Source organism: Cryobacterium zongtaii (genome assembly GCF_002909375.1).
In the GTDB taxonomy this organism is placed as follows: domain Bacteria; phylum Actinomycetota; class Actinomycetes; order Actinomycetales; family Microbacteriaceae; genus Cryobacterium; species Cryobacterium zongtaii.
Window position 1 is genome coordinate 170068 of record NZ_PPXD01000007.1, and the last position, 230686, is coordinate 400753.

General features: G+C 67.6%; 202 protein-coding genes, 11 tRNA genes and 1 pseudogene (2 of these 214 running past the window's edge). 54 read left to right on the forward strand and 160 right to left on the reverse strand.

From position 1 onward, the window contains the following. The 4 genes in view from C3B61_RS05550 to pgl are tightly spaced (at most 44 nt apart) and all read left to right on the forward strand, a layout consistent with a single transcriptional unit that may run on beyond the window. On the forward strand, nucleotides 1-181 hold the 3' portion of the coding sequence (locus tag C3B61_RS05550; protein ID WP_103459815.1) for a glucose-6-phosphate isomerase. It extends 1427 nt beyond the left edge of the window; the window shows 181 of its 1608 coding nt (coding positions 1428-1608); its start codon lies beyond the left edge, outside the window; it ends in the stop codon at nucleotides 179-181. Nucleotides 182-225: 44 nt separating this feature from the next. Then, nucleotides 226-1767, forward strand: coding sequence for a glucose-6-phosphate dehydrogenase (gene zwf / locus C3B61_RS05555; protein WP_088456243.1), 1542 nt, complete (start codon nucleotides 226-228; stop codon nucleotides 1765-1767). Then, nucleotides 1764-2723 carry a glucose-6-phosphate dehydrogenase assembly protein OpcA gene (locus C3B61_RS05560; RefSeq protein WP_088456244.1) on the forward strand — a complete coding sequence of 320 codons (960 nt, stop codon included), beginning with the start codon at nucleotides 1764-1766 and terminating at the stop codon, nucleotides 2721-2723. Before zwf ends, C3B61_RS05560 begins: the two co-directional genes overlap by 4 nt. Next, on the forward strand, nucleotides 2720-3490 hold the full coding sequence (gene pgl, locus C3B61_RS05565) for a 6-phosphogluconolactonase (protein WP_103459816.1): 771 nt from the start codon (nucleotides 2720-2722) through the stop codon (nucleotides 3488-3490). The genes C3B61_RS05560 and pgl overlap by 4 nt, the downstream gene beginning before the upstream one ends. A 63-nt stretch (nucleotides 3491-3553) precedes the next feature. Here the strand turns inward: pgl and C3B61_RS05570 are convergent, their stop codons facing one another. From C3B61_RS05570 to polA, 16 genes are all read right to left on the reverse strand, one after another. Continuing rightward, entirely contained in the window at nucleotides 3554-3922 is a 369-nt protein-coding gene (locus C3B61_RS05570; RefSeq protein WP_066595496.1) for an RNA polymerase-binding protein RbpA, read from the reverse strand. 122 nt (nucleotides 3923-4044) lie between these two features. After that, on the reverse strand, nucleotides 4045-4296 hold the full coding sequence (gene secG / locus C3B61_RS05575) for a preprotein translocase subunit SecG (RefSeq protein WP_066595498.1): 252 nt from the start codon (nucleotides 4294-4296) through the stop codon (nucleotides 4045-4047). Between the two features lie 115 nt (nucleotides 4297-4411). Further along, complete coding sequence (gene tpiA, locus C3B61_RS05580; RefSeq protein WP_088456246.1) at nucleotides 4412-5203, reverse strand: triose-phosphate isomerase; 792 nt, start codon at nucleotides 5201-5203, stop codon at nucleotides 4412-4414. Then, a complete protein-coding gene (locus C3B61_RS05585; RefSeq protein WP_088456247.1) occupies nucleotides 5194-6408 on the reverse strand; it encodes a phosphoglycerate kinase in 1215 nt (404 codons plus the stop codon). Before C3B61_RS05585 ends, tpiA begins: the two co-directional genes overlap by 10 nt. 14 nt (nucleotides 6409-6422) lie before the next feature. Continuing rightward, a complete protein-coding gene (gene gap / locus C3B61_RS05590; RefSeq protein ID WP_088456248.1) occupies nucleotides 6423-7427 on the reverse strand; it encodes a type I glyceraldehyde-3-phosphate dehydrogenase in 1005 nt (334 codons plus the stop codon). A 78-nt stretch (nucleotides 7428-7505) separates the two neighbouring features. Next, entirely contained in the window at nucleotides 7506-8132 is a 627-nt protein-coding gene (locus tag C3B61_RS05595; protein WP_103431864.1) for a superoxide dismutase, read from the reverse strand. A gap of 139 nt (nucleotides 8133-8271) precedes the next feature. Beyond that, complete coding sequence (gene whiA / locus C3B61_RS05600; RefSeq protein ID WP_103459817.1) at nucleotides 8272-9252, reverse strand: DNA-binding protein WhiA; 981 nt, start codon at nucleotides 9250-9252, stop codon at nucleotides 8272-8274. A gap of 58 nt (nucleotides 9253-9310) precedes the next feature. Beyond that, nucleotides 9311-10186 carry an RNase adapter RapZ gene (rapZ, locus tag C3B61_RS05605; protein ID WP_088456251.1) on the reverse strand — a complete coding sequence of 292 codons (876 nt, stop codon included), beginning with the start codon at nucleotides 10184-10186 and terminating at the stop codon, nucleotides 9311-9313. Between the two features lie 60 nt (nucleotides 10187-10246). Further along, nucleotides 10247-12205, reverse strand: coding sequence for an excinuclease ABC subunit UvrC (uvrC, locus tag C3B61_RS05610; protein ID WP_103459818.1), 1959 nt, complete (start codon nucleotides 12203-12205; stop codon nucleotides 10247-10249). 12 nt (nucleotides 12206-12217) lie between these two features. After that, a complete protein-coding gene (uvrA, locus tag C3B61_RS05615) occupies nucleotides 12218-15088 on the reverse strand; it encodes an excinuclease ABC subunit UvrA (RefSeq protein WP_103459819.1) in 2871 nt (956 codons plus the stop codon). Nucleotides 15089-15185: 97 nt separating this feature from the next. Further along, a complete protein-coding gene (gene uvrB / locus C3B61_RS05620; RefSeq protein WP_088456254.1) occupies nucleotides 15186-17249 on the reverse strand; it encodes an excinuclease ABC subunit UvrB in 2064 nt (687 codons plus the stop codon). Between the two features lie 9 nt (nucleotides 17250-17258). Beyond that, complete coding sequence (coaE, locus tag C3B61_RS05625; RefSeq protein ID WP_103459820.1) at nucleotides 17259-17903, reverse strand: dephospho-CoA kinase; 645 nt, start codon at nucleotides 17901-17903, stop codon at nucleotides 17259-17261. 121 nt (nucleotides 17904-18024) lie between these two features. Next, nucleotides 18025-19482, reverse strand: coding sequence for a 30S ribosomal protein S1 (gene rpsA, locus C3B61_RS05630; RefSeq protein ID WP_088456256.1), 1458 nt, complete (start codon nucleotides 19480-19482; stop codon nucleotides 18025-18027). Nucleotides 19483-19650: 168 nt separating this feature from the next. Beyond that, nucleotides 19651-20250, reverse strand: coding sequence for a DUF4166 domain-containing protein (locus C3B61_RS05635; protein ID WP_103459821.1), 600 nt, complete (start codon nucleotides 20248-20250; stop codon nucleotides 19651-19653). A gap of 10 nt (nucleotides 20251-20260) precedes the next feature. Continuing rightward, nucleotides 20261-21937, reverse strand: coding sequence for a DUF885 domain-containing protein (locus C3B61_RS05640; RefSeq protein ID WP_103459822.1), 1677 nt, complete (start codon nucleotides 21935-21937; stop codon nucleotides 20261-20263). A 26-nt stretch (nucleotides 21938-21963) separates the two neighbouring features. Next, on the reverse strand, nucleotides 21964-24678 hold the full coding sequence (gene polA, locus C3B61_RS05645; RefSeq protein WP_103459823.1) for a DNA polymerase I: 2715 nt from the start codon (nucleotides 24676-24678) through the stop codon (nucleotides 21964-21966). 54 nt (nucleotides 24679-24732) lie between these two features. On the opposite strand from polA, the gene C3B61_RS05650 reads away from it, so the two are divergent. Beyond that, entirely contained in the window at nucleotides 24733-25173 is a 441-nt protein-coding gene (locus C3B61_RS05650; protein WP_103459824.1) for a PaaI family thioesterase, read from the forward strand. Nucleotides 25174-25263: 90 nt separating this feature from the next. Here C3B61_RS05650 and C3B61_RS05655 read toward each other — a convergent pair whose 3' ends face one another. Beyond that, entirely contained in the window at nucleotides 25264-25869 is a 606-nt protein-coding gene (locus tag C3B61_RS05655; RefSeq protein WP_066595563.1) for an ANTAR domain-containing response regulator, read from the reverse strand. Between the two features lie 38 nt (nucleotides 25870-25907). Between C3B61_RS05655 and C3B61_RS05660 the strand changes: the two genes are divergently transcribed. Continuing rightward, nucleotides 25908-25993, forward strand: a tRNA-Leu gene (locus C3B61_RS05660). Between the two features lie 271 nt (nucleotides 25994-26264). Here C3B61_RS05660 and pyk read toward each other — a convergent pair. From pyk to pyrR, 29 genes are all read right to left on the reverse strand, one after another. Further along, complete coding sequence (gene pyk / locus C3B61_RS05665; protein ID WP_088456261.1) at nucleotides 26265-27710, reverse strand: pyruvate kinase; 1446 nt, start codon at nucleotides 27708-27710, stop codon at nucleotides 26265-26267. 89 nt (nucleotides 27711-27799) lie between these two features. After that, complete coding sequence (locus C3B61_RS05670) at nucleotides 27800-29257, reverse strand: glutamate synthase subunit beta (RefSeq protein WP_088456262.1); 1458 nt, start codon at nucleotides 29255-29257, stop codon at nucleotides 27800-27802. Next, nucleotides 29250-33827 (reverse strand): glutamate synthase large subunit, encoded by a 4578-nt coding sequence (gltB, locus tag C3B61_RS05675; protein ID WP_103459825.1) that lies wholly within the window; start codon nucleotides 33825-33827, stop codon nucleotides 29250-29252. Before gltB ends, C3B61_RS05670 begins: the two co-directional genes overlap by 8 nt. Before the next feature lie 117 nt (nucleotides 33828-33944). Then, complete coding sequence (gene lgt, locus C3B61_RS05680; RefSeq protein ID WP_370289942.1) at nucleotides 33945-34919, reverse strand: prolipoprotein diacylglyceryl transferase; 975 nt, start codon at nucleotides 34917-34919, stop codon at nucleotides 33945-33947. A gap of 146 nt (nucleotides 34920-35065) precedes the next feature. After that, entirely contained in the window at nucleotides 35066-35887 is an 822-nt protein-coding gene (gene trpA / locus C3B61_RS05685; protein WP_103459826.1) for a tryptophan synthase subunit alpha, read from the reverse strand. Next, nucleotides 35884-37110: a tryptophan synthase subunit beta gene (gene trpB, locus C3B61_RS05690; protein WP_088456265.1), complete on the reverse strand. Its 1227-nt coding sequence runs from the start codon at nucleotides 37108-37110 to the stop codon at nucleotides 35884-35886. Before trpB ends, trpA begins: the two co-directional genes overlap by 4 nt. Next, entirely contained in the window at nucleotides 37111-37893 is a 783-nt protein-coding gene (gene trpC, locus C3B61_RS05695) for an indole-3-glycerol phosphate synthase TrpC (RefSeq protein ID WP_088456266.1), read from the reverse strand. Between the two features lie 4 nt (nucleotides 37894-37897). Beyond that, complete coding sequence (locus C3B61_RS05700) at nucleotides 37898-38119, reverse strand: DUF6704 family protein (protein ID WP_103459827.1); 222 nt, start codon at nucleotides 38117-38119, stop codon at nucleotides 37898-37900. Between the two features lie 58 nt (nucleotides 38120-38177). Beyond that, nucleotides 38178-38789: a Trp biosynthesis-associated membrane protein gene (locus tag C3B61_RS05705; RefSeq protein ID WP_103459828.1), complete on the reverse strand. Its 612-nt coding sequence runs from the start codon at nucleotides 38787-38789 to the stop codon at nucleotides 38178-38180. After that, complete coding sequence (locus C3B61_RS05710; RefSeq protein ID WP_103459829.1) at nucleotides 38790-40313, reverse strand: anthranilate synthase component I; 1524 nt, start codon at nucleotides 40311-40313, stop codon at nucleotides 38790-38792. Beyond that, nucleotides 40310-40672, reverse strand: coding sequence for a phosphoribosyl-AMP cyclohydrolase (gene hisI / locus C3B61_RS05715; protein WP_088456270.1), 363 nt, complete (start codon nucleotides 40670-40672; stop codon nucleotides 40310-40312). Before hisI ends, C3B61_RS05710 begins: the two co-directional genes overlap by 4 nt. Beyond that, the gene (hisF, locus tag C3B61_RS05720) at nucleotides 40669-41433 is read right to left on the reverse strand and encodes an imidazole glycerol phosphate synthase subunit HisF (RefSeq protein ID WP_088456271.1); all 765 of its coding nucleotides are present in this window, start codon (nucleotides 41431-41433) and stop codon (nucleotides 40669-40671) included. Before hisF ends, hisI begins: the two co-directional genes overlap by 4 nt. A gap of 2 nt (nucleotides 41434-41435) precedes the next feature. Continuing rightward, on the reverse strand, nucleotides 41436-42275 hold the full coding sequence (hisG, locus tag C3B61_RS05725) for an ATP phosphoribosyltransferase (RefSeq protein WP_088456272.1): 840 nt from the start codon (nucleotides 42273-42275) through the stop codon (nucleotides 41436-41438). Nucleotides 42276-42334: 59 nt separating this feature from the next. Beyond that, the gene (locus C3B61_RS05730) at nucleotides 42335-42598 is read right to left on the reverse strand and encodes a phosphoribosyl-ATP diphosphatase (protein WP_088456273.1); all 264 of its coding nucleotides are present in this window, start codon (nucleotides 42596-42598) and stop codon (nucleotides 42335-42337) included. 25 nt (nucleotides 42599-42623) lie between these two features. After that, nucleotides 42624-43289 (reverse strand): ribulose-phosphate 3-epimerase, encoded by a 666-nt coding sequence (gene rpe, locus C3B61_RS05735; protein WP_103459830.1) that lies wholly within the window; start codon nucleotides 43287-43289, stop codon nucleotides 42624-42626. Between the two features lie 74 nt (nucleotides 43290-43363). Then, entirely contained in the window at nucleotides 43364-44794 is a 1431-nt protein-coding gene (locus C3B61_RS05740; protein WP_103459831.1) for an RsmB/NOP family class I SAM-dependent RNA methyltransferase, read from the reverse strand. After that, complete coding sequence (gene fmt, locus C3B61_RS05745) at nucleotides 44791-45708, reverse strand: methionyl-tRNA formyltransferase (protein WP_103459832.1); 918 nt, start codon at nucleotides 45706-45708, stop codon at nucleotides 44791-44793. Before fmt ends, C3B61_RS05740 begins: the two co-directional genes overlap by 4 nt. Further along, complete coding sequence (locus C3B61_RS05750; protein ID WP_103459833.1) at nucleotides 45709-47799, reverse strand: primosomal protein N' family DNA-binding protein; 2091 nt, start codon at nucleotides 47797-47799, stop codon at nucleotides 45709-45711. Nucleotides 47800-47815: 16 nt separating this feature from the next. Continuing rightward, nucleotides 47816-49009 (reverse strand): methionine adenosyltransferase, encoded by a 1194-nt coding sequence (gene metK, locus C3B61_RS05755; RefSeq protein ID WP_088456278.1) that lies wholly within the window; start codon nucleotides 49007-49009, stop codon nucleotides 47816-47818. 109 nt (nucleotides 49010-49118) lie between these two features. Then, on the reverse strand, nucleotides 49119-50384 hold the full coding sequence (gene coaBC / locus C3B61_RS05760) for a bifunctional phosphopantothenoylcysteine decarboxylase/phosphopantothenate--cysteine ligase CoaBC (RefSeq protein WP_103459834.1): 1266 nt from the start codon (nucleotides 50382-50384) through the stop codon (nucleotides 49119-49121). A gap of 30 nt (nucleotides 50385-50414) precedes the next feature. Continuing rightward, the gene (rpoZ, locus tag C3B61_RS05765; RefSeq protein WP_066595628.1) at nucleotides 50415-50672 is read right to left on the reverse strand and encodes a DNA-directed RNA polymerase subunit omega; all 258 of its coding nucleotides are present in this window, start codon (nucleotides 50670-50672) and stop codon (nucleotides 50415-50417) included. Between the two features lie 136 nt (nucleotides 50673-50808). Further along, a complete protein-coding gene (gene gmk / locus C3B61_RS05770) occupies nucleotides 50809-51729 on the reverse strand; it encodes a guanylate kinase (protein ID WP_103431888.1) in 921 nt (306 codons plus the stop codon). Next, complete coding sequence (gene pyrF, locus C3B61_RS05775) at nucleotides 51722-52630, reverse strand: orotidine-5'-phosphate decarboxylase (protein ID WP_425266411.1); 909 nt, start codon at nucleotides 52628-52630, stop codon at nucleotides 51722-51724. The genes gmk and pyrF overlap by 8 nt, the downstream gene beginning before the upstream one ends. Beyond that, entirely contained in the window at nucleotides 52627-55914 is a 3288-nt protein-coding gene (carB, locus tag C3B61_RS05780) for a carbamoyl-phosphate synthase large subunit (protein WP_088456281.1), read from the reverse strand. Before carB ends, pyrF begins: the two co-directional genes overlap by 4 nt. Then, nucleotides 55914-57080 carry a glutamine-hydrolyzing carbamoyl-phosphate synthase small subunit gene (carA, locus tag C3B61_RS05785; protein ID WP_088456282.1) on the reverse strand — a complete coding sequence of 389 codons (1167 nt, stop codon included), beginning with the start codon at nucleotides 57078-57080 and terminating at the stop codon, nucleotides 55914-55916. The genes carB and carA overlap by 1 nt, the downstream gene beginning before the upstream one ends. Before the next feature lie 3 nt (nucleotides 57081-57083). Then, entirely contained in the window at nucleotides 57084-57677 is a 594-nt protein-coding gene (locus C3B61_RS05790) for a PH-like domain-containing protein (protein ID WP_103459835.1), read from the reverse strand. Continuing rightward, nucleotides 57670-59016 carry a dihydroorotase gene (locus C3B61_RS05795; RefSeq protein WP_103459836.1) on the reverse strand — a complete coding sequence of 449 codons (1347 nt, stop codon included), beginning with the start codon at nucleotides 59014-59016 and terminating at the stop codon, nucleotides 57670-57672. Before C3B61_RS05795 ends, C3B61_RS05790 begins: the two co-directional genes overlap by 8 nt. Nucleotide 59017: 1 nt before the next feature. Next, nucleotides 59018-59968 carry an aspartate carbamoyltransferase catalytic subunit gene (locus C3B61_RS05800; RefSeq protein WP_103459837.1) on the reverse strand — a complete coding sequence of 317 codons (951 nt, stop codon included), beginning with the start codon at nucleotides 59966-59968 and terminating at the stop codon, nucleotides 59018-59020. Further along, nucleotides 59965-60510 (reverse strand): bifunctional pyr operon transcriptional regulator/uracil phosphoribosyltransferase PyrR, encoded by a 546-nt coding sequence (gene pyrR / locus C3B61_RS05805; protein ID WP_088456286.1) that lies wholly within the window; start codon nucleotides 60508-60510, stop codon nucleotides 59965-59967. Before pyrR ends, C3B61_RS05800 begins: the two co-directional genes overlap by 4 nt. A gap of 120 nt (nucleotides 60511-60630) precedes the next feature. Between pyrR and C3B61_RS05810 the strand changes: the two genes are divergently transcribed. Together C3B61_RS05810 and C3B61_RS05815 are read left to right on the forward strand one after the other, a co-directional pair. After that, on the forward strand, nucleotides 60631-62256 hold the full coding sequence (locus tag C3B61_RS05810) for an HNH endonuclease signature motif containing protein (RefSeq protein ID WP_103459838.1): 1626 nt from the start codon (nucleotides 60631-60633) through the stop codon (nucleotides 62254-62256). A 142-nt stretch (nucleotides 62257-62398) separates the two neighbouring features. Beyond that, the gene (locus C3B61_RS05815) at nucleotides 62399-63490 is read left to right on the forward strand and encodes a hypothetical protein (protein WP_103459839.1); all 1092 of its coding nucleotides are present in this window, start codon (nucleotides 62399-62401) and stop codon (nucleotides 63488-63490) included. Between the two features lie 8 nt (nucleotides 63491-63498). On the opposite strand, the gene C3B61_RS05820 is transcribed toward C3B61_RS05815, so the two are convergent. The 8 genes from C3B61_RS05820 to deoD form a co-directional block, all read right to left on the reverse strand. After that, nucleotides 63499-64497, reverse strand: coding sequence for a DUF4190 domain-containing protein (locus C3B61_RS05820; RefSeq protein WP_103459840.1), 999 nt, complete (start codon nucleotides 64495-64497; stop codon nucleotides 63499-63501). Nucleotides 64498-64579: 82 nt separating this feature from the next. Beyond that, nucleotides 64580-64999 carry a transcription antitermination factor NusB gene (gene nusB, locus C3B61_RS05825; RefSeq protein WP_088456290.1) on the reverse strand — a complete coding sequence of 140 codons (420 nt, stop codon included), beginning with the start codon at nucleotides 64997-64999 and terminating at the stop codon, nucleotides 64580-64582. Beyond that, nucleotides 64999-65559 (reverse strand): elongation factor P, encoded by a 561-nt coding sequence (efp, locus tag C3B61_RS05830; RefSeq protein ID WP_088456291.1) that lies wholly within the window; start codon nucleotides 65557-65559, stop codon nucleotides 64999-65001. The genes nusB and efp overlap by 1 nt, the downstream gene beginning before the upstream one ends. Before the next feature lie 114 nt (nucleotides 65560-65673). Then, the gene (gene aroQ / locus C3B61_RS05835; RefSeq protein ID WP_088456292.1) at nucleotides 65674-66111 is read right to left on the reverse strand and encodes a type II 3-dehydroquinate dehydratase; all 438 of its coding nucleotides are present in this window, start codon (nucleotides 66109-66111) and stop codon (nucleotides 65674-65676) included. Between the two features lie 31 nt (nucleotides 66112-66142). Then, nucleotides 66143-66631, reverse strand: a complete 489-nt coding sequence (locus C3B61_RS05840) for a GNAT family N-acetyltransferase (RefSeq protein WP_103459841.1) — start codon at nucleotides 66629-66631, stop codon at nucleotides 66143-66145. Continuing rightward, complete coding sequence (gene murJ, locus C3B61_RS05845; RefSeq protein ID WP_165791124.1) at nucleotides 66628-68196, reverse strand: murein biosynthesis integral membrane protein MurJ; 1569 nt, start codon at nucleotides 68194-68196, stop codon at nucleotides 66628-66630. Before murJ ends, C3B61_RS05840 begins: the two co-directional genes overlap by 4 nt. A 308-nt stretch (nucleotides 68197-68504) precedes the next feature. Further along, complete coding sequence (locus tag C3B61_RS05850; RefSeq protein ID WP_103459843.1) at nucleotides 68505-69920, reverse strand: MFS transporter; 1416 nt, start codon at nucleotides 69918-69920, stop codon at nucleotides 68505-68507. Continuing rightward, complete coding sequence (gene deoD / locus C3B61_RS05855; RefSeq protein ID WP_103459844.1) at nucleotides 69920-70639, reverse strand: purine-nucleoside phosphorylase; 720 nt, start codon at nucleotides 70637-70639, stop codon at nucleotides 69920-69922. Before deoD ends, C3B61_RS05850 begins: the two co-directional genes overlap by 1 nt. A 157-nt stretch (nucleotides 70640-70796) precedes the next feature. Here deoD and C3B61_RS05860 point away from each other — a divergent pair, with 157 nt between their 5' ends. Further along, nucleotides 70797-71588, forward strand: a complete 792-nt coding sequence (locus tag C3B61_RS05860) for a GntR family transcriptional regulator (protein WP_194088219.1) — start codon at nucleotides 70797-70799, stop codon at nucleotides 71586-71588. A gap of 78 nt (nucleotides 71589-71666) precedes the next feature. Further along, nucleotides 71667-72266 (forward strand): hypothetical protein, encoded by a 600-nt coding sequence (locus C3B61_RS05865; protein WP_133160236.1) that lies wholly within the window; start codon nucleotides 71667-71669, stop codon nucleotides 72264-72266. A gap of 33 nt (nucleotides 72267-72299) precedes the next feature. On the opposite strand, the gene C3B61_RS05870 is transcribed toward C3B61_RS05865, so the two are convergent. Next, on the reverse strand, nucleotides 72300-72746 hold the full coding sequence (locus tag C3B61_RS05870) for a DUF779 domain-containing protein (RefSeq protein ID WP_088456299.1): 447 nt from the start codon (nucleotides 72744-72746) through the stop codon (nucleotides 72300-72302). A gap of 104 nt (nucleotides 72747-72850) precedes the next feature. After that, entirely contained in the window at nucleotides 72851-74374 is a 1524-nt protein-coding gene (exaC, locus tag C3B61_RS05875) for an acetaldehyde dehydrogenase ExaC (RefSeq protein WP_088456300.1), read from the reverse strand. A gap of 195 nt (nucleotides 74375-74569) precedes the next feature. Here exaC and C3B61_RS05880 point away from each other — a divergent pair, with 195 nt between their 5' ends. Beyond that, a complete protein-coding gene (locus tag C3B61_RS05880; RefSeq protein WP_103459847.1) occupies nucleotides 74570-75244 on the forward strand; it encodes a DUF6518 family protein in 675 nt (224 codons plus the stop codon). A 15-nt stretch (nucleotides 75245-75259) separates the two neighbouring features. Here the strand turns inward: C3B61_RS05880 and C3B61_RS05885 are convergent, their stop codons facing one another. From C3B61_RS05885 to C3B61_RS05940, 12 genes are all read right to left on the reverse strand, one after another. Further along, the gene (locus C3B61_RS05885; RefSeq protein WP_244285845.1) at nucleotides 75260-76570 is read right to left on the reverse strand and encodes a sigma-54-dependent transcriptional regulator family protein; all 1311 of its coding nucleotides are present in this window, start codon (nucleotides 76568-76570) and stop codon (nucleotides 75260-75262) included. A 129-nt stretch (nucleotides 76571-76699) separates the two neighbouring features. Continuing rightward, nucleotides 76700-77788: a 3-dehydroquinate synthase gene (aroB, locus tag C3B61_RS05890; RefSeq protein ID WP_088458003.1), complete on the reverse strand. Its 1089-nt coding sequence runs from the start codon at nucleotides 77786-77788 to the stop codon at nucleotides 76700-76702. Between the two features lie 5 nt (nucleotides 77789-77793). Next, the gene (locus C3B61_RS05895) at nucleotides 77794-78420 is read right to left on the reverse strand and encodes a shikimate kinase (protein ID WP_244285846.1); all 627 of its coding nucleotides are present in this window, start codon (nucleotides 78418-78420) and stop codon (nucleotides 77794-77796) included. A gap of 1 nt (nucleotide 78421) precedes the next feature. Beyond that, a complete protein-coding gene (gene aroC, locus C3B61_RS05900; protein ID WP_103459848.1) occupies nucleotides 78422-79630 on the reverse strand; it encodes a chorismate synthase in 1209 nt (402 codons plus the stop codon). Nucleotides 79631-79635: 5 nt separating this feature from the next. Continuing rightward, the gene (locus C3B61_RS05905; RefSeq protein WP_244285847.1) at nucleotides 79636-80598 is read right to left on the reverse strand and encodes a shikimate dehydrogenase family protein; all 963 of its coding nucleotides are present in this window, start codon (nucleotides 80596-80598) and stop codon (nucleotides 79636-79638) included. Beyond that, nucleotides 80576-82093 (reverse strand): endolytic transglycosylase MltG, encoded by a 1518-nt coding sequence (mltG, locus tag C3B61_RS05910; protein WP_244285848.1) that lies wholly within the window; start codon nucleotides 82091-82093, stop codon nucleotides 80576-80578. Before mltG ends, C3B61_RS05905 begins: the two co-directional genes overlap by 23 nt. Before the next feature lie 2 nt (nucleotides 82094-82095). Further along, nucleotides 82096-82563, reverse strand: coding sequence for a Holliday junction resolvase RuvX (gene ruvX, locus C3B61_RS05915; RefSeq protein ID WP_174776232.1), 468 nt, complete (start codon nucleotides 82561-82563; stop codon nucleotides 82096-82098). Nucleotides 82564-82566: 3 nt separating this feature from the next. Further along, complete coding sequence (gene alaS, locus C3B61_RS05920; RefSeq protein ID WP_103459850.1) at nucleotides 82567-85221, reverse strand: alanine--tRNA ligase; 2655 nt, start codon at nucleotides 85219-85221, stop codon at nucleotides 82567-82569. Nucleotides 85222-85285: 64 nt separating this feature from the next. Beyond that, on the reverse strand, nucleotides 85286-85507 hold the full coding sequence (locus C3B61_RS05925) for a hypothetical protein (protein ID WP_088456305.1): 222 nt from the start codon (nucleotides 85505-85507) through the stop codon (nucleotides 85286-85288). 102 nt (nucleotides 85508-85609) lie between these two features. After that, the gene (locus tag C3B61_RS05930; protein ID WP_088456306.1) at nucleotides 85610-85975 is read right to left on the reverse strand and encodes a DUF948 domain-containing protein; all 366 of its coding nucleotides are present in this window, start codon (nucleotides 85973-85975) and stop codon (nucleotides 85610-85612) included. Nucleotides 85976-86084: 109 nt separating this feature from the next. Continuing rightward, a complete protein-coding gene (gene rpsD, locus C3B61_RS05935; protein WP_088456307.1) occupies nucleotides 86085-86714 on the reverse strand; it encodes a 30S ribosomal protein S4 in 630 nt (209 codons plus the stop codon). A 233-nt stretch (nucleotides 86715-86947) separates the two neighbouring features. Beyond that, on the reverse strand, nucleotides 86948-88285 hold the full coding sequence (locus C3B61_RS05940; RefSeq protein ID WP_103459851.1) for a replication-associated recombination protein A: 1338 nt from the start codon (nucleotides 88283-88285) through the stop codon (nucleotides 86948-86950). A gap of 132 nt (nucleotides 88286-88417) precedes the next feature. Between C3B61_RS05940 and C3B61_RS05945 the strand changes: the two genes are divergently transcribed. The 3 genes from C3B61_RS05945 to C3B61_RS05955 all read left to right on the forward strand — a co-directional run bounded on the left by C3B61_RS05945 (nucleotide 88418) and on the right by C3B61_RS05955 (nucleotide 91310). After that, nucleotides 88418-89224 (forward strand): peptidylprolyl isomerase, encoded by an 807-nt coding sequence (locus C3B61_RS05945; protein WP_103459852.1) that lies wholly within the window; start codon nucleotides 88418-88420, stop codon nucleotides 89222-89224. 174 nt (nucleotides 89225-89398) lie between these two features. Next, nucleotides 89399-90631 (forward strand): DUF349 domain-containing protein, encoded by a 1233-nt coding sequence (locus C3B61_RS05950; protein ID WP_088456310.1) that lies wholly within the window; start codon nucleotides 89399-89401, stop codon nucleotides 90629-90631. Nucleotides 90632-90740: 109 nt separating this feature from the next. Continuing rightward, on the forward strand, nucleotides 90741-91310 hold the full coding sequence (locus tag C3B61_RS05955) for a hypothetical protein (protein WP_133160237.1): 570 nt from the start codon (nucleotides 90741-90743) through the stop codon (nucleotides 91308-91310). Here C3B61_RS05955 and C3B61_RS05960 read toward each other — a convergent pair. From C3B61_RS05960 to C3B61_RS06050, 19 genes are all read right to left on the reverse strand, one after another. Then, on the reverse strand, nucleotides 91297-93549 hold the full coding sequence (locus tag C3B61_RS05960; protein ID WP_103459854.1) for a RelA/SpoT family protein: 2253 nt from the start codon (nucleotides 93547-93549) through the stop codon (nucleotides 91297-91299). The two genes, C3B61_RS05955 and C3B61_RS05960, sit on opposite strands and share 14 nt — an antisense overlap. Nucleotides 93550-93645: 96 nt before the next feature. Continuing rightward, the gene (gene secF, locus C3B61_RS05965) at nucleotides 93646-94680 is read right to left on the reverse strand and encodes a protein translocase subunit SecF (RefSeq protein ID WP_103459855.1); all 1035 of its coding nucleotides are present in this window, start codon (nucleotides 94678-94680) and stop codon (nucleotides 93646-93648) included. Then, on the reverse strand, nucleotides 94680-96440 hold the full coding sequence (secD, locus tag C3B61_RS05970) for a protein translocase subunit SecD (RefSeq protein WP_103459856.1): 1761 nt from the start codon (nucleotides 96438-96440) through the stop codon (nucleotides 94680-94682). Before secD ends, secF begins: the two co-directional genes overlap by 1 nt. Nucleotides 96441-96505: 65 nt before the next feature. Further along, a complete protein-coding gene (yajC, locus tag C3B61_RS05975; RefSeq protein ID WP_241980134.1) occupies nucleotides 96506-96907 on the reverse strand; it encodes a preprotein translocase subunit YajC in 402 nt (133 codons plus the stop codon). Nucleotides 96908-97030: 123 nt separating this feature from the next. After that, nucleotides 97031-98065, reverse strand: a complete 1035-nt coding sequence (gene ruvB / locus C3B61_RS05980) for a Holliday junction branch migration DNA helicase RuvB (protein ID WP_103431917.1) — start codon at nucleotides 98063-98065, stop codon at nucleotides 97031-97033. Beyond that, on the reverse strand, nucleotides 98062-98715 hold the full coding sequence (gene ruvA, locus C3B61_RS05985; protein ID WP_103459858.1) for a Holliday junction branch migration protein RuvA: 654 nt from the start codon (nucleotides 98713-98715) through the stop codon (nucleotides 98062-98064). Before ruvA ends, ruvB begins: the two co-directional genes overlap by 4 nt. Then, complete coding sequence (gene ruvC / locus C3B61_RS05990) at nucleotides 98712-99365, reverse strand: crossover junction endodeoxyribonuclease RuvC (protein WP_088456318.1); 654 nt, start codon at nucleotides 99363-99365, stop codon at nucleotides 98712-98714. The genes ruvA and ruvC overlap by 4 nt, the downstream gene beginning before the upstream one ends. A 7-nt stretch (nucleotides 99366-99372) precedes the next feature. Beyond that, the gene (locus C3B61_RS05995) at nucleotides 99373-100134 is read right to left on the reverse strand and encodes a YebC/PmpR family DNA-binding transcriptional regulator (protein ID WP_088456319.1); all 762 of its coding nucleotides are present in this window, start codon (nucleotides 100132-100134) and stop codon (nucleotides 99373-99375) included. 139 nt (nucleotides 100135-100273) lie between these two features. Beyond that, nucleotides 100274-100810 (reverse strand): DUF1697 domain-containing protein, encoded by a 537-nt coding sequence (locus tag C3B61_RS06000; RefSeq protein WP_103459859.1) that lies wholly within the window; start codon nucleotides 100808-100810, stop codon nucleotides 100274-100276. Between the two features lie 52 nt (nucleotides 100811-100862). Continuing rightward, nucleotides 100863-101456 (reverse strand): pyridoxal 5'-phosphate synthase glutaminase subunit PdxT, encoded by a 594-nt coding sequence (gene pdxT, locus C3B61_RS06005; RefSeq protein ID WP_103459860.1) that lies wholly within the window; start codon nucleotides 101454-101456, stop codon nucleotides 100863-100865. A gap of 10 nt (nucleotides 101457-101466) precedes the next feature. Further along, nucleotides 101467-102387 carry a pyridoxal 5'-phosphate synthase lyase subunit PdxS gene (gene pdxS, locus C3B61_RS06010; protein ID WP_088456322.1) on the reverse strand — a complete coding sequence of 307 codons (921 nt, stop codon included), beginning with the start codon at nucleotides 102385-102387 and terminating at the stop codon, nucleotides 101467-101469. A 121-nt stretch (nucleotides 102388-102508) separates the two neighbouring features. Next, a complete protein-coding gene (locus tag C3B61_RS06015) occupies nucleotides 102509-103144 on the reverse strand; it encodes an HIT family protein (protein WP_103459861.1) in 636 nt (211 codons plus the stop codon). Nucleotides 103145-103146: 2 nt separating this feature from the next. After that, on the reverse strand, nucleotides 103147-105180 hold the full coding sequence (thrS, locus tag C3B61_RS06020; RefSeq protein WP_103459862.1) for a threonine--tRNA ligase: 2034 nt from the start codon (nucleotides 105178-105180) through the stop codon (nucleotides 103147-103149). A 147-nt stretch (nucleotides 105181-105327) separates the two neighbouring features. Next, nucleotides 105328-105402, reverse strand: a tRNA-Val gene (locus tag C3B61_RS06025). 25 nt (nucleotides 105403-105427) lie between these two features. Beyond that, a tRNA-Cys gene (locus C3B61_RS06030) sits at nucleotides 105428-105501 on the reverse strand. A gap of 57 nt (nucleotides 105502-105558) precedes the next feature. Next, nucleotides 105559-105630 (reverse strand) — tRNA-Gly (locus C3B61_RS06035). Nucleotides 105631-105827: 197 nt separating this feature from the next. After that, a tRNA-Val gene (locus C3B61_RS06040) sits at nucleotides 105828-105899 on the reverse strand. Between the two features lie 36 nt (nucleotides 105900-105935). Then, nucleotides 105936-106009 (reverse strand) — tRNA-Cys (locus C3B61_RS06045). Nucleotides 106010-106086: 77 nt separating this feature from the next. Next, nucleotides 106087-106158, reverse strand: a tRNA-Gly gene (locus C3B61_RS06050). A 159-nt stretch (nucleotides 106159-106317) separates the two neighbouring features. On the opposite strand from C3B61_RS06050, the gene C3B61_RS06055 reads away from it, so the two are divergent. After that, a tRNA-Val gene (locus C3B61_RS06055) sits at nucleotides 106318-106390 on the forward strand. A 110-nt stretch (nucleotides 106391-106500) separates the two neighbouring features. On the opposite strand, the gene glpX is transcribed toward C3B61_RS06055, so the two are convergent. Continuing rightward, a complete protein-coding gene (glpX, locus tag C3B61_RS06060; protein WP_103459863.1) occupies nucleotides 106501-107430 on the reverse strand; it encodes a class II fructose-bisphosphatase in 930 nt (309 codons plus the stop codon). Between the two features lie 54 nt (nucleotides 107431-107484). Between glpX and C3B61_RS06065 the strand changes: the two genes are divergently transcribed. The 3 genes from C3B61_RS06065 to C3B61_RS06075 all read left to right on the forward strand — a co-directional run bounded on the left by C3B61_RS06065 (nucleotide 107485) and on the right by C3B61_RS06075 (nucleotide 110203). Further along, nucleotides 107485-107775, forward strand: a complete 291-nt coding sequence (locus C3B61_RS06065) for an antibiotic biosynthesis monooxygenase family protein (protein ID WP_103459864.1) — start codon at nucleotides 107485-107487, stop codon at nucleotides 107773-107775. A gap of 309 nt (nucleotides 107776-108084) precedes the next feature. After that, nucleotides 108085-108951, forward strand: coding sequence for an HNH endonuclease (locus tag C3B61_RS06070; RefSeq protein ID WP_103459865.1), 867 nt, complete (start codon nucleotides 108085-108087; stop codon nucleotides 108949-108951). A gap of 97 nt (nucleotides 108952-109048) precedes the next feature. After that, nucleotides 109049-110203, forward strand: coding sequence for an NAD(P)/FAD-dependent oxidoreductase (locus tag C3B61_RS06075; RefSeq protein ID WP_103459866.1), 1155 nt, complete (start codon nucleotides 109049-109051; stop codon nucleotides 110201-110203). A 51-nt stretch (nucleotides 110204-110254) separates the two neighbouring features. On the opposite strand, the gene C3B61_RS06080 is transcribed toward C3B61_RS06075, so the two are convergent. From C3B61_RS06080 to zapE, 8 genes are all read right to left on the reverse strand, one after another. After that, nucleotides 110255-110983, reverse strand: coding sequence for a YqjF family protein (locus C3B61_RS06080; protein ID WP_103459867.1), 729 nt, complete (start codon nucleotides 110981-110983; stop codon nucleotides 110255-110257). A gap of 7 nt (nucleotides 110984-110990) precedes the next feature. Further along, entirely contained in the window at nucleotides 110991-112460 is a 1470-nt protein-coding gene (locus C3B61_RS06085; protein ID WP_103459868.1) for a flotillin family protein, read from the reverse strand. A 122-nt stretch (nucleotides 112461-112582) separates the two neighbouring features. Next, complete coding sequence (locus C3B61_RS06090; RefSeq protein WP_103459869.1) at nucleotides 112583-112918, reverse strand: SHOCT domain-containing protein; 336 nt, start codon at nucleotides 112916-112918, stop codon at nucleotides 112583-112585. 88 nt (nucleotides 112919-113006) lie between these two features. Beyond that, nucleotides 113007-113429 carry a DUF6325 family protein gene (locus C3B61_RS06095; RefSeq protein ID WP_088456332.1) on the reverse strand — a complete coding sequence of 141 codons (423 nt, stop codon included), beginning with the start codon at nucleotides 113427-113429 and terminating at the stop codon, nucleotides 113007-113009. Between the two features lie 117 nt (nucleotides 113430-113546). After that, complete coding sequence (locus C3B61_RS06100; RefSeq protein ID WP_133159793.1) at nucleotides 113547-116087, reverse strand: LuxR C-terminal-related transcriptional regulator; 2541 nt, start codon at nucleotides 116085-116087, stop codon at nucleotides 113547-113549. 438 nt (nucleotides 116088-116525) lie between these two features. Then, complete coding sequence (locus C3B61_RS06105) at nucleotides 116526-117032, reverse strand: type II toxin-antitoxin system PemK/MazF family toxin (protein ID WP_241980136.1); 507 nt, start codon at nucleotides 117030-117032, stop codon at nucleotides 116526-116528. A 75-nt stretch (nucleotides 117033-117107) separates the two neighbouring features. Continuing rightward, a complete protein-coding gene (locus tag C3B61_RS06110; protein WP_103459871.1) occupies nucleotides 117108-118328 on the reverse strand; it encodes an ammonium transporter in 1221 nt (406 codons plus the stop codon). Between the two features lie 176 nt (nucleotides 118329-118504). Further along, nucleotides 118505-119551 carry a cell division protein ZapE gene (gene zapE, locus C3B61_RS06115; RefSeq protein WP_103459872.1) on the reverse strand — a complete coding sequence of 349 codons (1047 nt, stop codon included), beginning with the start codon at nucleotides 119549-119551 and terminating at the stop codon, nucleotides 118505-118507. Between the two features lie 164 nt (nucleotides 119552-119715). Between zapE and C3B61_RS06120 the strand changes: the two genes are divergently transcribed. Together C3B61_RS06120 and C3B61_RS06125 are read left to right on the forward strand one after the other, a co-directional pair. Continuing rightward, nucleotides 119716-120618, forward strand: coding sequence for a sulfurtransferase (locus C3B61_RS06120; RefSeq protein WP_103459873.1), 903 nt, complete (start codon nucleotides 119716-119718; stop codon nucleotides 120616-120618). Continuing rightward, nucleotides 120615-121061, forward strand: coding sequence for a SufE family protein (locus C3B61_RS06125; RefSeq protein ID WP_103459874.1), 447 nt, complete (start codon nucleotides 120615-120617; stop codon nucleotides 121059-121061). Before C3B61_RS06120 ends, C3B61_RS06125 begins: the two co-directional genes overlap by 4 nt. A gap of 29 nt (nucleotides 121062-121090) precedes the next feature. On the opposite strand, the gene C3B61_RS06130 is transcribed toward C3B61_RS06125, so the two are convergent. Beyond that, the gene (locus C3B61_RS06130; protein ID WP_088456337.1) at nucleotides 121091-122326 is read right to left on the reverse strand and encodes an alpha/beta hydrolase family protein; all 1236 of its coding nucleotides are present in this window, start codon (nucleotides 122324-122326) and stop codon (nucleotides 121091-121093) included. 65 nt (nucleotides 122327-122391) lie between these two features. Between C3B61_RS06130 and C3B61_RS06135 the strand changes: the two are divergent. The 4 genes and pseudogenes from C3B61_RS06135 to C3B61_RS06150 all read left to right on the forward strand — a co-directional run. Continuing rightward, nucleotides 122392-122946, forward strand: a pseudogene (locus C3B61_RS06135) (DUF3000 domain-containing protein); the annotation flags it as partial. Between the two features lie 607 nt (nucleotides 122947-123553). After that, nucleotides 123554-124765 (forward strand): HRDC domain-containing protein, encoded by a 1212-nt coding sequence (locus tag C3B61_RS06140; protein WP_425266412.1) that lies wholly within the window; start codon nucleotides 123554-123556, stop codon nucleotides 124763-124765. A 77-nt stretch (nucleotides 124766-124842) separates the two neighbouring features. Further along, on the forward strand, nucleotides 124843-126048 hold the full coding sequence (locus tag C3B61_RS06145; RefSeq protein ID WP_103459876.1) for a thiolase family protein: 1206 nt from the start codon (nucleotides 124843-124845) through the stop codon (nucleotides 126046-126048). Further along, nucleotides 126045-128237: a 3-hydroxyacyl-CoA dehydrogenase NAD-binding domain-containing protein gene (locus C3B61_RS06150; RefSeq protein ID WP_103459877.1), complete on the forward strand. Its 2193-nt coding sequence runs from the start codon at nucleotides 126045-126047 to the stop codon at nucleotides 128235-128237. The genes C3B61_RS06145 and C3B61_RS06150 overlap by 4 nt, the downstream gene beginning before the upstream one ends. A gap of 87 nt (nucleotides 128238-128324) precedes the next feature. Here the strand turns inward: C3B61_RS06150 and C3B61_RS06155 are convergent, their stop codons facing one another. The 7 genes from C3B61_RS06155 to dut form a co-directional block, all read right to left on the reverse strand. Then, nucleotides 128325-129305, reverse strand: coding sequence for an aldo/keto reductase (locus C3B61_RS06155; RefSeq protein ID WP_103459878.1), 981 nt, complete (start codon nucleotides 129303-129305; stop codon nucleotides 128325-128327). Next, the gene (locus C3B61_RS06160; protein ID WP_103459879.1) at nucleotides 129302-129682 is read right to left on the reverse strand and encodes a MerR family transcriptional regulator; all 381 of its coding nucleotides are present in this window, start codon (nucleotides 129680-129682) and stop codon (nucleotides 129302-129304) included. The genes C3B61_RS06155 and C3B61_RS06160 overlap by 4 nt, the downstream gene beginning before the upstream one ends. Before the next feature lie 156 nt (nucleotides 129683-129838). Next, on the reverse strand, nucleotides 129839-131800 hold the full coding sequence (gene dxs, locus C3B61_RS06165) for a 1-deoxy-D-xylulose-5-phosphate synthase (protein ID WP_103459880.1): 1962 nt from the start codon (nucleotides 131798-131800) through the stop codon (nucleotides 129839-129841). 115 nt (nucleotides 131801-131915) lie between these two features. After that, nucleotides 131916-134735: an aconitate hydratase AcnA gene (acnA, locus tag C3B61_RS06170; RefSeq protein WP_103431942.1), complete on the reverse strand. Its 2820-nt coding sequence runs from the start codon at nucleotides 134733-134735 to the stop codon at nucleotides 131916-131918. 121 nt (nucleotides 134736-134856) lie between these two features. Then, nucleotides 134857-135663 carry a DUF3159 domain-containing protein gene (locus C3B61_RS06175; RefSeq protein WP_103459881.1) on the reverse strand — a complete coding sequence of 269 codons (807 nt, stop codon included), beginning with the start codon at nucleotides 135661-135663 and terminating at the stop codon, nucleotides 134857-134859. Between the two features lie 31 nt (nucleotides 135664-135694). Beyond that, nucleotides 135695-136288, reverse strand: a complete 594-nt coding sequence (locus C3B61_RS06180; protein WP_103460028.1) for a DUF3710 domain-containing protein — start codon at nucleotides 136286-136288, stop codon at nucleotides 135695-135697. 95 nt (nucleotides 136289-136383) lie between these two features. Next, on the reverse strand, nucleotides 136384-136896 hold the full coding sequence (gene dut, locus C3B61_RS06185; protein ID WP_088456345.1) for a dUTP diphosphatase: 513 nt from the start codon (nucleotides 136894-136896) through the stop codon (nucleotides 136384-136386). Nucleotides 136897-136934: 38 nt separating this feature from the next. On the opposite strand from dut, the gene C3B61_RS06190 reads away from it, so the two are divergent. Continuing rightward, nucleotides 136935-137390 carry a DUF3093 domain-containing protein gene (locus C3B61_RS06190; RefSeq protein WP_088456346.1) on the forward strand — a complete coding sequence of 152 codons (456 nt, stop codon included), beginning with the start codon at nucleotides 136935-136937 and terminating at the stop codon, nucleotides 137388-137390. Nucleotides 137391-137396: 6 nt separating this feature from the next. Here the strand turns inward: C3B61_RS06190 and C3B61_RS06195 are convergent, their stop codons facing one another. Then, nucleotides 137397-137690 carry a DUF4193 domain-containing protein gene (locus C3B61_RS06195; protein ID WP_066599570.1) on the reverse strand — a complete coding sequence of 98 codons (294 nt, stop codon included), beginning with the start codon at nucleotides 137688-137690 and terminating at the stop codon, nucleotides 137397-137399. A gap of 196 nt (nucleotides 137691-137886) precedes the next feature. Between C3B61_RS06195 and sepH the strand changes: the two genes are divergently transcribed. The 4 genes from sepH to C3B61_RS06215 are packed head-to-tail and all read left to right on the forward strand — an operon-like array spanning nucleotide 137887 to nucleotide 141962. Next, nucleotides 137887-139002: a septation protein SepH gene (gene sepH, locus C3B61_RS06200; protein WP_103459882.1), complete on the forward strand. Its 1116-nt coding sequence runs from the start codon at nucleotides 137887-137889 to the stop codon at nucleotides 139000-139002. A gap of 29 nt (nucleotides 139003-139031) precedes the next feature. Continuing rightward, the gene (locus tag C3B61_RS06205) at nucleotides 139032-140165 is read left to right on the forward strand and encodes a winged helix DNA-binding domain-containing protein (protein ID WP_103459883.1); all 1134 of its coding nucleotides are present in this window, start codon (nucleotides 139032-139034) and stop codon (nucleotides 140163-140165) included. Nucleotides 140166-140216: 51 nt separating this feature from the next. After that, nucleotides 140217-141260 (forward strand): FUSC family protein, encoded by a 1044-nt coding sequence (locus C3B61_RS06210; protein WP_341476139.1) that lies wholly within the window; start codon nucleotides 140217-140219, stop codon nucleotides 141258-141260. A 9-nt stretch (nucleotides 141261-141269) separates the two neighbouring features. Beyond that, nucleotides 141270-141962: a TMEM175 family protein gene (locus C3B61_RS06215; RefSeq protein ID WP_103459884.1), complete on the forward strand. Its 693-nt coding sequence runs from the start codon at nucleotides 141270-141272 to the stop codon at nucleotides 141960-141962. A gap of 88 nt (nucleotides 141963-142050) precedes the next feature. On the opposite strand, the gene C3B61_RS06220 is transcribed toward C3B61_RS06215, so the two are convergent. After that, on the reverse strand, nucleotides 142051-142611 hold the full coding sequence (locus C3B61_RS06220) for a YceI family protein (RefSeq protein WP_088456350.1): 561 nt from the start codon (nucleotides 142609-142611) through the stop codon (nucleotides 142051-142053). A gap of 174 nt (nucleotides 142612-142785) precedes the next feature. On the opposite strand from C3B61_RS06220, the gene C3B61_RS06225 reads away from it, so the two are divergent. After that, the gene (locus C3B61_RS06225) at nucleotides 142786-143649 is read left to right on the forward strand and encodes an oxygenase MpaB family protein (protein ID WP_103459885.1); all 864 of its coding nucleotides are present in this window, start codon (nucleotides 142786-142788) and stop codon (nucleotides 143647-143649) included. Between the two features lie 19 nt (nucleotides 143650-143668). Here C3B61_RS06225 and C3B61_RS06230 read toward each other — a convergent pair whose 3' ends face one another. The 11 genes from C3B61_RS06230 to C3B61_RS06280 form a co-directional block, all read right to left on the reverse strand. After that, nucleotides 143669-144241 carry a hypothetical protein gene (locus C3B61_RS06230; RefSeq protein ID WP_103459886.1) on the reverse strand — a complete coding sequence of 191 codons (573 nt, stop codon included), beginning with the start codon at nucleotides 144239-144241 and terminating at the stop codon, nucleotides 143669-143671. Nucleotides 144242-144326: 85 nt separating this feature from the next. After that, nucleotides 144327-144851 carry a hypothetical protein gene (locus C3B61_RS06235; RefSeq protein ID WP_103459887.1) on the reverse strand — a complete coding sequence of 175 codons (525 nt, stop codon included), beginning with the start codon at nucleotides 144849-144851 and terminating at the stop codon, nucleotides 144327-144329. Between the two features lie 55 nt (nucleotides 144852-144906). Next, on the reverse strand, nucleotides 144907-146673 hold the full coding sequence (treZ, locus tag C3B61_RS06240) for a malto-oligosyltrehalose trehalohydrolase (RefSeq protein WP_244285849.1): 1767 nt from the start codon (nucleotides 146671-146673) through the stop codon (nucleotides 144907-144909). Continuing rightward, entirely contained in the window at nucleotides 146670-148991 is a 2322-nt protein-coding gene (gene treY / locus C3B61_RS06245) for a malto-oligosyltrehalose synthase (RefSeq protein ID WP_103459888.1), read from the reverse strand. The genes treZ and treY overlap by 4 nt, the downstream gene beginning before the upstream one ends. A 5-nt stretch (nucleotides 148992-148996) precedes the next feature. Continuing rightward, on the reverse strand, nucleotides 148997-151234 hold the full coding sequence (glgX, locus tag C3B61_RS06250) for a glycogen debranching protein GlgX (RefSeq protein ID WP_103460031.1): 2238 nt from the start codon (nucleotides 151232-151234) through the stop codon (nucleotides 148997-148999). A 106-nt stretch (nucleotides 151235-151340) separates the two neighbouring features. Then, complete coding sequence (locus tag C3B61_RS06255) at nucleotides 151341-152375, reverse strand: LLM class flavin-dependent oxidoreductase (RefSeq protein ID WP_103459889.1); 1035 nt, start codon at nucleotides 152373-152375, stop codon at nucleotides 151341-151343. Between the two features lie 82 nt (nucleotides 152376-152457). Then, a complete protein-coding gene (locus C3B61_RS06260; RefSeq protein WP_103459890.1) occupies nucleotides 152458-153921 on the reverse strand; it encodes an FAD-binding oxidoreductase in 1464 nt (487 codons plus the stop codon). Between the two features lie 114 nt (nucleotides 153922-154035). Then, nucleotides 154036-155700: an ABC-F family ATP-binding cassette domain-containing protein gene (locus tag C3B61_RS06265; protein ID WP_103459891.1), complete on the reverse strand. Its 1665-nt coding sequence runs from the start codon at nucleotides 155698-155700 to the stop codon at nucleotides 154036-154038. A gap of 55 nt (nucleotides 155701-155755) precedes the next feature. Then, entirely contained in the window at nucleotides 155756-156184 is a 429-nt protein-coding gene (locus C3B61_RS06270) for a YchJ family protein (protein ID WP_103459892.1), read from the reverse strand. A gap of 20 nt (nucleotides 156185-156204) precedes the next feature. Further along, complete coding sequence (locus C3B61_RS06275) at nucleotides 156205-156720, reverse strand: SOUL family heme-binding protein (RefSeq protein ID WP_103459893.1); 516 nt, start codon at nucleotides 156718-156720, stop codon at nucleotides 156205-156207. 97 nt (nucleotides 156721-156817) lie between these two features. Then, complete coding sequence (locus C3B61_RS06280; protein ID WP_103459894.1) at nucleotides 156818-157168, reverse strand: zinc ribbon domain-containing protein YjdM; 351 nt, start codon at nucleotides 157166-157168, stop codon at nucleotides 156818-156820. A gap of 257 nt (nucleotides 157169-157425) precedes the next feature. Here C3B61_RS06280 and C3B61_RS06285 point away from each other — a divergent pair, with 257 nt between their 5' ends. Together C3B61_RS06285 and C3B61_RS06290 are read left to right on the forward strand one after the other, a co-directional pair. Continuing rightward, nucleotides 157426-158052: a hypothetical protein gene (locus C3B61_RS06285; protein WP_133160238.1), complete on the forward strand. Its 627-nt coding sequence runs from the start codon at nucleotides 157426-157428 to the stop codon at nucleotides 158050-158052. Continuing rightward, nucleotides 158049-158843, forward strand: coding sequence for a PspA/IM30 family protein (locus C3B61_RS06290; protein ID WP_103459896.1), 795 nt, complete (start codon nucleotides 158049-158051; stop codon nucleotides 158841-158843). Before C3B61_RS06285 ends, C3B61_RS06290 begins: the two co-directional genes overlap by 4 nt. 144 nt (nucleotides 158844-158987) lie before the next feature. Here C3B61_RS06290 and C3B61_RS06295 read toward each other — a convergent pair. The 10 genes from C3B61_RS06295 to rplU all read right to left on the reverse strand — a co-directional run bounded on the left by C3B61_RS06295 (nucleotide 158988) and on the right by rplU (nucleotide 166023). Next, a tRNA-Ala gene (locus tag C3B61_RS06295) sits at nucleotides 158988-159063 on the reverse strand. 73 nt (nucleotides 159064-159136) lie between these two features. Continuing rightward, nucleotides 159137-159622 (reverse strand): ribosome silencing factor, encoded by a 486-nt coding sequence (gene rsfS / locus C3B61_RS06300; protein ID WP_103459897.1) that lies wholly within the window; start codon nucleotides 159620-159622, stop codon nucleotides 159137-159139. Nucleotides 159623-159694: 72 nt separating this feature from the next. Continuing rightward, nucleotides 159695-160741 carry a hypothetical protein gene (locus tag C3B61_RS19860; protein WP_208858775.1) on the reverse strand — a complete coding sequence of 349 codons (1047 nt, stop codon included), beginning with the start codon at nucleotides 160739-160741 and terminating at the stop codon, nucleotides 159695-159697. Beyond that, nucleotides 160738-161340: a nicotinate-nucleotide adenylyltransferase gene (nadD, locus tag C3B61_RS06310; RefSeq protein ID WP_279628285.1), complete on the reverse strand. Its 603-nt coding sequence runs from the start codon at nucleotides 161338-161340 to the stop codon at nucleotides 160738-160740. Before nadD ends, C3B61_RS19860 begins: the two co-directional genes overlap by 4 nt. Before the next feature lie 2 nt (nucleotides 161341-161342). After that, a complete protein-coding gene (locus C3B61_RS06315; RefSeq protein ID WP_103431964.1) occupies nucleotides 161343-161549 on the reverse strand; it encodes a hypothetical protein in 207 nt (68 codons plus the stop codon). A 106-nt stretch (nucleotides 161550-161655) separates the two neighbouring features. Then, nucleotides 161656-162945, reverse strand: coding sequence for a glutamate-5-semialdehyde dehydrogenase (locus C3B61_RS06320; protein WP_103459898.1), 1290 nt, complete (start codon nucleotides 162943-162945; stop codon nucleotides 161656-161658). A gap of 4 nt (nucleotides 162946-162949) precedes the next feature. Continuing rightward, nucleotides 162950-163750, reverse strand: a complete 801-nt coding sequence (gene proB, locus C3B61_RS06325) for a glutamate 5-kinase (RefSeq protein ID WP_103460032.1) — start codon at nucleotides 163748-163750, stop codon at nucleotides 162950-162952. A gap of 20 nt (nucleotides 163751-163770) precedes the next feature. Further along, nucleotides 163771-165354, reverse strand: a complete 1584-nt coding sequence (obgE, locus tag C3B61_RS06330; RefSeq protein WP_088456367.1) for a GTPase ObgE — start codon at nucleotides 165352-165354, stop codon at nucleotides 163771-163773. Nucleotides 165355-165438: 84 nt separating this feature from the next. Next, nucleotides 165439-165696, reverse strand: a complete 258-nt coding sequence (gene rpmA, locus C3B61_RS06335; RefSeq protein WP_066595878.1) for a 50S ribosomal protein L27 — start codon at nucleotides 165694-165696, stop codon at nucleotides 165439-165441. 18 nt (nucleotides 165697-165714) lie between these two features. Next, nucleotides 165715-166023 carry a 50S ribosomal protein L21 gene (gene rplU / locus C3B61_RS06340; RefSeq protein WP_066595881.1) on the reverse strand — a complete coding sequence of 103 codons (309 nt, stop codon included), beginning with the start codon at nucleotides 166021-166023 and terminating at the stop codon, nucleotides 165715-165717. Nucleotides 166024-166283: 260 nt separating this feature from the next. On the opposite strand from rplU, the gene C3B61_RS06345 reads away from it, so the two are divergent. Continuing rightward, the gene (locus C3B61_RS06345; RefSeq protein WP_088456368.1) at nucleotides 166284-166547 is read left to right on the forward strand and encodes a DUF4031 domain-containing protein; all 264 of its coding nucleotides are present in this window, start codon (nucleotides 166284-166286) and stop codon (nucleotides 166545-166547) included. A 7-nt stretch (nucleotides 166548-166554) separates the two neighbouring features. Here C3B61_RS06345 and C3B61_RS06350 read toward each other — a convergent pair whose 3' ends face one another. The 4 genes from C3B61_RS06350 to C3B61_RS06365 all read right to left on the reverse strand — a co-directional run bounded on the left by C3B61_RS06350 (nucleotide 166555) and on the right by C3B61_RS06365 (nucleotide 172664). Beyond that, nucleotides 166555-168015: a hypothetical protein gene (locus C3B61_RS06350; protein WP_103459899.1), complete on the reverse strand. Its 1461-nt coding sequence runs from the start codon at nucleotides 168013-168015 to the stop codon at nucleotides 166555-166557. Further along, complete coding sequence (locus C3B61_RS06355; protein WP_103459900.1) at nucleotides 168005-168787, reverse strand: TIGR03943 family putative permease subunit; 783 nt, start codon at nucleotides 168785-168787, stop codon at nucleotides 168005-168007. The genes C3B61_RS06350 and C3B61_RS06355 overlap by 11 nt, the downstream gene beginning before the upstream one ends. A 4-nt stretch (nucleotides 168788-168791) precedes the next feature. Next, entirely contained in the window at nucleotides 168792-169853 is a 1062-nt protein-coding gene (locus C3B61_RS06360) for a permease (RefSeq protein WP_103459901.1), read from the reverse strand. 144 nt (nucleotides 169854-169997) lie between these two features. Next, nucleotides 169998-172664: an Rne/Rng family ribonuclease gene (locus C3B61_RS06365; protein WP_103459902.1), complete on the reverse strand. Its 2667-nt coding sequence runs from the start codon at nucleotides 172662-172664 to the stop codon at nucleotides 169998-170000. 278 nt (nucleotides 172665-172942) lie between these two features. Between C3B61_RS06365 and C3B61_RS06370 the strand changes: the two genes are divergently transcribed. Next, nucleotides 172943-173542, forward strand: a complete 600-nt coding sequence (locus tag C3B61_RS06370; RefSeq protein WP_088456373.1) for a vitamin K epoxide reductase family protein — start codon at nucleotides 172943-172945, stop codon at nucleotides 173540-173542. Nucleotides 173543-173622: 80 nt separating this feature from the next. Here the strand turns inward: C3B61_RS06370 and ndk are convergent, their stop codons facing one another. From ndk to C3B61_RS06395, 5 genes are all read right to left on the reverse strand, one after another. Continuing rightward, nucleotides 173623-174042, reverse strand: a complete 420-nt coding sequence (ndk, locus tag C3B61_RS06375) for a nucleoside-diphosphate kinase (RefSeq protein WP_088456374.1) — start codon at nucleotides 174040-174042, stop codon at nucleotides 173623-173625. Beyond that, on the reverse strand, nucleotides 174039-174395 hold the full coding sequence (locus tag C3B61_RS06380) for a DUF4233 domain-containing protein (protein WP_103459903.1): 357 nt from the start codon (nucleotides 174393-174395) through the stop codon (nucleotides 174039-174041). The genes ndk and C3B61_RS06380 overlap by 4 nt, the downstream gene beginning before the upstream one ends. Further along, nucleotides 174392-175762, reverse strand: coding sequence for a bifunctional folylpolyglutamate synthase/dihydrofolate synthase (locus C3B61_RS06385; protein WP_103459904.1), 1371 nt, complete (start codon nucleotides 175760-175762; stop codon nucleotides 174392-174394). The genes C3B61_RS06380 and C3B61_RS06385 overlap by 4 nt, the downstream gene beginning before the upstream one ends. Continuing rightward, nucleotides 175755-179183, reverse strand: coding sequence for an isoleucine--tRNA ligase (ileS, locus tag C3B61_RS06390; protein ID WP_103459905.1), 3429 nt, complete (start codon nucleotides 179181-179183; stop codon nucleotides 175755-175757). The genes C3B61_RS06385 and ileS overlap by 8 nt, the downstream gene beginning before the upstream one ends. Before the next feature lie 260 nt (nucleotides 179184-179443). Continuing rightward, complete coding sequence (locus C3B61_RS06395; RefSeq protein ID WP_244285850.1) at nucleotides 179444-180067, reverse strand: TetR/AcrR family transcriptional regulator; 624 nt, start codon at nucleotides 180065-180067, stop codon at nucleotides 179444-179446. A 125-nt stretch (nucleotides 180068-180192) separates the two neighbouring features. Here C3B61_RS06395 and C3B61_RS06400 point away from each other — a divergent pair, with 125 nt between their 5' ends. From C3B61_RS06400 to C3B61_RS06420, 5 genes are all read left to right on the forward strand, one after another. Further along, nucleotides 180193-181875 (forward strand): ABC transporter substrate-binding protein, encoded by a 1683-nt coding sequence (locus C3B61_RS06400; RefSeq protein ID WP_208858776.1) that lies wholly within the window; start codon nucleotides 180193-180195, stop codon nucleotides 181873-181875. Continuing rightward, on the forward strand, nucleotides 181860-182849 hold the full coding sequence (locus tag C3B61_RS06405) for an ABC transporter permease (RefSeq protein WP_244285851.1): 990 nt from the start codon (nucleotides 181860-181862) through the stop codon (nucleotides 182847-182849). The genes C3B61_RS06400 and C3B61_RS06405 overlap by 16 nt, the downstream gene beginning before the upstream one ends. Before the next feature lie 80 nt (nucleotides 182850-182929). Further along, nucleotides 182930-183730: an ABC transporter permease gene (locus C3B61_RS06410; RefSeq protein WP_103460035.1), complete on the forward strand. Its 801-nt coding sequence runs from the start codon at nucleotides 182930-182932 to the stop codon at nucleotides 183728-183730. Beyond that, on the forward strand, nucleotides 183727-185478 hold the full coding sequence (locus tag C3B61_RS06415; RefSeq protein ID WP_103459907.1) for a dipeptide ABC transporter ATP-binding protein: 1752 nt from the start codon (nucleotides 183727-183729) through the stop codon (nucleotides 185476-185478). Before C3B61_RS06410 ends, C3B61_RS06415 begins: the two co-directional genes overlap by 4 nt. A 54-nt stretch (nucleotides 185479-185532) precedes the next feature. Continuing rightward, a complete protein-coding gene (locus C3B61_RS06420; protein ID WP_103459908.1) occupies nucleotides 185533-186795 on the forward strand; it encodes a hypothetical protein in 1263 nt (420 codons plus the stop codon). A gap of 15 nt (nucleotides 186796-186810) precedes the next feature. Here the strand turns inward: C3B61_RS06420 and C3B61_RS06425 are convergent, their stop codons facing one another. The 3 genes from C3B61_RS06425 to C3B61_RS06435 form a co-directional block, all read right to left on the reverse strand. Next, nucleotides 186811-187296, reverse strand: a complete 486-nt coding sequence (locus C3B61_RS06425) for a hypothetical protein (protein ID WP_133160239.1) — start codon at nucleotides 187294-187296, stop codon at nucleotides 186811-186813. Nucleotides 187297-187385: 89 nt separating this feature from the next. Next, a complete protein-coding gene (locus C3B61_RS06430; protein ID WP_103459910.1) occupies nucleotides 187386-187979 on the reverse strand; it encodes a hypothetical protein in 594 nt (197 codons plus the stop codon). Continuing rightward, nucleotides 187976-188668, reverse strand: a complete 693-nt coding sequence (locus C3B61_RS06435; RefSeq protein WP_133160240.1) for a hypothetical protein — start codon at nucleotides 188666-188668, stop codon at nucleotides 187976-187978. The genes C3B61_RS06430 and C3B61_RS06435 overlap by 4 nt, the downstream gene beginning before the upstream one ends. 157 nt (nucleotides 188669-188825) lie before the next feature. Between C3B61_RS06435 and C3B61_RS06440 the strand changes: the two genes are divergently transcribed. Continuing rightward, complete coding sequence (locus tag C3B61_RS06440; RefSeq protein ID WP_103459912.1) at nucleotides 188826-190376, forward strand: HNH endonuclease signature motif containing protein; 1551 nt, start codon at nucleotides 188826-188828, stop codon at nucleotides 190374-190376. A 35-nt stretch (nucleotides 190377-190411) separates the two neighbouring features. Here C3B61_RS06440 and C3B61_RS06445 read toward each other — a convergent pair whose 3' ends face one another. Further along, entirely contained in the window at nucleotides 190412-193330 is a 2919-nt protein-coding gene (locus tag C3B61_RS06445) for a S26 family signal peptidase (RefSeq protein WP_103459913.1), read from the reverse strand. A 45-nt stretch (nucleotides 193331-193375) separates the two neighbouring features. Beyond that, a complete protein-coding gene (locus C3B61_RS06450; protein ID WP_088456382.1) occupies nucleotides 193376-193999 on the reverse strand; it encodes a hypothetical protein in 624 nt (207 codons plus the stop codon). 416 nt (nucleotides 194000-194415) lie between these two features. Between C3B61_RS06450 and valS the strand changes: the two genes are divergently transcribed. Genes valS through C3B61_RS06465 form a run of 3 tightly spaced genes read left to right on the forward strand, consistent with a single transcriptional unit; the run spans nucleotide 194416 to nucleotide 197724 of the window. Further along, nucleotides 194416-196998, forward strand: a complete 2583-nt coding sequence (gene valS, locus C3B61_RS06455; RefSeq protein WP_103459914.1) for a valine--tRNA ligase — start codon at nucleotides 194416-194418, stop codon at nucleotides 196996-196998. Nucleotides 196999-197008: 10 nt separating this feature from the next. Beyond that, the gene (locus C3B61_RS06460) at nucleotides 197009-197455 is read left to right on the forward strand and encodes a GNAT family N-acetyltransferase (protein WP_103459915.1); all 447 of its coding nucleotides are present in this window, start codon (nucleotides 197009-197011) and stop codon (nucleotides 197453-197455) included. Nucleotides 197456-197457: 2 nt separating this feature from the next. Next, the gene (locus C3B61_RS06465) at nucleotides 197458-197724 is read left to right on the forward strand and encodes a hypothetical protein (protein WP_088456385.1); all 267 of its coding nucleotides are present in this window, start codon (nucleotides 197458-197460) and stop codon (nucleotides 197722-197724) included. Between the two features lie 36 nt (nucleotides 197725-197760). On the opposite strand, the gene C3B61_RS06470 is transcribed toward C3B61_RS06465, so the two are convergent. The 3 genes from C3B61_RS06470 to C3B61_RS06480 all read right to left on the reverse strand — a co-directional run bounded on the left by C3B61_RS06470 (nucleotide 197761) and on the right by C3B61_RS06480 (nucleotide 201354). Continuing rightward, nucleotides 197761-198972 carry a thiolase family protein gene (locus C3B61_RS06470; protein WP_103459916.1) on the reverse strand — a complete coding sequence of 404 codons (1212 nt, stop codon included), beginning with the start codon at nucleotides 198970-198972 and terminating at the stop codon, nucleotides 197761-197763. Then, complete coding sequence (locus C3B61_RS06475; RefSeq protein ID WP_103459917.1) at nucleotides 198953-200392, reverse strand: class I adenylate-forming enzyme family protein; 1440 nt, start codon at nucleotides 200390-200392, stop codon at nucleotides 198953-198955. Before C3B61_RS06475 ends, C3B61_RS06470 begins: the two co-directional genes overlap by 20 nt. A 95-nt stretch (nucleotides 200393-200487) precedes the next feature. Beyond that, complete coding sequence (locus tag C3B61_RS06480; RefSeq protein WP_103459918.1) at nucleotides 200488-201354, reverse strand: class I SAM-dependent methyltransferase; 867 nt, start codon at nucleotides 201352-201354, stop codon at nucleotides 200488-200490. 67 nt (nucleotides 201355-201421) lie between these two features. Between C3B61_RS06480 and C3B61_RS06485 the strand changes: the two genes are divergently transcribed. Then, nucleotides 201422-203467 (forward strand): M3 family metallopeptidase, encoded by a 2046-nt coding sequence (locus C3B61_RS06485; RefSeq protein WP_103459919.1) that lies wholly within the window; start codon nucleotides 201422-201424, stop codon nucleotides 203465-203467. 81 nt (nucleotides 203468-203548) lie between these two features. Here C3B61_RS06485 and clpX read toward each other — a convergent pair whose 3' ends face one another. The 5 genes from clpX to C3B61_RS06510 form a co-directional block, all read right to left on the reverse strand. Next, nucleotides 203549-204829 (reverse strand): ATP-dependent Clp protease ATP-binding subunit ClpX, encoded by a 1281-nt coding sequence (clpX, locus tag C3B61_RS06490; protein WP_088456390.1) that lies wholly within the window; start codon nucleotides 204827-204829, stop codon nucleotides 203549-203551. A 158-nt stretch (nucleotides 204830-204987) separates the two neighbouring features. Then, nucleotides 204988-205638 carry an ATP-dependent Clp protease proteolytic subunit gene (locus C3B61_RS06495; RefSeq protein ID WP_088456391.1) on the reverse strand — a complete coding sequence of 217 codons (651 nt, stop codon included), beginning with the start codon at nucleotides 205636-205638 and terminating at the stop codon, nucleotides 204988-204990. Nucleotides 205639-205686: 48 nt separating this feature from the next. After that, entirely contained in the window at nucleotides 205687-206286 is a 600-nt protein-coding gene (locus tag C3B61_RS06500) for an ATP-dependent Clp protease proteolytic subunit (protein ID WP_088456392.1), read from the reverse strand. A gap of 165 nt (nucleotides 206287-206451) precedes the next feature. Further along, nucleotides 206452-207843, reverse strand: a complete 1392-nt coding sequence (tig, locus tag C3B61_RS06505) for a trigger factor (protein WP_103459920.1) — start codon at nucleotides 207841-207843, stop codon at nucleotides 206452-206454. A 54-nt stretch (nucleotides 207844-207897) separates the two neighbouring features. Beyond that, nucleotides 207898-207974, reverse strand: a tRNA-Pro gene (locus tag C3B61_RS06510). Between the two features lie 206 nt (nucleotides 207975-208180). Here C3B61_RS06510 and C3B61_RS06515 point away from each other — a divergent pair. Next, nucleotides 208181-208254 (forward strand) — tRNA-Gly (locus tag C3B61_RS06515). Nucleotides 208255-208282: 28 nt separating this feature from the next. On the opposite strand, the gene C3B61_RS06520 is transcribed toward C3B61_RS06515, so the two are convergent. Beyond that, nucleotides 208283-209236 (reverse strand): oxidoreductase, encoded by a 954-nt coding sequence (locus tag C3B61_RS06520; protein ID WP_103459921.1) that lies wholly within the window; start codon nucleotides 209234-209236, stop codon nucleotides 208283-208285. A gap of 3 nt (nucleotides 209237-209239) precedes the next feature. Further along, on the reverse strand, nucleotides 209240-210226 hold the full coding sequence (locus C3B61_RS06525; RefSeq protein ID WP_103431987.1) for an L-lactate dehydrogenase: 987 nt from the start codon (nucleotides 210224-210226) through the stop codon (nucleotides 209240-209242). Between the two features lie 98 nt (nucleotides 210227-210324). On the opposite strand from C3B61_RS06525, the gene C3B61_RS06530 reads away from it, so the two are divergent. After that, nucleotides 210325-211014, forward strand: coding sequence for a hypothetical protein (locus C3B61_RS06530; protein ID WP_103459922.1), 690 nt, complete (start codon nucleotides 210325-210327; stop codon nucleotides 211012-211014). 89 nt (nucleotides 211015-211103) lie between these two features. On the opposite strand, the gene C3B61_RS06535 is transcribed toward C3B61_RS06530, so the two are convergent. The 7 genes from C3B61_RS06535 to C3B61_RS06565 all read right to left on the reverse strand — a co-directional run bounded on the left by C3B61_RS06535 (nucleotide 211104) and on the right by C3B61_RS06565 (nucleotide 217791). Next, on the reverse strand, nucleotides 211104-211802 hold the full coding sequence (locus C3B61_RS06535; protein WP_103459923.1) for a response regulator transcription factor: 699 nt from the start codon (nucleotides 211800-211802) through the stop codon (nucleotides 211104-211106). Next, the gene (locus C3B61_RS06540) at nucleotides 211802-213328 is read right to left on the reverse strand and encodes a sensor histidine kinase (protein ID WP_103459924.1); all 1527 of its coding nucleotides are present in this window, start codon (nucleotides 213326-213328) and stop codon (nucleotides 211802-211804) included. Before C3B61_RS06540 ends, C3B61_RS06535 begins: the two co-directional genes overlap by 1 nt. A 78-nt stretch (nucleotides 213329-213406) precedes the next feature. Next, nucleotides 213407-214888, reverse strand: a complete 1482-nt coding sequence (locus C3B61_RS06545; protein WP_103459925.1) for an amidohydrolase — start codon at nucleotides 214886-214888, stop codon at nucleotides 213407-213409. Beyond that, a complete protein-coding gene (locus tag C3B61_RS06550; protein ID WP_103459926.1) occupies nucleotides 214885-215541 on the reverse strand; it encodes an FMN-binding negative transcriptional regulator in 657 nt (218 codons plus the stop codon). The genes C3B61_RS06545 and C3B61_RS06550 overlap by 4 nt, the downstream gene beginning before the upstream one ends. Nucleotides 215542-215606: 65 nt before the next feature. Beyond that, nucleotides 215607-216593, reverse strand: a complete 987-nt coding sequence (locus C3B61_RS06555) for an Fpg/Nei family DNA glycosylase (RefSeq protein ID WP_103459927.1) — start codon at nucleotides 216591-216593, stop codon at nucleotides 215607-215609. A gap of 41 nt (nucleotides 216594-216634) precedes the next feature. Further along, the gene (locus C3B61_RS06560; RefSeq protein ID WP_103459928.1) at nucleotides 216635-217123 is read right to left on the reverse strand and encodes a ribose-5-phosphate isomerase; all 489 of its coding nucleotides are present in this window, start codon (nucleotides 217121-217123) and stop codon (nucleotides 216635-216637) included. A gap of 41 nt (nucleotides 217124-217164) precedes the next feature. Beyond that, nucleotides 217165-217791 carry a mycothiol-dependent nitroreductase Rv2466c family protein gene (locus C3B61_RS06565; RefSeq protein ID WP_103431995.1) on the reverse strand — a complete coding sequence of 209 codons (627 nt, stop codon included), beginning with the start codon at nucleotides 217789-217791 and terminating at the stop codon, nucleotides 217165-217167. A gap of 283 nt (nucleotides 217792-218074) precedes the next feature. Between C3B61_RS06565 and C3B61_RS06570 the strand changes: the two genes are divergently transcribed. The 3 genes from C3B61_RS06570 (at nucleotide 218075) to C3B61_RS06580 (ending at nucleotide 222287) form a co-directional block, all read left to right on the forward strand. Beyond that, the gene (locus tag C3B61_RS06570; protein WP_088456404.1) at nucleotides 218075-219649 is read left to right on the forward strand and encodes an MFS transporter; all 1575 of its coding nucleotides are present in this window, start codon (nucleotides 218075-218077) and stop codon (nucleotides 219647-219649) included. A gap of 163 nt (nucleotides 219650-219812) precedes the next feature. Beyond that, entirely contained in the window at nucleotides 219813-221357 is a 1545-nt protein-coding gene (locus C3B61_RS06575) for an SDR family oxidoreductase (RefSeq protein ID WP_088456405.1), read from the forward strand. Between the two features lie 174 nt (nucleotides 221358-221531). Further along, on the forward strand, nucleotides 221532-222287 hold the full coding sequence (locus tag C3B61_RS06580; protein ID WP_244285852.1) for a 3'-5' exonuclease: 756 nt from the start codon (nucleotides 221532-221534) through the stop codon (nucleotides 222285-222287). A gap of 7 nt (nucleotides 222288-222294) precedes the next feature. On the opposite strand, the gene C3B61_RS06585 is transcribed toward C3B61_RS06580, so the two are convergent. Then, nucleotides 222295-223332 (reverse strand): DUF2332 domain-containing protein, encoded by a 1038-nt coding sequence (locus C3B61_RS06585; RefSeq protein WP_103459929.1) that lies wholly within the window; start codon nucleotides 223330-223332, stop codon nucleotides 222295-222297. Nucleotides 223333-223434: 102 nt separating this feature from the next. Between C3B61_RS06585 and pepN the strand changes: the two genes are divergently transcribed. The 4 genes from pepN to C3B61_RS06605 all read left to right on the forward strand — a co-directional run bounded on the left by pepN (nucleotide 223435) and on the right by C3B61_RS06605 (nucleotide 229410). Continuing rightward, on the forward strand, nucleotides 223435-225978 hold the full coding sequence (gene pepN, locus C3B61_RS06590; RefSeq protein WP_103460037.1) for an aminopeptidase N: 2544 nt from the start codon (nucleotides 223435-223437) through the stop codon (nucleotides 225976-225978). A gap of 116 nt (nucleotides 225979-226094) precedes the next feature. After that, on the forward strand, nucleotides 226095-227240 hold the full coding sequence (locus C3B61_RS06595) for a mechanosensitive ion channel family protein (protein WP_103459930.1): 1146 nt from the start codon (nucleotides 226095-226097) through the stop codon (nucleotides 227238-227240). After that, nucleotides 227230-227670 (forward strand): globin, encoded by a 441-nt coding sequence (locus C3B61_RS06600; RefSeq protein ID WP_088456408.1) that lies wholly within the window; start codon nucleotides 227230-227232, stop codon nucleotides 227668-227670. The genes C3B61_RS06595 and C3B61_RS06600 overlap by 11 nt, the downstream gene beginning before the upstream one ends. Before the next feature lie 54 nt (nucleotides 227671-227724). Further along, nucleotides 227725-229410: an FAD-binding dehydrogenase gene (locus tag C3B61_RS06605; protein ID WP_103459931.1), complete on the forward strand. Its 1686-nt coding sequence runs from the start codon at nucleotides 227725-227727 to the stop codon at nucleotides 229408-229410. Nucleotides 229411-229434: 24 nt separating this feature from the next. On the opposite strand, the gene C3B61_RS06610 is transcribed toward C3B61_RS06605, so the two are convergent. After that, nucleotides 229435-230112: a DUF8185 domain-containing protein gene (locus C3B61_RS06610; RefSeq protein WP_088456410.1), complete on the reverse strand. Its 678-nt coding sequence runs from the start codon at nucleotides 230110-230112 to the stop codon at nucleotides 229435-229437. Nucleotides 230113-230176: 64 nt separating this feature from the next. On the opposite strand from C3B61_RS06610, the gene C3B61_RS06615 reads away from it, so the two are divergent. Beyond that, nucleotides 230177-230686, forward strand: the 5' portion of a protein-coding gene (locus C3B61_RS06615) for an acyl-CoA thioesterase (protein ID WP_174776328.1). It continues 366 nt past the right edge of the window; only the first 510 of its 876 coding nucleotides appear in the window; it begins with the start codon at nucleotides 230177-230179; its stop codon lies off the right edge, out of view.

A 230686-nucleotide genomic window follows, 5' to 3' on the forward strand; every position in this document is an offset into this window, starting at 1 on the left:
CCTCAGCACGCCCGCTGAGGACCTCGACATCCCTGACCGTCCGTTCACGTTCGGTGAGCTCATCCAGGCTCAGGCCGGTGGCGACGCCAGCGTCCTCGCCGACAAGGGCCGCCCCGTGCTCACCCTGACGTTGACCGACCCGGCCGCGAACATCAGCACGCTGTTCAACGCGCTCCGCTAAGTCACGTCTTCGCGCCGTACCGCATAAATCCTCGAAGGAGCTGCATGTCCCCGGTGGAAATCACCCCGGAGTTCAATCCGTTGCGTTCGCCCTCCGACTATCGCCTGAACCGGATCGCGGGGCCCTCCAGCCTCGTCATCTTCGGCGTTACCGGAGACCTGTCGCGGAAGAAACTCATGCCCGCCGTCTATGACCTGGCCAACCGGGGGCTTTTGCCGCCGGGGTTCGCCCTCGTCGGGTTCGCCCGCCGGGATTGGGACAACCAGGACTTCATGCAGGTGGTGCACGACTCTGTCAAGGAGTACGCACGCACCGAGTTCCACGAGGATGTCTGGGCCCAGTTGGCCGAGGGCATCCGCTTCGTGCCTGGCACCTTCGACGACGACGCCGCGTTCGAGCTCCTCAAGGAAACCATTGAGGAGCTCGACCGCGAGCGGGGAACCATGGGCAACCATGCGTTCTACCTGTCGATCCCCCCGAAGGCGTTCCCCCAGGTGACCGAGCAGCTGCGCAGGTCCGGCCTGGCGGAGCAGAAGAACGGTCAATGGCGACGTGTCGTCATCGAGAAGCCGTTCGGTAGCGACCTCAAAACGGCTCGCGAGCTCAACGACGTCGTCGAGTCGGTCTTCCCGGCCGATTCGGTGTTCCGCATCGACCACTACCTGGGCAAGGAGACGGTGCAGAACATTCTGGCGCTGCGCTTCGCGAACCAGTTGTACGAACCGATCTGGAACGCCAACTACGTCGACCACGTGCAGATCACCATGGCCGAAGACATCGGCGTCGGCGGACGTGCCGGCTACTACGACGGAATCGGCGCCGCCCGCGACGTCATCCAGAACCACCTGCTGCAGCTGTTGGCGCTCACCGCGATGGAGGAGCCCATCTCCTTCGACGCCGCCGACCTGCGCACCGAGAAAGAAAAAGTCCTCGCCTCCGTGCGCCTGCCGGAAGACCTGGCAACGGGGACCGCCCGTGGCCAGTACGCCGGCGGCTGGCAGGGTGGCGAGAAGATCCTCGGGTTCCTCGAGGAAGACGGCATGAACCCCGAGTCGCTGACCGAAACCTACGCCGCTCTGCGCCTCGAGATCGACACCCGGCGTTGGTCGGGTGTGCCGTTTTATCTCCGCGCCGGCAAGCGCCTCGGCCGCCGGGTCACCGAGATCGCCGTTGTCTTCAAGCGGGCACCGCAGTACCTCTTCGAGAAGAGCCAGACGGCCGCACTGGGCGAGAACGCCCTGGTCATCAGGGTCCAGCCCGATGAGGGCGTCACGATCCGGTTCGGCTCTAAGGTTCCCGGTGTCGGCATGCAAGTGCGCGACGTGACTATGGACTTCGGCTACGGTCACGCGTTCACCGAAGCCAGCCCCGAGGCTTACGAACGTCTGATCCTGGACGTGTTGCTGGGCGACCCGCCGCTCTTCCCCCGCCACGAGGAAGTCGAGTTGTCCTGGAAGATTCTCGACCCGATCGAAGAATTCTGGACCACCCAGGGCCAGCCGGAACAATACCGACCCGGAACCTGGGGGCCCGCATCAGCCGACGAACTGCTGTCACGAGACGGCCGGAACTGGAGACGCCCATGATCGTCGATCTGCCGGACACCACCACGGCCAAGATCTCCAAGGCCCTGGTGCGCATCAGGGAAGAGGGCGGCGCTGTCGCCCTCGGCCGGGTGCTCACCCTCATCATCGCGGCCGAGCTCGGCCACGAGGAAGATGCCATCGAGGCCGCGAACGATGCGTCTCGTGAGCACCCGATGCGGGTCATCGTGCTCTCCACCCAGGCAGAGGGCACCGCAGCGCACGAACCCAGGGTGGACGCTGAGATCCGGGTCGGCGGAGACGCCGGCGCGAGCGAGGTCATCGTGCTGCGCGCCTACGGTGACGCCGCCAGCGACCCGGAGAGCCTCGTCACCGGACTCCTGCTGCCCGACGCCCCCGTCGTGGCCTGGTGGCCCGGCGAGGCCCCTGCGGTGCCCGCCGAGTCGCCGTTGGGACGCATCGCCTACCGGCGAATCACCGACGCGTCCGCTCAGCCCGACCCGCAGGCCGCTCTCACGCGCATCTGTTCCACCTACCGGCCGGGTGACACCGACTTCGCCTGGACGCGGTTGACCCTGTGGCGTGCTCAGCTCGCCGCGGTGTTGGACCAGCCGCCGTACGAGTCCATCACCGCCGTGTCCGTCAGCGGTGCGCTGGACTCCCCCTCCACCACCCTGCTCGCGGCCTGGTTGCAGCTGCAGCTGCAGGTGCCGGTCGACTACGAACTCACGTCGGGCCAGCACGCGAACGGCATCCACGGCGTGCACCTCACCCGGGCGTCCGGGGTGATCTCGCTCGAGCGCGAGGTCCCCGGCATCGCCACCCTCACGCAGTCCGGCCAGCCCGTGCAGGACCTGACCCTCAAGCGCCGCAGCCTGCGCGACTGCCTGAGCGACGAGCTGCGCCGCCTCGACCCCGACGAACTGTACGGCGAGGTCATCACCCGCGGCCTGCCCCAACTGGCGGGTCCCACCACATCGACCGGAGACCACTCATGACACACGACAGGCGCGTGCTCGTACACGCCGACAAGTCGGCCCTGATCGACTCGGTCGCCGCCCGATTCATCACCAAGATGGCCGACATCCCGCACGAGCAGGGACACGCCCACGTGGTCCTGACCGGCGGAACCGTCGGAACCGGTGTGCTCGAAGCCATCAACGCCTCCCCCGACCGCGACAGCGTGGACTGGGCCAAGATCGACTTCTGGTGGGGCGACGAGCGCTGGGTTCCGCGCACGCACGCCGACCGCAACGAGGTACAGGCGCGTGCGGCATTGCTGGACCATATCGACATCCCCGCAGCGAACGTGCACTCGTTCCCGGCGTCGGATGAGGGCCTGGACCTGGATGCCGCCGCCGATCGTTACGCGGCCGAGCTCAAGACCAAGGCGGCACCGGATTCTTTGGTGCCCCAGTTCGACGTCACCTTCCTCGGGGTCGGGCCTGACGGCCACATCGCGTCGCTTTTCCCGCACATGCAGGGTATCCGGGAGAACGACCTCACGGTCATCGCGGTGCTGAACTCCCCCAAGCCCCCTTCGGAGCGGCTCAGCCTCACCCGATGGGTGATCAACTCGTCCGAGCGCATCTGGCTCGTTGTGTCCGGCACCGACAAGGCGTCGGCGCTCGGCCTGGCGCTGGCCGGCGCGAGTCGTGACGAGGTGCCCGTCGCCGGCATCCGCGGTCGCCACTACACCGATTTCTTCGTCGACGGCGAGGCCGCCGCGGAGGTTCCGGAGAACCTGATCGCTCAGCCGCACTGAGCCCGTCAGACACTGAAAAAGCGCATCGGTTCCTCGGAACCGATGCGCTTTTTCTTGTGTCAGCTAGTTGGTGGCGCTGAGCTTCCCGCGACGCACCCGAAGCTGCTGGAGAGCCTCCTCCAGGAGGGATTCCGCTTCCTCTTCGGTGCGGCGTTCCTTCACGTAGGCCAGGTGCGTCTTGTACGGTTCCAGCTTGACCACCGACGGCGGGTTCTCTTTGTCGCGACCGGCGGGGAGTCCCGACGACGGGCAATCGATGGTGTCGGGGATCTCTTCGTCAGGCAGGTTCGCGGCGAAGTACCGAACGGTCTCGTTGCCGAGTGCGTCCCAGTAGGAGACGCGGATGCGATCAGCGTGAAAACCACGGTCCTGCTCGCCCATGGGGCCGGCTCCGACTCGCGAGCCGCGAATTGCGCTTCCACCAGATGCCATTGTGTTCCTCCGCTTTAAAAACTGTTCGGCGTGTTCGGGTTGTACTGCTGCGTTCCGGTCCCGCCGTGGGTGACCGGATACGGTTGGCGTCGCGGGTGGGGTCCCGCGACGCTACGACGTCGTTAGGCGCCGGTATCGAATTTGGTGATCAAGCCCAGCACGACGATGCAGGAAATCCACAGTACGGCCAGGATGATGGTGATGCGGTTGAGGTTACGTTCCGCAACGCCGGAGGCCCCGAGGTTCGAGGTGACCCCACCGCCGAACATGTCGGATAGACCCCCACCGCGCCCCTTGTGGAGCAAAATGAGCATGGTGAGCAGGAGGCTCGTGATGCCGAGCAAAACCTGCAATACAACCTGGAGAATCTCCACGCGAAACCTTTCACAAAACGATGGGCGCTAGAGCTCCACCAAGACCACTGGCAATTATAGCCTGACGGCAAACAAAACCCGCCGCACCCCCCGGAGGGGGTACGACGGGCCCACTTTACAGTCCGACGTGCTTCTGGAAGCGAACGATGCTGGAGAACTCGGTGATGTCCAGGCTCGCGCCTCCCACCAGTGCTCCGTCAACGTTCGGTTCCTTCATGAAGCCGGCGATGTTGACGCCCTTGACCGAACCCCCGTAGAGGATCCGGGTCTTGTCGGCGACGTCCTGGCCGAGCACCTCGGCCAGAGTCAGCCGCAGCGCGGCAGCAACCTGTTCTGCCTGGTCAGGCGTTGCCGCCTGGCCGGAGCCGATGGCCCAAACCGGTTCGTACGCCACGACGATGTCCGCGGCGTTGTCTACTCCGGCAAGCGCAGCCTTGAGCTGTGCGACCGGAACGGCGCTGGGACCGTGCAGTTCCAGGTCTGCGGCGGTTTCGCCGACGCAGATGATGGGAACCAGGTTGTGCTTCAACGCGGCGGTCACCTTGGCGGCGACGACCTCGTCGGTCTCGTTGTGCAGGGTGCGTCGCTCAGAGTGGCCGATCAGCACGTACTGGCATTCAAGCGCGGCCAGGAAGGCGGCCGAGATCTCGCCGGTGTACGCGCCGGACTCCTGAGTGGAGACGTCCTGTCCGCCGTAGGCCAGGGGCAGCTTGTCCGCTGCGACCAGCGTCTGCACGCTGCGCAGGTCGGTGAACGGCGGGAACACGGCGACCTCGGTGGAGGTGAAGTCGTGTCCGGCGTCCTTGAGGCTCCACGCCAGCTTCTGCACGAAGGCGATGGCCTGGAGGTGGTCCAGGTTCATCTTCCAGTTTCCTGCAATCAGGGGAACACGCGTGTTTACTGCCATCCGAGGACCTCCAGTCCTGGCAGTCGCTTACCCTCGAGGAACTCGAGGCTGGCGCCACCGCCGGTAGAAATATGACCGAACTGGTCATCGTTGAAACCGAGGATGCGCACGGCAGCGGCGGAGTCTCCTCCGCCGACAACGCTGAGCCCATTGACCTCGGTGAGTGCGGCGGCAACCGTGCGGGTGCCGTCCGCGAAGGGTGCCAGTTCGAAAACGCCCATCGGGCCGTTCCAGAACACGGTCTTCGACACCCGGATGATTGCAGCGAATGCGGCCGCGGTGTCGGGTCCGATGTCCAGGCCCAGTCCGGCAGCGCCGAACGGGGTGTCCTCGATCTGATCGGCCGGCGTGGTGACGTACTCGGCGTCTGCCCCGAACTTGGAGGCGACGACGACGTCGGTCGGCAGGACGATCTTCACACCGAGACGGTCGGCCTCGGCGAGGTAACCGCGAACGGTCTCGATCTGGTCGACCTCGAGCAGGCTGGCGCCGACCTTGTGGCCTTGGGCCGCGAGGAAGGTGAACAGCATGCCGCCGCCGATCAGGAGCGAGTTCACCCGCGGCAGCAGGTGGCCGATGACCCCGAGCTTGTCCGACACCTTCGAGCCGCCGAGGATCACCGTGTACGGCGCCTCGGGCTTCTCGGTGAGGCGGTCGAGTACGTCGAGCTCTGCTGCGATGAGCAGGCCGGCCGCGCTCGGCAGGATCTGGGCCAGGTCGAAGACGCTGGCCTGCTTGCGGTGGACGACGCCGAAGCCGTCGGAGACCAGGGCATCGCCGAGCGCCGAGAGCTCGGTGGCGAAGGCCACCCGCTCGGTTTCGACCTTGCTGGTTTCGCCCGCGTTGAAGCGCAGGTTCTCCAGTACGACGATGTCACCGTCTGTCAGAGCCGCGACCGCGGCCTGGGCAGATTCTCCGACGGTGTCGGTGGCGAACGCCACCGGGGAACCGATCAGTTCGGCCAGACGCGCCGCAACGGGCGCCAGGCTGTACTTGGGGTTGACCTGGCCGTCAGGGCGCCCGAGGTGAGAAACGATCACCAGACGGGCACCCTGCTCGACCAGAGCCTTGAGGGTGGGCAGGGACGCCCGCACGCGGCCATCGTCGGTGATCTGACCGTCCTTCAACGGAACGTTCAGATCACACCGAACGATGACGCGCTTGCCGTGGAGCGATCCCAGCGATTCGATAGTGCGAAGCGTCACTGCGTGTCCCTTAGTTAGATGCGCTCGGCGACGAACTCGGTGAGGTCAACCATGCGGTTGGAGTAGCCCCACTCGTTGTCGTACCAGGAGGACAGCTTGACCTGGTCGCCCAGGACGCGCAGCAGGCCGGCGTCGAAGATCGAGGAGTGCGGGTCGGTCACGATGTCGCTGGAGACGATCTCGTCCTCGGTGTACATCAGGATGCCCTTGAGGGGGCCCTCTGCTGCTGCCTTGTACGCGGCCTTGATGGCTTCGACGGTGACCGGCTTCTCGGCGATGACGGTCAGGTCGGTGATGGAACCGGTGGGCACGGGTACGCGCAGGGCGAAGCCGTCAAGCTTGCCGGCGAGCTCCGGGAGGACGATGCCCAGGGCCTTGGCGGCGCCGGTCGAGGTCGGGATGATGTTGACGGCGGCGGCGCGGGCGCGACGCAGGTCGCTGTGCGGGCCATCCTGCAGGTTCTGGTCTGCGGTGTACGCGTGGATGGTGGTCATCAGGCCACTCTTGATGCCGAAGTTGTCGTTGAAGACCTTGGCCAGCGGTGCGAGGCAGTTCGTGGTGCAGGACGCGTTGGAGATGATGTCGAACTTCGCGGAGTCGTAGGTCTCCTCGTTGACGCCCATGACGATCGTCGCAACGTCGCCGGTGGCGGGAGCGGAGACGATGACCTTCTTGGCACCGGCGGTGATGTGCTTGCGCGCATCGTCGGCCTTGGTGAAGCGACCGGTCGACTCGATCACGATGTCGACGCCCAGGGCGCCCCAGGGGAGGTTGGCCGGGTCGCGCTCGGCGAGAACCTTGATCGGCTTGCCGTTGACGAGGATGGAGTCGCCCTCGACGGAGACGGTGGCGTCCAGACGGCCCGTGATGGAGTCGTATTTGAGGAGGTGCGCCAGGGTCTTGGTGTCGGTGAGGTCGTTGACGGCGACAATTTCGATGTCGCTGCCCTGGGCCAGTGCGGCGCGCAGGTAGTTGCGGCCAATGCGGCCAAATCCGTTAATGCCAATCTTTACAGACAAAATAGCTCCTGTTATTGATGACGCGTGTGGCGCCGGGTGGTGGGAAGGAAAAGAACTGAAGGTGTGAGTGGGGAGACTCTAGGAGAGCAGCAGGAGTCCGCTGGTCTTCTCGCGAGCGGCGACGAATCGCGCCTGGACGTTCTCCCAGTCGACGATGTTCCAGAACGCCTTGACGTAGTCGGCGCGCACGTTCTGGTAGTCGAGGTAGTAGGCGTGCTCCCAGACATCGAGCATGAGGATCGGTACCGTGCCGGCCGCGAAGTTGGCCTGCTGGTCGAAGAACTGCTGGATGATCAGGCGCTGACCGATGGAGTCCCAGGCCAGCACTGACCAGCCGGAACCCTGCACGCCCATCGCGGTGGCCGCGAAGTGCGCCTGGAACTTATCGAAGGAACCGAAGAAGTCGTCGATTGCGCTGGCCAGTTCACCGACCGGCTTGTCGCCACCGTTCGGGGACATGTTGGTCCAGAAGATCGAGTGGTTGACGTGGCCGCCGAGGTTGAACGCGAGGTCCTTCTCGAGCTTGTTGACGTACACGAGACTGCCTGAGTCGCGAGCCTCCGCCAGCTGGGCGAGGGCGGTGTTGGCGCCGGTCACGTAGGCCTGGTGGTGCTTGCTGTGGTGGAGTTCCATGATGGTGCCGCTGATACTCGGCGCGAGCGCAGAGTAGTCGTAAGCCAGTTCAGGCAGGGTGTATTCGGCCATAGCTCGTATCTCCTCATTGTGTGGCAGCGACGCGATTTCTCTCGTCATCTGCACTGTAAGTGACCTTTTTAGTCTACTCAGGTGAATAGGGGACGTTAGTCCCCTCTTACCGGTGTGCAGGCCGTCAGCGGAGGGGTGATCAGACGTCGTCGAGATCGGCCGGCAGGTTGGCGTCGGTGCCGGGGATGCCCAGGTCGACGGCCTTCTTGTCTGCCATCGCCAGGAGGCGCCGGATCCGGCCGGCCACCGCGTCCTTGGTCATGGGCGGGTCGGCGTGGTGGCCGAGTTCGTCGAGGCTGGAGTCTCGGAAGGACAGGCGCAGCTCCCCCGCATATCGCAGGTGTTCCGGGATGTCGTCGCCGAGGATTTCCATCGCCCTGTCGACCCGGGCGCACGCCGCGACCGCGGCCTGGGCGGAGCGGCGCAGGTTGGCGTCGTCGAAGTTCACCAGGCGGTTGGCCGTGGCACGCACCTCGCGGCGTTGGCGCAGCGCTTCCCAGTTGAGCACGGTTTCCGCGGCGCCCATCTGCACGAGCATCGCGCCGATGGCGTCACCGTCACGGATGACGACGCGGTGGACGCCGCGTACCTCGCGGGCCTTCGCGACGATGCCGAGGCGCCCGGCGGCACCCACGATGGCCATGGCGGCCTCGTTGCCCGGGCAGACGACTTCGAGGGCGGCGGAGCGACCGGGGTCGGTCAGCGAGCCGGCCGCGAGGAACGCACCACGCCAGACCGCGGCGATCTCTTCCTTCGAACCCGTCGTCAGACGGTTGGGCAGTCCACGGATGGGGCGGCGGCGGGCGTCGAGCAGTCCCGTCTGCCTGGCCAGTGTTTCGCCGCCGTCGAGCACCCGCACGAGGTAGTGGTTGGTGCGGCGGAGCCCGGACGCCGTGATCACAGACACGTCGCTGCGCACGCCGTACAGTTCGGCGAGGTCCTTCCGCACCCGGCGGGCCAACAGCGGGGTATCGAGTTCCGACTCGATGGCGATTCGACCGGAGATCATGTGCAGACCGCCGGAGAAACGCAGGATCGTCGCCAGTTCGGCCGCGCGAACCGTGGTCTTCGAAACGTCGACGCGGGATAGTTCATCTTTGACGTCGATGGTGAGTGCCAATCGTCATTTCCATTCTGTTGTTCGGGCCGGCCGTCACGTTGGACGGCAGACCGTGTCGTTATTCTCGTCCGAGGTCGCGGTGCTTGAGGCTTACCGCGACGCCGGGAAATTCTTGGAGCAGGCCGGCGAGTTCCCTCGCCATGGCCACCGAGCGGTGCTTGCCTCCGGTGCAGCCGATGGCGATGGTGGCGTGACGCTTGTTCTCGCGCTGGTAGCCGGCGAGCACCGGTCGGACGGCGGCCGCGTAGCTGGTGATGAACTCACGCGCACCGTCCTGGCCGAGCACGTATTCGCTGACCTCGGGGTCGAGGCCGGTGTGCGAGCGAAGTTCGGGGATCCAAAACGGATTCGGCAGGAACCGGGCGTCGGCGACCATGTCGACATCGGTGGGTAACCCGTACTTGAACCCGAAACTCATCACGGTGAGGTGCAGCCCGGCCGCGTTCTCCGCAGCGAAACGCTCGGTGATCGTGGTGGCGAGCTGGTGGATGTTGAGATCCGACGTGTCGATGACGATGTCGCAGGATTCCCGCACGACGGCCAGCCGGGTGCGCTCGGCGGAGATGCCGTCCAGGATCGTCCCCTCACCCTGTAGCGGGTGGGGGCGCCGAACCGCTTCGAATCGGCGGACGAGCACATCGTCACGCGCTTCGAGGAAGATCACCCGGACCTGGGTGCCGCTGCGGAGCGCCTGGACGAGTTCCTGGAAGTCGCCGAAGAAGTCCCGGCCACGGATGTCGACGACGGCCGCGATCTTGGGCAGGCTGGTGCCCGCCCGTCCGACGAGCTCGACCAGCGGGCGCAGCATCTGCGGCGGCAGGTTGTCGACCACGTACCAGCCGAGGTCCTCCAGCGCGTTGGCGACGGTCGATCGACCGGCGCCGGACATGCCGGTAACGATCAGCATTTCCTGCTTTTCGGTGTCCGTGCTCATGCTGGATTACGCCTTCGGTCGAAGTTAGTGAATGTCCAGCCTACCGACCGGGGGGCGTCTCTAGGCGCGCAGGTGCCGGTGAATGCCCTCGGCGAGGGCAGGTCCGATCCCCCGGATCTCGGCGATCGAGTCGACCGACGCCTCTCTGAGGCGGGCGACCGACCCGAAGTGCACCAACAGCACTTTGATGCGGGCGGGGCCCAAGCCGGGAATTTCGCCGAGGATGGTGTTGATGTCCCGCTTTCGTCTGGCGCGCTGATGAGTGATGGCGAAGCGGTGCGCTTCGTCGCGGATGCGTTGGATGAGGAACAAGGCGTCGCTGTTGCGCGGCAGGATCACCGGGTACTCGGAATCCGGCAGCCAGATTTCCTCCAGCCGTTTCGCGATGCCGCACAGGGTGATGCCCTGGACTCCGGACTCCCGCAGGGCGCGTGCCGCTGCCGCGACCTGCGGTTGCCCGCCGTCGACGATGAGCAGGTTCGGTTGGTAGCGGAATTTCGCTCGTTTCGCTGTTGGGTCCGCCTCGTCCGCGGCGGGCTCGTCCGCGCCGGAGGCCTCCGCGACGATCATGCCGTCAAGCGGGTTGGCCGGCACCGCGATGACGCCGCCCTTCGGCAGAGCCTCCGGGGTGGCGTCGTCGGGAACCAGGTAGGCCAGCCGCCGGGTGAGGACCCGATACAGGGAATCGGTGTCGTCGGTGGACTCCGGGACACCGAACCGGCGGTACTCGTCCTTCCGCGGCAGCCCGTCCTCGAAGACCACCATGGAGGCCACGATGTTGGTCCCGCCGAGATGCGACACGTCGTAGCACTCCATCCGGAGCGGGGCGGATTCCATGCCCAGTGCCTCCTGGAGGTCCTCGAGGGCCTTCGATCTGGCGACGAAGTCGGAGCTGCGCCGGGTCTTGTAGAGCATCAGCGCCTGCTTGGCGTTCTGGGTGGCCGTGACCAGCAGGGCGGCCTTCTCGCCGCGCTGGGCCGCGACGAGCCGCACCTTGCGGTGCGCGATCTCGCCGAGCCAGCCTTCGAGGGCGTCGGCGTCGTCCGGCAGCTCCGGCAGCACGATTTCCCGGGGCGGCACGGCGTCGCCGGTGTACGCGGTCTGCATGATCGAGTCGATCAGTTCACTGATGCTCAGGTCAAGTTCCTTGTCGACGACCCAGCCGCGCACACCGCGGATGCGCCCGCCGCGCACGATGAACAGCTGAACGGCCGCGGCGAGCTCGTCCTGTTCGATCGCGAACAGGTCGATGTCGACGTTGTCGCGCAGCACGACGGCGCTCTTCTCCAGCACGGCGTTGAGCGCCTTCACCTGGTCGCGCCGCCTGGCGGCGGTTTCGTAGTCCTGCGCCAGAGCGGCGTCCTTCATCTGGGCCGTGAGGCTGTTGATGAGCTTGCGATCCTGGCTGCCCATGAAACTGACGAATTCGTTGACGATCTTGCGGTGTTCCTCGATGCCCACCTTGCCGGAGCAGGGCCCGAAGCAGCGACCGATCTGGCCGGCGAAGCAGGGCTTGCCCGACTGCATGGCACGCTTGTAGTTGGCGTTGTTGCAGGTGCGGATCGGGAAGGCCTTGAGCATCAGGTCGATGGTCTCGTGCACGGCCCACACCTTGGGGTACGGCCCGAAGTAGCGGGCGCCCTTGATGCCGGACGTGCGGGTCACGAGCGCCCGCGGTGCCTCGTCCGCCAGGGTCACCGCGAGGTACGGGTACGACTTGTCGTCCTTGAACTGCACGTTGAACGGCGGGTCGAATTCGTTGATCCAGGTCCACTCGAGCTGCAGCGCCTCGATCTCTGTGCCCACGGTCGTCCATTCGACGCTGGTCGCCGTCGTCACCATCCGCCTGGTGCGTTCATGCAGGCTGCTCAGCGGCGCGAAGTAGTTACTCAGCCGGGCACGCAGGTTCTTGGCCTTGCCCACGTACAGCACCCGCCGGGAGGCGTCGCGAAACCTGTAGACACCGGGTTGGGTGGGGATCTCCCCGGGCTTGGGGCGATAGCTCAGAGCGTCAGACATGTTCTCCTGCGCCTACCGTGTGGCGAGGACCTCCTTCAGGAATGTTCCGGTGTGGCTCTTCTTCACTGTCGCGACGTGCTCGGGCGTTCCGGTGGCGAGCACCTTGCCCCCGCCGTAACCGCCCTCCGGACCCAGGTCGATGACCCAGTCGGCCGACTTGATCACGTCGAGGTTGTGCTCGATGACGATGACGGTGTTGCCCTTGTCGACGAGGCTGTTCAGCACCAGCAGGAGCTTCCGCACGTCCTCGAAGTGCAGGCCGGTGGTCGGCTCGTCGAGAACGTACACGCTGCGCCCGTTGGAACGGCGCTGCAGTTCCGTGGCCAGCTTGACCCGCTGCGCCTCACCGCCGGAGAGGGTCGTGGCGCTCTGCCCCAGGCGCACATACCCGAGCCCCACCTCGACGAGGGTTTTGAGGAACCGGTGGATCGCCGAGATCGGTTCGAAGAACTCGGCGGCCTCGCTGATCGGCATGTCGAGGACCTCGGCGATGTTCTTGCCCTTGTAGTGCACGGTGAGGGTGTCGCGGTTGTACCGCGCTCCCCCGCAGACCTCACAGGCCACGTACACGTCGGGCAGGAAGTTCATCTCGATCTTGATGGTGCCGTCGCCGGAGCATGCCTCACAGCGGCCGCCCTTGACGTTGAAGCTGAACCTGCCGGGCAGGTAGCCGCGGGCCTTGGCCTCCATGGTCTCGGCGAACAGGTTGCGGATTTTGTCGAACACGCCGGTGTAGGTGGCCGGGTTCGAGCGCGGGGTGCGTCCGATGGGGGCCTGGTCCACGTGGATCACCTTGTCGAGCTGGTCGAGGCCGGTGACCTTCGTGTGCCGGCCGGGCAGCTTCCGGGCGCCGTTGAGCCGGTTGGCGAGGACCCTGTACAGCACGTCGTTGACGAGGGATGATTTGCCGGACCCGCTGACGCCGGTGACGGCGGTGAAGACGCCCAGCGGGAACTTGACCGTGACTTTCCGCAGGTTGTTCGCCTCGGCACCCACCACGGTGATCTCACGGTCGGGGTCTAGAGGCCGACGTTTCGCCGGGGTGGCGATCGACTTCCGGCCGGAGAGGTAGTCCGCGGTGAGGGACTTCGTGTTGGTGAGCAGGTCAGCGTACGACCCCGAGTGCACGACGTGTCCGCCGTTGACGCCGGCGCCCGGTCCGATGTCGACCACCCAGTCAGCGGTCTTGATGGTGTCCTCGTCGTGTTCCACGACGATGAGGGTGTTGCCCAGGTCGCGGAGCGCGACCAGCGTCTCGATGAGGCGCCGGTTGTCGCGCTGGTGCAGCCCGATGCTGGGCTCGTCGAGGACGTAGAGCACCCCGGTCAGTCCCGAACCGATCTGGGTGGCCAGCCGGATGCGTTGGGCCTCGCCGCCGGACAGGGTCGCGGCCGCGCGGGCCAGGCTGAGGTAGTTCAGGCCCACCCGAAGCAGGAAGTCCAGTCGCACCTTGATCTCGCGCAGCACCTGGGCGGCAATGGTCTTCTCGCGTTCGGTGAGTTCGAGCTTGTCCATGAAGTCCCGGGCATCGGCGAGGCTGAGCCGGCAGATATCGGCGATGCTCATATCGTGCACGAGAACGGCGAGTACCTCAGGCTTGAGCCGGGTGCCGTCGCAAACCGGGCAGTCCACCTCGCGCAGGTATTCCCCCCAGCGCTGGCGCTGGGTGTCGGTTTCGGCCTGCAGGAACTGGCGCTCGATGTAGGGCACAACACCTTCGAAACCGGAGGTGTAGCTCATCTCCCGGCCGTAACGGTTCTTCCATTTGACCTTGACCTCGAAGTTGTCGCCGCGCATGACAGCGGTGCGCACCTCGGCCGGGAGCTTCTTCCACGGTGTGTCGAGCGAGAACTTGAGGTCGCGGGCAAGCCCGTCCAGGAGCTTCTCGTAGTACTGGAAGAGTCCCTTGCCCTGGGTGGTCCAGGGCAGTACGACACCCTCAGCGATGCTCAGGTCCGGGTCGCCGAGAAGTAGGTCCTCGTCGACGGACATACGGGTTCCCAGGCCGGAGCATTCGGGGCAGGCACCGAACGGTGCGTTGAACGAGAAGGTGCGCGGTTCGATCTCGGTGAGCTGCACGGGGTGGTTGTTCGGGCAGGAGAGCTTTTCTGAATAGCTCTGCCAGGCCTCGTCGCCGGTGAGGTCGACGAAGTTGACCTGCACGAGGCCGTCGGTGAGCTTGAGCGCCGTCTCAAGGGAGTCGGTGAGCCGGCTGAGCAGGTCGGGGCCGGCCACGAGGCGGTCGACGACCACGGAGATGTCGTGCTTGAGCTGCTTCTTCAGCGTGGGTGGTTCGTTCAACTGGATCTGGACGCCGTCGACCATTGCGCGGGAGTACCCGCCGGCGGCGAGCTCCTTGAACAGGTCGACGAACTCGCCCTTTTTCTGCGACACGATCGGGCTCAGGATCTGGTACCGCACGCCGGTTTCCATTTCCATGAGCTGGTCGGCGATCTGCTGCACGGTCTGCGACTGGATGATCTCCCCGCAAACGGCACAATGCGGGACCCCGATACGTGCCCAGAGCAGGCGCATGTAGTCGTAGATCTCGGTGATGGTGCCCACGGTGGACCGCGGGTTGCGGTTGGTGGATTTCTGGTCGATGGACACGGCGGGGCTGAGCCCCTCGATGAAGTCGACGTCGGGCCTGTCGACCTGCCCGAGGAACTGGCGCGCATAGGCCGACAGGGATTCGACATACCGCCGTTGGCCCTCCGCGAAAATCGTATCGAAGGCGAGCGATGATTTGCCCGACCCGGAGAGACCTGTGAACACCACGAGCGAATCGCGGGGGATGTCGAGGTTGACGTTGTGCAAGTTGTGCACGCGTGCACCACGGACGCTGAGTTGAGAGCCCTGCTCTACCTTGGAAATTGACACCATTCGAGTCTATGCAGTACCACCGACACCGCAGTGCCACCGTCACCGCAGTGCCACCGACAGCGCAGTGCCTCCCGACAGCGCAGTGCCGCCCGACCCGCTAGCTCAGGTGGCCGGCCTTCTCCATCTGACGCAGCTCCCGCTTGAGCTCGGACACTTCGTCGCGCAGCCTGCCGGCCAATTCGAACTTGAGTTCGCCGGCGGCCTCGAGCATCTGGGCGTTGAGGTCGGCGATGATCGACTCGAGGTCGTTGGCGCCGTTGGCCGCGAGGCCCTTGCGCACCGACGGTGTGGGGCTGCGGCGGCGGGCGTCACGGCCGGCCAGCAGCTCGGCGGTGTCAGCCTCCTCGCGGGAGAGCGCGTCGGTGATGTCGGCGATGCGCTTGCGAAGCGGGGTGGGATCGATGCCGTGCAGGGTGTTGTACTCCACCTGCTTCTCCCGGCGCCGGTCGGTCTCGTCGATGGCCCTGGCCATCGAGTCGGTCATCCTGTCGGCATACATATGCACCTCGCCGGAGACGTTGCGCGCGGCGCGACCGATGGTCTGGATCAGCGAGGTGGACGAGCGCAGGAACCCTTCCTTGTCGGCGTCGAGGATGGCCACCAGGGACACCTCGGGCAGGTCGAGGCCCTCCCGGAGCAGGTTGATGCCCACCAGCACGTCGTACAGGCCCTGGCGCAGCTCGGTGAGCAGCTCCACCCGGCGCAGGGTGTCGACGTCTGAGTGCAGGTACCGCACCCGAACGCCGGCCTCGGTGAGGAAGTCGGTGAGTTCCTCGGCCATCTTCTTGGTCAGGGTGGTCACCAGCACCCGCTCGTTGAGTTCAACGCGCAGACGGATCTGCTCGAGCAGGTCATCGATCTGACCGGCGGACGGCTTGACGATGATCTGCGGGTCGATCAGACCGGTCGGGCGGATGATCTGCTCGACGATGCCGTCGGCGATGCCCATCTCATACTTGCCGGGGGTGGCGGAGAGGTACACGGTCTGGCCGACCCGGCCCTTGAACTCGTTCCACTTGAGCGGGCGGTTGTCCAGCGCGCTGGGCAACCGGAACCCGTGCTCGACCAGGGTGCGCTTGCGTGACGAGTCGCCCTCGAACATGGCGCCGATCTGCGGCACCGTCACATGGGACTCGTCGATGACCACAAGGAAGTCGTCGGGGAAGTAATCGAGCAGGCAGTGCCCGGGCTCCCCCGCGCTTCTCCCGTCGATGTGCCGGGAGTAGTTCTCGATGCCGGAGCAGAATCCGATCTGTTCCATCATCTCCAGGTCGAAGGTGGTCCGCATCCGCAGGCGTTGTGCTTCCAGCAGCTTGCCCTCGCGTTCCAACTGGCCCAGCCGTTCCTCCAGTTCTTCCTTGATCGTCACCATCGCCCGCTGCATGACGTCGGTGCTGGCCACGTAGTGGGAACCGGGGAACACCGACACGGCATCGAGCTTTCGCACGACATCGCCGGTGAGCGGATGCAGGCTGTAGAGCGCCTCGATTTCGTCACCGAACATCTCGATGCGGATGGCGAGTTCTTCGTACATCGGGATGATCTCGATGGTGTCGCCGCGCACCCTGAAGTGGCCGCGGGAGAAGTCGACGTCGTTGCGCTGGTACTGCATGGCCACGAACTTGCGGATCAGCCAGTCCCGGTCAACCTTCTGGCCGACCTGCAGCGCCACCATGGCTTCCAGGTAACCCTCGGGGGTGCCCAGGCCGTAGATGCAGGACACCGTAGAGACGACGATGACGTCGCGTCGGCTGAGCAGCGAGTTGGTGGTGGAGTGCCGGAGCCGTTCGACTTCCTCGTTGATCGAGGAGTCCTTCTCGATGAAGGTGTCGGTCTGCGGCACGTACGCCTCTGGCTGGTAGTAGTCGTAGTACGACACGAAGTACTCGACGGCGTTGTTGGGCATCAGTTCGCGGAACTCGTTCACAAGCTGCGCGGCCAGGGTCTTGTTGTGGGCGAGGACCAGGGTGGGGCGTTGTACCTGCTCGATCAGCCAGGCTGTCGTCGCGGACTTGCCGGTTCCGGTGGCGCCGAGCAGCACGATGTCGGTTTCACCGGCGTTGATCCGGCCGGTGAGTTCGGCGATGGCGCCGGGCTGGTCGCCGCTGGGCGTGTACTCGCTCACGACCTCGAAGGGATGAACGGCGCGGGTGGGTTCCATGCTTCCAGTCTAAGGAGCGCCACCGACACTGGAGTCGGAGTGGGCGGGCCGGTGGTTTGCGCGAAGCTTCGAATCCCACAGCCGGTCGACCTGGGCCAGGGTCTCGTCGAGGGAGCCCATCGAGTCGATCACGACGTCGGCGACGGCGAGGCGGTCGGCGTCGCCGGCCTGGACGCTGATCCGGCGGCGGGCGTCGTCTTCCGGCATGCCGCGCAGCTCGACCATGCGGCGCACCCGAGTCTCGGCTTCGGCGTGGACGACCACGATCAGGTCGAAGGGGTGACCGACGGACGCCTCAACCAACAGGGGAACGTCGTAGACGACGACGGCCTCAGGGTCGGCGCGCTCGGCGGCGGCGATGGCCGCGCTGGAGAGCGCACGCACGGCGGGGTGGACCACGTTGTTGAGGACGCTGAGGGCGGTGGGGTTGCCGAACACTATCGAGCCCAGGCGGGCGCGGTTGAGGCTGCCGTCCTCGGCGATGACTTCGGGGCCGAAGATGTCGGCGATATGGGCCAGCGCATCGGTGCCCGGCGCCACGGCCGCCCGGGCGAGCTGATCGGCGTCGATCACCGCGGCTCCGTGCTCGGCGAATCGCTTCGCCACGGTGCTCTTGCCCGATGCGATCCCGCCGGTCAACCCAATCAAGTACACCGCCCCATGCTAACGGAGGGGCGCTGCTTAACCGGAACAGGCCGGACCCCGAAGGGCCCGGCCTGTGCTGGTCCCGGCATGCGCCGGGCAGGTGATACTAGTTGCTAGTTGTTGCCAGCTTCTAGTTGTTGCTGGACAGCTTCTCGCGCAGTGCGGCAAGCGCCTCGTCGTCGGCGAGGGTGCCGGCTCCGGCAGCCTCACTGGTGAACGAGTTACCGGCTGCAGACGCGACATCGCCGGGGGCGATGATCTCGTCGTTCGCGGATGCGACCTGCTTCTTGTGTGCTTCCCAGCGAGCCTGGGCTGCAGCATAGTCCTGCTCCCACTTCTCGCGCTGGGAGTCGAAGCCTTCGCGCCACTCGTTGGTCTCCGGGTCGAAGCCCTCGGGGTACTTGTAGTTGCCCTGGTCGTCGTACTCGGTGAGCATTCCGTAGAGTGCCGGGTCGAACTCGGTGCCCTCGGGGTCGACACCATCGTTGGCCTGCTTGAGGCTCAGCGAGATGCGGCGACGCTCCAGGTCGATGTCGATGACCTTGACGAACACCTCGTCGCCGACAGAGACAACCTGCTCGGCGAGTTCGACGTGCTTGCCGGACAGCTCGGAAATGTGGACCAGGCCCTCGATGCCCTCTGCAACGCGAACGAACGCGCCGAAGGGGACGAGCTTGGTGACCTTACCCGGTGCAACCTGGCCGATGGCGTGGGTGCGGGCGAAGACCTGCCACGGGTCTTCCTGCGTGGCCTTGAGCGACAGGGAAACGCGCTCGCGGTCCAGGTCGACCTCGAGGATCTCGACGGTGACTTCCTGACCGACCTCGACGACCTCGCTGGCGTGCTCAATGTGCTTCCAGCTGAGCTCGGAGACGTGTACCAGACCGTCAACGCCACCCAGGTCGACGAACGCACCGAAGTTGACGATCGACGAGACGACGCCCTTGCGGACCTGTCCCTTCTGGAGGTTGTTGAGGAACGTGGTGCGGCTCTCGGACTGCGTCTGCTCGAGCAGGGCGCGGCGCGACAGGACGACGTTGTTGCGGTTCTTGTCGAGTTCGAGGATCTTGGCCTCGATCTCCTGGCCCAGGTACGGGGTCAGGTCGCGAACACGGCGAAGCTCGATGAGCGATGCCGGCAGGAAGCCGCGCAGGCCGATGTCGACGATGAGCCCGCCCTTGACGACCTCAATGACCGAACCGGTGACGACTCCGTCGGATTCCTTGATCTTCTCGACGTCGCCCCATGCACGCTCGTACTGAGCGCGCTTCTTCGACAGGATGAGACGGCCTTCTTTGTCTTCCTTCTGAAGAACGAGTGCCTCGACCAGGTCGCCGACCTTGACGACCTCAGAGGGGTCGACGTCGTGCTTGATGGAGAGCTCGCGGGAGGGGATGACACCCTCGGTCTTGTAGCCGACGTCGAGGAGGACCTCGTCGCGGTCGATCTTCACAACGGTGCCCTCGATGAGGTCGCCGTCGTTGAAGAATTTCAGAGTCTTTTCGACCGCGGCAAGGAAGTCTTCAGCAGATCCGATGTCGTTGATGGCGACCTGCTTGGGTGCCCGTTCGGTCGTTGCGATTGTCATGTAGTAGTTGCTCCAGGATGGACATATTCGGGCCAGAAGGGAAGGTCGTGCGATACGTGTTCAAGATCCGCGACTGGCAGCGGCTAATTCGTCACAAGCGTGACAGTAAAGCTTAGCTGTTTCGGGAGCGCCCCGGCAACCCGTTCTCGGCGGCGGCGGCAACGCATCTCACGCGTCTTCGATCGAGTACCGAAAGGACCCCGAGTATTCGTACACCCGCCCGACGAACGGCAGGCTCACGGTGACCTGCACGTGCTGCCGCTGGTCACCGTCGTCGAAGCGTTCCGTCAGGTGAACCAGGGGCGCGCACAGCCGTGGGACCGGAACCCGGCGACCGGCGAGGTGCACGTAGACACCTGCGGAATCCAGGTGCAGGGCACCGTCGACAATGCGGGCGTCAAGGCGGGCTTCCAGGCGTCCGCTCCGGCCGAGGCGGTCGGCGAGGCCGCCGGCATCCGCACCGATGACATCGATCATGTCGCGGGACCCGGCCGGAAATTCAAAGCGGCGCACAGCATGCACCCGATCGGGTCCCGGCCGGTTCACGACCAGGAAGGGCACGTCGTGTTCCCAAACCGGGAACAGCACAGCGTCGCGGGCCAGCAGCGCCAGAACCGGCCACAGCCAGCGCCGCGGGGTGCCGACCCTGTCGAAGGTCCCCCGGCCGAGGCCGTGCCGACCGGCCGGGATAGCCGTGAAGTAGGCGCGCAGCTGTGGGTGCAGTCCCGTCAGGTCACCGCCGAGGGCGGCCTCGTACGGCGACGGCATCGGCACCGGGTCAGTTCTGCAAAGCCGACCGGAGGGTGTCGAGGCCGACCCCGCCGAGGTCGAGGGCGCGGCGGTGGAACTCCTTGATGTCGAAGCCGCTTCCCTCGCGGGCCTTGGCGTCATCGCGCAGTTGCTCCCAGATGCGTTGGCCCACCTTGTACGACGGTGCCTGGCCGGGCCAGCCGAGGTACCGGTTCACCTCGAACTTCACGAAGCCGTCGTTCATGTTCACGTTTCTGGCCAGGAAGTCGAAGGCGTAGTCGGCGGTCCAGGTCTGCGACCCGTCCGGCACCTTCTTGCCCAGGTGCACTCCGATGTCGAGCACGACCCTGGCAGCGCGCATCCGCTGCCCGTCGAGCATGCCGAGCCTGTCGGCGGGATCGTCCAAGTAGCCCAACTGCTCCATCAGCCGCTCGGCGTAGAGCGCCCAGCCCTCCGCGTGGCCAGACGTGCCGGCCAGCTGGCGGCGCCAGGTGTTCAGGGACGCCCGGTTGTAAACCGCCTGGCCGATCTGCAGGTGATGGCCGGGGATTCCCTCGTGATAGACCGTGGTGAGTTCGCGCCAGGTGTCGAATTCGGTGACGCCGACGGGCACCGACCACCACATCCGGCCGGGGCGGGAGAAATCATCGGTGGGTCCGGTGTAGTAGATGCCGCCCTCCTGGGTGGGGGCGATCAGGCACTCCAGACGGCGGATCTCCTCGGGAATGTCGAACTGGGTGGCGCCGAGTTCGGCGACGGCCCGGTCGCTGGTCTCCTGCATCCAGCGTTGCAGGGCGTCGGTGCCGTGCAACTTCCGGGCCGGGTCGGTGTCGAGGAACGCGATCGCCTCGAGAACGGTGGCGCCGGGCTTGATCTGCCTGGCCACGCTCTCCTGTTCTTCTGTCATGCGGGCGAGTTCCTGGATGCCCCACTCGTACGTTTCGTCGAGGTCGATGGTGGCGCCGAGGAAGTGCCGCGACCTCAACGCGTAGAGGTCCCGGCCGACGGCATCCTGCTCGGTGGCACGGGGCTCGAGCTCGTCGGCGAGGAACGTCGCCAGCCGCTCGTAGGCGGTGGCCGCCGCGTGGGCTCCGGCACCGAGGTCGGTGGCCAGGGAGGCCGGCAGCGAACCGTGCTCGAGGCCGGCGTCGGCGACGAAGTGGTTGAAGAACCCGTCGTTGGCGGCGTTGCGTCTGGCCTGGTCGAGCACCTCGCGCACCTGCCGCCGGGCCGGCGTGGTGCCCTGCTCGATGCCGAGGCGCAGGGTTTCGATGTAGCCCGTGATGGCCGCCGGCACGGCGCCCAGGCGCGCGGAGATGTTGCGCCAATCCTCGACCGTGGCGGTGGGCATGAGGTCGAAGACCTCGCGGATGCCCTGCGCGGGTGACGCGATGACGTTGAGGTCGCGCAGCTGCAGGCCGGCGGCGGAGCTCTCCAGGTCCAGCGCGAGGCTGCTGCGCAGATCGGTGCGGGTGACCCTGTCCACGTCGTCGACCGGGACGCTGTCGTCCAGCAGCCGGATGGTGGCGGCCGCGGCCTGCACGTAGGCGGCGTGGCCGTCCGGCGAATAGTCCGCAAAGCCCGAACCGTCCGCCGACCGGCCGATATAGGTGCCCACAGTGGGATCGAGCGACACCAGGGTGTCGACCCACCCCTCGGCGATCTGGTCGACGGGGGTGGGTGTCCGGCCTTCGTTCAGAGTCATCCCCCGAGCCTAGGACATGGCCCAGGTCAGTGCGCTGCGGCGTCCCAGTTAGCCCCGCGGCCCACCTGCACGTCCAGCGGCACCAGCAGGTCGGCCGCGGACTCCATCCGCTGGGTGACGACGTGCTGCAGAGCGTCCCACTCCCCCGGGGCGACCTCGAAGATCAGTTCGTCGTGAACCTGAAGCATCATGCGGCTCTGCAGGTCCTGTTCGCGCAGGTCGAGCGCGATGTTGTTCATCGCGATCTTCATCAGGTCGGCGGCAGAACCCTGGATGGGTGCGTTCAGAGCGGCCCGTTCGGCGTTGTCCCGCAGCACCCGGTTGGGGCTGTTCAACTCGGGGAACGGCCGGCGGCGGCCGAAGATCGTCGTGGTGTAGCCGTCGACCTTGGCCTGCTCGACCACCCGGCGCAGGTAGTCGCGTACGGCGCCGAACCTGGCGAAGTAGTCGGCGATGAGCTGCTTGGCCTCGCGCGATTCGATGCGCAGCTGCTTGGACAGGCCGAAGGCGCTAAGCCCGTAGGCAAGCCCGTACGACATGGCCTTGACCTTGTTGCGCATCTCCCCGGTCACGTCCTCAGGGGCGACACCGAAGACCCTGGCGCCGACGAACCTGTGCAGGTCTTCGCCGGCGTTGAACGCCTCGATGAGGCCGGCGTCCTCGGAGAGGTGCGCCATGATGCGCATCTCGATCTGCGAGTAGTCGGCGGTGAGGAGGCTTTCGGAGCCGGACCCGGCATGGAACGCGGCCCGGATGCGGCGGCCTTCCTCGGTGCGGACGGGGATGTTCTGCAGGTTCGGGTCGGTGGAGGAGATCCGGCCGGTGGCGGTGCCGATCTGCACGTAGGTGGTGTGGATGCGGCCGGTGTCGTCGATGGCCCGGTCCAGGGTTTCCACGATCTGGCGCAGCTTCGTGGCGTCCCGGTGCTTCAGGAGCAGGTCGAGGAACGGGTGCGGGTTGCTGGCCTGCAGATCGGCGAGGGCGCCGGCATCCGTGGTGAAGCCGGTCTTGTTGGCCCGGGTGCGCGGCATGCCCAGCTGATCGAAGAGCACCTCCTGCAGCTGCTTGGGAGAACCGAGATTGACCTCGCGGCCGATTTGGGCGTAGGCGCCGGCCGCGAGTTCCGCTGCGGTGTCGCCCAGCTGTACGGACAGGGCCGCGAGTTCGGTGTGATTGACCGCGACGCCGGCCAGTTCCATGGCTGCCAGTGTCATCAGGGTGGGCATCTCGATGTCGGTAAGAACGGTCCGCGAACCCGAGTCGAGCAACGCGGTCACGGCGGCGGCGAGGCGCACCGTGTACCAGGAGTCCACGGCGACGCCGCCGGCGACGCTCTCATCCGGCACCAGCTGGTTGGGGTCGACGACGGGCACGGTCTCGTCGAGGTAGCGCTTGACGAGGTCGGCGAGAGTCTTGTCAGGGCCGCCCGGGCGCAACAGCCAACCGGCCACCAGGGTGTCGATGGCCAATCCGTCCAGCACCAGGCCGGCGCGGGTGAGGGCCTTCACCTGCGGCTTGGCGTCGTGCATGACCTTGGGGCTCGGGCCCGCGAGCCATTCCTCGAGCGGCCGGTAATCGGCCCGACCGGGCTGCCAGGCCACCGTCGCGGTCTCGGTGGCCGTGGCCAGGCCGAAGCCGATCGGCAGGCCGTTGAGGAGCTCAACGGTGACGGAAAGGGCGGTTCCGGTCGTGGTCACCCGGTCCAGCCAGGCGGCGAGTTCCTCGTCGAGCAGTTCGCGCTGCACCGGTGCCTTCGCCGCCGCGGGGACCTCGGCGACCGGAGCCGCGCCAGCGGCGTCACCGGTGGCGGTCCCGTTGCCGTTGCCATTGCCGTTGGCGTTGGCGTTGGCGTTGGCCTCGAGCTTGATCACCCTGTCCAGCAGGGTGCGGAACTCCAGGCGCCCGAAGACCTCGCGCACGGCGTCCTCGTCGATCGGTCCGCGCACCAGGTCGCGCAGCTCGACGGGCAGGTCGAGGTCGGTGACCAGCCGGTTGAGGCGGCGGTTGCGGATCGCATTGTCCTTCTGCTCGCGCAGGTTGGCGCCGACAACGCCGGTGATCTCGTCGGCGTGCTCGAGGATCGCGTCAAGGCTGCCGAACCTCTCCAGCCACTTCACGGCCGTCTTCTCGCCGACCTTGCTGATGCCGATCAGGTTGTCGCTGGTCTCGCCGACCAACGCGGCGATGTCCGGGTACTGTTCGGGGGCGATGCCGTACTTCTCGCGCACCTTGGCCGGGTCATACCTGGTCAGCGCCGAAACGCCCTGGCTGGCCGGGTAGAGCAGGGTGACGGTGTCGTTGACCAATTGGATCGTGTCCCGGTCGCCGGACACCACGAAGACGTCGTAGCCCTCGGCGGTGCCGCGGACCGACAGCGTCGCGAGGATATCGTCCGCCTCGTAGTCGTCCTTGGTCAGGGTGGTGATGTTCAGTGCCTTGAGGGCCTCTTGGAGCAGGGGCACCTGGCCCTTGAACTCCGACGGAGTGATCGCCCTGGTGCCCTTGTATTCAGGGTAGTCGCGGGTGCGAAAGGAATACCGGGAGATATCGAACGCCACGGCGATGTGGCTCGGGTTCTCGGTGCGGAGCAGGCTCAGCAGCATCGACAGGAACCCGTGGATGGCGTTGGTGTGCTGCCCGTCCTGGGTTTGGAAGCTGTCGATGGGCAGGGCGTGGAACGCCCGGTACGCCAGCGAGTGGCCATCGATGATCATCAGGGTAGGCTTTTTTGATTCCGACACAGTCCCAGCCTACAAGCCGCCTCCGGTGGGGCTGAGCCGAGCCACGAGGTGACCATGACCGAGCAGAACCCGCCCGAGAGCACCACCGACTTCCTCGCCTGGACGAAGGCACGCGGCGCCGGCGACCTGGCCGACAAGATGGGCATCGAGTTCACCGAGTTCTCACTCGAGAGGGCCGTGGCGCGGATGCCCGTCGAGGGCAACACGCAGCCGGCCATGCTGCTGCACGGAGGCGCGTACGTGGTGATGGGCGAGTCGCTAGGGTCGATGTCGGCCAACCTGCACGCCGGCCCCGGCAAGCTCGCCGTGGGCATCGAGATCAACGCCAGCCACACCGGCTCGGCCACCTCCGGGTATGTCACCGCCGTGTGCACCCCGATCCACCTGGGGCGCACGCTCACCACCCACGAGATCGTGGTGACCGACGATGCGGGCCGACGCTGTTCGACGATCCGCATCACCAACCTGATCCTGGACCAGCCGGTAGCACGCTGATCCGCTCTGCGAGCACGAAAAAGCGGGCCCCTCACCGGAGGGACCCGCTTTTTTCGTGACGGTGGTGCCGGCTACTTCTTAGCTGGCAGCCTATTTTTTGGCGGAGAGCTGTTCGATGATCGCCTGTGCGACATCGTGCATGGTCAGACGGCGGTCCATGGACGCCTTCTGGATCCAGCGGAACGCCTCCGGCTCGGTCAGGCCCATCTTCTCGTTGAGGAGGCCCTTGGCCCGGTCGACGAGCTTGCGCGTCTCGAAACGTTCGACCAGGTCGGCGACCTCGGCCTCGAGGGTGATGATCTGGCTGTACCGCGAGAGGGCGATCTCGATCGCGGGCAGCAGGTCATTCGGCGTGAACGGCTTCACGACGTACGCCAGGGCGCCGGCCTCGCTCGCGCGCTCGACCAGTTCCTTCTGGCTGAACGCGGTGAGCAGTACGACCGGGGCGATGTGGGCCTTGGTGATGCGTTCCGCGGCGGAGATCCCGTCGAGGTGCGGCATCTTGACGTCCATGATCACCAGGTCGGGGCGGAGCTCGGTGGCCAGGGCCACAGCGGTCTCACCGTCGCCGGCTTCACCCACCACTTCGAATCCGTTGTCTCGGAGGATCTCGACGATGTCGAGCCTGATGAGGGATTCATCCTCCGCTACAACGACGCGGCGGGGGGGTACTGGAGTTGTCTCTTGGTCGGTCACAGCCAAAAGCCTACGGTATTCTGGTGCAGGTGTTGTGAGCCGGTGTGGCGGAATGGCAGACGCGGAGCACTCAAAATGCTTTGTTCGCAAGGACGTGTGGGTTCGAGTCCCACCACCGGTACCACTTCACCGCATGCCCGTTGCCCGGTTCCACCGGCGGCGGGCATGCGGTGTTTCTGCCCCTGATCGGCGTCCTTCTCCCCCGCAGCGGGCCCCAGCGCCCGCACACGCCCGTCTCAGCGATCGGTCACCGCATCCGGCCGTCGGTCCGCCCGCAGAGCGCACAGGCGTCCATCGGTCTTGCACGGCCGCTCAGAGGCTGTTCGCCGCTGGCACGACAACAGCCCCGCGGATTTCTCCGCGGGGCTGTTGTGTACTGCGTGGTGTACTGCCGTTTACTGCTGGGCGTACGCCGGAGCGACACCGTTGTGGGCGTCACCGATGCGGTGAACCCGGATGTCGTTCGTCGAACCCGCGATTCCGGGAGGGGATCCGGAGATCACCACGACCTTGTCGCCGATCTCAGCCAGGCCCTGGCCGAGCAGGATGTCGTCGACCTGACCGAACATCGAGTCGGTGTGGGTCACCCGGTCGACCAGGTACGTCTGCACGCCCCAGGTCAACGCGAGGCGACGACGGATGCTCGCCTCGGGGGTGAAGGCCAGCATCGGGATCGAGGAGCGCAGGCGCGACATACGACGCGCGGAGTCTCCCGACTCGGTGAAGATGCAGAGGTACTTGGCCTCGACGAATTCAGCGACCTCGATGGCGGCCAGCGTGATGGCGCCGCCCTGGGTGCGCGGCTTGTTGGTGAGCGGTGCGATCCGCTCCAGGCCGTGCTCCTCGGTGGAGGCCACGATGCGCGCCATCGTCTGAACAGTGACCACCGGGTATTCGCCGACGCTGGTCTCGCCGCTGAGCATGACCGCGTCAGCACCGTCGAGCACGGCGTTGGCGACGTCGGACGTCTCCGCGCGCGTGGGAACGGGGCTGTGGATCATCGATTCGAGCATCTGCGTTGCGACGATGACCGGCTTCGCCATGCGGCGGGCCAGTTCGACGGCGTGCTTCTGCACGATCGGGACGGCCTCGAGCGGAAGCTCGACACCCAGGTCGCCACGGGCCACCATGATCGCGTCGAACGCGTCGACGATGCCCTCGAGGGCCTCGACGGCCTGCGGCTTCTCGATCTTGGCGATGACGGGAACCTTGCGGCCCTCTTCGGCCATGATCTCGTGCACCCGGTCGATGTCGGCCGCGTTGCGCACGAAGGACAGCGCGATGAGGTCGGTGCCGAGGCGCAGGCCCCAACGCAGGTCGGCCTCGTCCTTGACGGACAGGGCGGGCACGTTGACGGCAACACCGGGCAGGTTGATGCCCTTGTTGTTCGACACCGGGCCGGCGACGATGACCTTCGTGGTCACGACGGTGCCGTCGGTCTCGACGACCTCGACCTTGACCTTGCCGTCGTCGATCAGGAGGAAGTCCCCCTGCTTGACGTCGTTCGGCAGGCCCTTGTAGGTCGTGCCGGACAGTTCCTTGGTGCCGAGGATGTCCTCGGTGGTGATCTTGAAGATGTCGCCGACGGCGAGGTCGTACGGTCCGCCCTCGAACTTGCCCAGACGGATCTTCGGGCCCTGCAGGTCGACCATCACGGCGACGGCACGGCCGGAGTCGTTGGCTGCCTTCCGGATGTTGGCGTAAACGCCTTCGTGCACGGTGTAGTCACCGTGGCTCAGGTTCATACGGCAGACGTCAACGCCGGCGTCGATAATGGCGCGGATCTGTTCGTAGCTGGATGCTGCCGGCCCGAGGGTGGCGACGATTTTCGCGCGTCTCATACTGGTGGATCTCCGGTTTCCGCGCCGGTGTGGCGCATTGGTGCGTTCGGTTGGTTGGAGAGAATGGGCAGCGGAATCAGTTCGTACGCTCAGATGGCAAACGAATGATCCGTCGGCTTCACCGGGGCGGGCAGTTGAGTCTCGCCTTCGAGATACCGATCGACGGCTGCCGCAGCAGCGCGTCCTTCGGCGATCGCCCATACGATGAGCGACTGACCTCGGCCTGCATCTCCGGCAACGAATACACCCTCGTGGCTGGTCTGGTAATCACTATCACGGACGACATTACTCCGGTCGTCGAGCGGCAGATGCAGATCATGGGTCAGTTCGGCGCTGTCCGGACCGGTGAAGCCCAGTGCCAGCAACACCAGATCAGCGGGAATCTCCCGTTCGGTTCCGGCTTTGGGCACCCGTCGGCCATCGAGATATTCGGTTTCGGCGACCCGGATGGCACGCACCTCACCGGCGTCGTTGGCCAGGAACTCGATGGTGGACGCGAGGTATTCCCGCGTGCCGCCCTCTTCGTGGGCACTGGATACCTCGAACAGGGTCGGCGACATCGGCCAGGGCTGGTGTTCCGGGCGGCTGTCACCGGGCTGCTTGCCGATGGCCAGGTTGGTCACCGAGGCGGCCAGCTGACGGTTCGCGGTGCCGATGCAGTCCGCACCGGTGTCACCGCCGCCGAGCACGACGACATGCTTGCCTTCGGCGAGGATCTGGTTGTCGACGGTGTCGCCGGCGCCAACCTTGTTTTGCTGCACGAGGTATTCCATCGCGAAATGCACCCCGGGCAAGTCGCGCCCCGGAATCGGCAGGTCGCGGGGCACCATGGCGCCGGTCGCGATGACGACAGCGTCGTACCTGGCCCGCAGATCGGTCCAGGTGATGTCCACCCCGATGTTGACGCCGGCGCGGAAGCGGGTGCCCTCTGCGGTCATCTGGGACAGACGCAGGTCGAGGTGCTTCTTCTCCATTTTGAAGTCCGGGATGCCGTAGCGCAGCAGGCCGCCGATGCGGTCGTCGCGTTCGAACACGGCCACGGTGTGCCCGGCCCTGGTCAGCTGCTGGGCGGCGGCGAGTCCGGCCGGTCCGGAGCCGACGACGGCGATGGTCTTGCCGGTGAGTCGGCCGGGCGGCTGGGGAGTGACCCAGCCCTCGGCGAAGGCCTGGTCGATGATCGAGACCTCGACCTGCTTGATGGTCACCGCCGGCTGGTTGATGCCGAGGACGCAGGCGGACTCGCACGGTGCCGGGCAGAGCCGGCCGGTGAACTCGGGGAAGTTGTTCGTCGCGTGCAGACGCTCGATGGCCTGCCGGCCTTCGTCACGCCAGGTGAGGTCGTTCCACTCCGGGATCAGGTTGCCCAGCGGGCAGCCCTGGTGGCAGAACGGAACGCCGCAGTCCATGCAGCGGCCGGCCTGGCGCTTGAGCACGGCGGAGTCGCCGGCCTCGTAGACCTCTTTCCAGTCCATCAGACGGATGGAGACCGGACGACGGGCGGGAAGTTCCCGGTCCGTGGTCTTCAGGAATCCCTTCGGGTCAGCCATTGGTTACCTCCAAGATGCGGTTCCAGACCACGTCGCCGTCGGGGTCGAGCCCCTCGGCCACGGCGCTCTGCCTCGTCGCCAGGACGGCTGCGTAGTCACGCGGCAGCACCTTGACGAAGTTCTTCATTGTCGTGTCGCGGTCGGCGAGGAGCCGCGCGGCCAGAACAGAATCGGTCTGTTCCAGGTGCTGTTCCAGCAGGTCACCGACGATTTCGATGTCGGCGCTGCCGAGCGGCAGCAGGGTGAGTTCACCGGAGTCCAGCGAGTCACGGTTGACGAGCTCCGAGCGCAGCCGGTAGATGTATGCGGTTCCGCCGGACATGCCCGCGCCGAGGTTACGGCCGGTCTCGCCGAGAATCACGGCGAGTCCACCGGTCATGTACTCGAGGGCGTGGTCGCCCACCCCCTCGACGACGGCGGTCGCACCGGAGTTGCGCACCAGGAATCGTTCACCGACGATGCCGCGGATGAACATGCTGCCCAGGGTGGCGCCGTAGCCGATCACGTTTCCGGCGATCACGTTCTCCTCGGCCGCGAAGACGCTGCCGCGGTCGGGGCGCACGATGATCTGCCCGCCGGAGAGGCCCTTGCCGACGTAGTCGTTGGAATCCCCCTCGAGGCGCAGGGTGATGCCGCTGGGCAGGAACGCACCGAGGGACTGCCCTGCCGACCCGGTCAGGGTGACGTCGATGGAGCCGGCCGGCAGGCCGTTCTCGCCGTGCCGCAGGGTCACCTGGTGGCCCAGCATGGTGCCGACGGCGCGTTCGGTGTTCCGGATCGGCAGCGCGATCGTGACCTGGCCGCCGTGCTCGAGCACATTGGCGCTCTGCCTGATCAGCTCGACGTCGAAGTGCTCGTCGAGTTCGTGCTCCTGCTCCCGGCTGGAACGTCTTGGTTCGCCGGCGGAGAAGTCGGGGCCGACCAGGATCGGCGCCAGGTTGAGCCCGGATGCCTTCCAGTGGTTGAGGGCGCCGTTCACGTTCAACAGTTCCTTGCGGCCGGTGGCCTCGTCGAGGCTCCGGAAGCCGAGCTCGGCGAGGTACTCGCGCACCTCCTGCGCGATGAACTCGAAGAAGTTCACCACGTAGTCGGCCTTGCCGCTGAACCGCTTGCGGAGCTCGGGGTTCTGGGTTGCGACGCCGACCGGGCAGGTGTCCAGGTGGCAGACCCGCATCATGATGCAGCCCTCGACGATAAGCGGGGCGGTGGCGAAACCGAACTCCTCAGCTCCGAGCAGGGCGCCGATGACGACGTCACGGCCGGTCTTGAGCTGGCCGTCGACCTGGAGCACGACCCTGTCGCGCATCCCGTTCAGCATCAGGGTCTGCTGGGTCTCGGCCAGGCCGAGTTCCCAGGGGGTGCCGGCGTGCTTGAGCGAGTTGAGCGGGCTCGCGCCGGTGCCGCCGTCGTGTCCTGATACCAGGATCACGTCGGAAAGCGCCTTGGCGACGCCGGCCGCGACGGCACCGATACCGGACTGGCTGACCAGTTTGGTGTGGATGCGCGCCGTCGGGTTGGCCCGCTTGAGGTCGAAGATCAGCTGCTTGAGGTCTTCGATCGAGTAGATGTCGTGGTGCGGGGGTGGCGAGATCAGGCCGACGCCCGCGGTGGCGTGCCGGGTGCGGGCGACCCACGGGTAGACCTTGGTGGGCGGCAGCTGGCCGCCCTCCCCCGGCTTGGCACCCTGGGCGAGCTTGATCTGGATGTCGTCGGCGTGGGTGAGGTACATGCTCGTGACGCCGAACCGGCCGGACGCGACCTGCTTGACCGCGCTCCGCCGTGTCGGGTCGAGCAGACGGTCGAGGTCCTCGCCGCCCTCACCGGTGTTGGACTTGCCGCCGAGCCGGTTCATCGCGATGGCGAGGGTCTCGTGAGCCTCCTGCGAGATCGAGCCGTAGCTCATCGCGCCGGTGGAGAACTTCTTCACGATCGATGCGACCGACTCGACCTCGTCGATCGGGATGGGCTTTCGCTGCCCGATGTTGAAGGCGAACATGCCACGCAGCGTCATCAGGCTCTCCGACTGGTCGTCGACGAGCTTGGTGTACTCCTTGAAGATGTCGTAGCGGCGGGTGCGGGTGGAGTGCTGCAACCTGAAGATGGTTTCCGGGTTGAACAGGTGCGGGGAACCGTCGCGACGCCACTGGTATTCGCCGCCGGTGGCGAGACGCTCGTGCACGGTGACGGCGGCGTCCGGCGGGTAGGCGCCGGTGTGGCGTTCGAGGTTCTCGGCCGCGATCACGTCGATCCCGACGCCGCCGAGCTTGCTCGTGGTGCCGGTGAAGTACTGGTCGATGAAGACCTGGCTCAGGCCGACGGCCTCGAAGGTCTGCGCGCCGGCGTAGGACGACACCGTGGAGATGCCCATCTTGGACATGATCTTGAGCACGCCCTTGCCGAGCGCCTTGATCACGTTCTTCACAGCCTTCTCGGGCGTGACAGTGGTGATGAAGCCGCTGCGCACCAGGTCCTCGCAGGTCTCCATGGCCAGGTACGGGTTGACGGCGCTGGCGCCATACCCGATGAGGAGCGCCACGTGGTGCACCTCGCGCACGTCGCCGGCTTCCACGACGATGCCGACCTTGAGCCGGTTCTCGGTGCGGATGAGGTGGTGGTGCACGGCCGCGATCATCAGCAGCGACGGGATGGGCGCGAGGTCCTTGGTGCTGTCCCGGTCGGACAGCACGATGAAGAGCGCGCCGTCCTCGATGGCCGCGTCGACCTCGTGGCACATTTCCTCGATCCGGTTGGAGAGTGCGCTGGGACCCTCGTCGAATCTGTAGAGGCCACGGATGGTAGTGGTGGTGCGGCTGCCGGGGGACGTGTCGATGTGCTGGATCTTGGCCAGCTCGTCGTTGTCGATGACCGGGAAGTCGAGCACCACCTGGCGGGCGTGCTCCGGGCCGGCCGCGAGCAGGTTGAGCTCGGGGCCGAGGCCCAGCTTGAGGCTGGTGACGACCTCTTCCCGGATCGAGTCCAGCGGCGGGTTCGTCACCTGCGCGAACTGCTGGGTGAAGTAGTCGAAGAGCAGCCGGGGGCGCTCGCTGAGCACCGCGATGGGCGTGTCGCTGCCCATCGCGCCGAGCGGCTCCGCGCCGTTGCGGGCCATCGGGGCCAGCAGGATGCGTACCTCTTCTTCGGTGTAGCCGAAAGTGCGCTGGCGACGGACCACGGATGCCGGCGGGTGCACGATGTGCTCCCGTTCCGGCAGGTCCTTGAGGTTGATCCGGCCGGCGTCGAGCCAGGAGCCCCAGGGCTCGCTGGCGGCGAGGTCGCCCTTGATCTCCTCATCTTCGATGATGCGGCCGGCCTCGGTGTCGACGAGGAACATCTTGCCGGGCTGCAGGCGGCCCTTGCGGACCACCCGGGCGGGGTCGACGTCGATGACGCCGATCTCGCTGGCGAGCACGACGAGTCCGTCGTCGGTGATCACGTAGCGGCCGGGCCGCAGACCGTTGCGGTCCAGGGTTGCGCCGACGAGGGTGCCGTCGGTGAAGACGATGGCGGCGGGGCCGTCCCACGGTTCCATCAACATGGAGTGGTACTCGTAGAACGCTCGGCGGTCACGGTCCAGGTCGGGCTGGTTCTCCCAGGCCTCCGGCACCATCATCATGACGGCGTGCGGCAGCGACCGGCCGGACAGGCTCAGCAGTTCGACGACCTCATCGAAGGACGCCGAGTCGCTGGCGCCGGGGGTGACGATCGGGAACAACGGGTTCAGGTCGCCGAGCAGCTCCGATTCGAGCTGCGACTGGCGGGCGCGCATCCAGTTGCGGTTGCCCTGCACCGTGTTGATCTCGCCGTTGTGCGCGATCATCCGGAACGGCTGCGCGAGCGGCCAGGACGGGAAGGTGTTGGTGGAGTACCGCGAGTGCACCAGCGCCAGCTTCGAGGCGAAGCGCTCGTCGGACAGGTCGGGGTAGAACGGCTCCAGCTGGAGGGTCGTGACCATGCCCTTGTACACGATGGTGCGGCAGGACAACGACGCGAAGTAGGTCTCCACCTCGCGTTCGGAGCGTTTCCGCAACCGCACGGCCTGGCGGTCCAGGTTGATCCCGGCCAGGGGCAGGCCGTCCTCGGTGGTGCGGCTGCTGGAGACGTACAGCTGCTGAATGGCGGGCATCGCGGCCCGCGCCAGGTTGCCGACCTCATCGGGGCGAACCGGGACCTCGCGCCAGCCGAGAACGTGGAGGTTCTCCTCCTTGGCGATGGCCTCGATGGCGCTCTTGACCGCGCTGCGAGCGGTGGGCTCGGTAGGCAGGAAGACGTTGCCGACGGCGTACCGTCCGGCGTCGGGCAGGTCGAACGTGGACACCGCACGGAAGAACTCATCCGGGATCTGGGTGACGATTCCGGCGCCGTCGCCTGTTCCGGCGTCGGAACCGACCGCACCGCGATGTTCGAGGTTGCGCAGTGCGTCGAGCGCTCGCGTGATGATGTCGTGTCCGGCCGTTCCCCGCAGGGTGGCGACCATGGCGAGACCGCAGGCATCACGTTCGTCGTGCGGGTTGTAGAGCCCCTGGGCTGAGGGAACACTACTGAACCTGGAGAAGAGGGGTTGCTGCGTCATTAGACCGTCCTCACAAAATGACTGGCAGGTGGGGACGACGTTGGCCCGCGGGAAGAAGAGAAGCCACTCCGCCCGAAATGGAGGGCGAAAACCGTGGACCGGGTGGGATGACCGCGGTTAGGGGCGGGAGTCGGTTGTGCTTGTGGCGTCGACGTCGCGTGATTCAACGGGTTCATCAGCCTCATTGCCGTGATCCTCGAAAACGGAATCGGTTTCACCAGATTCTACCTCAGGGTCGACCGGCTTCCACTCGCGCCCGGGCAGGTACGGGCTCAGTTCGATTCCGGTGTGCCGTCTGCTCTGCACGAGGATGATGATCAGCCCGACCAGGATGGCGAACAGGGCGGCCCACACGTTGGTGCGGAGGCCGAAGAAGATCTCGCTCGGGTCGACGCGGATCGATTCGAACACGCTGCGTCCCGCGCCGTACCAGATCAGGTAGACGCCGAACGCGGTGCCCCAGCGCAGCCGGAACTTGCGTTCGAGGATGAGGATGACGGCGACACCGACCAGATTCCAGACGATCTCGTACAGGAAGGTGGGGTGGAAGAGGGTGCCGGCGGGCAGGCCGACGGGGTACGCGGGGTTGTCGGTCGAAATCTCCAGGCCCCACGGGAGCGTGGTGGGCAGGCCGAACAGCTCGTGATTGAACCAGTTGCCGAGTCGCCCCATGGCCTGGGCGAGGAGCATACCCGGGGCCAGGGCGTCGGCGAACGACCAGAACCGGATGCCGGCGCGTCGGGTGCCGATGTACGCGCCGACGGCGCCGCCGAGCAGTGCGCCGAAGATGGCGATGCCGCCCTTCCACACCGCGAAGACGTCCCAGAGGTTCGCTCCGTCGTAGAAGTAGTCGTTGGGGTGGGTGAGCACGTGGAAAATCCGGGCTCCGACGATGCCCAGCGGCACGGCCCAGAGGATGATGTCCAGCACCACGCCGGGCTCGCCGCCGCGCTTCGTCAGCCGCCGCGAGGTCATCGCGGTGGCCAGGAAGATACCGATCAGGATGCAGATCGCATACGCGTGGATGCGGAACGGCCCCAGGTCGAAGAAGCTCCACTCAGGGCTCGGAATGCTCAAGGGCAACGACACCACAACAACCTTTCATCGTGACACTCTGGTCACTGGGAGCCGGTCGATCGACCGCCTCGGACAATTTACCCTAAACGGGATGGCATAAACGCAGGGACCTGACGGCGAGATCGGCCGACGGGGTCAGACAACAGGGTTGGACGGCAACGCTAGACGGCGGCGCGGATGTCGCGGGCGCCGGCGGCCAGTTCCGCCGCGAGGGTTGCGACGGCGTCGACTCCCCCGACGGACAGTGACTTCACCAGCGCGGAGCCGACGATGGCGCCGTCGGCGTACTCCAGCACCTCGCGCACCTGGGCGGGGGTGGAGATTCCCAGGCCGACGCAGGCGTTGACGGAGCCGGCTTCCCGCAGGCGGGTGACGAGTACCCGGGCAGCCGAGTCCACATCGGACCGGGCTCCGGTGATGCCCATGGTGGAGACCGCGTAGACGAATCCGCGACTTCGGGTGACGGCCTGCACCAGTCGCTCGTCCGAGGACGAGGGGGCGGCCAGGAAGACCCTGTCGAGGCCGGCGCGCTCACTGGCATCCAGCCAGGTCTGAGCGTCGTCGGGAATCAGGTCCGGCGTGATCAGCCCGGCTCCCCCGGCGGCGGCCAGGTCGTCGGCGAACCTGTCGACGCCGTACTGCAGCACGGGGTTCCAGTAGGTCATCATCAGCACCGGGGTGTCGACCTGGCCTGTGATCGCGGCGACGGCCTCGAACCCGTGCCGCAGGCGGAAACCGTTGGCCAGGGCCTGCTGGGTGGCCGCCTGGATGACCGGGCCGTCCATGACGGGGTCGGAGTACGGCAGACCGAGTTCGAGGATATCGACCCCGCTCGTGGCAATCGCGACGGCGGCGTCGATGCTCTCGGTCAGGGTGGGGAAGCCGACCGGCAGGTACCCGATCAGGGCGCCGCCCCCGGCGGCCCGGCGCGCGGCGATCGTGGTCTCGACGGTGCTTGTGTAACCGGTACTTGCGTTCGTCACAGTTGCTGCGCTCCAGCGTCGAGAAGGTCGAAGTAGCGGCCGGCGGTTTCCATGTCCTTGTCGCCGCGACCCGAAAGGTTGACCAGGATGATCGAATCCGGGCCGAGCTGTTTGCCCAGCTCCAGGGTCCCTGCCAGGGCGTGCGCCGATTCGATGGCGGGAATGATGCCCTCGGTGCGGCTGAGTAGGCGCAGTGAGTCCATGGCCTCGGCGTCGGTGACGGGCAGGTAGCTGGCCCGGCCGATGCTGGCCAACCAGGCGTGCTCGGGACCGACGCCCGGGTAGTCGAGGCCGGCGGAAATCGAGTGGGACTCGACGGTCTGACCGTCTTCGTCCTGCAGCATCATGCTGCGCGCGCCGTGCAACACGCCGGGGCGGCCTTTGGTGAGGGTCGCGGCGTGCCGCAGGCCCTCGATGCCTTCGCCGCCGGCCTCGTAGCCGTACAGTGCCACCTCGGGGTCGTCGAGGAACGCGTGGAAGATGCCCATGGCGTTGGAACCGCCCCCGACGCAGGCGGTGACGGCGTCGGGCAGCCGCCCGGTGAGGTCGAGCACCTGCTGCCTGGCCTCTTCACCGATGATCTTCTGGAAGTCCCGCACCATGGCGGGGAACGGGTGCGGGCCGGCAACGGTGCCGAAGACGTAGTTGGTGGTCTCCACGTTGGTGACCCAGTCACGCATCGCGTCGTTGATGGCGTCCTTCAGGGTGCGGGAGCCTGTCTTCACCGAGACGACCTCGGCGCCGAGCAGACGCATTCGGGCGACGTTGAGCGCCTGGCGCTCCGTGTCGACCTCACCCATGTAGACCACGCAGTCCAGCCCGAAGAGGGCGGCGGCGGTCGCCGTGGCGACGCCGTGCTGACCGGCGCCGGTTTCGGCGATCACCCGCTTCTTGCCGATGCGCTTGGTGAGCAGCACCTGGCCGAGAACGTTGTTGATCTTGTGGGAGCCGGTGTGGTTGAGGTCCTCGCGCTTGAGGATGATGCGGGCACCGCCGCCGTGTGCGGCGAATCGGGGCACCTCGGTGATCAGCGACGGCCGTCCGGTGTAGCTGCGGTGCAGCTCGGACAATTCGGCGGCGAAGGCCGGGTCGGCCTTGGCGAGGGCGTACTCGGCCGAGAGCTCATCGAGGGCGGCCACCAGGGACTCCGGCACGAACCTGCCGCCGAAATCGCCGAAGTAGGGGCCGGACTGCGCGCGGAGGGAAGGATTTGCGCTGGACATCTATACCGCCAGGAATTCGTTGAGGGTGAGAATGGGATCGCTGGTGACGAGGGCTTCACCGACCAGCACGACGTCGGCGCCCGCGGCGCGGTAGTGCGCCACGTCGGCGGCGGTCTTGACCGCGGACTCCGCCACGCGGACGACGCCGGCGGGGATGCGGTCGGCCAGGCTCGCGAAGAGGTTCTGGTCGAGTTCGAAGGTGCTGAGGTTTCTGGCGTTCACGCCGACGAGGTTGGCGCCGACGTCCAACGCCCGCTCGACCTCGTCCGCGCTGTGCGTCTCGACCAGCGGGGTCATGCCCAGTTCGAGCACCAGGCTGTGCAGGGCGCCCAGGGTGGTCTGGTCCAGGGCTGCGACGATGAGCAGCACGAGGTCAGCTCCCGCCGCGCGCGCTTCGAGAACCTGGTACGCGGTGCCGATGAAGTCCTTGCGCAGCACGGGAATCGACACGGACGCCTTGACCTGTTCCAGGTCGGCCAACGAGCCGAGGAACCGGCGACCCTCGGTGAGCACGCTGATGGCGCTGGCGCCACCGAACTCATAGGATACGGCCAGTGCGGCCGGGTCGGTGATCTCGGCCAGGGGGCCGCGGGACGGGCTGGCGCGTTTGACCTCGGCGATGATCTTCACCCGGTCGGACGGTGCGAGAGCGTGTAACGCGTCGAGGGCCGGAGCCTGGGCGAGCGCCTCGGCCTCTACGGTCGCCAGGGGGCGGTCCAGCCTGCGGGTCTCGGCGTCGGCGAGCGAACCGGTGAGAAGTTCTGCGAGGAGGTCGGAGGGCACTGTGTCAGTGGCTTCCGTCGACCGACGCCGCGCCGTAGCCCGCCTTGGCCATGATCCAGCCGGCGACGAGGCCGAGGAGTAGGAGGACGGCCGATGCCCAGACGAGCCAGACGACCTCGAAAAAGAACGCGACGGTGCCGATGCCGAAAGCGATCAGCATGATGGTGACTGCGGTCCAGGCCGCCGTCGAATGGCCGTGGCCGGGGTCTGCCGACTCGAAGCTCATGGTTCTCCTAAAGGTCAGTGGGCGTGCGGGACAATTCTAGCTTGCCGGGTTAGTCAGGTCAGACGGTGGGGTCGTCGCCCCTGGTGAGGCCGTCCCAGTCGTCGACGGCGTCACGGGGGCGCCCCTGGCCGGTCGTGGCATCCGTCTCCGGTTCCAGGCGGGTGCTCTCGTAGCGCGTGGTCGGGCCGGGCCAACGCCGGGCGGTGACGCACACGACGAGGCCGACGATGAGCATCAGGATGCCGGCGGCGAGGGCCAGGAACGGCCAGAAGGTCAGCTCGGCGCTGCTCACCGCCGAGCGGGTGGAGTCGACGCCGGCGAGGCCCGTGGCGGTGGTGACAGCTGCGGCGCTCGCGCCGATAGGGTCGGCCAGGGCCAGCGCGGCGGAGAGGATGACGCTGACTCCGAGGAGCGCTTCGAGCAGGCCCAGGATGGTGCGGATGACCACGCCGGCGATGGTGAGCGCCCCGGCCAGGGCGAGCCCGGCCAGGGCAAGGGCGGTCAGGCCCGGCGCCGCGATGCTGCCGGTGACGTCGAGGACCTGCTGGGTGGTGCCGTCCGCGGCGAGCCGCACGGTCACCCAGACCTGGGTCCAGGCCAGCAGGGCGAGCCCGCTCGCGGCAATAACGGCCAGGATCAGGGTCGGCTTGATGCGGCGCGGCGGCGTCATTCAGTACACCCGGGTCATCGCGTTGGCCACGGCGACGGCGCGGAGCGGGGCCGCGGCCTTGTTCTGGGACTCCTGGAACTCCGACGCCGGATCGGAGTCGGCGACGAGCCCACCGCCGGCCTGCACATACGCGACACCGTTCATGATCGTCGCGGTGCGGATGGCGATGGCCAGGTCGGCGTCGCCGGCGAAACCGAAGTAGCCCACCACCCCGCCGTACACGCCGCGCTGGGCCGGTTCGAGGGAGTCGATGATCTCCAGCGCCCGTGGCTTTGGCGCACCGGAGAGGGTGCCGGCCGGGAACGTGGCCCTGAAGACGTCGATCGCGGTCATCTCCGGCAGTAGGTCCCCCTCGACCGAGGAGACCAGGTGCATGATGTGGCTGAACCGTTCGATGCGCATGAACTCCGTCACCTCCACCGATCCGGCGCGGCAGACCTTGAGCAGGTCGTTGCGCGCCAGATCGACGAGCATGAGGTGCTCGGCGCGCTCCTTGGGGTCGCCGGCGAGCTCGGTTTCGAAGTCGGCGTCGGCCTCCGGTGTCGCGCCGCGGGGCTTGGACCCGGCGATGGGATGGGTGAAGACCCGGGTGTTCGCGACCTTCACCAGCGCCTCGGGTGAGGACCCGACGATCGAATACGGCTCGCCGCTGGTGGACTCGAGGCTGAGCAGGTACATGTACGGGCTGGGGTTGAGGCTGCGGAGCACCCTGTAGACGTCGATCGGGTCCGCGGTGCATTCCTGATCGAAGCGCTGCGAGATGACGACCTGGAACACGTCGCCGTCGACGATGTGTTGTTTGGACGTGCCGACAGCGGCGAGGAAATCCGCTCGCTCGGTGCGGTGCTGCGGGGCCGCCGGGGTGGATAGGTCGACCTCGGACACGAAGACCTCGGCCGGCTGGGTGAGCCGGGTCTGCAGGGCGTCCAGGCGCGCCTGGGCGGCCGGCCACAGGGCATCCGTGGGGTCGGTGCCGTCGTTGAGCACGTTGGCGATGAGCTGCACGGTGCCGTACTTGTGGTCAATCACGACGAGGTCGGCCACGAAGCTGAACGCCTGGCCGGGCACGTCGTAGTCCGCCGGCGGACGGTTGGGCAGTCGCTCGATCTGGCGGATGGCCTCCCAACCGATGAAGCCGACCAGGCCGCCGGTCAGCGGCGGGTGCTCGGGCAGCCGCGGCGTCTGCCAGCGCTCGTAGAGGTAGGCGAGCGCGTTGAGCGGCGCCAGGTCGGTGGCGCCACCGAAGGCCCGCTCGGCGGAGACACCGTAGTCGAGCCAGGCGGTGTCGTCGCCGGACTGGGTGAGCACACCGAAGGAGGACACCCCGACGAACGAGAACCGCGACCAGATGCCGCCCTGTTCGGCGGATTCGAGCAGGAAACTGCCCGCGGTGCCGTTGGCGAGTTTGCGGTAGATGCCCACCGGCGTCTCGCCGTCGGCGAAGAGCTCCCGGATCACCGGGATCACCCGGTGCTCGCCGAGCAGGCCGGCGAAGGTCTCCAGCGTGGTCGAGCCGGCGCTCATCGCTGAGCCTCGGGGAGGATCCCGGTCACGTCGATGCCACGACCGTCGAAGCAGGTGTGCGTGCCGGTGTGGCAGGCCGCGCCGATCTGCTCGACCTGCACGACGAGGGTGTCGGCGTCGCAGTCCAGGGCCGCTGAACGCACGAACTGGGCGTGGCCGGAGGTGTCGCCCTTGCGCCAGTACTCCTGCCGGCTGCGGGACCAGAAGGTGACGCGTCCCTCGGTGAGGGTGCGTCGGAGGGCCTCACGGTCCATCCAGCCCAGCATCAGCACCTCGGCGCTGTCCCACTGCTGGATCACGGCGGGCAGCAGCCCGGTGGCGTCGAAGCGGGCGGAGTCCAGAGCGGCGTCGACGTTCATCGGCGCACCACCATTCCGGCGTCGGCAAGCTCACGCTTGACGTCGCCAATCGTCAGGTCTCCGCTGTGGAAGACGGAGGCGGCCAGCACGGCGTCGGCTCCCGCCGTGATCGCCGGCGGGAAGTGCTCGAGAAGGCCCGCTCCCCCGGACGCGATCACCGGGACGGTGCTGAGCTCGCGCATGATCGTGATCAGTTCGAGGTCGAAGCCGGCCTTGGTGCCGTCGGCGTCGATGCTGTTCACCAGCAGTTCGCCGGCTCCCAGTTCGATCGCCTGGCGGGCCCAGGCGAGGGCGTCCAGGTCGGTTTCGGTGCGGCCGCCGTGCGTGGTGACCACAAAACCGGAGGGCATGCGCTGGCTGCGTTTGACGTCGAGGGAGAGCACCAGCACCTGGGCGCCGTACCTGTCGGCGATCTCGGAGATCAGCGCCGGCCGCAGGATGGCGGCGCTGTTCACGCCCACCTTGTCTGCGCCGCTGGCCTGCAGCCTGGACACGTCGTCGACGCTTCGGATGCCGCCGCCGACGGTGAGCGGGATGAAGACCTGCTCGGCTGTGGCCCGCACCACGTCATAGGTCGTCGAGCGGTCGTCGACGGTGGCTGTCACGTCGAGGAAGGTGAGTTCGTCCGCGCCCTGCTCGTAGTACCGCTTGGCGAGTTCGACGGGGTCACCGGCATCGCGCAGGTTCTGGAAGTTGACACCCTTGACGACGCGGCCGTTGGCCACGTCGAGGCACGGGATCACTCGAACGGCGAGGCCCATGGTTACAACCGGGCGTTGTGGATCGAGGTGACGAGGATGGCGCGGGCGCCGAGCTCGTAGAGCCGGTCCATCACGCTGTTGGTGTCCAGCCGCGGGATCATCACCCGTACGGCCACCCAGTTCGGGTCGCGCAGTGACGAGATCGTGGGCGACTCGATTCCGGACGCGGCCTGGCAGGCGGCGTCGAGGTTGTCCACGTGCACGTCGTAGTCCACAAGCACGTACTGGCGGGCCACGAGCACGCCCTGCAGGCGACGCAGCAGGGTGTTGATGCCCGCGTGCTCGTTCTCGGAGGTGATGAGCACCGCGGTCGACTCGAGGATGACCGGGCCGAAGATCTGCAGGCCGGCTTTCCGCAGGGTGGAGCCGGTGGAGACGACGTCGGCGACGGCATCCGCCACGCCGAGCTGAACGGCGGATTCGACGGCGCCGTCGAGGGTGACCAGGTCGACGGTGACGCCGTGACCGGCCAGGAAGGTGCCGACCAGGCCGGGGTAACTCGTCGCTACCCTGAGGCCCTCGAGGTCGGTGAGCTCGCTGAAGCGGCCGGCGGGCCCGGCGAAGCGGAAGGTGGAATCACCGAAGTCGAGGCTGGCGATTTCGCCGGCGGTCGAACGGGAGTCCAGCAGCAGGTCACGGCCGGTGATGCCGACGTCCAGCGCGCCGCTGCCGACGTAGGTGGCGATGTCGCGGGGACGCAGGTAGAAGAACTCCACGTCGTTGTGCGGGTCGGCCACGACCAGGTCGCGCGGGTCGCGGCGGCCGTTGTAGCCGGCCTCCGACAGCATCTGGGCGGCGGTCTCGGCGAGCGAGCCCTTGTTGGGCACAGCGATTCTCAACATGTCAATCTTTCCAAAGGTGGGTCTTGCCAAAGGCGGGTGGGTTTCGCGAGGTGACGACATCACAGATGTCGGTAGACGTCCTCGGGGGAAAGCCCCTTCGCCACCATCAGGACCTGCAGGTGGTAGATCAGCTGCGATATCTCTTCAGCGGTTTCGGTGTCGCTCTGGTACTCGGCGGCCATCCAGACTTCTGCGGCCTCTTCGACGATCTTCTTGCCGATGGCATGCACCCCGGCGTCAAGTTCACGGACGGTACCGGACCCAATCGGGCGGTCAAGAGCCTTCTGGCTCAGCTCAGCGAACAGGTCGTCGAATGTTTTCACCTCTACAGGTTACCGGTCCGGCACGCTAGTGCGCGTGCGCGTGCAGCTCGGCGGCCGAGCGGAGCCGGGCGATCTGCCCGGCCGGGTCGCCGTTGAAGACGCTGGAACCGGCCACGAAGGTGTTGGCGCCGGCCGCGGCGGCCTGTGCGATGGTGTCCTCGGTGATGCCACCGTCGACCTGCAGCCAGACGTCGAGGCCCCGCTGCCGCACGGCGTCGGCCAGGAGGCTGAGCTTGGGCATTGTCGACGCCATGAAGCTCTGCCCGCCGAAGCCCGGCTCGACCGTCATGACCAGCACCTGGTCGAACTCGTCGAGCAGGTCGAGGTAGGGCTCGACCGGGGTGCCGGGCTTGAGGGCGATGCCGGCCCTGGCGCCGATAGCGCGCAGGCGCCGGGCCAGGGCGACGGCATCCGTGGCCGCTTCGGCGTGGAAGGTCACCGAGTAGGCGCCGGCCTCGGCGTATGCGGGCGCCCAGCGGTCGGGGTCGTCGATCATCAGGTGGATGTCCAACGGGATCGGGGACACCTGCAGGAGGCGTTCCACGACGGGCAGGCCGAGGGTGAGGTTCGGCACGAAGTGGTTGTCCATGACGTCGACGTGGGCGAGGTCGGCGGTGCTGATGCGGCCGAATTCCCTTTCCAGGTTGGCGAAGTCTGCGGCGAGAATGCTCGGGTTGATCCGGGTAACCATGGTTTCACCCTACCGAATCGCCGCCGGCGGGCCGCTCAGTGCGGCGGCTCGGTGCGGCGGCTCAGTGCGGCCCGTCAGTCCGGCTGCCGCTGCAGCAGGGTGATGAACATCGCGTCGGTGCCGTGCCGGTGCGGCCAGAGCTGCACGCTGCCGGGGTCGCCGGCCAGGTCCAGCGGCTGCACGGCCAGGCCCTGCAACACCGCGGCCGTGTCCATCGGCGCGATCTTGTCGCCCCAGGCCTTGCGGGCGGTCGCCACGATCCCCCGGGTCTCGGCGATGTGCGGCGAGCAGGTGACGTAGGCCAGGATGCCGCCGGGCTTGAGGGCGCCGAGCGCCGCGTGGATCAGGGCGGACTGCAGGTCGGAGAGCTCCGCGACGTCCTTGGGCTGCTTCCGCCAGCGCGCCTCGGGGCGCCGGCGCAGGGCGCCGAGCCCGGTGCAGGGGGCGTCGAGCAGGATCCGGTCGAAGACCTGCGGCTGGTCCTCGCCGACCCAGGTGCCGTCCATCTCCCACACGGGCACGTCGGCGGGAACAGCGGCCAGCGCCGCCCGCACCAACTGTGCCCTTGCCGGGACGACCTCGTTGGCGACGAGGCTGGCGCCGCCGTTCAGGGCCTCCGCGGCGAGCAGGGCGGCCTTGCCGCCGGGTCCGGCGCACAGGTCGAGCCAGCGCTCGCCCTCCACGACCGGGCGGGCGCGGCTGAGGGCGAGGGCGGCGAGCTGGGAGCCCTCGTCCTGCACCCGCAGGCGACCGTTGCTGTCCTTCATCAGGTGGTGCGGGTCTCCCCCGGCGAGCACGAAGCCCGTGGGCGAGAAGGCGTTGGGGTCACCCAGCTCGGCGGTGTACCCGGCGAGGCCGGGTAGCGCCACCATGTTGACCCGCGGTGCGGCGTTGTCGGCGGCGAGGAGCTCTTCGAGTTCTGCTTCGCGACCCTCTTGGCGCAGGGACTGCCGGAACGCCCGCACCACCCAGACCGGGTGCGAATACAGGGCCGCGAGGGTGTCGTCCGGCGACGTGGTGTCGGCGAGGATGCGTTCGCGCCACTCGTCGGCGCTGACCCGGGCGATCGCGCGCAGCACACCGTTGGTGAAGCCCGTCGCGGAGCGTGAGCCCACCTGGCGGGCGAGTTCGACGGATTCGTTGACGGCGGCGTGGGTGGCGACGCGGGTGGCCAGCAGTTGGTGCGCGCCGAGCCTGAGCACGTCGAGGATGGCCGGGTCGATGGCCGTGACGGGCCGGCCGGCGGCCTCGGCGATGACCCTGTCGTAGAAGCCCTGCATGCGCAGGGTGCCGTAGGTGAGCTCGGTGGCCAGCGCGGCGTCCGCCGTGTTGAGCGCCGCCCGCTGGATGCGGGTGGGCAGCAACAGGTTCGCGTACGCGTCGGATTCGCGGACGGCCGCGATCACCTCGTAGGCGACCCGGCGGGCGGGCTGCACGACGTAACTTGGACGTGCAGCGCTCGTGCGGGCAGCGTTGGGGCGGGAGTCGCCCCGGCGGTCGCTCATGAGGCGATCACCTCGGATGCTGCCACTCCGCGCCACCAGTCAAGTGCTTTCATTGGGGTTTTTCCTGCCGGTTGTACGGTGATGAGTTCGAGCGGCTCCGTGCCGGTGCCGATCAGAACGCGTTTGTCGTGGAGGGTGATGTGGCCGGGGCTGAGGCCGGGTTGGCCGTGTGATGGGGCCACGTCGTGGAGTTTGAGTCTGGCGCCGTCGATCTCGGTGAATGCGCCGGGTTCGGGGGTGACGCCGCGGATGATGGCGTGGACCCTCTCACCGGGCAGCGTCCAGTCCACCCGCGCGTCGGCGAGGTTGAGCTTGGGGGCGAGGGTGACCTCGCCGCTCTGTTCGACGGCCCGGATGCTGCCGGCTGCGAGGTCGTCGACGACGCGTCGGAGCAGTTCGGCACCGCTGTGGCTGAGGCTCTCCAGCAGGGTGCCCGCGGTGGCGTGCCGGCCGATGGGCACCCTGAGCTCGGCGAAGACGGCTCCGGCGTCGAGGTCGGCGACGAGCTGGAACACGGCGGCACCGGTCTCGGCGTCTCCGGCCATGATCGCGCGTTGCACGGGCGCCGCACCGCGCCAGCGGGGCAACAGGGAGAAGTGCAGGTTGATCCAGCCCAGGCGGGGCGCGGAGAGCAGGGGCTCTCGCACCAGGCCGCCGTAGGCCACGATGACGCCGAGGTCGGCGTTCAGGGCGGTGATGGCCGCGGTCGCGTCGGCGTCGAGCCGGTTGGCCTTGATGACGGGCAGGCCGAGGGTGTCAGCGGCAGCGGCCACCGGTGACGGTGTGAGCACGCGTTTGCGACCGAGGGCGGCATCCGGGCGGGTCACCACGGCGGCGATCTCATGGTCAGAGGAGGCCAGGAGGGTCAGGCTGGGCACGGCAACCTGTGGGGTCCCGGCGAAGACGAGTTTCATTTACAGCAGCTCCGGGTCGTCGAATCGTACTTTGAGTGTAGGTGCAGGGCGGAACGCGGCGCCCTTGGGCTTGCGTCGGCTGGCCGCGTTGCGCACGATGGCGGCTTTGAGGGTGCGGGCGACCTCGTCGCCGAGCGGGTAGCCGAACCGCACGATGGCGCGCACCAGCGCGGGCCCGCCGGTCTTCTGGGCGGGGCCGGCGGGGTCGTGGCTGACCGGGCCGAGCACGTCGAGACCGGGCAGCTCGGCCAGCGACTCGATGGCCGTCTCGACCTCCGCGGTGGTTCCGGTGACGGAGGCCACCCGCACCGCAGGCGGGAAGCGTAGCTGGCGGCGGTCGACGAGTTCGGCGGCGGCGTAAGGACCTGGCTGCCAGGTGTTCAGGGCGTGGGCGAGGGCCCCGCCCACTCCTGCGAGCATCACTGAGGCGCCGGGAGCGGCCAGCGCGGCGGCGTTGGCCCACCAGCGCAGGCAGTCCTCCCCCACCCGCAGCGACTCGCGGGCGAGCATCCGTTCGCCGTCGAGCAGCAGGATGGCGCTGTAGCCGTTGCGGGGTATCGGCTCGGCGCCGCGGGTGGCGATCACCAGGGCGGGCTCGGGCCCGATGGTCTGCACGGTGTGCTCGCCGTCGGCGACGATAACCCGGGAGCCAGGGAAGGCCCGGCCGAGCTCCTCGGCGGTGCGGCCGGTGCCGACGGTGACCACGCGCAGGGTGGTGGCCTCGCAGTGCGAGCAGTGCCAGCCGGCGGCGAGGTGGCCGCACCAGCGGCAGGCGGGTGTGGCGTTGGCATTGGCGAGGGCCAGCGGTCCCTGGCACTGAGTGCATCGGGCGGCTTTTCCGCAGGAGCGGCAGGCCAGCATCGGTGCGTAGCCGGGACTGGCGACCTGCACCAGCACGGGTCCGTTCCGCACGGCCTCCTTCGCGGTGAGCCACGCCGCTGACGGGATGCGGGCGGCCCTGGCCTGTGCGTCGGGTTCGGACTGGAAGGTGGTGGGGATCACCCGGGGGTGGCTGTCGCGGGTGGGGTGCACGGCGCGCAACCAACCGATCTCGACCAGTCGTTCGGTCTCCACGCTGCGCGAGTGGCCGATGAAGACCAGCGCGCAGTCGGCGGCCTCCCGGCGGATCAGGGCGGCGTCGCGGGCGTGCACGTAGGGACTGAGCTGTTCGCCGTAGAGCGGGTCGCCGTCGTCCCACAGCACGATCAGGCCGAGGTCGTGCGCGGGGGCATACACCGCGGACCGGTTGCCGAGGATGATCCGCGGCCGGCCCTCGAGGAGGGTGAGGAAACCGCGGTAGCGGTCCGGATTGCTCTGCCTGGCGTCGACGCGGACGACGTCGTCCGCGGGCGCCAGCGTCGTCAGGGCGGCCTGAAGCTGGTCCTGGTCGCGGTAGTCCGGCACCACCAGGATGCTGCTCTTGCCCTGGCGCAGCGCCGATACGGCGAGTTCTGCCATGGTGATCGCCCAGGTACCCACGGTGCTGCCGCCGTCGTCCGGGCCGGGCAGACGCACCAGGCTGGGCACCGCGGCGACGCAGATGCGCAGCCGGTCGGCCACGATGGTGCCGAGTGTTTCCGGCGGGTATTCGGCGAAACCGGGTTCGGCCAGCGGGTCGGCCGGATTCGTGGCCGGCGCATCGGGTGTGGCGTCCCGTGCGGCGAGCCAGGCCTTTTCCACCCGCACGGCGCGGGGCGGCACGGCCAGGCGCACGATGTCGCTCGCGTTGCCGGCCGCCCGGTCGGCCAGGCGCCGGGCGAGCTGCCAGACGGGCTCGGTGAGCACGGGTACGGCGGACACTATCGAGTCGACCGGGCTGAGCTTGCCGCTGTAGCCGGTGTCGGCGCCGTCGATGCCGTCCAGGGTCGCCCCCTCGGTCGGAGCGACCGTCGCCGCGGCCTGCTTAGGGTCGATCAGCTCGATCAGGTACCCGTCGGCCACTCGGTTCGCCGAGCGCAACGGAACCCGCACCCGCACCCCGGGCTGGGCGAGGTGCGCCAGCTCGTCGGGAATGGCGTAATCAAAGAGATGGTCCAGCTGCGGCAGGGGCGAGTCGATCAGCACCCTCGCGATGAGGCCGGTGCGGGTCATCTGCGGCCTCCAGGCTTCAGAGTCCGGCTGCGCTTCTCAGGTCATCAACCCTGTCGAGTCGTTCCCAGGTGAAGTCGGGCAGTTCGCGGCCGAAGTGGCCGTAGGTCGCGGTCTGGGCGTAGATCGGCCGCAGCAGGTCCAGGTCGTGGATGATCGCGGCGGGTCGCAGGTCGAAGACCTCGCGGATGGCGGCGGTGATGTCCTTGTCCGGCAGGGCGCCGGTGCCGAAGGTTTCCACGTAGAGGCCCACCGGGGAGGCGGTGCCGATGGCGTACGCCACCTGGATCTCGAGTCGCTCGGCCAGTCCGGCGGCGACGGCGTTCTTGGCGACCCAGCGCATGGCGTATGCGGCGGAGCGGTCGACCTTGGACGGGTCCTTGCCGCTGAACGCACCGCCACCGTGCCGGCTGGATCCGCCGTAGGTGTCGATGATGATCTTGCGTCCCGTGAGTCCGGCGTCGCCCTGGGGGCCGCCGATCTCGAACCGGCCGGTGGGGTTCACCAGGGTGCGCAGATTGCTCGCGTCGAGGTCGACGCGCTCGAGCACGGGCTTGATGACGAGTTCGGCGATCTCGGCGCGCAGCTGCTCCGTGCGCACTGACGGGGAGTGCTGGGTGGAGAGCACGACGGTTTCGACGGTGCGGGGAACGATACCGTCGTATCCGATGGTGACCTGGGTCTTGCCGTCGGGCCGGAGGTAACTCAGTTCTCCGGACTTGCGGACCTCGGCGAGGCGTTCGGCCATGCGGTGCGCGATCCAGATCGGGATCGGCATCAGCTCGGGGGTCTCGCGGGTGGCGTAACCGAACATGATGCCCTGGTCGCCGGCGCCCTGGCGGTCGTAGTCGTCCAGGCTGTCCTGCTCCCGGCTTTCGTAGGCGTCGTCGACACCCTGGGCGATGTCGGGAGACTGCCCGCCGATGGAGATCTCGACACCGCAGGAGCGGCCGTCGAACCAGACGTCGGAGGAGTCGTAGCCGATGTCGGTGATGCACTTGCGCACGATCGACGGGATCTCGACGTAGCCCGCCGTGGTGACCTCACCGGCCACGTGAACGAGGCCGGTGGTGACGAGAGTCTCCACCGCGACCCGGCTGTGCGGGTCTTCGGTGAGGAGGGCGTCGAGGATGCTGTCGGAGATCTGGTCGCAGATCTTGTCCGGGTGGCCTTCGGTGACCGACTCCGAGGTGAAGAGGCGAAGATCGCTCATCGGGGCTCGTCTCAATTCTTGGATAAATGTGCTGCGGTTGATTGGTGTGCGGGTGCGAGCATGCCTGAACGCTCAGGGCCCGGGTGACGTCGGCCCAGGCGACACCGACTCAAGAGACGGGTGCGTCCGCTCGGATGGCGTCGATGCTGCTGCCCAGGATGCTGTCGAGAATACGGTGGGCCACCGACAATTTCGTTCCGTCGGCCTCCATCACTATATCCCCGGCGCCGTCCAGGACCTCGATTTGATTACGTTCGGTGGCGAACCCCTGCGTCCAACCGACCCTGTTGAGTACCAGGAGGTCGCAGCCCTTGCGGAGGATCTTGGTGCGGCCGAGTTCGCGGCGCGCCGTGTCGTCGGCTTCGGTTTCGGCGGCGAACCCCACGATGACCTGACCGGGGCGCCGGTCCTGCACGAGGCCAACGAGCACGTCGGGGTTCCGCACCAGGTCGAGGGTGACCCGGTCTCCCGCCACATCCTTCTTGATCTTGCCGTCCTGCACCTCCGCGGGCCGGTAGTCCGCGACGGCGGCGGCCATGATGACGATGTCGGCGGCTGCGGCGGCGTCCCGCATCGCCTGCTGCAGTTCCAGGGTGGTGCTGACGCTGTGCACGGAAGCGCCGGACGGTGCAGCGACCTCTAGGTGCGCGGCGACCAGGGTCACGACGGCTCCCCTGGCCAGGGCCGCTTCGGCCAACGCGACGCCCTGGCGCCCGCTGGACCGGTTGCCGAGGAAGCGCACGGGATCGAGGGGTTCTCGGGTGCCGCCGGCGCTGATCAGCACGTGCCGGCCGGCCAGGTCCGGTACCTGAACACTCGCGGGGGTGTCCGCGCGGTGGGCGGCGAGGGCGGCGAGGGCGGCGTCCACGATGGCGTCGGGTTCTTCCATCCGGCCCTGCCCGGAATCGGAGCCGGTCAACCGGCCGATGCCCGGTCCGACGATGGTGACGCCCCGACGGCGGAGCGTGGCGATGTTGGCCACCGTGGCGGGGTTGTTCCACATCTCGGTGTGCATCGCGGGGGCGATCACGAGCGGTGCGGTGCTGGCGAGGATGGTGTTGCCCAGCAGGTCGTCGGCCAGGCCGAGGGCAATCTTGGCGATGCTGTTGGCGGTGGCAGGGGCGATCACGATGAGGTCGGCGGACTGGCCGATGGCCACGTGACGCACCTCGGCAACGCCCTCGTAGAGGTCGGTGTGCACGGGGTTGCGGGAGATCGCCTCGAGCGTCGGCTTGCCGACGAACCGCAGTGCAGCCTCCGTGGCGACGACGTGGACGTCGTCCCCGAGCAGCACAAAAGCGCGCACGACGTTGACGGCCTTATAGGCAGCGATGCCGCCGGTTACCCCGACGACTATCGTGCGACCAGTCGACATCCTGCGCGCTTACGTGAGAGCTGCGTCGAGTTATTCGACGATGGGCTTCGAGGTGAGCTTGTCCTCGTTGATTTCGCGCAGCGCCACGGAGAGCGGCTTGTCGTCGACGGTGGAGTCGACGAGCGGTCCGACGTTGTCGAACAGGCTGCCTTCGTGAAGGTCTGCGTAGTAGTCGTTGATCTGGCGGGCGCGCTTGGAGGCGAAGATCACCAGGGCGTACTTGGAATCGACCTTGGTGAGCAGGTCGTCGATGGGCGGGTCAATGATGCCAGTGGGCTTGTTGGGCACGCTGTCACACTCCTTCATGCTGTTCAAGCAAAATGTACGGGCTGCGCGGTCATTCCGTTGGTTTCCGTGGCCGGAAACCGGACATTGACCACGTTGATGCGCCTGGTCGACGCGAGGAATTCAAGTACAGCGGGCGCTACGACGGCGCCGATGCCTTGCGAATCTGCATCAAGTCTACGACTTCTTCGGCCGCTTCGGCCACGTCGCTGTTTACGACGCGGTAATCGAACTCGCCCTGGGCGGCCAATTCAAGCTTCGCGGTCTCCAGCCGGCGGGCCTGTTCGGCCGAATCCTCGGTGCCGCGCCCGATCAGGCGGCGCACCAGTTCGTCCCAGGTGGGTGGCAGCAGAAAGACCAGACGGGCCTCCGGCATCGCCCGGCGCACCGAGCGGGCACCCTGGATGTCGATCTCGAGCAGAACGCTGTTGCCGTCGGCGATGGCCGCCTCGACGGGGCCGCGCGGGGTGCCGTAGCGGTAGGCATTGTGCACGGTGGCATATTCCAGGAGTTCGCCGGCCTCGATCATCCGGTCGAACTCGGCGTCGTCGACGAAGAAGTAGCTGACGCCCTCGACCTCGCCGGCACGCGGGGCCCTGGTGGTCGCGGATACCGACAGGTGTACCTCGGGGTGGTGCTCACGAATGTGCGCGGCGACGGTTCCTTTGCCGACCGCGGTCGGTCCCGCGAGGACCACGAGCCTGGAGTCCGGCGCACCCCTGCGGGCGGTGGGCCGGGCGGCGAGGAAGTCGCGCAGCCGGTCGCGCTGGTGCTTGCCGAGGCCGCCCAGGCGCTTGGACGGCGAGATCTCCAGCCGGGTCATGATGCGCTGCATCTTGGTCACCCCGATGGCGGGGATGCTCACGAGAAGCTCGGTCACCCTCAGCCGGCCCTCCACGCCGTTCGGTTCCTTGACGGCGGCGGCGAGCACATCGAGGGAGGTACGTTCACCGGCCGCGACCTGTGCTTTCACGGCTGCGCGGGCTCGTCGGGCTGCGACGGCGGCGCGGGAGGCCGCGACGCGGTCGACGTCGGGTGGGGTAGGGCGATTATCAGCCACGGGTCGCTCCAGCTTCGGTTGATCGGCGGGTTATCTCATCGGCCACACGGGCGGGACCGGCGGATAAAACGCTGCGCGATTCACTCACGATAACGCCTTGAGCGTATCCGCCAAACAAACCGGCCAGATCGGTGGGATTCGCACCCTGGTGGCCGAAGCCCGGGGCGAGCACCGGGGTGACGACCGGGGCGGCCGGGGCGTGGGTGTCGATGCCGAAGTCGGCCAGTGAAACCGTGGCCCCGAGGACCACGCCGATCGACCCGAACGAGCCCGCCGGCACGCGGTCGGCGTTGATGGCGGCAACCTGGTCGAGCACCGACGCCGCCACGGAACGGCCCGCGTGGGCTCCGTCCGTGAGCACGGCCTGCTGCAGGTGGGCGGCCTCCGGATTGGAGGTCGCGGCGAGCAGGAACAGTCCCTTGTGATTGTCCGAGGCGAGGTCCACGGTGCTGTTCAGCGAGCCGACCCCCATGTACGGGTTCACGGTGATGGCGTCGACCTCGAGCGGCGAGCCCTGGCTCAGCCAGGCCTGGCCGTAGGCTTCGACACTGGTGCCCAGGTCGCCGCGTTTGACGTCGGCGATGACCAGAAGGCCCACCGCCCGCGCGTCGGCGAGCACTCGTTCCAGTGCCAGGTAGCCGGCGGAGCCGAACCGCTCGTAGAACGCCACCTGGGGCTTGACGATGCCCACCCGTCCCGCGGCGGCGGCCACGACAGCCCGGCCGAAGCTTTCGGCCCCTGCGGCGGTGTCCGGCAGGCCCCAGTCGGTCAGCAACCAGGAGTGCGGGTCGATGCCGACGCAGAGCCGGCCGAATCGGGCGAAGGCACCGTGCAGACGTGCACCGAAGGCTTCGGCGCTGCCTACGGGTTCGGCTGGGATCTCTGCGCCGGCTGGAGTCACAGTGCCGCCGCCCGTTTCGCCGCGTACTCCTGCAGGCTGGTGACCTCGAAGCCGGTACGGATCGAGTCGATCGACGCGACGGCGGCGCTCAGCTCCGCGATGGTGGTGAACAGGGGCAGGTCGCCGGCGACGGCGGCGGCGCGGATCTCGTAGCCGTCGGCGCGTGCGGTGCGACCGTTCGGTGTGTTGATCACGATCTGCACCTCCTCGCGCCGGATCAGGTCGACGACGGTGTCCACGGACTCATCGGCCTTTTCGCTGAACTTTGCCACCACTGTGGCCCCGATTCCGTTCCGCTGCAAAACTTCGGCGGTTCCCTCGGTGGCCATGATCGTGTAGCCCAGCTGCGAGAGGCGCAGCATCGGCAGGATCACAGCGCGCTTGTCCCGGTCGGAGACCGACACGAAGACCGTTCCGGTGAGCGGAATTCCGCCGTAGGCGGCGAGCTGGCTCTTGGCGAACGCCCGCGGGAAGTCGCGGTCGATACCCATGACCTCTCCGGTGGAACGCATCTCCGGGCCGAGCACCGAGTCGACGATGAGGCCTTCCTTGGTGCGGAACCTGTTGAATGGCAGCACCGCTTCCTTCACGGCGACCGGCGAGTCCATCGGCACTCGGGAACCGTCGATCAGCGGCAGTTGGCCGTTGGCCTTGAGCTCGGCGATGGTGGTGCCGACCATGATCAGCGAGGCGGCCTTGGCCAGCGTGATACCGAGCGCCTTGGCGACGAACGGGACGGTGCGGGACGCGCGCGGGTTGGCTTCGAGCACGTAGAGCACCCCGGCGCCGATGGCGAACTGCACGTTCAGCAGTCCGCGCACGCCGATGCCCTGGGCGATGGCCAGGGTCGCGTCGCGGACCCTGTCGATCTCGGCGCGGCCGAGGGTGACCGGCGGCAGGGTGCAGCTGGAGTCACCGGAGTGCACGCCGGCCTCTTCGATGTGTTCCATCACGCCGCCGATGTAGAGCTCGTGGCCGTCGTAGATGGCGTCGACGTCGATCTCGATGGCGTCGTCGAGGAAGCGGTCCACCAGCAACGGGTGCGACGGGCCGATGATGCCCTGGCCCTGCATGCGTGTGAAGTAGTCGGCCAGGGAGGCACTGTCGTAGATGATCTCCATGCCGCGGCCGCCGAGCACGTAGCTGGGGCGCACGAGCACCGGGTAGCCGATCTCCTCGGCCACGACGACGGCGCCGCTGTAGTCGGTGGCCACCCCGTTGCGGGGCGCGAGCAGGCCGGCGTCGGCGAGGATGCCGCTGAACAGGCCACGTTCCTCGGCCAGGTCGATCGCCGTCGGGGAGGTGCCCAGGATCGGGATGCCTGCGGCTTCCAGTCCCTTGGCCAGGCCCAGCGCGGTCTGGCCGCCGAGCTGCACGACCACGCCGACGAGTTCGCCGCTCTGGCTTTCGGCGTGGATGATCTCCAGCACGTCTTCCAGGGTGAGCGGCTCGAAGTAGAGCCTGTCGCTGGTGTCGTAGTCGGTGGAGACCGTCTCCGGGTTGCAGTTGATCATGATGGTTTCGTAACCGGCCTCGGAGAGCGCGAACGAGGCGTGCACGCAGGAGTAGTCGAACTCGACGCCCTGGCCGATCCGGTTCGGGCCGGACCCGAGGATGACGACCTTCCTGCGGTCGGACGGGACGACCTCGGTCTCCTGGTCGTAGCTCGAGTAGTGGTACGGGGTGAGGGCGGGGAACTCGCCGGCGCAGGTGTCGACGGTCTTGAACACCGGGCGTACGCCGAGGATGTGCCGGACCTTGCGCACATCCGCTTCGCCGAAGCCGCGGAGCTCGCCGATCTGGGCGTCGGAGAAGCCGTGGTCCTTGGCGGTGCGCAAGATCTCGGTGTCGAGGGTGTCCGAGGCGGCGACGGCATCGGCGATCTCGTTAATGAGCACGATCTGGTCGAGGAACCACGGGTCGATCTTGGTGGCTGCGAAGAGCTGCTCGATGGTGGCGCCCTTGCGCAGCGCCTGCTGCACGGTGACGATGCGGCCGTCGGTGGGAACCTCGGCGATTTCGAGGAGCTCCTCGACCGTGCGGGTCTCCGCACCCCAGTGGAAGGAGGAGCCGCGCTTTTCGAGCGAGCGGAGCGCCTTCTGCAGGGCTGAGGCGTAGTTGCGGCCGATGGCCATGGCCTCACCGACCGACTTCATGGTGGTGGTCAGGCGCTGGTCGGCCTTGGGGAACTTCTCGAACGCGAACCTGGGCACCTTGACGACGACGTAGTCCAGGGTGGGTTCGAAGCTGGCCGGGGTCACCTTGGTGATGTCGTTGGGGATCTCGTCGAGGCGGTAGCCGAGGGCCAGCTTCGCGGCGATCTTGGCGATCGGGAATCCGGTGGCCTTGCTGGCCAGTGCCGAGGAGCGGGACACCCGCGGGTTCATCTCGATCACGATGATGCGGCCGTTGGCCGGGTCGATGGCGAACTGGATGTTGCAGCCGCCGGTGTCGACGCCGACGGCGCGGATGATGTCGATGCCGATGTCGCGCAGCTTCTGGTACTCGCGGTCGGTGAGGGTGAGCGCCGGCGCGACGGTGATGGAGTCGCCGGTGTGCACGCCGACGGGGTCGACGTTTTCGATCGAGCAGACGACCACCGTGTTGTCGGCGGTGTCGCGCATCATCTCGAGCTCGTATTCCTTCCAGCCGAGGATGGACTCCTCCAGGAGCACCTCGGTGGTCGGGCTCTGGTGCAGGCCGTCGCCGACGATGCGGCGGAGCTCGGCTTCGGTGTACGCGAAGCCGGAGCCCAGGCCGCCCATGGTGAAGGACGGGCGCACCACGAGTGGGTAGCCGAGGTCCTCTGCGAAGCCGACGGCCTCTTCCACGGTGTGCGCGATGTAGGACTTGGCTACGTCAGCGCCGGCGTCGAGCACCAGCTGCTTGAAGATCTGGCGGTCTTCACCCTTGTTGATCGCTTCGAAGCTGGCGCCGATGAGCTCGACGTTGTACTTGGTGAGGATCCCGCGCTCGTGCAGGGCGATGGCCGCGTTGAGGGCCGTCTGGCCGCCCAGGGTCGGCAGGATCGCATCCGGACGCTCCTTGGCGATGATGGTCTCGAGGATCTCCGGGGTGATCGGCTCGATGTACGTCGCGTCGGCGAAGTCGGGGTCGGTCATGATGGTGGCCGGATTGGAGTTGACCAGGATGACCCGGACGCCCTCCTCGCGGAGGACCCGGCAGGCCTGGGTACCCGAGTAGTCGAACTCGCAGGCCTGACCGATGACGATCGGGCCGCTTCCGATGACGAGGACGCTGTTGATATCGTCGCGCTTGGGCATTACTTGGCGTCTCCTGCTCCGGCGGCCGCGTGCGCGACCACCACATCCCTGAACCTGTCGAAAAGATAGTTGGCGTCGTGCGGGCCGGCCGCGGACTCCGGGTGGTACTGCACCGAGAAGGCCGGGATGTCCAGGCACCTGATGCCCTCGACGACCTGGTCGTTGAGGCTGTAGTGGCTGACCTCCACGCGGCCGAATCCGGTCGAGGATTCGCTGATGCCCTCGATGGGCATGTCCACGGCGAAGCCGTGGTTCTGCGAGGTGATCTCGACCCGGCCGGTGGCCTTGTCGAGCACCGGCTGGTTGATGCCGCGGTGGCCGAACGGCAGCTTGTAGGTGCCGAAGCCGAGGGCACGGCCCAGCAGCTGGTTGCCGAAGCAGATGCCGAAGTACGGCACGCCGGCGCGCATCACTTCCTGCAGCAGCGTCACGTGGGCGTCGCTGGCGGCGGGGTCACCGGGGCCGTTCGAGAAGAACAGGGCGGTCGGGTTCAGCGAGAGCACGTGCTCCGCGGTGATCGACTGCGGGAGCACCAGGACCTCGAAGCCGCGCTCGGCGAGGTAGTTGAGAGTAGAGGTCTTGACGCCGAGGTCGAGCACGGCGACAGAGCCGATGCGTTCGCCCTGCGCCGGAATCGAGTACGGCTCGACGGTGGAGACAGCGTCGGACAGGTTTCGGCCTCGCATGCTGGCCCCGCCGCGGACGAGTTCGAGCTGTTCGCCCTCGGAGAGCTCATAGCCGTCGCCGGAAAAGATGCCGCTGCGCATGGAACCCAGCGAGCGGATGTGCCGGGTGACGGCGCGGGTGTCGATGCCGCTGATGCCCACGACCCCGTTCGACTCGAGGTCGGCGTCGAGGGTGCGCTGGGAGCGGAAGTTCGACGGTATTCTGGCGGGCTCGCGCACCACAAAACCGGAGACCCAGATGCGGGAGGATTCCATGTCGTCGTCGTTGGCGCCGGTGTTACCGATGTGCGGCGCGGTCATCAGCACGATCTGGCCGGCGTAGGAGGGGTCGGTGAGAGTCTCCTGGTAGCCGGTCATGCCGGTGGCGAAGACGATCTCGCCGAGGGTCTGGCCGAGGCTGCCGTAGGCGCGTCCCACGTATCGGCTGCCGTCTTCGAGGACGAGTACGGCCGGGGCCGGTGTGGTTGTTGGGTAGCTCACGGGCTACACCTCACTTTCTTCGGTGCCGAATTCTGTATTGCCAGGTTCTGTCGTGCCGGGTTCTGTCGTGCCGGGTTCTGCAGTGATAGATCTGATCGCTTCGGTGATGGCCCGCCGGTCGACGGGGTCGCTGAAACGGAAGTAGCTGTCGACACCGGTGGGGGTGTCGGGGTCCGTGGTGTCGACGCCAACAGAGTTCAGCCGCCAGCCGAGCAGCAGCAGGCCGCCGGGCTCGACCACCCGGTCGATGGCGACGGTGGCGTCGGCGACGAGCTGCACGGCATCCGCCGGGATGAACAGTGCGGGCGAGCCGGCGAGTTCGAGCAGCACGCCCTGCTCGGTGACCGTCACGCCGCCGCGGGCACGGAAGCCGAGTCCGGGGATGTTCAGGCGTTCCAACGGTGTGTCGCGGGGGGTGGTGGCGACGTACAGGGCTGCGGCGGAGGCCAGTTCACGGCCGCGATCGGCGGGCTGCAGGTAGCCGGCGGGCAGCGCGGCATCCCGCTTGGTGCGCCGGCGCCAGGAGCGCAGCATCAGGGCGAGGACGGCGAGGAGGACCAGCGCCGTGATGATCGTCGCGATCGTGCGGCTACTCATGGGCGCCCCGTACCAACGGACCCCGGGCGGCTTCGATCTGGGCCGTACTCTGCAGCACGCCGTCGAGCACGGTGGCATAACCGCGGTGAAAGGTGGCCAGCACCTGGCCGGGCAGCGTCATCTGAAGGTAGGGAGAGTTGACGCCCTTGCCGATCAGATTCTCACGGCCGAACACCCGGCGGGCGCTCGGGTCGTAGAGGGTGAGTTCGGCGGGGGCGCCGACAGTGAGCTGTTGGCCCTGGCCATGGATGCGCCCGATCCGGGCCGGGGTCGTCGACATCACCCTGACGAGGTCGCTCCAGCCGAGGAACCCGGTCTCCACCACGGCGGCGTGGGCCACCGACAGGGCGGATTCGAGGCCGACCATGCCGTTTGCGGCGGCGTCCCATTCACAGTCCTTGGACTCGACGGGGTGCGGGGCGTGGTCGGTGGCGATGATGTCGATGGTGCCGTCGGCCAGACCCTGGCGCAGGGCTTCGACGTCTTCGCGGCGGCGGAGCGGCGGGTTCACCTTGTAGCGGGCGTCGTAGCCGGCCACGAGTTCCTCGGTGAGCAGCAGGTGGTGCGGGGTGACCTCCGCGGTCACATTGATGCCGCGGGCCTTGGCCCAACGCACCACGTCGACGGCACCGGCGGTGGAAAGGTGGCAGACGTGCAGGCGCGAACCCACGTGTTCGGCCAGCAGTACGTCGCGGGCGATGATCGATTCCTCGGCGACGGCGGGCCAGCCGGTGAGGCCGAGCTCGCTGGAGAGGGCGCCCTCGTTCATTTGTGCGCCAACCGTGAGGCGCGGTTCCTGGGAGTGCTGGGCGACGACACCGTCGAAGGCCTTGACGTACTCGAGGGCCCGGCGCATCAGGAGCGGGTCGGAGACGCAGAAGCCGTCGTCGGAGAAGACCCGCACATTGGCGCGGCTTGCGGCCATGGCGCCGAATTCGGCGAGGCGTTCACCGGCCAGGCCGACGGTGACGGCACCGATCGGCTGCACGGTCACGTAGCCGGCGCTCTCCCCCAGCGCGAGCACCTGCTCGACGACGCCGGCGGTGTCCTGCACGGGTGAGGTGTTCGCCATGGCGAATACCGTGGTGAACCCGCCGATGGCTGCCGCCTGGCTGCCTGTGAGCACGGTTTCGCTCTGCTCGTAGCCGGGTTCGCGGAGGTGCGTGTGCAGGTCGACCAGGCCGGGCAGTGCGAGGAGCCCGTCGGCGTCGATGACGGTCGCGCCGGCATCCGACAGCTGGGTGCCGGTCGCGGTGATGACACCGTCGGCCAGCAGCAGGTCGGTGGTGGTTCCGTCGCTCAGCTGTGCTCCACGCACAAGGTAGCGTTCGCTCGACATTTCAGTGATCCTCTCGGTCGCCCGATAACAACAGGTACAGCGCGGCCATGCGCACTGATACCCCGTTTGCGACCTGTTCGCGCACGGTGGACCGGTCGGAGTCGGCCGCGGCGGAGGAGATCTCCAGGCCGCGATTCATCGGTCCGGGGTGCATGACAATGCTATGCGACGACAGCCGGGCGAATCGCTCGTCGTCCAGCCCCCAGCGGCGGGAGTACTCCCGGCTGTTCGGGAAGAACGCGGCGTTCATCCGCTCGGCCTGGATGCGCAGCATCATCACCACATCGGGGCCGGCGTCGATGGCCGCGTCGAGGTCGTAGCCGATACCGGCCGGCCAGGCCGACGTATCGGCGGGCACCAGGGTGGGCGGGGCGATGAAGGTGACGTGTGCGCCGAGGGTGTTCAGCAGCCACAGGTTGGAGCGGGCGACCCTGGAGTGCAGGATGTCGCCGACGATGGTGACGGTGACGCCGTCGAGCCCGCGGCCGCGGGAGGCCCCATCGTGCAGGCGGCGGCGGATGGTGAATGCGTCGAGCAAGGCCTGGGTGGGATGTTCGTGGGTACCGTCGCCGGCGTTGATGATGCCGGCGTCGATCCAGCCGCTGCCGGCCAGCACCTGCGGGGCTCCTGACGCGGGGTGCCGGATGACGACGCCGTCAGCGCCCATGGCGGCGAGGGTCTGGGCGGTGTCCTTGAGGCTTTCGCCCTTGGAGACGCTGGAGCCCTTGGCACTGAAGTTGATCACGTCGGCGCTGAGTCGCTTGGCGGCGGCCTCGAAGGAGATGCGGGTGCGGGTGGAGTCCTCGAAGAAGAGGTTCACCACGGTCTTGCCGCGCAGGGTCGGGAGTTTCTTGACCTCCCGGTTGGCCACATCGGCCATGTCTTCGGCGATGTCGAGCAGGCTGATGGCCTCGTCGCGGCTGAGCGCCTTGGTGGAGAGCAGGTGCCTCATGACTCCATTCCTCCCTCAATGCTGACGAACTCATCGCCGTCGACCTCGGTGACGTGCACGTTGATGCGTTCGTGCGTGGCGCTGGGCAGGTTCTTGCCCACGAAGTCGGCGCGGATCGGCAGCTCGCGGTGGCCGCGGTCCACCAGGACGGCCAGCCGCACGACGCTGGGGCGGCCGTGGTCGCCGAGGGCGTCCAGGGCGGCGCGGATGGTGCGGCCCGAGTAGAGCACGTCGTCGACCAGGACCACGGTGGCACCGTCGATGCTGCCCGGCACCTGGGTGGGCGCGGGGGTACGGGTGCGGGTGTGCGCGAGGTCGTCACGGTACATGGTCACGTCGAGAGAGCCGACGCGCACGGCGGCGGATGCCGGTTCGATGCGCTGGATGATCTCGGCTATCCGCTGGGCGAGGGCCACTCCCCTGGTGGGGATGCCCAGAATGACCAGGTTCTCGCTTCCACGATTGGACTCCAGGATCTCGTGCGAGATCCGAGTCAACGCTCGGGTGATGTCAGCCTGGGTGAGCACGGTGCGCTCCGTCAAACCGACCTCCTTTCCCGTCTCACAGGACGGCTCTTAAAGTAGGTCATTAGTACCTTTAGACCCTAGCATCCCCGCCCCGGAACCTTCGGCAGTGTCGGTGGTAGGTGAGACGATCTCATCATGAGCAACCCCGACCAGGCAGTACCGCCCGCTCCGGATGATGACGACCGCTCTCCGGAGTCCGCTCCACCTGGCTCCACCCCCTCCCCTGTCAACCCGACCGCTTTCGAGCCGCACGTCCCCAACCCATCCCTGGACGAGTTGGTCTGCTCGGAGCTGGCCCGCCGCACCGAGCTGATCGCGGCCGAGGCCCGCGCCATCGCCATCGCGCAGGCCCGGCAGGCCGAGTTCCTCGTCGCCCTGCAGGGCTGGAGCGAGGACCCGCACGTCTCCTCGCGCCTGCGCGGCAACCCGGAGAGCATCCGGCTGGCCGACGTGAACGCGGCCACCCTGACCGAGGACCAAGCCCGCGCGGCCGCCCATAGCCGGTGGGAGGACCGGGACGTGGCCCGCCGCACGATTGTCAGCGAGACCGCCTGCCTGTTGCGCCTGTCCGAGCGCACCGTGGAGCGCCTGATGGACCAGTCCCTCTGGCTCATGGCCACCCCGGCGACCTTCGAGGCCCTCTCGACCGGAGAGATCAGCTATCGACACGCGACCGCGCTCGTCGACCAGATGCGCACCCTGCCGATGGAGGACCAGGCGGCGTTCGAAGAGAAGGTGCTGCCGGAGGCCAAGCGCCTGCCGGTGGGCCGATTCATCGATAAGGCCCGCCGGCTACGGGAACGGCTGCACCCGGAGTCGATCGTGACCCGCAGCACGAACGCCCTCGCCGAACGGCACAGCCGCTGGGAGGCCGCCCCGGATGGGATGGGCTGGTTGCACTGGTACGGCACCGCCCACGACACCAAGGCCGCCTACGACCGGATCAACGGCATCGCCGTGAAGCTGAAGAAGACCGGCAACCCGGCGCCGGCCGACACCGCGTCCGACACCGCCGGCAGCGGAAGCGGCACCGCATTCGGCCTCAGCCCAGACGCCGCGGAAGAGCTCCCGACCCGCACCCTCGACCAGCTCCGCGCCGACATCACCGCCGCCCTGTTGCTGGACGGCATCACGCCCGACGGGATGGGCGCCGGCATCCGCGGCACGGTCATGGTCACCGTGCCCGTGCTGACCCTGCTGGGCTTGGACGAGGAACCCGGCACTCTCGAGGGGTACGGGCCCATCTCTCCCGAGGTCGCGCGGGAGATCGCCGGGCACGCGCCGAGCTTCACCCGGCTGCTGACCCACCCGGAGACCGGGGTGATGCTCTCGCTGGGCAAGACCCAGCACAAGAACACCAAGGCCATGAAGAAATACCTGCGGGTGCGCGACGAAACCTGCCGGTTCCCGGGCTGTTCCCGACCCGCGGTGACCAGCGACGTCGACCACACCGCCCCCTGGGCCGGCGGCGGCAGCACCGACTGCGACAACCTCGCCCACCTCTGCGAACCCCACCACCGACTCAAACACCTCAGCCAGTGGCGGGTCACGCAGGAACCCGGCGGGATCCTGCACTGGACTTCCCCCGGGAAACGCAGCTATCGCACCGACCCGGCCAACCCGATGGGACCACCCCGACCCCGACCACCGGTCGTGGGGCCGAAAACCCGGAAGCGGCCCGCCGACGAGAGTTACCTGATGCCCCGGCAGCGGCCGAGTCGGAAGCCGACCCCACCGGTGCCCGAGAACCCACCGTTCTAAGGCCCACAAGCCCGCGCTCGTTGAAGCGGATGTCTCGATGCGTCGCAGACCTCGCGCAACCACCTCGGGGTGACTACCCTGCCTTGCGACACAACTCCGCGATCTGCGATGCAGCGCGCCCGTGGCGCCAGGAGGTGATTTGATGAGCCCCGCTGACAACGACCGTCCTCAGGATCGGCACGGTGACCCACCCGACGACCAGCGTCCGGTTCCGGCTGACGACCCGGCGAACGATGTACCCGTCGACCCGATGGTGGACGCAGCCGGTGACGTCCCAACCGCCGAACCTGAACCTGCCGGCACCCACCGTCAGAACCGGCGCGAAGCCACCGGGCATGCATCGACGGCCAGGTCCGAGTCGCGGGAACCCTCGAACGTCGACTCGGAGGTCGGCGCTCCGGCCGGACCCATCAGCTTCGTGCGGCGACGCGAGATCGAGGCCGTGCACGATGAGATCGAGCTCACCACGGCCGACGCGGCCCGCACCCTCGTCGGCGTGAAGAAATATCGTGAGGCCCTGTTCGCGAACTATTTCCGTGCGCGTGCGCCCTTCGTCGTGACCTGGCCGGATAACCTCTACATCCCTGCCGACGCCGACTATCGCACCTATTGGAGTTCACCGGCCCCCGACGATCATCGCTTTCGGTATCGGTGGGCGAACGGCCGCGACGGGCAGCCGGATGGCAGCGACGCGTCGGAGAAGACCGGACGACTGTTCAGCTGGGTGAACGCCTCCGCGATGGACTCCGGTGATATCGGGTTCGCCGGAACCGGGGTGACGCTCGTGCCCCGGGCCAGCCTCTCGTCGGTGACGGTCACGGCCTCGGTAGACCTGGTAGCCGAGAGCCGGTGGTGGTTCCTGCCGGCCGGACCGATCGGTTTCGCGGCCTTCTCGTACCGGGGCACCGCGTATGTCGCCGGTTGGGAGATCGACCCGATCACCGGGGCCTGGGAGCTGCTGAGCCCGTTCGGCTCTCGGACCCTCTTTGCTTTCGACGAGAGCGGCAAGGGTGGTTCGGCGATCAGTTCACAACGGCATGCCTTCACCGACCTCTCGGTGACCCTCCAGCTGCGCGGGTCCAGGACCTACGCGATCGGCGTGGCCCTGGAGGCGCAGATCTCGTTGGAGTGCCGCGACAAGTCGGGGACCCCCTATCGGCCCCAGCCCGGCGACGACGTGAAGCTCTGGGCGTCGATCGCCGGTATGGTTCCGAGCATCACCCTGGCCACCTGAACGGCAGGCTAGCTGGTCACGCCCAGGATGGCGTCGGCGAGAGCCTGCGGGTCGCCGATCGGGCCGTCGTACTGAACTCCGTCGATCAGGACGGTGGGCGTGCCCTGGATCGACGCGATCTCAGCGCCGGGGATCGGGCCGGTCAGCGCGGCATCCGTGTTCTGCTGCGACCAGGCGTGATACTGCTCGCCCGTGACGCACTCGGCGATGGACGAGCCGCCGTCGGACAACGCCACGAGTTCATCGTCGCTGAGGCCGGTGGTGCCCTCGGTCGGCTGATTCGCGAACAGCGCGGCCAGGTAGTCGAGGGTGGACTCGGGGTTGATCGAGGCTTCGCAGGTCAGCGCGGCGGACGCCCGCGTGGAGTACTCGCTGCCCTGCGAGGCTTCGTCGAGGAAGGTCAGCGAGTGCAGTCGCAGGGTGATGCTGCCGTCCTCGACCAGGGCAGCCAGGGTGTCTCCGTTGGCGATGTCGAACTGGCCGCAGTACGGGCACATCGGATCGATGTACAGGTCGACGACAGTGCTTCCGGTGCCGACGAGGAGGTAACCCTCGTCGAAGTAGGCGGCACCGATCTGACCGGTCGGCCCCGAAGTCGACTCGGATGTCACCGACGAGGTGGCGCCGGCGACAGCGGTGACGAACGCACCCATCGCCGCCGTGAAGAACACGAGCACCACGAGCAGGACCGCCGTGAGGCCGATGCTCGCGTAACCGAGTACGAGCCCGGCGATGGCGAGACCCTTGCCGGCCTCGCCGGTGCGCTTGATCTGGCTGAGCGCGATGTGCCCGGTGATCACGGCTGCGATGTTGCAGCAGAATCCGGTCACCAACGCCACGATCGCGAGGGTGTTCGTGCGCGGCGCAACGGGTCCGGCGTACGGGGTGGTGGGCGCGATGGAGGGCGGAGCCTTGTACGGCGCAGGCGCCGCCGGCTGGTCTCCCGGGTTACCGGCGGGGTACTCGCCAGTGTTTGCGTCGGTGGTCCCGTCGGTGCGTTCCGTCATGTTCTCCCCCTCATGAATCCGGTCCCGAGCGAGGCGCCCGGGACCGGTACTACGTGCTGCTCAAGCCGACGATGCGGTCGGCTTAGGCGGATGGCGCCGTCTGGGCGATGCGCCCGAGGAGTCCATTGACGAACCCGGCCGAGTCATCGGTCGAGAGCACCTTGGCGGCCTCGACGGCCTCGTCGATCGCGACGGCGTGCGGCACGGCGTCGTTGTACAGGATCTCCCAAATGCCGATGCGCAGGATGGCCCGGTCGATCGTGGGCATCCGCGAGAGCGTCCAGCCCTGCGAGTACGTCTCGATCAATTCGTCGATCTCCTCGCGGTGGTCGACGACGCCGTCCACGATGTCCCGGGCGTAGAGCCAGGACACCATGCGGGCCGGTTCGTTGGCGGCGCGCTCGGCCTCCATGGCCAGCGACTGCGGGATCGTGGTCTGACGGATGTCGGCGGCGTACAGGATATCGATGGCGCGCTTGCGCGCCTTGGTGCGGGCGCTCACTAGTTGACGCGGCCGAGGTAGTCACCGTTGCGGGTGTCAACCTTGACCTTGGTGCCCTGCTCGAGGAACAGCGGCACCTGGATCTGGTAGCCGGTCTCGACGGTCGCGGGCTTGGTGCCGCCGGTGGAGCGGTCGCCCTGCAGGCCCGGCTCGGTGTAGGTGATTTCAAGCACGACGGATGCCGGCAGTTCGACGTAGAGCGGGTTGCCGTCGTGCAGAGCGACGGTCACGGCCTGGTTCTCGAGCATGAAGTTGGCGGCATCGCCGACGACGGCGGCGGATACCGTGAGCTGGTCGTAGTCCGAGACGTCCATGAAGACGTACGATTCGCCATCCGCGTAAAGGTACTGGAAGTCGCGACGGTCGACGTTCTCGGTCTCGATCTTGGCGCCGGCGTTGAAGGTGCGGTCGACGGTCTTGCCCGTGACGACGTTCTTCAGCTTGGTGCGCACGAACGCGCCACCCTTGCCGGGCTTGACGTGCTGAAATTCGATGACGGCCCACAGCTGCTTGTCGATGTTGAGGACGACGCCATTTCTAATGTCGGCGGTAGATGCCATGAAGAGGTGTTCCGTTCGATTCAATTGGGAAGGTGCGCGACCAAAGGTCTCAGACGAGTGTAGCCGACACGCCGCGGCGGATCGATTCCGTGCGCCCAGGCGCTCGGGAGGAGGTCAGCCCAGGCGCACGATGTGGTCGAGGGCCAGGCGGTAGGAGTCGAAGCCGAATCCAGCGATGACTCCGGTCGCCACGGCGCTGACCACACTGGTGTGGCGGAAGGTCTCGCGGGCGTGCGGGTTGGAGATGTGGACCTCGACGAGCGGGATGCCGGCCTTGGTGACGAGGGCCGCGGCGTCGCGCAGCGCGTAGCTGTAGTGCGTGAACGCGGCAGGGTTGAGCACCACCGGTGTTGTCGTGTCCACGGCTTCGTAGAGCCAGTGGATGAGCTCGGCCTCGTCGTCGGTCTGACGCACATCGACGGTGACGTCCTCCGGTGCGGAATCGGTGAGCAGCGTCCACAGGTCGTCGAGGTCGGCCGAGCCGTAGACGTCAGGCTCCCGGCTGCCGAGGCGTCCGAGATTCGGGCCGTTCAAAACGAGGACTGTGCGCATGGACCCAGCCTAGGCCCGGCCGGGTCGAGAGCTAGGACAGCTGTTTGGCCATCCGGTAGTTGGTCATCCGCACACCTCGGCTGACTGGATGCTGCTTCGCCTCGACGACGAATCCGTGCTGCTCGAAAAAGGGACGGGCGGTGATGCTCGCGTTAGTCCACAACGTGGCCGCGGTCAGCGATTTCGCTCTGCGTTCGATCGCACCCAGCAGGGTACTCGCAACGCCTCGTCGGCCGAACCGAGGTGACACGAACATCATGTCGATGTATCCGTCAGCGTTGACGTCGGAGAACCCGGCCACGTCTCCTTCGACTACCGCAACCACCGTTCCTCGCCCGGCCCTGGCAAGGTTCCATTCTTCGACATCGCGCTCCTCGGGCGCGGACCATGCGGCAATCTGTTCGGGCGAGTAGTGCTGGGACGCCGTTGTTGTCACGGCGTCCAGAAAGACGGCGAGAGTGCTCGGCGCGTCTTGAGGGGCGTAAGCGCGAACCGTCACGGATTCACCGGGGATAGTCATCGACCCATCCGCCCGGTCGGGCGACGCAGTTCGCTCACGGTTCGATCGCCAAAAACGTAACCGACCACGATGAACACCCCCAGAGATGCTGTTCCGGCGGCGCCCAGGAGGAGGACTTTGCCACCGAAATCAGACGGAATCCCGATGAATGCCACCGCCGTCCACCCGACCATGAAACTCGCGAGCCCCGCGCCGAGCAGCCGGACGTAGCCGAGAGACGCGCGGTGTCCCCGAACGGGTACGTGGCCGAGACGCCGAAAGGTTCGTTGTAGCGCCCGATATGCAGTGAACCAGCCGGCAAAGTTGGCGAGAGTGACGCCCGCCGCGATACCGATCACGGTGAGAGTCGGCGGCAGCATCAGCGCGGATGCGGCGGCCCCCGCCGCGGAGAGCACCGCGATGACGAGCTGAGTGAGGAACGGGCCGCGGGCGTCCTGGAGAGCGAAGGAGGTTCGGTTGAGCACGTAGGCCTGGCTGAAGCCGACGAGCCCGATCGAGAGGACCTGCAGCACCTGTCCGATGCTCGGGTTGCCGAACAGCACCGTGGTGATGAGCGGTCCCAGCGCGGCGAACGCGGCGCTCGCGGCGATCGCGACATAGGCGACAGGCTTCGTGGCCAGGCTCGAGAGTGACTCGGTCGCAGTGAAGTCGTGGCGGGCGGCATACCCGCTCATCCGGGTGTACAGAGCGGTGGTCAGGGACACCGTGACGATTCCATGCGGCAGCAGCATCAGGAGGTATGCGAGTGACAGCGAGTTCAGGCTCGGCCCATCGATGCCCAGTCGATGCAGCGTCTCGCCGGCGTTGTTGGCGACGTTGGCGGTGACCAGGTAGGTGACCTGGCCGGCAACCACGCCCAGGAGCGTCCAGCCGGCCACGGCCGACATCTCCCCCAGACCGCTGACGCCCCAGCGCAGGCGCAGCCGAAACCCCATGGTGCGAAGGGGGACCGCGAGAAGAAGGCTCTGGACGGCGATGGCGAGGGTGGCGGAACCGCTGAGGACCGCGATCATCGATGGACTCCACGTGCCGACGTCCCCCAATCCGGACGGCAGAACGAGGAGGAACACCAGGATCCCCCCGATCCCCACTAGGTTCGAGATCGCGGGCGCCCAGGCCGGGGCACCGAATACTCCCCGCGCGTTGAGGACCTGCGACAGAACGGCGAAGGCGATAAGGAAGAAGATCTGAGGCAGGCACCAGTACGCCATCGACGTTGCCAGTCCTCGCCATTCCGGCGACCAGGTCGTCGCGTAGAGCCAGACGATGCCCGGGGCGCACAGGGTAAGGACGACCGTGGCCACGGCTCCACCGACCAGAACAATGGTCAGGAGCCGGTCGGTATTGTCCTGCCCGACCGAGCCGGCGTTCAGGTTCCGGACGATCTGCGGAACGAGCACGGCGCCGAGCACTCCCCCGGCGATCAGGGCGAACAGATAGGTGGGAGCCGAGTTGGCGATCTCGAAGGTCTGCCCGCCGACGCCGGCGCTGGTTCCGCCGATGGCAGCCACCAGGAAAATTGCCTTCACAAAACCCAGCGCTCGCGACACCAGCGTGGCGGTCATCATCGATCCGACCGAGCCCCGCACGCTCACACGCACGCACCGCGCAGTGCGAACTGACACCCAGCCGATCCAGAATCCCCCATTTGCCAAGACTCCCACAGGTCAGGCAACATTTCCCCGCTGTCTGGGGCACCTGACTAGGTTGGGCTCATGCACGGCGCAGACGTGGACCCGATGGCTGTTCCCCCGCCACCGGGCCCACGTCTATTCGGTTGGCGCGGACCTCGGCGATCGCATCCTGACTGCCGTGCTGGCACGCGAGCACCTTCCGTATTCGGAAATCTCCTTCGAGACCCGCACCGGACGTCCTAGTCCGCCACAGCCTTCCGCGCCGCGGCCACCTCGGAGCCCTGGCGCTCGATGAAGACGATGAAGACGCGGTACAGCACGAGGCCGAGGGCAGCGACTCCCGTGAGGATCAACAACACCGATCCGTAGGAGGAGGCCTGGGCGCCGTCGGTGATGCCGCCCAACAGGTTGGGCTGCAGCTTCATCAGCGTTGCGGTGTAGGCGATGCCGACCGGAACGGCAATGTTGATGGTGAGGTTGTAGAAGCCAATGGCGATACCGGAGTTTGCGACCGGCACCCGCTCAATGGCAGTCGACACGAGCGGGCCGTACATCAGCGCAAAGGCCATCGGGAACAGGCTCATCGAGATCACGAAGATCCAGACTCCCTTATCCACCAGCAGGGCCGGGATCAGCAGTGACACGACGATCGCGACCAGCGCGATGGTGATGGCTTGCTTTGAGGAGAGGTACTTGGCGATCTTGCCGGTAAGAGTGCCCACAATCACGGCGGCGACGTAGCCGGGGATCAGCAGCAGGGCGACTTCGCCGAGGTTGTAGCCGTAGACGTCGGAGATCAGGAACGAGAACAGGAAGGTGTAGCCCAGCTGTACGGAGTAGGTGATGAACACCACGATGATCATGAGTGAGTACTGAGCGTTGGCGAAGAACGCGCTGGTGATCACGGCGTTGTCGTGGGTACGGATGTGCCAGATGAAGAGAGCCAGCCCGGCAACAACCGGCAACAGATACCACAGGTTGAAGTTCTGCATGAACATGATCAGGCCGGTGGCGAAGACCGCGATCAGGAACAGGCCGAATACGTCCACATGGCCGCCGCCCGTCGCTTCCTTGGGCACCGTGCGCAACACGACAGGGATGGCAAGCAGTGAAAGCAGTGCGACCAGGAAGAAGGCAGCCCAGCCGATGTAGGTGGCGATGAAGCCACTTCCAACGGTGCCGATCAGCAGCGACAACTGGAAGGCCGCGGTGCTGAAGCCCAGATACTTCTTCTGCTCGTCGCCCCTGAAGTGCTTGGTCACGTAGATCACGTAGAGCGTCTCGGCGGCCGCCAGGCCGGCGCTCTGAATCAGCCGACCGACCAGGATCATCGAGAAGTTGCCCTGGAAGACGAAGCCGACGAGCGACCCGACGGTCATCAAGATGATCGCGAAGATGATGAGTTTGCGGATGCTGATCGAGTCGGCCAGCGCGGCGTAGACCACGGCGCCGATACCGATCAGGATGCCGGCCAGAGTGGCCTGCAGGCTGACGGTGGTGACCGGAAGGTTGAGACTATCCGCCAACGCCGGCGACATGAATTTGAAGCCGTTGTCCAGCACCAGCGAGAACACGAAGAGGATCAGCAGGATGGGGATGGCCCGGCTCGGCTTGACGGCCTGGGTGAGAACGGAGGGGCGGGTTGCGGTGCTCATCAGGCGAGTTCCAGCGCGATCTCGATCATGGAGGTGAAGGCGGTCTGCCGTTCCTCCGGGGTGGTCTTGGCGTGAGTGAGGATGTGGTCGCTGACGGTGAAGATGCCCAACGCATCGACGCCCGCGGCCGCGGCGTTGGCGAACAGACCCGCCGACTCCATCTCAACGGCCAGAATGCCCATCTTCATCCACTTGCCCATGGCGTCGGAGTCCGCGCCGTAGAACACGTCGGATGAAAGAACGTTGCCAACGTGGGTGCGTTGGCCGCGCTCGTCGGCGGCCCGCTTGGCCTGCTCCAGCAGCCTGTACGACGACAGTGGTGCCCACTGACCGGGCAGGTTGAACTGGTGCAGGTAGTTGGAGTCGGTCGAGGCGCCCTGCGCGATGACGACGTCGTAGAGCTCCATGCCTTCCTGCATGGCGCCGCAGCTACCCACCCGGATCAGGTTCTTGACGCCGAAGTGGTGGATCAGCTCGTAGCTGTAGAGCGAGATTGAGGGAATGCCCATTCCCGTGCCCATGACGGACACGGGGCGCCCGCGGTAGGTGCCGGTGAAACCCAGCATGTTGCGAACCTCGTTGAAACAACGGATGTCGTCCAAGTAGGTCTCGGCGATGAACTTGGCTCGCAGCGGGTCGCCGGGAAGCAGGATCGTCTCGGCAATGTCCACCCCCTTCGGATCGATGTGGGGCGTGCTGGTCGTGGTGGGTGTACTCATGGGGACTCCATTGTCTGAACTGCGGCATTGTCTGAACTCAGGCATTGCCTGAACTGCGGCGCGTGGACTACAACGCTCGGATTGCACTTGCAGTATGAGGTTATACCTCTGCGGGCACATGTCGAACGTGATAGCGTCGGGCACACAAGGAGGTCTCGTGACGACCAGTCTGGAATCCCACACGTTCCTGCAGCAGCAGCTCCAGCTCGCCGTCGGCCAGCCCATTCGAGTTGCGGTCTACACGCGGCTGGCTGAAGGCATCCGCTCTGGCGTGTTCAGGCTCGGCGAGATGCTGCCACGGGAAATCGAACTCTCGGCAACGCTCGGGGTGAGCCGCACTCCGGTGCGCGAGGCGCTGATGCTCCTCGAGGAAGACGGGTTGCTGGTCACCCGGCGCGGTGTCGGGCGGTTCGTCACCGAGTCCATCCCGCACGGCGGACTCGAGCAGCTACGGCCGTTCGAGATCGCCCTCGCCGACCCGAACATGACGATTACCGTGCAGCCGGTGCGCTTCGAGCTCGAAGGGGCTACCGACTTCGTGTCCCACCGGCTCGCGCTCGACCCGGCTGCGAACGCCTGGATCCGCGAGAGCGTCTTGCTGCACGATGGGCGTCCCGTTGCAACGGTTCAGGAACATCTCCCCGCTGGGCGCTACCTCAGTGATGTGAGCGCGCGGATCGCCTCCGAACTCGTGGAGCTCGCCGCTCAACCACGAACCCTTCTCGCCTCCATGCAGGCCAACGGTCACGTCTTCACCAACGGTGTGTGCCAGATCGTCGCCACCGACGCCGGCCCCACGCGGGCGAAGCTGCTGAACATCGATCCGTCAGCGGCGGTCCTCATCCTCACCCAGACTGCCGACCACAGCGGAGTGCCGCTGTACGCCGCCAAGTGTGTCATCGCGCCTGGCCACGGGTCGCTGTCGGTCATGCAGCACAACCCGAACTGACCCGTCAACCACGTCCAGGATTCGAGGGCACGCATGCGATCAAGCGAACCGATACCGGGCGAGCCGTGGCCGCACGACATGGTCATCACCGTCGACGATCAACCTGGTTCGCTTCTGGAACTGCTCTGGGTCAGAGAGGCACACCAGCTGCAGCCTGGCGGGGATGATCTCCCGCCGCTGCTGTCGGAAACGCCCCTGGTGGTTCGCGATTCCGCGGTCGATGCCGAAACTCGCGCGGCCTGGGCGGAGGCCTGGCCACGCGTCTGGGACGCCGCCGCAGCGCATGCGGGTGAGAAAAGGGACCCGGGGGTGTTCGAGGAGATTCAGCGCACCGTCGTCGGATCGACCGAGCGGGCCGACCTTCTCCACCGCATCGTCGGCCCGAACTGGCGCGACCTTTTTGGCGATACGGCATTCAACAGCGCGTCGTACCGAACGTGGTCGGACGCGGCCGCACACACCCAGCTAATGGCATTGCCGGCCAAACTTGAGGACAGCCCCGAGCGGCGCAGCCTCCCCGGGCTCATCCGCGCCTGGCAGGCGGGCCTGACGAAGATCGTCAGCATCCCCTGCCGGGGCGAGTTCACGCGAACAGTCGGCCGGACCGGCCTTCTCCTGACCAACACGACCAGAGAGGACAGTGACGGTTACCAGCGGGCACTGCGCACCTTCGTCTGACCCCCGGCACTCCGACATCGCCAAATTTGTTCCCTACCCGGTGAACGAATCCATCAACTCCGAGCGGATGATGAAGCGCACGCCGCGTGGAGCCTCGGCCGAGAAGCCACCGCCGCGACCCTTGACGGTGTCGATGAGCAGGGCGGTGTGACTCCAGTACTCGAACTGTTCGGCGGAGATCCAGAAGTCGATCACCTGTTCGGGCTCTCCCGCCGGCGCGATGTCGAGCCGGCCGAGCAGCACGTCTTGGTCGGAGGTGATGAACTCCCCCGCCGGAAAGCACATCGGCGAACTGCCGTCGCAGCAGCCGCCGGACTGGTGGAACATCAGCGGCCCGTGCTCCTCCCAGAGGCTTCGCAACAGGTCGACGGTGGCCTGCGCCAGCGCCACCCTGGACCGGGTCTCCCCCGGGATGGTGATGGACGCTTCGACCGCGGGCGCGACGGGCGCATCCGGGACTGGCGTGATGAGGTCGGTCATGGGTTCCTCCAACTGCGGGTGGAGCGCTACGGGCGTTTGTGGGAGGCGGTGCCGGCCGGGGCAGTTTTCGGGTAACCGCCCCGGCCGGCACCTCCTGTTCGCGGTTAGAAGAAGCCCAACGCGTCTTCGGAGTACGACACCAGCAGGTTTTTGGTCTGCTGGTAGTGGCCGAGCGCCAGCTTGTTGTTCTCCCGGCCGATACCCGAGCTCTTGTAGCCGCCGAAAGCGGCTCCAGCCGGGTAGTTGTGGTAGTTGTTCACCCACACGCGACCGGCGTGCAGGTCCCGCCCCGCGCGGTAGGCCGTGGTGCCGTTCCGCGACCACACCCCGGCCCCGAGGCCGTACAGGGTGTCGTTGGCGATCGAGATGGCGTCGTCGTAGTCGTCGAAGCTGGTCACCGCCACGACGGGTCCGAAGATCTCCTCCTGGAAGATGCGCATCTTGTTCTGGCCCTCGAAGATGGTCGGCTGCACGTAGTAGCCGCCGCTGAGGTCCCCGCCGAGGTCGGCCTGCTCGCCGCCGAGCAGGAGCTTGGCGCCCTCCTTCTTCCCGATATCGATGTACGAGAGGATCTTCTCGAGCTGGTCATTGCTGGCCTGGGCGCCCACCTGGGTGTCGGTGTCGAGCGGGTTGCCCTGCTTGGCCAGCTTGGTGCGCTCGATGGCGCCGCCGAGGAAGCTGTCGTAGATGGGCTTGTGCAACAGCGCGCGGCTGGGGCAGGTGCACACCTCGCCCTGGTTGAAGGCGAACAGCACAAAACCTTCCTGTGCCTTGTCGTAGTAGCTGTCGTCCTTCTGCGCCACATCGTCAAAGAAGATGTTGGCGCTCTTGCCGCCCAGCTCAACGGTGGACGGGATGATGTTGGCGCTGGCGTACTGCAGGATCAGCCGTCCCGTCGTGGTCTCGCCGGTGAACGCGATCTTGCGGATACGGTTCGAGGATGCGAGCGGCTTGCCCGCTTCGATGCCGAAGCCGTTGACGATGTTGAGCACCCCCGGAGGCAGGATGTCGCCGATCAGTTCGATCAGCACCAGGATCGATGCGGGGGTCTGCTCCGCGGGCTTGAGCACGACCGCGTTCCCGGCAGCGAGAGCCGGTGCCAGCTTCCACACCGCCATCAGGATCGGGAAGTTCCACGGGATGATCTGGCCGACCACGCCCAGCGGTTCGTGGAACTGGTACGACATGGTGTCGTTGTCGAGCTCGGCGTGGTCGCCGTCCTGGGCGCGGATAGCGGAGGCGAAGTACCTGAAGTGGTCGGCAGCCAGTGGCAGGTCGGCGTTCAGCGGCTCCCGGATGGGCTTGCCGTTGTCCCAGGTCTCGGCAACCGCGAGCAGTTCGCGGTTCGCGTCGATGACATCCGCGATCTTGTTGAGCACGGCGGCGCGGTGCGTGGCCGTGGTCTTGCCCCAGGCCGGTGCGGCCTTGTGGGCGGCGTCGAGGGCCAGGTCGATGTCTTCGTGGGTACTGCGGGCGACCTCGGTGAACGGTTTGCCGTTGACCGGGGAGATGTCTTCGAAGTATTGGCCCTTCACTGGCGGCACCCATTCGCCTCCGATCCAGTTCTCGTAGCGGGGCTTGAAGGTGACTTTCGCATCCGGTGTGCCTGGGGCGGCGTAAACGGTCATTTCACTCCTTGTTCGACGGCTCTGTCGATGGAGTCCGCGTTCTCGCGGTCCATGGGGTGAGCCTAGGAACACGGAGGTTGCGAAACATTGCGGTGGCCTCCCGGTCCGGTGGCCCGACCGAGGTCATCCTCCGGTATTCCCCGGTCAGTCTCTGGGTGGATGCCTGGCCGGACCGGCTTGCCTAGCGTGGACCACATGGAAACCCTGGAAAGTTCTCGCGTCGTCGAGCCGCCGCCCGCGCGCAGCGGCTGGTGGCACGCCGACACCCGGTCGTCGGCGGTGCGGGCGACGGTCGTGGCGGTCGGCGGAGCGGTGCTGATCGGCGGGCTGACCAGTGTCGCCCAGCAGTACCTGCCGCCCTGGGTCAATTCGCTGGGCAACTCCGCCGGCGGCTGGACGATGTTCGCCTTCCTGATCGTCTGGCTCGGCCGTGCCCGGCCGTTGCTTGCGGGAGTCCTCGGCATCGTGGTCTTCCAGCTTCTCGTCGAGTCCTACAGCGTCGTATCCGAGTGGCGAGGGTTCGATGACGGCGATCCGTTCACCTCGATCTGGACCCTGGTGGGCGTCGTCACCGGACCGCTGCTGGGCGTTGCCGCCGGCCTCGCACGCTACGCCCCTCCACTGTGGGGTGCGCTGGCGGTCACGCCGCTGAGCGCTGTTCTGCTGGGTGAGGGCATCTGGGCGCTCAACACCATCACAGACACCACCAGCCCGGTCTATTGGACGCTCGAGATCGTGCTGTCAGCAATCTTTCTGCTCGCGGCCGTCCTGCACCGCCGGCTCGCGCCCCGCTCCATCTCGTTGGTGGTCAGCGTGTGGCTGGTGGGGACTCTCGCCTTCGTGTATGTGCTCGTCTTCGTCCTGAATTGAACCCGGGCTCGTCGACTACGCGCTGAGCTCGGCCTCGATGCGGGCGAGGCTCGCCACCACTGCGGCTCGCTGTGGTGACCGGGCGGGCAGCAGCTGAAGGCAGGCCCGCCATACCTCGGAGTCCCAGGCGGCCTCCTCGGTGCCGGCGTAGTCGAGCAACACCTCCACCGAGGCATCGCTGAGCAGCGTCTGGCGCAGGCGCTGGCTCACCTCTGCGCGGATCTCTGCGACGCCGGGCGCTGCGGAGCCAGGCAGCACGGTGCCGCGATAGGCGGCGAGGGCCATTCGGTGGGCACCGCGGCCGAGGAGGCGCAGGACCCGGCCCGCATCCGTGTCGACGTCGGTCTCCAGACGGTAGGGGCGGGAGCCGATCCGCAGCTGCGGATGGCTGACCGCCAGCGCCCGGCGCAGCCGCACCATCTCGGCGCGGAGGTTCTCGACGGCGTGCGGTTGCTCGTCGCTGAGGAGGCTTGCGAGCCTGTCGGCGGACAGGCCCTGCCGGTGCCAGGCGAGCAGGAGCAGGATCTCGGCGTGCCGGGGACTGAGGCCGACGCTGTGCCGATCAGTGCTGTGCCGATCAGTGCTGGGAGCCCCGTGCAGGGCGCCGTGTTCGGTACCCAGAACGGTCAGCAGAATGCCGGGGGCGGTAAAGCCCGAAGGCCGCGCCGGTGATGGCCGTGGGGCGCTGAGGCTCTGGATGCGCAACTCCGCCTCGAGCGCCGCGACGGCGGCCTCCACAAGCGGCAGGGTCTGCGGGGCAACGGCGGCGTCTCCCCCAGTGATATCGATGACGCCGAGCACCGCACCGGTGACCGGGTCGTGGATGGGCACGGCGGTGCAGCTGAACGGGTGGGCGAGCTGACTGAAGTGTTCGGCGCGCTGGATCTGGATGCCGTGGTTCAGAGCCAGGGCGGTGCCGGGTGCGCTGGTGCCGACCCGGGCCTCAGACCAGTCGGCGCCGACGACGAAGTGCATGTCCTCGGCACGGGTGCGCACCGAGCTGTCACCGTCGATCCAGAGCAGCCGGCCGGTCTCATCGGCCACCGCCACGATCAGCCCGAATTCGGCGGCGTGCCGCACCAACAGGGTGTTGATCACCGGCAGCACCCCGGCCAGCGGATTGCGGGCCCTCAGCCGGTTGAGCTCGTCGGCGGCGAGAGTTGGTGCCGCCTGCGCCGTCAGCGGGTCCAGGCGGAGTGACAGAGACCGTTGCCAGGATTCCCGCACGAGTCGGCGCACGCCGGCCTGCACGGCACCGGAGCGCAGATCGGTGCGGTCCCCGATGGCGGCCTCATGCAGTCTTTCCTGCCGGGAAAACGTCCCCACAGGTGAATCGGTAGGAGTTATCGTCCACGGACTGCTCACAACACCTCCGATCAACGCTGGTCGTAGGCGACCTGCGCAGAGCGGCCGGTCGGGTGCTTCATTCTAGGCACAGACCGCGAAAAAGGGGTGTTAGGAGCCGATCTCCTGGTACGCCGCGAAGAGCAGCGACGCATCCGGGCCCTCGAGCACCGTGGGCTTGCCGATGTCGTCGAGCACGATGAAGCGCAACATTCCGCTGCGGGTCTTCTTGTCCCGCTGCATGGTGGCCAGCAGGGTGGACCAGCGGCCTACCGGGTAGGTCGTCGGCAGGGTGAGCGACTCCAGGATCCGGCGGTGCCGGTCGACGGCCTCGTCGGAGAGCCGCCCGCTGAGCCTGGCAAGTTCGGCGGCGAACATCATGCCGACGGCGACAGCTGCGCCGTGGCGCCAGCCGTAGCGTTCGGCGTGCTCGACGGCGTGGCCGAGAGTGTGCCCGTAGTTGAGGATTTCGCGGAGGCCCGCCTCCTTGAAATCCGCGCCGACGACGCGGGCCTTCATGGCGATGGAGAGCTCGAGCACACGGCGGAACTCTGGCGTGATCGGGTCGGTGACCCGGGTGACATCCGCTTCGACGATGTCGAGGATCTCCGGGATCTGGATGAACCCGGCCTTCACGATCTCGGCGAAGCCGGCCAGGATCTCGTTGCGGGGCAGGTCGGCGAGGATGTCGAGGTCGCAGACCACAGCGGCCGGCGCGTAGAAGGTGCCGACTAGGTTCTTGCCCTCCGCGGTGTTGATGCCATTCTTACCGCCGACGGCGGCGTCGACCATACCGAGCACGCTGGTGGGAATCTGCACCAGCTTGACGCCGCGCAGCCAGGTGGCGGCCACGAAGCCGGCCAGGTCGGTCACGGCGCCGCCGCCGAAGCCGATCACGGCGTCGGTGCGGGTGAAGTCGGCCTGACCCATCACCTGCCAGCAGAACGCGGCGACCTCAACCCGTTTGGCGGGCTCGGCGTCGGGGACCTCGGCGATGAGGACCTCGTACCGGTCCAGCAGGCTCTCCCGCAGCGCCACGGCGCGGGCGCCTAGGTGCGAGGTGTGCACAATGAGTACCTTCTTCACGGTGTCGCCGAGCTGCTCGGCAACATCGGCCACGATGCCCCGCCCGATGAGGACCGGGTAGCTGTCGACACCGCTGACGGTGATGGTGGTGGTGCCGGTCTCTTCGGGCTGCATGTCGGTCACGATTGTTCTCTTACCCATTTCACGATGTCGGCGGCGATGGCGTCGACCGGCCTGGTCGACGTGTCGAAGTGGATGCTGGCCAGCGCGTCGTACAGCGGGCGGCGCTCGTCGTAGATGCGCTGCCAGGCGTCCGGCCCGTCGGCCAAAAGCGGACGTTTGGCGTTCCTGGTGCGGTTGCGCACAGCCTCAGCGGTAGTGCTCAGGGAGATCACCGTGGCGCGCCGCAGGTCCGCCCGGGTGGCCGGGTCGAGCACCGCTCCCCCACCGAGCGACACGACGGCCCGCTTCTGACGTAGCGCGTCGGCGACGGCCGCGCGTTCGAGGTCCCGGAAGTGGCTCTCGCCGTGAGTGGCGAAGATCTCGGTGATCGGGCCGTGTTCGGTGACGATGAGTTTGTCGGTGTCCAGGAACGGCACCCGCAGGGTGCGCGCGACCCGTCGACCGATCTTGGACTTGCCCGACGCCATCGGCCCGATGAACACCAACGGGTACAGCGGCACATCCGCGTCGCGGTGCGGCTCCGCGCCCTCCGGCGACGCCGTGTCGCGCCGGTCGGGCGCCGGTCCGGGTGCGGCCGGCCATCCGTCGGCGGGACGAGAGGCGTCCGGGCTCAGGAACAGCACGCTAGAGCGTGGCGTCGCTGGACGCCCCGGTGCGCAGGTTGGCCGGAATGTTGGCGAGGTAGGAGTCCAGGTTGCGCTTGGTTTCGCCCAACGAGTCACCGCCGAACTTCTCCAGCACCGAGTTGGCCAGGACCAGGGCCACCATGGCTTCGGCGACGACGCCGGCGGCCGGCACCGCACAGACATCGGAGCGCTGGTGGTGAGCGGGTGCGGCTTCGCTCGTGGTGATGTCAACGGTGCGGAGCGCGCGCGGGATCGTGGCGATGGGCTTCATACCGGCCCGTACGCGCAGCACGGTTCCGGTGCTCATGCCGCCCTCGGTGCCGCCGGCCTTGTCGCTGGCGCGCAGGATCTGGTCATCGACCTGAACCAGTTCGTCGTGTGCGTCCGAACCGCGGCGGGTGGTGGTGAGGAAGCCGTCACCGACCTCGACGCCCTTGATCGCCTGGATGCCCATCAGCGCGGCGGCGAGCTGGGAGTCCAGCCGGCGGTCCCAATGCACGAACGACCCCAGACCGGGTGGCAGGTTGTAGGCAAGGACCTCGACGATGCCGCCGAGAGTGTCGCCGTCCTTGTGCGCAGCATCCACCTCGGCGACCATGAGCGCGCTGGTGGCGGTGTCGAAGCAGCGCAGCGGGTCGGCGTCGAGGGTATCGACATCACCGGGACGGGGCAGCGAGGATCCCTCGGGCACACGAACCGGGCCGATGGACAGGGTGTGGCTGACCAACTCGATACCGAGGCCGGCGAGGAAGGCACGGGCGACGGCGCCGAGGGCCACGCGGGCGGCCGTCTCCCGGGCGCTGGCGCGCTCGAGCACCGGACGGGCCTCGTCGAAGTCGTATTTCTGCATCCCAACCAGGTCGGCGTGGCCGGGCCGGGGGCGCACCAGAGGGGCGCCTCGGCCGCGGGCGAGCAGGGCGGGGTCAACGGGTTCCGGGCTCATCACGTCGGCCCACTTGGGCCATTCGGTGTTCCCGATCCGCAGCGCCACCGGGCCGCCGAGGGTGAGACCGTGGCGGACGCCACCGGAGATGTTCAGTTCGTCCTGTTCGAACTTCATGCGGGCACCCCGGCCATAGCCGAGTTTGCGGCGCGCAAGGTCGAGACGGATCGCATCTAGTGTGACCGGGATCCCAGCGGGCAAACCCTCGACAATGGCGAGGAGTTCGGGGCCGTGAGACTCTCCGGCGGTGAGCCAACGAAGCATGCTCCCTATCCTTCCACAGCGCGGCCGGGCGCCGTCCCGTCGGCGGCGTCCAGTGCGGCACGCATGGCCTCCAGCACGGCCTCTTCGTCGGGGAGGGGCAGGAAAGGGTCGTTGGCCAGGAAGATCCGGATCTGCACGACGGCCTGGTGCAGCAGCATGGTGCGGCCGGACAGGGCCCGGCCGCCGGCAGCCGCCCAGGACCGGGCCAGGGCTGTGGGCCAGGGCGCGTAGCCCACGTCGAAGAGCAGGGTGTTGGCCCGCAACGCCGCCGGGAACTCGTACTGCAGTGCGGCATCGCCGGGCATGGTGCTGATCACCAGGTCACTGACGCGGTCGGCGGCGGCCATGGCCGGAAGGCCCGCTACCGCGACGACGAGCCCGAGCTTGCGGCCGAGGTCCAGGAGCGGGTCGGCTCGGCCCGGCGTGCGGGCGATGATCTGCACGGTTTCGGCGCCGAGTTCGGCGGCGGTGACGACGGCGGATGCTGCGGTCGCGCCGGCACCGAGCAGGGTGACGTGGTTGGCCCGGTCCATGCCGGCCTCGGCCAGGGCACGCACCAGCCCGGCTACGTCGGTGTTGTAGCCGAAGAACGGCCGTGGCGCGGTTTCCGTCGTGCTGTCGTCGCCCTCCCCCACCGGTGCGTCGCCGAACCGCACAGTGTTCACGGCTCCGGTCAGGGTCGCGACACGGTCCAGGGTGTCCAGGCGCGGCTGGATCTCGTGCTTGAGCGGCATGGTCAAGGACAGCCCCAGCCACTCCGGGGTGAGGCCGTCCACGAAGCCGTCGAGCTCACCCTCGCCGATCTGCACCGCCGTGTATTCCCAGTTCAGGCCGAGCACCCGATAGGCGGCAGCGTGCAGGGCCGGCGACAGTGAGTGCGCGATGGGCGAACCGAGCACCGCCAACCGGCGCCGCGGCGGCGTGCTGACTGAGGCTTGCGTCGGATCAACCATATTCGGGGTGCTCATCCATCCAGTCCAGCCACTTGGCGACGCCGGCGTCGTGTTCGTCCACGGTCGTTGAGAAGATGGTCTCTCCGGTATCCAGGTTCCACGTCACGAAGAATAGCCAGGTTCCGTCTGCGGGGTGCAGGGCCGCATCAATGGCCAGGTCGCCGGGATTGCTGATCGGTCCGACCGGCAGACCGGGATGCACGTAGGTGTTGTAGGCGTTGTCTACGTCCGCCCGCTCGGCGTCGGTCGTCGTGACCAGGTGCGTTTTTCCGGTGCCGTAGGCGACGGTGGCATCGGACTGCAGCAGCCCGGTGTCCCACTGCGCAGGGTCGAGCCGGTTGTAGAACACCCGGGCGACCTTGTAGTAGTCGTCCTTCAGACCGGCCTCACGCTGGATCAGCGACGCCATCACGATGGTCTTCCACCGATCGGCCGGGGCGACTCCGGCAGTGTCGAGGGCCTCGAACTGGCGGTCGACGAGGGTCTTGAGTGCGTCGTGGGCGCTCGTCGCCGGCTGGAACGTGTACGTGGCCGGAAAGAGGAAGCCCTCGAGGCTGGTGGCCTCGGCAGGGAGCCCGAACCCGGACAGGTCGGCGGCCGCTGCCTGCAGGTCCTCGAGGGGGATGTCGGTACCCTCTGACATCGAGGTGAGCACGTCGACGGCAGCGGTTCCCTCGGGGATCACCACGGTGAGATCCTGGCGGCTGTCCGGGTCCTGCAGGGCCTCGAGTGCGGCCTGGGCGCTCATCTGCGAGGCCAGCTGGTATGCGCCGGGCTGGAAGACCGGGTCGGTCGACTGGGCGAGCAACAGGTCGTAGAAGGCGTCATAGCTCTTCACCACATCCTGGTCCACCAGGGTGTTGGCGATATCGGAACCGGTGTCGCCGTCGTGGATCATGACGAGCACCTCACCACTGCCGGAGCCCTCATAGTCCTCGGGAGCCTGCGTGGCGGCGACGAGCTGGCTGATGGGCCCCTGCAGGGCCAGGGCAGCGGCGCCCATCAGAGCGACGAGGACGAGGATGACGACCAGGCAGCCCCAGCCACCCTTGCGCGACTTCTTCTCCACCAGGGTCGGGTGGTCGGCAAGCCGGGCGCGTCGATTCGCGCGGGAGCCGGGGCGTCCGGCCTGCGCCGGGACATCCGGGGCACCCGTCAGCTGACCGTCGGATGCGGGGGCCGGGTCGGGCGCAGTGCCGAACCCGAGCCCCGCGAAGGGATTGTGGTCGCTGGTGCTCACCGCGGCGGGCTCCTCTGGGGCAGGCTGCTCGTCCGGGTCGGGCTGTACGGGTGCGGTCCAATACGACAGAGGTGCCGGCGGCGCTGCCGGTTCAGAAGCTGCCGGTTCAGAAGCAGCCGGTTCAGAAGCAGCCGGGCCCGCATCCTTCTGCGCCGCCTGGGCCTCGCGGGCCGCCTGGGCTTCCCGCAGGGCCCGGCGGGAGGGCAGCGGCGTGTCGCCAGTGCCGCCCGAAGGGTTCGGGTCGGGGTTTTCCGGCGGACTTTTCGCCACGGTTACGGCCTTCCGGTCAGGTCAACGGACGTGCCGGCTGGTTTGCCCGAGGCACGTTCGGTATCGAGCGCATGCTGCAGAATAATAGTCGCGGCCACCTGATCGACCACTGGACGCTGCGTGCGGGTGCTGCGGCCTACGGTTCGCAGGGCGGCCTGAGCCGACACCGTCGACAGTCGCTCGTCGACGAGCCGAACCGGCACCGACACCGTCGCGGCGAGGGTTTCGGCGAAGGAGACGGCATCGTCGGTCGACGCGGTGTGCCGCCCGGACAGCGCCAGGGGCAACCCGACGATCACTTCGACGGCATCCAGCTCGGTGACGATCCCGGCGATCCTGCCGAGGTCGGCAGCGTTCTTGTCCCGTGGCACGGTCTCCACCGGGGTGGCGAGCATGCCGTGGAAGTCGCTGCGGGCAACGCCGATCCGCACAGTGCCGACATCGATTCCCACCCGCACGCCCGATCGCATGGGTTAGCGGGCCACCAGCGTGCGCAGCGTGCTGAGTGCCTCGGGGATCAGCTCCACCTTCGTGCCGCCGCCCTGGGCCAGGTCGTCCTTGCCGCCGCCGCCGCCGCCGAGAATACCGGCGAGCTGCTTGGCCAGCGCACCGGCCTTCTGGCCGGCGTCACGAGCCGCGGCGTTGGTCGCCACGATCACGACGGGCTTGTCGCCCACGGTCGCCGCGAGGGCGACGACGGCAGGGTCATTGCCCAGCCGTTCGCGGGTGCCGGTGACGAGCATCCGCACGTCGTCGGCGGAGTTCAGGGTGCCGAGGTCTTCGGCCACCACGGTGAGGTCGCCGATCCTGGTGGCCTGGGCCACGAGGGCGGGCACTCGGTCGCTGAGTGCACGGGCTTCGAACGAGGCGATCTTCTTCTCGGCCGCCTTCAGGCTCTGCATGAGATCCATGATCTTGGCGGGAAGCTGCTCACGCGGCGTCTTGAGGTTGCTGGTGAGCTGGGACACGATGGCCCGCTCGGCGGCGAGGTCGCGGAACGCCTCGAGCCCGACGAGCGACTCGACACGGCGGTTGGTTGAGCCGACCGACGCCTCGCTGACGAGGTTGATCATGCCGATCTCAGCGCTGGAGGCCACGTGGGTGCCCGCGCAGAGTTCGCGCGACCACGGGCCGCCGATGTCGACCACCCGCACGGTCTCGCCGTACTTCTCGCCGAACAGCGCCATCGCACCGAGCGCCTTGGCCTCGGCCAGCGGCAGTTCGCGGGTGCTCACCTCGAGGTTGTCGCGGATGGCGTTGTTGGAGATCTCCTCGATCTCGCTGCGTGTGGCCGGCGACAGGGCCTGGTTCCAGGAGAAGTCCAGGCGGAAGAAGCCGGCCTTGTTGTAGGAGCCCGACTGGTGTGCGTTCGGGCCGAGCACCTGGCGGAGCGCCGCGTGCAGGACGTGGGTGCCGGAGTGCGCCTGGCGGGCGCCGCGGCGCCAGTCGGGATCGACGACGCTGGTCGCGGGGTCGCCCACACCGACCTCGCCGCTGGTGACCTGCACCTTGTGGCTGATCAGGCCCTTGACGGGCTTCTGCACGTCGAGAACCTCGAGTTCGTAGCCGGGGCCCACGATGAGGCCGGCGTCGGCCTCCTGGCCGCCGGATTCGGCGTAGAGGGCGGTCTCGGCGAGGATGACCTCGGCGATGTCGCCGGCGACCGCACGGTTCACTGATGCGCCGTCGACGATCAGGCCCAGAATGCTGGATTCGGTCTGCAGCATGTCGTAGCCGGTGAACACGGTCTCGCCGTGTGCGCGGAAGGCGCTGTAGACCGACAGGTCGGCCAGGTGGGTCTTCTTGGCCTTGGCGTCGGCCTTGGCCATGGCGCGCTGCTTCGCCATCAGGGTGTCGAAAGCCTCACGGTTGACGCTGAGGCCGGCCTCTTCGGCCATTTCCAGGGTGATCTCGATCGGGAAGCCGTAGGTGTCGTGCAGCAGGAACGCGGTGTCGCCGGGCAGTTCCGCCTTCTGGGCGCTCTTGGTCTTGGCCACGGCGAGGTCGAGCACGCTCGACCCGCTGGCGAGGGTGCGCAGGAAGGTCTCTTCCTCGGCGTATGCGGCCTGGCTGATCCGGTCGTAGTCGGTGGCGACCTCGGGATACGCGGCGCTCATGGCGTCGCGGGAGGCCGGGAACAGCTCGGTGAACGAGGCGGCGTCCACCCCGAGCAGGCGCATGGCACGGACGCTGCGGCGCATCAGGCGGCGCAGGATGTAGCCGCGGCCCTCATTGGACGGCATGACACCGTCGCTCATCAACATCAGGGAGGACCGCACGTGGTCGGCGACGATGCGCATCCGCACGTCGTCCTCGTGGTCGGCGCCGTAGCGGCGGCCGGAGAGGGCCGCGGCACGGTCGAGAACCGGGCGCACCTGGTCGATCTCGTACATGTTCTGCACGCCCTGCTTGAGGAACGCGACGCGCTCCAGGCCCATGCCGGTGTCGATGTTCTTCTTGGGCAAGTCGCCGAGGATCTGGAAGTCGTTCTTGCCGGTGCCCTCACCGCGGAGGTACTGCATGAAGACCAGGTTCCAGATCTCCACGTAGCGGTCGTCGTCGGTGGCAGGACCGCCGTCGATGCCGAAGGCGGGGCCGCGGTCGAAGAAGATCTCACTGCACGGGCCGGCGGGGCCGGGCTGGCCGGTGGACCAGTAGTTGGTGTCCATACCGAGGCGCTGGATCCGGTGCTCAGGCAGGCCGAGCGCGCGCCAGTAGCCGAAGGCCTCGTCGTCGTTCTCGTAGACCGTGACCCAGAGGTCCTTCTCGGCGAAGCCGTAGCCGCCGTCGGCCTCGCTCGAGGTGAGCAGCTCCCAGGCGTAGCTGATCGCCTGCTCCTTGAAGTAGTCGCCGAAAGAGAAGTTGCCGCTCATCTGGAAGAAGGTGCCGTGCCGCGGCGTCTTACCGACCTCTTCGATGTCGTTGGTGCGGATGCACTTCTGCACGCTGGTGGCCCTGGGGAACGGGGCGGGTACCAGACCGGTGAGGTAGGGCACGAACGGCACCATGCCGGCCACGGTGAAGAGGAGGGAGGGGTCATCGCTCACGAGCGACGCCGACGGGACAACGGTGTGTCCACGGTCGGCGAAGAAGTCGAGCCAGCGCCCGCGAATGTCGGCAGTCTGCATGGGGTCCGTACTGTTACTGGATCGGTAATCCGACCGGGGGAATTGCGGTGGGAAGGGAAGTGGTTTAGGGCTTTGACAGCTCTTCGATGGTCTCTTCTGCCTCGCCGAGTGCGGCGTGCAGTTCGGCTTCGCGTTTGCGGTAGCCCTCGGAGATGGCCTCGCCGAATTCGCGGGTCTTGGCGTCAAGATCGGTGAAGAACCGCTTGCCCTGCTGGGTCTTGTTCACCTCGTGGGCGGCAACAAATCCGATTCCGACGCCGACGACTAACCAGATGAAATTCTTCATGGCATGTGCTCCCTGAGTTTGAGGAATGGGTGGCTGTGGGCCGGGGCACCCGCTGGTCCAGCGGGCCGAGGTCCTGACAGGCTGCTTTCCAGCGTAGTGGACTTACTTCGTGCCTCGACGGGGCTTGGAGGCCCTGAAGGCCGCCCGGACACCGGCGGAGAATCCGGCGAGCTTGATCAGGGGGCCGCCGACGGTGGCCGCGAACAGCGCGACCATTGCGGACACGTTTCCGGTGACCTCGGCGACATTCGTGGTGATTGTGTCGATCGTGGCCAGCTGGTGGTTGGTCTGGGCGACGGTGCTCGTCGTCTCCTCGAGCAGCGGGGTCACGTTATGGCTGAGGTCGCGGATGGCGAGAGTGGTCTCGTCGAACACCCGGCCGAGCTTGATCAACGGGATGGCGAGGAACGCCACCAGAACAGCGAAAACGCCAGCGGCAATCAGGCCGGCGATATCTCCACCAGTCATTCGGCACCATCCATTTCGATTAGGCACAGCACGCAAAAGGGCGGATCACCTAGGTGATCCGCCCTCAAGCGTAGTTCAGTTCCGGCGAATCGAGACGCGCCGGGAGTGACTAGCGTGCTGCGTAGTACTCAACGACGAGCTGGACTTCACAGGTCACGGGGATCTCGATGCGCTTCGGGGCGCGAACGAGGCGGGCCTGCAGCTTGTCGAGTTCAACCTCGAGGTACGGCGGGAGCTTGGGCAGCAGGTCGACGTGACCGCCGGCCGCGGCAACCTGGAAAGGCTCGGTGCCCTCGCTCTTGGCCTTGACGTGGATGAGCTGACCCGGCTTCACGCGGAAGGAGGGACGGTCGACCAGCTGGCCGTCGACGAGGATGTGGCGGTGCACAACCATCTGACGGGCCTGGGCGGTGGTGCGGGCGATGGCCGAACGCACGAGGAGGGCGTCGAGACGGGTCTCGAGGATCTCGACGAGGTTTTCACCGGTCAGGCCCTGGCGGCGACGCGCTTCTTCGAAGGCGATCTTGAGCTGGGCTTCGCGGATGCCGTACTGGGCACGTAAGCGCTGCTTTTCGCGCAGACGCACGGCGTAGTCCGAATCGGTCTTGCGCTTGGTGCGGCCGTGCTCGCCCGGAGCGTAGGGACGCTTCTCGAGGTACTTGGCGGCCTTCGGGGTCAGGGCGATGCCCAGGGCCCGCGAGAGGCGGGTCTTGCTACGGGTACGTGACTTGGTAGACACAGTGTCCTTTCGGATGGATCTGAAAAATGGATACCAGGGCGCCGGGCCGGCCGCGAACGGCAGCACAAGGCGTCATGGGAGATCAGAGGGGTGGGTGCCACGGGCCGCCCGGCTACAGGGCGAATCCACTCCAACTTAGGTTGTGTACGCAGCCGCATGACAAAACCAGTTGTAGGCGAGGTCAAGGCTAGCACACGGGTGCCCCCGTGGCCGGGCTTTCGACACGCCCCGGTCTACTGGCCGCGGATGATCTTGCGGAGCTTGGCCAGGCGCGCGGAGACGTCACGTTCATTGCCGTGTTCGGTGGGTGTGTAGTACTGCTTCCGGCGCAGTTCGGTGGGCAGATAGTCCTGCGTGAGAACGCCGAGCGCATCATCGTGCGGGTATTTGTAACCCTTGCCGTGGCCGAGGCGTTTGGCCCCCGGGTAGTGGGCGTCACGCAGGTGCTTGGGCACCCGGCCGGTGTTGCCGTTGCGCACGTCGGCGATGGCGGCGTCGAGGGCCATATAGGCGGAATTTGACTTGGGCGCGCAGGCCAGGTGCACCACGGCCTGGGCCAGGGGGATGCGGCCTTCCGGCATGCCGATGTATTGCACGGCGTCGGCGGCGGCTATCGCGATGACCAGAGACTGCGGGTCGGCCATGCCGATGTCTTCGGAGGCGAGCACGATGATCCGGCGGCAGATGAATCGGGGATCCTCCCCGGCCTCGATCATCCGGGCAAGGTAGTGCAGGGACGCGTCGACATCCGACCCGCGCACCGACTTGATGAAGGCGCTGATCACGTCGTAATGTTCGTCACCGTTGCGGTCGTAGCGCAGCAGCGCCCGGTCGACCGCGAGCGAGACGATCTCGGTCGTGATGACGGGCTTCTCACCGTCAGCGGTCTCCGTGGTCGCGGCCGACACCGAAGCGGCCTCGAGCGCCGTGAGCGCCCGGCGGGCGTCGCCGGACGCGAGCCGGATGATTGCCCCGCGGGCCTCAGGGTCGAGCACGAACCTGTCGGCCAGGCCCCGCGGGTCGGTGACGGCGCGGTCCACGACGGTACCGAGGTCGTCGTCGCTGAGGGTCTCCAGAGTGAGCAGCAGAGACCTGGACAGCAGCGGCGAGATCACCGAGAAGGACGGGTTCTCGGTTGTGGCGGCCACGAGGATGATGATGCCGTTCTCCACCCCCGGCAACAGGGCGTCCTGCTGCGCCTTGCTGAACCGGTGGATCTCGTCGAGGAACAGCACGGTGGACAGGCCGTAGAGGTCCCGGCTGGTGCGGGCCTCGTCCATCACCTGGCGCACGTCCCGCACGCCGGCGGAGACGGCGGAGAGCTCAACGAAGCGGCGTCCGGAACTGTGCGCGATGGTCTGGGCGAGGGTGGTCTTGCCGGTTCCCGGAGGGCCCCACAGGATGACGGAGACCGAACCCTGCTCCCCCGTCTTGTCGTTGGCCAGGCTGACCAGCGGCGACCCCGGGGTAAGCAGGTGACGCTGCCCGGCAACCTCGGCCAGGCTCTTGGGGCGCATGCGCACCGCAAGCGGCGTCGCGCCGGTACGGAGGCCTGGTTGGACGGAAGACATGCGTCCAGCGTAGTTTGTGCCGCCGACGCCAATTTTCGCCGCCGCCCCCGCATGCGTAGAGTTCACAGTGACCCGGGCCGTGTTGCCCGACAAGCCCGATTTCCCGCCTCAGGCGGCACCTGGAGGATTCCCGTGGCACCTAACACCAAGCAGGAACGCGAGGCCCGCGGCCGCGCTCGCGCCTACCAGGCACGCAAGGCCGTGAACGAGCACCAGGTCAAGCGGCGCGTGCGCGACAACATCGTGGCCGGCAGCGTACTCGTGGTCGCGCTCATCGTGCTGGTCGGCGCCCAGATGTTCTACTTCGGCGGCGGCCCCGGCACTCCTGAACCCAGTGCTTCGGCTTCCGCGACGCCCACGGCCGAGCCCTCAGATTCGGTGACTCCGACCCCCGGCGCGAACGCGGGCGACGTTCCCTCGAGCGATCTGGCCGAGGGTCGGACCTGGACCGGCACGCTCACCCTCAACGACATCGCACTCGGCGTCTCCCTCGACGGCGCCGCGGCGCCGCAAGCGGTCTCCTCGACCATCAGCCTCGCCGGATCCGGTTTCTACGATGACGTCACCTGCCACCGCCTGACCACGGGCGAAGGCTTTTCGGTATTGCAGTGCGGTGACCCCACCGGCGACGGAACCGGTGGACCCAATTACTACTACGGCCCGGTCGAGAATGCTCCGGCCGACAACGTCTATCCGGCCGGCACCATCGCCATGGCGAGGTCCAGCGATCCGTACAGCATGGGCAGCCAGTTCTTCATCGTCTACGGCGATACGGAGATTCCTGCTGGAGCGGACGGTTCCGGTTACTCGGTCATCGGCACCGTCACCTCCGGACTGGACCAGCTCGTCAGCCAGATCGCCGACGCCGGGGTCGAGGACGGCTCGGCGGACGGCGCTCCCGTGGTTCCGACCACCATCACCTCCTTCACCGTTCAGTAACCACGGTAGAAATCAGCTCGGAGAGACCAGTTCGGTCGTTTCCGCCGAACGACGGGCACGCTTGCAATAAGCTTGTGCGCGTATTGGCTTGTGCCAGTACTGGCTCGTTCAGGGATTCGCCCGCTGCAGTACTTCACTGCTCGGGGAATCAACCAGATCATTAAGGTGAGGCTCTTGACTACGACAGATCAGCAACCATGGGGTCGCGTAGACGAAACCGGCACGGTTTACGTGCGCGAAGCAGACGGCGAACGTGCCGTCGGCCAGTATCCCGACGCGACACCTGAAGAGGCACTCGCCTACTTCGAACGCAAGTACGTGGAGCTGAACGGACAGGTCACCCTGCTCGAACAGCGCGCGAAGGGAGGGGCGCCGGCCGCGGATATCGCCAAGTCGGTCGCGAACCTGTCGAAGTCGGTTGCAACGGCAAACGCCGTCGGCAACCTCGCCGCCCTCGCCGAGCGCCTCGGCGCTTTGGGTGGCACGGTCACCGAGCTCACCGAGCAGCAGGGTGTCGAGGCCAAGGCCGCCAGCGCTGCAGCCCTCGCGGAGCGGGCTGCCATCGTTGAAGAGGCCGAACGCCTCGCCGCCGAAGACCCGGCCAAGACGCAGTGGAAGCAGACCAGCGCTGCACTCGACGCGCTGTTCGCCAAGTGGCAAGCCCACCAGCACGACGCACCGCGCATCCCCAAGGGCGAGGCGAACGAGCTCTGGAAGCGGTTCCGTGCGGCTCGCACCACTATCGAGCAGAACCGCAAGGCGTTCTTCGCCGAACTCGACAGCGCTCACAAGGATGTACGGAACCGCAAGCAGCAGCTCATCGAGAAGGCCGAGGCGCTGGCACCCCAGGGTGCCGACGGCATCCCCGCCTACCGAAACCTGCTCGAGGACTGGAAGGCCGCCGGCCGCTCCGGCAAGAAGCAGGACGACGCCATGTGGGCCAAGTTCAAGGCCGCCGGCGACGTGCTCTACTCGGTGAAGAGCGAGATCGACGCGCAGGACAACGAAGAGTTCTCCGCCAACCTGGTCGTCAAGCTCGACCTGCTCACCGAGGCCGAGACGCTGCTCACCGAGACCGACCGGGTCAAGGCCCGCGAGCTGCTCAGCTCGGTGCAGCGCCGCTGGGACGCCGCAGGCAAGGTCCCCCGCGACCAGGTCAAGCCCGTCGAGGAGCGCATGCGCAAGGTGGAAGCGGCCGTGCGGAAGCTCGACGACGACCACTGGAAGCGCAACAACCCCGAGACCAAGGCCCGCGCCGAAGGCCTCGCCGGTCAGCTGCACGACGCGATCGCCAAGCTCGAGGCCGAGCTGGCCGCCGCGCAGGAGACCAAGGACGCCCGCAAGATCAAGGACGCGACCGAGGCGCTCGAGACCCGTAAGGCCTGGCTGAAGGCCATCGGCCAGTAACGACTCGCTGCACGGGAGTAACTACCCACACCCGAAACGGGATCGGGAATCTGTCCACAGATTCCCGATCCCGTTTCGGCGTCTGCCGGCGACTCCGCAGGCTGGAAGCATGACTCCCTTGCTTCCTGCCGCGCTCACCACGGCCGACCTTCCGCTCGCCGAACTGAACTGTGCCCGCCTCGACGGTGAGCTGTTCCCGCTCGCCGGGGCGTGGTGTCCGGTCGACGCCCACGACGGCCCGGAGACCCGGGGCGAGGCGCTCACCTCGGTCGCGCCGAGCCGGGCCGCCGCCGAGCGGATGAGCGCCGCCTGGATCTATGGCCTGGCCGCCGAACCTGACCCCCATCAGTTCTGCATCGACATGACCGCGCGTGCCCGCAAGCCCGTCGAGACGAGGACCCAGCTCCGCGAGGTGCGCCTCGGCCGCGACGACACGAGGGTGCTGGGTCGACAACTCGTCACCACTCCCCTGCGGACGGCCATCGACCTTGCCCGCTGGGGCCGCTCACCCGAGTGCCGCGCAGACACGGCGCTGCTGGCGGCGCTGCTGGCCTATGACGGACCAGTCGATCCGCACGCCGACGAACAGGCGCTCGCCGGTCGACGGGGAGTCTCGTTCAGCCGCAGGGCGGCCGCCCAGCTACGGGAAGCGCGCCGGCTGAACCTCAGCCGTCGCTGACCCTGTAGACGTCGTACACGGCGTCGATGCGGCGCACCGCGTTCAGCACCCTGTCGAGGTGGGTAGTGTCGCCCATCTCGAACACGAACCGGCTGATCGCCAGCCGGTCACTGGAGGTGTGCACCGTCGCCGAGAGGATGTTGACGTGGTGTTCCGACAACACTCTGGTGACATCCGAGAGCAAGCCGGAGCGGTCGAGGGCCTCGATCTGGATTTGCACGAGGAACAGGCTCTTCGAGGTCGGCGCCCAGTCGACGTCGATCATCCGCTCGGGTTCCTTGAGCAGTTCCTGCACGTTGTGGCAGTCGAATTGGTGCACAGACACACCGGAACCGCGGGTGATGAAACCCACGATCTTGTCGCCGGGAACCGGGGTGCAGCAGCGTGCCAGCTTGACGAGGATGTCGGGGGCGCCGCGCACCAGGATCCCGGAGTCGTTGTTGCGCAGCGTCTGGGTACGGCCATTGGGGGTGAACGGCAGGTCCGTCGCGTCGCTCTCCTCCACGCTCTGCAGCGTGGCGACGACCTTCTCCAGCACGGACTGCGTCGACACGTGCCCTTCACCGACGGCGGCGTAGAGCGCCGAGACGTCTTCGTACCGCATCACGGCGGCGACCTCGGCGAAGGAGTCCTGGTTCATCAGCTTCTGCAGCGGCAGGTTCTGCTTGCGCATGGCCCTGGCGATGGCGTCGCGGCCCTGTTCGATGGCCTCGTCGCGGCGTTCCTTGGTAAACCACTGGCGAATCTTGTTGCGCGCCCTGGGGCTCTTGACGAAGTTCAGCCAGTCCTGGCTCGGACCCGAGTCCGGGTTCTTGGAGGTGAAGACCTCCACGACGTCGCCGGTGCTGAGCGAGCTCTCCAGAGGTACGAGCCGTCCGTTGACCTTGGCGCCCATGGTGCGGTGGCCCACCTCGGTGTGCACGGCGTAAGCGAAGTCCACTGGCGTCGCGTCGGCGGGCAGGCCGATCACGCGGCCCTTGGGCGTGAAGACGTAGACCTCCTTGGCGCCGATCTCGTAGCGCAGGGAGTCGAGGAACTCGTTGGGGTCGGCCGTTTCGGCCTGCCAATCGGAAATATGTGCCAGCCAGGCCATATCGGTGTCGCTCTGCGGGCCGGGGCCGGAGCTCTTGCCGTTGACCTGTTCCTTGTACTTCCAGTGCGAGGCGACGCCGTACTCGGCACGCTCGTGCATCTCCTGGGTACGGATCTGGATCTCGACCGGGCGGCCACTCGGGCCGAGCACGGTGGTGTGCAGCGACTGGTACAGGTTGAATTTGGGGGTGGCGATGTAGTCCTTGAAGCGACCGGGCAGCGGAGTCCACCGCGCGTGGATGGCGCCGAGGACCGCGTAACAGTCCCGCACCGAGTTCACAAGGACCCGGATGCCGACGAGGTCGTAGATCTCGTCGAACTCGCGGCCGCGCACGACCATTTTCTGGTAGATCGAGTAGTACTGCTTGGGCCGTCCGGCCACCTTGCCGCGGATGCGCGCGGCCTTGAGATCGTCGTTGATCGCGTCGATGACGTACTGCACGAATTCTTCGCGCTGCGGGGTGCGCTGCTTGACGAGGCTCTCGATCTCGGCGTACAGCTTCGGGTAGAGCACCCCGAAAGAGAGATCCTCGAGTTCCCACTTGATGGTCTGGATTCCCAGGCGGTGGGCCAGCGGGGCGTAGATCTCGAGGGTCTCGGTGGCCTTGCGGGTCGCGGACTCAGCCGGCACGAAGCCCCAGGTGCGGGCGTTGTGCAGACGGTCGGCCAGTTTGATGATCAGCACCCGGATGTCCTTGGACATCGCGACGATCATCTTGCGGACAGTCTCGGCCTGAGTGCTGTCGCCGTACTTCACCTTGTCGAGCTTGGTGACGCCGTCCACGAGCATGGTGATCTCGTCGCCGAAGTCGGCGCGCAACTCATCGAGGGTGTAGTCGGTGTCCTCGACTGTGTCGTGCAACAGGGCAGCTGCCACGGTCTTGGGACCGATCCCGAGGTCGGCCAGGATCTGGGCGACCGCGACGGGATGGGTGATGTACGGCTCGCCGCTGCGACGTTTCTGGCCCTCGTGGGCCCGCTCAGCGGCCGCGTACGCCCGTTCGATGATCGACAGATCCACCTTGGGATGGTGCGTGCGCACCGTCTTCAGCAGCGTGTCGACGGCACCGACAGGCTGCGCCCTGGAGAAGATACGCGGCACCAGACGACGCAGTGACGCGGCGGATGGCGTGGTGGTTTCTGTCATCTCGTTACCTCACTCCCTGGGGCCAATTATCCCTGTACTAACGGATAAACGGTAAACCGAGGGACGCTGTCGGGTATTCCCGGCGGGCGAACCGGCTCACGCGGGAACGTCCGCGCGGGCCGCATCCGTGCCGGCGACCGACGAGGTACCGGTGGCCTTGGCCCGCAGGGCCAGGGCCTTCTTGTCGCGCTTGCGGATCTCCGGCTCGTTCTCGCGCAGCTGGGCGTAGAGCGGGGCGGCGATGAAGATCGTGGAGTATGTACCCACGATCATTCCGATTAGCAAGGCCAGGGAGATGTCCTGCAGGGTTCCCGCACCCAGCACGAACGCACCGATGACGAGGATCGAGGCGACCGGGAGGACTGCGACGATCGAGGTGTTGATCGAGCGCACCAGGGTCTGGTTGACCGCGAGGTTGACCGAGTCGGCGAACGTGCGCCGGGATTCTGGCCCGTCTTCGGTCGTGTTCTCGCGGATCTTGTCGAACACCACCACGGTGTCGTACAGCGAGTAGCCCAGGATCGTGAGGAAGCCGATCACGGCCGCCGGAGTGATCTCGAAGCCGGTGATGCCGTAGAAACCCGCGGTGATGACGAGGTCGTGCAACAGGGCGACCATGGCGGCGGCGGCCATTTTCCAGGTGCGGAAGTACAGGGCCATCACCGCGCCGGCGAGCACCAGGAAGGTGAGCAGTGCGCGGATGGCGGAGCCGGTGATGTCCTGGCCCCAGGACGGGCCGATGAACGAGGACGTGACCTTCGCCGCGTCGACGCTGTATGCGGTGGCGAGAGCGGCGCGTACTTCCCGGCTCTCGGTGTCGCTGAGCTGGTCGGTCTGCACGCGGATGCTGTCGCTGCCGACGACGGACACCTTGGGCACGGCTTCGGGCACCACCTCGGTGACCGCGGTGGATGCCGCATCCTGGTCCTCGGTGGAGATCTCGGAGAGGACGAACTCGGAGCCGCCGGTGAACTCGATGCCGAACGTGAACCCACCGCGGAGGACCGGACCGAGGATCGCGATCAGGATCATGACCGCGGCGACCGAGTACCAGACCTTACGACGTCCGACGATGTTGTAGGAGAGCTTGCCGGTGTGCAGATCGTTGCCGAACTGGTTGAAGCTGGCCATTAGGAATCCTTCCCATCGGTCGACTTACTGGAGCCGGAACCGACGAGCTCAGCCGCCTTGCGTTCGGCGATGGTCTGGCGCTTTGCGGCCTCCTTGCTGGAGGACGGCGACTTGCGTGACGCCACCTCCACGGAGGGCTGGAACCGGGCGCGTCCGCGGTAGACGGCGCCGAGTGCCCGCGGGTCGAGTCCACTGAGCTTGTGCCCATCTCCGAAGAACTTGGTGCGGGCGAGCAGCTGCAGCATCGGATGGGTGAACATCGCCACGACCAGGAGGTCGACCAGGGTGGTCAGTCCCAGGGTCAGGGCGAAACCGCGCACGTTACCGACGGCCAGGATGAACAGAACCGCCGCGGCGAGGAAGTTGACGGTGTCGGAGGCGATGATGGTGCGGATCGCGCGGCGCCAGCCGGATTCCACCGCGGACACCAGTCCCCTGCCGTCGCGGAGCTCGTCGCGCACCCGCTCGAAGTAGACGATGAACGAGTCAGCGGTGATACCGATGGCCACGATGAGACCGGCCACACCGGCCAGGGAGAGGCGGTACCCCTCACGCCAGGACAACAGAGTGATCAGCAGGTAGGTGATCACGCCAGCCACGATGAGCGACGCGACAGTGACCAGCCCGAGGAGGCGGTACTGGATGAGGGAGTAGAGCACGACCAGGATCAGGCCGATCAGTCCCGCGATGAGGCCGCTCTGCAGCTGGGTCGAACCGAGGGTTGCCGAGATGGTGTCCTGGCTCTGCACGGTGAAGCTGATCGGCAGGGCGCCGAACTTGAGCTGGTCGGCGAGGGCCTTGGAGGTGTCCTGGTCGAACGAGCCGGTGATCTGGGGCTTGCCGTCGGTGATCACGGCCAGCGTGCGCGGAGCGGAGATGACGCTGCCGTCCAGCACGATGGCGAACTGGTTCTGCGCGCCCTGGAGGCCGCTCAGGCGCGTCGTCACGTCGGCGAACGACTCGGTGCCGGTGCGGTCGAAGACGATGTTGACGGCCCATTCGCCGGTGGTTGCACCGCTCTGCGTGGTGACCTGCCCGTTGGTGGCGTCGGAGATGTTCTCGCCGCTCACCTCGACCGGGCCGAGGATGTACTTGATCGAACCATCGCTCTCGCAGGTGATCAGCGGCTGATCGGCCGGTGCCACAATGCTGGTGTCGATGTCGCTGCACTGGAAGGAATCGAACTGCGCCTGCAGGTCGGGGGTGATGTTGTTCAGGTCGCTCGCGTCGGTGGGCGCGACGGCCGGAGTCTCGGCGGCCGGAGTCTCGGCGGCCGGGGACTCTGCGGCCGGATCTGCCGCGGCATCCGTCGCCGGGTCGGTGGCCTCGTCGGTTGAACCGTCTGCGCCGACACTGTCTTCAGTGGGCGCTGAAGCCACCAGGACCGGTCGGAACTCGAGCTTTGCCGAGGACTGGATGCGGTTCAGGGTGGCGTCGTCAGGCGTTCCGGGAATGGAGACGACGATGTTCTGTCCACCCTGGGTGTTGATCTCCGACTCGGAGACTCCGGCGGAGTCGATCCGCTGCCGGATGATCGACACCGCCTGGTTGAGCTGTTCAGACGAAACCGTCTGGCCGGACTCGAGCTTGGGGGCCAGGATGATCTGGGTGCCACCCTCGAGGTCGAGCGCCAGCTTCGGCGTCCACGAACCGCCGCCGGTGAGAACGCCGGCTCCGTTCAGAGCGATGAGACCGACGATGATCACGCCAAGCCAGGTCAGGGAGCGCCAGGCCTTCTTGGTCGGAGACGACTTAGCCACCTATTGAACTCAGCTTTCTATTGCTCGTGCTGCGCGACCGAAGCCGCGCAGCCGGAGTGGGTGTGTTACGCGTCGCCCTTTTTGGGTTCGGTGTCGGTGTCGGGCGCGACCTCGTCGGTCGTCGGCTTGAATTCGGCACGCTGGCCGTACTCGGGCTCGCCGACAACGGCCGGCGTGCCGGCGTCGGTGTCAACGGTCTGGTCGAGGACGACGTCATCGCCGGCGACTGTGGGCTCGACGACGCGGGCGATCGTCTGGCGGTGGATCTGCACAATGGTGCCGGGTGCGATCTCGAGGGCGACCTTGTTCTCTTCCTCATCGATCGACACAATGGTGCCGTAGAGGCCGAAGTTGGTCATCACGTCTGCTCCGGCGACCATCTTCGACTGCAGGGCCAAGGTGTCCTTCTGGCGCTTGCGGCCATTGCGAAACATGAAGAACACAAGCAACGCCAAGACGGCGAGCATGACTAGAGTCAACGGATCCATAGAACTGTGAAACCTTCCCGTGCGAGCGTGGTGTCGCGACGAAGTTTTTTGTGGGAGTGGCTGGGGGAAGCCGGCAGAAGGTGCGTGCCTGACCAGCTTGAATTATAGAACATCCAAGGTGAGCGCAGCCTGAGGATTGCTCAAGCCGAAATGCCGCCACGCTGCGGCAGTAGCAACCCGCCCGCGCGGGGTACGCGTGAGGAAGCCTATCCGCACCAGGAAGGGCTCGACGACCGATTCGATGGTTTCGGGCTCCTCCCCCACCGAGACGGCCAGTGTATTCAGCCCAACCGGTCCACCCCCAAAACGGGTGAGGACGATGTTCATGACCTCGCGGTCGAGCCGGTCCAGTCCGATTTCGTCGACGTCGTAGAGCTCCAGCGCCGCATGCACGGCCGCCAGGTCGGCGTCTCCGCCGTGCACGAGCGCGTAGTCGCGCACCCGGCGCAACAGCCGGTTGGCGATTCGCGGAGTCCCCCGGCACCGGCCGGCGATCTCGGCGATGGCCTCCCGGTCGATGACCAGTCCGAGGAGGCGTGCGGCGCGCACCAGCACCAGTTCGAGTTCGGCGTCGGCGTAGAACTCCAGGTGGGCCGTGAAGCCGAACCTGTCGCGCAGCGGGTTCGGGAGCATGCCGGAACGTGTGGTGGCCCCGACCAGGGTGAACGGCGCCAGGTCCAACGGTACCGACGTGGCTCCGGCCCCCTTGCCGACCATGATGTCGATGCGGAAGTCCTCCATCGCCAGGTAGAGCATCTCTTCGGCGGAGCGGGCCATCCGATGGATCTCGTCGATGAAGAGCACCTCGCCGGGCACGAGGGAGGAGAGCACGGCAGCCAGGTCGCCGGCGTGCTGAATCGCGGGGCCGCTAGACATGCGCAGTGGCCGATTGCCCTCGTAGGCGATGATCATGGCCAGGGTCGTCTTGCCGAGGCCTGGCGGGCCGGCCAGCAGGATGTGGTCAGGGGTGCGCTGCTGCATCGATGCCGCGGTCAGCAGCAGCTGCAACTGACCGCGCACCTTCTGCTGGCCGACGAACTCGGTGAGGCTCTTGGGGCGCAGGGCGCCCTCGAAGGCCAGCTCCGCGTCGCCCTCGAGTGCCGGGTTGGTCAGGTCGACGCCGGGATCCTGGGTCATGAGTTGCGACCAGCGGCATTGGCGGCACCGGAATGCTGGGCAGGACCGAGCCGGGCCAAGGCCAGGCGGAGCACGACCCCGACCCCGGCTTCCTCGGCGTCGAACTCGGCTGTGCTGCCGGCGAGGATCTCCTCAACGGCCTGGACGGCGACCCGCTCCGACCAGCCGAGGCCGATCAGCGCGGCTTGCACGCTGGCGCCGACGGTGGCCGTGGCGACGCCGGCGCGTCCGGGGGCAACCGCGGCGCTGGTGACGGCGACCTTGCCGACCAGTGACAGCACTATGAGCTTGGCGGTCTTCGGTCCGATCCCGCTGACCTTGCGGAACACGGCATCATCCTCGGCGTTGACGGCGAGGGCGATTTGGTTGGGGGTGAGCACGGCGAGCACGCCGAGCGCGGACTTGGGACCGACGCCGGTGACGCCGACGAGAAGCTCGAACACTGCGAGTTCTTCGGCGCTAGGGAAGCCGTAGAGGGTGAGGGAGTCTTCACGAACGATCAGGGTGGTGGCCAGGCGGGTTTCGGTGCCGACCCTCGCGGCCAGGGCTGTGGACGGGGTGACCTGCAGGGCGAGTCCGACTCCGCCGACCTCGATCACGACGGTTGAGCCCAGGGCTGAAAGGACTGGGCCACGCACTGAAGAGATCACCTAGCCAGCCTACGGTGCGCCGCAGACACTGCCGCCGCCGACCCCGGCGCGTTGCCGCGCTCGGCGTCGCGCCAGGCCTTCTGCGCCGGAGTGAGCGAGCCGGGACTCAGCGCGGGCGTGGACCGGTTGCCCGCCGCGACCGTACCGCTGGTGGGGAGTACACCGCCGGCGGCGCCGGTTCGCCACGCGTGGCAGATGGCCAGCGCGAGGGCGTCGGCGGCATCCGCCGGTTTCGGGATTTCGGCCAGTCCCAGCACCCGGGCGACCATTGTGCCGACCTGCTTTTTGTCCGCGGAGCCGTACCCGGTGATGGCGGCCTTGACCTCGCTCGGGGTGTGCAGGGTCACCGTCAGTCCGCGCTTGGCGGCGAGCATGAGGGCCACCCCACTGATCTGGGCGGTGCCCATGACCGTGCTCACGTTCTGCTGCGCGAAGACCCGTTCAATGGCCACGAAGTGCGGTTGGTGCCGGTCGAGGAGCTCTTCGAGGCCCTCACTGATCAGGAGCAGGCGGCGTTCGAGGGGCAGGTCGGGAGAGCTGCGCAGCACCTGCACGTCGACAAGGGTCGCCGAACGGTTCGCTGCGACGTCGACGATCCCGACGCCGCAGCGGGTCAGGCCCGGGTCGATGCCCAGCACCCTGACCGTCATCGGTGGGCTATTCGCTGTCTGCTTCGAGCTCGGCCTGGACCTCGGCCGAGACGTCGTAGTTGCTGTAGATATTCTGCACGTCGTCGAGTTCCTCGAGAGCGTCGATGAGCCTGAACACCTTGCGGGCGGTCTCGGCGTCGACCTCGATCTTGAGCTGCGGGACGAAGGCGATGTCGGCGGAGTCGTAGTCGATTCCAGCCGCCTGCAGGGCAGTACGGGTGGCGACCAGATCGTGCGCCTCGCTGAAGACCTCGAACTTCTCGCCGTCGTCGACGACCTCTTCGGCGCCGGCGTCGAGCACCGCAGCGAGAACGTCGTCTTCGGTTGCGTCTCCCTTGGGCACCACGACGATGCCCTTGCGGTGGAAGTTGTAGGCGACACTGCCCGGGTCGGCCATGTTGCCGCCGTTGCGGCTGACCGTGGTGCGCACCTCGGCCGCGGCTCGGTTCTTGTTGTCGGTGAGGCACTCGATCATGATGGCGACACCGTTGGCGGCGTAGCCCTCATACATGATCGTGGTGTAGTCGACGGCTTCACCGGACAGCCCGGCGCCGCGCTTGACGGCGCGGTCGATGTTGTCGTTGGGGACCGAGGTCTTCTTCGCCTTCTGGATGGCGTCGACGAGAGTCGGGTTGCCAGACAGGTCCGCTCCGCCCATACGGGCAGCGACCTCGATGTTCTTGATCAGCTTGGCGAAAGCCTTCGCCCGACGCGAGTCGGTGACAGCCTTCTGGTGCTTGGTGGTCGCCCACTTGGAATGCCCGGACATGAATCTCCCGATTTTCGTTGCGTTGTCGTTGCGCTAACTCGTGCGACGCGCTTGGGGCGTCGTCTGCTGGCACCGCGACCGTTCCGACCGCTCAGTGCGTTCTCAGTCTAGCCCGGGCACCCTCTGACTGCCCTTCGGCTCACCGGGTGGTGGGCACGCCGAGTATCTTGTGCAGGGTGCGCAGGTTGCGGTTCGTGGTGGTGGATTTGTACCGGGGTTTGGCAGCCAGGAGGCTGAAGGGGCTCTTGATTCCCACAGCCCGACGCACCTGCCAGTACAGGAGTCCGTCGCCGGGTAGAACGCTCTCGTCGGCAGGATCGAGCTGGGGCGCGCTGACCAGGAGCTCGTCGAGCCTGGCCGGGTCTGAGCCGAAGAGGATGTACGAGTGCCAGCCGTCCCGGTCGTCGAACGGGTAGCCGTCGACGGCTGCGACGAGGTCGTCTCTGCTGAGCAGCACCACGAACGCCGTGTATCCGAATCGCTCTGACAGGGCTCGTTCCATGCCCGTCTTGACGGCGGCGGCATCAGGCTCGTCGCTCGAGAAGAGCACATTGCCGCTGGCCAGGATGGTCGTGACACCGCTGTGGCCGAGCCTGCTGACGGTTTCGGCCAGGTCGGCCATCTTGATGGTGATGCCGCCGACGTTGATGCCGCGCAGCAGGGCGACGTATCTCATGCGCTGGCCTGGGTCATGCCCCCATTGTGCCGGACTGTGTGGTGCAGCCGGGCTAGGCGCCGAAACCGGCCGTCTGCACCTTCTGCAGGAAGTACTCGTGGAAGCGGTACTCCCCCGTGATCTCCGGGTGGAAGGACGTGCCGAGCAGGTTGCCTTGCTCGACGGCCACGCATCGACCGTCGGCGATCGTCGCCAACGCCGTGGCGCGCGATCCGATCGTCTCGACCACCGGGGCGCGGATGAAGACGGCGTGCACTGGGGTCTCGCCGAGGGCCGGTACGTCCAGGTCGGTCTCGAACGAGGCGGTCTGCGAGCCGAACGCGTTGCGGCGCACGCTGATGTCCAGGCCGCCGATGCTCTGCTGGCCCGAGATGCCGTCCAACACGTTGTCGGCCAGCATGATCAGTCCCGCGCAGGTGCCGTAGACCGGCATCCCGCCCTGGACGGCCGCTCGCAGGGGGTCGGCGAGGCCGAACATGCGAGTCAGCTTGTCCATCACGCTGGACTCGCCGCCCGGGATCACCAGGCCGGTGACGCTGGCCAGTTCCTCCGGGCGGCGCACGAGAGTGACCTCGCTGCCGAGCGAGCGCAGGACGTCGGCATGCTCGCGAAAGTCGCCCTGAAGGGCGAGTACTCCAACGCTCATGAAGCGGGTGTTACCAGCCGCGCTCGGAGAGGCGGTGCGGTGCGGCAAGGTCGGACACGTTGATGCCGACCATGGCTTCGCCGAGGCCCCGCGAGACATCCGCGATGATCTTGGCGTCGTCGTAGAAGGCGACGGCCTTGACGATGGCGTTGGCGCGTTCCTGCGGGTTGCCGGACTTGAAGATGCCCGAACCCACGAAGACGCCGTCGGCGCCGAGCTGCATCATCATGGCCGCGTCGGCCGGGGTGGCCACGCCGCCGGCGGTGAACAGCACGACGGGCAGCTTGCCGGTCGCGGCGATCTCGGCGACGAGTTCGTACGGGGCCTGCAGGTCCTTGGCGGCCACGTACAGCTCGTCCTTGGTGAGCGAGGACAGCCGGGCGATCTCGCCCTTGATGGTGCGGATGTGCTTGGTGGCCTCAGAGACGTCGCCGGTGCCGGCCTCGCCCTTGGAGCGGATCATCGCGGCGCCCTCGGTGATGCGACGCAGCGCCTCGCCCAGGTTGGTGGCACCGCAGACGAACGGAATCGTGAAGTTCCACTTGTCGATGTGGTTGACGTAGTCGGCGGGGCTCAGCACCTCTGACTCGTCGATGTAGTCGACCTCGAGGGCCTGCAGCACCTGGGCCTCGACGAAGTGGCCGATGCGGGCCTTCGCCATGACCGGGATGGAGACCTCGGCGCGGATGCTGTCGATCAGGTCGGGGTCGCTCATGCGCGCGACACCACCCTGGGAGCGGATGTCGGCCGGGACGCGCTCGAGCGCCATGACGGCGACGGCGCCGGCGTCTTCGGCGATGCGGGCCTGCTCGGCGTTGACGACGTCCATGATGACGCCGCCCTTCAGCATCTCAGCGAGTCCGCGCTTGACGCGGCTCGAGCCGAACTGTGCGGCGCTGTCGACCTGCTCGGGGGAAGTGGTGTCAGTCATAGCTACGATTCTATTCCTTGCGTCTGGTGCCGCTGGTCGGGGCGAGGGGCACGGGTGATGAGAACTGGGTCAAGAGACGGGTGTTACTGCAAGCCGTGCCAGCGAGGTGGGAAAGCGGGGGTCAGACGGTGGAAACCGGCCAACCCTCCGCGACCTCGCGGCGCACCTCGCCGAGCAGCTTCGGGATTGCCTTGGTGCCGGCGATGATCGGGAAGAAGTTCGAGTCGAGCGCCCACCGCGGCACGATGTGCTGGTGCAGGTGCTCAGCGATCCCGGCGCCCGCGATGCGGCCCTGGTTCATTCCGAGGTTGAACCCGTCGCAGCCCGAGGTGGCCTTGAGTACCCGCATTGCCACCTGGGTCAGGCTACCGATCTCGGCGACTTCCTCCGGGGTGGCTTCGTCATACGTCGCAACATGCCGGTAGGGGCAGACCAGCAGGTGGCCGCTGTTGTACGGGAACAGGTTCAGCAGCACGTAGGCGTACTTCCCGCGAGCCACGATGAGAGCCTTCTCGTCGTCCATCGAAGGTGCGATGCAGAACGGGCAGTCGTCGGGGTGCGGCTGCTGACCGTCTTGGATGTAGACCATCCGGTGGGGCGTCCACAGTCGCTGGAAGGCGTCCGGAACGGCGGCGAAGTCGCCCGAATTCTCCACCTGGACGCCCTCGACGAAGTCCTGCGGGCTGCCGGACAGGCGGTCCCAGGGCGTGTCTCGCGGCGCGTCCTTCTCGGGACCCGCCGGAGTGGCTTCGGTCATCGTCAGGCCTGGTCCGCGCCGGCCGCAACGACCAGGGCGACGGGTGCGCCTTCCTGGGCGAAGTCGGCGGCGCCGTTGACCTGCGCGCGGGTGGTGATGGACGCGATGATCCGGCGGATGGCGTCGTCGACGGGAACCCCGTTTTCCTGGGTGCCGTCACGGAACCGGAAGCTGACCGCGCCGTTCGCGCGGTCATCCTCACCGACGATGAGCTGGAACGGGATCCTCTGCAGCGTGGCGTTGCGGATCTTCTTCTGCATCCGGTCGCTGGACGAGTCGAGTTCGACCCGGACGCCCGCCGTCTTGAGCTTGGCCAGGACTTCCCAGAGGAAGTCCTCGTACTGCTCGGACACTGGGATGCCGATGACCTGCACCGGCGAGAGCCAGACCGGGAACGCACCGGCGTAGTGCTCGAGCAGGATGGCGAAGAACCGCTCGATCGACCCGAGCAGGGCGCGGTGGATCATGACCGGCTGCTGGCGAGTGCCGTCGGGCGCCGTGTACTCCAGGTCGAACAGTTCCGGCTGGTTGAAGTCGAGTTGCACCGTCGACAGCTGCCAGGTGCGGCCGATGGCGTCCCGTGCCTGCACCGAGATCTTCGGACCATAAAAGGCCGCTCCACCCGGATCCGCCACGAGTTCGAGTCCCGAATCCTCGCCGACCTGGCGGAGGGTGTCGGTCGCGGCCTCCCACTGCTCGTCAGTACCGACGGACTTCTTGGGATCGCGGGTCGACAGTTCCAGGTAGAAATCGGTGAGGCCGTAACCACGGAGGGTCTCGAAGACGAACTCGAGCTGGCTGGTGACCTCGGCTTTGACCTGGTCCTGGGTGACGTAGATGTGCGCATCGTCCTGGGTGAGGCCTCGCACGCGAGTGAGGCCCTGCAGCGTGCCGCTCTTCTCATAACGGTAGACGGTGCCGAACTCCGCCAGACGCAACGGAAGCTCGCGGTAGCTGCGTCCGCGGGCCTTGAAGATGAGGTTATGCATTGGGCAGTTCATGGGCTTCAGGTAGTAGTCCTGGCCCTGGCGGGTGACGTGGCCCTCGGCGTCGACCTCTTCGTCAAGGTGCATGGGCGGGAACATGCCCTCGCGGTACCAGTTGAGGTGCTGGCTGGTCTCGAACAGGTGACCCTTGGTGATGTGGGGGGTGTTGACCAGGTCGTAGCCGTTCGCGAGCAGGCGCTCGCGCATGAAGTTCTCAATCTCCGAACGGATGATGCCGCCCTTGGGGTGGAAGACAGCCAGGCCGGAGCCGATCTCTTCGGGGAAGGAGAACAGGTCCAGTTCCTGGCCGAGCTTGCGATGGTCGCGCTTGGCGGCCTCTTCCAGGCGGGCCTTGTAGGCGCGCAGTTCGTCCTTGGTGGGCCAGGCGGTGCCGTAGATGCGCTGCAGCTGCGGGTTCTTCTCCGAACCGCGCCAGTACGCTGCGGCCAGGCGGGTGAGCGAGTAGCCGTTGCCGATCATGCGGGTGTTGGGCAGGTGCGGACCGCGGCAGAGGTCCTTCCACACGGTCTCACCGGTCTTGGGGTCGACGTTGTCGTAGATGGTCAGTTCCGCGCCGCCGACCTCGACGGACTCGTTGTCGCCATCGGGGGTCGGGTCGTCTCCCGCCCCGCCCTTCAGGCCGATGAGTTCCAGCTTGTACGGCTCTGCCGCAAGTTCGGCGCGGGCCTCGTCATCGGTCACGACGCGGCGCACGAAGCGCTGGCCCTGACGGATGATGCGGTCCATGGCCTTCTCGAGCGACTTGATGTCTTCGGGGGTGAACGGTTCGGCCACGTCGAAGTCGTAGTAGAAGCCGTCGGTGACGAATGGGCCGATGCCCAAGCGCGCCGCGGGGTTCACGGTCTGCACGGCCTGAGCGAGCACGTGAGCAGCCGAGTGGCGCAGGATGTTGAGGCCGTCGGGTGAGTCGATTGTCACCGGGGTGACGTCATCCGTTTCGGTCACCGCAGTGGCGAGGTCCCTGAGCTCGCCGTTGACGCGCATGGCGACAACGGATCGGTCGGTGAATAGCTCAAAACCGTCAACCACGTGTATTACTCCCTTGAGTTGCGAACCCTTCAACTTTAGCGGGCGCCGGTGGGCTCAGTGACGGGCCGCGGGCACAGAAAAGCGCTGCCGGCGATGCCCGTGTGGACTCTGCCGACAGCGCTTGGCTGTACTGTCTCTTGTGCTATCTGGTGGGCGATACTGGGATCGAACCAGTGACCTCTTCCGTGTCAGGGAAGCGCGCTACCGCTGCGCCAATCGCCCAGGACCGCGGATGGTACTCACGGGCTGGAGGTGGATACGGGATTCGAACCCGTGTAGACGGCTTTGCAGGCCGTTGCCTCGCCTCTCGGCCAATCCACCGTGTTCTTTGTTACCTGTATACCCAAAGAAAATCGGCCTCTCGGCCGATTCACTTCGAGCGGATGACGAGATTCGAACTCGCGACCCTCACCTTGGCAAGGTGATGCGCTACCACTGCGCCACATCCGCAACTGCTCGCATTTCTGCGTGCTTGGAAGACTCTACTCGATCCTGGGGACCTCGTGTGCACATCACGCGCCAGCGGGCGCCGAGCCCGGTCGAAATCACCCGCTGTGCCGCGGAATTACGCGGAAAAACAAAAAAACCCCCGAGTTTATCGGGGGTTTTCTTCGGCGCTTCTCGTGCTTGGTGCTGCCATTGCTCTGTGGGCGATACTGGGATCGAACCAGTGACCTCTTCCGTGTCAGGGAAGCGCGCTACCGCTGCGCCAATCGCCCAAATCCTTCGCAGTGCAAAATGCACACTGCTCTGGTTGGAGGTGGATACGGGATTCGAACCCGTGTATACGGCTTTGCAGGCCGCTGCCTCGCCTCTCGGCCAATCCACCGTGCTTGATGCCGTATTCACTACAACCGTGCTGGGTTTACTACCAAACAGAATCGGCCTTTCGGCCGATTCAATTCGAGCGGATGACGAGATTCGAACTCGCGACCCTCACCTTGGCAAGGTGATGCGCTACCACTGCGCCACATCCGCAACTGCTCGCATTTCTGCGTGCGTTGAAGACTCTAGCCGATAGTGCGAGACAAATTCAAACCGAGCGATTGCCGCGTGTCGCGGCCCCTCGATGTGCGCTCAGGCCCCGGTCTGGTCTAGTATCAGATGTCGCAGTCGAGAGGTTTTCGAGTGTGGTTCGGGCGATTGGCGCAGTTGGTAGCGCGCTTCCTTCACACGGAAGAGGTCGTGGGTTCGAGTCCCGCATCGCCCACCGAAACGGCCCCCGGAGAACCGGGGGCCTCGTTGGTTAACGATCGGAATTCGGTCCGGAACAGGCTGGCCGGCGCGGTGGACTCAGCGTTTCTTCGGCGCGGCCCCGCCCTAGCTTGACTCCCCAGCGCCCACCGGTGTCGAAGCGAACAGCACTCTGTCGCTGGCCACGAGGTCGTCGAGAGTCAATACCCGCTGGAGATCGTGCCCGGCGGCCAGGGCCAGGCGCAGTTGGTCATCGCTTTGGGGAGCGAGCCGACCTTCCATGAATCCGCCCAGTGCCCGAATCGCGCAGGCGGTGAGCACCCCCTCGGGAGTGCCGCCGATCCCCATGGCCAAATCGATTCGCCCGCCGGGTGTGGCAGCGTCGATCGCGGCGGACACGTCGCCCTCCCCCGCGAGCACGACCCGTGCACCGACCCCGCGCAGTTCGGCCACGAGGCTCGCATGCCGCGGCTTGTCGAGCACGGCCACGGTGATCTCGGTCACCGGCTTCCCGAGCGCTTCGGCCAGGCGGCGCACGTTCTGACTCGGGGTGGCCCGAAGGTCGAGGATGCCGCGGGCCGGCGCCGAGGAGATGAGCTTGTCCATGTAGAACACGTCTCGGGGATCGAACAGCGTGCCGCGTGGAGCGAGGGCGATGACACAGACGGATCCAGGCAGCCCTTCCTGCACGAGTCGCGTGCCGTCGAGCGGGTCGACGGCAATGTCGCAGGCCGGACCCTCGCCGGAGCCGAGTTCCTCGCCGTTGGCCAGCATCGGGGCTTCGTCCTTCTCCCCCTCCCCGATCACCACGTACCCGGCGAATGGCGCCGGCAGCAGTTCGGCGCGCATGGCGGCGACTGCCGCGGCATCCGCCGCATTCTTGTCACCGCGTCCGAACCAGACTTCGGCGGCCAGTGCCGCCGCGACCGTCGCCGCGCGTACCGCGGCGACCAGCTCCGCCGCATAGTGTTCGCCGCCGAGAACCGTGCTGGTGCTGGTGCCGGTACTCGGGCTTGTGCTCGGTCTGGCTGCGTCGGTCGTCGTGTTGCTGCTCATGGGACTCGATGGTACCCGCAGGGCCGGGCCCGCCAGCCGAGATAGTGTCAACGGGTGATCAGAGAACACGCCATTCTGCCCGTGCGACCCGGCCGTGAAGACGCCTTCCTCGCTGCGTTCCAGACGGCCCGGCCGCTCATCGAGTCGAGGCCCGGCTTCCGTGGACTCAGCCTGTCCAGGTCGGTTGAGAATCCATCGACCTTCCTGCTGCTGGTGGACTGGGAACGGTTGGAGGACCACACCGAGGGGTTCAGGGGCTCCCCTGAATACGCCGACTGGAGAGCGCTGCTGCACAGTTTTTACGACCCGTTCCCCGAGGTGCAGCACTTCATCTCCGTGCCCTGATCTGTGCCCTGATTCGGGCTGGCCGCTCCTCCACAAGCGACCGGTCGGCGCACTTTTCCACACCCGGTTCTGCAGGGGTGGGAGTGCCGGTGGTCGGTGCGATTATCGGGGTAGGAGCGGCCTAGCTGAGCAGTTCCCGACCGACCCGCCCACCGCAGCATCGCGAAGGCGATCGCTAAACGGGCTCGCGCACTCGCGGACCTGCAGCGGTGGAGCTCCGACCCTGCCACCGCGAAACTGCTCAACCCCGACTACGCCGATCGCACCGCGGAGAACCTGATCGGTGAATCCAGCCTGTTCGCAGGCCCGATGACAGCCACCCTGACGGCGATGAGCCACGGCGACATCAGCTACCGGCACGGGCAGGTGCTCATGGAACAACTCAGCTTCATCCCGCTCGAGGAAGCCGCCGCCTTCGAAGCCAAGTTACTGCCGGCGAAAGACCTCACCGTCGGCAAGCTCGCCGTCAAGGCCCGGCGGATGCGGGAACGCGCGCAGCCCGAGACCCTGACCACACGGGCCACCGCCGCGATCGCCGAACGCGGGGTCTGGTGGGAGGGCCGGGCCGATGTCATGGGCACCCTGACCTGGTACGGCACCGCGGTGCAGACCCAGGCCGCTCACGACAGGTTGACCCGCATCGCCCAAGCCACCCAGAACCAGGAGCGGCAGGACCCGTCGATTCCCGAGACGGGGCGGCGCACGATCGGCCAGATCTGCGCCGACGCGATGACCCACCCCGAGACCTGTGCCGTGCTCTCGGTCGGAAAAGAACACTACAAAGCCCCCGCCGACCTGCGCCGCTGGGTCGCCCTGCGCGGCGGCACTTGCCGCTTCCCCGGCTGCACCCGACCCGCGTCCCGCAGCGACCTCGACCTCGACCTCGACCTCGACCTCGACCACACCATCGCACGAGAACACGGCGGACCCACCGACTACGACAACCTGGCCCACCTCTGCCGCGCCCACCACCGACTCAAACACCAAACACTATGGGCCGTGGTGCAAGAACCCGGCGGGGTGCTGCGCTGGACCTTCCCGGCCGGGGAAACCCACCGCACCTACCCCGAAACCACCCTCGGGCCACCACCCACCCTGGCCCCCACTCCCGAACGACCGGCAGCACCGGCCCGGCCACAGGCGAACGACCGGCCTGATGATCCACCGCCCTTCTAGCGCTCCCCCAACCGTCTCGGAGGACGCGCAGCAGCAGGCACTTGCTAATTCGGCAATTCTGTTTGTCAATCTTGGAGCGGCGCTTCAGCATGGTGATATGACCAGCAACGGCACGTCTCCCTCTATCCCCCGTCTTCCACATCCGCAGACACAGACACAGACACAGACACACGACGTCGTCATCATCGGCGGCGGCGCTGCCGGACTCAGCGCCGCAGTTGTGCTCGGGCGGGCACGACGTTCGGTGGTCGTCGTCGACAACGGACATCCGCGCAACGCGCCCGCCGCGGGCGTGCACAGCTTCCTCACCCGCGACGGCTTGCGCCCCGCCGAGCTGGTGCGCCTCGGCCAGGAGGAGGCCCGCTCCTACGGCGTGGAGTTCGTCATGGGCCGGGCCGTCGACAGCCGACGCTCGGCGCAGGGCTTCACCGTGACCCTCGATGACGGCAGCACAGTGTCGGGGCGCCGGCTGCTGGTAGCGACCGGGCTCGTCGACGAACTTCCCGATGTCCCCGGCCTCGCCGAGCGGTGGGGGCGGGACGTGCTGCACTGCCCGTACTGCCATGGCTGGGAGGTCAGGGACCAGACCATCGGCATCCTCGGCACCGGGCCGAAGTCGGTTCACCAGGCGCTGCTCTTTCGCCAGTGGAGTAGGAACATCACTCTCTTTTTGCACGGCGACATGCTCGACGCCGACGGCACGATTTCCGAGCAGCACGGACCGACCGATGCGGAGTGGGAGCAACTCGCCGCCCGCGGCGTCAGCGTCGTGATCGGCCCGGTAGCGGGCCTCGACGTGCGGGACAAGTCCCTGGCCGGGGTTCGCCTGGCCAGCGGTCGCCTGTTCCCCCTGCAGGCGCTCGTGGTCGCCCCGACGTTCACGGCCCGCACCGACTTCCTCGCCGGGCTTGGGCTGGCCTCGACACCGCATCCGCTCGGCGTCGGCACCCAGTTGGACAGCGACGAGACCGGGCGCGTACTCAACGACGGTGCCGTGGTGCCCGGTGTCTGGGCGGCCGGCAACGCCACCAACCTGATGGCGCAGGTCGTCGTGTCCGCCGCCGCCGGGCTCGGCGTTGCCACGATGATCAACTCCGACCTCATAGCGGCGGAGGTGGAGACCGCCGTGACGGCCTACCGCAGTCCGTTCTCGGCCGCCAACGAGGCCCGCAACAGCGACTCGGTGCTCGGCGATCGCCGACACGGGGTTCATCCAGAGCACACACCGGCTCGGGAAGGACAGAGCCGATAACGTCCACGTCGGCCAGCCCAACGGGACTGCTGTGGTCGCTCTCGCGGCCGGTCAGTCCCTGGTGCCGAACCAGGTCGTGATTCCGGGTGAGTAGAGCACCGAATCCGGTGCCCGGGATCCTGCCAGCCCCGGGAAACCGGCCACCGAGAGCAGGCTGTCGTCCAGTGAGATCAGCTGCGCCGTGAACAGCCGCCACGGCTGGTGGTGGTTGCGCAGCCGGATGGTGCGGCCGCGCACCCGGGTGAACAGCGCCCAGCGCGCGGTGAGGAAGTCGGCCAGCGGATCCTCTACGACGGGCTGACCCGTCGATCGCACGACGATCTGAGTGTGCGCGTGCGCGGCGAGGTGGCGGGTGGACGAGTAGCGGTACTCGCCGGCCACCACTTCCACCCGTGTGCGTGACCACATGTAGGGCAGCGCGAAGAGCGCGCGGGCGGCCAGCACCGCGGCGAGCCTGGACGCCTCGAGCGACACGAATACCACACCCCGCCGCCCGCGGTCGTCGACCGCGTAGAGACGCACATTGACCTCGACGAACGAGCCGAAATACGGGATCGGCGCGCTGCCGAACACAGTGGCTCGGTCCAGGACGAACGGGATCAGGCCGACCCAGCTGGAGCCGTCGTAGACGTCGGGCCGGAGGCCGTCCGGGAGCAGTGGCGCCACCTGGTCGGCGTCGACCCGCCAATGCAGGAAAACCAGATCTGACCAGCGCTGACTGGCCGTCGCCCGGCCGACGAGCGGCGGGGCGACGGCCGTGATCGGCCAGGGTTCCGACACGGTGTGGCTAGACGGCGTCGGTGTGAACGGCGTCGGTGTGAACGGCGCCGCTGTGAACCGTGTCAGCGTCGGCAGAAACCGGCATCTGTGCGGGCACAAAACCGTCGCCGGCCTGGGCCTTCGCCAGTGCCGTACCGGCAGCGGTTCCACCGATCAGGCCGCCGAGCAGGTCCTTGATGCCCACGCCCATGGTGGAGTTGAGCACGGCGTCGACCTCGGAGAAGCCGGAGGCGACGTTCTTGCTGAGCTGGCTCGCACCGTCGGTGGAGATCACCGTGAGCTGGTCGATGTTGCCCATCGGCGCGGCCAGCTCGTGCGCGATCTTCGGCAGCATCTCGACAAGGCGCAACTGGATGAGCGCCTCGGACTGCTCGGCCACGGCCTGGGCGCTGAGGCGGGTAGCCTCGGCCTCTGCCGAGCCGCGGGCCAGGATGGCGTCGGCGTTGGCCTGACCCTCGGCCCGGATGGCCTCGGCGGACGCCACCCGGCTGTCGCGGTCGGCGTTGGCCGCCGCGACGCGGGCCTCGGCGGCTGCGGCTGCGGAGACCCGCACGCGGTACGCGTCGGCGTCGGCCACGGCGTTGACCTCGGAGTCAAGCTCGGCCTTTCGCAGGCTGGCGCGACGCTTGGCGGTCAGCTCCTGCTCCTGAACGATGTTCTGTTGGGCCTTCGCCTCGGCTAGCGGCTTGGCCGCAGCGGCCTCGGCGGAGGCCTTGTCGGTGTCGAGCTGGAGCGCCGCCTTGCGCAGCGCCAGGGTGTTCTGGGCCTCGGCCACGGCCTGTTCGGCGATGATCGAAGCTTCCTGCGCTTCCCGGTTGGCCTGGTGCTCGGCCACCTCGGCCTGTCGTCGCACCTTGGCCTGTTCGGCACGACCCAGGTCGCGGATGTAGTCGTTGGCGTCGGTGATGCCCTTGATCTCGAACGAGTCGACGTCGACGCCCTGGTTGGCGAGGGATTCCCGGGCGGTGGCGAGCACCGACGTGCCGAGCTCATCACGCTTCTGGATGATGGTCATCACGTCGGTGGCGCCTATCGAGGACCGCAGGGAACCGCTGAGCACCTCCTGGGCGAAGTTGTCGATGTTCTTGTCCTGGCCGGTGAAACGCTGGGCAGCAGCGCGGATCGCGGTCGGGTCGTCGCCGACCTTGACGATCGCGACGGCTTCGACGGTGAGAGTGATTCCGTTGCGGTCCTGGGCGACAGCCGTGATCTCGATGGCCCGGCTTCGCAGGCTGATCTTGAACGCCTTCTGGAAGAAGGGGGTTATGAACACACCCTGGCCGTGAACCACACGCTGGCCGGACTCCTCGAGGGTGGCGCCGTCGACGATGGTCTTCTTGGACTTCTTGCCGGTGATGACGAGGGCTTCGTCCGGCCCGGCGTTCTTGTACACCGAGCGGGCGTAGACGAGCACGATCACACCCACCACAATGACGAGGAAGACGATACCGATAATCGGACTGAGGAGTTCTAACATGTGTACCTTCCGGTCCGCGCCAGGCGAACGTCACGTCGCGCAGCCAGAAGGGCCCCGCTCCCTCCACGTAGGCTAGCGCTCCCGCGCCCCGGCGTGCGGGGTCAGAAGGGTCGATTGTCTTCTCAGGCCAGCAATTTTGCCTTCGCCGCCGTGAACTCAGTGTCATTGAGCACCCCGGCATTGTGGAGTTGGGACAGCTGGTTCAGCTGGTCGAGCAGGGCGGAATCTCCCGAGGCCGGTGGCGCAGCCGCCTGCTGCTGCTGGGCGTCGTACTCGGCCTGGGCTTGGGCATCAGCCTGTGCCTGGGCATCGGCATCGGCCTGGGCCTGTGCGTCCTGGGCCCTGCCCTGCTGCCGCCGCTGCACATTGCCGCTCACGGCTGTGGCGGTGCCGGCGACGACCGCTGTTCGCGCGGCCATGCCCAGGAGTCCGGGGCGACCCCGTCGAAGTGGTGACATGATCTGGTCCTTACTTTTCGTGGATGACTGTTCGTGGATAAACGCGTCGATGGCTCTGGTTCGGTGTGCGGATCCGGTGTCGGCGAGGTCAAACCGCGGCGTCGAGTACCGCGTTCACGACGGCCGCGGGAATCCGCTCCTGATGGAGCACCGCTCCCCCCGATGCCGACAGTACGGAAGCGAAGTGCCGGGCCCAGGTCAGTTCCACGACCAGAACCGCGGCTGAGGTACCAGGCGGCAGGTCCACCGCGAGTTCCTCGACATCGTCCAGTCCGGCGAGGCCGAGTTCTCCCAGTGCCAGGTCCGGCAATTGCGCCTTCTCGGGCAGATCCTCCACCTCGACGATCCGCAGGTCGCCCTCGACGCTGCGAGAGACGAAGATCAGGTCGAGGAGGGTGACTGTCTTCTCATCGATCAGGGCTCGCAGTGCCTCACTCAGAGCGGCACCCGGCCTCTCGCCGTCAAAGGAGATCAGGAGAATCTCCACGGGTCCGTACGTGAATTCCGCCATCGAGTGTCCCTTCGTCAAACGTGCGGGCAGACGCACCGCCACCCGGTTCGGGCTCAGTGTCGCCGTGCACCCGCGGGGTCGAGTCACCCGGAAAGGGTGAATCTGGACCTGACCTGGTCAGAGCAGCCCGCGATCCTGGGCGATCGCCACCGCGTCCGCCCGGTTCGTGGCCTCGAGCTTCTGGTAAATGTTGCGCAGGTGGGTCTTCACGGTGTTGGGGCTGACGTTGCGCTTGCCCGCGATGTCTGCCACGGACTGGTGGAACGGCAGCTCCCGCAGGATCTCTCGCTCTCGTTGGGTGAGCGCAGGACTGTTCCGGCCGTGGTCGAGCGCGGGCGGACGCTCGTGCAGGTGCAGCGCGTCAGCAGCGCGGAGAATGTGCCGGGCGAAGTCGTCGAGATCACCGAGTCGGCCGAGGCGACCGCGGATGAGAGCGGTGCCCTGCCCACCGACGGCCAGGAATGCCCGTTCACAGCCGATCCTGCTCGCGAGCCGCAGGGCTCGAAGCAGCCGGGCGTCCGCCTCGACGTGTCGGCCTGACACATCCGCCACATGGGCCAGAGCGATCCAGGCGCTGACGATCGTCGCACCGCGCCATGCGGTGCGTTCCTCGAGGGCCGCTCCGCGAAGCCGTTCCTCAGCGGGATGGCCGGCCCTGGTGGGTGGGACGAGGAGGAACCTGATCAGCAGCGACTCCAGAGAGTCCTCCCCCAGCGCCCGTTCGATCAGGCGAACAACCAACTGAGTTTCCAGCCGTCCGTCCAGTGCGCCGCTCAGCTCGATCAAGGGTATGCAGCACAGGCTCAGGGCCCGCGGATGCTCAGTGCCGACCTCACGCATCAGAAGCATCAACCTGTCGAGGGCCTGGCGTGAACGTACCGCGCTGTCCAGCTGGCTCAAGAGCAACAGCACCTCTGCGGGTACGCTGATGCCGGCATCAGAGCCCCTGTCCTCTCTTGCTGCCAAGGCCTCAAGAATTACCGGGTCAACCGGCTGGCAGGCTTCGTACCGGTGAATCATCGCGTAAAGCAGCGCCCTGCCGGCGGCGTGGTCGACGGGCCGCTCGGCTCCCACGAGAGCTCCCATCTCTGACGCCGTCGTGGCCATCTGGCCTTCGAGCATCGCCACGTGCACCCAGTTGCCGGCATGCCCCGCCGCCGTCGCCGCCAGGTCACAGGCCAACAGGAACAACCAGTCCAAACCAACGTCCCTGGCCGAGTCCGCAACCTCTCTGAGAATGTCCTCCGCCGGACCGGGCTCACCGAGCTTGTCCCGGCAGCGGCCCTGGGCCGTTGCGGCTAACAGGTCGACGGCCAGGACCTGCCGCGCGGCCGATGGCGCATCGCCCTGCAGGGCTGCCAAACGATTCTCGATGTCGGGCCGCTCAGTAGCGTGGAACGCCTGCAGAATGGCGACCACAAACGTCCATCGAGTCGAGCTCGCATCGGTGCGGTCATGCTCGGGAAAGTCCCGGGCGGCCGCAGCGGCGGCCACCAGGAGTTGCTGCACCCGCCGCCGGGCAGGGACGTACGGGGGCTCGAGGAGCAGTCGCAGGCACAGTGTCGCGGTGGACACCACGCGGCCCTCGATCTCGTCCAGGGCGCGACCCACAAGATCCGTCGCACCGGACAGGACCAGCACGAGGCCGAACCGTTCGAGCAACGCGCCCACGAGCTCTGGATCGTGCGCCACAAGCGACTGCTCCACCGCTGCCGGCGCGCAGGCCCGGTCCGCGAACCACTGACAGGCCAGGAGATGCCTGGCGGTCGCGGCGCCGGCGTCCAACCTGCGTCCCTCTCCCTGCAGGTATGCGAGCAGGATCGGGTGATATCGGTAGCCGGCCCCGCCCGGCGCAGCAGGCTCCCGCCCGATCAGCATGTTGTGGCGGGCCAGCCGCTCGAGCACCTCGCCCGCATCGGCGCGCTCTGTCACGGCCACCGCCAAGTCGAGAGGCACCACCTCGCTCAGCGCTGACGCCAACAGGACCTCCCGATCGCCGGTGTCCAGGCCCGTGACCACCTCTGCCGCAAGATAGTCCGCCACCGCCGGGTTGTCGCCGTCGAAGCGACTGAGGTCCAGCGCGGCCCCCTCGGATTCTCGCCAGGTGAGAGCGAGCGCAAGGCCGGTTGCCCAGCCGCCGGTCCGGCGCCTGAGGATGGCACCGTCCTCGGCGGGCAGGTCGATATGGTGCTGCGCCGCCAGGTTGAAGGTCTCCTCGAGCGTGAAGGCCAGGCTGTCGCCGGCGCACTCGATGAGCACGCCGGCGGCCTCCAGCGGCGCTATCCCCGCCACGGGCCGGTGACGGCCGGACACGACGATGCGGACCCCCGGGGACATATCGACCAGCGCCTCGAGGATGCCATCAAGATTCGTGCGGTTCGGGGACGACGGCCGCTCGGCAAGGTGCAGGTCGTCGACGAACACGAACGTCCGGCCCGGCCCGGAGGCGTCAGGCCCGTCTCCGCCCGCCAGCAGCCGCTGCCGGATCTCGTCAGGGTCCCTGGCGTCGCGGAGCGCGGCGCCGTTGAACCACCGCACGGTCTGGGTCTCAGCTCTGAGCCGCCGCGCCCAGCCCGCCATCAGCGTGGTTTTGCCCGACCCCGCGGAGTCCCAGAGGACGAGGACCCTGGCGTCAGGCCCGGTCAGCCGCTCAAGCACAGAATCCAGTCGGGGGCGGTGCAGGTACCACGCCGGTTCGGCAGCGAGCCCGGCGGGCAACGGGGAGGCCGGCGGTATCGCGAGCTCCACAGCTGGGGACAGGGCCGGGGACAGGCTTGACGCGACCGACGCGATTGGAGCTGCCGGAGTGCGGGGCGGGACCGGACTCAGAGGCGGGACCGGAGTGAGTGGGGGGGCCATCGGGAAACGTCCTCGATTTGCATCCATCGCGCTACGTCAGCCACAACATCAGCCGCGGCGACAGGGATAGTGGCGCAGCAGCTGCGTGGGACATGGCTACCCCGTCAAGGCCCCGGCGAACCGGGACCTTGACGGAGTTCTCGCGGTGTTCGGGTCACCGCCAGTGAGGTGATAATGCCGCGGTGGCCGGCCCTGGTCAAGGGGCGGCCCGACTCGCTGGTGCAAAACCGAGCGCGGTCAGCGCCAGCCGTACCGAGTCCGCAGCGCCCGCTCGATCATCCGGTACCGTGCGGCATCCACGACGGTTCCTTCACGGCGGACCCCGCCCTGGTGCACCTGGAACACCCGGGCGAGCCCCGCCCAGCTCGGCCGCCGTGCGGGATCCCACGGCCCCTCACCGAGCGGCAGGTAGTCCGCGTTGCCTGAACGGTCAGTGCTCGTCAGCTGCACCGCCAGCATGTTGCCCTCGGACAGCGTCGCCATGACGACCACCGGCCGGTCCTTACCCCGACCGTCCAGTTCCTCGTAGGGAACCCATGTCCAGACGATCTCGCCCGGGTCCAAGGCGCCGTCGGTTTCGGGCGCATAGCCCCAGCCCGCGCGTCGCACCGTCGTCGGATCGAGTTCGATCGTGGCGTCAGGACCGGATTGGCCGGGGGCGGTTCCCGTGCGCGGCACTCCGACGGTCCGGGAGCCGAAGAGGGCAGACCGAAGGGCGGTGAGGAGGTGCCGGGTGCGGAACACACCCGAACACTACCCCACCGCCCTGGTCCCCCAGATGCCTCAGCTCTGCTGCCTCAGTGGTCTGTTGTCCAAGCGCTAGACATTGGCGAGGGCGTAGCCCTCTTCGCCGTGCACCGAGGTGTCGATGCCGGCAACTTCGTCTTCATTCTTGACCCGGAAGCCGATGGTCTTTTCGATGGCGAGACCGAGCAGGTAGGCGACGACGAACGAGTAGATGAGGACCGCGAAGGCCGCGATGGCCTGGACCGTGAGCTGGCCGAGGTCGCCACCGACGAAGATGCCGGTGCCGATCGCAAAGAAGCCCAGGTACAGGGTGCCGATGAGGCCACCGACGAGGTGGATGCCCACGACGTCGAGCGAGTCATCGAAGCCGAAGGTGAACTTCATCTCGATGGCCATGGCGCAGACGGCACCGGCGACGACACCGAGGAGCAGGGCCCAACCGGGTTCGAGATTGGCGCAGGCCGGTGTGATGGCGACGAGGCCGGCGACGGCACCGGATGCGGCGCCGACCGACGTGGCCTTGCCGTCCTTGATCTTTTCGACGATGAGCCAGCCGAGGATGGCGGCGGCGGTCGCACCGAGGGTGTTGACCACGATCAGGCCGACATTGGCGAGGCCGTTCAGCCACTCGGCCCCGGCGTTGAAGCCGAACCACCCGAACCACAGGATCGAGGCACCGAGCAGAACCAGCGGCACGTTGTGCGGCTTGGTGATGCCCTTCTGGAAGCCGATCCGCTTGCCGAGGACGAGGGCAAGGGCCAGGGCAGCAGCGCCGGCGTTGATGTGCACGGCGGTACCGCCGGCGTAGTCGATGACGCCGGGCAGGCCGAGGGTCTCGCCGAGGCTCATGATCCAGCCGCCGCCCCAGACCCAGGCCGCGACCGGGAAATAGACCAGGGTGGCCCAGACACCGGCGAAGATCATCCAGGAACCGAACTTGGCGCGGTCGGCCACGGCTCCGGAGATCAGGGCGACGGTGATGATCGCGAAGGTCGCCCCGTAGGTGGCGCCGAGGAGATCGAGGTTGCCGGTCTCACCCGTGGCCAGTGACCCGAGTCCGAAGTCGCTGAACGGGTTGCCCGCGAACTGGCTGGCTCCGTCGACCACGCTCATGTTGAATCCGTACAGGATCCAGAGGACGGTGATCAGCCCGAGTGCGCCGAAGCTCATCATCATCATGCTGACGACGCTCTTGGCCTTGACCAGGCCGCCGTAGAAGAACGCGACTCCCGGAGTCATGAACAGAACCAGCGCGGTTGCCGTCAACCCCCATGCAATGCTGCCAGTGTCCATCATCTGTCCTCACACTAGTTAGCCGGAGTACCGCGAAAGCCGCAGACGAGTGTGCCGGGCAGTCCTGGGTACGCAACTCAGTCTCCGACCCAGACGTTTCACCAGCCGTACCGTCGTGTTTCGGGGAGGTTACGCAATCGGCGAGAACGTTAAGAGCGTGTTTCGCTGCAGCCCGCTCACTCCGCGTGCGGCGGCAGCTCGCCCGTGGTGAGAGCCACCATCCGGGACTGGGAGCGTTGATACTTCTTGCGGTAGCCGCCCTCCAGCATCTCGGCATCGAAGACGTCGTGTAGCGGCAGTCCACTGGCGATGATCGGGATCTCGGCGTCGTAGACCCGGTCGATGAAGGCCACAAGGCGCAACGCATCGGTCTGGTCGGTGAGCAGGTAGACGTTGCGCAGGGCGATCACGTCGACGTCGGCGATCATCTTGATGTACTTCGACGGATGCACCGTGCTGAGATGGCGCATCAGCGCACCGAAATCGTCACACGTCACCCTGGAGCCCCGCTCGACGAGTGCCTCGTTCAGGCGGTCGAACTCCTCGGGCAGAACGGCCTCGGCGTGCCCGGACGCATCCCGGCGGCGGTAGTCGAGGCCGTCGATGCGCACGGTCTCGAAGTTCGCGGACATGGCCTGAATCTCTCGCAGGAAGTCAGCCGCCGCGAACCGGCCCTCGCCGAGCGAGTTCGGCGGCGTGTTGGAGGTGGCGGCGACCCGGGTGCCGGAGGCGATCAGCTCGCCCAGCAGCCGAGTCATCAGCATCGTGTCCCCCGGATCGTCGAGCTCGAACTCGTCAATGCAGATGAGCTTCGCGCCGGAGAGCTGGGTCACGGTCTCGGCATAGCCCAGGGCGCCGACCAGCGCCGTGTACTCGATGAAGGTGCCGAAGTACTTGGGACCGGGTGCACCGTGCCAGAGCGCTGCCAGCAGGTGGGTCTTGCCGACGCCGAAGCCGCCGTCGAGGTAGATGCCGGGCAACTCGGCCTTGGCCTTGCGGGTGCGGGAGAAGAAACCGCCCGGTCGGGCCCGCCACGCTGCGAAGGTGTTCAGCCGCTCCACCGCCTCGAGCTGGGACGGATAGTCCAGGTCAGGGCGGTAGGACTCGAATGAGGCGTGTTCGAATTGCGGTGGCGGCACCAGCTCCGAGACGATCTCCGCACCGGTGATGGATGGCGACCTGTCGACGAGTCGAAGGGGCAACTTTTGGGTCGCACTGACCATGTTTGACATCCGGTTCCTGTCTGTCCCCGACATCCTGGTGGAATTTCGGTGGGGGGTTCTGCCTTGTACCTTGGAGACCTGCGCGCAGGTTGTCCACCAGCCTAAATGCACGCACACCAGGGCCGCGCCGTCGTCCAGGTTCACGAGCCCTCCGGGAGGAAACCATGACCGTCGAAACAGATCCGTCAGCCACGTTCGCGGCGTACGCGCATCCCGATCGCCTGGTGTCAACCGACTGGCTGCAGGCCCACCTCGGCGACCCCGGCCTGGTCGTGGTCGAATCCGACGAAGACGTCATCCTGTACGAGACCGGCCACATTCCCGGCGCAGTCAAGATCGACTGGCACACCGACCTCAACGACCCCGTGGAGCGCGACTACATCGATGGGGCCGGCTTCGCCGGCCTGCTGAGCCGCAAGGGCATCAGCCGCGACAGCACCGTGGTGATTTACGGAGACAAGAGCAACTGGTGGGCGGCATATGCCCTCTGGGTGTTCACCCTGTTCGGCCACGACGACGTGCGCCTGCTCGACGGCGGCCGGGCGAAGTGGATCGCCGAGGGCCGCGAACTGAGCACGGACCGCGAGGCGGCCGAACCGGCCGAATACCCTGTCGTCGAGCGGGCAGACGCCCCCATCCGCGCGTTCAAGGACGACGTTCTCGCCCACTTCGGCCACCCGCTCATCGACGTGCGCTCGCCCGAGGAATACAGCGGCGAACGCACCACCGCGCCCGCCTACCCTGAGGAGGGATCCCTCCGGGCCGGCCACATCCCTTCGGCGGTGTCGGTGCCGTGGGCCCGTGCCGCGGCCGAGGACGCCACCTTCCGGCCCCGTGCCGAGCTCGACGCCATCTACCGCGACGAGGCCGGGCTCACCGGCGACGAGCCCGTGATCGCCTACTGCCGCATCGGCGAGCGATCCAGCCACACCTGGTTCGTGCTGACCCACCTGCTCGGACTCGAGAACGTGCGCAACTACGACGGTTCCTGGACAGAGTGGGGCAGCGCGGTACGGGTCCCGATCGTGCAGGGCACAGCCCCCGGAACCGCCCCGGAACCCCGATGAGCACCGTCGACCTTCCCAGCCAGCTTGCCGAGATCCGCGAGGATTTCCTCGCGCTCGAACAACCGGATCGCCTAATGCTGCTGCTGGAGTTCTCCAACGAGCTGCCGGACCTTCCCGAGAAGTACCGCGACCATCCCGACCTGTTCGAACGTGTCGTGGAGTGCCAGTCGCCGGTGTTCATTTTCGTCGAGGTTGACGACGACCGTTCCGTACACCTTTATGCCACGGCGCCTGCGGAGTCGCCCACCACCCGGGGCTTCGCCTCGATCCTCGCTCAGGGCCTGGACGGCCTCAGCGTCGACGAGGTCCTGGCCGTTCCGGATGACTATCCGCAGTCGATCGGCCTCACCCAGGCCGTTTCGCCGCTCCGGCTGCGTGGCATAACCGCCATGCTGGGTCGAACCAAGCGTCAGCTGCGCGAACGGCAGTCCGCCCTGGGCTAGCGTGGCCTGCGTCCGCCGAGGGCCGAGGCCTACCGGTCGCCGGTGTATCCGGCCGCCGTCACGGCGGGGTGTGCCGACCCGAGCGTGCCGAGCCAGCCGAGGATGGCCGCGTTCCAGGCGGCCGGATCGTAGTTCCACAGTTTGGTGTGCCTGGCCACCTCGAACGGCACCAGGGTGACGATGTCTGGTCGCCGTTCGGCCAGGGCTCGGGACGGTGCTGACGGCACGTAGCCGTCGTCGTCGCTGTGCAGGATGAGAATCGGCAGGCTCAGGTCATTCGCCCGGGACACGAAGTCCAGTCGGGGGAAGTCGATGGGGAGATGCATCCCCGTGACCATTCGTCCCCAGGGGCGCCCCATCACCACCAGTGCACCGCGCACCACCGCCCTCGGCAGCCGGAGGGTGAGCGCCTGGTAGGCCACAACATCCGCCCAGTCGATCACGGGCGAATCGAGCACGATGCCGGTGAGCCGACCGTCGTGCTTCGCGCGGGTAGCCGCCTGCAGGGCGATCGCCCCGCCCATCGACCAGCCCATCAGCACGATCTGGGTCGCTCCGTTCTCCACGGCGAACTGGATGGCGGCCTCAACGTCCCGCCATTCGGTGTCGCCGAGCCCGAACCGGCCGTCGGCGCTCGGCGGCGCCTCACCATCGTTGCGATAGGAGACCAGCAGACAGGTGTAACCGGCGGCGTTGAACACGGGAACGGCCCGAAGCGTCTCGTGCCGACGGACCCCACGGCCGTGCACCTGGATCACCCAGCGTCCGGAGGGTTCTGACGCGGGGATCAGCCAGGCAGGAGCATCACCCAGCTCGGTCGGCACCGTCACGTTGGAGAACTCGAGCCCGAGGTCCCACGGCCCGAGGAAAGAGTAGCCGCCCAGCCGTCCCGAGGTCACCGAGCCGAGGTCACCAAAGTCCACGGTCAGGATGCGGCGGGTCACGGTCTTCGCCGCGCGAGACTCGATGGCACCCAGGCGCGCGTGTCCGGAGTCACCGGCGAACCAGAAGCTGTAGTCACCGGGAAGGACCGCGTCCTTGGTCGCTTCGAGGGTGATGGTGCCGGCGTCGAGGTCGACGTCGAACACCCTCGTATCGTCGGCGCGTTTGGTGGGCGGGGTCACGATGCGGCGCGCCATGACACCGGCCAGCACACCGACCGCCAGAGCTGCGGCGGCACTCACCGCAACGGCGCCGCCCGCGATCACCAGCCCCGCCGACGCCAGGCCGCGCGTGGATTCTGCTCGTGTACCGATCCCTGTCATGCCTACCTCTTCGCTGTTCGGCGTGCCTCGCACCAGCCCCACGGAAAAAACTCTAGTCTGCAGACGTGCCCGATTCAGAGGATCAGCCCCAGCGCCCTGCGCAGTTTGCCGCGGCGCTCGACGCTATCCGTTCTTCCAGCCCGCGCCCGGAGCTGGTGGTCACCGAGATTTCGGCCCCCGGAAACCTCGCTCCGTATGCCGTGGCACTGTCTGCGGATGTCACGCCGGTGCGACACGGCAGCGACTCCGACTTCGGTACCGGACGCTTCATTCTGCTCTACGACCCCGACGAACCCGAAAGTTGGGGCGGACCCTTCCGCGTCGTCTGCTTCGCGCAGGCGCCCCTCGAGAACGACATCGGAGTCGATCCGTTCCTCGCCGAGGTCGCCTGGGCCTGGTTGGTGGATGCCCTGGACACCCGAGGTGCGAACTACACCGCCGCCTCCGGCACCGCCACCAAGATCCTCTCCTCGGGCTTCGGTGAGCTCGCCGCTCAGGGCGATGGCGCCCAGATCGAGCTGCGGGCGTCATGGAGTCCGTTGGACAACGACCTCGCCGCACACGTCGAAGGCTGGGGTGAGCTGCTGTGCATGCTCGCAGGCCTCCCGCCCGCCAGCGAGCTGCCCGCCCCGCCCCGTCACGGCCACCCTTCTTCCTCCCGTTCCTCGTCCTCTTCGTCCTCCTCCGCTCGGCATGGGCGTCCCTCCAGCGCTGAGGTACCCCGCTCCTCTGAACCGGGTGCTGACCATGGCGTGTCAGGACCGGGCTCGACGGGACCGGGCTCGCCAGGACAGGGCTTGTCAGAACAGGGCTCGTCAGAACAGGGCTCGTCAGAACAGGGCTCGAAAGAACAGGGCTCGAAAGAACAGGGCAGCTCAGGGATCACGCTGGGCCCGGTGGACCAGATCGGGCCGTCAGCCTCGTCTGTTCTGCGAACCGGCCCGGGATTGCATACGCTGGGAGTGGCCGCCGGCGGCCGCGAGTCTGCCGGCAGGGAAACGGCCGGTGGCGATTTCGCCGGCCTCGATGCGCCGGGCGCTGAACGCGCCGGCAGGGAGACCGCGGGAATGAACGTCATGGCAGGAAATGCAGTCGGAACCGAAACCAGCCCGGGGATGAACCCCGGGGCGTTGAGCAACACGGCGTTAGGCATGGGCAACACGCCTCTGACCAGCACTGCGCCGACTCTCACCAGCGTCGCGTATCTCTCGGCACATCGTGCATCCCGTGGTTGACCGACCCGTGGTCACCCACCAGGTCATCGACTCCCGCACAGGCTATCTGGCGGCACTCGACGTGCTCGCCCAGGGAACCGGGCCGATCGGCATCGATGCGGAACGGGCATCGGGTTTCACCTACTCCCAGCGTGCTTACCTGATCCAGATCTTCCGCCGGGATGCGGGCACCTTCCTGTTCGATCCGCCGGCTATCGGCGACTTCGGCGAACTCAACGACGCCCTCGCCGACGAGGAATGGATCCTGCATGCAGCAAGTCAAGATCTCGCCTGCCTCCGCGAGGTCGGCCTCGACCCCACCCGCATCTTCGACACCGAGCTCGCCGCACGCCTGCTCGGCCTGCCCCGCGTGGGACTCGGCACTGTCGTCGAAGAACTCCTCGGCATTCACCTAGCCAAGGAACACTCCGCCGCCAACTGGTCGACCCGGCCGTTGCCCGAAAGCTGGCTGGTCTACGCAGCCCTGGACGTGGAGCTGCTCCCGGACCTCCGTGACAGCATGGTCGACCTGCTCGTGGAATCCGGCAAAACCGAGATCGCCGACCAGGAGTTCGCCGCGGTACTCGCCAAGGAAGCGAAGCCGGCCCGCGCGGAGCCCTGGCGCCGCCTGTCCGGCCTGCACGCCGTGCGTGGCCAGCGCAACCTGGCCGTGGCCCGCGAGCTGTGGGTCGCCAGGGACACCCTCGCCCAGGAGCTCGACGTCTCCCCCGGCCGTTTGGTTCCCGACGCGTCGCTGGTGGCCGCAGCACGTCTGCTGCCCGCGAACCGGAACGCTCTCGCCGAGCTTCGCGAGTTCAACGGTCGCGCCAGCCGTACCGAGCTCGACAGGTGGTGGCAGGCCATCCTGCGTGGCCTCGCCAGCGTCGACCTGCCCTCGGTGAAGGCGAACGGCGACGCACTGCCGCCGCCCCGCGCCTGGGCTGACCGCAATCCCGACGCCGACCTGCGGTACAAGGCCGCGAGGGCCGCCCTGACGGCGGCCTCGGAGGAGCGCGCGGTGCCGTTGGAGAACCTCCTCACCCCCGACCACCTGCGTCGCGTGGCTTGGCAGCCGCCGGAGCCTGCCGGTGCCGATGCCGTGGGCGAGGCCCTCGCCGGTCTCGGTGCGAGAACCTGGCAGATTGAGGCCACTGCACAACTAATCGCTGATGCCTTTGTGGAAGTCCACCAAAGCGCGTCCGTTGCCGCCGACGCTGAGTCGTAGGAACAGTCAAAGGATTCACACCGGTTATTCCGTCACCCTAGGATCGTGCGATACCTGTTTTGAGTGATGGAGGCAAAGTGGCCGAGAGAACTGAAGTCGTCTTCGTGGACGGGGTTCGCACCCCGTTCGGTCGTGCCGGCGAGAAGGGTATGTATTGGAATACCCGCGCCGACGACCTGGTCGTCAAGGCGATCACCGGACTGATGGAACGCAACCCGAACGTGCCGGGCGAACGCATCGACGATGTTGCCATCGCGGCGACCACCCAGGCCGGTGACCAGGGGCTGACTCTCGGTCGCACCGCGGCCCTGCTGGCGGGCCTGCCCGTCTCGGTGCCGGGCTTCGCCATCGACCGCATGTGCGCGGGGGCGATGACCTCGGTCACCACCATGGGCGCCGCGATCGGTTTCGGCGCATACGACCTCGCCATCGCCGGCGGAGTCGAACACATGGGTCGCCACCCGATGGGCGCCGGGGTCGACCCGAACCCCCGGTTCCTCAGCGAACGCCTGGTCAGTGAGGACGCCCTCAACATGGGCGCGACCGCCGAGCGCATCCACGACCGGTTCCCCGAGTACACCAAGGACCGTTCCGACCGGTATGCCCTGCGCAGCCAGCAGAAGGTCGCGGCCGCGTACGAAGCGGGCAAGATTCAGCCGGACCTGGTGTCCGTGGCAACCCGCAGCGCCGCGGGCTGGGGCCTCGCCACCCGCGACGAGGCGCCGCGCCCCGAGACCACCCTCGAGGGCCTCGCCGGCCTGAAGACGCCGTTCCGGCCGCACGGCCGCATCACCGCCGGCAACGCGTCCGGCCTGAACGACGGCGCCACCGCCTGTCTTCTGGCCAGCGGCGCCACAGCTAAGGAGCTCGGCCTCAGCGTGAAGATGAAGCTCGTGAGCTTCGCCTTCGCCGGTGTCGAGCCTGAGGTGATGGGGCTGGGCCCCGTGCCCTCCACGGAGAAGGCGCTGCGCAAGGCCGGTCTGTCGATCACCGACATCGGCCTGTTCGAACTCAACGAGGCGTTCGCGGTGCAGGTGATCTCCTTCCTGGAGCACTTCGGCATAGACGACGACGATCCCCGCGTCAACGAGTACGGCGGCGCCATCGCCATCGGGCATCCGCTCGCGTCGTCGGGCGTGCGCCTGATGAACCAGCTCGCCAGCCAGTTCGCCGAACACCCCGAGGTGCGTTACGGCGTCACGGCCATGTGCATAGGCCTCGGCCAGGGTGGCACTGTGATCTGGGAAAACCCGCACTTCAACAAGAAGGCAGCCAAGCGATGACCGACAAGACCAGCACCCCCATCGACTACGCCACCGTGGACTTCTCCCCGCTCATCGTGGTGTCTGGTGATGAAGTCGTCACCCACTCGCTCGTCCGGGACGTCCCGCTTTCCGGCGGCCGCACCCTCGCCCTCGTGACGCTGGACAACGGGCGGGACCACACCAGGCCCAACACGCTCGGCCCGGTCACCCTCCTGGAATTCAGCGCCGTCATGGACGAGCTCACCGCCCGCGCCGGACGCGGTGAGATCCACGGCGTGGCCGTAACGGGCAAGCCGTTCATCCTCGCCGCTGGAGCCGATCTCAGTAAAGTCAGCGAGATCCCGTCCCGCGAGGTGGGCAAGCTGCTCGCTCAGCTCGGTCACTTCGCCCTGGGCAAGCTGAGCACCTTGGGGGTGCCGTCGTTCGTGTTCATCAACGGTCTCGCCCTGGGCGGCGGCCTCGAGGTGGCCTTGAACGCCGACTACCGCACCGTCGACGCGAGTGTCCCGGCCATAGCGCTGCCCGAGGTCTTCCTCGGCCTGATCCCCGGCTGGGGCGGCTCCTACCTGCTGCCCAACCTGATCGGCATCGAGAATGCCCTCAAGGTCATCGTTGAGAACCCGCTGAAGAACAACCGCACCTTGACCGGCGCGGACGCACTCAAGCTGGGCATCGCCGACAGAATGTTCGGGTCGGTGACCTTCCTGGAGAACTCCATCCGGTGGGCAGACGGTGTCATCGCCGGCAGCGTTTCGGTGAGCCGGCCCAACGCGCCCGGCAAGATCGAGCGCATGGTCAAGTGGGATGCGGCCGTCGGTATCGCCCGCAAGATGCTCGAGTCCCGCATCGGCACCGTCGCGGCATCGCCGTACGCGGCACTGGACTTGATCAAGGCGGCCCGCACCGGCACCAAGGCCGAGGCCTTCGCCCGGGAGGACGAAGCCCTCGCCGACCTCATCTCCGGCGATCAGCTGCCCGCGAGCATCTACTCATTCAATCTGGTGCAGAAGCGCGCCAAGCGCCCGGCCGGCGCCCCGGACAAGACCCTGGCACGCCCCATCGGCAAAGTCGGTGTCATCGGCGCAGGCCTGATGGCCAGTCAGTTCGCCCTCCTGTTCGTGCGCCGGCTGAAGGTACCCGTCGTGATCACCGACCTCGACCAGGCCAGGGTCGACAAGGGAGTGGCCTACATCCACGGTGAGATCCAGACCCTGCAGGACAAGGGCCGGATCAGCTCCGACGAGGCGAACCGGCTGCGCGCCCTGGTGACAGGCACCACCGACAAGGCCGACTTCGCCGACGCCGATTGGGTCATCGAAGCGGTCTTCGAGGAGCTCGGGGTGAAACAGGACGTTTTCGCCGAAATCGAAAAGCACATCTCCCCCACCGCGGTGCTGGCCACCAACACGTCATCGCTGTCGGTGGAGCAGATCGGCGCGAAGCTGGCCCACCCCGAACGGCTGGTCGGTTTCCACTTCTTCAATCCGGTCGCCGTGATGCCGCTCATCGAGGTCGTGAACACCCCCGCAACCGATGACGCCACCCTCTCAACCGCGATGGTGATCGCCGCCAAGCTGCGGAAGAACGCCGTCATCACCCGCGACACCCCGGGCTTCGTGGTGAACCGGGTGCTGGCCAAGCTGCTCGGCGAGGCCATGCACGCCGTCGACACCGGCACACCGTTCGAGGTCGTCAACGGCGCCCTGGCGTCGTTCGGCCTGCCGATGACCCCGTTCGAGCTGCTCGAGCTGGTCGGCCTCAAGGTCGGCGCGCACGTGTTGGACACCCACCACGCGGCATTCCCCGACCGGTTCTTCGAGAGCACCAACCTGCACCGTCTGGCCGAGCACGGCAAGATCCTCGAGCGCAACTCCAGCGGCAAGGTCACCGGCTTCGACAAGGGTGCGGTGAAGATCGTCGCTGGCGGCACGACGCCCATCACGGCGGAGCAGATCCTGCGCCGGGTGGAGGACGGCCTCGCTGACGAGATCAAGCGGATGCTCGATGACGATGTGGTGCACGCGCCGGAGGACATCGACCTGTGCATGCTCCTCGGCGCCGGCTGGCCCTTCCAGATGGGCGGGATCACCCCGTACCTCGACAGGGTCGGCGCCAGCGAGCGGGTCTTCGGCGGCACGTTCCACACCCCGATGGTGCGCGGCGTCGGCTCCGCGGCAACGGCGAGCAGCACTCCCGTGTTGAGTTAGCCGCTCAGGGCACAACACCTGTTGCCCGTGCGGACAATTGTGGCCGGTGCGCCGGCCACAATTGTCCGTTTCGGGAACAGATGCGGGCTACCGGTTCAGCGGGCTCATGTCGGCGTAACGGTCTCCGACCGGGGCGTCGATCGCGGACAAGGTTGCGAGCTGGGCAGCGCTGAGCACAAGCGCATCCGCCGCGACGTTCTCCTCGAGCCGGCCCACCCTCTTGGTACCGGGGATCGGGGCGATGTCGGTGCCCTGAGCAAGCAGCCAGGCCAGGGCCACCTGGGCCGGCGTCGCATCGAGTTCCGTCGCGACAGCGTCGACTTGCTCCACGATGCGGATGTTGGCGGCGAGGTTGGCGCCGGCGAACCGGGGATTGCTGCGCCGGAAGTCATCCTCGTCGAGCTGGTCGAGTGTACGGATGGCGCCGGTCAGGAAGCCCCGACCGAGCGGCGAGTACGGCACAAAACCGATCCCGAGCTCGCGCACCAGGGGCAGCAGTTCCGTCTCGGGCTCGCGGCTCCACAGAGAGTACTCGGTCTGCAGCGCCGTGACCGGGTGAACGGCGTGGGCCCGCCTGATGGTGTCCGGCGCCGCCTCCGACAGGCCGTAGTGACCGATCAGGCCGGCGCTGATGAGCTCGGCCAGGGCACCGACGGTGTCCTCGATGGGCACGCCCGGATCCATCCGGTGCTGGTAGTAGAGATCGATGTGATCGGTACCGAGGCGGGCCAGTGACCCTTCGACGGACAAGCGCACGTTCTCCGGACTGCCGTCCAGTCCCCTGGAGCCGTCGGTGCGGTGTTGGATGGTACCGAACTTAGTGGCGATGACCACGTCGTCGCGGCGCCCGGTCAGCGCCCGGCCGAGGAGTTCCTCGTTGAGGTACGGGCCGTAGATTTCGGCGGTGTCGAACAGGGTGACACCGAGGTCGATGGCTCCGCGGATGGTGCGGATCGACTCGGCATCGTCGGTGCCGGCGCCGGAGTAGAACGCTGACATTCCCATGCAGCCCAGGCCGAGACGGCCGACCTCGAGTGGAGTGCTGGTACCCAGGGTGATGTGTTTCATGCTGTGGTCCTTTCGGCGTAGAGGGAGATCTTGTGGTCGATGGCGGCGAGGCTCGCCTGCATCTCGGCGAGCTGTGCCACGACGGCGATCCGGTGGCGTTGCAGCAGCTCGAGGCGCTCCGGCGTGGTGTCCTCGCCGCGCCGGGCGAGGTCGGCGTACTCCTTGACCTGCGCGATCGGCAGGGCGGTGCTGCGTAGCCGGGTCAGGAAGGTGATCCAGGTCACGTCCCGCGCCGAGTATGCCCGGTGGGTGGACGCAGCCCGATGGATGGGTGCGAGCATCAGGCCCGCTCGCTCGTAGTACCGCAGCGTATGGGCGCTCAGCCCGGTGCGCTCGGCGACCTCGGAGATCGAAAGTTGTTCGTCGGGTGGGGTCATGCTGCAACCCTAAAACCTCGAGTGCACTCTAAGTCAAGCGGTGTCCTGATCCGGCCATAACCATCCGCCAAAGCGGTCGCGTGGTCGCCTCGACGTGGTGGAGGTGACCACAGGGCCGCTTTCGCGGAACATACCGACGGGCGGCGGGTGAGGCGGTCAGTCGCGGGGGGCGCGCTGCAGGGGGACGGTGCCGGTTTCGGGGCGGTCGGCGTCGGCCGGCAGGGGGCGGGCGTGCGGTAGCTTGCTGCCGAGGACCATCGCGACGACGTCCCTGGCGATGTGCTGCGGCGTGAGGCCGACCCGCTCGAGGATCTCGGCGCGGGTGCCGTGGTCCAGGAACTCGTCAGGCAGACCCAGCTCGGTGACGGCGGTGTCGACGCCGGCCTCGCGCAGGTCCTGACGGATGCGGGTGCCGATGCCGCCCACCCGGATACCGTCCTCGATGCTCACCACGATGCGGTGCTGGGCGGCGAGTTCGATGATGCTCTGGGGCACCGGGACCACCCAGCGCGGATCGACGACAGTCGCACCGATGCCCTGGGCGGCGAGCCGCTCGGCGACCTCGAGGCCCATTCCGGCCATCGGACCGACGGTGACGATCAGCACGTCCTGCTGGCTGCTGCGGAGGAGCACGTCGACGCCGTCGGACAGACGCTCGAGGGCGTCGAACTCGACGCCGGTGCTGCCCTTGGGGAACCGCAGCACCGTGGGCGCGTCGTCCACGAGGACCGCCTCGGCGAGCTCTTCCCGCAGTCGGGTGGAGTCGCGCGGTGCGGCGAGTCGGATGTGCGGGATGACCTGCAGGATTGCGAGGTCCCACATTCCGTGGTGGCTCGGACCGTCCGGCCCGGTGACCCCGGCCCGGTCGAGCACGAAGGTGACGCCGGCCCTGTGCAGGGCGACATCCATCAAGACCTGGTCGAAGGCACGGTTGATGAAGGTGGCGTAGAGGGCGACGACGGGGTGCAGGCCACCGAACGCGAGCCCGGCGGCGCTGGTCACCGCGTGCTGCTCGGCGATGCCGACGTCGTGCACCCGCTCGGGGAACCGCTCGGCCATCTTGTGCAGACCGGTGGGGCGCAGCATGGCCGCGGTGATCGCCACGAGCTTCGGATTGTCGGTGGCCAGGCTCAGCAGCTCATCGGCGAAGACCGAGGTCCAGGACGGTGCTCCCGCGGATTCGGTGGGCTCACCGGTCTCAGGGTCGATGACGCCGACGGCGTGGAACTGGTCGGCGACGTCCTGCACGGCGGGGTCGTAACCCTTGCCCTTCTGGGTGATGGTGTGCACGATCACGGGAGCGCCGTAGTCCTTGGCCTGGCGCAGCGCCTCGAGCATGGCCTCCATGTCGTGGCCGTCCACCGGCCCGATGTACTTGATGTCGAGGTTGGAATACAGCGCCTCGTTGTTGGAGAACCGGCTGAGGAAGCCGTGCAGACCGCCACGCACGCCGCGGAAGATGGCGCGAGCCGGCGCGCCCATGTGGTCGAAGGCCTCCCGGCTGGAGAGGTAGGCGGCCCGGTAGCTGCGGCGCAGGCGCACGGTGTTGAGGAACCTGGCCATGCCGCCGATGGTGGGCGCGTACGAGCGGCCGTTGTCGTTGATCACGATGATCAGGCGCCGGTTGTTGTCGTCGCTGATGTTGTTCAGCGCTTCCCAGGTCATACCGCCGGTGAGCGAGCCGTCGCCGACGACGGCTATGACGTGCCGGTCGCTCTGCCCGGTCATCTCGAAGGCGCGGGAGATCCCGTCCGCCCAGGACAACGAGCTCGACGCGTGGGAGCTCTCGACGATGTCGTGCACGGATTCGCTGCGCTGCGGGTAGCCGGCCAGACCATCGGACTGGCGCAACCGGCTGAAGTCCTGCCGTCCGGTGAGCATCTTGTGCACGTAGGACTGGTGACCGGTGTCGAAGACGATGGCGTCACGCGGCGAATCGAAGATCCGGTGGATGGCGATGGTCATCTCGACCACGCCGAGGTTGGGGCCCAGATGCCCGCCGGTCTTCGAGATCTCCGCCACCAAGAAGGCGCGAACCTCCGCAGCCAGCTCTTCCAGCTGGTCCTTCGTGAGGCCGTCAAGGTCCCGGGGACCGTGGATCGTCTCCAGAAGGGTCATGGGCACTACCTTTCACGTTTGTTGCAACGAACGGCTCACGCCGACGCAGAACTGGCGCGCAGTTCGGATTCCCCGAGTCTACGCGCCAGTCTGCGGCGATTCTGCGAATTCCCGGTTAGACGACGAGCGAGCGCAGCACGTACTGCAGGATGCCACCGTTGCGGTAGTAGTCCGCTTCGCCGGGGGTGTCGATGCGCACGACGGCGTCGAACTCGACAACGGCCTTGCCCGGAGCGGAGTGCTCGGTCGGGGTGGCGACAACGTGCACTGTCTTGGGCGTGCGGCCCTCGTTGAGTTCCTCGATACCGGTGATCGAGACGCTCTCGGTACCGTCCAGGCCCAGGGTCACCCAGGACTCGCCGGCGGGAAACTGCAGCGGGACCACTCCCATTCCGATCAGGTTCGAGCGGTGGATGCGTTCGAAGCTCTCGGTGATGACGGCCTTGACGCCCAGCAGGCTGGTGCCCTTGGCCGCCCAGTCCCGAGACGAGCCGGAGCCGTATTCCTTGCCGCCGAAAATGACCAGCGGGGTGCCAGCGGCCTGATAGTTCTGGCTGGCGTCGTAGATGAACGACTGCGGCGCATCCGGCTTGGTGAAGTCGCGGGTGTAACCGCCCTCGACGCCGTCAAGCAGCTGGTTGCGCAGCCGGATGTTGGCGAAGGTGCCGCGGATCATGATCTCGTGGTTACCGCGGCGCGAGCCGTAGGAGTTGAAGTCGCTTCGGTCGACGCCGTGCTCCATCAGGTACGCACCGGCCGGGCTGTCGGCCTTGATGTTGCCTGCCGGGCTGATGTGGTCGGTGGTGACCGAGTCGCCGAGCTTGGCGAGCACCCTCGCGCCGACGATGTCGGCGACCGGGCTGGTCTCCAGCGTCATACCGTCGAAGTACGGGGGCTTCCGCACGTAGGTGGACTTGGGGTCCCACTCGAAGACCTCGCTGTCGGGCGTGGGCAGTGAACGCCAGCGCTCGTCTCCCTCGAAGACCTCACCGTATTCCTTGGTGAACATGGCCGTGTCGATCGAGCTGTCGATGGTGGACTGCACCTCGGCGGAGTCCGGCCAGATGTCCTTGAGGAACACGTCGTTGCCCTCGGTGTCCTGGCCGAGGGCATCCGTGTCGAAGTCGAAGTTCATCGATCCGGCCAGGGCGTACGCGATGACCAACGGCGGGCTGGCCAGGTAGTTCATCTTGACGTCCGGGCTGATGCGGCCCTCGAAGTTACGGTTTCCGGAGAGCACCGCGGTGACAGCGAGGTCGTTGTCGTTGATCGCGGCGGAGACCTCGTTGATGAGGGGTCCGGTGTTGCCGATGCAGACCGTGCAGCCGTAGCCGACGGTGTAGAAGCCGAGGGCCTCGAGGTCGTCGGTGAGGCCGGCCTTGGCGTAGTAGTCCGTGACGACCTTGGAGCCCGGCGCCAGGGTGGTCTTGACCCAGGGCTTGGACTTCAGGCCCTTCTTCACGGCGTTCCGCGCCAGCAGGCCCGCGGCGAGCATGACCGACGGATTCGAGGTGTTGGTGCAGGAGGTGATGGCCGCAACGGCGACGGCTCCGTGGTCGAGCGTGTAGCTCGCCCCGTCGGCCGTGGTGATCGGAACCGGGCTCGACACCGAGACGGGAGCGTGGCTCACGTGCTGGTGCGAAACCTGGTGGGCGCTCTGCTCGTCCTCGGCGGTGAAACCGATCGGGTCAGAGGCGGGGAAGGATGCCTCGACGGCCGCGTCCACCATGGACAGGTCGTGCGTGGCGTAGTTCTGCAGGTCGATCTCGAATTGCGACTTCGCGTTGCTGAGTTCGACCCGGTCCTGCGGGCGCTTGGGTCCGGCGATCGACGGTACGACGGTGCCCAGGTCGAGTTCGAGGTACTCGCTGAAGACGGGCTCCTGTGCGGGGTCGTGCCACAGGCCCTGCAGCTTGGAGTACGCCTCGACGAGTGCGACCTGCTCTTCGCTGCGGCCGGTGAGACGCAGGTAGCCGAGGGTGACGTCGTCGATCGGGAACATGGCAGCGGTGGAGCCGAACTCCGGGCTCATGTTGCCGATGGTGGCGCGGTTGGCCAGCGGCACCTGGGCGACGCCCTCGCCGTAGAATTCGACGAACTTCCCCACAACGCCGTGGCGGCGCAGCATCTGGGTGATCGTGAGCACAACATCCGTCGCGGTGACGCCGGCGGGGATGGAGCCGTTGAGCTTGAAGCCGACGACCTTGGGGATCAGCATCGACACGGGCTGGCCGAGCATGGCCGCCTCGGCTTCGATGCCGCCGACGCCCCAGCCGAGCACGCCCAGGCCGTTGACCATCGTGGTGTGCGAGTCGGTGCCGACACAGGTGTCGGGGTAGGCGCGGAGGACGCCGCCTACTTCGCGCGTGAAGGTGACGCGGGCCAGGTACTCGATGTTGACCTGGTGCACGATGCCGGTTCCCGGCGGGACGACCTTGAAGTCGTCGAACGCGGTCTGGCCCCAGCGCAGGAACTGGTAACGCTCACCGTTGCGCTCGTATTCGATCTCGACGTTGCGCTCGAGGGCGTTCTCGCTGCCGAACAGGTCGGCGATGACCGAGTGGTCGATGACGAGCTCGGCAGGGGCGAGCGGGTTGATCTTGTTGGGGTCGCCGCCGAGGTCGGCGACGGCCTCACGCATGGTGGCGAGGTCGACGATGCACGGCACGCCGGTGAAGTCCTGCATGATCACGCGAGCTGGCGTGAACTGGATTTCTGTGTCGGGATCGCTGGTGGGAACCCACGCGCCGAGTGCGCGGATGTGATCCGCGGTGATGTTGGCGCCGTCTTCGGTGCGGAGGAGGTTCTCCAGCAGCACCTTGAGGCTGAACGGCAGCTTCTCGTATCCCTTGACGGCGTCCAGGCGAAAGACTTCGTAGTCCGTCGCACCGACGCGCAGGGTGTCCCGAGCTCCAAAACTATTAACAGCAGACACGATGCCCTCTCCTTTGTGGAAACCGACGGGAACCCGTCCGCGATCCTCAATCCTGACCAACTGACGCCGGGTTCTGCCAGCAAGGGTAGCCTTACCGCAAACTATCTTGACGTCGAGATAACTATAGCATCGGCCGCTGTGCGGCGGTCGCCGCGTACACGGAACGCACCATCAGCCAGGAGACCACAAGAAGCGGCGCATACAGCGGGATCCCCATGAGCAGTTTGGTCGCGCCCAACCACTCGACGTTGCCGGCGTAGTACAGGGGAAGCTGCACGGCCAGGCGCAGGATGAACAGTCCCGCCCACATGAAGGTAAGAATTGTCAGCACCCGTCGTTTGGACGGGTCGGCCCGCCAGGCGAGCTGCTCCCCCATCAAGAACCCGACGGCCACACCGATGAGCGGCCAGCAGATCAGTGCGGATACCAGCAGGGCCGCTCCGTACACACCGTTGGTCCAGAAGCCCGGCAGGTAGAAGTCTTCAGCGCGGCCGGTGAACAGGGCGAGCACGGCGCTGAGGCCGATTCCGACGAGTCCACCGACGGCCTGGGTGACGGTCTGTTTACGGGCCAGCCGGAGCGCGAAGAAGATCACCCCGATGATCACCGGAGCGATCAGGGACGGAATCAGCTCACGGGTGAGGGTGTAGGTGACCAGGAAGACCAGGCCCGGCAGGACGGCCTCGACCAGGCCGCGGATGCCGCCCATGGCAGCCAGCAGCGCGTGGCCGCTGATGGGTTCCCCGTCTGCGGCCGGACTGAACCCGGCGCGGCGGGCCGCCGCGGCCATACTGTCGGCGAGGGCGCCGGCGGGCTCTGCCGGGCTGCCGGCACTGTTGGCACCGGCTCTGGCGGCACTGTCAGTGCCGTCGGTGCCGTCGGACGTCTTACGCGGTTCGGGTTCTGGCCCGGAGAGGGAATCCGTCATCAGGTGACTTTCGGTGAGTGCACCTGACGGATCAGGTGCCGGTGGGTTCGGGCTTACCGGCCGGGGTGGCCGGCATCCGCAGCGGGATGAGGTCGCGCGGCGGCATCGGGGCCGAACCGCGCACCACGACGATGCTGCGGAACAGGTCTTCGATCTGCGCTGCGGCTTCGGGGTTGATGGCACCCTCGCCGGCGATGACGCCGCGGAGGAACCAGCGCGGGCCGTCCACGCCGATGAAACGGGCCAACCGGGTGGTGCCCGCGGGACCCTGGCCGGCTGCGACGGGGATCTCGGCGACGAGTTCGGGCCCGAACGGACCTTCGCGCGGAGTGGTCGAGCCACCCTGCTTGGCGATCTGGTCGGCGATCTGGGCGCGGATTTCCTGCCACAGGCCGCTGGAACGCGGCGCCGCAAAGGGCTGCACCTGCAGGGTCGAACCGGCATAGTCCAGGCCGATGGCAACGACTCGCTTGGAGCCCTCTTCGATCTCGAGCCGGAGGTGCAGGCCCTCGCGCGGCAGGATCTTCACGCCACCGAGATCGACGTATGGGCGGACCGGGTTCGCCTCAGACTCGTCGAGGGGACCGTCTACGTCACGGTCGACCGGAGCTGACTTGGCGTGCATGTCGGGGACCTGCTGCTCGGCTCCGGCGAGTTCGGCGCCGTCGGTGCCGGCCGTTTCGTCGGTGCTTGAGCGCGTGTCGGGGTTCACTTTGTCACTCACAGGGTTTCTCCGCTTCGGTGGGCGTCCGTCGGGGCGGACGATTCGGTCTGGGGGGCGCGGTCCGCAGGAGCGCCCGGCGCGACGCCGGTCGAGCCGAAGCCGCCCTCGCCACGCATGCTGCCGGGCAGCCGCTCGACTGGAACGAAGACCGCCCGGGCCACCGGAACCACGATGAGTTGGGCAATGCGGTCGCCGATGTTGATGGGGAACGGGGTGACGGTGTCGGTGTTGAGCAGGCAGACCTTGACCTCGCCCCGGTAGCCCGCATCAACGGTCCCCGGCGAGTTCACGACGGTGATCCCATGCTTGACGGCCAGTCCGCTGCGGGGGACCACGAAGGCCGCGTATCCGTCCGGCAACGCTATCGACACACCGGTGCCGACGAGGGCCCGTTCACCGGGAGCCAAGACCAAGGCCTCCGAGGCGTGCAGGTCGGCTCCGGCGTCACCCGGATGGGCGTATGTCGGGAGAACGGACGCGGTAATCAGGACTTCGACGCTTTCAGCCACGTGTCGAGGGTAGTGCAGTTATCTGGTCGAATAGACCCATGCCCGATTATCGCGAAAAACTCTGGCCATCCCCATGGCTCTTCATCATCACTGCGCTTGTGATTCCCGCGAGCCTCCTGGTCTTCCTGCCGATCTCGGTGTTGGCGGGGATCCTGACCGGCGCCGGCCTCTACCTCGGCAGCGCCCTGCTGCTGGTGCTGGCGTCGCCGACGGTTTCGGTGTCCGACGGTGTCCTCACCGCCGGCCGGGCGCGCATCGAAACCCGCCTGCTCGGTGAGGCCGTCCCCCTCGAGGCTGCGGACGCCACTCTCGAGCGTGGCCAGAAGCTGGATGCCCGCGCGTGGCTGTTGATCCGTGGCTGGATCGCACCCGTGGTGCGGATCCCGCTTGAAGACCCGACCGATCCGGCGCCGTATTGGCTGGTCTCCAGCCGCCGACCACAGAAAATGGCCGCCGCGATCAATGGATCGCGACGGCCAGCATCAAGTAACTAAGCGCGCTTAGGCGTCGCACTCCAGGCAGACCGGGCCGAGCTTGGTCTCGTGCGACATCTGCGAACGGTGCTTCACGAGGAAGCACTCCACGCAGGTGAACTCGTCGGCCTGCGGGGGCAGGACGACGACGTCGAGGTCGAGGTCGGACAGATCGGCGCCCGGGAGGTCGAAGCCACCGGGGTTGTCGGAGTCGTCAACATCAACGACACCAGACATCTTGTCGGGTACACGCTCCTTGAGGGCCTCAATCGACTCTGAGTCGTCTTCGGTCTTTCGCGGTGCGTCGTAATCGGTTGCCATGCCCATCCATTTCATTAACGCCGATAAACGAAATCGGCGGCCATAGTTTGCAACAATCCGTGCGGAATAGCAAACCAATCACCAACCTTTCAGGTTGGCAATGGGAGCAACTTCCGGCACGCCCGCAGTATTCCCCGAAAAATGCCAGATTGCATGGCAGGGTTGGGCCATCAGTAATCGCGAGAGGGCTTTCGCCATGCAGGATTTGAAAGTTATCGGAGTCGAGAACGGCGCGCTGCTTGCAGCGTCAGAGGAGGGTGATCGCTTTCGGATCCCCATCGATGCGGTTCTCCAGTCCCGGCTTCGCCAAACCCAAACGGATGCGTCCGTTCGGCCCAAACTGTCGCCCCGGGAGGTGCAGGCGCACATCCGTGCCGGCATGTCCGCGGAGGACGTCGCTGCGGTGACCGGTGCGTCGCTGGACTTCGTCAAGCGGTTCGAGGGACCGGTGGTCGCCGAACGCGAATACATAGTGTCGAGCGCGCTGAGCGTACCCGTGCACACCGCGATCGAACCCGATCCCATCGACGAGCAGGCCAACTTCGGCAGCGTCATCCGGGAACGCCTGGCGTCCCTGGGTGCGTCCAACGAACGCTGGGCCAGCTGGAAGGAACCCGGCGCCGGGTGGATCGTCAAGCTCGCCTTCACGGCTGACGACATCGACCACGACGCCCGGTGGGGCTTCGAACCCAAGAAGAACACCCTCTCGCCGATCGGCAGTGAGGCCATTGCGCTCTCCCAGCAGGGCGAGCTCAAGGGTGCCCTGATCCCCCGGCTGCGTGCCGTCGGCGCCGAAACCAGCCTGGCCGACGTGAGCCGGTTCGACAGCGGCGCCTTCACCTTCAAGGAATCCCTGGCCGACGACATCCTCAACGACACGGCTCCGCTGCACGATCCGGTGCCGTACGCCCGTTCCGCCGGTACGACGGAGGCCGTGTCCAAGGCCGCCATCAAGCGAGCGGCCGAACCGCCGCAAAGCCTGAGCGAGACCGCGGACCTGCTCGAGTCGCTTCGCCGCCGCCGCGGCGAACGGGAAGCGGCCGCCGGAGAGACCGAAACGCCCGTCACACCAGTGGTGGATACCCGCCGTACCGAGCGGGCACCGGCCGAGTCCGGGATCCGCCTGGTCAACGAGGCTCCCCCGGTCGCCGAGGCTGCCACCGCAGCCCCCGAGGAAACCCGCAACGTGTGGGCCACTCAGGCCGCCACGGGCCAAACACGCACCGGTCAGACCGGTCGCCGCGGCCGCGCATCGATGCCCAGCTGGGACGAGATAGTCTTCGGCGCACGAACCGACGACGACCTGGCCTGATCCTCACCTGAGTCATAGGCTGCGGTTCCATGACGCGTGCCTCCCGCTCCGACATCACCCGGCGTCGCCTGGCCAGCCAGGCGCTGACCGGGTCGATCACCGAGCCCGCCCAGGTCGTCGACCGCATGCTGGCCGTGCAGGCGCAGGACCTCCGCTGGGCGAAGTGGGCCGTTGCCGTGCGGGCCCCCGGAAGCACCTCCGCCGACATCGACACGCTGATCGACTCCGCCAGGATCGTGCGCTCCTGGCCGATGCGGGGAACCCTGCACCTGGTGCCGGGACCGGACCTGGCCTGGATGCTCGGACTCACCACCGCCAGGCTCTGGGCCGGTGCGGCAACCCGGCGCCGCGACCTGGGCCTGGACGAGGCGACCATCGAACGCTCCCGCACCGTGGCCGAGAATGCCCTCAGCGGCGGACGGGAGCTCACCAGGGCAGCCTTCCTGGCACTGCTGGAGCGCCACGGCATCGGCACAGACGGCCAGCGGGGATATCACCTCATCTGGCACCTCGCCCAGTCGGGAACCCTCTGCTGGGGCCGGCAGCTCGACGCCCAACAGATGCTCGTGCTGCTCTCGGACTGGGTCCCGCACCCCCGGCAGCTCGAACGCGACCAGGCACTGGGCGAATACCTGCTGCGCTACCTGGCCGGACACGGGCCGGCTCCCCTGACCGACTTCGCCTGGTGGTCCCAGCTCACCATGAGCGACGCCAAGACCGCCCTGGCCGTTGCGGGAGGGCAGCTCAACACCCTCGACGTCGACGGAGTGAGCCACCTGCTCCCCCAGAGCTCAGATCTCGGACCGCTGGGCCGCGCCGCGCCGGGGCGCGGTCCCAGTGCCGTGCTGGCCCTGCCGGGCTTCGATGAATACCTGCTCGGCTATCGGGATCGCAGCTTCGCGATCGAACCCGAGAACCTGACCAGGGTCGTCCCGGGCAAGAACGGGATCTTCCTGCCCGTCCTGGTTCGCGGCGGCCGCATTTTCGGCACCTGGCGGCGCGACTGGCAGCCCCGGGCGATCACGGTGCACCCCGCGCCGTTCACCCCGCAGGGCGCCGCATCGCTCCCGGGAACCGATCGGGCCCTTCACGAATACGCCCGCTTCCTCGGCCGCCCGGTGCAGGTGCTTCCGGCCTCACCGACCGTGCCCGCCGCGCCCTAGCCTGCCGTGGTGAGACCGGTGATCGGTCCGGTCCGTCGGGCCTTGTACCCTATGACAGTGCGAATAACGACCAGCCTGCGAGTATCCAGACGGATCCCGCTGCTGCAGACCCTCAAGACCTCGGTCGCCGTGGTCCTGGCCTGGGTAATCTCGCTGTGGCTCCTGCCCGGCGAGCTGCCCATCTTCGCCGCGATGGCCGCCATCTTCGTCGTGCAGCCCAGCATCAACCAGTCCCTGGGACGGGCCCTGGAACGCAGCCTCGGCGTCGTCGGCGGAGTCCTGGTCGCTCTGGGCATCGGGCTGTGGTTCGGACAGGACAGCTGGATCGTCCTGGCGGCGATCGTGCTCTGCATCCTGCTGGCCTGGGCCCTGAAGCTGTCGCCTGGCTCGGCGAATCAGATCCCGATCAGCGCGATGCTCGTCCTCGTGCTGGGTGCCGCGACACCGACCTACGCCAGGGACCGCATCATCGAGACCATCCTGGGTGCCGCGATCGCCGTGATCGTCAACGCGTTGATCGTTCCGCCGGTGCTGCTCACGCCCGCACACGACGCGGTGACCCGGCTCACCCTGGAGGTGGCCGCGACCTTCGACCGGGTGGCCACCGCGCTGCTGAGCCCGCAGAAGTACGCCGATCTGGAGAGCCTGATGATCCAGGCCCGACTACTGCGGCCCATGCTGGCCAAGGCCGAACGGGCCATCAGCCAGGCCGAGGAGAGCCTGACACTCAATCCCCGCCAAAGCAGGCACCGCGAGGTTCTCGACGCCGACACCGACCTCTACGCCCGCCTGGTGCCCCTGGTCACCCGGGCACTGGGCATGACGAGAGCGCTGCGGGACCACTACGACGACAGCCTGCACCTCGAGCCCACCGTGCAGGCCTTCGCCATCGAGCTGGAGAGGGCCGCGCACGATCTGCGATTGCTCACCGTGCCGGCGGACGGGAAGCCGTCCGCCTCGGCGGCTCCGGGGATCGAGCCGCTCGCCCTGACGGCGCCGCTGATGATCATGACTCCACATCCCCAGCACTGGATCTTGATCGGCGCCCTGATGGAGGACCTGCGACGGGTGCGCGAGGAGATCACCGGCGAGTAGGCTGCCCGCATGTCGAGCAGCCCGGAGCCCGAGCGCCACGCTGCGCCGACCACGGCGACGACGGCCCGGCGAACGGTTCTGTCCACCCGGCGGCTGGAATCGTACACTGACGGCGTCTTCGCCATCGCGGCCACGCTGCTGGTGCTGAACGTCTCCGTGGACAGCATCGGCGTCGTGACGTCGAACGCCGAGTTCCTACGGCAGGTCAACGCCTTGGCACCGAGCATCCTGAACGTGGTCATCAGCTTTCTGCTGCTCAGCCTGCTGTGGCTCATTCACGTGCGTCAGTTCGAGTTCATCCCCCGTGTGGATACCACCATCATCTGGCTCAACAATTTCCGCCTTCTCGGCGTGGTCCTGGTTCCGTTCACGACGAGTCTCAACGACGAACTCAGCCGGTACCTGCTGGGCCGCACGCTGTTACCCCTGAACTTCTTCGTGATCCTGCTCTTCAGCACCTGGCAGTGGTTCCACGCCAGCTCTCCCCGCAGACAGCTCGTGCATGGCGCATCCGCCACCGCCGTTCACAACGCACGGGTGAACAATGTCAGCGCGCTTTCACAGTCGTTCGCCGTCGTACTGCTGGCGACGCTGGTCGGTTCCCCCGCGTTCTTCCTGTTCGCCCTTGATCCGCTCATCGCCCTGGTGTTGCGACGACTCGGGGTCCTGCGGCCGACGCCGGACGAACCGGTGGCCGGGTGACGGGCGGAACCGCACACAGAGACAACACAACCCAGACACAACAACGGGGACCCCACTGGTGGGATCCCCGTTGCGCGATGCCGAGTGCTTAGGCCTGGAGGGCACCCTGCAGTTCGAGGGTGATGGTGACCTTGTCGCCCAGCAGCATGCCGCCGGTCTCGAGGGCCGCGTTGTAGGTGAGACCGAAGTCTTCACGGTTGACCTGGGTCGTGGCGGTGGCGCCGAACTTGTAGTTGCCGTAGGGGTCGCCGCCGAAGCCACCGAACTCGAAGTCGAAGGTGACGGGCTTGGTGACGCCCTTGATGGTGAGGTTGCCGTCCACGAGGTAGTCGCCGCCGACGACGCGCACTCCGGTCGACACGAAGTCGATGGTCGGGTAGGTCTCGGCGTCGAAGAAGTCGCCGGTGCGCAGGTGGCCGTCGCGGTTGGCCTCGTTGGTGTTGATGGACGCGACGACGGCGGACGCCGTGACGCTGGTCTCGAGGGGGTTCTCGGTGGTGACGAAGGTGGCGTTGAAAGTCTCGAACGTGCCCTTGACCTTGCTGATCATGATGTGACGGATGCTGAAGCCGACGACGCTGTGCGTGGGGTCGATGGTCCAGGTTCCCGCTTTGTAGCCCGGGATGGTTGTGGTGGTGATGTCGCTCATGGTGCTCCTCAAGTCCGTGGGGGCGGTGGATTCGCTGCCCTCAGGTATATGCAAGCGCATAGGACTACAGGATATTCCATCACCGACCAGAAAAGATGTGAACGATTCAGGAACGCACGGAGAACCCGACTCCTCGGCGGGGAAGTAGGCTCGGCCTGTCAAGAGGAGTCCACGATGCCGACAGCGTCCCCGTCCAGTCCGGCGTCCCTGTCGAGCCCGGCACTGAGCATCCACGATGTGGCCCCGGAAAGCGTTCTGGTTCTCGGCGGCGGTCGCGCGATCCTCCTACAGCTCGCGAACCCCGCCGTCGGGCACGGCGTCGCCAGGCACAGCGACTTCGCGACCCGACCGCTGAGTCGACTGAGCGGCACGCTCTCCTACGTATACGCAGTCACCTGCGGCTCGCCCATTGACCGGGCCGCGGCCGTGCGCCGGGTCTCCCTGGCCCATCGCCCGGTGCACGGCAGCCAGAGCGTCGGCGCCCCGGCGTACAACGCCTTCGATCCGCAGTTGCAGCTCTGGGTTGCCGCGACCCTGTACGAATCCGCGACCCGTGTGCACGAGCTGGTCTACGGACCGCTCACGGATACCGACGCCGAGTCCGTCTACCGTGACTACGGCGTGCTCGGCACCGCCCTTCAGGTACCGCCCGGGCTGTGGCCCGCGGACCGGGAGGCTTTCGCGGCGTACTGGAGCCGCGCAACGTCCGGCCTGGCGACCGACGAGACGACCCGATCGGTGGCCAGGCAACTGCTGCACCCCACCACCGGACCGGTCTGGTTGCGCCTGGCGATGCCGCTGGGGCGCCTGGTCACCACGGGGCTCCTGCAGCCCGACGAACGAGCCCTCTTCGACCTGCCCTGGTCGCCCGGACGCCAGCGCAGGTACAACGCCGTGATCGGCGTCATCCGTCTGATCTATCCGCGCCTGCCGACGCGGCTGCGGCAGGCCCCCATGCGGCACTACCTTCGTGCCGGCCGATCCCTCGCTGCGAGGGATCGCGCGACCGGGCAACCTGGCGGCGCCGACGGGCGTTGACTGGGCTGAGCTGAACCGCCTAGAAGAAGTCGTCCGGGGTACCGGCCGCCCGGGTCACCGCGACGGTGGACACACCGGCGCCATCGAGCTTGGCCATTGCGACCCGAAGCCCGGACTCCATCTGGGAGGCCCACACCTCGGTCTCGCGGGCACCGGCCTCGACGGCCGTGAGCCTGGCGAGGGCCTTCTCCTTGTCGGCACGCTCAGTGGCGACCTGCTGGATGCTCAGGGTGACGGCGTAGTACGCCGCCACCATCGAGGCGATCGGCGTGGCGATGACGGCCAAGGCGATGATGCTCTCGTTGGAGACGTTCACGAAGATCATGATGATGAACGCGATCGTCAGAACGGCGATGCCTACGAGAACCACCAGTGCGGCCCGCTGCGGCGGCCCCGTTCTAAGGTCGGAGAGCAGGGTGCGGCTTCGGGTCTTGGTCCGGTTGGGGACCGGGGACTCTGCGGGGTCGACCGGCCCGTCACCCGTCGGCCCGTCGCCGGCGGGCTGAGTGCCCGGCATCGGCAGGCGTTCTGTGGTGGTCGAGGTGTCGAGGGGGAACGTTCGGTCGAACGGGTCATAGCTCTGATCGGTCATGGTCACTCCGTGGGTGGGTTTCGGTAGCTCGGGTGATGTCTCAAGGCTCTGTCGTTGAGGGGATCGTCGTTGCGGGGGTCGTCGTCTAGGGGGTTGGTTTTTCGGGGTCAGTTTCCGCGGATTCTGTCGTCGAGGGTAGCGCGTCCCCGGGAAGGATGACGCGTTTGTAACTGCGGCCATCCGCCAGCTCGACGGTGCGGCTGACCAGTTTACCTCTGCTCACCTGCAGGTACACCGCTTGAACGCTGACGCCGAGCAATCCGGCAGCCTCGGCCACCGAGTGCCCGGGCAGGTCGGTCGGAACGCTGCTGGGCCGCGCGCTGCGCTTGCGTCCGGCATCCAGGCGGGCCGCGATGTCGGAGTCGGTGCCCTGCCAGCGCCACTTGGCCGCGGTGGGTTTGAGCCCGGCGGCATCCGCGATCTCGGGCCAGCCCGCTCCATCGGACAGGGCGTCGCGTACGCTCGCCAGCGCGGCCGGGTCGGCGTCAAGGTGGTGAAGTACCGCACGAATGGCCCGCATCCGCTCCAGCGGCGGAGCCGCCGCGTTGGCGTCCAGCTCCGTCAGCCGGGCCAGCGCAGCCGCCGTCTCCGTGGATAGGAAATGGCCCATGGGTCCTCCTCGATGGTCAGTGGTACTGGCGAGTGGAGCTGGCGGGTAGATGGACCTAGGCGAGGACCGCGACCGAGTGCGGCGGCAGCAACACCCGGCCGGCGTCGAGCCGGGGGCTCGCTTCGGCGTTGTTCGCGAAGGCGAGCAGGACGCTCTGCCCGGCAACCGGAACGGACCGAGCGGTCGCGGAAAGGTTGATCACGATCTCGGTCTCGCCGCGGGACAGCAACAGCCAGCCGTCCGCCTCGTCATAGGCCACCGCGACCCGCGCGAACCGTGGATCGGTCAGGTCGGCGAGCCGGCGACGGAGACCCGCGAGGTCACGGTAGAACGCCAGGAGACGACCGGAATCGCCACGCTGCAGTTCGGACCAGTCCAGTTTTGACCGCTCGAAGGTGGCCGGGTCCTGGGGGTCGGGCACCACGGCCGGGTCCCAGCCCATCCGGGCGAACTCGCCGATGCGGCCCTCTGCGGTGGCCAGGCCGAGTTCAGGCTCTGGGTGCGAGGTGAAGAACTGCCACGGTGTGCGCGCCCCCCACTCTTCGCCCATGAACAGCATCGGGGTGAACGGGCCGAGCAGGGTGAGTGCGGCGGCGATGCCCAGCTGGCCGGTGTCGAGCTGGGCGCTGAGCCTGTCGCCGATGGCCCGGTTGCCGATCTGGTCGTGATTCTGCGAGGCGACGACCAGCCGCCAGGCCGGCATCCGTTCGGTGTCGACAGGGCGGCCGTGGTGGCGGCCGCGGAAGGTGGACAGGGTGCCGTCGTGGAAGAACCCGCGGGTGAGCACCTTCGCCAGGGCGCCGAGGGGGGCGAAGTCGGCGTAATAGCCGACAGTCTCACCGGTGAGGGCGACGTGCACGGCGTGGTGGAAGTCGTCGCTCCACTGGGCGTCGAGTCCGTACCCGTTGGCTTCACGGGGGGTGATCAGCTTGGGGTCGTTGAGGTCCGATTCGGCGATGAGGGTCAATGGGCGGCCCACGGAGGCGCTGAGCACGGCCACCTCGCCGGCGAGCTGTTCCAGCAGGTGCACCGCGGAGTGGTCCTTGAGGGCGTGCACGGCGTCCAACCGCAGGCCGTCGACGTGATAGTCGCGCAGCCACATCAACGCGCTGTCGATGATGTACCGGCGCACCTCGTCGGAGTCCTGGCCGTCGAGGTTGACCGAGGCGCCCCAGGTGTTGCCCTCGGCGTCGCTGAGGTAGGGCCCGTAGTTGGGCAGGTAGTTGCCGCTGGGGCCCAGGTGGTTGTGCACGACGTCCTGGATCACGCCGATGCCGGCCGCGTGGCAGGCATCGACGAACCGCTGGTACGCCGCCGGGCCGCCGTAGCCCTCGTGCACGGCATACCAGAGCACACCGTCGTAGCCCCAGTTGTGAGTGCCGTTGAAGCCGTTCACCGGCAGCAGCTCGACGAAGTCGACACCGAGTGACACGAGGTGGTCGAGCCGGCCGGCCGCGGCCTCCAGGGTGCCCTCGGGGGTGAACGTGCCGATGTGCAGCTCGTAGATGGTGGCACCGGCGAGCTGACGACCGGTCCAGGCGTCGTCCTGCCAGGTGTGCGTGGCCGGGTCGAAGCTGCGGGAGAGGTTGTGCACGCCGTGCGGCTGGCGGCGGGATCGCGGGTCGGGAAACGGGCCGGCGCCATCCAGCAGGAAGCCGTAGTCGACACCGTCAGCGCTGCCGGGCAGGCTGCCGTGCCACCAGCCGGCGTCGCCGCGGGTCATCGGCGCGGTGGCGTCGCCGGCCACCAGCCCGACGGTCTCGGCGGCGGGCGCCCACACGTCGATCGGAACGGCGACGACGTCGGGGTTGTCTGTCGTCACGGGGTGGCCTCCTCGATAGCGGTGGGTGCGGTGATGCTCGCGGGGATCAACAGCGCAACCGGATAGCGCGACAGCAGGTCGGCCAGACGCACCTGGCCGCCGGCGAAGCGGATGCCGGTGAGAGCATCCTGCCAGTCGTGCCCGGCGAGCATGATCGTGGTGTCACCCCAGCCGGTGCGGGCGAGCGCGACGGGCAGCCGGGTGGCGACGGTCACGGCGCCGCCGCGGTCGTAGGCCACCACGTGGGCGGCGGCCGGGCCGAACGCCTCGACCGGTGCGTGCCGGACGAACAGCTCCGGCCGATCACGGCGCAGGCGCAGGGCGTGGGTGGTGACGAGCAGTTTCGCGGCGCCGGTTTCATCGATCGGGGGCAGCCAGCCCGCGCTGACGCGGTCCAGGTAGTCCCGGCGCACGGTGTAGTCCACCGGGCGGCGGTTGTCGGGGTCCACGAGCGACATCTCCCAGAGTTCGCTGCCCTGGTAGACGTCGGGCACACCGGGCGCGGTGAGCTGGATGAGCTTGAGGGAGAGCGAGTTGCTCCAGCCGGCCTGCTTCACCCTGTCGACGAAGGCGGTAACGGTGCGGGTCAGGGGCCCGTCCTCGGCGAGTTCCCGAACCAGGGCGCGCATCCGGTTTTCAAAGTCGTCGTTGGGCGCGGTCCAGGTGGTAGAGAGGTTCGCTTCCCTGGACGCCTTCTCGGCATAGCCGATGAGACGGTCGGTGGAGGCGGGCCAGGAGCCCACGATGGCCTGCCAGAGTAGGTTCTCGAACGGGGCGTCGCCGAGCGGGGCCAGGGCACGCAGCTCGCCGAGCACAGCGGTCCACTCGTCAGGGATCTCGGCCAGGACCGAGATTCGGGCCCGCACGTCTTCGCCGCGCTTGGTGTCGTGGGTCGACAGGGTGGTCTGTGAGGCGGGCGCAACGGCCAGCCGGGTCTGCTGGCGGCGGTGGAATTCCTCCACCGGCACCGCGAACTCGCTCGGGTCCGCGCCGACCTCGTTGAGGGAGGTGAGCCGGCTGTAGCGGTAGTAGGCGGTGTCTTCGACACCCTTGGCCATCACCATCCCCGAGGTCTGCTGGAACCGCACGGCCGCGGGGTGTGCGGGGTCGGTGAGATACGGCAGCAGGGCGGTGATGGTGGCGTCGAGGTCGGGCCGGCGCTGCCGGGCAAGTCGCACGGCGGTGTCGAGTTCGTGGCGGCCGACGGGCAGGTAGGAGCGGTAGACCGGGAACCAGGCGATCAGTTCGGCGAGGGCGTCGGCTGCATCGGGGACCTCGGGGATCAGACGGTCGAGTCGGCGTACCTCACTCTGCAGGATGCCGTCGGCGATGGCGCGCTTGCCGGTATAGACCAGTTCGGTCCAGGAGACGGCGCCGCCCTGCAGGGTGGCCTCCAGGGTGTCGAGGGCGTCCTGGCCGGCCGGGTCCACCAGGACCCTGTCGAAGTCGGCAAGGGCGTCATAGCCGGTGGTGCCGTGGGTCGACCAGCTACTGGGCAGCTGTTCGCGGCCCTCCAGGATCTTCTCCACCAGCAGGTAGCCGTCCGGCATGGCGGCGTGCAGCCTGTCGAGGTAGCCGGCCGGGTCGGCGAGGCCGTCCGGGTGGTCGACCCGCAGGCCCTGCACCTGGCCGGTGTGCACCCAGCGCAGGATCTCGCGGTGGGATTCGTCGAAGACCCAGGGCACCTCGACGCGCACACCGGCGAGCGTGTTCACGGCGAAGAAGCGGCGGTAGTTCAGGTCGGTGTCGGCGCGGCGCCAGCTGACCAGTTCGTAGTGCTGCCTGTCGTGCACCACGGCGGCGGGGGCGCCGTCGTCCGCGGTGCCGGGAGCCAGCGGGAACCGGTTGTCGTAGTAGCGCAGTTCGTCGCCCACCACGGTGAGCTGGTCGAGTTCGGTGTCGCCGTCACCGAGTACGGGCAGCAGCAGCCGACCGTTGCCGGCGGGCCAGTCCACGTCGAAGGCCTCGGCATAGCGGGAGCCCTGCCCGGCTCGGAGCAGGTCCCACCACCAGGCGTTGCTGTGCGGCGTCTGGACGCCGACGTGGTTGGGGACGATGTCCACCAGGATGCCGCGGCCGGCCGCGGCCACCCGCTCCGACAGTCGGGCGAGCGCCTCGGGGCCGCCGCGGGCCGGGTCGATGCTGCCGTGGTCGATCACGTCGTAGCCGTGGTCGGAGCCCTCCTCGGCCGTGAGCAGCGGCGAGAGGTAGAGCCAGTCCGCGCCGAGCCGGCTGACGTAATCGAGCACACCCGCCGCCGCATCCAGATCGAAGGCCGACGTGATCTGCAGGCGATAGGTAGAGACGGGGATGCTCATGGTGGTTACTCGTGTCCTTCGGTCGAGGAGTACGGGTCCGGCAGCACCGGCAGCACCGGCAGGGTCAGCGTGGACGTCGGCGGCGACGGGTGGCTTGCCAGCGACGCGGCAACGGAGTGGTCCGGAGCAACCTCGGGCACGTGGTACTCGCGCAGCACGACGAGTGAGCGTCCCATCACGGTGTGGGTGGCACCGGCCGGGCGGGGCTCCGAATCGGCGCCCTCTCCCCCGGTGTCGATCACGATCTCCCACGCGGGCGAGTACTCGGCGCTCGGCAGGGTGAATTCGACGTCTTCGGCATCCGCGTTGAACAGCAGGATGAAGTTGACGTCGGTGACCTCGCGGCCGCGGGAGTCGCGTTCCCGGATGCCCTGGCCGTTCAGGAACATGCTGACGGTGCGGGACCGACTTTCGTCCCAGTCCTCCGCGCGCATCTCCTGGCCGTCGGTGTTCAGCCAAACGATATCTGCCAGCGGGTCGCCCTCGCCGCGCTTGCCGGGGTGACCGTCGAAGAACCGGCTGCGACGGAAGGTGGGGTGCTCCTTGCGCAGGCGGACCACGGCGGACGTGAACTCGATCAGGGGCTGGTCGGCCTCGTCCCAGTGGATCCAACTCAGCTCGGAGTCCTGGGCGTAGGTGTTGTTGTTGCCGTGCTGGGTGCGGCCGAGTTCGTCGCCGTGCAGGATCATCGGGACACCCTGTGAGAGCAGCATCGTGGCGATGAAGTTGCGCTGCTGGCGGCCGCGCAGGGTGCGGACGGTGTCGTCGTCGGTGGGGCCCTCCACTCCGGCGTTCCAGGACCGGTTGTGGCTTTCGCCGTCGTTGTTGTCCTCGCCGTTGGCGTCGTTGTGCTTCTCGTTGTACGACACGAGGTCGTTGAGGGTGAAGCCGTCGTGCGCGGTGACGAAGTTGATCGACGCGACGGGGCGGCGGCCGGAGTGCTCGTAGAGGTCGGCGGAGCCCGAGATGCGGGAGGCGAATTCGCCCAGGGTGGAGGGCTCGCCGCGCCAGAAGTCGCGCACAGTGTCGCGGTACTTGCCGTTCCACTCCGTCCACTGCGGCGGGAAGTTGCCGACCTGGTAGCCGCCGGGGCCGACGTCCCAGGGCTCCGCGATCAGCTTGGCCTGGGAGACGATCGGGTCCTGCTGCACGAGCTCGAAGAAGGTGGACAGCTTGTCGACGTCGTAGAGGTCGCGGGCCAGGGCGCTGGCGAGGTCGAACCGGAAACCGTCGACGTGCATCTCGATGGCCCAGTAGCGCAACGAGTCCATGATCAGCTGCAGCGAGTGCGGGTGGCGCACGTTGAGGGTGTTGCCGGTGCCCGTGTAGTCCATGTAGTACCGGCCGTCGTCGTCCATCAGCCGGTAGTAGGCGGCGTTGTCGATGCCCTTGAACGAGATGGTCGGGCCCAGGTGGTTACCCTCCGCGGTGTGGTTGTAGACCACGTCGAGGATGACCTCGATGCCGGCGGCGTGCAGGTTCTTGACCATGCCCTTGAACTCCTGCACCTGCTGGCCGAGGTCGCCGCTGGAGGAGTAGGCGTTGTGCGGGGCGAAGAAGCCGATGGTGTTGTAGCCCCAGTAGTTGCTCAGCCCCTGGTCCTGCAGGGTGCTGTCGTTGACGAACTGGTGCACGGGCATCAATTCGATCGCGGTGACGCCGAGCTTCTGCAGGTGCTCGATGACCGACGGATGCGCGACGGCCGCGTAGGTGCCGCGCTGGGACTCCGGCACCTCCTGCTGCAGCTGGGTGAGGCCCTTGACGTGCGCTTCGTAGATGACCGATTCGCTGTACGGGGTGCGCGGGGAGCGGTCGCCGGTCCAGTCGAAGAACGGGTTGACGACGACGCCGAGCATCATGTGCGGGGCGGAGTCCTCGTCGTTGCGGGAGTCGGGTTCGCCGAAGTTGTACGAGAACAGTGCCTGGTCCCAGTCCATGACGCCGCAGGTGGCCTTGGCGTACGGGTCGAGCAGCAGTTTGTTGGGGTTGGCGCGCTTGCCCTCGCTGGGGTTGTATTCGCCGTGCACCCTGTAGCCGTAGCGCTGGCCCGGCTGCACCTCCGGCAGGTAGCAGTGCCACACGAAGGCGCTGGATTCCCGGACTTCGACGGGGGTCTCGGCGCCGTTCTCGTCGAACAGGCAGAGCTCCACCCGCTCGGCGGCCTCACTGAACAGGGCGAAGTTGGTGCCGCTTCCGTCATAGGTTGCGCCAAGCGGGTAGGCAGATCCGGGCCAGGTTTCCACGGTGTACTCCTCGAGGAAGGTCAGAACGAAAGGATGAAGGTGGGTGGTTTGCCCGAGCCGGGCCCACGTGTTCACGCTACCCCGTCCGGGGCACGCCAAATTCCCGTCAGGCCATCATTTCGTGTACCAGAGGGGCTACCTCGGTGCCGTAGAGCTCGATACTGGTCATCAGCTTGTCGTGCGAGAGGGTGCCGAGACTGTACTTGAGGTCGAAACGGGACAGCGAGAGCCCGGTGGCCATTTTGGCGATCTTGGTGGCGACGGTTTGCGGGGAGCCGACGAACAAAGCTCCGTCGGGGCCGGCATCCTGCTCGAATCTGGCCTTCGTGGCCGGGCCCCAGCCACGCTCGCGGCCGATCCGGTCCTGCATGGCGCGGTAGTGCGGCCACATCTCTTCGCGTGCCTGCTCGTCCGTCGCGGCGACGTAGCCGGGTGAGTGCTCGCCGATGGGTTGCGGGTCCTTGCCGAATTGGTCGAGTGCCCGGTGGTACAGGTCGGTGAACTGGGCGAAGGCGAGAGGCTCACCACCGATGATGGCGAGCATCAGCGGCAGACCGTAGTGGGCGGCGCGCACCACGGACTGCGGGCTCCCGCCGACACCGATCCAGGTGCGGATGGAGCCGGATTCGGTCGGCGGGAACACCCGCTGCTCGGTCAGGGAGCCGCGGGTGCTACCCGACCAGGTCACCGGCGCTTCCTTGAGCAGTTCGGCGAACAGCTCGAGCTTCTCTTCGAACAGCTGCTCGTAGTCGCTGAGCTCCAAGCCGAACAGGGGGAAGGATTCGGTGAACGACCCGCGGCCGAGGATGACCTCCGCGCGACCGTTGGAGACGGCGTCGAGGGTGGCGAAGCGTTGGAATACGCGCACGGGGTCGTCGGAGCTGAGCACGGTGACGGCGGAGCCGAGCTTGATGGTGCTGGTCTGACCGGCGATGGCGGCCAGCACGACCTCGGGGGCGGAGACGGCGAAATCCTCGCGGTGGTGTTCGCCGATACCGAAGAAGCTCAGGCCCACCTGGTCGGCGAGCACCGCCTCGGCGACGACGTTGCGCAGCACCTGGGCGTGGCTGAGCAGGCTGCCGTCCGCGCCGTAGGTGACGTCGCCGAACGTGTCGAGACCCAGTTCCAGTTTCGGTGCCATGTGTGGTGCGCCCTTCCGATCAGTTTGTATGCATACGCATACTAGGGCTCAACGGGGCGCACCGGCGTTCTATTCCGTGTCGCTACTGAGTGTCGCCGGTCGCGGTGTCGCCGGGCGACCCAGTGCGGGTGACCGTCGTCGGAATGTTGTGGTTGAGCCTCAGCAGATTCTCGGGGTCGTACTCGCGCTTGAGGGCGGCGAGTCGCTCCAGTTTGGCCGGCCCGTAGACGGCCAGCGCTTGGGCCACCGGGTCGGTGCCGGATTCCGCGCCGAGGAAGTTCACATAGGTGCCGCCGGAGCCCAGCACCGCCATCTCCGCGCCGAACTCGCGCACGAAGGCCACTCGCTCGGCGTCGTCGGCAGGGTCAGTCCAGAATCCGTAGATGTTGAGCCAGAACCGCGCTCCCCGATTCGGGAACGGCGTGTCGTCCTCGGCCACCCTGGCGAAGGCGCCGCCCATGTGGTGGATATCGAAGGCGGTGCCGAGCCAGGTCTGCTCCGCTCCGCGGCGTAGCAGGGTATCGATCACCGCAGGATCCAGACTGTCGAAGGAGGTGTTCTTCCAGTAGCCGCGCACACCCTTGGGGAAGACCCCGTCGACGGCGGACTGCCACGCGGTCCAGGGCATCGGCTCGTCGGCCTCGATCGCGGGCGGGGCGGCGCGGCGCATCCGGTCGATGACCTCCCGGGCCCTGTCGGTGTCGGTGCCGGCCCAGGCGAAGCCCAGCAGCATCAGCGGCTCGGAGCCGAGCCCCATGGCCGGCGGCGGCACCAGCACGCTGAGGATTGAGGTCAGCTCGTCTGGCAGGTCCCTGGTCCACTCGTCGTAGGCCGCCAGCGTCGCCGCCCACTGCTCCTTCGGGTAGACGAAATTGCCAGTCACCGGCCGCGCCGGCAACGGATGCGCCCGGAAGGTGAACGAGGACACCACGCCGAAGTTGCCGCCGCCGCCGCGCAGCCCCCAGAACAGCTCGGGGTTCTCGGTCGCGCTGGCCCGCACTCTCGTCCCGGCCACCGTGACGACATCCGCCGCCACCATGGCGTCTAGGGTCAGCCCGTATGCCCTGGTCTGCCAGCCGACGCCGCCGCCGAGAGTGAGGCCGGCGATGCCGGTGGCGGAGACCACGCCCAGCGGCACGGCGAGCCCATAGGGTTCGGTTGCCCGGTCGATGTCGGCCATGGTCGCCCCGGCCAGTGCCCGCACGGTGCGGGCGTCCGGGTCGACCTCGACGGTGTTGAGGGCGGCGAGATCGAGCACGATCCCCGCGTCGACGGTGCCGTTGCCGGCCACGTTGTGCCCGCCGCCGCGCACGGCGAGGGGCAGCCGGTGCCTGGCGGCCAGGGCCAGGGTCGGCGCGATGTCGCCGGTAGCACGGGCACGCACGATCAGCAGGGGCCGGCGGTCGATCATGCCGTTCCACACCCGCCTCGCGTCGTCGTAGCCGGGGTCGGTGTCGACGATCAGGTCTGCCTCCACGTCGGTGCGCAGGTCCTCAACCAGCCGGCGGGGATCTGTGCTGTTCTCGGGGAAGGTGCTCGATGTCATCGGGAGTCCTCCGTTGATCTACGTCACGGTTCGACATCCATGACAGCACCCTCAGAGCCCGGCCGCAACGCCTGTCACGGCTTCGATGACACGGCCTCCATCAAACGGTTTCCGTCACACGGACTCGGTCACCCGCCCATCCTCGACCGCCCAGTGCCGATCGAGGCGCACGGTGGCGAGCATCCGTCGGTCGTGGGTCACCAACAACAGAGTGCCCGTGTAGGACTCGAGTGCCTGTTCCAGCTGCTCGATCGCGGCGAGGTCCAGGTGGTTGGTTGGTTCGTCGAGCACCAAGAGGTTCACGCCGGTGGCCTGCAGCAGGGCGAGACCGGCGCGGGTGCGTTCACCGGGTGACAGGGCGTCGGCGGGTCGGCTGACGTGGTCGGCGGTGAGGCCGAACTTGGCGAGCAGGGTGCGGATCTCGCCGGCCGAGAGCTCGGGCAGCCGCTGCTCGAAGATGGCCACCAGGGCCTGCTCGCCCGTGACGCTGGCCCTGGCCTGGTCGATCTCGCCGACGGCGACGCTCGCGCCCAGGCTTGTGGAACCGGAATCGGGCGCCAGGCGGCCGAGCAGGGCGCGCAGCAGCGTGGTCTTGCCGGCGCCGTTGGGTCCGGTGATGCCGATGCGCTCCCCCGCGTTGACCTGCAGGGAGACCGGACCGAAGACGAAGTCACCCTGGCGGATGAGCGCTTCGTTCAGGACCGAGACCACGCTGCTCGAGCGCGGTGCGGCGCCGATGGTGAACTCGAGCTGCCATTCCTTGCGCGGTTCGTCGACCTCGTCGAGACGACTGATGCGGCTCTCCATCTGGCGTACCTTCTGCGCCTGCTTCTCGCTGGATTCGGCGGCGGCCTTGCGTCGGATCTTGTCGTTGTCCGGAGACTTCTTCATGGCGTTGCGCACACCCTGGCTGGACCACTCCCGTTGGGTCCGGGCCCGGCCGACCAGATCGGCCCTCTTTTCGGCGAATTCGTCGTAGTCGGCGCGCTTCTGCCGTCTGGCCGTCTCGCGCTCCTCCAGGTAGGAGTCGTAGCCGCCGCCGAAAACCCGGTTGGCGCCCTGGGCGAGGTCCAGTTCGAGGATCTTGGTGACCGAGCGGGCCAAGAACTCCCTGTCGTGGCTGACCAGTACGACTCCACCGCGAAGGCCCGTGACGAAGCCTTCCAGGCGTTCGAGCCCGTCAAGGTCGAGGTCATTGGTGGGCTCATCGAGCAGCACGATGTCGAATCTGGAGAGCAACAGGGCGGCCAGTCCCACCCTGGCGGCCTGGCCGCCGGAGAGCGATGTCATCAACGCGTCCGCGGCCACGTCGGCGTCGAGGGAAAGACCGAGGTCATACAGCACGGCAGGGAGCCTGTCATCGAGGTCGGCCGCACCACTGGCCAGCCAGCGGTCCAGGGCCACCGAGTAGACATCGGCCGGGTCAGCCCCGCCCGGTGCGGCTGGTTCGGCCAGGGCGGCGGCAGCGGCGTCCATCTCCCTGGTCGCCTGGGCGCAGCCGGTGCGACGACCAATGTACTCCGCCACGGTCTCCCCTGGCACCCGTTCGTGTTCCTGGGGCAACCAGCCCACGAAGGCATCCGCCGGCGACAGGGCAACGGAACCGCCCTGCGGCTCGTCGAGGCCCGCGAGCAGGCGCAGCAGGGTGGATTTGCCCGCACCGTTCACGCCGACGATACCGACGACATCGCCGGGTGCGACGGTGAGGTCGAGGGAATCGAACAGTGTGCGGTGGGCGTAGCCACCGGCCAGGGCCTTGGCGACGAGTGTTGCGGTCATGGGTCCAGTTTCCCATCTGGACGTGACGCGCCCGACGCCCGGTCGATTCCGTTGCTCAGTCGGCCGCGTCGAGGTACAGCCAGGCGTCGGACACCTTGACGAATCGGCTGACTTCGTGCTGCTGAGCCCGCCGGCCGTCCTGACGCGAGTGTGCGGTGAATTCCACGACGCCCTCGGTGTCGAACAGGGTTCCCCGCTCGGTCCGGTCGATGTCGAGCCGCATCCACCGCACAGTCGTGTCCAACTCGATGGAGTCGGGCCGAGTTCTCGGATGCCAGGTGCGCAGGAGATAGCCTGCGTCGCCGACCGCGAAGGCCGAGTAGCGCGATCGCATGAGCTGCTCGGCCGTGGCGGCTCGGGCGTCGCCGCGGTGCAGGCGCCCGCAGCAGTCGTCGTAACTGTTGCCGCTGCCGCACGGACAACGTACGGGAGCGGCCGGGATCGATGGCTGGTCTGAACGGGCTGCGGATTCTGAAGGGGGCATCCAGCCATTATCGACGCCCGTCAGGCCGAGGTCACTCGCACCAACGCCTCATTGCGCCCCCGGAGTCCGGGCCGGAACGGCGGGTCGAACCGTGCGTAGTAGACCGGCCCGTCCGGCAGGAGATCAGCGGCCTCCAGCGACCCGAGCAGGGAACGCCCGTGATCGGTGAATCTCTTCGTGCTCCAGCCCCCGCCGAACCGCAGGACCGCGGCCTCGTGGGCGGGCAGGACGATTATCCGCAACCTCTCGTCCAGTGGCAGGGGCGCGCGGTCCGGGTCCGACTCACCCGGGAGCACGAAGCTGATCAGGTGCGCGGACTCCCCCGCCCGCTCGTGCAGCACCGGCGGCGTCATGGGGATCGTCGTTGCCGACAGGTTGTTGCCGGCGAGATAGTTCTGCAGCGGCCGGAAGCCCCGGCTCGCCGCCCGCGTGAAGTCCCCGTCGACCTGCACCTGCACGAGAACACAGTCCGGATAACGGCGCACATCGAAGCCAGGGAAGGCCCGCACCACGGTGTACTGCTGCTGCTCGGTCATATCGGGGAGTGTAATCCGAAGGCCCCCACTTGGGGGTGGAAACTGGGGGTGGAATCTGGGGCCGCAATCGTGACCCCCGTGACTGCCGGGCCGAGGGCTAGGCCTTCTTGACGACCCCGGACTTGAGCTGCATGCTCACTCCCTCGATTCGACATTCGATGTCGTGATCGCCCACACCCTGGCGCAGGCGGATGCCGCGCACCTTGGTGCCCACCTTGATGACGGTGGAGCTGCCCTTGAGTTTGAGGTCCTTGATGATGGTCACCGAATCGCCGTCGGCCAGCACGCTGCCGTGAGCGTCGGTGATCGCGGCATCCTGCGCCGGCTCACCGGCGGAGGCGGCCTCTGCCGCCCACTCGTGCCCGCACAGTGGGCAGACCAGCAGCGCCCCCATCTCGTAGGTCAGTTCGCTGGAGCATTCCGGGCACGGCGGCAGGGTCTCATTCACTTCCCCATCGTAGAGCGGGGGCCCAGAGTCGATGGTCCCGCCCGCGGTGAGCCGTTGGCGTCGCCGCGGGTTGACGAGAGCGTTCAGACAAGAACAGGGCATTCCCCGACAACTCCACGCTAATGAGCGTATTTTGCCCGGTAGAGCGTGCCGTCGTTCGGGACGGCACCGCACCAGCCCTGGGATGAAGGTGGAGATATGACCCTGCACGTCCTTAAGAATCCGCCACTGGCGAGCGGACGAGGCGGGTGGTTGACGTGAGCGTCCTCGCTGAGATCCTGATCGCCCTCGCTGCGATCATGGTCGTGTCCACCGTCACGGTCATCGTCATTGCACGCGTGCTGTACAGGCGGCTACGGCGAAGTCGGGCCCTCAACGGTGCCGTGCTGCGTGTGCGCACGCGGGTGAGTGTCGGCCCGAACCACGAAATCCTCCGCCTTCGGTTGCGTCTGAGGGAATCGCTCGCCAGTGGACAGGCCGCGGTTGACCTCGCCGTGCAGAGCGGAGGCCCGCATGGTGAGTTGCAGCGGCTCGTCGGACGGTTGCGGAACGAGGGCACCAGAGTGGAGTCGCAATTGCTGTTGCTGGCCACCGAACGGGACCCTGTCGTGCTCCGAGAGACCCTCCCGGTGGCCAGTCGGCGCGTCGACCAGATCACCGGGTTGGTGGGGCGGGTCCGTTCCGTCGTTGCCGCCGGCCTCGGTGTGCGCACCGATGACACCCTCACGACCCTGGGCGCCGACGTGGACCGTGAGATCGCCGCCGTCGACGCCGGTGTCGCGGAGTTGCACGCCCTCACCCTGCTGGACGGGTTGCCCACGCCGGAGCGGACCTCGATGCAGCAAACCTCGGCGCACCGGCTCGACAAAAGGAGCACCCCATGACCTTCACCAACCGACTGCGTGTCATCTTCCGGAGCAAGGCCTCCCGCACCCTGGACCGGCTGGAGGACCCGCGTGAAGCTCTTGACGACAGCTACGAGCAGCTGGTGCGGATGCTGCAGGACGTGAGGTTGGGACTGGCCGAGGTTGCCACCGCGAAGAAACGGATCGAGCTGCAGGGCCAGGAGATGGGCGCCAGGCACCAACGGCTGGCCGACCAGGCCGATTCCGCCCTGAACCAGGGCCGGGAAGACCTGGCCAGGACCGCTCTGGAACGCCGCTCCCTGCTGGAGGGCCAGGTGGCCGCACTCCGTGACCAGTACACCCTCCTGCAGAAGCAGCAGGGGCAGCTGCAGGACAACGAACGGCGCCTGGCCGAAAGGGTAGCCGCGTTCCGCACCGAGAAGGAGAGCATCAAGGCCAGCTACGCCGCCTCGCAGGCGCAGGTGAAGGCGAACGAGGCCGCGGCCGGCCTCGGCTCGCAGATGAGCGAGGTCGGTGTCGGCCTCGCCAGGGCCAAGGACCGGATCGTTCAGATGCAGGCCCGCGCCGCCGCGACCGACGAACTGCTCGCCAGCGGCGCCCTCACCGATCTCACTGCCCCACCGGATGCCGACCTGGAGCACCAGCTGTCGTCCGGGGCGACCTCGGCAGAGGTTGAGCGGCAACTGCGAGCCATGAAGGATGCCAGGACGGCACGCCAGGGCCGACCGGCCGGGTCTCGGGGAGCGGGGCCGGAGGCGTGGCTCAGTATCGGGAATGGTCCGACCGGGACAGGTCCTGAAGTCCCCTGAAGCGTGCCGCCAACTCGCCAACGCCGGGTGAAAAGAGCCGGCAAGAATTCCCCAGAAATATTTCCGGAAATTCTTTTCACCCGGGTTCACAGCACGACGAAAAAACCCCCGATGACTACTGTCATCGGGGGTTTTCCTTGTGCTTGGTGGATCCGAGGGGATTCGAACCCCTGACCCCCTGCATGCCATGCAGGTGCGCTACCAGCTGCGCCACGGACCCAGACTTTGTTTCGAATTCCTCCGAAACAACTTCATTAGGTTACTACATGTTTTGAGTGCTCGCGAACCAAACGCTAGTCCGCGGCGTCAATTTCCACGGTGGATTCGACATCCGCGGCGTCGACGGTCGTGTTTGCGGCGCCGTCTGCGGAGGTGTCGACGGACTCGTCGGACGAAGCGGCCTCGTCGATGGCGCGGGCACTGGCCTGGTCGATGGGGATGACCGGGCAGTCCTTCCAGAGGCGCTCGAGGGAGTAGTAGACGCGCTCTTCCTCGTGGAACACGTGGACGACGAGGTCGCCGAAGTCAACGAGAATCCAGCGCCCTTCGGCGCGTCCCTCGCGGCGAAGCGGCTTGTAGCCGGCCTCGATCAGCTTGTCCTCGATTTCGCCGGCGATCGCGACGACGTTGCGTTCGGAGCGTCCCGTGACGATGAGGAAGATGTCGGCCAACGGCAACGGGTTGGAAACGTCAATGGCAACGAGGTCCTCCCCCGCTTTCGAGTCGGCGGCGGCGGCAGCCACCTTGAGGAGCTCGAGAGCGTGGGCAGAAGCGGTCATCGATTGAATCCCTGAGTTAGTAAAAGCGAAAAAGATGGCATGAGGAGATATGGGGTTGGTGGATATTCGGGGTTAGTAGATATTGAGGGCGTAGCCGACGACGAACAGCGACAGCACACCGATGGCGAGCACCGCGGCGGTGATCGCGAGAACCGTTGGCAGGGAGGCGCCGCGTTTGCGAGGCGGCGTCATCACGCCCCGGGTGGAGGTGTGGGTGCTCACGGCGCGGCTGGCGCTCACGGGTGCCACATCGTTGTGGTGACCGCCCTCGTCGAGCTGGTCGAGCATGCGGTCCATTTCGGACGAGTCGAACAGGTTCGGGTGCTGACCGGTAGCGCCCAGGCTTCGCGGGAGGTCGATCGATCCCGTGATCATGATCTCCCCGGTGCTGGTGATGGGGCCGCCGGGGCCCTGACGCGGGATGGACGGCAGGATCAGGGCGTTGGTGGTCGTGGGCATGCCGCCGGCGCCGACGCCGCGGCCCACGAGGTCGTCGAAGGTCGCGTCGTCGCGGCGCCCGATGGTCTCGATGTGGCTGTCGTCCTCGCGGTCCATCGACCAGTGGCCGATCGGCGGGTGCAGAGAGTTGACCGCGGCCGGCGCTTCGGTTCGGGGCTGGTCGTCGGCGGGGGCGGAGCGGGGTGCGGAGACCGGAGCCGGTGCGGCCTGAGAAGGTGCGGCCTGCGCCTGACCGGAGACCTCGTCGGCGGCACTCGCGGATGAGGCGGCCTGCAGGGCACGAAGCTCACGGCGGGTGAGGGTGCGACCGGCGTCGGCGACGGCCGGAGCCTCGGGGATCGGCAGCGGGGCGGGGGCCACAGACGTGTGCCGCGAGTGGTGCGGCTCGGACTCGACAGGCTTGGACTCGACGGGCTTGGACTCGACGGGCTTGGACTCGACGGGCTCGGACTCGACGGGCTCGGACTCGACAGGCTTGGACTCGACGGGCTTGGACTCGACGGGCTTGGACTCGACGGGCTTGGACTCGACGGGCGCAACGATGTCGCCTGTGGCGGTCTCCTCTGCAGAAGGCGTCTCTGTGACAGCCGGCTCGTGCTCCCGAGCCAACTCGCGCAACTGTCGTCGCGTCAGTGGCTGCGGGCTATTACCCAACGTCATGCCACACTCCGATACAGATGGTGCTTTGAGATGTACTGGACAACCCCGTCGGGGACCAAATACCAGACCGGGAAACCCCGGTTCACGCGTGCCCGGCAGTCAGTGGACGAGATCGCCAGAGCCGGAACCTCCAGCAAGCTTACGTCCTGGTTAGGCAATCCTGAAATGCTCAGGTCGTGTCCCGGGCGACTCACAGCCACGAAGTGGGCCAGTTTCCATAGTTCGGCGACGTCTTTCCAACCCAGGATCTGGGTTATCGCGTCTGCGCCGGTGATGAAGAACAGCTCGGCATCCGGGCGTTCGGCGTGCAGGTCGCGGAGGGTGTCGATCGTGAAGGTCGGGCCGGTCCGGTCCACGTCGACGCGGCTGACCGTGAAACGGGGGTTGGACGCCGTGGCGATGACGGTCATCAGGTACCGGTGTTCGGCCCGCGTCACGTCGGTCTTCTGCCAAGGCTGCCCGGTGGGCACAAAGATGACTTCGTCGAGGTCGAAGCTCTGCGCAACCTCGCTCGCTGCGACGAGGTGCCCGTGGTGGATGGGGTCGAAGGTGCCGCCCATCACGCCGATGCGCGGGCGGTTCCGGGTCACGGCGCCGATTGTCAGTGGCCGCTGTGGCTGGCTGCGCCACCGTGAGCCGCGGCATAGGCGTTGGCCTTGGCGCTGTGGCGGTTCGCGACGTCGCGGAAGCTCCAGACGACGAACCCGAGGGCGGCGAACACGATGAGGGCCACGAGGCCGTAGACCCAGGTCGCGACGGGCAGCTGGGTGTGCTCGACCTCGGCAAGGACAGCGGTCACGAACAACATGGAATCTCCGTTCAGGAATACTTCTTCGCGCTGCATCGGCGGGCGGCAGCGGTACCGCGACCAGTCTAGCGGGACGCTCCGCCCGTGCCGGTGAGCGGCACAGGCGCTAGTCGCGGATCTGGCCGGTACCGCGCACGATCCACTTGGTGCTGGTGAGCTCCGGCAGACCCATCGGTCCGCGGGCGTGCAGCTTCTGGGTCGAGATCCCGACCTCCGCGCCGAACCCGAACTCACCGCCGTCGGTGAACCGGGTGGACGCGTTGACCATCACCGCGGCCGAGTCGACCTCGTTGAGGAAGCGCTCCGCGTTGACGATGTCGTTGGTGATGATCGATTCGGTGTGCCCGGTCGAATACCGACGAATGTGCGCGATCGCGGCGTCAAGGTCGGCCACCACCTTGACGGACAGGTCCAGGCTCATGTATTCGGTCGCCCAGTCCTCGTCGGTCGCGGGAACCGCCGCCGGGTACAGTGCTCGCACCGCCGCGTCGCCGTGGATGGTGACCCCGGCGCCGGCCAGCTTGGCGAGCACCCCTGGCAGCACCCGCTCGGCGGCCTGCTCGTGCACGAGCACGGTCTCGACGGCGTTGCAGACGCTGGGTCGTTGAACCTTGGCGTTGTGCACGATGTCCGCGGCCCACTGCTCGTTGGCGGAGGCATCCAGGAAGATGTGCACGACACCGGCCCCGGTCTCGATCACGGGCACCGTCGACTCGGTCACGACGGCCTGGATCAGCCCGGCATTGCCGCGCGGAATGAGCACGTCGACCAGCCCGCGGGCCTGCATCAGCGCCGTCGCCCCGGCCCGTCCGAACGGGTCGATGGTCTGCACGCACTCCCCCGGCAGGCCGGCGGCGACCAGCGCCTCGTGGATCAGGGCGACGAGTACCCGATTGGAGTTCTCGGCGGCGGACCCGCCACGCAGCACGGCGGCGTTGCCGCTCTTGAGGGCGAGAGCGGCGATGTCCACGGTCACGTTCGGGCGGGCCTCGTAGATGACACCCACGACACCGAAGGGAACGCGTATTTGGCTGATCTTGACGCCGTTGGCCAGGCTACTGCCGCGCACCACTTGGCCGACAGGGTCGGTCAGCGCTTCGATCTCGCCGACGGCGTCGGCCAACGAGCGGATGCGCGCCTCGTCCAGGCGCAGCCGGTCGAGAAGTCCGGCAGTCAGGCCGTTCTCGGCACCGGCGGCCAGGTCGAGGGCATTGGCGGCGACGATCTGCGCCACGTTCTCGCGCAACGCCACGGCGATTCCCTGGAGCGCCGTGTTCTTCAGCCGGGTCGGCGCGGACGCCAGTGCGAGCGAAGCCGTCCGGGCCGCGACGAGCATCGCCGTGAACCCGTCAGGGCTGGAACCGGGCACGGCCGTGGCGGGTAGGGTCTGCGACATGCCGTCAGTTTAGGGCAGAACGCCTCACTGTTGTCGGGTCGGCCGGCTCGAACCAGGTGCCGATCGGGTCGCCGCGGAGGGCCTCGGCGACCAGCGCCGTCGACGTCACCAGGACCGCGGTTCCGGCCTCTGCGGCGATCCGGGCTGCGGAGACCTTGGTGCCGGCGCCGCCGGTGCCCACGCCGGACTGGGAGGAGCCGAATTCGACGCCGGGGAGGGTATCGCCCAGAGCCACGTGCTCGATTCGTTCGGCTCCGGGCAGGTGTGGGGGCCGGGTGTACAGCGCATCAACGTCGCTGAGCAGAACGAGCAGGTCCGCCTTGACGAGGGTGGCGACGAGGGCCGCGAGCCTGTCGTTGTCGCCGAACCGGATCTCGTGGGTGGCGACGGTGTCGTTCTCGTTCACGATCGGCAGGATGCGCAGGCCCAGTAGCCGTTCCATGGCGCGCTGGGCGTTGCTGCGCGGCGACGCGTTGTCGAGGTCACCCGCGGTGAGGAGCACCTGGCCGGCGACGATGTCGTACCGGTCGAGGCTGTCCTGGTAGCGGAAGATCAACAGGTTCTGCCCCACGGACGCTGCGGCCTGCTGGGTGGCGAGGTCGGTGGGACGCTCGTCGAGCTGCAGGTACGGCATCCCGGTGGCGATGGCGCCTGAGGACACCAGTACCACCTCGGCGCCGCGGCCGTGCGCTGACGCCAGGGCGTCAACGAGGGGTGCGATCTGCCCCACATTGGCGCCGCTGATCGAGGACGATCCCACCTTCACGACGATCCGTGCCGCAGTGCCGACGCCGCTGCGCTCCAGCGGCCGCCTCGCTCCTCCGGTCACTCGGAGTCGCCCTCCTTGACGCGCCGGCGGGCGGCGTTGTTCTCGGTGACTTCGCCTTCGCCGGCGTTGAATTCCTCTTCACCGGTGGACCACATACCGGCCTCGCGCTCACGGATGAGTTCGGCACGCGCGGCGGACTTGGCGTCCATGCGCTTGAGGTATTCCTCACGACGCTCGTTGCTGGTGCGGCGCTTGGAGTCGTCCATCCGGCTGTCGGTACCGCGCGGGGCAGTGATCAGCTCGGCTGTGGAGGTGAGGGTGGGCTCCCAATCGAAGATCATGCCGTCGCCAGGGCCGATGACCACTGTCGAACCGGCGACAGCGCCGGCCTTGAACAGTTCGTCCTCGGTGCCGAGCTTGGCCAGTCTGTCGGCGAGGAAGCCGACGGCCTCGTCGTTCTTGAAGTCGGTCTGCTGCACCCAGCGTTCGGGCTTGGCGCCGAGGATACGGAAGATGTTGCCGAACGAACCACCCTCGACGCGCACGATGAAACCGCTGTCGTCGACGGGCTTGGGGCGGATGACGATACGCGGCTTGAGGGCCGCGGCTTCGGCGCTCGTGATCCGGCCGGCTTCGACGGTCTCGGCCAGGGCGAAGTTCAGCTGGCGCAGTCCCTCGTGGCTGACCGTGGAGATCTCGAAGACGCGGTAGCCGCGCTCCTCGAGTTCGGCCTTCACGAAGGCGGCGAGTTCGCGGCCTTCCGGAACATCGATCTTGTTCAGCGCGATCAGCTGGGGACGCTCGAGCAGGGGCGTCTGGCCCTCGGGCACCGGGTACGCGGCGAGTTCACCGAGAATGATGTCCAGGTCGCTGATCGGGTCGCGACCGGGGTCGAGCGTGGCGCAGTCGAGCACGTGCAGCAATGCGGTGCAGCGCTCAACGTGGCGCAGGAATTCGAGGCCGAGCCCCTTGCCCTCGCTGGCGCCCTCGATGAGACCGGGCACGTCGGCGACGGTGTAACGCACCTCACCCGCATCCACTACGCCGAGGTTGGGCTGCAGGGTGGTGAAGGGGTAGTCGGCGATCTTGGGCCGGGCCGCCGAGATGGCCGCGATCAGGCTGGACTTGCCGGCCGACGGGTAGCCGACGAGTGCGACGTCCGCCACGGTCTTGAGCTCGAGGTAGACATCGCCCTCGAAGCCGTAGGTGCCCAGCAGCGCGAAGCCGGGGGCCTTGCGCTTGGTGGAGGCGAGCGCGGCGTTGCCGAGTCCACCCTGTCCGCCCGCGGCGACGACGATGCGGTAGCCGGGCTCGGTCATGTCGGCGAGCTCGTTGCCCTCCGCATCCTTGACGACGGTGCCCAGCGGCACGCTCAGCTCAATGATGTCGCTGCCGTACCCGTTGCGGTGGTCACCCATGCCGGGGCCGCCGTTCGCGGAACTGCGGTGCGGTGAACGGTGGAACGCGAGCAGGGTGGTCACCTGCGGGTCGGCGACGAGAACGATGTCGCCACCGTTTCCGCCGTTTCCGCCATCGGGGCCGGCGAGAGGCTTGAACTTCTCGCGTTTGACCGAGACACAACCGTTTCCTCCGTTGCCCGCTCGCAGGTGCAGCGTGACTTGGTCAACGAACGTGGCCATGGGAATGCCCCTTTCAGGTGGCGATACAAACAAACATGAGGACGAGCCGAAGCCCGCCCTCATGCTGAAAAGCTGTGTGGATGCCTAAGCGGCAGCTACCACGATGTTGACGACCTTGCGGCCACCCTTGGCACCGAACTCGACCGAGCCGGCTTCGAGGGCGAAGAGAGTGTCGTCGCCGCCACGGCCGACGTTCACGCCGGGGTGGAAGTGGGTGCCACGCTGACGGACGATAATCTCGCCCGCGCCGACAACCTGACCACCGAAGCGCTTCACGCCGAGGCGCTGAGCGTTGGAGTCACGACCGTTGCGAGTGGAACTCGCACCTTTTTTGTGTGCCATTAGTTATTCTCCTCGGGCCTAGGCGATGCCGGTGACCTGAACGCGAGTGAGCTCCTGACGGTGCCCCTGACGCTTCTTGTAACCGGTCTTGTTCTTGAACTTCTGGATGACGATCTTCGGGCCGCGAAGGTCGTTGAGGACCTCGGCGGTGACCTTGACGTTGGCCAGCGACGTCGAGTCAGAGGTGATCTTGTCGCCGTCGACGAGAAGCACGGCGGCCAGCTCGACGTTGCCGTCCTTGTCAGCCTTGATTCGGTCCATCGTTACGATGGTCCCGACCTCTACCTTCTCCTGCCGCCCACCGGCGCGCACAACTGCGTAAACCACTTTACGTACCTATCTCTGGGGAACCCCGGGGGCTCCGATTCCTATGATGGAAAGTTACCGAGTGCACATGGACCAAGTCGGACCATGTCACTTCAGAAAACCTTGGGCGCTACGTGGACAGAGTCCTTCGCACACCAACACTCGACTTTAGCTGATCGGAATGCCCCGGTCAAACCACCTCGAGAGGGCGTGTCGCGCCCTCGGTTCGATGGCGACGCCCTGGACAAGCTTAGGGCCGCGATTGTCCATACACTTTCAGCATGGGCATACTGATCGACCAGCCGGCCTGGGCGGCCCATGGCACGCTCTGGTCTCACCTGGTGAGCGACTCCTCACTGGCGGAGCTGCACGCCTTCGCGGCCGCGCAGGGCATCCCCCGGCGCGGATTCGATCTGGACCACTACGACGTGCCCCAGGACCGCTACGACTCCCTGGTGGCGGCCGGAGCGGAGCCGGTCGACTTTCGCGGTCTCGTCACCCGGCTGCGGGCCAGCGGCTTGCGGGTCAAGGCCAGGGACCGCTGACGGACGCTCACCAGGTGGCGTCGATGCCCACGATGCTGCGAGTGATGGCCCCGGTTGACAGGTCGACGAAGAGTGTCGTCGCCGTGGTGGCCTGCGGGTCGACGGGGTAGCCATCCGTCACCTGGGTCTGGCTGTTCGGCACGGTCTGGATCGCCAGGTACTGGTCGTTGGGTGAGATGGCGAAGCCCACGATGGTCTCGTTGGGTAGCACCGGTTCGTAGACCACCCGCGTCGTCGGAGTCGCGGGGTCGCCCGTGACCAGGATCAGCGACTGTCCCACGCGCCCGGTCGCCTGGTCGAATTCGGCCACCCTCTGCACGTACCCCTCTCCCCCGGTGAGGAAGCGCAGTTCGGCTGTATACGGCGTGGTGCCGGCGACATCCTGCGGCACGATCGCCGCCTCGGCACCCGTGGACAGGTCGAGGATGTACTGGCGGTCCTGGTCTGACACGGCAATACGCAGCCCGTCGGGGGCGAACGCGTTGAGGTTGGGGAATTGGCCGATGGGGATGGGCACGGTTTCGGTGTCTGCTCGGGGGTCGATCAGCAGCAGGGTGGTGTCGAAGAGCTGAGCTACGACCTCGGCGCGGTTGGCCATGAACCCCCAGGCGATGGCCTGCACGGGCTCACCGTCGAGCCCGGCCACGGTGTCGACGGTGCCTCGGGTGAGGTCGAGCAGGAACAGGGTGTTGTCGTAGACGTGGCCTCCTGCTCCTGCTCCTGCTGCGCTGGTGAAGCGGAAGCCGATCGTGCTCGAGGACGGGGAGGCCTGCAGGTCGTGCACGGTTCCGGTGCCGGGCATGGTGAGTTCGGCGGCGCGGCCGTCACGGTCCACCAGACTGAGCGTGTTGGTGAGGTCCTCGGTGAGGGTGACCACCACGAGTTCGTCGCCGACGGGAACGAACGACTGGATGTATGGGGCGCTGAATGCGACGCTCGTCTCGGCGGATCCGACGGTGGTGCGTACGATCCGGTCAGGCGCCTTGGTCGGCTCGTTCGGCTGCGCCGGGGACCGGCTGAGCAGGTGGAGCGGCGCTTCGTCGGTGCGGAAGGAGACGGCGAGGTCGCTCGACCTGTCGGCGAATGGGCCGGTGACGTCGTTGACGGTCACCGTGTACTCGGTGTCGTAGGCGAGCGGCTGGGGGAAGACGATCACGATGGAATCGTTCCTGGTCTGCACGTCGACGACGCCGGCCGGGCTGACGGTGATCTGGTCCGTGCTCACCTCGGCGAGCTGCTGGTTCGTGTCGAGGACGAGCCGTTGGTTGGCCGTGGTGACGACGGCGCTCGTGTCGACCTGGAAACCGGTCAGCCGGGGCCCGTTGAGCACGTTGACGGCCACCAGGGCCAGACACAGCACGATCAGGCCGGTGAGGAGGGCGGCGAGGGTGCGGCGGAACCGCCGGCCACCGGCTGCGGTGTCCGGGTCGGCTATCGAAAACTGCCCAGACGTGAGGTCAGTAGACATACGGGTCGCTCGGCTGGTCGACGGGCTCGATGGTGGTGGGTAGCACGGCGAGGGTGTCTGCGGATCGGGCGCTCGGGTTGCTCACGAAGGTGCCGGTCACCTGCACCCAGTCGTCGGTGTCGTAGCTGGCCTGCCAGCCGGGCTGGTAGACGGCAACGCCGATGGGCTGGGCGTCGACGGCGCAGCAGGTGACCACGAACCGGGCGGCGTAGAAGACGTTGTCGGGGTCTGCGGCGTCCGGCAGGACGAAGCCGGTGATGCTGGCCGTTTTGTCGGCGTAGAGGGCGGGATCCTCGGACTGGGCCAGGAGCGACACCCACTCCTTCACGCTCAGGCGTTCGTAATCGCCGGTGCCCACCAGGGCGGCCGCCTCCTCCGCTGCGGCCTCGCTGTCCAGCCCGCCGGAATTGACCTCCCGTTGGGTGGCTGTGGCGCTGGTCAGGGTGGCCGGGGGCAGGGCCAGCACCGTGACCGTCGCGATGGCCAGAAGCAGGGCGCTGCCACCCAACGCCCAGGTCCGCCGGCCGGCGGACCTGCGGCCGGACGGCTCCGACTCCCCTGCTGACGGGGTGCGAAACACGAAGCTGGCCACGACGAAGACGAGGCCGACCACGGCCATCACGGTGGTGAAGATGAAGTAGCGGGGGTGGATGTACAACCCGAGCTGCCCGGTGGCGCCCAGCCAGATGGTGGCCACCACGATCACCAGGCTCAGGCCGATGCCGCGCCAGCGCTCGGCCAGGTAGCCGGCCAACGTGCCCTTACGCGACATTCGCTTATGCGACATAGTTCACCAACAGGCCGGCGGCCGCGCTCATCAGGGCCACCAACGCGGTGATCTGCACGAGGGTGCGGGTGGTGAAGGTGGTGCGCATCAGGGCGAGCATCTTGACGTCGATCATGGCTCCGAAGGTGAGGAAGGCGGCAATTCCGCCGGGCATGAAGGTGCTACCGAACGACAGCACGAAGAAGGCGTCGACGTTGGAGCACACCGCGACGATGAAGGCCAGGGCGATCATGGCCAGCACCGACCAGACCGGGTTGCTGCCGAGCGCCAGCAGCACCGAGCGGGGCACAAAAACCTGGACGAGCGCCGCGATCAGCGATCCGATGAACAGTGCGGGCATGATCACCGCGGTCTCGCCGGTGAACAGGTCGACTGACCGCTCGATACGGCCCGGCCGGGAACCGTGCGGGTGAGTGTGCCCCTCGTGCAGCCCGCCGTCATGCCCGCCATTGCTCACCGGCGCATCCGGCCGTGCGCAGGACGCTGAAAAGGTGCGGGTCAGGAGGCTGTCCGGGTCCGGGTGCCGGCTGAAGAGCCACCCGATAACGTTGGCTATCACGAAGCCGGCCACGATGCGGGTGATCAGGATCCCGTCTCCCCAGCCGAACGCCTGGTGGGTGGTGATGATCGTGATCGGGTTCAGGATGGGCGCGGCGAGCAGGAAAGTGATCGATTCCGGCACCGTGAAGCCGCCCACCATGAACCCGCGGGCCAAGGGCACGTTGCCGCATTCGCAGACCGGGAAGAACATGCCCAGCAGCGAGATGCAGGCGCGGCGGAGCACTGGTTGCCGGGGCAGGAATCGGGTGATGAAGCCGTGTGGGAGCCACACCTGCACCACCGTGGACAGCAGAATGCCGAGGAACACAAAAGGCGCTGACTCGATGATCACGCTCAGGGCGAGGGTGATGGTGTCCTGGACGCGGTCCGGCACTCCCCAGCCGGCGAACGCCGGGCTGACGGCACGGAGCGCGAACGCGGCGGCGACCAGAACCACACCGAGAATGAGTCCGGTGGGCACGCGCCGCACCGTCCCCCGATCCCTGTGCATCCGTCGATCTTACCGGAGTGCGGCAACCAGACCGGCCAGGTGGACCGGCCAGGTCGACCGGCCAGGTCGACCGGCCCCGGACGACAACAGCGGTGCCGCCCGAATCGGGCGGCACCGCTGCAGGGCCGATGAGGCCGTCGACCGTTAGGCGTTGTCCTGCGTGGGAGCCACGATCGGCTGCACGGTGGCGGTCGGACCGCCGGCGGTGGTGACCCGACGGCTGCGCGAACGGCCCTGGCCGGGCTGCTTGGGCTCCGGCAGGGCTTCAAGCACCGAATCGAGCAGCTGGTCGGTGACCTGCTTGCTCACCGGACGGCGGCTGCGCGGTGACTTCTGCACGGGGATGTCGAGAATAGCGACACCGTCGGCCGAGTCGGCCGGCACGGCCTCCGGAGCCAGGAGAGGCGCCTGAACCGTCGGGGCGGCGGTCTCGGGCTCTGTGCCGACCGGGTCGGTGGACGCCCGGTCGGGCTGCACGGCGGGCGCACTGTCGGTCGACTGGCCGGTGCGGCCCCCCGAACGACTGCCCGAACGGTTGCCCCGGGAGTTCGAACGGGCCGTGGGTGCGTTGTCGACGCTCTCGGCCGCGGTCGGGGCGTCGGCCTCAGCAGCCGGGGCGGCGGCCGGGGCAGACGTCTCGGTCGGCGCGATCACGGGGATCGAACCGGTCAGTGAGCGGCTGATGGTGCGCGCGGCGATCAACGCGAGGGCGTGCTTGGCGTCCTCGGTGATTCCGTGCGTGCCGTGGCCGGCCTTGGTGGCATCCGTCTGTACGGGCGCGCCATGCGGCTGACCGGAGTTCTGGTTGCCGTTGCCGCGCTGGCCGGAGTTGCCGGCGTCGTGGCCGGAGCCGCCGTTGCCGTTGGACTTGCTGCGGGGGCGGCGCTCCTGAGTGGGCTGAGCGGTCTGGCGGTGCTTGACGACGGGGTCGTGGTGGATGACGATTCCACGTCCGGCGCAGGCCTCGCAGTTTTCGCTGAACGATTCGAGCAGGCCCAGGCCGAGCTTCTTGCGAGTCATCTGCACGAGCCCGAGCGAGGTGACCTCGGCCACCTGGTGCTTGGTGCGGTCGCGGCTGAGGCACTCGACCAGGCGACGGAGCACCAGGTCGCGGTTGGACTCCAGGACCATGTCGATGAAGTCGACAACGATGATGCCGCCGATGTCGCGCAGGCGCAGCTGCCGAACGATCTCATCGGCCGCTTCGAGGTTGTTCTTGGTGACGGTCTCCTCGAGGTTTCCGCCGGATCCGACGAACTTGCCGGTGTTGACGTCGACGACGGTCATCGCCTCGGTGCGGTCGATCACGAGCGAACCGCCCGACGGCAGCCAGACCTTGCGGTCCAGTGCCTTTTCGATCTGCTCCGAGATGCGGTATTCGTCGAACGCGTCGCGCTCGCCCTCGTAGCGCTGGACGCGCTCGACGAGGTCGGGAGCCACCTGGCGCAGGTAGGACTCGATGACCTCCTGGGCGTCGTCGCCGGAGATGACCATCTTGTGGAAGTCCTCGTTGAAGACATCCCGCACGATCTTGATCAGCAGATCAGGCTCGCTGTGCAACAGGGCCGGACCGGACACCGTTTCAACCTGCTTGGCGATGGAGGCCCACTGCGCGGTGAGGCGGTTGACGTCGAGGGTGAGCTGTTCGTCGGTCGCGCCCTCGGCGGCGGTGCGCACGATGACACCCACGTTGTCCGGAAGGACCTCCTTGAGAATCTTCTTCAGCCTGGCGCGCTCAGTGTCGGGCAGCTTGCGGCTGATGCCGTTCATCGACCCATTGGGCACGTAGACGAGGTAGCGGCCGGGCAGCGACACCTGGCTGGTGAGCCGGGCGCCCTTGTGACCGATCGGGTCCTTGGTGACCTGCACCAGCACCTTGTCGCCGGGCTTGAGCGCCAGCTCGATGCGGCGACTCTGGCTCGCACCCGGGGAGTTCACCGCGGCGGCGTCCCAGTCGACCTCACCGGAGTAGAGCACGGCGTTGCGGCCGCGGCCGATGTCGACGAAGGCGGCTTCCATGCTCGGCAACACGTTCTGCACACGACCGAGGTAGACGTTGCCGATGAGCGACGCATCCTGGTTCTTGGCCACGTAGTGCTCGACGAGCACTCCGTCTTCGAGAACGCCGATCTGGATCTTGTTGTGCTTGGCCCGCACGACCATGGCGCGGTCGACCGACTCGCGGCGGGCGAGGAACTCGGCCTCCGTGATGACAGGGCGGCGGCGGCCGGCGTCGCGGCCGTCGCGGCGGCGCTGCTTCTTGGCCTCCAGGCGGGTGGAGCCCTTGATCCGCTGGGGCTCGGTGATCAGCTCGGGTTCGCGCGGAGTCCGCACCCGCACCACGGTGTTCGCGGGGTCGTCGCTGCGGCCTTCTTCACCGGTGCGACGGCGCGCGCGACGGCGCACCGTCGAGCCCTCTTCGGGGTCGTCATCCTCGTCGTCGAGCTGACGGCCGCCGGACCGGACCGGGGCCGGCAGAATCGCCGGGGCCTGGAAGATCAGGGACGTCGTCGGCCGGCGAACGACCTCGACGGTCTCGTCGAAGGGTGTCGGCAGGGCAGGGAATGCCACCGGCTGGTCCGCCGCGGCTGCCGCCTGGTCGGACGAGGCCTGGCCGAACGGCACCTGGTCGGAAGCCACTCGGTCGGCCGAAGCCGACGGTGACTCCGGCGTCACGGCCGGGTCGTCCTGACCGGGTACACGGGGCGTGTCACCGATCGGTTCGAGCTGCTTGGCCGGTGCCGCCTTCCTGGTTGTTTTGCGAGTGCCGAACAGGCCCTTGCGCTTCTTGTTGTCGTTGTCTTCCACCATCACTGGTGCGCTCCTTGACCGCTGTGGATGACCGCGCCACCCACTCGGTTACTCTCTCGTGCGATGCTCTCGCTTGCGCGAAAACCCCGCGAATCCTATTGCGTGCCGCAACCGGCTCTTGGCTCTGGTTGCAAATACCTTTGGTCTAGGACCAATGAATCTGGGCGAATGCCGCCCATTAAGCCTTATGGCATCGGTTTGAGCGCGGCTCAAACGACTGTTTTGATTATCGCACGCATTCCCAGGGACGCGCACGCGACACATGGCATAATCCGAATGTGCCATTCACCACGTCAAAAAAGCCTCCGATCGGTCTCGCCGTTTTCCTGATTCTCGCGGGGGCAATCGGTTTCGCGGCGGCATTCGCGCTCACCCTGGACAAGTTCACGATGCTGGCGGATCCCGCGGCGCAACTGTCCTGCAACTTCAGTGTCCTGGTGGGCTGCAGCACCAACCTCGGCTCCTGGCAGGGCGCGGTGTTCGGCTTCCCGAACCCGTTGATCGGGGTGGCGGGCTGGAGCGTGGTGATCACCATCGGGGCGGCGATCCTTTCGGGCGCCCGCTTTGCCCGGTGGTTCTGGCTGGGCCTGAACCTGGGGGTCGCCGGTGCGCTCGCCTTCGTCATTTGGCTGATGGGCCAGAGCTTCTTCGTCCTCGACGTGCTGTGCCCGTGGTGCATGGTCACCTGGACGGTGACGATCCCGGTGTTCCTCGCCGTGACTCTGTACAACCTCAAGACCGGCATCATTCCGGGTTCGGCGCGGGTGCGGCGCCTCGCGGCCGGCGCCTATTCGTGGATCTTCGTCATCACGATCGCCTGCTACCTCGTCGCCGCGACGATCGCCCAACTCCAGATGGACTTCCTTCACCGCCTCTGAGGCTTCTCCAGCCCGCAAGACGTGAGAAAGGCCCCGAAAACTCGACGTTTTCGGGGCCTTTCTCGCGGTTCGGGAGGTGTTTAGGCGAACCAGAGGGCCAGCTCGCGGGCCGCGGACTCGGGCGAGTCCGAACCGTGCACGAGGTTCTGCTGAACCTTCAGGCCCCAGTCCCGCCCGAGGTCGCCACGGATGGTTCCCGGTGCGGCCGTGGTGGGGTCGGTGGTGCCGGCCAGGGCGCGGAAGCCCTCGATGACGCGGTCGCCGGCAACACGCAGGGCCAGGATCGATCCGCTTTCCATGAATTCGACGAGCGGTTCGAAGAACGGCTTGCCGGCGTGCTCGGCGTAGTGCTCGGCGAGGAGCGAGCGCTCGGCCTGCACGAGCTTGATGTCGACGAGGGAGTACCCCTTCGCCTCGATCCGGCGAAGGATCTCGCCGGAGAGATTGCGGGCCACGCCGTCGGGCTTGACCAATACGAGTGTTTCCTGAACGTTCGTCATGAGTTCTCCTTGTTTTGTCTTTCGACGTTCTGTCTGTCGATCCGTGTGCCGGTGATCATGCAGTAGACCCACATGCCGGCGAAGAGTGCCCCGACGAAGAACATCGCCGGGTTGAGGAATCCGGTGGCGACGACGACGACCTGGACTGCCCAACCGATCAGGTAGGCCCAATTGAACCGTAGCAACCCGAGGGTGGCGACCATGATCAGGCAGAGCAACGCTCCACCGCCCAGGGTGACCCAGGCTGGTAGATCGCTCAGCCCGAAGATCACCAGGGTGGCCAGGAACACCACGATCAGCTCGAAGCCGAGCACGATCGAGGCGAGTGAGCGTCGAACCGATCCGCTTCTCATGTGGTCATCCAGTCCCCCGCGTCGGCCAACGCGACGGCGTCACCGACGAGGGTGATCGACCCGGCGACGAGCACGGCGCGCTTGGGGGCGTCCTGGGCCCAGCCGCGAGCTGCGTCGAGGGCCTGGGCGAGGTCGCCGAACCTGAACGTGTCCGCGTCGCCGACGTGTTCAGCGACGAGGTCGGCGAGGTCGTCGACCGGGATCGCCCGCTCGGAGTGTGACTGGGTCACGTGGAAGCGGGTCACGGCGGGACGCAGGGCCTCGATGATGCCCGCGGCGTCCTTGTCGGCGAGGATGCCGACGACCACGACGATCTCGTCGAAGTCGAAATAGCTCTCCAGCGCCGCGGACAGGGCCAGGGCCCCGTGCGGGTTGTGCGCGGCGTCGACGAGCACTGTCGGCTCGATGCCGACCAGCTGCAGCCGTCCGGGCGAGGTCGCGGTGGCGAGTCCTTCCACCAGGATGTCTTCGACCAGGGCCTGGCTGCCCGCGCCGAGGAACGACTCGACGGCGGCGATGGCCACGGCGGCGTTCTGGGCCTGGTGGGTGCCGTAGAGCGGCAGGAACAGTTCGGAGTAGGTGCCGGCGATGCCGCGCACGGAGATGAGCTGGCCGCCGACGGCCACGTGGCTGGCGAGGAGGGCGAATTCGCTGCCCTCGCCCACCAGGGTCGACTCGGTGAGCTCGGCGGCCCGGGTCAGCTCGGTCATGGCCTCCGGCGGCTGCGCTGCGGTCACGACGGCCGCCGCGGGCTTGATGATGCCGGACTTGGTGCGCGCGATCTCGGCGATGGTGCTGCCGAGCCGCTTGGTGTGGTCCAGGGCAATCGGGGTGAACACGGCCACCTGGCCGTCGGCGACGTTGGTGGAGTCCCATTCGCCGCCCATGCCGACCTCGAGCACGACCACGTCGACCGGCGCATCCGCGAAGCAGGCGAAGGCCAGAACGGTGAGGGCCTCGAAGAAGGTGAGGGGTTCGTCACCGGCGGTGGCGAGTTCGGCGTCGACCATGAGCAGGTAGGGCTGGATGTCGGCCCAGTTCGCGGCCAGGGCCTCGTCGGTGATGGACTGCCCGTCGATCACGATGCGTTCGTTGAGTCGCACGAGGTGCGGGCTCACCAGCAGGCCGGTACGCAGGCCGTAGGCGCGCAGGATGCTCTCGATGATGCGGCTGGTGCTGGTCTTACCGTTCGTGCCGGTCACGTGGATGATCGGGTACGAGTTCTGCGGGTCGCCGAGCAGTTCGACCGCCCGGCGGGTCGCCTGCAGCCGCGGCTGGGGAGATCCCTCGCCCACCCTTTCGAGCAGTGCGGCGAGCACGGCGTCGCCGGCGTCACGGAATTCGTCGGGGTAGTAATCGTCAGACATTGATGGTTCCTTTGTCGCGGGCGACGGCAACGATGACCGGTCCGTGGTTCGCGTAGTGGTTGGCCTCGAAGCGCACGTAGTGCTCCACGATCGAGCCGGTCAGACCGGGCAGCCATTCGGACGGGGTGCCGCCGGCATCGGCCGGTGCCGAGTGCGTGCTGAACCGGATGGCCAGGGTTTCGCCGGCGACGTCGACGCCTGTCGCCAACGAGAAGGTGGCGGCGTCGGCCTCGTCGAAGAAGACCAGGTCCAGGCGGATGCGGTCACTGACCTCGAAACCGGCCGACTTGCGGGTGTCCTGCACGGCGCGGATGAGGTCGCGGGCCAGGCCCTCCGCCTCGAGTTCGGGCGTGGTGGTGGTTTCCAGCAACACGAATCCGCCGCCGGCGAGCAGGGCGAGCGCCGAACTGTTCAGCACCGACTCGGCGTCCGCGGCCGTGGAGGCGGCCTGCAGTTCCAGTTCGTACTCCCCCGCGACCAGTTCGATGCCGCCGGCAGTGACGACACCGTCGGTTTCGGACCAGTCGCCGGTGCGGGCGGCCTTGATGACCTGCTGCACCTGCTTGCCCAGGCGCGGGCCGGCGGCGCGGGCGTTCACCGTGAGCTTGGAGGTGATGCCGTAGCTCTCAGCGCTGTCGGCCTCCTGCTCGACCAGCGTCACGGCCTTGACGTTCAGCTCGTCGCGCAGGATGCCCTCGAAGCCGGCCAGGGCGGACGCGGCGGTGGTGACCACGGTGAGGTTCGCCAGGGGAAGCCGCACCCTCAGGCCGGCCTTCTTGCGCAGCGACAGCACTGTGGAGCTGACCAGGCGCACCTGGTCCATGGCCGTGACCAGGCCGGGGTCGGCCGGGAACACCGTGGCGTCAGGCCAGTCGGTGAGGTGCACGCTGCGTCCGCCGGTCAGGCCCTGCCAGATGCGTTCGCTGATCAGCGGCAGCAGCGGCGCGGCTACGCGGGTCACGGTTTCGAGCACCGTGTACAGGGTGTCGAAGGCATCCGCTCCGGTGCCGTCGGCGGTGACGCCGGCCCAGAACCTGTCGCGTGACCGGCGCACGTACCAGTTGGTCAGCACGTCCGCGAAGTCGCGCAGGCGCGAGGCGGCGAGGGTGCTGTCGAGGCGTTCGAGGTCGCCGGTGACGTCCTCGATGAGGTCGCGGGTCTTGGCCAGCAGATAGCGGTCGAGCACATCGGTGGAGTCGGTGCGCCAGGTGGCGGTGTAGTCGGTGGCGTTGGCGTAGAGCGAGAAGAAGTACCAGGTGCTCCACAACGGCAGCAGCATCTGGCGGGTGCCCTCACGGATGCCCTCCTCGGTGACGATGAGGTTGCCGCCACGCAATACCGGGGAGCTCATCAGGAACCAGCGCATGGCGTCGGAGCCGTCGCGGTCGAAGACCTCGTTGACGTTGGGGTAGTTGCGCAGCGACTTGCTCATCTTCTGGCCGTCGTTGCCGAGCACGATGCCGTGGCTGACCACGTTCTTGAACGCGGGCCGGTCGAACAGGGCGGTCGAGAGCACGTGCAGCAGGTAGAACCAGCCGCGGGTCTGGCCGATATATTCCACGATGAAGTCGGCCGGGTTGTGGCTGTCGAACCACTCCCGGTTTTCGAACGGGTAATGCACCTGCGCGAACGGCATCGAGCCGGAGTCGAACCAGACGTCCAGGACATCCTCGATGCGTCGCATGGTGGACTGCCCGGTGGGGTCGTCGGGGTTGGGCCGGGTGAGCTGGTCGATGTAGGGGCGGTGCAGGTCGGTGGGGCGCACGCCGAAGTCCGCTTCGAGTTCATCGAGCGAACCGTAGACGTCGATGCGCGGGTAGGCGGGGTTGTCGCTCTTCCACACCGGGATCGGGGAGCCCCAGTACCGGTTGCGGCTGATCGACCAGTCCCGGGCGTTGCCGATCCACTTGCCGAACTGGCCGTCCTTGACGTTCTCCGGAACCCAGTTGACCTCTTGGTTGAGGTCGACCATACGATCGCGGAAGTCGGTGACCCTGACGAACCAGCTCGACACGGCCTTGTAGATCAGCGGATTGCGGCAGCGCCAGCAGTGCGGGTAGGAGTGTTCGTAGCTGGCCTGGCGCAGCAGCCGGCCCTGCGACTTGATCAGCTGGGTGAGCGGCTTGTTGGCGTCGCTCCAGAGCTGACCGGCGACCTCGGTGACGGCGGGCAGGAATTTTCCGCCGTCGTCCAGCGAGAGGATGACCGGGATGCCGTAGGCCTGGCAGACCGTCTGGTCCTCCTCGCCGTAAGCGGGAGCCTGGTGCACGATGCCGGTGCCGTCGGAGGTGGTGACGTAGTCGGCGACCACGAAGCGCCAGGCGTTCTGGGTGCCCCACTCGCTCTCATCGGCGTAATAGTCGAACAGACGGTCGTAGGAGACGCCTTCAAGGTCGCGGCCGGTGATGGTGCGGCTGATGGCGGCCGTCGCGTCGGCGGCGCTCTCGTAGCCGAGGTCCTTGGCGTAGCTGCCGACCAGGTCGATGGCCAGCAGGTACTCGGCGCCGAGCACCTCGGTGGTGGGATCGGGTGCGCCGGCCTGCTCGCGCAGCACCTCGGCATCCGGCGTGCCGTTGGGGCCGGCGGGAACGACGGCGTAGACGATTTCGGGGCCGACGGCCAGGGCGAGGTTGGTCGGCAGGGTCCAGGGGGTGGTGGTCCAGGCAAGGGCCCGAACGGCGGTGAGGCCGAGGGTCTCGGCCTTGGCGCCGACCAGGGGGAAGGTGACCGTGACCGTCTGGTCCTGGCGCATTTTGTAGACGTCATCGTCCATGCGCAGTTCGTGGTTGGACAGCGGGGTCTGGTCCCGCCAGCAGTACGGCAGCACCCGGTAGCCCTCGTAGGCGAGGCCCTTGGTGTGCAGTTCCTTGAACGCCCAGATCACCGACTCCATGAAGGTGATGTCGAGGGTCTTGTAGTCGTTTTCGAAGTCGACCCAGCGGGCCTGGCGGGTGACGTACTTCTCCCAGTCCTTGGTGTATTCGAGCACCGATTCGCGGGCGACGGCGTTGAACGCGGCCAGGCCCATCTCTTCGATCTGGCTCTTGTCGGTGATGCCGAGCTTCCGCTCGGCCTCCAGCTCGGCGGGCAGACCGTGGGTGTCCCAGCCGAACCGGCGGTGCACCTGCTTGCCGCGCATGGTCTGGAAGCGCGGGAACAGGTCCTTGGCGTACCCGGTGAGCAGGTGGCCGTAGTGCGGCAGGCCGTTGGCGAAGGGCGGGCCGTCATAGAAGACCCACTCCGGCGCTCCCTCGCGGTTGTCGATGGAGGCCTGGAAGGTGCCGTCCTTCTCCCAGAAGTCCAGCACCTCGCCTTCGATCTGCGGGAAGTTCGGTGAGGGAACGACGGCTGCGTCCAAGTGGGCCGGGTCGGCGTCGGGGAGGCCGAACGCGTTGTCTGTGGGCTGCTGCGGGTACGTCATGCTTCTCCTGGACGAGGCGGTGTTGAGTCGCTGGCCTATTCCACGAGGACGCTCGCCCCGACAGGACGTTGCGCGGTACCACCTCGCTTGCCGTTCCTGGAAGTAGCGAACGACCGCTCAAACTAAGGCTGTGACGGGCCCGACCCGTTCGGCTCTACTTGTCGAGAACGTGCCGGGGCACGAACACGACGTTCTTCCGAAGACTCCCCGGTGATAGCCGGATCTACGTCTGTGAATCACTATCGATCAATACTATCCTGTCAGGAATCCTGAACCCGGTCGAGAACCGGGTGGAATCCCGCGCAGACCGGCGAGATCGCCACATCAACGTATCCGGCCAGCTCCCCGCGGCCCACGCCGGCGGCGGCCCACTCCCTGGCGGCCGCGACCGCCGCCGCCACCACCGCGGTCGAGAACGCCCGTCCGGCGAGATCGGCCAGGGCGGCCTGCCCCGGCCTGGCGCCGACGTACTCGTGCACGAGACCCACTTGCACGAGAAATCTGGCCAGCGCGGATGCTTCCAGCTCACTGCTCGTCGCCATCAACTCGTACTGGGTGAGCGCCCAGGGCACCCGACCGGGTCCGAACCCCGCGGCCACCCGCAGCAGAGCCTGTCGCACCGACTCGGTGACCGGGGCGGCCCTGTCGCAATCGGCGAGGGTGGCGGGCAGAACGGCCAGGCCCGCATCGACATCCACCCAGAGCAGATCGCTCTTGGCCGAGAAGTAATTGAAGAAGGTGTTGCGGCTCACCCCGGCCCGCCGGGCGATGTCTCCGATCGTGGTACCGGCGTAGGTCTGCTCCAGGAACAGCTCCGCCGCGGCCTCTTCGAGCATGGCCCGGGACGACGCCTGGGGTCGACCGGGGGGACGGGAATCGGACACGGCTCTCCTGTGTTCTACGATGAGACTCAACACATCATGTTTTTGTACTGAGTCCAATAATGCCACAGCAGGCTTCCCCCGTATTTCCCCTGAACCGCACCGCTTTCGTGAAAAGAGACCGCCGCATGCCCCGTCCGGGAATCGTTCCTTCGCGCTCCACCACCCTCGCCGCACTGGCCGGTGCGGCCGCCCTCGGCCTCGCCCTGACCGGCTGCACGAGCGCCGCGTCCTCCGGAGGCAGCGACGAGCCCACCAGCGGTGGAACCCTGACCTACGCATCCGGTGACGCCGAGCCCACCTGCCTGGACCCCCACGTCGGCGGCAACTACCCGCAGGCCCTGGTCAGCTCCCAGTTCCTGGAATCCTTGGTCTCCCTCGACGCCGACGGCGCCATCATCCCGTGGCTGGCCGACAGCTGGACGGTGAGCCCCGACGGCCTCTCCTGGGAGTTCACGCTGAAAGACGGCGTGACCTTCACCGACGGCACCCCGCTGGACGCCGCCGCGGTGCAGGCCAACATCGCGCACCTTCAGGACCCGGAGACCGGTTCATCGACCGGATACCTGGCCCTGGCCAAGGTCACCGGTACCGAAGCCGTCTCGGATTCCGTGGTGCGGCTTACCCTGGCCCAGCCGGACAGTGCCCTGCTCGAGTCGCTCGCCCAGCCGTGGCTCGCCATCGAATCCCCCACCGCGCTCATGCGCAGCCAGGACGAGAACTGCGCCGCACCGGTGGGCACCGGACCGTTCATCGTCGACTCCTGGGTGAAGCAGAACGCCATCACCCTGGTGCGAAACGAGGACTACAGCTCTCCCCCGGCCGATGCCGAGCACGACGGGCCGGCGTACCTGGAAGAAATCGTCTGGCGCTTCATCCCGGACTCGGCCTCCAGGTACGCCGCCCTGCAGGCCGGCGAGGTCGACGTGATCGACAACGCCCAGCCCGACACCATCAGCCAGGCGGAGGCCAGCGACACCATCGTTCACCTCGACGCGCCGCGCCCCGGCGCCTCGAATCGCATCGAACTGAACTCCGGCAAGGCACCGTTCAACGACGCCGCGGTTCGCGAAGCGTTCATCCGCTCGGCCAACATCGACGACGCCGTTGCGTCGTTGTTCCAGGGCAGCGCCGAACGGTCCTCCTCCGCACTGTCCAGCGTCGAACCGCTCGGGGTGTCCAGGCCGGATCTGTTCGATTACGACCCTGACGCCGCCGCCAAGCTTCTCGACGGTGCCGGGTGGGCAGAGAAGGACTCCGACGGCTACCGGGTCAAGGACGGCGTGCGGCTCACCGTGGTCTTCCCGGTCAGCACCAACCAGTCCATCCCCGCCGAGCAGTCGCTGTTCGAACAGATCCAGGCGACGGCCAAGGAGACCGGGTTCGACGTTCAGCTGACCAAGCTGGACCTCTCCAGCTGGTACACCGCCCTGGGCAGCAACGCGTACGACGCCGTCAGCGCGCCGTACACCAAGATCGGCCCCGACGTGCTGCGAATCCTGTTCCACTCCGACGGCATCACCCCGGCGCCCAGCGGCTACTTCGCCAACCACGCCCAGGTGAACGATCCCGAACTGGACTCGCTCCTCACCGAGGCGAACCAGGTCTCGACAGGCTCGACCAACGGTGGTGACGCCGACCAGCGCGCCGCGCTGTACGAGGACGCTCAGGACCTGATCCTGGAGGGCTTCTACATTCTGCCGCTCTACGACCAGCAGAATCACTTCCTGCTCGGCACGGCGGTCGAGGGCGCTCGCGCGCTGCCGACGGTGTCGACGCCGGCGTTCTACGACGCGTGGCTGAACCGCTGACGACAGCCGCCCGGCGGGGCGCACGGCCTCGGCTCCGAGGTCTCGCCCGGCGACTCGCCGGCGCGGTCTTCGTGCTGTGGGCCGTCGCCACCGTCACGTTTTTCGCCGTGCGACTGATCCCGGGCGACCCTGCCGAGGCGATCCTCGGCGGTCCGGGCTCGCAGACCTCACCGGAGGCGCTCGCGGCGGTGCGCGCCGAGTACGGGCTCGACCAGCCGCTGCTGGTGCAATATCTGCAGCAGCTGGGCCGCCTGGCCACCGGCGACCTCGGCCGGTCCTATGCGCTCAACATGGATGTCGGCCCGCTCGTGCTCAGCCAGATCGGCGGCACCCTGGTCCTGGCCGTTCTCTCGCTCGCGGTCGCCTGGCTGATCGCCCTCGTCCTGGCCACGTGGTCCACCGGGCGCGGCCGCCTCGCGGCCCGGATCGGCACCGGCCTCGAGATCGTCGCTGCGGCTCTGCCGCACTTCTGGCTGGCCACCACGCTCATCGTGGTCTTCAGCGTCTGGTGGGGGGTGCTGCCGCCGATCAGCACCGCGGATGCCCGAGGCCTGGTCCTGCCCGTCGTCACCCTGGCCATCCCCCTGGCTGGATTCCTCGGCCAGGTCATGCGGGAGAGCCTGAACACCGCCCTGGAATCACCGTTTGTGCTCTCGGCCAGGGCCAGGGGGGAAAGCGACCGCGGGGTGCTCTGGCGGCACGCCCTGCGGCACGCCGCACTGCCCGCGATCAGCCTGTCCGGCTGGGCGTTCGGCTCCCTGATCAGCGGCGCCGTGGTGGTCGAGACGATCTTCGCCAGGCCCGGCCTCGGCCGCACCCTGCTCAACGCCGTCACCGTTCGCGACGTTCCGGTGGTGGTCGGCGTGGTGATGGTGGTCGCTCTGGCCTACATCCTGATGACTATCGTCACCGACCTCGCGTCCGGCCTGGCCGACCCACGACCCACCGAGATCGGGAACGGAGGGCTCTCGTGAGCGAACTGGAGATTCAGGCGTCGGCGACCGGTCGCAGTGCCGGCCGCTCCCCGGCATCCGCCCCCGGCGGGTTCGGCAGCATGCGGGTCTCCGTGGTGGAACTCGCTGCCGTGCTGGTGGCCATGCTGCTGCTCACCGCGGCGATCGCGCCGCGCCTGCTCGCCCCCGGCGACCCGCTCGCCATCGACCCGCTGGCCGCGTTCGGCGCCCCGTCGTGGGACCACTGGTTCGGCACCGACGAATCGGGCCGGGACATCTACACCCGCGTCGTCGACGGCGCCAGGGACTCACTCCTGATCGGCCTCACCGCCACCGTGATCGGGCTCGGCCTCGGTGCGGTCCTCGGCACGATCGCCGGCACCCTCGGCGCGGCCGTGGACTTCACGGTCAACAGGTTCCTCGAGGTGCTGTTCGCGTTTCCCGGGCTGCTGCTGGCGCTGCTGTTCATCCTGGTGTTCGGTCCGGGTCCGGGCAGCGCCATTGTGGCGGTGGGGCTCTCCACGGCGCCGGGCTACGCGCGCATCATCCGAGCCCAGCTGCTGCGGGTGCGGTCCTCGGCGTTCGTGGAGGCCGCCACCGTGCAGGGCCTCGGTCGCGGCCGGATCCTGGCCAGGCACATCCTGCCCAATACGCTGGCGCCGCTGTTCGTTCTCGGCACCCTGGGAATCGGTCAGGCCATCGTCTGGGCCGCCGCGCTGAGCTACCTGGGGCTGGGCGCGCAACCGCCGGCCGCCGAGTGGGGCGCCATGCTCTCCGCCGGCCGCACCTACATCACCTCGGCCTGGTGGATGAGCTTCTTCCCCGGTCTGTTCATCGTGATCACCGCTGTGTGCGCGACGACCCTCGGCCGCTCGATCGAACGACGGATGAGGCACGCATGAGCGCCACGGATTCACGCAGCGCCGGCCCGCATCCGGCGGTCGCCCTGCGGGTGCGCAATCTCCGGGTGGGTTTCGGCGATGCGTCCGCCGCCGATGTCGTGCGCGGCGTCTCGTTCGAGCTCCGCGCCGGCGAATGCCTGGCCATCGTGGGCGACTCCGGTTCGGGGAAGAGCGTCACCGCGCGGAGCATCCTCGGACTGGCCGGCACCGCCGCTCGGGTCAGCGCCGACGAGCTCAGCCTCGCCGGCGAGTCCGTGCTCGGGTTGTCGGAGGCAGCCTGGCGCCGCCGCCGCGGCCGGGACGTGGGTCTGGTGCTGCAGGACGCCCTTGCCTCCCTCGACCCGCTCCGCCCGATCATTCGCGAGATCGGCGACTCGCTGCGCCTGCACACCCGCCTCGACCAGAGCGAACGCAGCCGCAAGGTCCTCGAGATCCTCGCCGCCGCAGGACTGGCGCAGCCGGAGCTCTACGCGGGCCGGCGCTCCGGGGAGCTCTCCGGCGGCCAGCGCCAGCGGGCGCTGATCGCCGCCGCCCTCGCCCTCGATCCCCCGCTGTTGGTGGCCGACGAACCTACGACGGCCCTCGACGTGACCGTGCAGGCCCAGGTGCTCGACCTGCTCGAGCAGGTGCGGGCCCGGGGCACGGCCATCGTGCTGATCAGCCACGACCTCGCCGTGGTGAGCCGCATCGCCGACCGGATCGCGGTGATACACGAGGGCCGCATCATCGAGACCGGCACAACGGCCGAGGTGCTGCAGAACCCCCGGCACGCCGAGACCAGGCGGATGCTGGCCGCGGTTCCCGTGGACAGGCCGCGCGGGTCCCGGCTCGCGCCGGCGACGGCCGTGCGGGAGCCCGTCGTGGCGCACCCGCCCGCGCGCGTCCCCGAGCACCTGGCCGAGCGGGTCCCCGTCAGCGTTGCGTCCCGCACCCCGGCGGCAAAGCCCGTTGCGGAACCGGTCATCGCCCTGGAGGCCATCGGGCTGTCCAAGTCGTTCCGTGGCCCGCACGGCACCGTGCACCGCGCCGTCGACGAGGTGTCTTTCCGGCTGCCTCGGGGAAGCACCCTGGGCATCGTGGGCGAGTCCGGCTCCGGTAAGACCACCACCGCCAGGCTCGCCCTCGCGCTCACGGCCGCCGACACCGGTGAAGTGCGCCTGCTCGGCGAGGCGTGGAGCACGCTGCCCGAACGCGACCGCCGGGCCAGGCGGCCCCTGGTCGGCGCCGTCTACCAGGACGTGCTGGGCTCATTCGACCCCCGGTTGAGCGTGCGCGAGATCCTCCACCATGCCGTCGCCGCAACCGCCGGGAGCAGCGCCGGAGGAGGTTCGGCGGGGCGCCGCGCCATGGCCGCCCGGGTGTCCGCACTTCTTGACGATGTCGGCCTAGCCGAGTCCCTGTTGGAGCGCCGGCCCACCGACCTCTCTGGCGGGCAACGCCAGCGGGTGGGCATTGCCCGGGCGCTGGCCTCCACCCCCCAGATCCTGATCTGTGACGAACCCGTTTCGGCGCTGGATGTGAGTGTGCAGGCCCAGGTCCTCGACCTGCTCGACGAACTGCAGCGTGAGCTGAAGCTGAGCCTGCTGTTCATCTCCCACGACCTCGGGGTGATCCAGCACGTCAGCGACACGGTGGCCGTAATGCAGAATGGTCGGGTCGTCGAGACCGGCACCGCCGCCGAAGTGTTCACGGCACCGACGCATCCGTACACGCAAGCGCTGCTCGCGGCGGTGCCCCGCCTGCACTGAACCCGCGTCCCCGAAGCCCCTCCCTGAACCCGCGGGTACCCTACGCTGAGCCATGTGTTCTCCATCGTGACCTCAACGCTTCGGCTGGCCGCCTCCAGGTGGCCGGTCCTGCTGGCGTTGTATCTGGCCGGATGGCTAGCGCGGTACCTCGTGATCGAGGTCGCCGCCCTGGTCGGGACCACGGACGCCCTGACCGCGTTCCTCATCATGCCCGTCGCTATCCTCGCCCGGCTGGCGAGCTTCATCGGTATGTTCCTGGTGCTGCGACAAGGGATGCCCGCCTTCGACGATCTCGCCAAGGCCGGCGACGACGCCATCGACCGCACCGAGGACGCCCCGGTCACCACGCGTCCCAGCATGCAGGACCTGTTCCTGGCCAGTGTCCTGCCGTTCTTCGCCTTCTACGCCGCCTGGCAGTTCCTGGCGGAGGACACCCTGCAGTACGCGGCCTCGGCACTGGCCAAGATCAACCCGTTCGACGACACCGACAACTCGGCCGGGGTGCTCAACCTCGAGCTCACCTGGGCCTCTGCGACGGCGATCGCTGTCGCATTCACCGGGCGATTCCTGCTCAAGCGGTACAGCGCCAGACTGCCGCGCTGGAGTGCCGTGGTGACCGTGTACCTCGAGGCCGTCTGGGTCTATCTCACCCTGTTCCTGATCAGCAACTACCGTGACGACTTCGAGTCGTGGGTCGCCAACCGGGCGGCGATGCACTGGATAGCAGATCTGCGCGCCGCGCTGGGAGACGTCTTCGCCCCCATCGGGGTCGCCTGGGACGGCATCGCCTGGGCGATCGGCGAGGCCGGCGCCCTCGTGCTGCTCCCCGTAGCCTGGCTCGCGCTCGCGGGCATCGTCTACGGCCGGGCCCTCACCACGGGCCCACTGCTCATCAGGGTGCCGCAGAACCGTTACTCCGACCGGGTGCGCATCCGCTATGCCCGCGTGCCCAGGGCCGTCTCCCGCCGATTTGCGGATGTCGGCACCGGCTTCGTGGGCCGCTGGAAGCCGCTCGCGAACGCCCTGACGTTGGTGTGGCGGGCCGGGGTGGTTCCGATGGGTATTTTCGTGCTCGCCTACACCGTGATCGAAGCCGCCGGGGCCTGGATCGGGTTCGGCGCGACCCGGCTGATCGGTGCCCACGACCTCGTGACGTGGTGGATGATCGTCGACGACGGCCTTATCTTCGCCATCGAAGTCCTCCTCGAGCCGCTGCGCATCTGTCTCATCGCCGCCGGCTACGACTATTGCCTGCGCCGGTTGGGCGAGCGACGCCAGGCAGCCGCCCTCGCGGAACCTGTCAGCACGACCGCGTAACCCGCACCTGGCAGGTCAGTCCACGGCGAACCTGGCGTACTCGGGCAGGACGCCCGGGACGGAGATGTTGACGGTCAGGGACGAGGAGTCCCCCGCCTCGGCGGGCACCACGAACTCCGCCACGAAGGAATACCGGGTGCTCAGGTCTGAGCTGCAGGAGGTGAGCGACGGCCCTCCGGGGCCGAGGTCGATCGCACCCTGGCTGGCGTTCGACCAGCTCCGCGTCACGGTCCCGACACCGGATTCCTCCAGCCGTGCGGTGCACCCGTCCGGCACGCCATCCGGCCCTGTGCCCGTCGGGTCGACCTCGACCGTGACGGATATCAGGTCGGTGCCGGCCGGGAGGTCCCGTTCACGCCCGGCTGCGCTGTCTGCGCTGACCCTGTCGGTCGCCTCGATGCGCCACCGTGCGTTGCCGTACTCAAGCATTTCGCCCGCTGTGACGTTCACCGACCGGCTGGGCCCGTCCTCGACATACCGGATCCACTGGTTCGCGAACATGATCCCCAGCGTCGCCGGTAGGAGCACCAGAATGGCCAGCAACGCTCGGCCGTTCCGCCTCAGCCAACCCGCGCGCTCTCCGCCGCGACTCACCTGACGCCCCAATGGGGCAAGTCGACATCGATGCTCGGTTGCACGTCCAGTGCGGCCAGATCCACGGGCATCACAAGCAGGGAGTCGACGCGCGGGTCGGAATTCCTGGCGAGTTCGAGGGTGGCGCGTTCCGCAGCCGGAGCCGAGACGACGTCCGCGGGGAGTTCGAACATGAGCGGGCCGGTCAATGGGATGCCGGTGGCGGGCCTGCCTGAAACGAGCGTGGCGGTCCCCGGCCGGGTCGAGGCGCTGTATTCGGTGTCACCCACCCGCAGCACGGCCGTGCCGAGTGTCCTGTCCCGGTCTTCCACCACAGCCTCGACGCTGAGTTCGACAACAACCCAGACGCCCGGCGTGCTGCCGGCCCAGCCGTTTCCGGCGGTCACCGCCTCCGTGACAGCGACGGAATGCACGGTGGCGCGGAGGTCGCGCCCACTGGCCGGCTCCGTCAGCGTCGCCGGTACGACCATCGGTGAGTGTTGCAGCTCCCGGTTCGGCGTCGTGTGTAAGACGACCGACGCGACGGACAGGACGGCCAGCAGCGCCGCCCCGTTCGCGGCGTGCCGCCAGCGCGCGACCGGCGGGGTCATTCCGACACCCCGGCGCCGACGTCGCCCAGTTCCAGCTCAAGGGTGCCAGTCACGACGGGGTCGTCGTACAGTCCGCCGTAGGTGAGCTGGCCCTCGCTGATGAGCACGCGGTCGAGCAGCTGAACGTCGATGGAGTCACCCATCGCCACGGCGTCGCCGGCAACCTCCCAGATGAATACCACCTCGACGGGCACGCCGGGTTGCGCGAACACTTCGCCGCTGCCGTCGTCGATCACCAGGACGCGGGTCGGCGGCTCGGCCTCGGGCAGGCCGGGCACCCCGCCCACCCGGATCCTGTCCGACTCGGCCGTGCCCAGTCGGATGGCCTCCGTGGTGGTGTTGTCCACCATCGCCCGTACGACGAGCAGCCGGTTGCCCTCGGCCGGAACGAGCAATTGCTCAGGAAAGGCGTCGATGAGCAGCGCCTGGCTGACGGTGACCGTGAGCTCGGATCCGACGTGGCGTTCACCCGCCGCGATGACCGGGGCAGCCTGGACCGGTGCGTCAGCGAGGCCGCCGAACACGGCCGACAGCCCGAGGAGCACGGTCGTCAGTGCGGTCAGGAGCCACTTAGTCGGCAGCCGGTCGGCGAACCCGGGGATACGCTCCCGCCAGAAGGCGGGCCTGGGCGGCGGGGTCGGGGTCGCGCCTGGAGAATCGGGCGGGGCTGCCGCTGAATCATCCGGCACTGAATCCCCCTCGGTAGGCCATGGGGACATCGTAGCGAGCGAAGGGACCGTTGATGCGTCCAGCCCGCTACTCCTCCACAGGCGGCCGGTTTGAGGACCTTTCCGCACCCGGTTCTGGAGGGGCTGGAGTGTCGGTGGTCGGTGCGATTATCGGGGTATGAGCAGCCCAGCTGAGCAGTTCCCGACCGACCCGGAGGACCCGGGTCACGATGCCCGCAGCAACGCGGGCGGACCCGATCCCAGCCCGAATCTCAACCCGAAGCACAGCCCTGAAGCAGGTGCCGATGCCGGTGCCGCCGCGCAGGCCCACCGGCGCCGCCGCAGCCTGCAGGAGCAGGCGCAGGCCACCCTCGCGCGGAAGGTCGCGAAGGTGAAGAGAGCCCATCGCAAGATCGCGAAGGCGACCGCTAAACGTGCTCGCGCACTGGCCGAGCTGCAACGGTGGAGTAGCGACCCGGCCATCGCGAAACTGCTCAACCCCGACTACGCCGCCGAGTCGGCCCGGGGGCCGGTCCGCACCGACGCCGACGCGAGCCCGCGGAAGGTCGCGGCGTGGGAAGACCAGGAAATCGCCCGCCGCACGATCACGACCGAGGTCGCCTGCTCGCTGCGCCTGGCTGATCGCACGGCGGAGAACCTGATCGGTGAATCCTCCTTGTTCGCCGGCCCGATGCAGGCCACTTTGACGGCGATGAGTTCCGGCGAGATCAGTTACCGGCATGGCCAGGTGTTGATGGAGCAGCTCAGCTTCCTCCCGCTCGAGGAGGCCGCCGAGTTCGAAGCGAGGTTGCTGCCCGTGGCGAAAGACCTCACGGTCGGCAAGCTCGCGGTGAAGGCCCGGCGGATGCGGGAGCGGGCGCACCCGGAGACCCTGACCCAACGGGCCACCGCCGCGGTTGCCGAACGCGGGGTCTGGTGGGAGGGTCGGGCCGATGGCATGGGCACTCTGACCTGGTACGGCACCGCGGTGCAAACCCAGGCCGCACTCGACAGGTTGACCAGCATCGTCGAAACCACCCAGGCCTTAGAACGACACGACGCGTCGATTCCCGAGATGGACCGGCGCACGATCGGCCAGATCTGCGCCGACGCGATGGCCGACCTGGTCCTGGACGGGGTCACCCCCGCCGGCACCGGCGGCGGCATCCGCGGCAGCGTGATGGTCACCGTCCCGGTCTTCACCCTGATGGGCCGAACCATGGAACCGGGATTCCTGGAAGGGTACGGGCCGATCCCGGCCGACACCGCCCGGGAGATCGCCGCCGGCTGCCCCAGCTTCATTCGGATACTCACCCACCCGGAGACCGGGGCCGTGCTTTCGGTCGGAAAAGAACACTACACAGCCCCCGCTGATATGCGCCGTTGGGTTGCGCTGCGGGACGGCACCTGCCGTTTCCCGGGCTGCACCCGGCCCGCATCCCGCAGCGATATCGACCACACCATCGCCCGAGAACACGGCGGACCTACCGACTTCGACAACCTGGCCCACCTCTGCCGCGCCCACCACCGGCTCAAACACCAAACACTATGGGCCGTGGTGCAAGAACCCGGCGGGGTGCTGCGCTGGACCTCCCCGGCCGGGGAAACCCACCGCACCTACCCCGAAACCACCCTCGGGCCACCACCCACCCTGGCCCCCACACCCAAACCACCAGCGACACCGGCACGGCCGCGGACAAGCGACCTGCCCGACGATCCGCCGTTCTGATCGGGCGGGTTCGGGCGAACTCCGCTATTCCACGACTACGGAGCGATCGTGAAACCGGGGCTGACCCCCGCCGCGAGGGTCCCCGACGTCGCGGTGAGCGTGTAGTTCCCCGCCCGATTCACCCGGCAACCGGCGAACGTCGCCACACCGGACACCGCCGCACGAGGGTTACTGGTACACGTGAGAGTGGCGCCTGCCGGGGTCGTCAGCCTGACAGTGACCGAGGCCGAACTCGCAACGACGTTGCCGCTCGCATCCTGGATGGCCACGCTCGGCTGGGTGCCCCAGACCTGGTTCACCGACCCACCCGACCCAGCCGCAATGAAGACCAGCTTGCTCGCGGCACCGGGCGTGACCGTGAATGCGGGACTCACGGTCGTCAGGGTGCCGGCGGTTGCGGTGAGTGTGTACGTACCGGCCTTGTCGATGCTGCATCCCGAGAAGATGAATCCCCAACCGAAGTACGACGGCGCGGGATTTGTCGCGCAAGCCAGTGTTGCGCCGGCAGCATTGGTCAGGGCGAGCGTGGCCTGCCCGGTCGCGGTGACAGCGTTACCGCCTGCGTCTTGCACGGTCACTGCCGGCGTGTTTCCGAACGTGGTCGCCGAGGTCGTCGACCCTGGTGAAGAGACGAAGACCAGCCGGGCAGCGGGCCCGGTCGCGACCGTGAAGCTTGCGCTCGTGGCGGCGGTGAGATTGCCGGACACCGCCCGCAGCGTGTAGCTGCCGGCGCGGTCGACGGCGCAGCCGGCGAATGCGGCTGCGCCCGACAGCGGGGAGACCGGGTTCGTCGTGCAGGTCAGAGTGGCTCCGTTTGCGGTGGTCAGGCTCAGTGTCACCGGCGTGGTGCCGGTCGCGATGTTGCCGCCGGCGTCCCGCACCACGACCGTGGGTTGGCCGGAGAACGCCACGCCGCCGGTCGACCCACCGGGGTTGACGCTGAAAGCCAGTTTCGCTGCAGGACCCGGGGTCACCGTGTAGCTGCCACTGACCGCCGGGGTCAGGACGCCGGATGTGGCGGTCAGCGTATAGCTGCCTGCCTTGTCGATCCTGCAGCCGGAGTACGTCGCAACCCCGGACGCTGCCGCCTTGGGGTTTGCTGTGCAGTACAGCGTGGCCCCGGCAGCGGTCGTGAGCTTCAGGGTCACTGCGGCGGTGCTCGCGACGGTGTTGCCGCCGGCGTCCTGAATCGCGACCGCGGGTTGGGTGTCAAAGGTGGTGTTGTACCGGGTCGTGCTCAGTGCCGACGTGAAACCCAGTTTCGTGGCGGGTCCGACCGCGATGGTGAAGCTTGCGCTCACGGCCGCCGTGAGTGTTCCCGAGCTGGCGGTCAGGGTGTAGGTGCCCGCCCGCCCGATAGAGCAGCCAGCAAATGCGACGGTCCCGGTGCCCGTGGCCGGGTTCGCGCTGCAGGCGAGGGTTGCCCCCGCCGCTGTGGTGATCGCCAGGGTGACCGGCATGGTGGTGGCGACGGCGTTGCCACCCGCGTCCCGTACGGCGACCACGGGCTGGGTGCCAAAAGCTCTCCCGCCGGTTGAGCCGGACGGGCTGGTGGTGAAGACGAGGCGAGCGGCGGGACCAGCGCTGATCGCGACGGATCCGCTCACGGCCGCGGTCAACCCGGCCGAGGTCGCGGTCAGGGAGTAGCTCCCGGGCTTGGTGATCTTGCAGCCGGCGAAGGTAGCGGTTCCGGCCACGGCAGCTCTCGGGTTGGCCGTACAGGTGAGGCCGGCCCCTGCTGCGCTGGTCAGGCCCAGGGTGACGGCCGCTGTGCTGCTGACGGTGTTCCCGCCGGCATCCTGGATCGCCAGTATCGGCTGGACGGCAAAGGCTGTGTCCACCGATGTGGAACCCGGTTGGGCCGTGAAGACCAGCTTCGAGGCCGGGCCCGTCGTGATGGTGAATGTGGCGCTGAGAGCGGCGGGAAGTGCGCCGGAACGGGCGGTCAGGGTGTAGGTTCCGGCCCGGTCGATGCGGCAGCCGGCGAATGACGCCCGGCCGGAGACGGCGGCTACCGGATTGGCCGCGCAGGCCAGGGTTGCCCCAGCCGGATTGGTCAAGGTCAGGGCCACGGTGGCGGTGCTCGACGTGGTTTCCCCTTCGGCGTTCTGGATGGCCACGACGGGTTGACGGGCCCAGGCGACGCCGCCGGTTGACCCGGAGGGGGCGGTCGTGAAGGCCAGTTGGGTTGCGGGGCCGGCGGTCTCCCAAGAGCTGCCGGCCATGGTTGTGGAGGCGCTGAAGGCGGCGGTCACCTCGGTTGGCGGTGCCGCCACCAGTGTGACGGCGATCAGTGTCGCAACGACTCCCACGGCGGCCAGTTCGGCCGGAGCAACCCGCGGGCCCCTCCCCTGGCGGGACGGTCGGAAGTGACGTCCACGGGGCCGGCGCGGCCGCGGGTTCGCGGCGCCGTCCAGCGCGACGACGACGACGGCCGCGGCGGTGAGGATCAGCCACAGCACTAGCGGAGTAATGGCCGTCGTGGTCAGCCAGAAGGCGGGCAGCCCGATCCAGGGGATCAGGAGCTGGGCTTGGCTGATAATGTCACCCCGGTTCAGGGGGCTGCTGTCCACGCTCTGGTTGGCGTCACCCGCCGTGATGAGCGACCCGTCCTCGTTGGCCCCGATGACCCGGTGCAGCATGGTGCCGGCGGTGGCAGATCCGGCCGGGGCGGGGAAGCTCACGACGCGCCCGAGGGGCGGTGGAGTGTCGGCCTCCATGGGCTCGGAGAGCACGACGTCGCCGGTGCTGATCAGCGGTTCCATGGACCCGCTCTGCACGATCGAACCCGTGAGGCCGGTGAGCATCGGCAGGGTGGCGCAGGCGCCCAGGGCAAGCATCAGCACCAGGTAGGCCCTCGACAGGGTGGCGATCGTCAAGAATCCCCAGCCCCCGCGCACAACGCGGGGCTGGCGACCGACGGTGCTGTCGGTGGATCCGCTGTCGAGGGACACTGCTACCTGATCTGTCGGGGCGCTACCTGATGGTGGATGGCCGAACTAGTTGCTGTTCTGCAGCTCCCAGACGAGGTCGATGCTGGTGGAGGCGCCCTGCAACGCGTCGACCTGCAGCTGGGTCAGTCCGGTCGCATCGAAGGTCCAGGTGCCCTTGTAGGTCTTGGACTCCCCGCTGGCGTTTCCTGTGGTCGTCCACGCGCTACCACCGGTGGCGTAGTCGCTATTGACCGTGGACAGCGTGGCCAACGACGCTGCCGGCAGGACCGGGACCGCCGGGTCGATGACGAAACCCGTGCAGTCGGCGAAGCTCCCGCCGGTGCCCTGTTCGATCTTCAGCTTGATGTATTTCTCCAGTCCCTGCGCCGAGGGCGACAGGTTCTGCACGTAGGCCTTGACTACCCCGGCGACGGACGACGATGCCGTCACGACGAGGCACTTCTCGCCAGTGTCACCAGGCGTGACATTGGTGACCTGGAAACCGGCGGTGCCGTTGTCGTCGTCCGTGAGGGCCACGCTTCCGGTACTCCAGCTATTGCCGGGGTTTCGGGTCGAGGATGAGAAGGCGGCGTTCGACGCCTGGAACACCATCGCGCCGGCGAGCAGGATGGCGGCCGGGCCAACACCAACGGTCACAATGCGCCGGGCGAGGGTACTGGGTTTACGCATGACGGAATCCTTCGGTTTACGGCAGGCCGGGGTCCAGAATGAAGGCCGCAGTATGCGACCCAATCGAAACCCTGAGTTGACCCAGTCAGGAAGGAAATTCCCCGGTAGACCCAAAAAAATCGGTTGCCCCTTCGCTCAAACTAGCGGTCTGCTACCGCCTCGCACAAGTTAAATCTGAAGTATTTTCATGTCAATTTTCTTCGCCATTCTGGCGACCGCCCCGGCGCCGCGCCGCCCGCCCGCCAGGTGGCCACCGAAAGGCAGATTCGGTGGGAGCCAACGTCGCGATCCTCGCTCGGATCAGCCCGTTCGCCCGCTCGTCGTGCGGCCGCGGGCGCAGAATCGGCTAGATTGGTTCAGCAGTACTGAAGGCACCTCACCATCGACACGGTGCCGCTGAACCGAATCGGAGTGTCATGACCAACGCTGACCGCGTTCCCGAAAAGCCCGCCCTCGAAGGGCTGGAAGCCAAGTGGGAGACCAGTTGGGAAGCACAGGGCACCTACCGCTTCGACCGCGCGGCCGCCACGAAGGAGTCGATCTTCTCGATCGACACTCCCCCGCCGACCGCCTCCGGCTCACTGCACATCGGCCATGTCTTCAGCTACACGCACACCGACGTCGTGGCTCGCTTCCAGCGCATGCGCGGCAAGAGCGTCTTCTACCCGATGGGCTGGGATGACAACGGCCTGCCCACCGAACGACGTGTGCAGAACTTCTACGGCGTGCGCTGCGACCCATCGCTGCCGTACACGCCCGACTTCGTGCCGCCCTTCGAGGGGGGCGACGGCAAGAGCACCAAGGCCGCCGACCAGCTCCCCGTGAGCCGCCGCAACTTCATCGAACTCTGCGAACGCCTCACCGTCGAGGACGAGAAACAGTTCGAGGAACTGTGGCGCACCCTGGGCCTCAGCGTCGACTGGAACCAGAGCTACCGCACCATCGCGCCGGAGTCGATCACCGCCTCCCAGCTCGCTTTCGTCGGCAACGTCAACCGTGGCGAGGCCTACCAGGCCATGGCTCCCACCCTCTGGGACGTCACCTTCCGCACTGCCGTCGCCCAGGCCGAACTTGAGGACAAGGAGATGCCGGCCGCGTACCACCGGGTCTCCTTCCACAAGCCGGACGGCTCCACCATCGAGATCGAAACCACCCGGCCGGAACTCCTCGCCGCCTGCGTCGCCCTTGTCGCGCATCCGGACGACGACCGCTACAAGCCGTTCTTCGGCAGCACGGTGCGCACCCCGGTGTTCGACGTCGAGATCCCGATTCTCGCTCACCACCTCGCCCAGAAGGACAAGGGCTCGGGTATCGCGATGATCTGCACCTTCGGCGACGTGACCGACGTGGTCTGGTGGCGTGAACTCGACCTGCCCAACCGCGCGATCATGGGCTTCGACGGCCGTATCATCGCCGAGGCCCCCGACGTCATCGTCACCCCGGCCGCGCAGGCCGCCTACGCCCAGCTCGCCGGCAAGACCGTCTTCTCGGCCAAGCAGGCCATGGTGGAGCTCCTCCGTGAGTCCGGCGACCTGATCGGCGACCCCAAGCCGATCGTGCACCCGGTCAAGTTCTTCGAAAAGGGCGACAAGCCCCTCGAGATCGTCTCCACCCGCCAGTGGTACATCCGCAACGGTGCCCGCGACGAGAAGCTTCGCGCCCGCCTGATCGAACACGGATCCGCTCTGCAGTGGCATCCTGAATTCATGCGCGTGCGCTACGAGAACTGGGTCAACGGCCTCACCGGTGACTGGCTTGTCTCCCGCCAGCGATTCTTCGGAGTTCCCCTGCCCGTCTGGTACCCGCTCGACGCCGAGTCCAACCCGGTCTTCGACCAGCCGATCATCGCCACCGTCGACCTGTTGCCCGTCGACCCGTCCTCGGATGTGGCCCCCGGCTACACGGCCGAGCAGCGCGGAGCGGCCAACGGCTTCGTCGGCGAGGTCGACGTGATGGACACCTGGGCCACCTCGTCCCTCACCCCTCAGCTGGCCGGCGGTTGGGAGCGCGACCCCGAACTCTTCGACCTCGTGTACCCGTACTCGCTGCGTCCGCAGGGCCAGGACATCATCCGCACCTGGTTGTTCTCCACCCTGCTGCGCGCCGAACTCGAACACGGCGAATCGCCGTGGAAGCATGCGGCACTGTCGGGCTTCATCGTCGACCCCGACCGTAAGAAGATGTCCAAGTCCAAGGGCAACGTGGTCACTCCCGCCGACGTGCTCAGTCAGCACGGTTCAGACGCCGTACGGTACTGGGCGGCGTCCTCGCGGCTGGGCACCGACGCGGCGTTCGACCCGAAGAACCCCACCCAGATCAAGATCGGCCGCCGCCTGGCGATCAAGATCCTCAACGCCAGCAAGTTCATCCTCGGCTTCGCCGGCGATGACGCAGCACCGGTGACCGAACCCATCGATGTGAGCATGCTCGCCCGTCTCGACGTCGTCGTCGGCCAGGCGACCGCCGCGTTCGACGCATTCGACCATGCCCGTGCGCTCGAGACCGCCGAGAGCTTCTTCTGGACCTTCTGTGACGACTACCTCGAACTGGTCAAGGAACGCGCCTACGGCGAGCCCGGTCCGGAGCAGGCGTCGGCCGTCGCCGCGCTGCGCACCGCCCTGTCGACCCTGCTGCGCCTGTTTGCCCCGTTCGTGCCGTTCGCCACCGAAGAAGCCTGGTCGTGGTCCAACGACGACTCGGTGCACCGTGCCCCATGGCCGGTCGCCTCTGGCACGACGCCGGATGCCGACAGCCTCGCGCTGCTGGACCTGGCCAGCCGGGCGCTCACAGGCATCCGCCGGGCGAAGACCGACGCGAAGGCGTCACAGAAGTCTGCCGTCGTCTCCGCCACCATCGGCGGACCGGAAGCAGAGGTTGCCCTGCTCGCGCAGGTCGCCGCCGATTTGAAAGCAGTAGGCCGGATCACGGACTTGACCTTCGTCAAGGCCGATGAGCTGGTCGTAACTGATATCGTGCTCGCCACGGTGTCGGAAATCTAAGGAGAACCGCATGTCAATCAAGGTCCGCCCGCTGGGCGACAAAGACTTCTTCCCGTGGCTGGGCCTGCTCGAAGGGTATAGCGAGTTCTCCAAGAGCGACCTGACCGACGAGAAGGCTCTGCGTGTGTGGAGCTGGATCATCGACAAGAACCATGACCTCGACGGCGCTGTCGCGGTCGACGACAACGGGGACTTCGTCGGATTCACGCTCTACCGACCGTTCCCACGCACCCTCAGCGGCGACGTCGGACTGTTCATCGACGACCTCTTCGTCACCTCGGCTGTCCGTGACAGCGGCGTGAGCAAGTCCCTGCTGGAATTCGCCCGCGAGTACGCCAAGGCGCACAATTACCGCACCCTGCAGTGGGTCACCACGGCAGACGACAAGTCCGCCAAGAAGCTCTACGACGAGGTCGGCACCCGCACCAGCTTGGTCACTTACCAGGCCGAGGTCTAACCATGCAGCTCGGAACCCGCTGGTCCCTCGGCGCAGAACCGCCGACCGGGCTGCCCGAGGTCGTCGTCATCGCCCTGCAGGCGGTCGAGGGCGACCTCGAGGCGCTGCCCGACGACACCAGCGCCTGGCGATGGACGTTGACCTGGCTGGAAGGCAACCCGGTCATCGAGCTCGACGACGGCACCGTCATCCGGTTCGACCCGAAGGAAGACAGCGCCACCATCACGCAGCCCGCCATCGTCATGGACGATGACGAGGACTGGATCTAGTCTTCGTTCCGCCACTGCCCGTGTTCTCCCACCGCCCTAGCTCTCCCACCGCCACAGGGCGGCGAGCCCCAGTCCGCCCGCGATGCTCAGGGCGCTCAGGGATAGCTCACCCGCCGAAGCCTCGGCGCGGCACTGGCTGAGCAGGCGCAGAACCAGCAGCGCGCCGGAAGCTCCGTAGGGGTGCCCGAGCGCGATGGCACCGCCCTGCAGGTTGGCGCGCTCCACCGGGACCGCTATCAGGTCCAGCGATGCCAGCGTCTGCGACGCGAACGCCTCGGTGAACTCGATCCGGCCCAGCTGCGCGGCCGATACACCGGTGCGGGCGAAGAGTCTGAGCGCAGCCGCCCCGCCGCCGATCCCGAGCAGGTTGGGGTCGACGCCCGCCGGCATCGCATCTACGAAGGCCAGGCAACCGTATGCGCCGAGAGAGGCCGCCCGCGCCCGGCTGGTGACAACCACAACCACGGCGCCATCCGCGTCGCCGCAGGAGTTACCGGCCGTGACCGTTCCCCCCGCAGTGAACACCGCCGGGAACCGGGCCAGGAGGCTCGGGGTCAAGGTCGGCCGCGGTCCGGAATCCACCGAGACCGGCCCGTTCGCCGTCTCAACGTCGACGATCTCGGTGGCGAACACGCCCGCATGCCCGGCCGCAACAGCGAGCCGGTGGCTGCGGAGGGCAAAGGAATCCTGCCGCTCGCGTTCGATGCCGTAGGCGGCCGCGACCGTCTCTGCCGCAACGCCCATGTCCGGGTCGCCGATGTCGTCGGGCGAGAATCGCACCCGGTCGTAGAAATCCGGGGCGCCGTCCGTGGAACTGAGCCGGTGGGCTCGCAGCGGCGCCGTGCTGGTGCTCTCGACCCCGCCCGCGAGGTACAGGCTGCCGGCACCGGCCTGCACGAGCCGGCAGGCGAGAACGATGGCCTCGAGGCCCGATCCGCACTGCCGGTCGATGGTCACCCCGGGAACGGCCGGCGGAAGTCCCGCCGTAAGCAGGGCCAGTCGCGCCACGTTGCCGCCGCCGGCCACGGCATTGCCGATGATCACGTCATCGACGTCTGCGGCGGGCAGGCCGCTGTCGGCCAGGACTGCCTCGAGCACCGGCGCCAGCAGCTCTGCGGCGGTCACGCCGCGTAGGGCCCCGTTGAAACGGGTGAACGCCGTGCGACGGCCCAGCAGGATGACGGGCTGCCGGTCATCAGGGACGACACCCGGCGTGGGGCTGAGCGGATCAGCGGAGGCGAACGACACGGGGGTCCTCCTCCTCGATCCACCGGGCCAGCAGGCCCCGACTGACCTTGCCGGCCGTCGTCACGGGAAGCTCGGTCAGCCGGAAGAAATCACGCGGCCGGTGCTCGCCGGCCAGCGCTGAGATGCAGGCGTTCCGCAGCCGGGCGGCGTCCACCGCCGGCGCGGCGATCACGGCGGCGACGACCCGGGTGCCGACAACGGCATCGGGGCATCCCGTCACCACGGCGGCCTGCACTCCTGGCACCCGGTGCAGGGCGGCCTCCACCTCCTGCGGATACACATTGGTGCCGGCGCTGACGATCATGTCGGCACGGCGACCCAGCACGTGCAGCACGCCGGACTCGTCGAGAAAGCCCTGGTCGCCGACCGTGCACCAGGCGCCGACGCGTGTAAAAGCCTCGCCGTCATCACCCCACAGGTAGCCGTCACAAACGAAGTCGCTGGCAACCTGGATGGTTCCGGTCGCACCGGCGGGGAGCGGTCGGCCGTCGTCGTCCGCGATGCGGATGCTGACCCCGGGAAATGGTTGGCCCACGGCGTTGTCGGCGCCGGCGCTGCCGCCAGCGTCGCCAGGGGCCACCGACGACGACGCGACGAAGCCCAGTTCGGCGGCGCCGTAATAGCTCACGATGGTGGCATGGGGCGCCCACCGTTGCAGCAGCCCGGTGGTGGCCGCGTCGAGCCTGGCCCCACCGCTCACGATGCAGGTAAGCCCGCGATCCACCCGGCCGGCCGCCACCGCCCGGTCGGCGAGCATCCGCAGCACGGTCGGAACGGCCACCAGCCTGCTGATCCGTTCCCGCTCGAGGCAGCCCAGCACGGCCGCCACATCAAACCTCTCCAGGGTATGGAAGCTGCCGCCGGCCTGCAGCGATTCGGCCAACGCGTAGAGGTTGAGGCTGGCCGTGAGCGGACCCGGCGCGAGAGTGCGGTCATGCCGGGTGAGGTGCAGCACCTCGGCGCTGTGCTCGAGTGACCGCTGCCAGGACCGCCGCGTGCGGCGGAAAGCCTTGGGCAGGGAGGTTGTTCCCGAGGTGAATCCGTAGAGGAAGGTGGACTCTGCCGGACCGTCGGTAAGACGCCCCGCGGTGCCTCCCCCAGGCCCGGACGCACCCGGCGCACTGCGCGCATCGGATCCGGTGGCGATGCCGCGTAGGCGCCCCGCGACCTCGGCGCGCTGCTCCGCCGGCCAGTGCGGGTCGAGCATGGCGACGCATCCGCTGCCCGACACAGCCGCGAGGAAGTCAGCCACGACGTCGATGCTGTTGACCCTGTTGAGCACGGTGAGGCCGGTGGTGCCGGGGTGGTCGAGAATGCGTTGGCGCAACTGGGCATAGCTGACCACGTCGTCGTCAACGGCCACGGCGACCTGGTCGGGGAACGACTCGGCCCAGAGTTGGAGGGACGTGAGAATGGGCATCGGTACCATTTCTACCGCACTGTGCTGTCCTACAGCGCTGTGCTGTCCTACAGCGCTGTGCTGTCCTACTGCGCTGTGCTGGTTCCTCGGCCATCCTAAAATGGACGGACGGCGATGATCTCCCCGTGCGGCATGCCGAACCAGCCGTCCGGATCCTCCGCCCATTGGTGCCACGCTGCGCTAATCTCGTGCAGCTCGCTCAGCCGGGCAGCACCGGACTCGATGGCGTGAGCGGCGAAGTCCGCCTCGATCACGCGCGCCGCCCAGGATTCGCCCCACCATTCCCGCTCCGCCTCCGAAGAGAAGCACCACATCGATGCGCTGACGCTCACCGTGTCGAAGTCGGCCTGCCTGGCCCACGCCTTCAACGCCCGACCGGCGTCCGGGTCGCCGCCGTCGAATCTGTGCACGGCCCGGTACACCTGAATCCAGGAGCTGAGTCCGGCCAGCTTCGGGTACCAGGCCACGGCGCCGTAGTCCGCATCGCGGGCGGCGAGGATGCCGCCGGGCTTGAGGACCCGCCTCATCTCGCGCAACGCCGCCACCGGGTTGTCCAGGTGCTGCAACACCTGGTGCGCATGCACGATATCCACGGATGTGTCCTCCGCCGGCAGCGCATAGGCGTTCCCGACCGCGAACCTGGCGTTGTGCACTCCCTCATCGAAGGCTAGGCCCGCCGCCTGCTGCACGGCCAGGGCCGACGTGTCCACGCCGAGAACGGAGCCCGGCGCGAGCCGTCGGGCCAGATCGAGCGTGACGGTGCCCGCTCCGCTCGAGACATCGATCAGGCTGAGGCCGGGTCGCAAGTGCGGGAGCAGGTAGCCGGCGGAATTCTCGGCGGTGCGCCAGGTCAACACCCGTTGCGGGTGCTCGTGACCGAACGGATGCCCGGCACGAGGTGCGGTCTCCTGTCGCTCCGGGGTGTCACCCCGGCCTCCATTGCTCGTGCCGACACTGTTCATGCCGCCACTGTACGACGCCTGGCCCCGTTGTGAGCGGCCCCGTCAACCGGCGTCCTAGGCTGGGTCCATGGCCGACTCCGCGAATCCCTTCCTTGCTCCCAGCACCCTGCCCTACCAGCTGCCCCCCTTCGGTGAGATCCGCAACGAGCACTATCGTCCGGCGTTCGACGCCGGGATGGCCGAGCAGCTCGCCGAGATCACGGCCATCACGGCAGACCCCGCGGAGCCGACCGTCGAGAACACCCTCATCGCACTCGAACGGAGCGGACAGGTTCTGCAGCGCGTGGCCACGGTGTTCTTCTCGCTGAGCTCGTCGGACGCCACAGAGTTCGGCACCGCACTCGAGGAGGAGCTCGCACCGCTGCTCGCAGCGCACGCCGACGCCATCCGGCTCGACCCTGCGCTGTACGCCCGTATCGCGTCGCTGCAGGAGCGATGTGACTCCCTGGATCTCGACCCGGAGACCGCGTACCTGCTCGAGCGTTATCACACCGAGTACACCCTCGCCGGCGCGGCGCTCTCTGACGCTGACAAAGTATCCCTGCGCGACCTGAACATGCGTCTGTCCACCCTCACCACCCGGTTCGAGAAGAACCTGCTCGCCGACACCAACGACCTCGCCGTCGTGATCGACGACGTCGCCGAGCTCGACGGGCTCGGCGACGGCGAGATCTCGGCGGCCGCCGGCGCCGCCGCCGAACGGGGTCTTACCGGCAAGTACGTCATCACCCTGGTGCTGCCGACCAGCCATCCGTACCTCGCCTCGCTCACCAACCGCGCGGTTCGGGAACGCCTGCTGACCGCGTCCCGGTCACGCGGTATCCGCGGCGGCGAGCACGACAACCGCGAGCTGGTGCTCGAGATCACCCGCTTGCGAGCCCGGCGCGCGCGGCTACTCGGCTTCGCCAGCCACGCCGCATACGTCACGGCCGACGAAACCGCGAAGTCCCCGGAAGCCGTCGCTGGGATGCTGGACCGACTCGCGCCGGCCGCGGCACGCAACGCGCGCGACGAACAGCAGGCGCTGCAGGCCGCGGTACGAGACTCTGGCGGCGACTTCGAGCTCGCCGCCTGGGACTGGGCGTTCTACACCGAGAAGGTACGACAGGCCAGGTACGACGTCGACACGAGCGCCATGCGGCCGTACTTCGAACTGGAGCGGGTGCTGCACGACGGGGTCTTCTACGCTGCCACCCGGCTCTACGGGATCACCTTCACCGCACGGCCCGACCTCACCGCCTGGAATCCCGAGGCCCGCGTTTTCGAGGTCGCGAACGAGGACGGCTCCCCGGTGGGCCTGTACATCGCCGATTTCTACACCCGCGACTCCAAGCGCGGCGGTGCCTGGATGAACGCGCTGGTCTCGCAGTCCACCCTGCTGGGCACTCCCACCATCGTCACCAACAACCTCAACGTGCCCAAGCCCGCCGCCGGCTCCCCCACCCTGCTCAGCTTCGACGAGGTGACCACCTTGTTCCACGAGTTCGGGCACGCCCTGCACGGTCTCTTCGCGCAGGTCACCTACCCGCGCTTCGCCGGCACCAATGTCTACAGGGACTTCGTCGAATTCCCGAGCCAGGTCAACGAGATGTGGATGCTCTGGCCCGAGGTCCTGGCGAATTACGCCAGGCACTACCGCACCGGCGAGTCCATGCCGCAGGAGCTCGTGGACCGCATCCGCGAGTCGGCGACGTTCAACGAGGGATTCGCCACCAGTGAGTACCTTGCCGCCGCCCTGCTCGACCAGGCCTGGCACCGCATCACCGCCGACGACACCGTGGCGGATGTGGCTGCCTTCGAGGCGGCCGCGCTGGCCGCGGTGGGCCTGGACAACCCCGTGGTTCCCACCCGGTACGCGAGCACCTATTTCGCGCACACCTTCTCCGGCGGCTACGACGCCGGCTATTACTCCTACATCTGGAGCGAGGTGCTCGACGCGGACACCGTGGCCTGGTTCACCGAGAACGGCGGCCTGACCCGGGCCAACGGTGACAGGTTCCGTGACCGGCTGCTCGGCGTGGGCGGCAGCGGCGACCCGCTGGCCGCCTACAGGTCCTTCCGCGGTCGCGACGCGCACATCCAGCCCCTGCTCGACCGCCGCGGGCTCGACTAACCGGCCGTAAACGTAAACGACCGTGGACGCAGAACCGCCCCCGATGTGAGGTCGGGGGCGGTTCGGGACGGACGGGACCGGTTACGCGGACTTCTCCTCGCGCCGAGCCGAGTGCAGCACGATGGTGGGAGCCGCGTTCTCGAGGACCGATTCGCGGGTGACCACGACGCGGGCGACATCCGTGGCAGACGGTACCTCGAACATGATCGGTCCGAGCACCTCCTCCATGATGGCGCGGAGGCCTCTGGCACCGGTCTTGCGCAGGACCGCGAGGTCGGCGATGGCCTCGAGCGCGGGCTGTTCGAAGTCCAGTTCCACACCGTCGAGCTCGAACATGCGCTGGTACTGGCGCACCAGGGCGTTCTTGGGCACCGTGAGGATCTGCATCAGGGCGACCTGGTCGAGTTGGGTGACCGTGGTCACCACGGGCAGCCGGCCGATGAATTCGGGGATCAGCCCGAACTTGTGCAGGTCTTCCGGCAGCACCTCACTGAAGAGGTTGATGTCGTCGCCCTTGCTGTGCAGCGGGGCGCCGAAGCCGATGCCCTTCTTGCCGGCACGCTGGGAAATGATGTCGTCGAGCCCGGCGAAGGCGCCGGCAACGATGAACAGCACGTTGGTGGTGTCCACCTGGATGAACTCCTGGTGCGGATGCTTGCGGCCGCCCTGCGGCGGCACCGAGGCGACGGTTCCCTCGAGGATCTTCAAGAGCGCCTGCTGCACGCCCTCCCCGGACACGTCGCGGGTGATCGACGGGTTTTCGGCCTTGCGGGCGATCTTGTCGATCTCGTCGATGTAGATGATGCCGGTCTCGGCGCGCTTCACGTCGTAGTCGGCGGCCTGAATGAGCTTGAGGAGGATGTTCTCGACGTCTTCACCAACGTAGCCGGCCTCGGTGAGGGCCGTGGCATCCGCGACGGCGAACGGCACGTTGAGCCGCTTCGCAAGGGTCTGGGCGAGGTAGGTCTTGCCGCAACCGGTGGGGCCGATCAGCAGGATGTTGGACTTGGCGATCTCAACGTCGTCATGGATGGCGTCCGCCGCGGTCAGGGTGGCGCGGCTGCGCACGCGCTTGTAGTGGTTGTAGACGGCCACGGCGAGGGCGCGCTTGGCGGCTTCCTGCCCGATGACGTACTCCTCGAGGAATCCGAAGATCTCCCGGGGCTTGGGCAGCTCGAATTCGCTGCCGACTTCTTCGGCTCCGGCCTCGGCCAGACGTTCTTCGATGATCTCGTTGCAGAGCTCAACGCATTCATCGCAGATGTACACGCCGGGTCCGGCAATGAGCTGCTGCACCTGCTTCTGGCTCTTTCCGCAGAAAGAACATTTCAACAGGTCGGCGCTCTCGCCTATTCGGGCCATCCGTGAGCCTCCTCCATCAATGACGCTGAATTCGAGCCTAGCTTGTGCGTGTGACAGATGCGTGCAGCCACGGAACAATGCGAAACGGCGCGCCGCCTCGGGGCGACGCGCCGTTCGGTGAACAGGCTGACCAGAGGGCCAACCCGTCCGTTGCGGTACTACTTGACCAGCGTGGGCACGTTCTTGCGGCTGGTCAGGATCTGGTCGATCAGACCGTATTCGAGGGCCTCTTTCGAGCCGAGGATCTTGTCGCGGTCGATATCCTTGTGGACCTGCTCCTTGGTGCGGTTGGAGTGACCGGCGAGGGTCTCTTCAAGCCATTCGCGCATCCGCTGGATCTCAGCCGCCTGGATTTCGATGTCGGAGGCCTGGCCGCCACCCTGTCCGCCGGCCGACGGCTGGTGGATGAGGATGCGGGCGTTCGGCAGCGCGAGGCGCTTGCCGGGTGTTCCACCGGCCAGCAGCACGGCGGCGGCGGAGGCCGCTTGGCCGAGGCAGACCGTCTGGATGTGCGGACGGATGTACTGCATGGTGTCGTAGATCGCCGTCATGGCGGTGAAGGAGCCACCGGGCGAGTTGATGTACATCACGATGTCGCGGTCGGGGTCCTGGCTCTCGAGGACCAGGAGCTGGGCCATGACGTCGTCGGCCGAGGCATCGTCAACCTGCACGCCGAGGAAGATGATGCGGTCCTCGAACAGCTTGGCGTACGGGTCCTGGCGCTTGTAGCCGTAGGCGGTGCGCTCCTCGAAGGTGGGGAGGATGTAACGCGACTGCGGGGCCTGCGGTGCCATTCCACCGGGCGCCATTCCGCCCGCCTGGTGGCCAAAATTAGTGAATTCCATTTTCTGCCCGTCCTACTTCTTGTTCACTGAGTCGTCGGTGCCGCCGCCGCCGACAACCTGCGTCGCAGATTCGCGCAGGTGGTCAACGAATCCATAGTCCAGGGCTTCCTGGGCGGTGAACCAGTTGTCGCGGTCGTTGTCGATGAGGATCTGCTCGACCGACTTGCCGGTCTGCTCGGCCGTGAGCTCTGCCATCCGCTTCTTCATGTCGAGGATGACCTTGGCCTGGGTCTGGATGTCGGCCGCCGTGCCGCCGAACCCACCGGACGGCTGGTGCAGCAGCACGCGCGCGTTCGGGGTGATGTACCGCTTGCCCTTGGTGCCGGAGGAGAGCAGGAACTGGCCCATCGAGGCCGCCAGTCCGATTCCCACGGTGACGATGTCGTTCGATACGAACTTCATGGTGTCGTAGATTGCCATGCCCGCGGTGATCGAGCCACCGGGTGAGTTGATGTAGAGGAAGATATCCCGCTGCGAGTCCTCTGCGGCCAGCAGCAGGATCTTGGCACAGATCTCGTTGGCGTTGTCGTCTCGCACCTCTGAGCCGAGCCAGATGATGCGGTCGGCCAGCAGTTTGTCAAAAACGCCGGGTGTAAGTGCCATTTCGGCCATGTCGCGCTCCGTTTCGCTTGTCGCTTCAGAATGAATCTATAGGGTCCAACGCGCGCAAAAGGCTCTGTTCGCCCTCGGCAGATTCACGCCGGCGGCGGTACACGCAGAACGGGCCGGATGTCCGCAGACATCCGACCCGTTTACCAGCGCCATCAGGCGTCGGGGTTACTTCTTTGCAGCAGCCTTCTTCTTCGGCTTGGCCTCGGCGGCCGGGGCCTCCTCGGCTGCTTCATCAGAGGCGGCTTCGTCAGAAGCAGCCTCGTCGGCTGCAGGCTCGTCGTCGACGACGGCCGTGAACTCGGACAGGTCGACGGAGGCACCGTTGGAGTCGGTGACCTCGGCCTTGCCCAGGGCGATCGCGAGGGCCTTGTTGCGGGCGACCTCGGCGACCATGGACGGGATCTGGCCGTTGCCGGACAGGGCCTGAACGAACTCGCTCGGGTCCATGCCGTACTGCGAGGCACCCTGGATCAGGTACTGGGTGAGCTCGTCCTGGCTGACCTTGACCTTCTCAGCCTCGGCGATGGTGTCGAGCAGGATCTGCTGACGGAAGGTCTTCTCGCTGGCCTCGGTGACCTCGGCGCGGTGGGTCTCGTCTTCGAGGCGGTTCTCGCCCTCGAGGTGACGGTGCACCTCGTCGGCGATGATGGCCTCGGGGATCGGGACCTCGACGGAGGAGAGCAGCTGCTCGATGAGCAGCTCGCGGGCCTGGTTGCCCTGGCCGAAGACCTTGGAGCGGCCGACCTGGACCTTGAGGCTCTCGGTGAGCTCGTCGATGGTGTCGAACTCGCTGGCGATCTGCGCGAAGTCGTCGTCGGCGGTGGGAAGCTCGCGCTCCTTGACAGCGATGACGGTGACGGTGATCTCCGCGGTCTCGCCCTCGTGGTCGCCGCCGAGCAGCTTGGAGGCGAAGGTGGTGGTCTCACCGGCGGTGAGGGACTCGAGGGCCTCGTCGATGCCCTCGATGAGGTCGCCGGAGCCGACCTCGTAGGAGATGCCGCTGGCGTTGTCGACCTCGACACCGTTGACGGATGCGACGAGGTCGATCTGGGCGAAGTCGCCCGAGGTGGCGGGACGGTCGACCGTTATCAGCGTGCCGAAGCGGCTGCGCAGGGTGTTGAGCTCTTCGGTGACCTCGTCGTCGGAGATCTCGACGGCGTCGACGGTGAGCTTGATGCCCTCGTAGACGGGCAGGTCGATCTCGGGACGCACGTCGACCTCGATGGCCAGCTGCAGGTCTCCGGAGAAGTCCTTGTCGCTGGGCCACTCGACGATGTCGGCCTCCGGACGGCCGAGCGGGCGCAGCTTGTGCTCGTCAACGGCCTTGCGGTAGAAACCGTCGAGGCTCTCGTTGACCGCGTGCTCCAGCACGGCGGACTTGCCGACGCGCTGGTCGATGATGGCGGGCGGGACCTTGCCCTTGCGGAAGCCGGGGATGTTGATGTCTTCGGCGATGTGCCCGTAGGCGTGGGTGATGCTGGGCTTCAGCTCTTCCGGAGTCACCGAGATGGTGACCTTGGCGCGCGTGGGGCTCAGCTTTTCTACCGTGGACTTCACGTTTAAATCTCCTGTGTTCGACAGATTATGTTCGACAGATGTGCAGGGGGGTGATGGTCGGGGCGACAGGATTCGAACCTGCGACCTCTCGGTCCCAAACCGAGCGCTCTACCAAGCTGAGCTACGCCCCGGATGTCATCTCACCCGTTGGGGCCACCAACTTGGCACGCATACTCACGCGACAGGCGGATTGACCTCCGTCAGTCTAGTGCACCACCCGCAGCCCGGGGCGTCCCTGAGCGGATTCCGGGCGCGTTCCGGGGTGTTTGTCGGCGCTGGGGAAATCACGCACCGAAACCTGTACTACGATATTCGAGTGCCAGCAGGTGTGGCACATGGGGATGTAGCTCAATGGTAGAGCCTCAGTTTTCCAAACTGATGGCGCGGGTTCGATTCCCGTCATCCCCTCCATATTGCAAGTGTCTCGGGCCCTTCCGGGTCAGGCGAAGACGTAGGTCACACCGGTGAGGCGCTCGCTCTCCGTCCAGAGGCGGCGGGCGTCGTCGGTGTTCTGTGCGCGCTTGGAGCGTGTGACAGGCACCGGATGCCCGTGCTGCTGCCCGAACCCCTCCGGCCCGACGAACGAGTTGCCGGCCAGCCCTGGCAGGGTGGCCGCGTACAGCGACGGCAACGCACCCCACACGGCCGGTTGGGCGAATTCCCGGGTCAGCGTCGCCATCAGGCGGCTGCGCCTGGTGGTGGTCTTCGCACCGCGCATGGCAGGACCGGCGGTCTGCAGGTTCGTCAGGGCGAAGCCCGGATGCGCAGCCATCGCCCGCAGGGACAGCTTCGCGGCCGCCGACCGGCGCTGCAGCTCGCTGGTGAACAACAGGTTGGCGAGCTTGCTCTGCCCGTACGCCGGCCACGGCCGGTAGCGCCTGGTGCCCATCAGGTCGTCGAAGTTCATCCGTCCGATGCGGTGCACCGTCGACGACAGCGTCACCACGCGCGCATCCGGGCTGGCCACCAGCAGCGGAAGCAGCCGCCCGGTCAGTGCGAAGTGACCCAGGTGGTTGGTGCCGAACTGCATCTCGAAGCCATCGACGGTGCGCCGCTCGGGCAGGTTCATCACACCGGCGTTGTTCACCAGCAGGTCGAGACGACCGGGGCCGGCGATGAACTCCTCGGCGAAGGCGGCAATCGAGACCAGGCTGGCCAGGTCCAGCACTCGAACCGACAGATCGGCGTCCGGCAGGCGATCCCGCATCCGCTCCACGGCCGCCGCTCCCCTGGCGCCGTCCCGCACGGCCAGGGTCACGGATGCGCCGTGCGCGGCCAGCTGCGCCGCGGTCACGAAGCCCAAACCCGAGTTGGCTCCCGTCACGATGGCGGTGCGGCCGGTGAGGTCGGGAATCTTGTCTTCGGTCCAGCCGTAGCCGAGTTTCGGTTCCACGGGTCAGGCCAGTCCGAGGGTGTCGAGGGAGGCGCGGAGGGTGGCGGCGGAGTGTTCGAACAGCGCCTGCTCCTTGGCCGAGAACGGCACGTCGATGACGCGGGCGATACCGCTGGCGTCGATGACGCTGGGCACCGACAGGGCCACCCCGCTGACACCCCGGTAGTCGGTGAGCACCGAGCTGACCGGCAGGATGGCTCCCTCGTCACGCAGCACCGCCTCGACAATGCGGGCGCCGGAGAGGCCGATGGCGTAGTTGGTGGCGCCCTTGCCCTCGATCACCTTGTAGGCAGCGTTCTTGACCTCGTCGGCGATCGACTCGAACTCGGCCTCGGAGAACGGCACAGATCCGCTGCCCTGCGCCGGTCCGGTGGCGCCGCGGGCCAGCATCCAGTCGGCCAGCGAGATCGGCCCGATACGCGCCTGCGACCAGAGCGGGAACTCGGAGTCGCCGTGTTCGCCGACGATGAGGGCGTGCACGTTGGAGATCGCCACGCCGACACGTTCGGACAGCATCCAGCGCAGCCTGGAGGAGTCGAGCACGGTGCCGGAGCCGAACACCCGCGCCGGCGGCAGGCCGCTGAACTGCTGGGCGGCCACGGCGAGCACGTCGACGGGGTTGGTGACGAGTACGAAGATGGCGTCGGGGGCCCGCTCGACGAGCTTGGGCATCAGGTCGCGCAGGATCTCGACGTTCACGCCGGCCATCTCGAGGCGGGACTGGCCGGGATGCTGGCGGGCGCCGGCGGTGATCACGACGACGTTGGCGCCGCTCACCACGTCGAGGTCATCGCCGCCGGTGACCCTGGATGCCCCGGTGAACTGGGTGCCGTGTGCGAGGTCGAGCACCTCGGCGGCCACCTTGGCCGAGTTGATGTCGTACAGAGCCACCTCACGGGCGGACTCGCGGATCAGGGCCGCGTAGGCCAGGGATGTGCCGACGGCGCCGGCGCCGACGATGGCCAGTTTGGAGTTCTCAATCACGCTCATGGTCCCAGTGTCCTCTATCGTGGGTCCGCTCCCTCACGCCGTGCCCTGTCACGCCGGGTGCCCTGTGCGGCTTGGCGGATGCGGGCCACTATGGCTGCATGCCCGACGAGGACCCGGCGCCGGCCGGCCCGAACCCGGAAGTACCGCCCGCGGTGCGCGCCCAGCTGCTCGCCACCGAGCACTGGAGCTTGCTGGCCTCGCGCAGCACCACCCAGGGTGAGATGCTGACCCGCATCAGCATGTTCCTGTACCTGGTCTCGGCCGGGCTGGTGAGCCTGGCCCTGGCCGGGCAGGCCACCCAGTTCGACGAGGGCTTCCCCGGCTTCGCACTCACGGTGCTCGGCATCATCCTGCTCGTGGGTGTCCTCACCCAGGTGCGGGTGACGAATGTGAGCATGGAGGACCTGGCCTACGTGCTGGCGATGAATAGGTTGCGGGCGGCGTACGTGGAGCTTGACCCCGGGGTCGCGCCGTACCTGATGGCGTCCCGGTTCGACGACATGCCCGGCACCCAGACCACCTACTACTTCCTGGGCGGCAAGCCGCGTAATTTCAGCCAGGTGCTGGGCAGCAGCATGATGTTCATCGTCGCGGTGAACTCCACCCTGCTCGGCCTGTTGCTGGCCGGGATCACCCTGGGGCTTGGCCTGCCGCTGCTCGTCTGCCTCGCGATCTCCGTAGTGGGCGGCGTGGGCTTCCTGGCCGGCTCGATCGTCGTGGGCGGCACCCGCTATCTCGGCTTCTGGCGGCGGTACACGCCGTTGTTCCCGTCTCCCCCTGCCGATTGATCCCTGCTCTTCGCCGACGTGCGAACGAAGTACCGTGTGCGGGCGTTGACGGGGCACGGTGCCGCAAGTCGGGGGCCGCCCTGCAGTTGCTAGCCCTGCAGGAAGGCCAGCACCGCGAGCACCCGGCGGTGATCGGACCCGGTGTCGTCGAGGCCGAGCTTGACGAAGATCGCGGTGACGTTCTTCTCCACCGCGCCGACCCCGATCACGAGGCGCTCGGCGATGCCCACGTTGGTGCGCCCCTCCGCCATCAGGCCGAGCACGTCACGCTCCCGCGGGGTCAGCGCCGCCAGCGGACTGGTGCGGCGGGCCAGCAGTTCGCGCACCACCTGCGGGTCGAGCACCGTGCCGCCGGCGCTCACCCTGGCGACGGCATCCTGCAGCTCGTCGAGCGACGCGACCCGGTCCTTGAGCAGGTAGCCCAGGCCGCCCTCCCCCGACGCCAGCAGCTCCTGCACATAGGTGCCCTCGACGTACTGGCTGAGCAGCAGGATGCCGATGCCCGGCAGCCGGCGCCGCAGCTCGATCGCGGCGCGCACACCTTCGTCGCGGAAGGTGGGCGGCATCCGCACGTCGAGTACCGCGAGGTCGGGCCGCAGGGCTTCGACCTCGGCGAGCAGGGCGTCGGCGTCGGCGTAGGCGGCCACGGTGTCGAAACCTGCCTCGGCGAACAGCCGCACCAGACCCTCACGCAGCAACACGGAGTCCTCTGCCAGGACCAGGCGTAGCGGTGCGGTGGGGGCTGGACGCTGGAGTGTGCTCACCCGTTCAGGATAGGGCGCACTCATCACCGAACGACGGAGCTGCCCAGGTCGCGCACCACAGGGATGTGCGCGCCCACCGCGGTGGGGCCGCCGTGCGGGCTCCGCACCGACAGGATGCCGCGCAGGCCCTTGAGGCGTTCGTCCAGGCCGGCCAGACCGTGGCCGTCCTGCAGGACCGCGCCGCCGTGGCCGTTGTCGATCACCCAGAGGTCCAGCCAAGTGGAGTCGTCCTCCGGGACTCGGCGGAGTTCCAGGTGCAGCCGGATGCCGGTGGCCCCGGCATGCTTGGCCACGTTGGTGAGCAGTTCGGCGGCGATGAAGTAGCTGCTGCGCTCGATCTCCGAGGGCAGCCGCAGGTCGCTGTCCACCTGCAGTTCCAGCTGAACGGGCACGGTGCTGCGAGCGGCCAGCGACTCCAGGGCCACGATCAGGCCGCGGTCCTGCAGGATCGGCGGCACCAGTCCGCGGGAGAGTGCCCGCAGTTCCTCGAGCGTGTCGCGGGCCTGTTCGCGGGCCTCGACGAGAAGCCGGCGCGCGGCATCAGGGTCGTCGTCGAGCCGGCGTTCGGCGCTGGCGAGGTCCATCTGCAGGCGCACCAGGCGCTGCTGGGGCCCGTCGTGGATGTCGCGCTCGAGCCGGCGCAGCGACTGGTCTTCGGCCGACACGGCCGCGCCGCGGGAGGCACTGAGGTCGGCGACCTCACGCTGCAGGGCCTCGGACGACCAGGCGCCGAGCATCACGCTCGCGATGCCCTGGTGCATCAGGACCATGCCGCGGGTGACGAACGGCAGGGTGAGCAGGAAGGCCAGGCCCAGGGCGGCGTTCAGCACGTTCTCGGCGGCCAGGTTCTGGCCGCTGTCGGGGCCGAACGAACCGGTGATCAGATCGAAGAGCCCCACAGACTCGCTGTCGTTGGGCAGCGACCAGCTCCAGATCCAGTAGGTGAGCCCGCCGAGCGCGCCGGACAGCCACACGATGACGATCGACCAGGACACGACGCCCACGATGAAGTTCACGATCATGCCGTGCAGCAGGTACAGCCAGTAATGCCCGGACACCAGCGGACCGAGGATGGCGCGCAGCGGCGTCGCAGGTTCGCCGCGCGGTGTCCACTGAGGCCGGGTGATGGCCGGCTGGCCTGCCCAGCGCAGCCGGGTGAGCTCGACGACGCCGAAGCCGCGGGCGGCGTACAGGGCGGCCACGACGATGAACAGGCCCACGAACAGGGCCACCAGGCTCACTCCCGTGGCGAACAGGGTCACCAGGACGGTCAGGGACACGATGACGATGGGCAGGGTCGGCAGCAGGAAGCCGAGCTCCCTGGGCGTGCGCGCCCACAGGCTGAGATAGCCGGTCGGCCCGGCGTCGGCGGGGTTCTGGCCGGCGGGGTTCTGGCCGGCGGGGTTCTGGCCGGCGGGGTTCTGGCCGGTCGGGCTCTGGCCGCTCTCGGCGGGCTTGCTGGCGGGCTGCACGAAGCCCAGCGTGGCAGAGTTCGGGCTCTCGGTGGTGTCACCGGCGCCCGTGGCGGAATTGAGGGTGTCGTTCGTCATGGTTCCAGCGTGCTCTCGGCCGCGGCCTGCGCCCATCCCCCCAGCCGCCGGATCTGTGTGGGGGTTATCCCCCGCACCTCAGAGTGTGCTGTGCGTGAACCGGCCACCGAGCAGGGTCGCGGCCACGGGCATCCGTCGCAGATCGGCCACCGACGCCACAAACGGGTCGATCTCGCAGATCGCAAGGTCGGCGATCTGGCCCACACCGATGCCGTGCCGGCCGCGGGCGGATGCCGCCAGTGCGGCCTGCCGGGAGATCGCCTGGTCTGGGTGCCAGGCGGCGCGCTCGCCCCGGCTGCGCCCCACGGCGGCCGAGATGGCCACCCAGGGGTCGAGTGGCGCGACGGGTGCGTCGGAGCCGAGCGCCAGCTGCACCCCGGCGGCCAGCAGGTCGGCCAGCGGGAACGCCCGTTCGGTGCGGCCGGCCCAGTACCGGTCGGCCACGTCGCGGTCGTCGAGGGCGTGTTCGGGTTGCACGCTGGCCGTGATCCCCAGGCGGCCGAACCGGGCCACATCGGCCGCGGTGAGCAGTTGAGCGTGCTCGATGCTGCCGGTGCAGCCCACGGCCTCGAAGGCGTCGAGGGCGAGACTGTTGGCGTTGTCGCCGATGGCGTGCACGGCGGGGCGGATGCCGGCGGCGGCGGCCCGCCGCATCAGGGCCTCGAGCTCGTCGGCGGGCACGGTGAGCATGCCACGGTCATGGTCGCCGGAGAGTCCGGGGTAGGCGTCGAAGCAGTACGCGGTGCGGGTGTTCAGCGAGCCGTCGGTGATCACCTTGTACGGGCCGACGGTGAGCAGCCCGCCGGTGCCGTCGATCACCTGGCCGCTGGTGAGACCCTGCGCGATCGCGTCGTCGAGGTGGTGCGTGTACAGGCCGAAATCGACCCGCAGGCTGTCGGTGCCCGCATCGATGCGGCGCCGCCAGACGTCGAGGTTCCAGGTCATCTCCAGGTCGACGATGCCCACCACACCGCGGGCGGCCGCAGCACGGGCGGCCTCGTCGGCCCAGGCGTCGAGGTCGGCGTCCGGCACGTTGTCGATGGCGTGTTCCACCGCGAAGGCGTCGTCCTCGCGCAGCAGCCCGGTCTGGTGGCCCGCGAAACCGTAGACCGCGAGGGCGGCGGAATTCAGCCAGCAGCTGTGCAGGTCGCCGCTGACCAGGACCACCGGTACCGGCCCTGAGACGGCGTCGAGCAGGGTGCGGCTCGGGGCATCCGACCACAGGGCATCCCGAAAGCCGAAGCCGACGAGTCTGTCGTGCTTGCCTGCGGCCGGCACCGCGGCCAGCCGGGCGGCGACCAGATCGGCGGCCGCCCGGGCGCTCGTCGCGTCGGACACGTCGAGCCGCCTGGCGGTCTGGGACCACTGGCTGAAGTGCACGTGATTGTCCCAGAGCCCCGGCGTGATCCAGCGCTCGCCCAGATCAACGGTCCGGGTCGCCGGCGAGTGGCCGCTCGCGGGTGCGAGGTAGCCGATCGAGGTGATCAGGCCGTCGTCAACGCGCACGTCGACGAGGTCGTCGCTGCCGGGCAGGCGGCCGTTGCGCAGTACCAGGCTCATTCGGCGGCGGTGGGTTCGGCGGCGCTGTCGCGGGCCCGGCGCATCCGGGCGGCCAGCGCCGGGCTCGCGTACGGACCGTCACCGTCGAGCTCGGCGAGGATACGGTCTACTGTGGCGGCCGGCTTGTTCTGGCTCATTTTGTCCTTCGCCGTGAAGCGCGTCACCCGCAGGCGGAAACCCACGGTACCGGCGACGATGCGGGCAGCGTAGTCGGCGTTCTCCGGGGTGCCGTTCATGCGCCGGGGCTCGTCCATGCGGTCCTCGAAGTGGTCGACCAGGGCCGCGAGTACCCGCAGGTTCTCGGCATCGGAGAGGATCTCGGGAGTGCCGTGCAGGTGCGCGGTGACGAAGTTCCAGGTGGGCACGGCGGGGCGGGCGTCGTACCAGCCGGGCGAGATGTAGCCGTGAGGGCCCTGCACGATCACGAGGATCTCGTGCGCGCCCAGCTCGTGCAGCTGCTCATCGGGCCGACCGACGTGGCTGAGCAGCACGATCTCGCCGTCGGCGGCCGCCGTGTCGAGGATCACCGGGTAGTGCGAGGCGACGAGCTCGCCCGCGTCGGTGGAGCTCACCAGGGTTACCCAGGGGTACTCCTGAATCAGACGGCGTACCTCGTCGACCTGGTCGAGCGCGAAGCTGGGGTTGGTTCTCACGGGCGGGCTCCTGGGGTGCGGGCGGGGTCAGCGATGACAGACGCAGGTGCGGCGAATGGGACGGGTCAGGCCTGGCAGGACGGGCAGTAGTAGAGCTTTCGAGCGCCCATCTCCTCGAGGGTGATGTGGGTGCCGCAAACCCGGCAGGGCAGGCCCTCGCGCTTGTAGACCCAGTGCCGGTCGGCGCGGTTCTTCATCGCGAGTCGGTAATCCTCGCCCGTCAGGTCGTCCATTGTCATCATCTGGCCGGTGTTCACACCGATGGCCAGCAGATGCGCCCAGTCCCGCCAGAGGGCCCGCAAGCTCTCCTCGGTCAGCGACTTGCCCGGGGCATGCGGGTTGATCCTCGCCCGGAACAGCAGCTCGGCGCGGTAGACGTTGCCGATACCGCTGACGACGGACTGGTCCATCAGCAGCAGGCCGATACGGGTGGGCTTCTTGCGCACGATGTCCACGAAGCGCTGCTCGGCCTCCGGGCTGTCGTCGAGCTGCGGGTCGGGGCCGAGCCTGGCCAGCACAGCGTCAACCTGAGCGGGGTCGAGCACCTCACAGGCGGTCGGGCCGCGGAGGTCGGCCGAGACCGTGTCGGTGAGCAGGCGCACCCGCACCTGACCGACGGGTTCGGGCGGGAAGGTGTCGAGCTGGTCGATCTCCTTTTCTTGCTCGGCCATGCGCACCCGGGTGCGGCGGGGCGCACCGATGCTGTGCATCGAGTTCTCGCCCGCTGAATCCAGCACCGGCGCGAGGTCGGTGCCGCGCTGGTTGGTCTGTCCCATCCGGCCGTTGCTCGAGGCGATCGTGGCGTCCATGATGATGTCGCCCGCGAAGTCCCAGGCGCCGTACATGCCCAGGTGCACCCGTAGCCAGAGCCCGTTGTCGAACTCCAGGAACATCTGTTTGCCCACCGCGCGGGCATCCGTCATGACGTGACCGCTCAGTTGTGCCGCACCGGCGGCGAACCGGCCCTGCGGCGACGAGAGCTGCACCGGGCGGCCCACGAAGTTGCGCGCGAATTGCCGGGTGATGCGATGGACGGAATGACCCTCTGGCACGGCGATGCCTTTCCGACTCGGTGGATCAGGTGAGGTGCAGCTCAGTTGCTCAGGACGGTGCCGGCGATGGTGCCGGTGGTCTCGTATTCGGCCAGCTGGTCGATACGGCGCTGGTGGCGTTCCTCGCCGGGGAACGGGGTGGCGATGAAGGCGTCGATGAACGCGATGACGTCCTCGATGGGGTGCTGGCGGGCGCCGATCGCAATCACGTTGGCGTTGTTGTGTTCGCGGGCGAGTGTCGCCGTGGCCGCGTTCCAGACCAGCGCGGCGCGCGCGCCGTGCACCTTGTTGGCCGCGATCTGCTCACCGTTGCCGGAGCCGCCGAACACCACGCCGAGTGCCTCGACGCCGGCCGCCTGGTCGGCGACCACGGCCACCGCCGCGCTGATGCAGAACGCCGGGTAGTCGTCGAGCGGTTCGTAGCTGGTGGGCCCGTGGTCGATGACCTCGTGCCCGGCCGTACCGAGGTGGCTGATCAGGAGGGTGCTGAAGTCGAGGCCGGCGTGGTCGGTGGCGATATGGATGCGCATGATGAGCAGTCTATTTAGTCGGGCGGGATGCTGCGGCGCTGCTACTCGGCGGCCGCAACGAGGGCGGGCGCGAAGATCGGGTCGCGGGTGCGGCTGCGCTTGATCTCGAAGAAGCCGTCGTAGCCGGCCACCGCGACCACGCCGTCCCACAGGGCCAGCGCTTGATCCCCGGTCGGTGCCGGCGAGATGACCGGGCCGAAGAAGGCAACGTCGTTCACGGCGATCACCGGGGTGCCGACGTCCTGGCCCACCCGGTTGATGCCGTCGAAGTGGCTGGCGCGCATCTGCACGTCGAACTCGTCGCTCTCGGCGTAGCGGGCGAAGTCGGCCGGCAGGCCCACCTCGGCGAGCGCCGCGGGAATCACGGAATCGGCATCCGAGTTGCCCTCGTGGTGGATTCGGGTGCCCAGCGCGTCGTAGAGAGCCTTGACGGTCTCCTGGCCGTGCAGCTCCTGAGCGGCCTGCACCAGACGGGTGTATTTGAGGGCCCGGGGGAAGAACGCGCGGTACTCCTCGGAAACGTCGGTGTTTTCGTTCAGCACCGCGAGGCTCATCACCTGCCAGCTCACCTCGAAGCCGCGCAGATCACTCACCTCGTCCACCCAACGAGAAGTCATCCAGGCCCAGGGGCAGGAGGGGTCGAACCAGAAGGTCACAGAGTCGCTCATCGACCCAGCCTAAGCGAGTCAAAGGTCCCGAAATGCCGCCGAAGCGGCGCGCACCGAACCCGGCTAAAGCCCTGTCCAGAGCGGCTATCGAAAGAGAAATGCCTGATTCTGACGCAAATTGCGCTAAAATTGACGCTTATGCCCATCGAGGGGCGGCCCCGCATCCGGGGCACATGACCTCCATCTGAGGCATCTCACGACCTCCATTCGAGGCTCGACGTGCCTGCGCAAGAGTCATGTCATGACCTCCACAAGAGGCATCTCTACTGTCAGAAAGTGACACATGTCAAACGCTATTAACGGTGCTGATCGCACCGTGAAGAAGATCAAGAAGCCGCTGTTGCGCCGGAAGCTCAAGGTCTCCGACGTGAACGTCGTCGACCGCCCGATGCTGAAGAAGGCGCTCGGCGGCACGATCGTCGGAAACACCATGGAATGGTACGACGTCGGAGTCTTCGGCTACCTGATCACCACCATGGGTCCCGTCTTCCTCCCCGAAGCCGACCCGACCGTGCAGACGCTGTTCCTGCTCGGCACCTTCGCCGCCACCTTCATCGCCCGCCCCCTCGGTGGCGTGTTCTTCGGTTGGCTCGGCGACAAGCTGGGCCGCCAGAGGGTGCTCGCCATGACGCTGATGCTCATGGCCGCCTCCACCTTCGTGGTCGGCATCCTGCCCGGCTACGCCCAGCTCGGCATCTGGGCAGCGGTGCTGCTCGTGCTGACCAAGCTCGTGCAGGGCTTCTCCACCGGCGGCGAGTACGCCGGTGCCACCACCTTCGTCAGCGAGCACGCTCCGGACAAGAACCGTGGCTTCCTCGCCAGCTTCCTCGACATGGGCAGTTACCTCGGCTTCGCCATGGGTGCCGCTCTCGTGTCGATCCTGCAGGTGACTCTCGGTCAGGCGGCCATGGAAGAGTGGGGCTGGCGTCTGCCGTTCCTGCTCGCCGGACCGCTGGGCCTGATCGCCATCTACTTCCGGATGAAGATCGAGGAATCCCCGGCCTTCCAGGCCAGCCTGGACGCTCAGGAAGTCAACGCCAGGAACCCCGACTTCGTTGAGGACGACAGCATCCCCAAGGGACCTGTCGCCATCTTCAAGAACTACTGGCGCGGCATCGTCCTCGCGATGATCCTCGTCGCCGCCGCGAACACCGTCGGATACGCGCTCACCTCGTACATGCCGACCTACCTCACCAGCACCATGGGGTACGACGAGCTGCACGGCACGCTGCTGACCATCCCGATCCTCGTGATCATGGCCTGCTGCATCCCGCTCACCGGTCGCCTGAGCGACAAGATCGGCCGTCGCCCAGTGCTCTGGATGGGTTCGATCAGCGCCGTGGTCTTCGCTATCCCCGCGTTCCTGCTCATCGGTATGGGCTCCGTCTTCACGACCCTCGCCGGTCTGGCCCTGATCGCCCTCCCGGTGACGTTCTACGTCGCCAACCTCGCCTCGGCGCTGCCGGCCCTGTTCCCCACGGCCAGCCGCTACGGCGCGATGGGCATCGCGTACAACTTCGCCGTCGCAATCTTCGGTGGCACCACGCCGTTCATCATCGCGGCGCTCATCGCCGCCACCGGTGACGACATGATGCCGGCTTACTACCTGATGGCCACCTCGTTCATCGGTGGAATCAGCATCTTCTGGCTCAAGGAATCCGCCAACCGCCCGCTGCCCGGCTCCATGCCGAGCGTGGAATCGGTCGAAGAGGCACACGAGCTCGTTGCCGGCCAGTTCGAGAACCCCCTGCTCGACCACGACGAGATGCCGTTCGACGCCACCTTCGAGCCGCCGACCTCGTCGATGGACCTGAGCGCGCTCAAGACCGAGACCGACTCGGAGCCGGCCAAGGTCTAGCTCCACCTCGTACCGCCCCTCTTCGGAGGACTGCTTTTCAGAAGCGACTGTGGCCGGTGCGGACAATTGTGACCCGCACACCGGGCGCAATTGTCCGCACCGGCCACAGTTGTCTGTTCGCCCGGCTGTGTGAGGGGCGGATGCGCCGTCGTAGAATTCTCTGATGACCACCGAGCAACACCCGCAGAGCACACCCGTAGAGCCCGCATCCGTCGCGTCCGTCGATGATGCCCCCACCGGCGACGCATCCGCGACACCCGCGATCGACCCCCACGACCTCGAGGTGGCCCTGCGCGTGCTCGCCTCCCTGGCCACCATCGACCCGGACGACCCCGACTTCGTCACCGTGCGCCAGGCCACCGCCAAGATGTTCAAGTCGGTGAAGACCGTGCGCCGCCACGAGAAGCGCCAGCTGATCGCGGACGCGGACCGTGAGGTCATTGCCGCCACCGCCACCGGGGCTCCCACCCGCATCGACGACGAGACCATCGGCGCCCAGCTGCGTCTGGGCACCGACCGGCCCTCGGCCGGCGAACTGCTCGTGCCGCGCGCCTGCTACATCTGCAAGCAGAAGTACACCCTCGTCGACGCGTTCTACCACCAGCTCTGCCCGAGCTGCGCGGCGATGAGCCACACCAAGCGCGACGCCCGTACCGACCTCACCGGCAAACGCGCCCTGCTCACCGGCGGCCGCGCCAAGATCGGCATGTACATCGCCCTGCGGCTGCTGCGCGACGGCGCCCACACCACCATCACCACCCGGTTTCCCCGCGACGCGGTGCGCCGGTTCAGCGCCATGCCCGACTCGAAGGACTGGCTGCACCGCCTCCGCGTTGTCGGCATCGACCTGCGCGACCCCGCCCAGGTGATCGGCCTGGCCGACTCCGTCGCCGCGCAGGGTCCGCTGGACATCCTGATCAACAACGCGGCGCAGACCGTGCGACGCTCCCCCGGGTCGTACTCCCCGCTGGTGGAGGCCGAGTCCTCGCCGCTGCCGGACGGCGAACTGCCCGAGATCGTCTCGTTCGGGCACACCAACGATGCGCACCCCACCGCGCTGGCCGCGTCCGTGGCCAGCCACCCGATCCTCGCCGCCGCGGCCACCGGCGCCGCCCTCACCGCCGATGACCTCACCGCGTTGGCCCTGGCCCCCGGCTCCTCGTCGCTGGCACGGCTGGCCGCTGGCACCGCCATCGACGCGGGCGGACTGGTGCCCGACCTGCACGAGGAGAACAGCTGGACGGCCAACGTCGAAGACGTCGACCCACTCGAGATGCTCGAGGTGCAGCTGTGCAACACCACGGCCCCGTTCCTGCTGGTGAGCCGTCTGCGGGCCTCGATGGCGGCATCCGAGGCTCGGCGCACCTACATCGTGAACGTGTCAGCGATGGAGGGTGTCTTCGGCCGCGGTTACAAGGGTCCGGGGCACCCGCACACCAACATGGCCAAGGCCGCCCTGAACATGCTCACTCGCACCAGCGCCAAGGAGATGCTCTCCGACGGCATCCTGATGACCAGCGTCGACACCGGCTGGATCACCGACGAGCGCCCGCACCCCACCAAGATCCGCCTGGCCGAGGAGGGTTTCCACGCCCCACTCGACCTGGTTGACGGCGCCGCCCGGGTGTACGACCCCATCGTGCGCGGCGAGGCCGGCGAAGACGTGCACGGGGTCTTCCTCAAGGACTACCGCCCCGGTACCTGGTAGGGGGCCGCACCACCCCCTCCTAGCGAAAGGTTCATCTCGCGAAAGCGGGTTCACGGCTGCCTCCGCGGCGCTGAAGCAACCGATTCACCGCTTTCGCGATGAGTTGTGGAGAGGATGCGCGGCACTCCCGGCCGCCTCACCGGGAGTGTCGGTGGGCGCCGATAGGGTCGGAACGTGCAGACATCAACCGCCAAGACCCCGATCGCCGACATCCCCTCGCTGTGCGTGTTCGACCTGGAGACCACGGGTGTGAACACCGATGAGGACCGCATCGTCACGTGCTTCATCGGCCGCGTCATGCGCGACGGCACGGTGAACGGCTCGTACAGCTGGCTGCTCAATCCCGGCATCCCCATTCCGGAGGGAGCGTCCGCCATCCACGGCATCACCGACGAGGTCGCCCAGCGTGACGGCGTCGACCCGGCCACCGCCATCGCCGAGATGCTCACGGTACTGCGCCGCAGCATCGACGGAGGCCGCCCGATCGTGGCCTACAACGCCAGCTTCGACCTGTCGATGCTCAACGCCGAGGCCCGCCGCTACGGGCTGGCGCCCATCGAGGACTTCGGCCCGGTGCTCGACCCCTACGTGATCGACAAGGCTGTGGACCGCTACCGCAAGGGCAAGCGCACCCTGGTGGCCACCGCCGAGTACTACGGCGTGCTGCTCGAGGGGGCCCACGACGCCGAAGCGGATGCCGTGGCCACCGGTCGGGTCGCCTGGGCCCTGTTGGCCAAGACCGAGGAGACCGACCTGTACACCCTGCACGACCGCCAGGTCGGTTGGGCCAGGGAGCAGGCCGAGAGCTTCCAGAGCTACCTGCGCAAGTCCAAGGGCGACGACCTGATCGTCATCGACGGTGCCTGGCCGATCCGGGCCGGCGCCGACCGTGCCGCGGCTGCGCCCATGCTGGCCACACCGGCGATCTAGCCTGCCCTCAGCCGAGCCAATGCACCGCGCGACCGTGCGGCTGGGCTAGCGCGACCGCCCGACCGTCCAACGACAGCACGAAGTCAGCCGAACCGGATGCCGCAGGCAGCGTCGACGGCAGCGTCCCGGCCACCCCTGGCACCACGGTGCGCCCCTCGTTGGCCAGCCAGCGCACCCCACGCTCGGCCCTCAACCGGGCCATGGTCGCCACGAACCGGTCCCGGCCGGCCTCGTCGAGATAGGCCAGCACCGCCGTGTGGAACACCACGACGGTCGCATCCGGCGGGGCCTCGGCCACGAGAGCCTCGACCTGCTCGTTGAGGTCGCCGCGCACTAGCCGGGGCGGGGCTGTGCGGGCGACCTGCACGGACGCCCGCAGCCGGGCCCGCCGGTCATCGTGCTCCGGCCAGATCAGAGCCTCCAGCCAGGCCACGTCGGCGGGATCTGTCACGTCGAGCGGGTTGAGGTCGATGCCGGCCCGCCACACCACGCGAGGCAGCCGGCTCGGCACGGGAACGGAACCGGTCACCGCGCACTCCAGCAGCACCGGGCTGGTCCCAGCGGGCGGGTCGAGCAGGGCCGCGCCGTCACCCGGGCCGTCAGCACTGCGACCGCCCGGCCGATACCGATAGCTGTATAAGTCCGGCAGCAGGCAGAGCCCGGCCGACGCCCCCACCTCGATCAGGGCGAGCGGCCCCGGCAGACTCCCGAGCGCCGGGAGCAGCACCGCGCATCGGCCCGGCTCGTTGGTCTGGGTCGCGTGGCTGCGGCACGTCTGCTCGACCACCGCCCAGTTCGCGGCCAGCCAGGCCCGGAAACCCAGATAACCGCCGGCCTCGGCGCCGTGGAACCTGGCCGCGCTGAACACCAGATTGGGTTGCCGTTTGGTCGGCGGCAGCCGGTCGATCAATCCGATCGTCGCCGCATCGAGCGCCACCCCCGCCGCCCAGGCCTCGTAGCAGGCGCTCAGCCCCCGGGCCTCGACCTCGGCGAAGGCTCGATAGCGCAACGCGGTATCGGCGCCGGCATCCGTGCTGGTTCTCATGCCGGCAGCCTAATCAGGCGCGCCACCAGCGCCACCGTGGCTAGGCTTGTTCTCTATGCGGATGCGCCAGAGCGCTCTCGCGAAACGAAGATGGAGAAACCGTTGCCCGGAGAAAACCTCACCAGGATCGAAGCCCAGGAGCGCAAAGCGCTCGTCAGCGTGACCAGCTACGACGTCACCCTTGACCTGACGACGGGTCCCACGACCTTCGCCAGCACCACCACGGTCGCCTTCAGCGCCGTGGCCGGTAGCTCGACCTTCATCGACGCGATCACCGAGAGTGTGCACAGCGTCACCCTCAACGGCGCCTCGCTTGACCCGGCTGTCGTCAGCGACGGCGTCCGCATTCAGCTTGACGACCTCGCGGCCGAGAACGTGCTCACCGTCGTCGCCGACGCCGCGTACACGAACACCGGCGAGGGCCTGCACCGTTTCGTCGACCCCGTCGACAACGAGGTGTACCTGTACAGCCAGTTCGAGGTGCCAGACTCCCGCCGCGTCTTCGCGGTGTTCGAGCAGCCCGACCTCAAGGCCGCCTTCACCTTCACCGTCACCGCGCCCGGCGCCTGGGAGGTCATCTCCAACTCGGCCACGCCAGAGCCCACGGATGCAGGCAACGGCAACAAGACCTGGGCGTTCGAACCCACCCACACCATCTCCAGCTACATCACCGCCCTCGTGGCCGGTCCGTACGCCGTGGTGCGCAGCGAGCTCACCTCCAGCGACGGCCGCATCATTCCGCTGGGCCTGTTCAGCCGCAAGAGCCTGTTCGAGTACCTGGATGCCGACTACATCTTCGACAAGACCCGCCAGGGCTTCGCCTACTTCGAGGAGAAGTTCGACTTCCCGTACCCGTTCGACAAGTACGACCAGATGTTCGTGCCGGAGTTCAACGCCGGCGCGATGGAGAACGCCGGCGCGGTCACCTTCACCGAGACCTACGTCTTCCGTTCCAAGGTCACCGACGCGATCAAGGAACGCCGGGTCGTCACGATCCTGCACGAGCTGGCGCACATGTGGTTCGGCGACCTGGTCACCATGAAGTGGTGGAACGACCTGTGGCTGAACGAATCGTTCGCCGAGTGGGCGTCCACCATCGCCACCGCCGAAGCCACCGAGTGGACCGAAGCCTGGACCACCTTCGCGGCAATGGAGAAGAGCTGGGCGTACCGCCAGGACCAGCTGCCCTCCACCCACCCCGTCGTGGCCACCATCACCGACCTCGAAGACGTGCAGGTCAACTTCGACGGCATCACCTACGCCAAGGGTGGATCCGTTCTCAAGCAGCTCGTCGCCTGGGTCGGCATCGACGCGTTCTTCACCGGCGTCGCCTCGTACTTCAAGAAGCACGCCTGGGGCAACACCGAGCTCTCTGACCTGCTCGTCGAGCTCGAGGCCGCCAGCGGCCGTGACCTCTCCGGCTGGGCCGCCCTCTGGCTCGAGACCGCCGGCGTCAACACCCTGCGCCCGCAGATCGAGGTCGACGACGCCGGGGTCATCACCGCGTTCGCCGTGCTGCAGACCGCCACCGAGGACTACCCCACCATCCGCCCGCACCGCCTCGCGATCGGGTTCTACGACCTGGTCGACGGCGCCCTGGTGCGCACGCACCGCGTCGAGCTCGACGTCGACGGCGTGCAGACGGATGTGCCGGAACTCGTCGGTCGTACCCGTGCCGATCTGATCCTGCTCAACGACGACGACCTCGCCTACGCCAAGGTTCGCCTCGACCCGGCCTCGCACGCCGTGGCGCTCGAGCACCTCGCCGCGATCGAGAGCCCGCTGGCCCGCTCGCTGGTCTGGGGTTCCGTCTGGGACGCCACCCGCGACGCCGAGACCTCGCCGCGCGACTTCGTGAAGCTGGTGCTGGGCAACGTCGCCACCGAGACCGAGTCGACGACGCTGCGCACGGTTCTCGGCCAGGTATCACTCGCCGCGCAGTATTACGTGGCCCCCGAGCACCGCGACGCCACCGTCGCCTCGGTCGGCGACGCACTCTGGGCCTTGGCCCAGGGCGCAGAGGCCGGCAGTGATGCTCAGTTCCAGTTCGTGAAGTTCTTCGCCTCCGTCGCCGAGACGCCGGCCCAGCTGGCCGCCGTTGCGGGCCTTCGCACCGGTTCGTTCAAGCTGCCGGGCCTGGACATCGACACCGACCTCAGCTGGGAGCTGCTCGCGGCGCTGGTCGCCGGCGGCGAAGCCGGTGAGGCGGAGATCGCCTCCGCCCTGACCGCGGACAACACCGCCACCGGTGCCCAGTCCGCCGCCAACGCGCGCGCCGCGATCCCCACCATCGAAGGCAAGCAGGCAGCCTGGGCCTCGCTGATCGACGTGGACACCGCACCGAACACCATCGTGCGGGTCACCGCCGCCGGATTCCTGCGCGCACACGACACGAGCCTGCTCGAGCCGTTCGTCGGCCAGTACTTCGATGTGCTGCAGAAGGTGTGGGCCGAGCGCAGCTACTCCATCGCCGAGAAGCTGATCGTGGGCCTCTACCCGTCGCCGCTGTCGAACCAGGCACTGGTCGACGCGACCCGGGCGTGGTTGGACGCCAACCCGGAGCCCGCGGCGCTTCGCCGTCTCGTGGTGGAGAACCTCGCCGGCGTCGAACGCAGCCTGCGCGTGCAGGCCCGCGACCAGGAGTAGTCCGCCGGCACCACCGGACAACGGCGCCGCCTTCGATGATTTTCATCGTGGCGGCGCCGTTGTCGTATGGCACCTTCAGGAAGCGCCGAGTCGGCGCTCGGTAGACTGGTCGATCTATGAACTGGGACACTTTTTGGGCTACGGCCGACTACATCTGGAACCTGACCATCGTGCAGGTCGTCGTCATCATCATCTTCGCGCTGGTCGCCCGCTGGGTGTTGCTCTTCGTGATCAGGCGGGTCGTCACGCAGATCGTGTCCGGGGTGAAGAAGGGCCAGAACGTCGACGACACCCAGTCGCTGGACGTGTCACCGGTCACCGCCGTGCGTGTCGTGCAGCGCACCCGCACACTCGGGTCGGTATTGACCAATATCGTCAACGTCCTGGTCGTCATCGTGACCACCCTGCTGATCATCACGACAATCAACGAGAACATCCTCGGGTCATTCGCCCTGCTCACCGCCGCTCTCGGCGCCGGCCTGGGTTTCGGCGCCCAGAACATCGTGAAGGACGTGCTCAACGGTCTCTTCATGGTGATGGAAGACCAGCTCGGCGTGGGCGACGTGGTGGACCTCGGCCTGGCCACCGGAGTCGTCGAGTCCGTCGGCATCCGCATCACCCAGGTGCGTGACATCGAGGGCACCCTCTGGTTCGTCCGGAACGGCGAGATCCTGCGCACCGGAAACATGTCCCAGGGCTGGGCCCGCGTGATCGTCGACCTTGCGATCCCCTATTCGTCGGATGTCGAGGCTGTGCAGGCCGAACTGCTCAAGGTCGCCCGAGCCTTGGCGTCCAGCCGCAAGTGGCGCGGGGCGATGCTCGGCAAGCCCGAGATCTGGGGCCTCGAATCCATCTCGGCGGAGGCCCTCGTTGTGCGCCTGGTCGTGCGCACCCGGGTGGGCGCCCGCTGGGACTTCGCTCGCGACCTGCGGCTCCATCTCAAGAAGGCCCTCGACGGGATGGGCTCAGGACTCACCCCGCTCAATAGCGTGGTGATGGCCGCGGCCGACGGATCGGTGTCCGCCGGAAGCAACAACGGTGACGGCGCGGCAGACGGTGTCCCGGTGGATGCAGCGGCCCAGGCCGCCGCCGCGCTCCCGAGCACCGACACGGCGCCATTCGAACAGCCCGTCCCCGCCCGCCGGGTTCGTGCCCCGCGCCGGCCGAAGAAGCCTGCGACGGACCAGCAGCCCGATTCCGGATCGGCCGGCACGCCAGGTGGCGCAGCGGCCACCGAACAGGAGAAGCCCGATGACAAGTGACAACATCCCGCTCGGAGTACACCTTCGGTCGAGCGAGAACGCCGCCGCCGTGAGCCCGTCGTTCTACCAGGAGGTCGGCGGCCGGCCGTTCTTCGAGAAGCTCGTCGCCGAGTTCTACCGGGGCGTCGCCGGCGACCCGGTCCTCAAACCGATGTACCCTGAGGAGGACCTTGGCCCCGCTGCGGAGCGGCTGACCGGTTTCCTCGAGCAGTACTGGGGCGGGCCGGGCACCTACAGCGAGCAACGCGGACACCCGCGGCTCCGCCAGCGGCACCAGCCTTTCAAGGTGAACCCGGATTCCCGGGACCGCTGGTTGCTGCACATGCGCAACGCCGTCGACTCCTGCGACCTGCCCCCACTGCAACGCGCCACCCTGTGGGACTACCTCGAGCGAGCCGCACACGCTATGGTCAACACCTTCGACGCGTAACACTCGAACCGCACCATCCGCCCCGCAGCACCCCTCACTGACAATGGAGTCACCATGAGCCCAGCCCGCCCCGGCCTGCCCACGCATCCGAACACCTCCGCCGACGTGATCGTGGTGGGGGCCGGCCTGGCCGGCCTGGTGGCCACGGCCGAACTCGTGGAGGCGGGGAAACGGGTGCTGCTCGTCGACCAGGAGAACGCCGCCTCGCTCGGTGGTCAGGCCTGGTGGTCGTTCGGCGGGCTGTTCCTGGTCGACTCCCCCGAACAACGCCGAATGGGAGTCACGGACTCCCTGGCTCTGGCCCGGCAGGACTGGTTCGCCAGCGCCGGGTTCGATCGCGGTGAGGACTACTGGCCGACCCGGTGGGCCGAGGCGTACCTCAACTTCGCCGCCGGCGAGAAGCGTGCCTGGCTCAAGGAACGCGGCGTGACGTTCTTCCCGGTCGTCGGCTGGGCCGAACGTGGCGGTTACACCGCCCTGGAACACGGCAACTCGGTACCGCGCTTCCATATCGTCTGGGGTACCGGGCCCGCGATCCTGGAGCCGTTCATCACCAGGGTCCGTGAAGGGGTGCGCGCCGGCCTGGTCACCACCCTGCACCGGCATCGTGTCGACGAGTTGATCGTCGAGGGAGGCGCCGTGGCGGGGGTGCGGGGCAGCCTGCTCATCCCGAGCGCTGCGGCGCGCGGTCAGGCCAGCAGCCGGGAGGTCGTCGGCGAGTTCGAGCTGCGGGCGTCCGCGGTGATCGTCACCAGCGGTGGGATCGGCGGCAACCACGACCTGGTGCGCGCCCAGTGGCCGGCCCGGCTGGGACCGGCACCCACCAAGCTGCTCTCCGGTGTGCCCGCCCATGTCGACGGCCGGATGCTCGGGATCACCGAGAAGGCCGGCGCCCGACTGATCAACGGCGACCGTATGTGGCACTACACCGAGGGCATCGTCAACCACGACCCGGTCTGGCCGGCCCACGGCATCCGCATTCTGCCCGGCCCGTCATCGCTGTGGCTGGACGCCACCGGAAAACGCCTGCCGGCCCCGCTGTTTCCCGGTTTCGACACCCTCGGCACGATGGAACACCTGCTCAAGACCGGCCACGAGCACAGCTGGTTTGTGCTGACCCAGAAGATCATCGAGAAGGAGTTCGCCCTCTCGGGCAGCGAACAGAACCCCGACCTCACCGGCAAGGACCTGCGCCTTCTCGCCCAGCGGCTCGGATCGGGCGCGCCCGGCCCGGTGGAAGCGTTCAAGAGCAAGGGTGAGGACTTCGTGGTGGCCGATACCCTGCACCAGCTGATCAAGGGCATGCAGCAGCGTTCCCCCGAGGTGCGCATCAATGCCGCGCAGGTGGAACGGGAGATTCTGGCCCGCGACAGGGAGCTCGACAACGACTTCAGCAAGGATGCCCAGATCAACGCGATTCGCCAGGCCAGGCACTATCGCGGCGACAGGCTCATTCGGGTGGCGAGCCCGCACAAGCTGCTCGACCGCGCCAACGGGCCGCTGATCGCGGTGAAGCTGCACCTGCTCACAAGGAAGAGCCTGGGCGGCATCGAAACCGACCTCTCTGCCCGGGCGCTCGGAGCCGACGGGCAACCGGTCCCCGGACTCTACGCGGCAGGCGAGGCCGCCGGCTTCGGCGGCGGCGGCGTGCACGGCTACCGCTCGCTGGAGGGCACCTTCCTCGGCGGCTGCCTGTTCTCCGGCCGCACCGCCGGCCGGGCCGTCGCCGCCGCGCTCTAACCCGTCCCGCACCCGGGTGGAGCGTCAGGCGCGCAAGGACCAGGGCTTGCGGCGTACCAGAATGTGGCCGCGGGCTGTGCTCAGACGCGTCCAGGGGCCGGTCTCGAAAAGCTGCACCGGCTCATCCGCCGCCAGGAAGCCCAGGCTCACCGCGGCGAACCCGGCACCGGCGGGTACGAAGTCGAGGGCCTCGATCGGGCGGCCCCAGACCTCGGACCGTACCCGTTGGACGATCTGCTCACCGGTGCCGGTCGGGATGACGGACGCGACTTCGGCGATGCCCTCGCGGGCGGCGCCCTCCAGCACAGCCGGTGAGGCGCTGCCATGGGATGTCCAGCCTCCCTTCGGCGGCGTGATGCCCGCCCAGGTGACCGAGGACACCTGCAGCGGCACGGTGACGGTGACCGGAGCATCCGCGTCGGTGACGGCGGCCTCGAGGCGCAGCAGCCGATCCAACAGCGACCGCACCGGAACGACGACGTCGAGGTCAACAGGTTCGGTGAGCGCGAAGGTGCGCAGGCCCAACACCGTGGGGCTCGAGTCCAGCAGTCCACGCGGGTACAGGATCGCCGTGTACACGGCGAGCACGCCCGCCGCGGAGACGAGCCGCACCGATCCGTCCTCCACCCGGCTGGCGCGCGAAAGGTAGACCCGGAGGTCGCCGAGGGACAGGGAATCTGAGAGGGAAAATGACTGGCTCATCTGCTGTCTAAACTACCAAGGTACGTCGGTGTCCCGGGGACCCGAGCTCGAACAAGGAGGCAGCATGCACGCACCGCTGGAGGGTCTTCTGGCCGCTCTCGACCTGACCGACACCGGTGCCCGCACCAGTGAGGACATCTTCACCGGCCCCTCGCAGTGGATGCCACAAGGTCGCGTCTTCGGCGGCCAGGTGCTCGCGCAGTCCCTCGTCGCCGCCATGCGCACAGTGCCCGACGAACGAAACGTGCACTCCATGCACGGTTACTTCCTGCGCCCCGGCGACGTCAACCACCCGATCACCTTCTCGGTCGACCGCATCCACGACGGCCGATCGTTCTCCACTCGACGCACCCAGGCGTACCAGAACGGCGTGCCGATCCTGTCGATGATCGCGTCGTTCCAGGACACCGACGAGGGTCTCGAGCATCACATCGAGATGCCGACCGACCTGCCCGACCCCGAATCCCTGCCGACCACGGCAGACACCCTCGGTCACATCGATCACGACTTCGCGCGGGCCTGGGCCAACGACCGCCCGTTCGACATGCGCCACGTTCCCTCGTCGATCTACCTC

Bases quoted from the DNA above. Each gene is read 5' to 3' on its own strand.
- zwf (WP_088456243.1), top strand. From the start codon at position 226: ATGTCCCCGGTGGAAATCACCCCGGAGTTCAATCCGTTGCGTTCGCCC.
- C3B61_RS05560 (WP_088456244.1), top strand. From the start codon at position 1,764: ATGATCGTCGATCTGCCGGACACCACCACGGCCAAGATCTCCAAGGCC.
- pgl (WP_103459816.1), top strand. From the start codon at position 2,720: ATGACACACGACAGGCGCGTGCTCGTACACGCCGACAAGTCGGCCCTG.
- C3B61_RS05570 (WP_066595496.1), bottom strand. From the start codon at position 3,922: ATGGCATCTGGTGGAAGCGCAATTCGCGGCTCGCGAGTCGGAGCCGGC.
- tpiA (WP_088456246.1), bottom strand. From the start codon at position 5,203: ATGGCAGTAAACACGCGTGTTCCCCTGATTGCAGGAAACTGGAAGATG.
- C3B61_RS05595 (WP_103431864.1), bottom strand. From the start codon at position 8,132: ATGGCCGAATACACCCTGCCTGAACTGGCTTACGACTACTCTGCGCTC.
- rapZ (WP_088456251.1), bottom strand. From the start codon at position 10,186: ATGAGCACGGACACCGAAAAGCAGGAAATGCTGATCGTTACCGGCATG.
- uvrC (WP_103459818.1), bottom strand. From the start codon at position 12,205: ATGTCTGACGCTCTGAGCTATCGCCCCAAGCCCGGGGAGATCCCCACC.
- uvrA (WP_103459819.1), bottom strand. From the start codon at position 15,088: ATGGTGTCAATTTCCAAGGTAGAGCAGGGCTCTCAACTCAGCGTCCGT.
- uvrB (WP_088456254.1), bottom strand. From the start codon at position 17,249: ATGGAACCCACCCGCGCCGTTCATCCCTTCGAGGTCGTGAGCGAGTAC.
- rpsA (WP_088456256.1), bottom strand. From the start codon at position 19,482: ATGACAATCGCAACGACCGAACGGGCACCCAAGCAGGTCGCCATCAAC.
- C3B61_RS05635 (WP_103459821.1), bottom strand. From the start codon at position 20,250: ATGCCGTCGCCGTACGAGGCCGCCCTCGGCGGTGACCTGACGGGACTG.
- C3B61_RS05640 (WP_103459822.1), bottom strand. From the start codon at position 21,937: ATGACTCTGAACGAAGGCCGGACACCCACCCCCGTCGACCAGATCGCC.
- C3B61_RS05650 (WP_103459824.1), top strand. From the start codon at position 24,733: ATGACCGAGCAGAACCCGCCCGAGAGCACCACCGACTTCCTCGCCTGG.
- pyk (WP_088456261.1), bottom strand. From the start codon at position 27,710: ATGAGACGCGCGAAAATCGTCGCCACCCTCGGGCCGGCAGCATCCAGC.
- C3B61_RS05670 (WP_088456262.1), bottom strand. From the start codon at position 29,257: ATGGCTGACCCGAAGGGATTCCTGAAGACCACGGACCGGGAACTTCCC.
- gltB (WP_103459825.1), bottom strand. From the start codon at position 33,827: ATGACGCAGCAACCCCTCTTCTCCAGGTTCAGTAGTGTTCCCTCAGCC.
- trpB (WP_088456265.1), bottom strand. From the start codon at position 37,110: ATGTCCAGCGCAAATCCTTCCCTCCGCGCGCAGTCCGGCCCCTACTTC.
- C3B61_RS05700 (WP_103459827.1), bottom strand. From the start codon at position 38,119: ATGAGCTTCGAGTCGGCAGACCCCGGCCACGGCCATTCGACGGCGGCC.
- C3B61_RS05705 (WP_103459828.1), bottom strand. From the start codon at position 38,789: ATGACGCCGCCGCGCCGCATCAAGCCGACCCTGATCCTGGCCGTTATT.
- C3B61_RS05710 (WP_103459829.1), bottom strand. From the start codon at position 40,313: ATGAGCGCCGGCTCGACCACGCTGGAGACCTTCGCCGGCCTGCTCGGC.
- hisI (WP_088456270.1), bottom strand. From the start codon at position 40,672: ATGAACGTCGACGCCGCTCTGGACTCCGCCCGCTTCGACGCCACCGGG.
- hisF (WP_088456271.1), bottom strand. From the start codon at position 41,433: ATGGGCCTCGCCGTTCGAGTGATCCCGTGCCTCGACGTGGCCAACGGC.
- hisG (WP_088456272.1), bottom strand. From the start codon at position 42,275: ATGTTGAGAATCGCTGTGCCCAACAAGGGCTCGCTCGCCGAGACCGCC.
- rpe (WP_103459830.1), bottom strand. From the start codon at position 43,289: ATGGTTACCCGGATCAACCCGAGCATTCTCGCCGCAGACTTCGCCAAC.
- C3B61_RS05740 (WP_103459831.1), bottom strand. From the start codon at position 44,794: ATGAGCGACCGCCGGGGCGACTCCCGCCCCAACGCTGCCCGCACGAGC.
- fmt (WP_103459832.1), bottom strand. From the start codon at position 45,708: ATGAAACTCGTCTTCGCCGGGACCCCACAGGTTGCCGTGCCCAGCCTG.
- C3B61_RS05750 (WP_103459833.1), bottom strand. From the start codon at position 47,799: ATGACCCGCACCGGCCTCATCGCGAGGGTGCTGATCGACTCGCCCCTG.
- metK (WP_088456278.1), bottom strand. From the start codon at position 49,009: ATGAGCGATCTTCGCCTCTTCACCTCGGAGTCGGTCACCGAAGGCCAC.
- coaBC (WP_103459834.1), bottom strand. From the start codon at position 50,384: ATGTCGACTGGTCGCACGATAGTCGTCGGGGTAACCGGCGGCATCGCT.
- carB (WP_088456281.1), bottom strand. From the start codon at position 55,914: ATGCCCAAGCGCGACGATATCAACAGCGTCCTCGTCATCGGAAGCGGC.
- C3B61_RS05790 (WP_103459835.1), bottom strand. From the start codon at position 57,677: ATGAGTAGCCGCACGATCGCGACGATCATCACGGCGCTGGTCCTCCTC.
- C3B61_RS05795 (WP_103459836.1), bottom strand. From the start codon at position 59,016: ATGTCGAGCGAACGCTACCTTGTGCGTGGAGCACAGCTGAGCGACGGA.
- C3B61_RS05800 (WP_103459837.1), bottom strand. From the start codon at position 59,968: ATGAGGCACCTGCTCTCCACCAAGGCGCTCAGCCGCGACGAGGCCATC.
- C3B61_RS05810 (WP_103459838.1), top strand. From the start codon at position 60,631: ATGAGCAACCCCGACCAGGCAGTACCGCCCGCTCCGGATGATGACGAC.
- C3B61_RS05815 (WP_103459839.1), top strand. From the start codon at position 62,399: ATGAGCCCCGCTGACAACGACCGTCCTCAGGATCGGCACGGTGACCCA.
- C3B61_RS05820 (WP_103459840.1), bottom strand. From the start codon at position 64,497: ATGACGGAACGCACCGACGGGACCACCGACGCAAACACTGGCGAGTAC.
- efp (WP_088456291.1), bottom strand. From the start codon at position 65,559: ATGGCATCTACCGCCGACATTAGAAATGGCGTCGTCCTCAACATCGAC.
- aroQ (WP_088456292.1), bottom strand. From the start codon at position 66,111: ATGCGCACAGTCCTCGTTTTGAACGGCCCGAATCTCGGACGCCTCGGC.
- C3B61_RS05840 (WP_103459841.1), bottom strand. From the start codon at position 66,631: ATGACTATCCCCGGTGAATCCGTGACGGTTCGCGCTTACGCCCCTCAA.
- murJ (WP_165791124.1), bottom strand. From the start codon at position 68,196: ATGACCGCCACGCTGGTGTCGCGAGCGCTGGGTTTTGTGAAGGCAATT.
- C3B61_RS05850 (WP_103459843.1), bottom strand. From the start codon at position 69,920: ATGAGCACCGCAACCCGCCCCTCCGTTCTCACCCAGGCCGTCAAGCCG.
- deoD (WP_103459844.1), bottom strand. From the start codon at position 70,639: ATGAGTACACCCACCACGACCAGCACGCCCCACATCGATCCGAAGGGG.
- C3B61_RS05865 (WP_133160236.1), top strand. From the start codon at position 71,667: ATGGTCATCACCGTCGACGATCAACCTGGTTCGCTTCTGGAACTGCTC.
- C3B61_RS05870 (WP_088456299.1), bottom strand. From the start codon at position 72,746: ATGACCGACCTCATCACGCCAGTCCCGGATGCGCCCGTCGCGCCCGCG.
- exaC (WP_088456300.1), bottom strand. From the start codon at position 74,374: ATGACCGTTTACGCCGCCCCAGGCACACCGGATGCGAAAGTCACCTTC.
- C3B61_RS05880 (WP_103459847.1), top strand. From the start codon at position 74,570: ATGGAAACCCTGGAAAGTTCTCGCGTCGTCGAGCCGCCGCCCGCGCGC.
- aroB (WP_088458003.1), bottom strand. From the start codon at position 77,788: ATGCAGCCCGAAGAGACCGGCACCACCACCATCACCGTCAGCGGTGTC.
- aroC (WP_103459848.1), bottom strand. From the start codon at position 79,630: ATGCTTCGTTGGCTCACCGCCGGAGAGTCTCACGGCCCCGAACTCCTC.
- C3B61_RS05905 (WP_244285847.1), bottom strand. From the start codon at position 80,598: ATGAGCACCCCGAATATGGTTGATCCGACGCAAGCCTCAGTCAGCACG.
- ruvX (WP_174776232.1), bottom strand. From the start codon at position 82,563: ATGCGATCGGGCGTGCGGGTGGGAATCGATGTCGGCACTGTGCGGATC.
- alaS (WP_103459850.1), bottom strand. From the start codon at position 85,221: ATGCAGACTGCCGACATTCGCGGGCGCTGGCTCGACTTCTTCGCCGAC.
- C3B61_RS05925 (WP_088456305.1), bottom strand. From the start codon at position 85,507: ATGAAGAATTTCATCTGGTTAGTCGTCGGCGTCGGAATCGGATTTGTT.
- C3B61_RS05930 (WP_088456306.1), bottom strand. From the start codon at position 85,975: ATGACTGGTGGAGATATCGCCGGCCTGATTGCCGCTGGCGTTTTCGCT.
- C3B61_RS05940 (WP_103459851.1), bottom strand. From the start codon at position 88,285: ATGTCTTCCGTCCAACCAGGCCTCCGTACCGGCGCGACGCCGCTTGCG.
- C3B61_RS05955 (WP_133160237.1), top strand. From the start codon at position 90,741: ATGACTCCCTTGCTTCCTGCCGCGCTCACCACGGCCGACCTTCCGCTC.
- C3B61_RS05960 (WP_103459854.1), bottom strand. From the start codon at position 93,549: ATGACAGAAACCACCACGCCATCCGCCGCGTCACTGCGTCGTCTGGTG.
- secF (WP_103459855.1), bottom strand. From the start codon at position 94,680: ATGGCCAGCTTCAACCAGTTCGGCAACGATCTGCACACCGGCAAGCTC.
- yajC (WP_241980134.1), bottom strand. From the start codon at position 96,907: ATGCTCGCCGTCTTGGCGTTGCTTGTGTTCTTCATGTTTCGCAATGGC.
- ruvB (WP_103431917.1), bottom strand. From the start codon at position 98,065: ATGACCCAGGATCCCGGCGTCGACCTGACCAACCCGGCACTCGAGGGC.
- ruvC (WP_088456318.1), bottom strand. From the start codon at position 99,365: ATGACGGTCAGGGTGCTGGGCATCGACCCGGGCCTGACCCGCTGCGGC.
- C3B61_RS05995 (WP_088456319.1), bottom strand. From the start codon at position 100,134: ATGTCCGGGCATTCCAAGTGGGCGACCACCAAGCACCAGAAGGCTGTC.
- C3B61_RS06000 (WP_103459859.1), bottom strand. From the start codon at position 100,810: ATGAGATACGTCGCCCTGCTGCGCGGCATCAACGTCGGCGGCATCACC.
- pdxT (WP_103459860.1), bottom strand. From the start codon at position 101,456: ATGAGCGTTGGAGTACTCGCCCTTCAGGGCGACTTTCGCGAGCATGCC.
- pdxS (WP_088456322.1), bottom strand. From the start codon at position 102,387: ATGACTGACACCACTTCCCCCGAGCAGGTCGACAGCGCCGCACAGTTC.
- C3B61_RS06015 (WP_103459861.1), bottom strand. From the start codon at position 103,144: ATGACCGAAGCCACTCCGGCGGGTCCCGAGAAGGACGCGCCGCGAGAC.
- glpX (WP_103459863.1), bottom strand. From the start codon at position 107,430: ATGAGCAGCAACACGACGACCGACGCAGCCAGACCGAGCACAAGCCCG.
- C3B61_RS06070 (WP_103459865.1), top strand. From the start codon at position 108,085: ATGACAGCCACCCTGACGGCGATGAGCCACGGCGACATCAGCTACCGG.
- C3B61_RS06075 (WP_103459866.1), top strand. From the start codon at position 109,049: ATGACCAGCAACGGCACGTCTCCCTCTATCCCCCGTCTTCCACATCCG.
- C3B61_RS06085 (WP_103459868.1), bottom strand. From the start codon at position 112,460: ATGTTAGAACTCCTCAGTCCGATTATCGGTATCGTCTTCCTCGTCATT.
- C3B61_RS06090 (WP_103459869.1), bottom strand. From the start codon at position 112,918: ATGTCACCACTTCGACGGGGTCGCCCCGGACTCCTGGGCATGGCCGCG.
- C3B61_RS06095 (WP_088456332.1), bottom strand. From the start codon at position 113,429: ATGGCGGAATTCACGTACGGACCCGTGGAGATTCTCCTGATCTCCTTT.
- C3B61_RS06110 (WP_103459871.1), bottom strand. From the start codon at position 118,328: ATGGACACTGGCAGCATTGCATGGGGGTTGACGGCAACCGCGCTGGTT.
- zapE (WP_103459872.1), bottom strand. From the start codon at position 119,551: ATGGTCAGTGCGACCCAAAAGTTGCCCCTTCGACTCGTCGACAGGTCG.
- C3B61_RS06120 (WP_103459873.1), top strand. From the start codon at position 119,716: ATGACCGTCGAAACAGATCCGTCAGCCACGTTCGCGGCGTACGCGCAT.
- C3B61_RS06125 (WP_103459874.1), top strand. From the start codon at position 120,615: ATGAGCACCGTCGACCTTCCCAGCCAGCTTGCCGAGATCCGCGAGGAT.
- C3B61_RS06130 (WP_088456337.1), bottom strand. From the start codon at position 122,326: ATGACAGGGATCGGTACACGAGCAGAATCCACGCGCGGCCTGGCGTCG.
- C3B61_RS06150 (WP_103459877.1), top strand. From the start codon at position 126,045: ATGACCGACAAGACCAGCACCCCCATCGACTACGCCACCGTGGACTTC.
- C3B61_RS06155 (WP_103459878.1), bottom strand. From the start codon at position 129,305: ATGAAACACATCACCCTGGGTACCAGCACTCCACTCGAGGTCGGCCGT.
- C3B61_RS06160 (WP_103459879.1), bottom strand. From the start codon at position 129,682: ATGACCCCACCCGACGAACAACTTTCGATCTCCGAGGTCGCCGAGCGC.
- dxs (WP_103459880.1), bottom strand. From the start codon at position 131,800: ATGACCCTTCTGGAGACGATCCACGGTCCCCGGGACCTTGACGGCCTC.
- C3B61_RS06175 (WP_103459881.1), bottom strand. From the start codon at position 135,663: ATGACGGATTCCCTCTCCGGGCCAGAACCCGAACCGCGTAAGACGTCC.
- C3B61_RS06180 (WP_103460028.1), bottom strand. From the start codon at position 136,288: ATGCACGCCAAGTCAGCTCCGGTCGACCGTGACGTAGACGGTCCCCTC.
- C3B61_RS06190 (WP_088456346.1), top strand. From the start codon at position 136,935: ATGCCCGATTATCGCGAAAAACTCTGGCCATCCCCATGGCTCTTCATC.
- C3B61_RS06195 (WP_066599570.1), bottom strand. From the start codon at position 137,690: ATGGCAACCGATTACGACGCACCGCGAAAGACCGAAGACGACTCAGAG.
- sepH (WP_103459882.1), top strand. From the start codon at position 137,887: ATGCAGGATTTGAAAGTTATCGGAGTCGAGAACGGCGCGCTGCTTGCA.
- C3B61_RS06205 (WP_103459883.1), top strand. From the start codon at position 139,032: ATGACGCGTGCCTCCCGCTCCGACATCACCCGGCGTCGCCTGGCCAGC.
- C3B61_RS06210 (WP_341476139.1), top strand. From the start codon at position 140,217: ATGACAGTGCGAATAACGACCAGCCTGCGAGTATCCAGACGGATCCCG.
- C3B61_RS06215 (WP_103459884.1), top strand. From the start codon at position 141,270: ATGTCGAGCAGCCCGGAGCCCGAGCGCCACGCTGCGCCGACCACGGCG.
- C3B61_RS06220 (WP_088456350.1), bottom strand. From the start codon at position 142,611: ATGAGCGACATCACCACCACAACCATCCCGGGCTACAAAGCGGGAACC.
- C3B61_RS06225 (WP_103459885.1), top strand. From the start codon at position 142,786: ATGCCGACAGCGTCCCCGTCCAGTCCGGCGTCCCTGTCGAGCCCGGCA.
- C3B61_RS06230 (WP_103459886.1), bottom strand. From the start codon at position 144,241: ATGACCGATCAGAGCTATGACCCGTTCGACCGAACGTTCCCCCTCGAC.
- C3B61_RS06235 (WP_103459887.1), bottom strand. From the start codon at position 144,851: ATGGGCCATTTCCTATCCACGGAGACGGCGGCTGCGCTGGCCCGGCTG.
- treY (WP_103459888.1), bottom strand. From the start codon at position 148,991: ATGAGCATCCCCGTCTCTACCTATCGCCTGCAGATCACGTCGGCCTTC.
- C3B61_RS06255 (WP_103459889.1), bottom strand. From the start codon at position 152,375: ATGGCACCGAAACTGGAACTGGGTCTCGACACGTTCGGCGACGTCACC.
- C3B61_RS06260 (WP_103459890.1), bottom strand. From the start codon at position 153,921: ATGACATCGAGCACCTTCCCCGAGAACAGCACAGATCCCCGCCGGCTG.
- C3B61_RS06265 (WP_103459891.1), bottom strand. From the start codon at position 155,700: ATGACCGCAACACTCGTCGCCAAGGCCCTGGCCGGTGGCTACGCCCAC.
- C3B61_RS06270 (WP_103459892.1), bottom strand. From the start codon at position 156,184: ATGCCCCCTTCAGAATCCGCAGCCCGTTCAGACCAGCCATCGATCCCG.
- C3B61_RS06275 (WP_103459893.1), bottom strand. From the start codon at position 156,720: ATGACCGAGCAGCAGCAGTACACCGTGGTGCGGGCCTTCCCTGGCTTC.
- C3B61_RS06290 (WP_103459896.1), top strand. From the start codon at position 158,049: ATGACCTTCACCAACCGACTGCGTGTCATCTTCCGGAGCAAGGCCTCC.
- rsfS (WP_103459897.1), bottom strand. From the start codon at position 159,622: ATGACCGCTTCTGCCCACGCTCTCGAGCTCCTCAAGGTGGCTGCCGCC.
- C3B61_RS19860 (WP_208858775.1), bottom strand. From the start codon at position 160,741: ATGACGTTGGGTAATAGCCCGCAGCCACTGACGCGACGACAGTTGCGC.
- C3B61_RS06315 (WP_103431964.1), bottom strand. From the start codon at position 161,549: ATGTTGTTCGTGACCGCTGTCCTTGCCGAGGTCGAGCACACCCAGCTG.
- C3B61_RS06320 (WP_103459898.1), bottom strand. From the start codon at position 162,945: ATGTCGCAGACCCTACCCGCCACGGCCGTGCCCGGTTCCAGCCCTGAC.
- obgE (WP_088456367.1), bottom strand. From the start codon at position 165,354: ATGGCCACGTTCGTTGACCAAGTCACGCTGCACCTGCGAGCGGGCAAC.
- rpmA (WP_066595878.1), bottom strand. From the start codon at position 165,696: ATGGCACACAAAAAAGGTGCGAGTTCCACTCGCAACGGTCGTGACTCC.
- C3B61_RS06345 (WP_088456368.1), top strand. From the start codon at position 166,284: ATGGGCATACTGATCGACCAGCCGGCCTGGGCGGCCCATGGCACGCTC.
- C3B61_RS06350 (WP_103459899.1), bottom strand. From the start codon at position 168,015: ATGTCTACTGACCTCACGTCTGGGCAGTTTTCGATAGCCGACCCGGAC.
- C3B61_RS06355 (WP_103459900.1), bottom strand. From the start codon at position 168,787: ATGTCGCGTAAGGGCACGTTGGCCGGCTACCTGGCCGAGCGCTGGCGC.
- C3B61_RS06360 (WP_103459901.1), bottom strand. From the start codon at position 169,853: ATGCACAGGGATCGGGGGACGGTGCGGCGCGTGCCCACCGGACTCATT.
- C3B61_RS06365 (WP_103459902.1), bottom strand. From the start codon at position 172,664: ATGGTGGAAGACAACGACAACAAGAAGCGCAAGGGCCTGTTCGGCACT.
- ndk (WP_088456374.1), bottom strand. From the start codon at position 174,042: ATGACGAACGTTCAGGAAACACTCGTATTGGTCAAGCCCGACGGCGTG.
- C3B61_RS06380 (WP_103459903.1), bottom strand. From the start codon at position 174,395: ATGAGAAGCGGATCGGTTCGACGCTCACTCGCCTCGATCGTGCTCGGC.
- C3B61_RS06385 (WP_103459904.1), bottom strand. From the start codon at position 175,762: ATGTCTGACGATTACTACCCCGACGAATTCCGTGACGCCGGCGACGCC.
- ileS (WP_103459905.1), bottom strand. From the start codon at position 179,183: ATGACGTACCCGCAGCAGCCCACAGACAACGCGTTCGGCCTCCCCGAC.
- C3B61_RS06400 (WP_208858776.1), top strand. From the start codon at position 180,193: ATGCCCCGTCCGGGAATCGTTCCTTCGCGCTCCACCACCCTCGCCGCA.
- C3B61_RS06410 (WP_103460035.1), top strand. From the start codon at position 182,930: ATGCGGGTCTCCGTGGTGGAACTCGCTGCCGTGCTGGTGGCCATGCTG.
- C3B61_RS06415 (WP_103459907.1), top strand. From the start codon at position 183,727: ATGAGCGCCACGGATTCACGCAGCGCCGGCCCGCATCCGGCGGTCGCC.
- C3B61_RS06425 (WP_133160239.1), bottom strand. From the start codon at position 187,296: ATGTTCGCGAACCAGTGGATCCGGTATGTCGAGGACGGGCCCAGCCGG.
- C3B61_RS06430 (WP_103459910.1), bottom strand. From the start codon at position 187,979: ATGACCCCGCCGGTCGCGCGCTGGCGGCACGCCGCGAACGGGGCGGCG.
- C3B61_RS06440 (WP_103459912.1), top strand. From the start codon at position 188,826: ATGAGCAGCCCAGCTGAGCAGTTCCCGACCGACCCGGAGGACCCGGGT.
- C3B61_RS06450 (WP_088456382.1), bottom strand. From the start codon at position 193,999: ATGCGTAAACCCAGTACCCTCGCCCGGCGCATTGTGACCGTTGGTGTT.
- valS (WP_103459914.1), top strand. From the start codon at position 194,416: ATGACCAACGCTGACCGCGTTCCCGAAAAGCCCGCCCTCGAAGGGCTG.
- C3B61_RS06460 (WP_103459915.1), top strand. From the start codon at position 197,009: ATGTCAATCAAGGTCCGCCCGCTGGGCGACAAAGACTTCTTCCCGTGG.
- C3B61_RS06465 (WP_088456385.1), top strand. From the start codon at position 197,458: ATGCAGCTCGGAACCCGCTGGTCCCTCGGCGCAGAACCGCCGACCGGG.
- C3B61_RS06475 (WP_103459917.1), bottom strand. From the start codon at position 200,392: ATGCCCATTCTCACGTCCCTCCAACTCTGGGCCGAGTCGTTCCCCGAC.
- C3B61_RS06480 (WP_103459918.1), bottom strand. From the start codon at position 201,354: ATGAACAGTGTCGGCACGAGCAATGGAGGCCGGGGTGACACCCCGGAG.
- C3B61_RS06485 (WP_103459919.1), top strand. From the start codon at position 201,422: ATGGCCGACTCCGCGAATCCCTTCCTTGCTCCCAGCACCCTGCCCTAC.
- clpX (WP_088456390.1), bottom strand. From the start codon at position 204,829: ATGGCCCGAATAGGCGAGAGCGCCGACCTGTTGAAATGTTCTTTCTGC.
- C3B61_RS06495 (WP_088456391.1), bottom strand. From the start codon at position 205,638: ATGGCGCCCGGTGGAATGGCACCGCAGGCCCCGCAGTCGCGTTACATC.
- C3B61_RS06500 (WP_088456392.1), bottom strand. From the start codon at position 206,286: ATGGCCGAAATGGCACTTACACCCGGCGTTTTTGACAAACTGCTGGCC.
- C3B61_RS06525 (WP_103431987.1), bottom strand. From the start codon at position 210,226: ATGAGCGTGATTGAGAACTCCAAACTGGCCATCGTCGGCGCCGGCGCC.
- C3B61_RS06530 (WP_103459922.1), top strand. From the start codon at position 210,325: ATGCCCGACGAGGACCCGGCGCCGGCCGGCCCGAACCCGGAAGTACCG.
- C3B61_RS06535 (WP_103459923.1), bottom strand. From the start codon at position 211,802: ATGAGTGCGCCCTATCCTGAACGGGTGAGCACACTCCAGCGTCCAGCC.
- C3B61_RS06540 (WP_103459924.1), bottom strand. From the start codon at position 213,328: ATGACGAACGACACCCTCAATTCCGCCACGGGCGCCGGTGACACCACC.
- C3B61_RS06545 (WP_103459925.1), bottom strand. From the start codon at position 214,888: ATGAGCCTGGTACTGCGCAACGGCCGCCTGCCCGGCAGCGACGACCTC.
- C3B61_RS06560 (WP_103459928.1), bottom strand. From the start codon at position 217,123: ATGCGCATCCATATCGCCACCGACCACGCCGGCCTCGACTTCAGCACC.
- C3B61_RS06565 (WP_103431995.1), bottom strand. From the start codon at position 217,791: ATGAGCGACTCTGTGACCTTCTGGTTCGACCCCTCCTGCCCCTGGGCC.
- C3B61_RS06570 (WP_088456404.1), top strand. From the start codon at position 218,075: ATGTCAAACGCTATTAACGGTGCTGATCGCACCGTGAAGAAGATCAAG.
- C3B61_RS06575 (WP_088456405.1), top strand. From the start codon at position 219,813: ATGACCACCGAGCAACACCCGCAGAGCACACCCGTAGAGCCCGCATCC.
- C3B61_RS06585 (WP_103459929.1), bottom strand. From the start codon at position 223,332: ATGAGAACCAGCACGGATGCCGGCGCCGATACCGCGTTGCGCTATCGA.
- C3B61_RS06595 (WP_103459930.1), top strand. From the start codon at position 226,095: ATGAACTGGGACACTTTTTGGGCTACGGCCGACTACATCTGGAACCTG.
- C3B61_RS06600 (WP_088456408.1), top strand. From the start codon at position 227,230: ATGACAAGTGACAACATCCCGCTCGGAGTACACCTTCGGTCGAGCGAG.
- C3B61_RS06605 (WP_103459931.1), top strand. From the start codon at position 227,725: ATGAGCCCAGCCCGCCCCGGCCTGCCCACGCATCCGAACACCTCCGCC.
- C3B61_RS06610 (WP_088456410.1), bottom strand. From the start codon at position 230,112: ATGAGCCAGTCATTTTCCCTCTCAGATTCCCTGTCCCTCGGCGACCTC.